Genomic DNA, 229,791 nt, shown 5'->3' on the forward strand with positions numbered 1-229,791 from the left:
GGCAGGTCGGCCAGCGCCTCGGGCGAGTACCAGGCGGCGTGCGGTGTGAGCAGCACCTGATCGAGGTCACGCAGCGGCGAGTCGGCGGCGAGCGGCTCTCCCGCGAACACGTCGAGGGCCGCGGCACCGATGTGTCCCGCCCGCAGCGAGGCGGCGAGCGCCTCCTCGTCGATGAGCGGACCGCGACAGGTGTTCACCACGACCGCTCCCGGCTTCATGGTCGCGAGGGCGGCTGCGTCGATCAGGTGCCGGGTGTCGTCGGTGAGCGGCACGTGCAGGGTCAGGATGTCGGCACGCGCGACGGCCTCCGCGATCTCCACGGGCTCGCAACCGGCTTCGCGCACGGCGTCGGCGGGGGCGAAGGGGTCGGCGACGAGGACGCGGAAGCCCAGCGCGCGACAACCGCGAGCGACCATCGAGCCGATGCGTCCGAAGCCGAGCACCGACACCGTGGTGGCTGAGGGGCGCACGGCGAGCGGTCGTGCGTCGACGGCCTTCCAGGTCCCGGCACGCACGGCGCGGTCGTAGGCGGACAGGCCTCGCGCCTGGGACATGATCATGGCGATGGTGTGCGCTGCCACCTCTTCGATGCAGTAGCTCGGGGTGTTCGCGACGGCGATGCCGCGAACGGTCGCAGCCTCGACATCGACCATGTCGTACCCGATGCCGACACGGCTGATGATGCGGAGGTTCGGCATCCGGTCCATCACATCACCCGTGATCTGCGCCCACTGCACGACCAGCCCTTCGGCGTCGGCACTGAGGGCGGCGATGTCGTCCGGGCTTCCGGATGCGGCGCGATCGGCGCGCAGTCCTGCCTGTCGGAGCGTGTCTTCGATGACGGTTCCCGGCAGGTCGCAGTCGCTGACGAGGATGAATGGCTCGGTCATGGATGCGATGCTATAGCATCTAGCAGACCTGCGCATCGCGATACCGATGTTCGGCCCTTTCGTTGTTCCGAAATCCTGGGCCGCCTGCGCGGGCGCCAGCGAGTTCACGCGTGAGGGGTGCCGAAACCCTCCGAATCTCCGTCTGAGCAGGGGGATCGCCCCCCGTGTTCGCCAGACTGGGGAGATCGAAGGGGAGTAGTTCCGGGCTCGCGAGAGCCTGAGGCCGCATCGACATACTGACGTTCACGATGATCGTCCGGTGCCCCTGTCTCCCGGATGAACGAGACCTTCGGCCCACGCGCGGCCGGAGTTCTGTCTTGTCCTCCCTCGGTCGCGCCCGACCGAAAGGACCGTTCCCCATGCCACGCGCATTGATCGGCCGTCTCGCCCTGTGCCTCCTGATCGCCGCCCTCGCCTTGGTGTTCCGCACACTGGGCTTCCACCCGAATCCCGTGCTCGACCTCGTCGTCTTCGGGGCGGCGGTCGTGGCGGCGAGCTTCGTGCTCGCCTGGGCCGCCGAGGCCGCGCAGAAGGACATCTCCGGCGCCCTCGCGATCGCCATCCTCGCCCTCATCGCCGTGCTGCCCGAGTACGCCGTCGACCTGTACTACGCGTTCCGCTCCGGCTCCGACCCCGAGTACGCGCAGTACGCCGCCGCGAACATGACGGGATCGAACCGACTGCTCCTGGGCTTCGGGTGGCCACTCGTCGTGATCGTCGCCCTCGTGATCGCGAACCGGGCACGACGCGGCGAAGCCCGGCGCCTCGCCCTCGAGCTCCCCGTCACCGCACGCCTGGACGTCGGCTTCCTCGCGGTGCTGGCGATCCTCGCGTTCGCCATCCCACTGCTCGGGAACATCCCGATCTGGTTCGGCCTGGTGCTCATCGGGGCATTCGTCACCTACCTGTGGCGGGCAGGCCGCGCGGAGAGCGAAAGCCACGACGAGTTCGTCGGCGCCGCCGCGCACATCGCGGGCATGCCGACCCGCGCCCGGCGGATCACCGTGATCTCGTTGTTCATCGTCTCGGCGGGCATCATCCTCGCGTGCGCCGAGCCTTTCGCGACCGGTCTCGTCGACTCGGGAACCGCGCTCGGGATCGACAGCTTCTTCCTCGTGCAGTGGCTCGCACCCCTCGCCTCCGAGGCGCCCGAGTTCATCATCGCGGTGCTCTTCGCCGTCCGGGGAATGGGGGCAGCCGCGATCGCCACCCTCATCGCGTCGAAGGTCAACCAGTGGAGCCTCCTGGTCGGCTCGCTCCCCCTCGCGCACTTCTTCGGTGGCGGAGGGTCCGATCTGCCGCTCGATGCCCGGCAGATCGAGGAGTTCGTGCTCACCGGCACCCAGACCGTGATGGGTGTCGCGATCCTCCTCGCCCTCCGATTCCACCTGGGATCGGCCATCGCCCTGGCGGCGATCTTCCTCGTGCAGTTCTTCGTGACCGACACCGGCGGCCGCTACGTGCTCTCCGCTCTGCAGCTGATCATCGCCGCCGGGTTTTTGATCGTCCACCGTCGGCACATCCTGCCCACCCTCGCCGCGCCGTTCCGTCGATCGCAGCCTTCGCCGGCGATGACCGCGGGCGGATCCGCTGACGGCGCCGGAGGTCGCGGATGACCGCCCTTTTGCTATAGCGTTTAGGGATGACTATGCGCCGCGTTCTGATCACGGGGGCGAGTTCCGGCATCGGGACCGCCGCCGCCCTCGAACTCGCCCGCGAGGGTGCTGCCCTCTGGATCACGTATGCCGGACGGGAGGCCGAAGCGCTGCGCATAGCGGAGGAGTGCCGGGCGGCAGGGTCACCCGAGGTTCACGTGTCGCGCCTCGACCTGCGGGATCGCGAGTCGATCGACGCGCTCGTCGGTGAGATCACGGACGCATGGGGATCGCTCCACGTGCTCGTCAACAACGGCGGAGTCTGTCCCTACACGCCTTACGAAGACATCGAGTTCGACGAGTGGGACATGGTGCTCGAGACCAACGCCCGCGGCACCTTCTTCCTGACCCGCGGCGCGCTCCCCCTGCTCCGGGCCGCGGAGGGGGATCGCTCGGTGATCAACATCGCTTCGATCGCCGGCCAGGTCGGCGCGCTGCAGACCGGCATCCACTACGCCGCGAGCAAGGGCGCGATCCTGGCCATCACGCGCAGTTTCGCCCGGCACCTCGCCTCGGAGGGCATCCGCGTCAACGCCGTGACCCCTGGCCCGGTCGCGAGCGCCATCACGGACCAGCTGCAGGGGGCGGGGCGCGAGAAGCTCGAGTCGGGCATCCCCCTCGGCGCGTTCGGGCAGCCGGAAGACGTGGCCTGGATCATCGCATCCCTCGCCTCAGAGCGAGCACGCTTCATCACCGGCGCCACCTACGACGTCAACGGAGGAGTTCGCATTGACTGACCGCACCCCCCTGGACCGCTCCGCCCTCGAAACCGTGCAGGCGCAGCTCGATGCGTTCAACGCACACGACCTCGACGCGTTCGTGGCCACCTACGCCGAGGACGCCGTCATCACCGGTGTCGCCGCCGAACCCGTGGTCGGTTCCGCCGCGATCCGTGCGTTCTACGAACCTCGACTGCAGAACCCCGAGCTGTCGTGCGTCATCGAGACCAGCGTGCTCTTCGGCACCCGGTGGGTTGTCGCACAGGAACAGGTGATCAACGCCGACGTCGCCACCGAGACCATCGCGACCTTCGATGTGGTGGACGGACTGATCGCCAGGGCGTCGATGCTCAAGGCCTAAGGAGGCGGAGGTCGTCGGGTCTCGAGGTGGGGTCGGCCTAGCCGGCGAGCTCGATCACATCCATTCCGAACAGGCTGGTCTTGGGAGATTCGATCGAAGCCATTCGTGGAACGGGCTTGAGTGGTCGGTGCTCGGGAGCGATCATCAGACGGAAGGGCCCTCTCGCGAGCCCCAGGGTCAGTTGCGTGTCGTACCAGCACAGCGCCTGCCTCGGAGAAGCCTTTTGAATCCAGGAGTGCAGGAAGAGCCAAGCGAGAGACGCGAACGGGATCAGGATCCAGAGCGCGAGGCCGCGCACCAACAACACGAGGAGCCATCCCGTTCTACTGAGTGCGTTCATCGACGGATTCCCCCTTCCTGGTCAGCTGTGCCGTATTGAACGTAGCGGACCACAGACGAGAGCGGCGCTATCTCCGATGCGCGGTTACGAGCAGTGTGACAATCAGTCCCAGTTCGGCGCGGGCGGTCGATACGCGTCACGGCGATGGCGGGCGCGAACCACGGCCAGCGTCTCCGGCGCTTCGAGGAAGAAGAGCACGCGGTAGTCGCCGCGACGGGCCGAGCGCAGCCCCTCGAACTCGTCTTGCAGCGGTTTGCTCATCCGCTCAGGGTTCTCGGGCAGCGTGTAGACGGCGAATTCCACGATCGCCTGAGCAATCTTCTGCGGCAGCCGATCCAGGTCCCGCCAGGCAGAGTCGGCGAACGAAGTGACCCTCGTCACGGGCGCCGAACCCCGTAGCGCGCGATCGTCTCATCGGCACTGCGCAGGTTTCCATCAGCAGCCTGCTGGCGGGCGCTTTCGACATCGTCGCGCGTTCCCGGCTCCGACAGCCAGAACAACGTCTCGTAAAGCGACTCCAACGCGTCCCTGCTGATCAGCACGGCAGCGCCGCGGCCATGGCGCGTGATCTCGATCGTCTCGTGCTCTCGCTCCACCTGATCAACGAGCCGGGACAACTGATCCTTTGCTTCACTTAAAGGCACCGTCTGCATGTCCTTCATACTAGCCCAAACTTTGGCCTTGGAATAGCCAGACCTCTGGCCATCGAGAGCGGATAGCTGTGACCACTGGCTGTCGGCCGGTCACTCGTGCTCGGGCAGGACCGGCGACGACCAACCCCGATCACGACCCAGCTGTGCCGCCCGCGACACGGAGTCCGCACCGAAGCGGCCGCGCAGGGTGTCGAGCACCGTGTCGAGGCGCGCTTCGTCGCCCCAGTCGATCGGCAGCTCGGGCGCCACGTTCCCTGCACGGTCGAGCTGCGACAGTGAGATGCCGATCAGGGTGATGCCGCCCGCAGAAATCTCGGGCTGCGCGGCGGCGAGCAGCGCGCGAGCGAGGGTGAGCAGCACGGCGGTGCGATCGGTCGGAGCCCGGAGCGAACGGGAGCGGGTGGCCTTCGTGAAGTCGCCGAAGCGCAGACGCAGCACGACCGTCCGGCACACGCGATCCCCGTCGCGGAGTCGCCTGCCGAGACGGTCGATGATCTGCGTGAGGATGAGGTCGAGTTCCTCGGCCGAGCGCGGACGAGTGCCCAACGCACGCTGCGAGCCGATCGATCCCCGACGCCGCGTGGTGTCGACCGGCCGCGGGTCGCGCAGCCGGGCCAACGCATGCACGTGCGCACCCGTCGCTTTGCCCAGCATCCTCTCGGCGGTCGCGGTCTCCAGCTCGGCGAGCTGTCCGACGGTGCGGATGCCGTACCGGTGCAGCTTCTCGGCCGTGACGGCGCCCACACCCCACAACCGCTCGACCGGGAGCGGAAGCAGGAACTCCTCTTCGCGGTCGGGCTCGACGACCAGCAGACCGTCGGGCTTGCTCACGGCACTCGCGACCTTGGCGAGGAACTTGGTGCGCGCGACGCCCACCGAGATGGCCAGCCCCGCCTCCGCCCGCACGCGCTCGCGCAGCCGCGTCGCGATCTGCTCGGGACTGCCCGCGAGGCGTCGCAAACCGCCGACCTCGAGGAACGCCTCGTCGATCGACAGCCCCTCGACGAGCGGGGTGGTGTCGCGGAAGATCGCGAACACGTCCTTGCTCGCGGCGGAGTACGCCTCCATGCGCGGAGGGACGACGACAGCATCGGGGCAGAGCTCGCGCGCCTGCCGGCCTCCCATCGCCGTGCGCACCCCGCGCGCCTTCGCCTCGTAGCTCGCCGCCAGCACGACCCCGCCGCCCACGATCACGGGTCGCCCGCGCAATTCCGGGGCGTCGCGCTGCTCGACCGACGCGTAGAACGCATCGAGGTCGGCGTGCAGCACGGTCGCTTCCCCACGCATCCTGCTCTCCTGTCGACGAGCGGATCGTCGCATGGACCGGGGACATCCGTGGACGTCGCGCCCGGCCCGCACCCGGTGTCGGTCCTCACAGGTAGGTTCGGCGCGTGCCGGAACCGGTGATGCAGTGGTGGGCGCGACGGCAGTTCTCCCGCGGTCGCGCGATTCCGTATGACGTGGGAACTTATCGCGCCGGGTGGGCCGCGTACCCGGAGCTGATCCGCCAGTACCACCCCGAGCTGAATCACGGCATCGCGCTGTCGCAGATCCCTCTCGCCGCCGACGTGCTCGTGTGTTGGGAGTGCCCGGTCGGCCATCGGTTCGCCGCCACACCGACCGAGCAGCGCGAACGTCCAGGACGCGTCCGGCGCCGCTCCGCGTGGTGTCCGGACTGCTCCGCGCTCGCCCGCCCGCAGCCGGTCGTGCTCGGGGAAGCTCGCGCCATCCCCCGTAAGCCCCGTCGCCCCGCGCCTGCACTCTGCACCAAGACGCCCGACCTGCCCTCGGGGACCGCGTTCGCAAGTGAGTGCGCGCCGAAGCCCGCCTCTGCCGCGGAGGGACGTCTGCGGGCGGGACTCGGGGTCGCGATCGAGTTCGACACCACCGTGAACGCCGTCAAGGTCTCGCGCCCGTTCTTCCGCCACACCGAGGTCTGGCCGGACATCGTGTTGCCGGAGCTGCGCATCGCGATCGAGTACGACACGGTCGGCCGACACGGCCTGGAGCATGTCGGCAAGCGGCAGGACGCGGATCTGCGCAAGGACCGCGCCCTGCGTGCTGTGGGGTGGGAGGTGATCCGCATCCGCACCGGGAAGCTCGAACCGCTCGGTCCGCACGACCTGGCGCTGCCCTCCGTCGGAGCGAAGAGCATCGCCCGGATCATCGACGAGCTGCGGGTGATTCGCGGGGCGCTGATGGTGGACGCGTATCTCCGGTAGGTGCCCCGTCAGCCCTCGAAACGCTCCCGCAGACCCGGGTCGAGGGCGATGTCGCCGAAGGATGCCGTCCACGCGCCGTCGACCGCGATGGACTGCCCCGACAGGTACGGCGCCTCGTCGGAGAGAAGGAACGCCGTGAGCGCGGCCACCTCTTCCGCCCGGGCGATCCGGCCCATGGGCGGCCCCTCGGCGAGGGCACGTTCCTCGGCGGCGGGATCGGCAGCCCGGGCGATCTGCGCCTCCAGATGCGGGGTGCGCACGCCACCGGGAGCGACCGTATTGGCTCGTATGCCCAGAGCGCCATACGACACGGCCACGCTGCGGGTGAGCGCGTCGATGCCGCCCTTGGTGAACTCATACGCGGCGTGGTCGGTGAAGCTGGAGCGTCCGTGGATCGAACCGATGTTGACGATGGCGCCCGCCACACCCTGGTCGACGAATGCGGAGACGGCCGTCGAACAGCCCCAGATGTAGCCGAAGCCGTTGATGTCGAGCACCTCGCGCACCACGGACTCGTCGAGCTCGTGCAGGGGCGTCCGTTTCGTGATGCCGGCGTTGTTGACCCAGCCGGCGAGTGGGGCTCTGGCGCGGGCAGCAGCAGCCGCGCGCTCGTGCGTCGAGCGATCCGACGCGTCACCGAGCACCACCTCGGCCACGATGCCGTCTTCGACCGTGCCCGAGCCGGCAGAGCGCTCGAGCCCGACCACGATCCATCCGTCAGCCGTGAGGCGCTCTGCGATGGCACGGCCGATGCCCTTGCCGCTGCCCGTCACGACGACGCTGCGTGCAGATTCCGTCATGTCAGTCCCTCTCGAATCGGAAGACGGCGGGATCGAGAGCGAAGCCGAGTCCCGTGGCATCCGTCGGGCGCACCAGACCCTCGAACGACGGACCACCGAGGATGAACGACGGAGCAGGGTCGTACGGGTTGATTCCTCGCGCGAACGTCTCCACGCCGATCCCGAGGTGCGCGGTGACCTCGGGATACACGTGCCCGGAGACCGGGACACCGCGCTCGGTCGCCCATGCGATCATCTCGCGGGCGGGCGTCACACCACCGATCGCCACGACGTCGAGGCGCAGCGCCTCGACACCACCGACCTCGACCAGCGCCTTCAGCACCGCGGGATCGGTGACCTCATCGCCGACGGCGACCGCCAGGCCCGATTCCCGGCGGATGCGCGCGACACCTGCTGCGTCTTCCGGCAGCAGCGGGTCTTCGAGCCACGCGAGCTGCGGGTCGCCCCACTGCGCGATCTCCGCGAGCGCGGTGTCAGCATCCGGCCAGCCGAAACCCACATCGACGACCAGCCCTGTGTCAGCGGGCAGCTCTGCGTTCAGAGTCGCCAGGAGTTCGTGCATGTATGCCGGATCCGGAATGCGCGAGATCTTCACGTTCGTCCATCCAGCAGCCTGCGCGAGAACCTCGTCGGCGACCTCCCGCGGAGCCCGGTCCGCAGACGGGTAAGCGGCGACCAGCATCGACTCCCGGGGAGCATCACCGGTGCCGAGCAGCTTCCACAGCGGCATGCCCGCGCGCCGGGCGGCGATGTCCCAGAGGGCGATGTCGACCAGCCCCATGGCGCGCCGCACCAAGCCCACCCGGCCGACGATGGCACTGCCGCGCAGCATCCGCTCCCACGCCGCCGCAGGGTCGTCGGCATCCGCACCCACCGCGTGCGGGGCGACGAGACGGCCGACGATCTCGGCCATCGGCGCCTCCCGCGAAAGGCAGTACGCCATCCCGGTCGTTCCGTCATCGGCTGTCACCTGCACGGCGGAGTACTCTCGCCGCACGACTGTCATCGCGCCGAGCTGCAGTGGCGCAGGGAGCGGCAGTACGGCGGTGGCCGTGTCGATGCGGGCGATCGTGGTCATTCGGGCTTCTTCGCCAGGGGCACGCCGTAGTCCACCATGAAGCCACCGTCGACATACAGCGTCTGCCCGTTCATGTAGCGCGACTGGTCGGAGACGAGGAAGCTGACCGCGGCCGCGATCTCACTTGCCTCCGCCAGGCGCTTCGCGGGGATACGCGACAGGATCGTGTCCAGGCTCAGCGTCCCCTGCTCGACGCCCTGCCGGAAGACGCCCGTGTCGACGTAACCGGGCGCGACAGCGTTGACCCGCACACCGCGCGACGCCCACTCCGCCCCCGCCGTGGAGGTGAGTCCGATGACGGCGGCCTTGGTCGTGGCGTAGGGTGCCCGCCCCGCGGAGCCGCGCGAGGAGATGGAGGAGATGTTGACGATGCGGCCCTCACCACGGTCGAGCATGCGCTTCCCTGCGGCCTGGAGCGCGGAGAACACCCCGTGCAGGTTCACGTCGACGACCGCGGACCACTCATCCCACGTGAGGTCTTCGATGCCACGGTGCCGCTGGATCCCGGCGTTGTTCACGAGCACCTCGATGGGCCCGAGCTCCGCCTCGATCTCACCGAAGACCCGGTCGACCCCGGCGTGGTCGGTGACATCGAGCTCCCGCCACAGGATCCCGGCGGGGTTCTCGCCCGCGGTCAGCCCGGGGACGCGGTCGGTCGCGACGACGAGGTAGCCGTCCGCGGAGAGTCGCTGGCCGATCTCCCAGCCGATGCCGGCGGATCCTCCGGTGACGATGGCGACGGGTGCCTGACTCATGCGTGCTTCTCCTCAGTCATACGTTTGCTATAGCAGTCTACGGCCGCTCTCGTCGCGATGTTCCAGCCGAAAGCCTCGAAGTAGGTGGAATATCGCGACCGGAGCTAGGCCAACAACCCGGCCACCACCGACACGGCGTGGGACTCCAAGAGCTCGAGGGCGCCGGGAGCCAAGGGCGTCTGCCAGGACTGATAGGCGCCGCGGTCGTACGCCTCGCGGGTCGGGAGGTACACGAACCCCGGGCCGTTCGTCAGGTTCATCACCACGATCGGCGTCTGGGGGAACCGCTCCCGCAGGGTCGTCTGCAGCCGCGAATAGGCCTCACCCGGATGCCCCACGATCACGGCGTCCCCGAGCCGCCAGGCCCACACCGGATGCGACACGGTCGGCCCCTCGATGTAACCGTCGCGGAGGTTCCGCGCTCGTCCGAGGCGCTCCTCCCGCGAGCGCGGGTCGATGTCCTTCCACTCCTCGGCGAGTTCGTCCAGGGTGGGCAGGTCGCGCAGCGGCAGCTCGACGGCCGAGACGACTCCCGCCGCCTCCTCGCCGCCGTCCGCCGGGGTCCCTGTCCAGATCGCGAGCGGAGCACCCGACTCCACGACACCGTCCAACGTCAGCTCCTCGCCGGGCACAGGCAAGCCGTCCAACGCCGAGAGCACCGCGTGCCCGAGCGCGCGTCCGTGCCGGTCGGCCACCGCCGCGTCGCCGGTGTACTGCTCCCGCGGGGCCAGCTCGCCCGACGCCCCCTGCACGAACAGGCACGGTGCACCGGTCGCGGCCTCCACGATCTCGCGCATCGCGCCGACGTAGTCCGGCGACACCTCGCGGTTCTGCCAGGCCAGGGTCGTCGGATGACAGGCGTAGTTCACCAGCGTCGCCCGCACCTCCCCGTCGATGCTGATCCGGCCGATGGTCACCGTGTCGTCGGCGGTGCCCTGGGGGTTGTAGCCGACGAGCGCGCGGCCTTCGAGGTCGAGCTCGCGCTCCGCCGCGAGGGTGCAGGTGCCCGTGGTCCACTCGATGAGCCCCGATCGCGCAGCCTCCAGCGCCTCCCGCCCGGCGGCGATTCCCGCGGCGGACAGCGCCTCCAGGTACCCCGGGATGAGCTCCCCGCCCGGCAGATGCGCGTCCGCGGCGCACAGCACGGCCCCGGCGTGGGTGTGCGAGAGCGAGAGCATGAGCTGATCGGGTTCGAAGCCCAGACCGTCGAGGATGGCGCCGCGCACGCCCTGCTCGTCGGCGACTCGGCGCCACCACGTGCCGTCGACGGCGAGGAGCACCCGGGGGCGTCCGTCCGCGGCCACCACCGCGAGCGCGGTCAGCTCGAACGGCCGGTGCGCCCCCTCGGAGCGCTCCCAGTCGGCCGGGCCCCAGTTCTTGGCGCGGATGCCGACGGGCGGCGTGATGTCGCGCCGGGCGACGCCGATGCCCGCCTGCGTGCGCGGGATGCGGATGCGGTCTCCGAGGTGCGTCGCAGCTGCCGTGTCGTTCACGCGTGGTCCTCCCTGATGTCCATGATGCCGTCCGTCACGCGCTCGTCAGCACGTCTGCGATGACGACGCGCGGTCCGGCCTCCGGTAGCGACGTCTCGACGCCGCGCTCGACGGTGTCGCTGTAGAGCAGCGTCGACGGCTCGGCGAATCCGTCCGCCAGCCGTAGTCGTCCGCCGACGAACTGGCTGCCGGTGACGCGGGCGTGGTTGACGCCGGTGCCGATGTCGAGGTGCGCCGCGCCCTTCGGCACCGTCGAGGTGACCCCGCTCACCCGCCAGGTGACGACGCCGGCACCGGCGGCCCTGCCCAGCAGAGCCCCGTCCGTGCGCTCCGTGGAGAGCTCGACCCCGTCCAGGGCGATGAGCTGGTCGCGCACGGCGGTCGCGCTCAGGCGCACGACGCGCACGGATCCGCCGCGGATGGTGACCTTGGCGGCGCCGAGCTCGAAGGGCGCACCCGGCGCCGGGCCGCTGAGGCGGCAGTCCACGAACTCGACCGGACCCGACCCGCGAGCCTTGACCCCGTCGATCCCGGTGATCGTGCAGTCCACGAAGCGGACGGGAGCCGTGACCGGGGTCTGCACGAGCACCTGGTCCTTCGGCAGCGCGAAGGTGGAGTCCGAGATCACGGTCGGTCGCGACGAGCGCTGCGACCGTTGTCCGATCGCCAGAAGTCCCGCAGTGCACCCTCGCACCTGGGCGCCGTCTGCGTTGATGGTCATGGACGCCTGCGGATCGAAGGTGGAGCGGCCGATCACGCGCACGTTCTCCAGCGTCAGATCGCTGATCTTGGTGCCGGCGACGAACCAGGAGCAGACGTGGTCGCGCACCGTGATGCGCTTGGCGGCGGTGCCCCACTGCGCGCCGGAGTTCGCGATGTCCATCAGACCCGAGTTGCCGATGAAGGTGAGGTCGTGCTCGTACTGCCCGTGCGTGGTGAACGGGTTGCCGCCCTGGTCGTCACCGTCGCCGTGGCAGTTCTCGACGATGCAGTAGGCGCTGGCGGTGAGGTCGTTCAGGTGCCGGGCGTTCGACGACGTGCAGTCGCTGACCCGTCCGTAGAGGCTGTAGATCTGCTGCGTGAGGTAGCCCGCGCCACCGTAGAACACGGTCGGCGGGTTCTCCACCGAGCAGCGTTCCGTGGTGAAGTGCGTGTTCCAGCGCCGCATGATCACGGGCCACCAGGTGCGGCTCGCGTGCACGTCGGCGACGTCGCAGTGGATCGCGTACTCGAAGGCGATCGGGTGGGAGCCGGTGAGCTCCCGAGAGTCGGGGAAGGAGCCGTCGGTGGGGCCGTCGAAGGGTCCGGCGCCGAGGAACCGCATGTTCGCGATGCGCACGCCAGCGACCGGTTCCATCTGCCGCCAGATGAGCTTCCGACCCTTGTCGAGCGGCCAGCCGTTGAGGTAGTCGATGCGGATATGGGTGCCGTCGATCTGCTGTGTCACCTGCACGAAGCGCTGGAGTTCGCGCTCGTCCGCCCCTCCGCCGGCGACGGGATCGCACTGCAGCGCCCACCAGGAGTCGACGGGGAACCGGGACGCATCGGGCACGGTGACCGCGTCGGTCAGCTCGGGCCAGGCGTCGGCCAGCGCATGCTCGACCACGACGTCCTTCGACACCCCGGTGAAGAACATCACAGCGCCGAACGGGTTGTCGTGACTGTTCGGCTCGATGCCGTCGGTCGTGATGACGTGTCCGCCGAAGTCGATCTCGAGGTACGACCGGCTGAACCGGTGCCGCCGCTGGAACAGCAGGTCGGTGCTCGCCTCGATCCGGCGGATGCGGGGATCGTTCACCATCGCCGCGAGCGCATCGTCGGCCGTGGTCTCCGGTCCCGCGATGCCGAAGACCCGGAAGTCGACGGTGCCGTCGTGCTGCAGCAGCCAGCGGCTTCCCCGCTTGCCGGCGATGACCGTACCGCCGTTCGCTTCGATCTTCGCGTTCTCGGCGCCGACGTAGACGAGCAGCCCGGCGTCGCCCGGCGTGCGGTACCCCGCGACGATCGCGACCTCACCGTCGCGAGCTCGGAGGCGGGACAGCTCGGCGACGGACTCCGCTCGTGTGAGATCTTTCGCACCTGCCACGACGGGAGCCGCCTGTGCGGGCGCCGTCACGGCGAGGGAGCCGGCCGCACCGAGTGCGACCGCACCGAGTCCTGCCATGAGGGCACGGCGACTCGAGGAGCGCACGGTCTCCTCCGGCACCAGGGGAGTCCGCGCGGTCATGAGAGCTTCTTCTCGGCCAGCAGCACCTCGGCGGGAACCGTGAAGTCCGCTCGCCGGCTCAGCACGAACGCGATGGTCGCCCCGAGCAACGTGAGTGCGGAGATCAGCAGCAGCCCCCAGATCGCGGATCCCGTGGTCTCACTGATCCACCCGATCGCATACGGCCCCGCGAAACCGGCGAGGTTGCCGACGGAGTTGATGAACGCGAGTCCGGCCGCGGCCGCCGTTCCCGTGAGCACCATGGGCGGCAGGCTCCAGAACAGCGGTGTCGTCGAGAACAGCGCCGACATGCCGACGCACAGGGCGGCGAGCGCGAGCACCGGTGTGCCCTGCGCCGCGACCGCGGCCATGAGCGAGAGAGCGGTGATCGACAGCGTGATGCCGATCTGCAGCGGGATGTTGCCCTGCTTCCTGGCGGCACGTTCCCACGGCAGCATGACCAGCGCCGCGCACAGGTTCGGCAGCGCGACGAGCCAGCCCGTCGTGGTGTTGGAGAAGTCGCCCATGCTCTTGACGATCGTCGGCAGCCACATGCCCAGCCCGTACGCACCGAACACGACACCGAAGAACAGCACGATCAGGGTCCACAGACGCCCGTTGCTGAACACCTCGCGCAGGCGCAGGCGCCCGTGCTTCTGCTCGGTCGCCGCGGTCTCGACAGCCAGGGTGTCGGTGATCCAGCGCTGCTCCGTCTTGTCGAGCCAGCGCGCGTCCTGCGGGCGATCGGGCAGCCAGAAGAAGACCACGAAGGCGAGGAGCACGGCGGGGATGCCCTGCAGCAGGAAGACCAGCTGCCAGCCGTCGAGCCCCCACATCCCGTGGAGTTCGAGCATCCAACCCGACAGCGGTGCGGCGACGGCGTTCGCGATCGGGTTCGACAGCACGAACACGACCAGCACCTGGGTGCGGTATTGCCGGGGGAACCAGAGCGTGAGGTAGAGGAGCACCCCGGGGAAGAACCCGGCCTCGGCGATGCCCAGGATGAACCGCGCGATCGCGAACTGCGTCGCATCCTGCACGAACGCGGTGAGGGCGGCGACGAGCCCCCAGGAGACCATGATGCGGGCGATCCACTTGCGGGCGCCGAACCGCTCGAGCAGGAGGTTGCTCGGCACCTCGAAGAGCAGATAGCCGATGAAGAAGATGCCGGCGGCGAACCCGAAGGCGGCCTCGGTGATCTGCAGCGCGGCCGTCATCTCGAGCTTGGCGAACCCCGCGTTGTTGCGGTCCATGTAGGCCACGAGGTACAGCAGCCCGAGGAACGGGCCGAGGCGCCAGATGGCCTTCTTCATGGCGGAGGCTCCGACCTCCGCGGGTGTGCGCGTATCGGGGGCGGTTCGGGTCCCGGACATGACAACTCCTTCGTCATCGGTGGATAGGCTTGCTATAGCATCTAGCAAATCCGGCGCCGTGTCCACCCATCGACGAAATGCCATAGCATCGATCGAACGATTGCGCGCCCGCTCGACCAGACGGCACCGTGCATCGAGAAGGGCAACCGAATGCGCAGCGTCTCGGATCAGAACATCGCCGAACAGGTGGCAGACGAACTGCGCACGGCCATCCATTCGGGAGAACTCGCCCCCGGCGAGCGGCTGGTCGAACGCAAGCTCGCCGATCGACTCGGTGTCAGCCACATCCCCGTGCGCGAGGCCCTGACCCGGCTGGCGGAAGAGCGCCTCATCACACGGGAACCCCGCCGCGGTGCACGCGTCGCTCAGCTCAGCGCACAGGACCTCGAGGAGATCTCCAGCCTGCGGATCGTGCTCGAGCAGTTCATGGCCATCCGCGTGCAGGAACGGTGGAACCAGGAATCCGCTGCGCGGCTCGGGGCCATCATCCAGTCCATGGCCGACGCCGCCCCTGGCGACATCGCCGAGGTGCTGCGCCAGGATCGCCTCTTTCACGAGACGCTCGCCGACCTCGCCGAGCACCGATTCCTCGACGAGGTGAGCGGCCAGCTGCGCGGTCGCATCACGGGCTTCATCCAGGCGGCCAACTCCGCGCTCGATCCCGCCGAGCAGGAGGAGCATGTGCGCAGCCACCAGCAGATCGTCGATGCGATCGCGAGCGGCGACCCCGAACGGGCACGCACCGTGATCGCCGAGCATGTCACCAGGGCCGTGCAGCGCATCACGCCGTCCGTCTCGGCCGAGTGAGCCGCACCATGACACCGAAGACCATCGTCCTCACCGGAGCCTCCGACGGCATCGGCGCCGCCGCCGCACGACAGCTCGCAGGACCTGCCCACCGCCTCATCCTGGTCGGCCGCTCCGCCGAGAAGACCCGTGCCGTCGCCGAGGAGACCGGAGCCGAGTGGTTCACCGCCGACTTCGCCCGGCTCGACGACGTGCGGGCGCTGGCCGGGAAGATCGCCGCCGCCGTGGGGGACACCGGCATCGACGTGCTGGCCAACAACGCGGGCGGCATCTTCGGCGATCGCACTCCGACCGTCGACGGCTTCGAGAAGACCATGCAGGTCAACCACCTGGCACCGTTCCTGCTCACGAACCTGCTGCTTCCGCGGCTGCTGCGGGCCGGAGGTGCGGTCATCAACACGTCGAGCATCGCCCATCGCCTGTTCGGGCACCTCGATGTCGACGACCTCGACAACACCCGCCGGTTCAGTCCGAACAAGGCTTACGGGGATGCGAAGCTCGCGAACGTGCTGTTCGCCAAGAGTCTGCACACGAAGTTCCACGCCGACGGACTGAGCGCCGTGGCGTTCCACCCCGGCACCGTGCAGACGAACTTCGCGGCGGACTCTTCGAGCGTGATGCGGCTGCTCTACCGCACGCCGCTCAGACATCTCGTGCTCATCGGCGCGGACAAGGGCGGCGCGACCCTGCGCTGGTTCATCGAGGGAACCCCCGATGAAACGTGGTTCTCCGGCGCCTACTACGACGAGCGTCAGCTGACCGCGAAGGTCAATCCGCAGGTGAACGACGCGGCTCTCGCCGAGGCGCTCTGGCAGCGCAGCGCCGAGCTCGTCGGCCTCCCCGCCGCTTAGGCCCGCCCCCTCGCCCCGCGGGCGGGAATCACCCTTCTCGCACCCTGGTCCACGGAATCGCCATATACTTGCCATGGAAAGTAAGCCAGTGGTCGTGGAAAGGATGCGCCGTGGACCTGCATCGACTCTTCGATGATGTGATCCGCTTCGAGATGGAGATCTGGGAGGCGGTCGACCGACGTCTCCGCGCCGAGCATTCCCTGCCGCTGAGCTGGTTCGAGCCCATGCGGGCCATCGACAGGATCGAGAACTGCCGGGCCTCCGACATCGCGACCGAGCTCTCGATCACCGAGGGCGGTACCAGCAAGCTGGTCGCTCGCATCGAAGCAGCGGGCTACTGCGAGCGCACACCGAACCCCGACGACCGACGGGCCTCGTTCATCACGCTCACGCCGGCGGGCAAGGACATGTTGACGATCGCGACCGAGACCTTCGGCAGAGAGCTGGAGCCGTGGTTCCAGAGCGTCTTCGCCGCCGACCTTGAGCACTTCGCCACCACGCTCGCCACCCTTCGGGTGCGCAAGCCCGTACCGACGACAGGAGTCACCCCATGACCGAGATGATGCGCGCGATCGTGCTCGACACACCGGGCCCCGCGGAGGCGCTCACGATCCGAGAGCTGCCGATTCCGACACCGAGCGAGGGCTGGGTGCTGATCCAGGTGAAGGCGTTCGGCCTGAACCGCTCCGAGCTGCACACCCGGCTCGGCCTCGCGGAGGGCGTCACCTTCCCCCGCGTGCTCGGCATCGAGGCAACGGGCGTCGTCATCGACGCACCCGGTGGCGAATTCACCCCCGGGCAACAGGTCGTGGCGGTGATGGGCGGGATGGGACGCACCTACGACGGCGGATACGCCGAGTACACCTGCGTCCCCGCGACCCAGGTCATCGCTTTCCAGAGCAACCTCGACTGGGGCACCCTCGGCGCCGTTCCGGAGATGCTGCAGACCTCCTATGGATCGCTCACCGTGGGGCTCGATGCCCAGCCCGGCCAGTCGATCCTGATCCGCGGCGGCACCTCGTCGATCGGGATGGCGACCGCGGTGCTCGCGAAGCAGCGCGGAATGACGGTCTTCTCGACCACACGCAACCCGAACAGGGCCGACGCCCTCACCCGCATCGGCGTCGACCATGTGCTGATCGACGACGGCGACGTGCAGGCGCAGGTCAGAGCGATCCTGCCCGACGGCGTCGATACGGCCCTCGAGCTCGTCGGAACACCCACCCTGCCGGACACGCTCCGCTCGACCCGCGTACACGGCGTCGTCTGCTTCACCGGGATGCTCTCGAACCAGTGGACCGTGAAGGACTTCTACCCGATCGAGTACATTCCCCGCGGCGTGCGCCTCAGCGCCTACGGCGGAGGCGCGGCCGACCTGCCGCCGACCGTGCTCCAGGGCTTCCTCGACGCGGTCGCGGCCGGCGAGGCCACCGTGCCGATCGACCGGGTCTACGCGTTCGACCAGATCGCCGAGGCGCACACCGCGATGGAACAGGGCACCGCCGTCGGCAAGCTCGTCGTACTCACCGGCCTCTGACCCGCTCCCCCGCGCCGCAGGCATCCGCGGCCCGCCGAGTGCACGGGTTCTCGCCGAGTGCACGGCTCCTTCACGTCGAGAAGCCGTGCACTCGGCAACATCCGGTGCGCTCAGCGCTGGGTCGCGGGGCAGGTCGCAGGGGGCAGGTCGCGGGTCCGGGTCAGACCACGAGGTTGGCCGTGTCCACCACGCGCGGGCCCTCCGTGGGGAAGGCAGTGCGAGTCACACCCGACTCGACGTTGCCGGTGTGAAGCAGCGTGGACGAGCCCCCGAACGCCGCGTCCGCCAACTCCAGTGCGCCGCCCTCGAAGCGGCTGCCGACTGCTCGGTAGTGGGTCGCGCCCTTCGTGACCGAGACGTGCGTCGCGGCCCCCTCCGCGCGGAAGGTGCTGTCGCTCAGCGTCAGGTGCAGCTCGCCGTCGCCGGTGCGTGCGACACCGATGCCGCCCTTGTTCGCGACCTCCGATCCCGCGATCTCGACCGCCTGACGCTCTGCCCTCGCTGCCGCGATACGCACGTTGCGGAGCGTCGCTCCCTCGAAGCGCAGGCGCTCCGACGACGACGCGATCGGCGCGGCATCGTCGGCCGCCGTGAGTGTCGAGCCGCGGAACGTGACCGCACCTGCACCCGCGATCTTCATGCCGCCGACCCGATCGAGCACGGTGTCGACGAACGTGACCGGCGTCTTCACCGTGGCGTTGGTGAGCTCGCCGGGGGCAACGAACGTGAAGTGCGAATCCGTGATGGTCGTCGGCCGTGCCGAGTTGTCCGAGGCCTGCGTGATGATGAGCGTGTCAGACGCGGTGCACCCCCGCAGCTGCGCGCCGTCGGCGTTGATCCACAGCATCCCGGAGCCCGCGAGCGACGGCTTTCCGATCACCTGGACGTCTTCCAGGGTGAGGTCGGTGATGCGCACGCGCGCCACGAACCACGAGCACACGTGCTTGCGCACGGTGATGCGCTTGGCCGCAGAACCCCAGGCTGCACCGGAGTTCGCGAAGGTCATGAGGCCCGAGTTGCCGGTGTAGGTGAGGTCGTGCTCGTACTGGCCGTGCGTGACGAACGGGCCCTGGTCATCACCGTCGCCGTGGCAGTTCTCGACCAGGCAGTAGGCGCTCGCGGTGAAGTCGTTCAGGTGCCGGGCGTTCGCGGTGTGGCAGTTGGCGACGTATCCGTAGAGGCAGTAGATCTGCTGCGTCAGGTAGCCCGCTCCGCCCCAGGTGACCGAGGTCGGGTTCTTCAGCGTGCAGCTCACGGTCGAGTAGTACGTGTTCCAGCGCCGCTGGATGAGCGGCCAGAACGTGCCCGTGCCGTCGATGTGGTCGACGTCGCAGCGCACCGCGTACTCGAACGCCAGCGGGTGCGAGCCGGTGTACTCGTCGGTGCCGGTGCCGAGGAACTTCAGGTTCGAAACCGTCACGTCCTGCACCGGCACGACCCGTCGCCAGGTCATCGTGCGATCCTTACCGAGCGGCCAGCCGTTCTTGTAGTTGATGCGGATGTGCGTGCCGTCGACGATCTGCGTCACCTGCACCATCCGCTGCAGCTCGCGCTCCCAGCGACCCGACAGCGCGTTCACCTCGGCGGCATACCAGTCCCCGACCGCGAAGAACGAGGAGTCGGCGACCGGGAAGATGTCACCGAGGTCGGGCACGACCTCGCCGAGCTTGGCCTCCTGCACGGCATCGGTCACCTCGCCGCGGAAGAACATGACCGCGGCGAACGGATCGTCCTTGCCGGCGTTCTCGATGCCGACGGTGGTCATGAGGTGTCCGCCGAAATCGAAGGCGATGTTCGATCGGGAGAACTTGTGGCGACGAACGAAGTTGAGGGGGCTGTGCCCCTCGACGCGATGGATGCTCGCGTCGTTCACCATGGCGTCGAGGGCGTCGTCGGCGTTGACGCTCGCATCCATGATCCCGAACATCCGGAAGTCGACGACCCCGCCGTGCACGAGCAGCCAGGCACCACCCTTGGGAGCGGCGAGAACGGTGCCGCCGTTCGCCGCCGGAGCGTCCTTCTTCACGAAGCGGTACAGCCCCGCACCGCCGTCGCCTGCCGTCGCGTATCCGGTCGTGCGGGCGAGGTCGCCGTCCTTGCCCTTGCGCTTCACAAGGTCGGTCGCCGTGCCCGCGTTGGCCACCGACGACGATCCCGAACTGCCCTGCGCCACGATGGGCCCGGCGGCCTGCGCGGGGGTCTGGGTGCTGACCGCGGCCACGCCGCCGATCGCCGCAGCACCGAACCCGGCGAGCAGCATGCGTCTGCTGCGCAGAGCAGCGGTCTCGTTCCTCTCCTGCGAGTCGATTTCCTGCGGGGCCTTGCTCAATTTCTGGGCCATGCTCATCCTCCTTGCGGCGTCATCACCGCGGTCAGGCGTCCGGCTGATTGCCGGGCCGCATCATCCGATCGATCCCCAGTCCCCCAGTGCCGTCTCCGAGCGGGTCGCTCAGAAGTAGTCGCCCGCCGTGAAGTGACGGATGCCGTCCAGCCGGGCCGTGCGTCGCAGCGGACGGATCATGCCGGTGCGGTCGTCCTGCCGCACGGCCTGCGGTGCGAAGGCGCGGAGCGCGGACTCCTCTTCGGGCAGCGCAGGGACGGCGAGGTCACACGACGACACCCCGGCGAGCGCCCAGTCCGCGGCAACAGCGGAGAGCAGGTCGCCGCGCACACGCTCGGAATCCGGAAGCACAGCACTCTCCAGCAGGACGCCGACGCCCCCTCGATGCTCGGCGATCACGTAGCCGAGCACGGTCGAACCCTCGACGCGGCGATACAGCGTCGCACCCCGCATCCGCACCTCCGCCATCGCCGCGTCGCGGTCGCTGCGCACCGGCGCGAGGACCACCCGCCCGGCACGCGAGCGCTCGTAGACGTCACGCAGCGAACGGAGGCTCCCGAGTCCGACCGTCTCGCGCTCGACGCGCCCCTCGACGCTTTCCTCGTGCTTGCGGGGCATGGGGGCACTCCAGGGACCGGTCAGGGTCCGTGCCATGGCGAACGTCTCGAAGCCGCTGGAGCGATACACCTCCGGGGTACCCGTGAAGAGCAGCGCCCACTCGGCATCGCCCGCGGTCTCCAGCGTCGCGGCCACGAGACGGCGCGCGAGCCCCTGCCCTCTGGCACGCCCGGCGACCGCGACACTGCCGATCGCGTGCACGTGCGCCACACCGCCGTCGTCCTCCCGCAGCCGCTTGGGCAGACCGTAGATGGATCCGCAGACCCCTCGATCGTCCTCGGCCACGAGGGTGTGCGCCAGCCGATCATCATCGATCAGCCACTGGTCGGGCGCCAGCGGCGGTGTGAACACGGTCGCCCACAGCGCCGTCAGGGCGGGCTGGTCCTCTGCGCAGGCGGCGCGGATCCTCTGGGCGCTCATGCCTGACCTCTCGCGATGTCGGCGGCGTGGATCGTGTTCGCCACGACCGCCCGCGCGCCGGTCCAGGGAGCGACTGTCGCACCGTGTGCGGCCGCGTCGAGCAGCGCCCGGATCAGGCCGTGGAACCCGAGCTCCGTGTTCGCGTCGTCGACGTCGAGCGCGAGCGCGCGGATCCCGTCGGCGGTCACGACCTCCAGCGTGTAGGCGTCCGGCCCGGGAGTCCCGGTGACGAGCACCTGCACCGGCACGTCACGCTGCGCACCGGGAACCCGCAGCAGGCCGTCGATGCCTGCCGCATCCTCCGACACCGTGCTCGATCCCCGCCGAACACGCGTCCACCCGGATCCCGACACCAGGGTCGCCCCCGGCAGCAGCACGTCGACCATCTCCCAGGCATGCACGCCGACCGTCACCGCGGTACCCCCACCCTGCTGCGGATCGTCCTGCCAGGAGCGGGCGGGCACCCGGAAGCCCGCGTTGTCGTGCTGGGCGTGCACACGGAGCGCGAGCACGTCGTCGAGCGTCTGCAGGAAGGGCGCGACCTCCGCGGCAAGGGCGGAGAGCGCGGGGGCGAAGCGCAGCACCGAGCTGGTGCCCACCGCGACGGACGATGCCGCGAGAGCACGGTCGACCTCGGCGAGCTGAGCCTCCGTCGCCGCGATCACCTTGTTCGCGAACACCGGAGCGACCCCGCCGCCGAGAGACTGCAGGAAAGGCGCGACCTCATGCGGGCGCGGCGTCGCGATGACGAGGTCCGGTCGCAGCACCGCCAGCTCCTCGAGCGAGACCACCACCACCCCACCGAACCGCGCCGCGAACTCTCCTGCGGCAGCGGTGTCCGCATCGTGCACGCCGACCACCTCGGCCCCGAGCGCTCGCACGTTGGCGGCGTCGGTGTACGGGTGCGAATGCGCGAGTCCGGCGAAGGCCACACGCAGCGGCGTGCCGCTCATGCCATCGAAGACAGCTGGTCGCGGGTGATGGTGTGCGCGAGGGGACGCCCCGCGGCGAAGGCCTCGACCTCGTCGACGACGATCCGTCCCTGACGCAGCCGCCCCTGGTGCGTGCCCGCCGCGCGATGCGGGGTGACCAGCACCCCGGGCAGCGTCCGGAACGGGCTGTCCGCGGCGAACGGCTCCTCGTCGAACACGTCGATCGCCGCGCTGAGCCGCCCGCGTCGGAGCTCGTCGAGCAGCGCGGTCTCGTCGACCAGCCAGGAGCGCGCGGTGTTGACCAGCCCCGCGCCGTCGCGCATCGACGCCAGCTCGCGGCGACCGATCATGTGGTGGGTCTCCGGCAGCGTCGGGGCGTGCACGGCGACGATCTGCGCGCGGCGCAGGGCATCGTCGAGCGGCACGAGCTCTGCGCCGAGAGCAGCAGCCTCCGAAGCGGCGAGCGTCGGGTCGACCAGCAGCGGTTCGGCCCCGAGCGCGCGGATGAGTTCGAGGTAGGCCCGCCCGGTACGCGAAGCCCCGATGACCGCGATGGGCGTGCCGAGGATCTCGCGCTGCACCCCGACCGCCGCCGCGTCGTACCAACCGTCGCCGGCGCGCAGGGCGTTGTGCATCTCGGGCACGCGGTGCAGCAGCGCGAGCGTGAAGGTGAGCGACACCTCGGCCACCGGTCGCGCCATCCCCGCGCCGGCCTGCGTCACCACGACACCGCGGTCGAACAGCTCATCGGTCGCGAAGGGCTTGATCGTGGCCCCCGTGTGCGCGATCAGTTCGAGCTTCGGCAGCGCCGAGAGCACTGCGGCGTCGAAGGGCCCGACACCCCAGCTCGTGATCACGATGCGTGCATCGTCGAGTTCGGCCTCGGCGAGACGATCGACGCGCACGAGAGAACCACCGAGACGAGCGGCGACCGCGCCCAGACGCTCGGCATCCGCCGACGAGAAGAACTCCGCGAAGAGTTCTTCCGAGACGACCGCGACCACGGCCGGTGCGCTCGCCGCGGCGTTCATCGCAGCCAGTCCTCGAGGTTCTCGGCGATGAAGGCGTCGTCGTTCAGGGCCGGGTATGCCCGACGCACGCGGGCGATCTCCTCGGCCTGCCCCGGCGAGAGCCCCTCGGCGGGGTCGAGGCACCAGATCCCCTCGAGCAGCCCCTGCTGACGCAGCATCTCGTGCACGCCCGCGATCACGCCGTGGAAGTCGTTGCCCGGATCGAACACCGCCTGATTCACGTCGACCATGTCGGAGGCGACGAGCCCGAGCTCGCGATAGGCCTCGGCGTCGCCGGCCATGGCCCGCTGCGCACGGTCGAGCAGCGCGACCGCCGCCCGCGTGCCGACCGCCCACTGGCCCAGAAGCCCGCCGACGAACCGCAGGGTGCGGGGTCCGTCGGGCGAGTCCACGTGGAACTCGGAGAGCAGATCCGCCACGATGGCGTCGTCGTTGCCGGTGTAGAGCGCGATCTCGTCGGCACGGCCGGAGGCAGCCACCCCGCGCACGAGCTCGAGCGTGCGGTAGCGATCGAACGGGGCGGCCTTGACCGCCACCACCGAGGGGATCGCGGCGAACTCGCACCAGAAGTCGCGGTCGAGCACCGGGCCGCCGATCGCGGTCTGCAGGTAGAAGCCGACCAGCGGCAGCACCTCGCCGACAGCGCGGGCGCGCTCGAGCAGTGCGCGCTCGTCGGCCCCGGCGACGCGCGGGCTCACCAGCACGGCGTCGTAGCCGAGCGATCGCGCCAGCTCCGCCTCGGCCACCGCCTGGGCGGTGTCGCCGGCCACCCCGGCGATGCGGACGAGGGTCGCATCGTCTCGGGCGTCCATCTCCTCCGCGGCCAGCTCGAGCACGGGCTCGAAGAGCGCGTGCTCCGGGTCGCGGATCTCGAACTGCGTCGTGTGCACGCCGACCGCGAGACCACCGGCTCCCGCATCGAGGTAGTAGCGCGAGAGCGCCCGCTGACGCTGCTCGTCGAGGGCGCGATCAGCCGTGAGCGCCAGCGGGTGCGCGGGGATCACCGCACCGCGGGCGAGGGTCGCCGCGGCCTCGGGGCGCAGCGACGGCACGGTCGCGGTGCGTTCGGCAGAACCGGCCATCAGAACTTCCCGTCCCGCACGGCCCACTTGGTCGGCTTGGCGATCATCGGCAGGCCCTTCTCGATCCAGTCGGCCTGCATCCCGATCAGCGTCTCGGCGGACACGGCCGGGTAGCCGAACAGGGCCATGCACCGGCGCGCGTCGCTGAGCAGCGCGGTCGACTGGGGGTCGTCCACGATCTCGACCTCGCGGTCGAACAGCGTGCCGAAACGGCGGGCGATCGACTCGACGCTCAGCAGCTCCGGGCCGGTGAGGTTGATCGTGAACGGCGCGGTCGACGCGTGCACGAGGCTGCGCAGCACGACCTCGTTCGCGTAGCCCTGCCAGATCACGTTGACGTTCGCGGTGGCCACCGAGACCGGCTGCCCGGCGTGCACGGCACTGCCGATGTCGGCGAGCACCCCGTAACGCAGGTCGACCGCGTAGTTCAGGCGGATGATCGCGACCTTGGTGCCGCGCTCCTGCGCTCCGAACTCGAACACGCGCTCACGGCCGAGGCACGACTGTGCGTACTCGCCGATCGGTGCGGGCTGCACCTCTTCGGATGCTCCGCCGGACGACGCCGGCAGGAACGGGTAGACGTTGCCGGTGGAGAGCACCGAGATCGCGCTGTCGCGATAGCGGCGGGCGACGCGGTCGGGCAGGGCGGCGTTGACCTCCCATGCCCAGGAGGCGTTGGTCGCTGCACCGAACTTCGCACCGACCATGAACACCACGTTGGGGGCGTCCGGCAGGGAGGAGAAGTCATCGTTCTCGATCAGGTCGAACGAGACGACCTTCACTCCCGCGGTCTCCAGGCGCTCGCGGATCGCGGCATCGCCGAAGCGGGAGACCGCGTAGACCGCGTCGCCCTTCCGTCCGGCGGCATCCATCCCGCGGCGAGCGAGCATGGCCAGAGTCGGGCCCATCTTGCCGCCCGCCCCCAGGATCACGAGGTCGCCCGCCCCGCGCGCGAGGTCGGCGATCAGGCCGGCACTCGGTGTCGCGAGCGCCTCCTCGAGCTCCGCCTCGGATGAGAAAGTGTGCTGAGTCATGTGGTGCTTTCCCTTCTTCTCAGCCCTTGATGCCCGTACCGGCCACGCCCTCCTGCACGTACCGCTGAGCGATGAGGTACGCGAGGAAGATGGGCAGCAGCGCCACGACCGAACCGGCGAGCATGGTGCTCAGCGGAACGTTCTGCTGCTGCAGCGACGAGATGCCGACGGTGAGTGTGAACATCGCGTTGGACTTCGCGATGATGAGCGGCCACAGGAAGTCGTTCCAGTGCCACAGGAAGACGAAGATGCCGAGCGTCGCGAGGATCGGCTTGCACAGCGGCAGCACGATCCGCAGGAAGATGCGGAACTCGCCGGCGCCGTCGATGCGGGCGGCCTCGAACAGCTCGTCCGGGAGCCCCGAGATGAACTGCCGCATCAGGAACACGGCCTGCGCGTTGGCGAGCGAGGGCAGGATGAGGCCCCAGTAGGTGTCGACACCGCCGAGGTTCGCCATCAGGATGAACGTCGGGATGAGGGTCACGTGGAACGGCACCATCACCATGGCGAGGAACGACCAGAACATCACCTCCTTGCCGCGGAACCGCTTCTTGGCGAAGGCGTAGCCGGCGAGCGCCGACAGGAACAGCACCGCGACGACCGAGACAAGGGAGTAGATGAGGGTGTTGCCGAGCCATCCGAGGATGTTCTGCCCCGCGAGCACCTGCTCGTAGGCGTCGAACGAGATGTCCTGGAAGGGCAGCAGCGAACCGGGGAGCTCGACCACCATGCCGGGCTTCAGGCTCAGCACGACCATGGCGTAGAACGGGAAGAAGCTGAGGATCCCCGCCAGGCTCAGCCAGATCCATCGTCCGACGATCCCCCACCCCGTCGGCTGGAGCGCACGATACGCCCGGCGCTGCTTCGACGACGTCTTGGCCGGCTTCGGGGTCGTGGACGTCTCGGTCGGCGTCGGCGGCTGCATCAGAGCGGTCATTTCTGCTTTCCGATCACCAGGCGCTGGATGAGCGCGACGACGAGGGTCATGATGAACAAGGCCACGCCGATCGCGGCCGCGTAGCCGTAGTCGAAGTAGCGGAAGCCCTGGTCGTAGAGCATGTAAACGAGCGAGTAGCTGGCGTTCGCCGGCCCGCCCTGAGTCATCACGTAGATGACGTCGAACACCTGGAAGGCGGCGGTCGTCTCGATCACCGCGAGGAAGAAGAAGGTCGGCCGCAGCACCGGAAGGATCACGTAGCGGAAGCGCTGCCAGGCGTTCGCGCCGTCCATCAGAGCGGCTTCCTCGAGCTCGCGCGGCACGTCCTGCAGCGCGGCGATGAGGATCATCATCCCGTAGCCGAACCGCGACCAGACGCCGACGACGACGATGGCGGGGATCACGAGCACGGTGCTGCCGAGCCAGGAGCCGCCGAGCCCCAGCGGAGTCATCAGCGCGGACCACGGCCCGTTGGCGGAGAAGATCCAGACGAAGATCGACCCGGCGAGCACGAGCGAGGTGATGACGGGGAGGAAGAAGATCGAGCGGAAGAAGCGCGCGCCCCGGAAGGCCCGACGCACGCCGAGGGCCATGACGGTCGAGAGCACGAGCGCGATCGGCACGGCGAACACCGTATAGATCAGTGTCGTACCCATGGCCCGCCAGAACAGCGGGTCGGCGATCATGCGCTGGAAGTGGTCGAGACCCCGCCAGGAGATCTCGCCGGTGATGTCGTAGTCGAAGAAGCTCAGTGCCACACCGGCGATGCTGGGGCCGAAGCGGAAGGCGATGAACAGGAGGAAGGCGGGGAGCACGAACAGGAACGCGATCCGCGCCTCGCGTCGTGCGATCAGCCTCGTCACCCGCCCTGCGGGCTTCTTCGCCGTGGTTGCCGTGGTCATCAGTGCTACCTCACGTGGGGAGAGGGACAGGGTGCGGGGGCATGCGGAGTTCGGGTTCCGCATGCCCCCGGTCGACTACTTTCTCGATCGACTACTTCTTGATCAGAGGAGCCGCAGCCGTCGCGGCATCCTTCAGTGCGTCCTCGGGAGACTTGTCGCCGAGGAGGGCGGCCTGGATCTCGGGGGCGAGCACACCCATCAGCGCGCGGGACGAGGCGTTGAGCTCACCCACGGTGGTGTCCGGGACATACTTCTCCACCTCGCCGAGCAGCGGGTCATCCGCGTACAGAGGCTCGGTGGTGCTGAGCGCCGAGAAGTAGCCGGCTGCCTTGAGGTAGGGCTCGACGACGTCCGCACCGGTGGCGTACTCGACGAACTTTGCCGCCGCGTCCTGCGCCTTGGAGCCCTTGAGCACCGAGAGCGAGCCGACTGTGCCGTAGGCCACGGACTCCTTCTCGGTCAGCGGCGCCAGCACCTTGACGTTCTCCTCGCCCCAGAACGGCACGACCTCGTTGACCGCGTTGTTCCAGGTGCAGGCGACCTTGCCCTGAGCGACCGCGGTCTGCTCCAGCGGCACGTTCGTGGTGAGCGCCTCGGGGTCGAGCGCACCAGCCTCTGCCAGGTCGGTGAGGAAGGTGAGCGCCTGCACGCCCTCCTTGCTGTCGAAGCCGACGTCGCCGTCCTTGGTGTAGACCTCGCCACCGGCCTGCCACAGCAGCGGGTAGTACGTGAGGTTCAGGGTGTTCTCGGCCGATGCCGGGTAGTTCAGGGCGTACATGCCCTTCTCCGTGAACTTCGGCGCCATCGCGGTGATGTCGTCCCAGGTCTCGGGGTACTCCGTGACACCGGCGGCCTCGAAGGCGGCGGTGTTGCAGATGAGGGGCTGGGCGCTGGTGAGGATGGGCGCGCCGAGGATGTCGCCGTCGAGCGTGACCGACTTCTTCACGTTCGGCAGCAGGTCGTCCTGTCGCTCCTGGCTCAGCAGATCGTTGAGCGGAGCGATCGACTTCTGGTACGCCGCGAGCTGGTCGGGGATCAGGTAGACGACGTCGGGCCCCTTGCCTGCGGCGATCGCCGTCTGCAGCGCCTCGTCGCGGTTGGCCCACGGGAAGATCTCGTACTTCACGTTGACGTTCTCGTTCTGCTTCTCGAAGTCGGCGATGGTCGAGTCCCAGAAGTCCTTGTGCACCGCCTCGTCGGCGATGACCGGGTAGAGCCAGACCGTGATGTCCTGCTCACCCTCTGCGGTGTTGCCTCCGCCGGCCGAACATCCGGCCAACAGGGTGGCGGCCGCGAATCCCGCGACGACGCCGGTGATCTTGCTGACGCGCATGGTGCTCCTTTGCTTATACCGTGCTGAGTACGGTTCATTATGACACTGCAATGGGATAATTCGTCAAGTACAAGTTCTCAGGCCCGTGTTTCAGCGGTGTTTCCGGTTCGAGAACAACAAAGCTTGATCTGAGAATTCGGTGTGCTAATTTGATCGCACCCGACGTTGATCGCAACGAAGCCGGAGAAGAGGGGGCAGCACATGGCCGTGACAGGTCCGCTTTCGATCGTTGCTCGATCCGCACTGCAGCTGCGTGATTCCGGCCCCGCCACCGTCAACGATCTGTCTCGTTCCCTCGAGATCTCGCGCACCTCCGTCGAGAATGCCGTGACTGCCCTGACCGACTCCGGTCTGATCGTCGACGCCCCCGCGCAGAACGCCGGCGGCGCGGGTCGGCCGGCCCGCCGCTACTCGTTCCACGCCGCCGCCGGAACCGTCGTCGGCGTCGACATCGGCGTCGCGAGCGTGCGGGTCGTGCTGGCCGACCTGGCCGGACACGTGATCGCGCAGCGCAGCTTCCCCGGCGTGGCCGAGCGGCCCGATGGCGCGTCCAAGCTGGCTGCCGTGATCGAGGACGTGCGGGGTACGCTCTCCGCGGTCTCGATCCCGGGATCGAAGGTCCGCGCGGTCGGCGTCTCGCTTCCCGGCATCGTCGACGACACGGGGCGCGTCACCACCTCGGTCGTCATCCCCGAGTGGTCGGGCATCGACATCGGCTCCCAGCTGCGCCAGGCGTTCGGCTGCCCCGTCGCGGTGGACAACGGCGTTCGTCTCGCGGCCGTCGCCGAGCATCACCTCGGCGTCGCGCAGCTCGTCGACGACGTCATCTACCTGTCGGTCGGCAATCGCATCGCGATGGGACTGATCCTCGGCGGACGCCCGCGCCGCGGAATCCACAACGCTGCGGGCGACATCGGCCGCCTCGCCTTCCGGGGACTGAACACCGAGACGGGCCAGATCACGTGGCGCACCGCCCCGACCGCTGCCGAGGTCTTCGCGAAGGCGCGCGGCGGTGACGCGGCCGCACAGCAGGAGCTCGACGGATTCATCGGCGAGCTCGCCCATGGCATCGCGACCCTGATCATGACGGTCGACCCGGCCATGATCGTGATCGGCGGTGGACTCTCGGCCGCCCATGAGCAGCTGCTCGACCCCCTGCGCGCGGCACTGCCCGGCCACCTCGGCCTGCCGTTCCAGGTGCCGATCGCGGAAGCGCGCCTGGGCGCCGAAGCCGCCGCCCACGGAGCGGTCGTGCACGCGTTCCAGCGGCTCGCCGCCGAGATCTACGGCATCGAGGACATGCCGGCTCCGCCGATCACCCCCCTGCGGGTCGCACCTTCGGTAGCCGCTGACCCGACCGACGAGACAACCGAGGAGAAGAAGTGAGCACGTTGAAGGTCGGACTCATCGGCGCGGGCGGGATCTCCCGCGTGCACGCCGACGCCTGGCGGGCGCTCGGGGTGGAAGGCTACGTCACCTCGCTCGTCGGAGCAGAGGAGATCGCCGCGGAGTACGGGTTCGAGCTCGTCGACGATGTCGACACCCTCATCGGCCTGGTCGACATCGTCGACATCGTGACCCCGAGCAGCACGCATGCCGACTTCGCTCTGCGCGCCATCGCCCGCGGGCTCGACGTGATCTGCGAGAAGCCGCTCGCGGAGACGGCTGAGATCGCAGCGACCGTCGCCCGCGCCGCCGAGGAAGCGGGCGTGCGCTTGTTCCCCGCCCATGTCGTTCGGTACATGGGCGAGTACGCCCAGATCAAGGCGGGCATCGACGCCGGTCGGATCGGCACGCTCGCCGTGCAGCGGTTCAGTCGGGCAGGCTCCGCCCCGCAGACCCCGTGGTTCTTCTCGGAGCGCGCGGGCGGCGGTGTCATCCGCGACCTGATGATCCACGACATCGACCAGGCGGTCTGGTTCGCCGGACCCGTCGAGTCGGTCTACGCGGTGCAGAACCCGCCGACCGTCGACGACCGCGTGCCCGCACCGGTCACTGCACACGTCGTGCTCACGCACCGCAGCGGCGTCATCAGTCACATCCACGGCAGCTGGGTCGCGCCGGGTATGCCGTTCCGCACGAGCGTCGAGGTCGCGGGGTCGGAGGGTCGCCTGCGCTACGACAGCGCCGAGGACAACGCGCTGCGCACCGACGCCGTGCTTCCCGAAGCCGACACCGACTACCTACCGCCGATGTCGCCGCAGGAGAGCCCGTACTTCGCCGAGATCGCCGACTTCGTGGCCGCCCTGCGCGAGGGGCGCGACGCCAGGGTCAGCCCGGCGGACGGAATCGAGGCCGTCGCCGTCGCCGAGGGCGCGTACGCCTCGATCGCCTCCGGCGCCCCGGTCGCTCTGACCGTCACCACTCTCACATCATCTGCACGCACGGCCGAGGAGGCCACTCGATGACCGCCACCACCCCGCTGCGGATCGCCGTCCTCTCGTTCGCGCACACGCACGCTCTGAGCTACGTCCACGCGCTCAACGCGATGCCCGGCGTCGAGCTGATCGCCGCCGACCCCGACGGTGCCACGGCACCCGACGACGCACCCCGAGGAGCGACACTGGCGGCGGAGCTCGGTGTCGCCTACGTCGAGACCTACGACGAGGCCTTCGCCTGGAAACCCGATGCGGTCGTGATCGCCGCGGAGAACTCCCGACACCGCGCCCTCGTCGAGCGCGCGGCCGCCGCCGGGGTGCACGTGCTGTGCGAGAAGCCCCTGGCCACGACGGTCGAGGATGCGATCGCGATGCGCGAGGCGTGCGAGCGTGCCGGCGTGATCCTGATGGTCGCCTATCCGGTGCGGTTCGCCCCGAGCGTGCGCGACGCGATCGCCGAGCTGCGCAGCGGACGCCTCGGCACGGTGCTGGGCGTCACCGGGATCAACAACGGCAAGCTGCCGCAGGACCGGGCCTGGTTCACGGATCCGGAGCTGGCGGGAGGCGGCGCACTCGTCGACCATGTCGTGCACTGCGCCGACCTGCTCGACGAGCTGCTCGGCGAGCGTGCCCAGTCCGTCCGCGCCGTGTCGAACGGGATCCTGCATGCGGAGCGCGACCTCGAGGTCGAGACCGGCGGCCTGGTGACGATCCAGTACCCGAGTGGGGTCATCGCCACGATCGACTGCTCCTGGAGCTGGCCGATGAGCTCGGCCACCTGGGGTGGACTCACCCTGCAGGTGATCGCCGAGCGCGGCACCGTGACCGTCAGTCCCTTCGCCAAGGGCGTCGCCGGGCACGATGCGCACGGCGAGACATGGAACCCTGTGGGCGCCGACCTCGACGCGCTCCTGCTCGACGAGTTCGTGCACGCCGTGCGCCAGGGACGCCAGCCGCAGCCCGACGCCGGCGTGGGCATCCGTACCGTCGAGATCGCCAAGGCCGCCCAGGCTTCGGCAGCTCGCGGCGGCGAGGTCGTCACGCTCGTCTGATCCACCGAAGCTCCGACCATCGTCCATCGACCCTGGACAAAGGTCGCTATACGGTGTTGACTGAACCGGGCCGCACGCCCGATCACCCGACTGCGGTCGGGGCGCCGCGAGTCGGCAGATCAGGATCCGCCTTCGACCCGAACGAAGGCGGATCCTGATAGCCGGCGGGTCGAGGCAGCCCCAGCGGGGCCGGCGCTCAGCATCGAGGAGTATGCTGACCCCTTGGGTCGTTCGGCCCGACGAGTCCCGAAAGGTGGTGATGGCGATGTCCGGTGATAGTTACGACGCCGCCTTCGCTGCGTCGAGACTCCCTGCGCTAGCGCGTTGACCCTCTGGTCCGCTTTCGCACGTCCTTCCCCGCAGCCGTCGGCGGCGTCATCCGCCCCCTGACGAACCGCGCCCGGAGCTCTCCGCTGCCGTGCGCCTGCGAGAACGGAGCCGATCATGGCCCTCATCGACAACGGCGTGTACGTCCACGGACGTCGCGTGGAGACCCCCAAGAACCTGGACGAGACCTACCGGATGCTGGACGCCGCCGGAGGCATCGCGTGGATCGGCCTGTACCGACCCAGCCCGGAGGAAGTGGCGTCCGTCGCTCGCGAGTTCGACCTGCATCCGCTGGCCGTCGAGGACGCCCTGTCCGGCCACCAGCGGTCGAAGGTGGAGCGCTACGGCGACACCCTGTTCGCCGTCCTCCGCCCCGCCCGGTACCGCGACAAGGAGGAGTCGATCGAGTTCGGCGAGCTGCACCTGTTCGTGGGCCCCGATTTCGTGGTGACGATCCGGCACGCCGAATCCCCGAACCTCGCCGCCGTGCGCGCCCGCATGGAGGCGAACCCCGAGCTGCTCGCGATGGGACCGGAGGCCGTGCTCTACGCGATCCTCGACGAGGTCGTCGACGGGTACGAGCCGATCGTGGCAGGGCTGCTGAACGACATCGACGAGATCGAGGACCAGCTCTTCGGCGACGGCGACGACGACAGCGCGCTCTCCCGCCGCATCTACGAGCTGTCCCGCGAGGTGATCAACTTCCAGCGGGCGGTGCATCCGCTGAACGGCATGCTGGAGTGGCTGCGTCGGGGCTCTGCGAAGTACCGCATCGACGAGGAGCTGCAGCGCTCCCTACGCGATGTGCTCGACCACACGATCCGTGTCAACGAGAAGATCGACTCGTTCCGGGCGATCCTGGAGAACGCGCTGACCGTGCACTCCGCACTGGTCGCCCGGCGTCAGACCGAGGCCGGGTTGGCGCAGAACGACGAGATCAAGAAGATCTCCTCCTGGGCGGCGATCATCTTCGCCCCGACGCTGGTCGGCACCGTGTACGGGATGAACTTCGACGTGATGCCCGAGCTGCACTGGGCCTTCGGCTACCCGATGGCCATCGGCGCGATGCTCGCCTTCGCGGTCGGCCTGTTCGGGGTGTTCAAGTACAAGAAGTGGCTCTGACACGGGCATCGCTCATCGTTGGCGGCGGGTGCGGGCGAGGTCCGACGACCGACCGTAAGAACTTCACCCGTTCGTCGTCTTGCTCGTGCCACGCTTGCTCGGCGCGTCGACAGGATGGGGATCCGTCACGCAGGCGGACGGTGAAGCCACCCGGCTCACCATCTGGTCCGCAATCAAGCACGCGGCTGCGGCGGGGATCTTCCCGGACCCGTCGCAGCCGCACTCTCCACGGGGAGGGGGCGAAGCCGATCGCACAGGGATATGCGGATAGCGGACTGGTCTTTCCCCGTGCACGCGCTACTTCACGACGATCACCGGGAACGACAGGTCACCGGCGCCGGCACTCACCGGGATCTGCAGCTGAACCTTCTGCGCCGAATCGAGCGTGAGCTTCCAACGCAGGCCCCTGTCGGTGCGCTCGACCTCGCCTGTCGGGGGCACCGGGACCTCGAAGCCGTCGTACTCGGCGAGGTCGATGTCCACCACGGCCTCCCCTCTCGACGCACCTGCGTTCGTGAGGTCCAGGAGGATCAGGCTGTCCTCAGCGCCCACCTGCGGGGCGATCTGCACCGAGTACGACATCGCCGACGCTGTATGGACGGAGAACTTCGTTGGGGCTGTCACGGCCGACATGTCCGATCCGACGAACGTGCGCGCGGTCAGCTCATAGTCCCCTTGCGGAAGTGATGCAGTGGTCGACCACCGACCGTCCATGCCTACCTGCACGAACCGGACGAACGGCGTGAGCTCGCCGACGAAGACGTGCACACGCACCAGAGAGCCGGGGACTCCCGTGCCCGTGATGTTCGTGCTCTTGGCGTAGACCGTCGATCCGGCGACGGGAGTGACCACAGTCGGAGCCGCTGGGGATTCGCGGATGATGACCGGGGCGGATGCGCTTCCGCCCGTGAGGGTGGCCTCCCCCAGGGGTGCGTCCGCGGGAACGTCGAAGACGGTGGCGAAGCGACCGGCACCGTCGGTACGCACCTGCTCGACAGCGTCGCCGATCTTCAGGTCGACGGTGATGTTCGCCGGGTATCCGCTGCCGTTGACGCGGAACGGCTGCCCGGTGAGGGCGACCTTCGAGTAGACGCCGACCGCCGGAATCGAGCTTGCTCCGGCGTCGACGAGTCCTGCCCCGACCCGGTCCGCGCTGAGCCCAGCGAGCGGATCCGCCGTGTCCGTGATGCGCTGGGTCAACTGGTCCGGCGTGAGACCTGGAGTCTCCGAGACGATGCGGGCGGCGACCCCGGCCACGTGCGGGGACGCCATCGAGGTCCCAGGAAACAGTGCGTAGACGGTGCCGTCCTCCTGGCGTGGCACAGCCGACCAGAGGACACCGGGCGCGGTCACCGTGACCTTGCCCGCACCGTAGTTCGAGAATCCCGCACGCACGATCGCGCCCGTCGCCTCGTCCTGATCCGCGGCAGCGACGGCGATGACACCCGGCAGCGCGCCAGGTGCCTGAAGACAGGAGGAGTTCACCGGCCGAGGCTCGAGCGTCCCGTCGTTCGGACTCATCTCATCCGTGCTCATGGTGGCGAGGTCCTGACCCTCATTACCGACCGCGGCGACGTTCAGCACGCCCTGGTCGTGGGAGTAGGCGTACGCGCGACGGAGCGCTTCGAGAGCCGCACCCTGTGAGTCGACATCAGCGCACCAGAGGTACCAGGGGTCGACGTAGTAGCTGTGGTTCACGATCGGGATGTCGTGGTCAGCAGCCCACATGGTCGCGCAGATGCTGGCCTCCGGGTAGATGTGGCCGTCGTCGTTGACGACCTTGATCGAGGCGACGCGCGCGTCAGGGGCGACGCCGACTATGCCGGTGCCGTTCGCCGCTCCCGCCACGCTGCCGGCCACGTGCGTGCCGTGCGCGCTCGCGCCGTCGGTTCCCGGCTGCCACGCCTCGGGTCTCGTGTCCGGTACGCCGTTGACGGTGCAGCCGACGGACAACGCCGGGTCGATCTGGCCGGCGAGGTCCGGATGTCCGGTATCGGTGCCGCTGTCGGCGATGCCTACCACCACTCCCTTCCCCGACGGTGACGTCGCCCCGATGGCGACGGTGTTCCACGCGGTGCCCTCGGCCGGCATCGTCGTCGGCTCCGTCGTGTCGCCGGCGATCGGTGGCCCGGGTGCGGTCGGCGTGTCCGGATCGGTCGATGTTCGGGTCGGGCCAACGGACTGGACCCAGGCGAGACTCTCGAGCTGAGTGGGGAAGTCGCCGTCGGGTGCGCGGGCGACCGTCACCCCGATCTCGGGATAGGTGATCAACAGCTCCCCGCCGGCTCCTTCGATGGCCGACCGCAGCACATCCGCGCTCGGCGCTTCTGGTCTCGTGTTCACCACCCAATTCAGTGCGGACTGCTCCGCTGCTGCGGCGACGGGCACGGTGGCCGTCAGCGGGACGCTCATCGCGAGCGCCGCGCCGACGGCGAGGACTGCACAGCTTCTGCGGACGATCATGCGGCTGGTCATTCAGGTCTGCCTTTCCGCAACGCTCGACGGAGCACCGCCGAGTCGAGGACTCTCCTGCGTACAGGAGTGAAAGGTCGAGGCACGATTACGCGATCCGGTGGCGATCGGCGCGTTCCACCTGCGGGCGGTGAGTCCTACTCCCGGCGGAACATCCCGATCAATGCGGGTAGAGCGACCATGCCCACCAGCCAGAACGCCGCACCCCAGATCACACCATCGGCGATGAACGGCAACCACTCGTAGTCGGTCGGGTAGGCGATGCCCGTTCGACCGGTCAGGCGCAGAACCACCTCTGCCGGATAGGAGGCGAAAGGGTTGGACGAATGGTCCTGCGAGACCCACGGAAGAGGGAAGCCGAAGGGGACGGATGTGAGGTCGGCGTCGGACCTCACGGGGATCCGCTGGACCGTGGTCACCCACCAGGCGACGGCGAACCCCGCAACGATCGCGCCCAGCACGGACAGCACCACGCGTGCTGCTCCCCCGACACGATACGGAGAAGACGCAGCAGAACGAGGATCCGCGGTCATCAGCAGGAGGTCGGCACTCAGCAGATCAGCTGTCGGAGCGGCTGATCTCGTCGAGCAGGTCGTCGAGGGTGTCGAAGTCGATCGTCTCCGAGCCGTCGAGGTCGCGCACCTCGACGCCGTCGACCTCGAAGTCCTCGTCGAGTTGCACGAGGATGCGCGACTCGGGGAACTGCTTCGGCGCGAGGAAGGCGAGAAGCACCGCGTCGGCGAACACGACGACCGAGGTGGCCTCGAGATCATCGCGCAGGTCGATCTGTTCCGCGACGGGCTCGTCGTCGACGGCATCCTCGATGTCGGCGACGATCTCGTCGATCACCGAGCGCCACCGAGACTCCCCGACCGAGAGGGTGCGGGCGACTGCCGCGACCAGCGCCTCATGATCCACGTCATCGCTCTGGACGTCCTCCAGCTCCGGATCGACGTTCACGTTGACGGTCGTACCGGCGGCGTCGATGATCGCGCGCCCGTACACCAGCCCGTTCTCGGCGATCGGATCCTCGAGCAGTCCGCTCTCGACGATGCGGGCCAGGAGGGTGTCGAGTGCAGGCGAAGTCATGCCTCCAGTCTTTCGCATCTCGCTCGTGCGGGGGCTGCGAGCCGTGAGTTCGCCGGAACGGGCGTCCCCCGCATCACACCTCGACGGCGACCGAGCCCCCGACGACGACGTGCGCTTCCGCATTACGTCGCGTCTTCGCCCAGCCGTTCTTCCGGCGCATGATGCGCAGGAAGGCCCGCGCGATGCAGATGTACATGTAATAGACGTAGAGCCAGACACCCAGCCCCCACATCAGGGCCGTGAACCAGCTGGCCTGCGGCTCGCAGCGCACCTTGTAGACGAAGCCCCAGACAGCAAAGGGGGCGATCGAGAACACCGAGAGAAGTCCGACGAGGCCCAGGACGCTGCCGAGCGCGAGCTGCACCTGAGCGGGATCCTGGATCAACAGCGACACCTGCGCACCCACCAGGATCGTGAACGACAGCGCGCCGAGCATCTGCAGGAACGGGAGGACGAGGTAGTAGCTGGTCTCGATCACACCCGCGCTGTCGACATGAGGAGACTTCACCACTTCGCCGATGTACTTCACGCACTGGATGTTGCCCTGCGCCCAGCGCGTGCGCTGTGTGAGGAGGCGGCGGATGGACGGGAGCGCCTCCTGGTTCACATGGGTGTCGTAGACGTGCTTGACCTGGAAACCGGCGAGCACGACGTGCACGCCCAACTCGTAATCCTCCAGGAGAGCTCCGTGCCATGGTTCGCCGAACTTCTCGCCGATCGCGTCGAGAACCGACAGCCGCGTGAACTGTCCGTTCCCACCGAGCCCCACGGTTCCCGTCTTCGCGCGCAGCGACTGCATCGCTGCGATGGTCGTGCGGAATTCGAGGTCCTGCATGCGCAGCAGGAAACGGGCGAAGGTGTTCGCGAACCGGCCCCTGTTCGGGTAGGGCTTCGTGTCGTCGCGGTTCTTCATCCACACCGCGATCTGCGCCGCACCGACCGCGGGATCGCCGAAGGTGTCCTCCGCCGAGCAGATCTCCAGGGCGTTGGGCTCCATCTCGCCGTCGGCATCGATCACGACGACGACGATCCGTTCATGGTCGGCGTCTTCGGGCAGCCAGCTCAGCAGCTGGTGGTAGGCCGCATTGAGGGCGTCGCCTTTGCCGGTGCGGGCTTGCGGACGGCGGCGCTGCACCAGGTGCACGTGCGAGTCCTCTGCGGCCCACCGCGAGACGATCGCCGAGGTGGCGTCTTCGCTGTCGTCGTCGATCACCCAGGTGTGCGCACCGGGGAAGTCCCGACGGGCGCGCGAGATGGTGGTGTCGATGACCGCCTCCTCGTCGCGGCACGGGATGAAGAAGTGCCATTCGAAGTCGGCGGGGTCCCCCGGGACCGCCTTCGGGTACCGGAGGTACGGAACGAGGATGAAGACGACGTAGGTGACGAAGGCGACGCCGAGAAGAATCGTGAAGGCGTTGAGTATGGAGAGCATGGAACGGCCTTTCAGGTTCGCGTCAGAGCGCGCCGTTTCGGTGGTAGCGAGGCCCCTCGGTCTCTTCCGGCACGACGCGGCGACGGCGACGCGGCCGCACGCCGACGATGAGCAACAGGGCGGCGAGCCCGAGCGCATAGCCGATGATGCCGACGACGGAACCGACGAAGACATGGCTGATCTCATAACCGGGGTCGAGACCCCAGGTCTGCGTCGACCATCCGATGATCACGAGCCGGAGGAGGTTGACGACGAAGATGATGGCCCACATCGCCAGGATCCCGAGCACACTGCGACTCCATGGCACTCGCGTGCTGGCGAGGATGACCGCGCCGACGACCGTCAGGGGAACGCCGATCAGCAGCGTGGTGCACTCGACGGTGACGCGAAGGGCGATGAGCTCATGCTCGGGCGTCCGCACGAAGTAGTGCTCGACGATGGGAAGACGCTGACCCTCGACGAAGGGGGAGAGAGCCCAGGTCGCAGCAGCGGCTTCGAAAGAGCGGAACGCCTCGTTGACCCAGACGAGGGCCAGCACCGCGAGGATCAACAGCAACGCCGCGAGGATTCGAGCGGCGCGGTCCCCCTTCGGCCCCCCGAGCGCGAACCGCACAGGAGGTCGGAGTTCTCTTCGCGGGTCTTCGACGATCGTGCTGCTGGCCATGACTACCTCTCACTGCGGGTGGTGCAAAACGGGGCGAGGAGAGGACCGCCCTGGAAGGACGGCCCTCTCCTGTTCGCCGGGGCGCGCCTTAGCGGGCGCTCCCGTAATAGGTGACACCGGGGAAGGCGACGCCGTCTCCGTTGCCGTTCCAGACACCGGTGAAGGTGATCACGACGGTCTGGCCGGACGCCAGCGGACCCTTCCAGTCGATGGTGTTGCCACTGACCACGACGGTGCCGCTGTTGGCCGTGACGCTGGACGGGTTCCAGGTGGAATCATCCAGCACGCCGGCGAGGGCGTACTCGATCTCCGCATTCGCCGAGTCGACGTTGCCGTTGTTGCCGAACTCCATCCGGTACGTGACCGCCTGACCCGGCTGCGGGTCGGTCGGGTTCGAGTTGAACGTGTACTGGAAGAACTCGCGCTTGACGGTGTCGGTGTCGGTTGCGCAGACGTTCGCTGCGTTCGACGCGACGGCGCACGCCTGGTTGGACAATGCACCCGGCGCTGCCGACTGGTTGACCTTGGCGTTCACCTTGAGCGTGACCGACTGCCCTGCGGCGAGGTCGCCGAGGTCGGCGGTCACGTTGCGCCCGGAAGCCGTGACCGTGATGCCGGCAGGACCGCTGCCCGACACGAAGTCGAGACCGGCCGGGAGCGGATCGCTGACCACGACGCTCTTGGCAGCACCGTCACCGGTGTTCCGCACCACGATGTCGTACGTCAGGTTCTGACCCAGCTTGACGTCACCCTGCTGGTCGTCCTTGGTGATCGTCAAGACGGGCTTGGTCTGCTTGTCGATGGTCGTGTCGTCCCAGTCGCACGCCTGGTTGGACGAGGTCGCGACGGCACAGGCGTTGTTGCGCAGGTTGCCGAGCGGAGTCGACGTCCCGACCGTCGCCTTCACCGTCAGAGTCGACGAGGCTCCGGGAGCGAGCGACGGGATCGTGCCGCGCACCTGCTGTCCGGAGACCGTGACCTGACCCGAGGTACCCGCCGTGTAGGACGCGGTGATACCGGTCAGACCGGCGGGCAGATCGTCGCTGATGGCGACGTTCGTCGCCGCCGCATCGCCGGAGTTCTTGACGACGATGTCGTAGGAGAGCTGGTCGCCGATGACAGCCGCGTCGCGGTGGTCGTTCTTGTCGACGGTCAGCACGGGCTTGGTGGGCTTGTCCACATCGATGTCGATGCTGTGCAGGTCGCTCGGCACCTTGGTCCACGTGGGGATCAGGCCGAGGAAGGCACCCTTCGACCGCATCGTGACCTGGAACACGACCCTGGAGACCGTGCCATTGACCCGCACGGTTCCGCTCTTCGACGCGAAGTTGGTGGACGTGATGGTGTTCGAGGTGACGTCGAGGTCTCCGGACGTCGAGCTCAGTGTCACGCCGGAGGTCGTCAGCGTGTACTTGGCGGAGCTGTTCACGACACCGCCGAGGGCGTAGACGTCGCCACCGAGCTTGTCGAGCTTGATCTTCGGGTTCGTCACCTGCTGACCGAAGTCGACCACGACGTTGCCGCGGACGCACTCGATGCCGTTCTTGCAGGGAAAGTCCTCGTGGAAACCGATCACGTTCAGCCCCAGCTCACCGCCGTCGCGGACGGTGGCGAGGTTGACGACATCACCGGAGCTCTTCACCTGGATCTTGTCGGTGGTGGTGATCTTGGCAGTGGCGCCGGCCGCGGATGCGGTGCGGGTGTCGCCCGAACCGGTCCAGCCGTTGACGTCTGCGGCCGTGGCAGCCGGGGCCGCCGCGAGGGCGCCCACCGCCAAAGCGGCGAGCAACCCCCCGGCCAGCGCACCCCGGAGGATGGATTTCTTTTTCACTGTGGTTTCTTCCTCTTGAGTGAGCCGAGCGCGGTCAGTCGGTGGCCGTGGAACGACGGCGCAGAGCGAGCGCGCCGAGCGCGCCGACCCCGATCACACCGGCGCTGGCGAGTCCGACACCGGCATCGATCACCGGCACCGGAGGGCGCTGCGCGAACTGGTGCGCATAGTTGTAGGTGAAACGGACGTCGTCCGTGAACACTCCGCCGGTGTAGACGACTTTGGCGCTGTTGGTGATCGTCGGCCCCCAGTAGTCGTCGGCCACCGTGAACGACGCCATCGGCTGCACGATCCGCGTGCCACCGTCATGCGCCACGTTGAAGGTCCACACGACGTTGGAACCGACCAGCGCACCGCCCTCGGTCGCCGAGGCGAACGTGGTGTTCGCCGGCACCGGAAGGATCACCTTGTAGACGCCGTCGATCTGCTCGTCGTTGACGAGCTGCACGACGGCACCTTCCTTGATCTCCGACCCGGGAGTCACCCCGGTGGCAGCCGTCTGTGTGGCACGACCGAGGTAGCCGCGGACCAGCTGGGGAGAGCTGACCCTTTCCGTTCCGCTGGTGCTGGTGGTCGTCGTCGACGAATCCGGCGTGACCGGCTGGTCGTCGGCCATGGCCACCTGCCCACCGAGCACTGTGCCTCCCACGATCAGCAGGCCGATGCCGGCGGTGCAGGCAGTCTTGAGGATGCTCTTCATCTCGAGCCCCTTCCTTCCATTTGAGTGACGCGCAGAGTGCATCGCCGCCGATAGGACCGCGGATCGAACGTTCGATTACGCCCGCACGGGAAACGCCTCAACGGCATGCCCGGCGTCGATCCCGCCCGACGGGGGCGGCCCTGCGCAGCACGCGCCGACGGATGGTGAGCAACGCTCCAGCTCCCATGGCTGCCGCACCCACGATGACCCAGGTGAGCACCGAATCCGGACCGGTCATCGCGAGGAGGCCGACGGCGGCGAGAGGCGTGGTGAGATCGCTGCTGTACATCAGGACTCCTCTGCGGCGAGGCGGACGACGGAATGGATGTGCGTGGCGATGCGTGCCGTGGCCTTGCCATCACCGAACGGCGACGGCAGGGCGCTCAGCTTCTCCAGGGTCCCCTCGACATCGGCGAGCACAGCCGCCGCCTCGCTCGCGAGCGTCTGAGGTCTGACGAGCTTCGTGAACGATCCCAGCGCCTCAGGGCGTTCCGTCGAATCGCGCACGACGAGCACCGGTCGCCCGAGCACCGTGGCCTCCTCCTGGATGCCGCCGGAGTCGGATACCAGCACTGCCGCGTGTGCGGCGAGGGCGAGGAAGCGCTCATAGCTGTACGGCTCCTCGGCGATCAGGGCGTCGAGGAGATGCTCCGCGTCCAGTGAGGTGAGCATCGCCCGCGTTCGAGGATGCACGGGGAAGACGACGGGCCACCCGGAAGCGGCGATCTCGTTGAACGCGTGCAGGGTCGAGATGAGGTTGGCCGGGGTGTCCACGTTCTCCTGACGATGCAGGGTCGCGAGCACGTAGCGGTCGGGGTGGACCCCGAGCCTGACGAGTTCGTCGACGTCCGCGGCGACGTCGGAACGCTGCATGCGAACCGCCTCGACCACGGGGTTGCCGGTGACGAGGATGCGCTCGTCCTCGATTCCCTCCTCGAGGAGATTGGCCCGGTTGGTCTCGGTCGCGGCGAAGAGGTCATCGGAGATGTGGTCGACCATCACCCTGTTGTGCTCCTCCGGCATGCGACGATCCCGCGCCCGGAGGCCGGCCTCCACGTGCCCCAGTCGCACTCCCGCCGCGTTCGCGGCGAGCGCGGCGGCGAAGGTCGCGTTCGTGTCGCCCTGGACGACGACGTATTTCGGGTCGAGCTGGGTGATCGCCTGTGCGATCTGCTCGGCTGCTCGGCCGATCTGCGCAGCGCGTGGGAGTCCGCCGACATGCAGCTGGAGATCGACGCGCTTGATACCGCACGCCTGCAGGAAGACACGGGACATGCCGGGGTCGTAGTGCTGGCCGGTGTGGACGATGTAGGCGGCGTCGCCGAGGCTTCGCACCAGAGGGGCGAGCTTCACGATCTCAGGACGGGTGCCGAACACGACCATCACCGAGGATTTCGGAAGCTCAGCGGACGAAAGGAAGGAAGAGGATGTCATTTCTGGGTACTCCGATCAGCCCCCGGGGATTTCCCGGGGACGACGTGTGTGAGGGGATCTAGCGGTTGGACCTGCGGCGCACACCGACGACGATGAGGAACGCCCCACCGGCGAGGAGGATGATCGCAGGGACGGCCAGCGCGAAGGTCGCACCGGTCTGGGCAAGAGCGGCCGGAGCCGGAGTGACCGTGGTGACGGCGCACGACCACGAGGGGTCATCCGCACACGCATGCACTGCGGTCAGCGGAGGCAGTGCCGGCAGCTCGGACAGGTCGGCATTCTCAGGAACAGGCATGCCCGCCTGCCTCGCCGCGCTGCGGAGGGATTCGTTCATGACCTCGTCGTAGGCGACCGTGGCGCGGTTGACGATCTTCCCGTTCTGGGTTGCCGGAACCTGAGCCCGGAGGCTCATCGTCGCCGACTGGCCAGGAAGGATCTCCTCCACCATCCACCCGACGCGGTCCTTGACGGCGACGCCGCCCGTCGAGGCGGAGATGAACCGCGTCCCCTCCGGGAGGTCGTCGACGACCGGGATCTGCGTCGCGGTGCCAGGACCGGTGTTCACGACCGTGATCGTGTAGTCGAGGATCGCGCCGGACTGCGCGGCGGCCTGCGCCACCGTCTTGCTGATCTCCAGAGAAGCGAGCGCGGGGACCGCCGTCACCGCACATGCCTGCGCGACGTCGTCGACGCAGGGCGTGAGGATCGTCGGATCGGGCGTGCCCGCCGGGACTCCCGCCGGGTTCTGCACCGTGGCCCTGTTCACCAGCTGCACCTCGTCGAGTCCGCCCGGGGTGGTCCCGACGACGTGCAGCTCGACCTGGCCTCCTGCCGGCACCTCGGCCACCGTCCAGCGGACGGTGTCGTCCTCGATCACACCGCCCTGGTCGGCGGAGACCTCTGTCAGCACGGCCGGAAGCTGATCGACCACCGGCACATCCTTGGCGGGGGCGACGCCCGAATTCGCGACCACGACCGTGTAGGTGAGGGCTTCACCGTGGCCGGCGACCTGCTTGTCGACGACTTTCGAGAGCGAGAGCGCCGGCAGCGCGGCCACGACGGTGGTGGCACATGCCGCGGATGGATCGTCGGTGCACGGGGTGGTGCTCGTCGGAGCCGGGGTGCCCGCAGGCGAGTCGACGGGGTTCTCCACCCCGGCGCGGTTCACGAGGGTGGCGCCCGCACTGGAGGGATCGACGGTTCCCGTGACATGCAGCCGGCTCTCGCCGCCCGCCGCGATCCTGTCGATCGTCCATGCGATCGTGGAGCCCTCGATCGTGCCGCCCTGGTCGGCCGACACGGTGGTGAGGCCACTCGGAAGCACGTCCGTGACGGGAACCTGGCGAGCCTCGGCATCACCGGTGTTCTTGACGGTCACGGTGTACTCGAGCTGCTCACCCGGCACCGCAGCACCCTTGTCCACGATCTTGGACACGGACAGCGCAGCGTACGTCGGCTCAGGGGTAGGAGTCGGGGTCGGCGTGGGAGTCGCGGTCGCGGTGACACCGAAGGCGTACCCGTCGGTGAATCCGGACTGAGTGCCACCGAGTGCGAAGCGCGCGACGTCGAACACGATCTCGGTGATCTGCTTTCCCGTCACCGTGAAGCTTCCGCACCCACCGGGCTTGCTCGCCGCAGTGCACTTGATCGCGGCGTCTCCCCGGTAGTAGCCGTCCCCTCCATCGGTGAATGTCGCTCCGCGAGAGACGGCGGCACTCGATGCGCCGCCGTCAGCGGAGGAGAAACGGATGCCATCGGCGGCCGCAAACCCGCCATCGAGTGGGTTCGCGGATGCAGTTCCGGCACCGAACTCGGCGATGTGGATGGCCGGGTCGTCGACCGGTCGGTCGAAGCGGACGGTGATCTGACCTTCCCCACACCGCTTCGACGAGCCGCAGTCGTTCTTCGAGTGGATACCGACGACAGGAAGATCCTTCGTCGACACTCCCTCGGCGTACATCGCATCGGTTCCGCTCCACGCGCTGAGGGACTTGCCGTCATCGGCGAACACACGATCACCCCCACCGGAGATCGTGGCAGTCGCCACGGTGCCATCGGCGAGGGTGAAGGTCGCGGTCTTGGCGTCTTTGACGCTGGCGGATCCTGCGGCTGCGGCGGGGAGTGCCGTCGTCGCGACGGCGCCCAGTGCGAGCAGGAGTCCGAGCATGAGCGTGCCCGATCTTTTCCACATGCGGTTTGGTTCCAATCTGATTCCCGGTCGTCCGATCGCGCACTCGTCAGAGTGCCGGACAGATACTGGACGGTTGTGAAACACATCCATTACGCGTGCGCACGAAATCAATCGAGGATGGTCACCTGGGCCGAGGCGCTCCCGGAAACCCCGGCGATGTTCGACTGCACGAAGTCGAACGTGATCACGGTTCCGGCCGCCACCGGATAGGAACCGACATCGACGCTCGCCTGCCAGGTGCCGCTACTCAAGCAGGTGCCGACCGCGGCCGTGACCCCGAAAGCCGAGACGGTGACATCGGCACCGGCCTCGCAGCGGATGCTCGCCGAGACCACCTGCGTCCGTGAGACCTGGGAGGGGATGGACAGGATCACCGGAGGGCCGGGCGTCTGCGCCACGGGTGGAGCGGGCGCAGCAGGAGGCGGTTGCGGTGCCTGGGCGGGAGTAGAGGTCTCCGGGACGGGGACGGGGACATCTTGCGGGGGCGGGGGCGGGCTCGCTTCACTGGGGATGGCAGTCGGCAGCAGCGTCGGCAGCCGGTCCGACTCCACCACATCGAGTCTTTCGGCGGCTGCACTCGTCTCGACCGTCTCGACGTCGCTCGTCACCGTCGAGGTGATTCCCGCGGACAGCGTCACGACCGCGACGGCCGCCGTCATGAGGATGCTCGTCTTGGTCGCCACGAGCCCGACAGCAGGCAGAGTGATCGTCGCCGGCATGGACGACGCGCTGGCCGATACCCCGGACGTCGTGAGCGTCTGCCACAGCTGAAGACCCGTGCCGACGCCGATGCCGGCGGGGAACAGCACAGTGAGGATCCGCGAACTCGCCCGACGCGCCTCCTCAGCTTTTGCGCTGCAGTCGGCGCACATCGCGAGATGTGCTCGCACCCGGCGATCATCACGCGTGGTGAGACGTCGACGGGCATGGGCGCCCAGCTTGCTGAGCGTCCACCGACACTCCTTGGAGGCCGGCGGTCTCGACGTCAGGTGAGCCGAGATCCAGGCCTGACGGAGCCCCTCTCTGGCACGGAACGCAAGCACTGCCGCCGCGCGTTCGCTGATCTCCAAGCGCCTGCCGATCTCGAGCATCGACAGGTCCTCGACCTCGGCGAGCCACAGCACGTCCTGCCAGCGCGTGGGCAGCGTGAGGATCGCCTTCGAGACGAGCGCGGCATCGAAATCGGAATCCGCCGCCTGGTCCGTCGAGGCCGGATCCTCGACGGCTTCGATGTACTCGATGGGCACCTCGCGTCGGGAACGTCCCCAGCTGATCGCGAGATTGCGCATCGTGGCGAAGAGGTAGGGCTTGAAGGCGGTGGTCGGCCCCTTCCCCGTCTGGATGGCCTGGTAGATCCGCGTGAACGACTCCGCCACGAGGTCGTCGGAGTCGGCCGACCACCAGTAGGTACGAGCGACCGCCCTGGCGACCTGTGAGTAGCGCGCCCAGAGCTCAGCGTAAGCGCGTTGGTCGCCGGTACGCACACGAGCCAGGAGATCGGAGTCTCGATCCCCTGGCTGGGTGATGTCTTCGTCTCTGTTCATGGATTCTCCCTTTCCCCCAAGGGATCTCAGGACGGGATGGAGACGCCGTCCTTCACGAGTCATGCCCGAGTGGGCCGGGTGCACCGGCCCACTCGGGCGATGGATTCAACGAGAACGGTTGAGTCGTCGTCGCATCACGAGACGCGTACCTCCGATCAGCAGCAGGCCCGCGAGCAGCAGAGTCGAGGTGGCGGCTTGCATGCCGGTGGCCGCCAGGGTCATCACCTCAGGAACGCCGGCCGTGGGCGTCGGCGGCGGCGTGACGGTCTTCGTCAGCGGGTTGGTGACCGAGACCGTGACCGTCTCACCCCCGACCGTGAAGTGTGCCGGCGAGATCACGGGCTTGCCCCACGTGATTCCCTCGATCGGCTTCGGAGCCCGCTCCCGCACGGTGACGTCGGCCCCGACCGGGAGCGCAGAGCTCGAGACAGGGGTTCCCACTTTGAGAGCGAGCTCCCCCGAGCCCGCTTCGAACCCCGGACCGGCCGGGTACGAGTACTCGAGCACGTACTCGGTGTCCGCCGGGACGAGCGAGGTGGCCGCGGCCGCACCGTCGAGCGACTTCACCGCCGAGAAGGGCAGGGTGCGCAACGTCGCCGTGTTCGTGAGTGCGACATCGATCGTCGCCTCGCCCTTGATCTGCAGCGTCTGCGGCGAGAACACCGGAGCCGCCCACTCCAGATTCCACGGAAGACCCTCGAGTGACTCCGTGAGTGCGATCGTGGTGCCTTCGGCGAACGACGGGCTCACCCACGGCGTGCCGGCCTGCACCGCGAACTCGCCCGACGTGACGACGCCCTGGGGGTCCGTGGCGATGTACCCGCCGCGATACGTCACGTCGCCGAGGTTCGCCGTGTCACCGAGCACCTTCTTGTCGATCGTGAAGGTTCCGACCCTGGTGCCGGTTCCCGTGCCCGACCCTCCGTGACGCGTGACCTCAGCGGTGGTCGTGCCCGTGCTCTCCGTGCCGATGCGGATCGTCGCGTCGTTCTTGTAGACGCCTGCCGCACCGCCGTCGGTCACCTTCGAGAGGTAGTGCACGTTGTAGAAGTAGCCTTCGCGTGCGGTGAACGTGACGGTGGTCCCGTCAGCGGAGACGGTGTAGTCCGTCGACGCCACTTCGGTGAACGGCCCGGGGACCACCAGTCCGCTCGGAAGCGTCTGCAGCTCATTGGCCGCCCACAGGCTGGGGTAGTGCTCGCCGGTGGCCGACTGGGCGATGAGCTCTTGGTTCGCGCCGATGACGTCGGTGACGACGACCTCCTGCCCACCGATCATCCCTTTCGCCCCGGCAGCGACCGCGACGTCCCAGAAGATGGTGTCGGTCCCGTTCTGGTACTCGCCGCTCTTGAAGTTCCAGCGACCGGTGAAGTCGCAGTCCTCCTTGCAGATGAACGGGTCAGGCCGCACGTCGACCGTTGCCTTCGCGTCGCCGAAGTCATAGGTCACGGTCTTCTGCTCGGTCACCTCCGTCGTGACCGTCACCCAGAAAGAGAAGCCGCCGGACAGACCCCGTGGATGCGTACTGAGGTAGGTGCTGTCGAAGTCGCACACCAACTGGGTGGCTGTGGTCACACAATTCCCCGCCGCGGTTCCATCGGCGTCGAGCAGGGGGAAGGCATCCGGCAACCCGCGCAGGTCGTCCGGGAGGTCGACCACGAAACCAGCGGGACTCACCGGGTTGTCCGGGAGAGACCATCGACCGGTCAACTCCGCCTTCGTCCCGCTCGTGACCGCGCTCTCCGTGAACGCCACCGAGTCGACCTTCGCCTCTGTCGCATAAGGAGGTGCGGCCGACGCGGCGACCGGAGCGGCGATCGCACCCGCCGCCGCGGCGACGAGTACCACGGCAGCGGCGCCGATTCGCATCATTCGGCGAGAACGGGACGGTGAATGCCCACGGGCGACTGGCTGATGGTTCACAGGGTTCCTCCGGTTGTCGAATGGCGAGCAGGTGCGCAGCACGCCATGCCGGATAAGACAGGGGATGCATGTTCCGATAACGGCCGTCCCGGCCATTTGGAGGTGACCGATAACGTCGTTGCACCTTTGCTCTAAACCGAGCCGGCTCTCGCCGTTCGCCGCCATGGATTCGAGGCTTGCGACCCAGAGCGCAGCACCGAGGATGACAGCAGTCACCGAGCGGACACGAAGCGACAAGCCGTGAACGTTCGTGACATATCGATGTGCTGGCATTCGTGCCGCCGCCCAGTCGTCCAATGAAGAATGCGCGGCGGGTCCGGGGAGAACCCGCCGCACGGAGGGCCGACCTCTGGGGAAGCATCGACGATTTTGGGGAACCGCCGTCGGGGCGGACGGAGTATTCCGTGAGAAGCGCCCCATCGAACCCTCGAAGCTACGACGGCACACCTGTCGATCCATTACGCGCGATGGCCGTCATTTCTCGTCGACGCGGTCCCGGGGGGTCAGGCCGATCACCCGCACCGCCCTGCCGATAGGCTCGGTGCCGTGCCGAACGTCGAGCCCTCCGCCCCCGCATCCGCCGCCTCCGATCTCCTCCGCATCGCCGCGGCGCTCGAGGGCCCACAGCCCCTGAACTGGGTGATCACCGGCGACTCGATCACGCACGGCCTGGTGCACACGCAGGGCGGCCGCAGCTATCCGGAGCACTTGCACGAGCTGATCCGTGGCGAGCTGGAGCGTGTGCGCGATGTGGTGATCAACACCGCGATCAGCGGCAATCGCATCGTCGACCTGCTCGATGACTGGGATCGTCGCATCGCGTCGTGGCGGCCCGATGTCGTCACCCTCATGATCGGCACGAACGACGCCTCCGACGGCGGGCCGCGCGAGGTCATCACGGCAGACGACTACGCGGCGTCCTTGCGCGACTTCGTCACCCGCGTGCGTGCTCTCGGCGCCGTTCCCGTCCTGCAGACACCGCCGGCGATCGACATCCGCAACGCTCCGGAACGGGCGCGCATCGGGGAATTCGCCGAAGCTGTACGCCAGGTCGCCGTTAGTGAGGACGTGATCCTCATCGACCAGTACGCCCGCTTCGCCGAGCTCGGCGCCGACTCCGTGCCCTGGGGGCTGATGAACGACCCGTTCCACCCGAACACGGAGGGTCACGCGGCTCTCGCCCTGGAACTCGCGCGCGGCCTCGGGATCCGCCCTGAAGGGCCGCGCGCACGCACCTTCGCACTCCTCGAGGGACTCGTCGCCACCGCTCGACTGAGCGGTTAGACCTCGCGGACGCCCTCACCCGCGGTGGACGAAAGACCTCTGGACGCGACGCTCGGCACCGCACTAGGTTGAGCGCATTCGCAGTCGGAGAGGTGGGGGCATGTCTCACGTGGTGGCAACAGGGGCCGGCAAGGCCATGATGGAGCGTCGGAACGACCCGACGCACGACTACATCCTCGGCCTCACCGGCAAGGAGAGACCGCGGGTCCTCTTCGTCGGCACGGCCACCGGCGACGACGCCGCCTACATCGTGAGCTTCTACTCCACGTATGACTCCGACAGGTGCGCGCCGCACCACCTCCCCCTGTTCCACCGTGCGGTCGACGACCTGGCCATTTTCGTGAAGGGCTTCGACGTGATCCACGTCGGCGGCGGCAACACCGCCAACATGCTCGACGTCTGGAAGCGCCAGGGCCTCGACGAGATCATGCGCGAGATGTGGGAGGACCCCGACTCGAACGTGGTGTTCACGGGCGGCAGTGCAGGAGGCATCTGCTGGTTCGAGGGCGGGACCACCGACAGCTACGGACCGACCCTGCAGGTGCTGCCGGAGGGACTCGGCTTCCTGCACGGCAGCTTCTGCCCGCACTACGATGCCGAGGACCAGCGGCGTCCCCTCTTCCACGCGTCCCTGCTCAGCGGAGAGCTCTCGACGGGGTACGCGGTCGGCAACCTGCAGTCGCTGCACTTCGAGAACTCCGAGTTCGTCACCGCGGTGAGCCCGGTCGACGATGCCCTCGCCCTTCGCGTGGAGGCCATAGGCGGGAAGATCGTCGAGACCGAGCTGCCCACCGAGGTGCTCAGAGGCGCTGCGCCCATCGTGAAGGGACCGTCGTCATGAACGACAACGTGTGGATCCTCGTCGCCGAACTCATCGTCGTCATCCTCGCGATCTTCATGGGGACCCGCACGAGCGGGATCGGTCTGGGCGTCTGGGGGCTCGTCGGCGTCGCCGTGCTCGTCTTCGTCTTCGGCGAAGCGCCGGGCAACGCCCCGGTCGACGCGGTCTTCATCGTCATCACGGTCATCACGGCGGCATCGACCATGCAGGCGGCCGGCGGCATCGACTGGATGGTGTCGGTCGCGGCGAAGGTGATCAGACGCCGACCCCGATCGGTGGTCTTCCTCGCCCCGGCGATGTCGTTCCTGTTCACCGTCGGCGCAGGAACGGGCAACATCTTCTACCCGCTGCTGCCCGTCATCTACGACGTCTCGTACCAGCAGAAGATCCGACCGGAGCGTGCGCTCTCGGTGTCGGCCGTGGCCTCGCAGGTCGGCATCCTGTGCTCTCCTGTGTCCGCCGCGACCGCCTCGATGGTGGTGCTGCTCGCCCCGCAGGGCGTCGACCTCGGCGGACTGCTGCTGATCATGTGGCCTGCCTCCATCGTCGGCCTCTTCGTGGCGGCACTCGTGATGATGCGCCATGGCAAAGATCTGGAAGACGACCCCGAGTTCCAGAAGCGCCTCGCCGATCACCAGATCAAGCCGCCGGAGACCGACGCGCACGAGAAGAAGCTGCCTCCCACCGCGGTGCTCTCGGCCTCGCTGTTCCTCGCCGGCGTCGCTGTGATCGTGCTCTTCGGCCTGTTCGAGAACCTGCGTCCGGTCATCGGGACCGATGACGCCGGCGACCCGGTGCGCCTCAGCGTCACGGTCATCATCGAGGTCGTGATGGGCATCATCGCCGCCCTGATCTTCGTCTTCTGCAAGGTCAAGGCCGCAGATGTGCCCAAGCAGCCGACGTTCCCCGCCGGTATCGTCGGAGCCATCGCCCTGTTCGGCATCGCCTGGCTGGCGAACACCTTCGTCGCCGCGAACCAGACCCTCATCGTCGACGGCCTCGGCTCCGTGGTCTCCGGCTCCTCGGCGTTCCTCGGCGCGTTGCTGTTCGCGCTGGCCCTCTTCGCGGTCGCCATGCTCACGACGAGCCAGTCGAGCGCGACGAACGCGATTGTGCCGATCGGCATCACGATCGGCCTCCCCGCCTCCCTCCTGGTGGGCCTGTGGCCGGCGGCGATGGGCATCTACACGCTGCCGGCCAACGGCAGCCAGGTGGCCACCGTCGCGTTCGACCAGACGGGCACGACCAAGATGGGCAAGTTCGTCTTCGACCACTCGTTCCAGCTGCCGAACCTCATCTACGTGGCTGTGGCGATCATCGTCGGCGTGCCGCTCTCGTTCCTGTTCACCTGAGCCGAGCGGCCGGCCACGACATGACCGACGGCCTCGACCGGGCGACGCTCCGGCAGTTCCTGCTGGGGCTGGCGCAGGGCATGAACGCCTCCGCCGAGTCGGTCGACCGCATCCGTGACGTCATCGCAGAGGTGGCGAGGGCCTATGGGGGCGACGACGCCGACTTCGTGGTGCTGCCGACGATCATCCTCATCGAGAGCGGCGAGTCCGATGAGTCCCGCGTCGCGATCCGCTCGGCGACGAACGCCTCGTTCCGTTTCGATCAGATCGCCGCCCTGTACGAGCTGATCGCCCAGGCGAAGACCGGCTCGGTCACCCCGCTCGACGGCATCAGACGCCTGAACGAGATCGGCGCGATGCGCCCGCGGCTCGGCTGGATCACCCGCACGTTCGGGCATGCGGTGCTGACGACAGGGCTCTCTCTCCTGCTCGCCCCCACGTGGCAGGGCGTGATCGTCGCGTTCGTGCTCGGAGCGCTGATCGGATTGCTGAAGCTGGTCCGCTCTCCGACGCTGCAGCTGATCATGCCGGTGGTCGCGGCGTTCGTGTGCGCCACCGCGGTCTTCCTCCTGGCCGAGGTGATCGAGATCGGCGATCCGATCCGCCTGCTCATCGCCCCGCTCGTCACCTTCCTGCCCGGCGGCGTGCTGACGAGCGCCACCGTGGAGCTCGCAGCAGGGCAGATGATCTCCGGCGCCTCCCGTCTGGTCTACGGCTTCGTGCAGCTGGCGCTGCTGGCGTTCGGCATCCTCGCCGCCGGCACCGTCGTGGGGGTCGACTCGTCCTCGTACGAAGCCCTCGACGGGGGCTCGCCGCTCCCGTGGTGGGTGGCGCTCATCGGGATCCTCGTGTTCGCGCTCGGGAACTATCTGCATTTCTCCGCGCCACCGTCGACCTTCGGGTGGGTGCTTCTCGCACTCGTCGTCGCCTACACGGGCCAATGGGCCGGCACCGAGTTCGTGGGCGCGACGGTCGGCGGGTTCGTCGGTGCCGTCGCGATGACCCCCGTCGTGCTGTGGATCGCGACCCTCCGCCACGGAGCACCGTCGCAGCTCACCTTCCTCCCGGCCTTCTGGCTGCTGGTCCCCGGGGCCGCCGGGCTCGTCGGGCTCACGGAGGCGGTCGCGACCGACGGCGGACTCTCCGACTTCACCACGGCGCTGGTCTCGGTCATGTCGATCGCGCTCGGCGTGCTCATCGGCACCGCGCTGTACCGCGTCGTGCACCACGGCGCCGAGGAGATCGTGCAGTTCGCCGTCGCCCTTCCCCCCGCCTCGGACGAGAGCGCCCCTGCTCCGAACCTGTGGTCGCGGATCACGGCGCCCTGGCGCCGGAACGGTCACCGCTGACGGTCACGGACACGCTCCGCTCGCCCGGCATCGCTCGTCTCTGCGTTCGTCGATGTCCCGGCGGGCGTCGCTTGTCCGTGCAGGATTTCGGCATATCGTAGAGGGAGGGGACCTGGGGAGGTACGGGGTGTCGGCATTTGTCGCGCAGGGGGACGGACATATACCGCGAGTATCGGCGCACGCCATCAGGCGTCCGCGACTGAGCGCCGAGTTCGAGACCGAGACGCCCCTCACACTCATCCGCTCGGCGTCCGGCTCCGGCAAGACCACGGCCCTGGTGGACTGGGCGGCCACCACATCCGCCCACGTCGTGTGGCTGACCGTGACGCCGGCGATCACGAGGAGTGAGGCACTCGCCGGAGCGCTGCTGCGCGTCCTGCCCGGAGCCGACCGGCGGGACGACGGCGACGAGGGCTGGGCCGCCGTGGCCGCGCGTCTGCACGAGGCGGAGGGCCACCTGGTCGTGGTGCTCGACGATGCTGCCGCCGTCGAGCGCGATGGCGCGTTCGCGCTGTGTCGCGCCGTCGGTGCCGCTGCCCGCACCCGTCTGATCGTCGCAACGAATCGCCCGAGCCCCTTCGACAGCGAGGGCCTCGACCTCTTGATCGACACGACGCTCGTCGCTCCCGAAGACCTCATGTTCGATGATGAGGAGATCCGTCGCGCGCTCGACGTCGACGAGGACACGGCGGCTGCGACACGAGAGGCGACAGGAGGATTCCCCGCGCTCATCCGCGCCCTGGCGCTGCGGGGGACCGGCATGGATGCCGCGTCCTTGCGAGCCGCCACCACGGTGATCGAGGACTACCTGCAGGACAGGCTCGCCGAGTGCGGCTTCGACCCGCAGGCGCTTCGAGGCATGCTCCGGATCAGCGTCACCGATTCCGTCGACGTTCCGCTCGCCACGGCGCTCACCGGCGATCCGGACATCGTGAGGGCGCTGGACCAGGCTGAGATGTTCGGTTTCGGCCGCTGGGCTGCCGACGGCCGCAGCTCGTTCGAGCTCACGCCCCTGACGCGCGGGATGCTGCGCCGCGAGCTCCGCGCAGCCCTCGCGGACGAGGTCCCCGGGCTGAGGCGCATCGCCGCAGAGGGTGCCGTGCGCCGTGACCTGCCCCTCGAAGGACTGCGGCTCGCCGTGGAGGGCGACGACCTGCGTCTGGCGACCCACGTCACGATGTCGGGGTGGAACCGACTGCTGCACCGAGATCGGAACGGTGTCGTCGAACTGCTCGGCGACGTACCGGTGGCACGGCTGAAGCAGGAGCCGCTGGTGGCCATGCTGCTCGGGATGTGCCTGAAGCCCAGCCGCCTGCGGCGCCAGCGCGGACTCCAGCTGCTGCGCATCGCGGTGGCGGCCGCGAACGCCCGCCGGACCACGCTCTCGGCCACGGAGCGGATCTTCATCTGGGCGGCCGAGAGTGCGTCGCTGCGCGCCATCGGACGACCGGAGCGCGCCGCACAGGTGGCAGCCCGATCTCTGACCCTGTTCAACGAGACCCCGGAATCGCAGTGGCAGCAGTACGCCCGCGACATGCCGCTGCTGTGCACGCACCTCGGCATCTCCCTCTACTACGGCGGGCAGCAGGAGGAGGCCATCCACCTCTGGGAGCAGGCCACCGCCCTCGCCGCCGCGCACGGGGGCAGCAACGCCTTCCACGGCATCTGCCTCCTCGCCGGCGTGCACGCCTTGAACGGAGACCTCCCCGAGGCCAGGCACTACGTCTCCCTGATCAGAGACGGCGGCTGGGACGCGGCGCTGCTCGACAGCTACCGCGGCACGTTCTACCGTGTGGCCGAGGCCATGCTGGCGGTGGAGGACGGCGATCTCGCTGCCGCGAAGCAGCACATCAGGTACTTCGAGCCGTACCGCGCGACCAGCGAGCACTGGACGACGATGGCCTCCGTCGAGGCATGGATCGCTCTGCACGAGGGCGACGCCGCCGCGGGATTGGAGCGCCTGGAGTCGTTCGCGCGTCTGCGGGGCAAGGAGGCCGGTGCACCGCACGTGCGCCAGGCACAGTCGCGCCCCCGGATCCTCCTCCATCTCGCCCTCGGCGACGTGAACGCGGCCAAGGCCGTGGTGCAGCGGGATGCGATCCCCGACCGCTTCGCGACCGTCCTGAAGCGGGCACGCCTGGCCCTCATCGACGGCAAGGCGGCCGACGTGGTCCGGCTTCTGGGACAGACCCGCCTGCGCCCCACGAACGCCAGGGAACGCGCAGAGGCCTCGGCGGTGCAGAGCGCCGCCCTGCACCGGGTGTCGCCGGCGGCCGCGCAACCGTCGAGCGAGGCGCTGAACGCCCAACTCGCCGATCGGGGCCTCACCACTCCCCTCGTGCTGCTGAGCGCGGAGGACTTCGGCACGGTGCGAGCCGACCTCGACCCGACCGGCCGTGGGACGTTCCCGCTGCGATCCGCGCTGCCGTCATTCGCGGCCCGACCCCGCCTGTCGTCACGCGAGCAGGTCGTGCTGCGCGCCCTCACCTCCGGCGCATCTCTTCCTGCGATCGCCCTGGAGCTGCGCGTCTCGCAGAACACCCTCAAGACACAGCTCCGCAGCATTTACCGCAAGCTCGGCGCGCACAACCGCACCGAAGCGGTGGAGCAGGCGGCGCGTCACGGTCTCCTGCCGGAGTAAGCGCAGACCCTTCCGGGGAAGACACGGAAGGCCCCGCCCGTCGAGTTCGACGGGCGGGGCCTTCTTTCATGACCGTCAGGCCTGGGAGCGGCGTCGACGCAGGATCAGCAGCACGGCACCGCCGAGCAGCAGAGCGATCGCAAGACCCAGCACCCAGGGCGCGAGGATTCCACCGGTGAGCGCGAGCGGCGTCAGCACCGGGTTCTCGGTCGTGCTGGGCGGCGGCGTGATCGTCCCACCGCCGGGAGGGGTGGCCGTGCCCACAGCCGCGTTGCGGAGAGTCGCACCCGCCGCGTTCGCATGCACGGTCACGGAGTAGGTGATCGTCACGCTCTCACCCTCGGCGAGGCTGCCCGTCCAGCGCAGCTGCGTACCGTCGACCACGGGTGCTGCCACCGTCCGCTCGCCGACGACCGCGGTCGCACCGGGCTTCAGATCGGCGTGCGACAGCACTCCGGAGAGGTCGTCTGTGATGACGACGTCGTCCAGCCCCGTCTCACCCGTGTTGGTGCCGACGAGCGTGTACATGACGGTGCTTCCCGTGGCGACCGCCGTGCCCGATCCCGGGTTCGCGGTCTTGAGGAACGCGAAGCCGGGGGTGCCGACAGGGTTCTCGGTCGTCACGGGCGGAGGCGTGAGCTCGCCGCCGCCAGGCGGGGTGGCGGTACCTGCGACCTTGTTCGCGATCGTCGCACCGCCCGCGTCGCCGTTCACGGTCACCGAGTAGGTGATCGTGACGCGCTGCCCGATGGCGAGGGCACCCGTCCAGGTGAGCTCGTCGCCGTTCACGACAGGAGCGGGTGCGGATCCGTCGACCACGGTCGCCGTCGCGTCGCCGTTGTAGGCGGCGTGGTCGAGCACGCCGGACAGGTCGTCGCTGATGCGCACGGGATCCAGCGCCGTCTCACCGGTGTTCACGCCGGTCACCGTGTAGGTGATGACGCTGCCGGGGTCGACCCTGGTGCCCGAGGCGGGATCGGCCGACTTGCGCAGCTCGAAGCCGGGCTCGTTGACCGGGTGCTCCGTCGTCGCCGGGGGCGTCTCGATCGGCGGCACGCCGCCCGGCGGGGTCGCCGAGCCTGATGCCGAGTTCTCGATGATGGTGCCGCCGGCGTCCGCCTTCACGGTCACCGTGTAGGTGAGCGTGACGGTCTCGCCGATCTGGAGCGCGCCCGTCCAGGACAGACGCTCACCGGTGACGGCGGGTGCCGTCGCCTCCGTGTTCCCGATCCTGGCCGTCGCATCGCCGTTGTAGTCGGCGTGCGCGAGCACACCGGAGAGGTCGTCCGTGATGGCGACGGGGTCGAGCACGGTCTCGCCGGTGTTCACGCCCGTCACGGTGTACGTGATGACGCTGCCGGGGTCGACCGCCGTGCCCGCTGCCGGGTCGGCGCTCTTCGACACCGAGAATCCGGGCACGTTCACGGCGTTCGTCGTGGTGCCGGGCGGCGGGGTGATCTCCTCGCCTCCCGGCGGGGTCGCCGTCGCCGTCGCACTGTTCTCGATCACGGAGCCGACGCCTTCGGCCTTCACTGTCACGGAATAGGTGACGGTGACGGTCTGACCGACCGCGAGGGCGCCCGACCAGCTGAGCTTCGCGGCGTCGAACGCCACTGCTCCTGCCGGTGCTCCGGCGACGACCGCGGCGGCATCCTCGTTGTAGGACGCGTAGGGCAGCACCTTGGACAGGTCGTCCGCGATCGCGACCGGGTCGAGCACCGTCTGACCGGTGTTCACGCCGGTCAGCGTGTAGGTGATCACGTCGCCGGGGTCCACTGCCGTTCCCGCGACGGGGTCGGCCGTCTTGGCGAACGTGAATCCGGGCTGGTTGACCGGGTGCTCGGTGGTCGCCGGCGGGGGCGTAATCGGCGTGCCAGGGGTGGTCGGGCTCTCCGGGTCGCTCGGATCCGTGGGGATCAGCGGTGTCGCCGTGCCGGTCACGGTGTTGGCGATCGTCTCGCCACCCGCATTCGCGTCGACAGTCACCGAGTAGGTGATGACCACGTTCTGTCCGGGGAGCAGCGTGCCGCTCCAGGACAGCGCCCCGTCGGCCACGCGGGCGTCGCCACGGCTGGCCGAGACGTCGTCGTTGTAGGCCGCGTGAGCCAGCGCGGGGCGCAGGTCATCGGCGATCGAGACGGGATCGAGGACGGTGTCGCCCGTGTTCGTGCCCGTGACGGTGTAGGTGATCACGCTGCCAGGGTCGACACGCGTGCCCGTCGCCGGGTCGGCCGACTTCGACACCGTGAAACCGGGGGTGGCGACCGGGTGCTCCGTGGTGGAGGGCGGGGGCGTCACCGGGGTGCCCGGCGTGGTCGGGCTCTCGGGGTCGGTCGGGTCGGTCGGGATGAGAGGGGTGCCCTCACCCGTGACGGTGTTGCGCAGCAGCACGCCGGTCGCATCGGCATCGACCGTCACCGTGTAGGTGATGTCGACGCGAGTGCCGGGTGCGAGCGCTCCGTTCCAGGTGAGCGTCGTGCCGACGACGGCGACCACGCCGGCGGAGGCCGTCACATCGCCGTTGTACTGTGCGTGCGCCAGGACGGCGGACAGGTCGTCGACGATCGTCGCGGGGTCGAGTGCGGTGTTGCCCGTGTTGACACCGGAGATCGTGTAGGTGATGGTGTCACCCGCGCGCACGGCGGTGCCGGAGGCGGGATCGGCGGACTTCGTCACCTCGAAGCCGGTGTCCACCACCGGGTGGTTCGTCTCCACGGCGGGAGGGACGATCGGCGTGCCAGGAGTCGTGGGACTGTCGGGGTCGCTCGGGTCGACCGGGATGCGCGGCGTGGCCGTGCCGGTGGCGGTGTTGTGAAGCAGCGCCTTCTGGACATCGGCGTCGACCGTGACGGTGTAGCGGATGACGACGGACTCGCCGCGCGGAACGGCGCCGGTCCAGGTGAGCGTGGTGCCGGACACGGCGACGGAACCGCGGTCGGCGGTGACGTCGTCGTTGTAGGCGGCGCTGTCGAGCACACCGGACAGGTCGTCGACGATCTTCGCCGGGTCGAGGTCGGTGTCACCCGTGTTGGTACCGGTGATGGTGTAGGTGATGGTGTCGCCCGCGGACACGGCCGTGCCCGACGCGGGGTCGGCGGACTTGCTGATCGTGAAGCCGGAGCCGACGACCGGGTGCTCGGTGGTCGTCGTCGGCGGGACGATCGGCTCTCCCGGCACCTGCGGGCCCTCGGGGTCACCGGGCTTCGGGGTGGTCGGCGTCGCCGTGCCGCTGACGGTGTTCTTCAGGATCTTGCCGGAGGTCTCCGGTCCGACGGTCACGGAGTACGTGATGGTCACGGCCTGTCCCGGCTGCAGCGCGCCGGTCCAGGAGAGGGCGTTCCCGTTGATCGTCGCCGCCCCAGAGGTCACGGGGGCACCGCCGACGGTGGTCGCGATGTCGGAGTTGTAGGCGGCGTGAGCCAGCACACCCGACAGGTCGTCGGCGATCGATGCCGGGTTCAGGACGGTGGCGCCGGTGTTGGTTCCGGTGACCGTGTAGGTGATGACCTGACCGGGCTCCACGACGGTGCCCGATGCCGGGTCGGCCGTCTTGACCACCGTGTACCCCGCCACGGGGTGCTCAGTCGTGACGGTCGGCGGAGTGGGCGGGGGAAGGGTGCCCGGCGGGGTGCCGGAGGCGGTGACGCTGTTGGCGATCCGCTCTCCCTCTGCGCCCTCGTCGACGATCACCGAATAGGTGATGGTGACCACCTGGCCGGGCTCGAGCACGCCGGTCCAGGCGAGGTCGTCGCCGGTGACGGTCGCGGCGCCGGAGGTGACGGTCGTTCCGTCGATCTTCGTGGCGATGTCGCCCTGGTAGGTCGCAGACGTGAACACACCGGAGAGGTCGTCGGCCACCTGCACGGGGTCGAGACGCGTGTTGCCGGTGTTCTCCGCCTCGACCGTGTAGGTGATGCGCTGGCCGGCGTGCACGGCCGCCCCCGGGGCGGGGTCGGAGGTCTTGCGCAGTGCCAGATCCGGAGCGAGGCGCACGTTGGTGAACGTGCACGTGACGTCGGTGCCGAGCGATCCGGCGGGCTGAGTCACCTGACCGTCGGCCGTCACGGCGACCGGCACCGTCGAACCGTCGGGATTGACCTGCACGCAGTCGAGGGATTCGGCGTATCTCGTGCGATCCGTCGTGCCGGATGCCGCCTCGCTCAGTCGGAACACGTCGCCCTGGTTGGTGAACACGGGGCCCGCGTAGTCGGGCTGCAGTCCGGTGCGCTCACCGCGCGTGACGGCGTCGGTCTGGGGGACCTGGTACCCGGCGGGCGACTGCACGCGCAGGGCGAACTGATCCGTGGCGAGGTGGCGCCCCTCCGGGAGGTCCTTCTTCAGCGTGAGCGTGTTCGGGAACGTGCAGCTCGCCATGTCGGTGGGCTGGAACGTTCCGAGCGACGTCGTGTTGACCGTCTCGCCACGGGGCAGGTCGACCTCGATGATGCGGTTTCCGCCGCCCGAGACCGAGACGAAGATGTGGCCGAGGTTTCCGAACGCGATGCCGTTGCCCTGGACGCCGGCGCCCATGTCATGCACCTGCTTGGCGTCGATCGTGGCGGTGCTCGGGGTGAGCGAGGTGGGCAGGTCGGAGGAGTAGATGAAGTTGTCTGCCACGAGCACGAGCTGACCCGAGGCGCTGAACGCCATGTCCCCGTTCGCGCCGAAGGCACTGCTGCCCGCGGTCGGGCGGAGCGTTCCGACCTGGACGAAGGTCTGCGGGGTGACGTTCTCTTCCCACGCGTAGAGGTTGATGGCGCCGTTCACCGTGCCGCTGGCGAAGTAGTAGACACCCGTGACCGGGTGGACGGCGCCGCGGAGCACGGACGAGTTCAGCGAGAACGTGGTGCGGGTCGTGGTGTCGGTCACGCGATCGTGCTTGGCGAGGGTCTTGGTGCCGGCGGCGTTGGTGACGGTGTACGCGTAGCGGCCGTTCGAGGAGATGCCGAGGGCGTTGTTGGAGTGGTCGACGCCGAGCGTGCTGGCACCGAGCGTTCCACCGTTGCCGGGCGTGCCCTGCTCGTTCACGACGAACTCGCGCACCTCGGTGGCGCTCTGCACGTACACCGCTCCCGGCGTGCAGAGGAACGGGTCGGCCGCGGCCGCGGGAGCGGCGGTCAGCGTTCCACCGATGAAGACCATCGACGAGGCGACGAGCGCCGTGCTGACGGCGCCCCCGATCAGTTTCTTCGCGCGGCCCCGCCAGCGGCTGAGCCGCTCAGACGGAAGGCCATCGGATGTGCGGTCCTTGCGGGCAACACGGAATCCCATGACTGTCTCCCCATTCATCGCTTCGCCGCTGCGCGTTCGCGCACGGAAGCCCCCGCCCCCTCAGGCGACCGCCGAGCACCATTCGGGCATGGTGGACTCGGTCCGGGCCACCGCCAGCCTGGCGTGGGCGCGAGGTCCGTTCCGGGCGGGCGCAGGTTTTTCACCCCGCCTTTTCACCCCTCCCTCCCGTGCCACCTCCCCGACGCGCGAGGGGGACCGCCGCGCGCGGGGGAGACGCCGAGCAGGCGCACCGTGGAGACCGGTGCGCCTGCTCGGGTGCGGGGCGCTACTGTCGCGACCCGATCTCGTCGATCGGAGGCGTGCGCATCGACGAGACGGTGCCGATCCACATCGCCACGAGCGCCAGCGCGCCCATGACACCGACGATCGCCAGCGAACCGAGCACCGGGAGGGCGGGTACCGGCTGGCCCGAGATCCCCATGCTCACCCCGATGAGCGGAGGGATCGCGACCACGACACCGAACACCATCGCGATCACCGCCACCAGCATCGCCTCGACGCGCATCATGGCGCGCACCTGCCTGCGGGACGCGCCGATCAGCTGCAGCAGAGCCAGTTCGCGCGAACGCTCCCCCGTCGCCATCACGAGCGTGTTCACCACCGCGATCGCGATGTAGCCGAGGATCACCAGCAGAGCAATGAGGTTCGTCCACCCCTGCTGGGCCTGCGCTCCCGCACCCGCAGCCCGCAGCCCCGATCCGTCGGTCACGGTCAGACCGCTCGCGCCCAACGCTGCACGGACCTCATCCGTTGCGCCCGCGTCGACCGCCACGAGCGCGAAGGCATCGAGACCTGCCGTGGTGTGGGCACTGACCGCATCGGCGGCCATGGTGAGGTCGCCGAAGCCGAGACCCCGCTCGTACACCGCGACGACCGCGGCCTCGAAGGGCGAGCCGTCGCCCAGGTACCCGACGACCGTTCCGCCGATGTTCAGCCCCAGCGCCTGCGCGGCGTCCGTGCTCACCGCGACCGTGGTGGTGCCGTCGAGCTGCGCGAGCGCCCCCTCCCGCACCCGCAGATCGAGGCTGTTCGCGATGTTCGTCGGATCGATGCCCTGCAGCACGTGCTCGTCTCGTTGGAGCTTGCCTTCGAAATCGAAGGAGTCCACCACCGCCGCGCTGAGGGCGACCCCCGAGACCTCGGCCACCCCTGGTGTCTCACGGATGGTGTCGATCATGTCGGGCGAGAGACCCGCCGGGGCCGTCACGCGCAGGTCGGCGATGACGCCGGCACTGGCCTGCGTCGCCGCCTCGGCCGCGATGATCGACGGCGCCCCGATCTGCACGAGTCCCAGACCGATGCCGAGGGCGATCGGCAGGATCGCGGAGGCGAGGCGCCTGCTGTTGGCCGCGGCGTTCGCCGAAGCGAGGAAGCCGGCGGATGAGAGCCGATGCAGCACCGCTCCGATCAGGCGGACGCTCAGCGAGACCAGCCACGGGCCGAGCACCGCCAACGCGATGATCAGCAGCATGGCTGCGCCGGCCGCCGCACCGGCCGCGATCTGCCCGCGCACCACCAGCGGCACGGTCGAGACCGAGATGCCCGCAGCGGCGAGCACGATGCCCGTGATGATGCGAGGCAGTCCGATGACGGGGGCACCCGTCGCCGACTCGCGCAGAGCCTCCACCGGATCGAGTTTCGCGACCCGAGCCGCCGCGATGCGCGCGGCACCCCAGGCGGAGGCGAGCACGAGCAGCACCGCTCCGACCGCGGGAAGCGGACTGAATGCCAGGGCGAAGTCGCCCGGGATCACACCCCCGGCGACGAAGGCCGACTGCAGCACGGTCGACAGCAGGTATCCCGGCACGATGGCGAGCAGAACGGCGACCGCCGACACCCACAGCACCTCACGGGCGACGAGCGCGTGCACCTGGGAAGGGCTCGCACCGACCGCGCGCAGCAGGGCATAGTCACGACGGCGCGACTGCACCGACAGCGACAGCGTGCCTGCCACGATGAACATCGCCACGAGGATGCAGGTGCCGACGAACGCGCTGCCGATGGCCACGAGCGTGGACCGCGCCGCACCCGAGTCGAGGAACTCCACGTCGCCGCGGGCGTCACCCGTGCGGGCGACCAGGCCGGGGTCGGCCTCGTGGATCGCGCTCGCCGTCTGCTCGGGATCCGCCCCGGAAACGAACACGCCGAGCGCCTGCGGGGCACCCCCGTGCGGGTCGAGCTGGTCGATGCGGCGCTCGCTCAGGAAGACATGTGCGCCGCGTTCGGGTGCGACCGGAGCGGCGACCTCGCCGACGACGCGGTACTCCGACGGCACGCCGCCGTGGGCAAGGACGACCGTGTCGCCCACGGCACGACCGCTGCCGACGGTGACGACGACCTCATCCGCCGCCGCGGGTTCCTGCCCCTCATGCAGCTCGAAGCCGGTCAGAGCGGTGGCGGGCCAGGGGTGCGCCTCGACCACGACGTCACCGGCCGCATCCGCTTCCTGCAGGACGAGAGGAACCGTGACGTCGGCGACGACGCGGTCGACTCCCGGAAGGGCGGCGATGTCGCGCACCGCGTCGACCGGCAGCGGCGCGCGCTCCCGGAGGGGAACCGGCAGGTCCTCCGGCACATCCACCTGCTGTGGCGCACCGACCACGATGTCGACCGCGGAGTAGCGCTCGGGCGCCAGCCCTCCGCGCATGCCGGATTCGACGAGCACGCCGAGGCCCGTCACCAGTGCGCTCGCGACGAACACCGCGACCGCCACGCCGACGAAGCTTCCGCGGTGATGGCGAAGGTCGGCTCCGACAAGTCGCCCCAGACCCAGCGACCCCGACATCACCACTCGCCCAATGCGCTCATGCGGGCGTTGATCTGCGCAGGGTCGGCACCGTCGAGGTATCCCGCGAAGGCTCCGTCGGCGAGGAAGATGGTGCGATCCGCGTGCGCGGCCACCACGGGGTCGTGGGTCACGACCACGACGGTCTGATTCAGCTCTCGTGCCGTGTGCGCGAGCAGATCGAGCACCTGCTTGCCCGAACGGGAGTCGAGGGCGCCGGTCGGCTCGTCGCCGAACACCACATGGGGCCGGGTGATGAGCGCGCGGGCGATCGCCACCCGCTGCTGCTGACCGCCGGAGAGCTCGGACGGGCGGCGACGGCGGAACTCGGTGAGCCCCACGGCGTGGAGCAGGAAGTCGAGCCACTGCGTTTCGAGACGACGGCCGCCGAGCCGCAGCGGCAGCGTGATGTTGTCCTCGACGTTCAGAGCCGGCAGCAGGTTGTACGCCTGGAAGACGAATCCCACGTGATCACGACGGAACGCCGTGAGCTGGCGCGCCTTCAGCCCCGAGATCTCGGTCCCGCCGAGGTGCACGGTGCCGCTGCTCGGCCGGTCGAGTCCCGCAGCGCTGTGCAGCAGGGTGCTCTTGCCCGAGCCGGACGGGCCCATGATCGCGGTGAACGTGCCCTTCGCGATGGCGAGATCCACGCCGCGCAGGGCGGTGACGCGGCTGGCGCCGGAACCGTAGGTCTTGACGACGGACTGCAACCGGAGAGCTTCGGAGGGCCGCGTGTTCACGGCCGAGGCGAGTGGTGTGGAGGTCATGATTCGACGCTAGGGACGGGCCGGGCGGCATCCCATCCCGCCCGCTGCCGCTTCGATGGTGGGGCTGGCTATACCGTGCCGTCGCGATCGCTCGGGCAGACTGTGAGAGTGAAGGACCGATGGATGCGCCGCTGGCTGCGAGCGTGGGGATACCTGGCCGTCGAGGCCGCGGTCTCGATCGCATCCGTGGTGTTCCTCTGCCTGGGCATCGTGCTGCTCCCCTTCATGATCCTCACGGGCGGCGTGCTGCTCATGCCCGAGACCGTGCAGAGCCTGCACCGCTGGACAGACCTGAACCGTCGACGTGTGGGCGCCTACCGGGGCGAGGAGCTGACGCCGATCGGCCACGTGCTCCCGCCGGGCTCAACGCGCGACGATCGTCTGCGCTCCGCGTTCTCGCGCGCCACCGGCCGAGACGTGCTGTGGCTGGCGGTGCAGGGGATTCCGGTGCTGTTCGTCTCTCTTCTGACAATCTCGCTCCCCGTCGCGGCGATCAACACCCTCGCCATCACCTACTACTGGCAGTTCGCCCCCGCCGACGACCCGGTCGGCTCGGTCTACCCCGTCACATCCTGGGAGCTCGCGGCCACGATGCCGCTGCTCGCGGTGGCGTATGCGCTCCTCGCGGTCTTCCTGATCCCGGCCGTCGCCCGTCTGGTGTCGTTCGTGTCGGCGAAGCTGCTCGCGACGCCGGAGAAGTCGCGCCTCGCGGCCCGTGTCGACGCCCTGACCCTCAGCCGTGCTGCCGCGCTCGACGCCCACGCGGCCGAGCTGCGCCGGATCGAACGCGATCTGCACGACGGTGCGCAGAACCGCCTGGTCAACGTGGTGATGATGCTCGGGATCGCCGAGCGCGCGCAGGAGATCGGCGGCGACGTGCTCGAGCCGCTGCGGCGAGCGCAGGATGCCGCAACCGAGGCGCTCGCAGGGCTCCGCCGCACGGTGCACGACATCTACCCGCCGATCCTCGACGAGCTGGGGCTGGAGGGTGCCCTGGCGTCGCTCGCCGGACGCAGCGTCGTCCCGTGCACGGTCGAGACGGACCAGATCGGACGTGTGCCGGCGGCGGTGGAGTCGGCCAGCTACTTCGTCGTGGCGGAGGCGCTCACGAACGTCAGCAAGTACAGCGAGGCGACCCGGGCCGCGGTGCGGGTCGAGCGCGACGGCGAGCTTCTGGTCATCACGGTCGAAGACGACGGCGTGGGCGGAGCGGTCGAACGGCCGGGTGGCGGTGTTGCCGGCATCCGGCGCCGCATCGAAGCCTTCGAGGGCGCTCTGGACCTGACGAGTCCGGCTGGAGGCCCCACCACCCTGAGAGCGGAGCTGCCATGCGGATCGTGATCGCCGAAGACGACACCCTGCTGCGCGAAGGGCTGGCTCTGCTGCTGCGCAGCGAGGGGTTCGATGTGGTCGCCGCCGTCGACAACGCCGACGATTTCCTCGACCGACTGGATGAGGCGGATGCCGCGGTGGTCGACGTGCGGATGCCGCCGACGTTCACCAGCGAGGGCTTGAAGGCCGCCGCCGAGGCCCGTGCCCGTCGCCCCGGCTTCCCCGTGCTGGTGCTCTCGGCGTACGTCGAGGATCGCTATGCCGGTGAGCTGCTGGCGGCAGGAGCCGACGGTCTCGGCTACCTGCTCAAGGAACGCGTCGGCAAGGTCGCGGCGTTCGTCGACGCCCTGCACCGCGTGGCCGCCGGGGGCACGGTGATGGATCCCGAGGTGATCTCGCAGTTGATGAGCCGTCGTCGCGCCGACGACCCGGTGCAGACGCTGACTCCGCGCGAGCGCGAGGTGCTCGGCCTTATGGCGGAAGGCCTCGACAACGGCACGATCGCCGACCGGCTCTTCGTGACCGAGACCGCGGTGAGCAAGCACATCGGCAACATCTTCGCCAAGCTCGGCCTCGCCTCGAGCGACAGCGGCCACCGCCGCGTGCTCGCCGTCCTGGCCTACCTCCGCTCCTAGCCCCCCCCACCTCCCTCTCCCTCTCCCCCCTCCTCCTCTCCCTCTCGGCGCTGAGACCCACTCTTGCCGCCGAGACCCACGGCTCTAGGCGCGTGCAGGCATGGGTCTCGGCGCAGGCGATGGGTCTCGGCGTCGAGCGCGGGGAGAAACTTGGTATTTAGTGTTGCTAAGTACCGGTACTCAGTGTTACTTTGTACCGGTACCCAGCAACACTGAGTACTGAACCGAGAAGGAGAGGAGGACCTGATGGGCAAGCAGATGACCGAGATGCTCAAGGGCACTCTGGAGGGCATCGTTCTGGCCCTCCTCGCCGAGCAGCCGGCATACGGGTACGAGATCACCACACGCATCCGCGACCACGGATTCACCGACATCGCCGAGGGCACGATCTACGCACTCCTCGTGCGCATCGAGCAGAAGAGCCTCGTCGACGTCGAGAAGGTCCCGAGCGAGAAGGGTCCGCCCCGCAAGGTGTACACCCTCAACGCGCAGGGCCGGCAGGAGCTCGAGGAGTTCTGGAAGACCTGGGATTTCCTCAAGACGCACATCGAACAGCTGAACAGCACGAACACCGACACCACGAACAAGGAGAACTGACATGGCCGCGAAGTGGATCGAAGCGATCACCGGATCGCTCGAAGAGAAGAAGCTGTACAAGCAGGCGCAAGCCCGCATCAACGCACTGCCCGAGCCGTACCGGGAGATGGCGAAGGCCCAGCAGCGCTACAACATGTATTACGGCGGCGTCACCGACGGCGACACCATCGTGAAGATGTTCCTCGACATCGCAGACATGTGGGAGCGCGCCGCACTCGACGGCACCCCGGTCAGCGCCATCGTCGGCGACGACCCGGTCGAGTTCGCCGAGAACTACGCCGCGGCGTACGGCGGACGCCAGTGGATCGACAAGGAGCGCGCACGCCTCATCAAGGCGTTCGACGACGCGAAGAAGAAGGAGGAATCATGACGAACCCCGCCATCTCGGTGCACGGCATCGAGAAGTCCTACAAAGATCTGCACGTGCTGCGCGGCGTCGACTTCGAGGTCGAGAAGGGCAGCATCTTCGCCCTCCTCGGCTCGAACGGCGCCGGTAAGACCACCATGGTGCGCATCCTCTCCACCCTGCTGAAGTCGGATGCCGGAACCGCGACGGTGCAGGGCGTGGATGTGGCCGCAGACCCGGTCGGAGTGCGCGAGCGCATCAGCCTCACCGGACAGTTCGCCGCGGTCGACGAGATCCTCACCGGACGCGAGAACCTCGTGCTCGTCGCGAAGCTGCGGCATCTGCCCGACGCCGGGAAGGTCGCCGACGACCTGCTCGCCACGTTCCGTCTGACGGATGCCGGCGGGCGCAAGGTCGGCACCTACTCGGGCGGCATGCGTCGCCGTCTCGACATCGCGATGAGTCTGGTCGGACACCCCGAGGTCATCTACCTCGACGAGCCGACCACCGGCCTTGACCCCGAAGCCCGCATCGAGGTGTGGGACGTGGTCAAGGAACTCGCGAACACCGGCACCACGGTGCTGCTCACCACGCAGTACCTCGACGAGGCCGAGCAGCTGGCCGACCGCATCGCGATCCTGCACGAGGGCCGCATCATCGCGAACGACACCCTCGCCGGACTCAAGCGCCTGCTTCCGGCCGCGAAGGTCGAGTACGTCGAGAAGCAGCCCACCCTCGAGGAGATCTTCCTCACCCTCATCGGCCCCTCATCCGGAAAGGAGAAGGCAGCATGACCACGCACTTCGCCGCCGACACGGCGACACTCACCGGCCGCTCCATGCGGCACATCTTCCGCAGCCCCGACACGATCATCACCACGGCAGTCACCCCGATCGCCCTGATGCTCCTGTTCGTGTACGTCTTCGGCGGCGCCCTCCAGCAGAGCACCGGCGTCGACAACTACGTGAACTACCTGCTCCCCGGCATCCTGCTCATCGCGATCGCGTCGGGCATCGCCTACACGGCGTTCCGGCTGTTCACCGACATGCAGAGCGGCATCTTCGAGCGGTTCCACTCCATGCCGATCGCCCGATCGAGCGTGTTGTGGGCCCATGTGCTCACGTCCCTCACGGCGAACGCCATCACCCTGGCGATCATCTTCGGCGTCGGATTCCTCATGGGCTTCCGCACCGGGGCGAGCTTCTGGGCCTGGCTCGGAGTCGTCGGCATCCTGATGCTGTTCACGCTGGCACTCACCTGGCTGGCGATCATCGCGGGCCTGAACGCCAAGACGGTCGACGGCGCGAGTGCCTTCTCGTACCCGCTGATCTTCCTGCCGTTCATCAGCTCGGCGTTCGTGCCCACCGACACCATGCCGGCACCGGTGCAGTGGTTCGCAGACAACCAGCCCGTCACCTCGATCGTCAACACCATCCAGGCGCTGTTCGCGCAGGAGCCGGTCGGGTCCGAGATCTGGGTCGCCCTCGCCTGGTGCGTCGGGATCCTCGTGGTCGCCTACGTGTTCGCGATCATCTCCTACCGGAAGAAGGTCAGCTGATCGACGCCAAGCGAGACGGGACGCTCCGACCGGGGAATTCTCCCCGGCCGGGGCGTTTCGCCGCGCTCGGCGGCACCTTCGGACCCAGGGCCTCAGACCGTGCGGAGTGCCGCCGTGGGCGACAGGCGCGCGGCGCTGATCGCGGGGTAGAGCCCGGCGATCACGCCGACCACCAGCGCCACGACCGGGCCACCGAACAGCACGACCGCAGGGATCGTCACCGCCTGCCCCTGGATCGAGGCGTAGACGACGACCCCGAGCGCGCCGACCGCGGCTCCGGCGAGACCCCCCAGCCCGCCGAGCACGATCGCCTCCGCCACGAACTGACCCGCGATCTGCCCCGAGCGCGCGCCGAGCGCACGTCGAAGACCGATCTCGCCGCGCCGCTCCAACACCGCCACCACCATGGTGTTCGCGATGCCGATCCCTCCGACCAGCAGAGCGATCGCCGCGAGTCCGACCGCGAGGCCGGACAGCGAGTCATCCGCGGTGTCCCGCGCACCGGCGAGGTCGCCGAGCCCGTTCACCTGCACATACGGGGACGAGGGGTTCGCTGCGCGGGCGATCGCATCGCGGACCTTCTCCCCCGTCGCACCGTCGGCCATGCGCACGTAGATCGCGGCGATCCTGCCGTCGCTCTTCTTCGCCACGTGCTCGGCCGCCCACCGGTCGCCGAGGAACGCACTCGCGTCGATGGATTCGGCGAGGCCCGCTGCGTCGAGGATCCCGATCACGGTGTACCACTGCTCGCCGATCCATACCCGCACGCCCGGCTCCGTGATGCCCATGCGCGCCGCAGCCGCCGCGCCCAGCACGGTCACCGGCAGCGAGCGATCCGTCTCGTCGAACCACGAACCCTTCGCCACGGATCCCTCCACCGACGACAGGAAGTCGGGACTCGCCGCATAGGCGGTCAGTCCGTTGCCCTGACTCTTCGGCATGAGGTCGTTGCGGTAAACACCCGTGTCGTCCGGCACCTTCTCGAGCACCCCGATCCGTTCGACCCCGTCCACCCGCTCGATCATCCCGGCGGCCGTCTCCGGCAGCTCGACCGGCTTGTTGTCGGGCCCGTAGCCCGGCTGCACGACGATCATGTTCGCGCCGAGGGAGTCGAGTTCGGCCAGCAGCTGGGCCTGGTTCGAGGCGGCGATGCCCGTGATCGCGGTGAGCGCCGCGATGCCCACCGCCACGCCGAGCGCTGACAGCGCCGTGCGCATCTTGCGACTGCGGGGACCGATGAGTGCCGTGCGGATGCTGTCAGCGACACTGAGTCGCGGCATCCGCTCCCCTCTGCGTCTCATGCGGCGACCTCTTCCTTCACGCGCGAGCCGGTGTCGCTCACGATCCGGCCATCGTGGATGCCGACCTGCCGCTGCGTGCGCTCGGCGATGTGCGGATCGTGCGTGATGATCACGACGGCCGTGCCGGAATCGGCGATCGAGGTGAGCAGTTCGAGAATGCGATCGCCCGTCGTCGAGTCGAGCGCACCTGTCGGCTCATCGGCGAACAGCACCGACGGAGCGCCGACGATCGCCCTGGCTATCGCCACGCGCTGCTGCTCACCGCCGGACAGCTGACCGGGTCTGTGCTTCATGCGCGCGCCGAGGCCCACCCGCTCCAGCGCTGCGGCCGCCCGGGTGGAACGCTCCGCCGACGGCACGCCGGAGTAGAGCAGACCGAGCGCGACGTTGTCGAGCGCGCTCAGTGCGGGCAGGAGGAAGAACTGCTGGAACACGAAGCCGATGCGGCGAGCGCGCAGCACGGCACGCTCGCGTTCGGGCAGAGCCGCGGCGTCGGTCCCATCGATCAGCACGGTGCCGCTCGTGGGGTCGTCGAGGGTGCCCATGATCGAGAGCATCGTGCTCTTGCCCGATCCCGAGGCTCCGACCACGGCCACCAGCTCACCGCTCTCGATCGCGAGGCTCATGCCATGCAGCACGCGCAGCGGCGGGTTGCCCGGGTACTCCTTGATCACGTCGACGAGCTCGACCACCGTGTCCGGGCTCATTGCGCCACCACCACGGCATCGCCGGCGGCGAGTTCTCCGCCCGTGACCTGCACCTTGGTGTCGGCGATCAGTCCGACCTCGACGGCGACGCGTTCGACCTTTCCGCCCTTGCGCAGCACGTCGACCGCGTAGCCGCCGTCGGTCGTCGCCACCAGGGCTGTGACCGGCACGACCAGAGCATCCTTCACCTCCGACGTCGCGAACACGACCTTGACCGCGCGCAGCCCGATGCCCTCGGCGACGGCCGGGTCGTCGAACTCGACGTCTGCGGTGGGCGGAGTGGTCTCGCCCTCCTTCTCGGTCGGCTGCCCGCCGGGGTCGACGGCGGTCACGGTCGCCGGCGCCTCCGTCCCATCGGGCAGGATCACGGTCACCTTCGTGGCAGGCAGGATCTCGCGCGCCTGTGCATCCGTCAGCTTGGCGACCACGCGCAGCGTCGTGCTCGTGTAACTGAGCGGACTCGACCCCGCCGGGTCTCCCAGCTTCGCCGTGACCGACTCCACCCGCACGGATGCGGCGCTGATCGCGACGATGTCACCCAGCTTCACGATGCCGTCCTGCGGCACCCCGAGCGACTTCTGCCAGGCCTTGACGTTGGTCTCGGTGACCGCGGTGAACTCGTCGTCGATCGTCATGTTCTTGCCGAATCCGAGATCGGCGAGAGCCTGTTCCAGTTGACGGACGTCCGGGCCCTTCTCGACGCCGACGCCGAGGTCGCGCCAGAACGGACGATCGCCGCGCATCGCGATCACCGGCTTCCCGTCCACTTCGTAGATCGCCTGCCCGACACCGATCTGCTCCCCCGCCGCCGGCAGGCGGGTGATCGTGCCGGCACGGCCCGGCAGGGCGACCGACGCCCCGTAGCTCAGGGTTCCGTTGAGGCGCAGATCGGAGGTGAGCGTGGTGAGCTCCGCCTCGACCGTCACCGGCGCCTTCTCCTCATCCGGTGACTCGGCCACCGAGCTCCAGGGCTGCAGCACGGCCACGGTCACGGCGGCCGCCACGAGCAGCACTCCGACCGGGACGAGCACCTTGGTCAGCCGGCGGCTCATTCGTCGTCCTTCGACGGAAGGACGGTGGCGGCGGAGACCATGCCCTCGAAGTACTCGCTCATCACCGCGAACCAGTCGAAGTCGACGGCTTCGATGCTCTCATGTGTGAACATCGGGGGCATGTCGCCCGTGGTGTCCGCGCAGGCTTCGAGAAGCGTGCGCGCCTCGTCTTCACTGATCCCCTTCGGCAGGGTGAGCATGCCGTCAGCATCGGGGTCGGCGAAGTCGGCGAAGCCGTTCTTTCTGGCGCAGGAGGCGAAGGCGAGACCGGACTCGATGATCTCCTCCGGCGAGATCATCTGCGTCTGCGCTCCGGAGTCCGAGATGTCGGGCTTCGGCTGCGTGAACTCGGGGACCTTCTCTTCACAGGTCTCCCACGCGGCGCGCTGCCCGCCCTCCTCCGGGTAGCCCGATGCCGCAGTCGATGCGAGCCACGTACCGTCGTCGTCCGAGAAGACCATCGTCATGGCGAGGTCCTCGTCGTCGCCCGAGCCCGCTTCGACCGACATCATGCCGCCCGTCGAGGTGCCGCTCGCGGGACCGTCGGGCATCAGCATCCCCACCTGTCCCCCCTCGACGATCTTCGCGGTCTGCCCCTCCTCGGTGAGGCAGGTCACGAACCGGGCGGCCGCCGCATCGTTGGCCCCGTCCTTCGCCTTGTCGTCTCCCGATGGTGCGCTGCACGCGGCGAGCGTGAAGAGTGCGAAGACAGCGGGGATCGCCGCCCACGATCGGACTGCTCTCGAATCGAACATGAGGTTCCCTTTCTCGCGGTCGCAGCTCATCCGCGACGTGCAGTCAGTTCTACGGAGGCGGTGGTTTGCTGTCGGTATGACGGCGCCTAACCGGAAACTAACCGCGGCACACGCACCCTCGGATGACGGAGGTGCCATGCGACTGCTGCTGGTGGAAGACGAGGCCGACCTGGCCGACACGCTCGCCGACGGCCTGCGCCGCGAGGGCTACCTGGTGGAGGTCGCCCGCGACGGAGCCGCAGCCCTGACCTCCGCGGCCTCGAACGACGTCGACGTGATCGTGCTCGACCGCGACCTGCCGGTGCTGAGCGGCGACGCGGTGTGCCGCACTCTGGTCGCGCAGGAGTATCCGGCACGCATCCTGATGCTCACGGCCGCAGGGACCCTGAACGACCGTGTCGAGGGCCTCGACCTCGGCGCCGACGACTACCTCGCCAAGCCGTTCGCGTACGTGGAGCTGCTGGCCCGCATCCGAGCGCTCGGCCGTCGTGGCGGATCTGCGCGGACGAGTGCCGTGCAGGAGTTCGCCGGAGTGCGCCTCGACAGCGCTCGACGCATCGTGGAGCGCGACGGCAGCCCGATCCGGCTGACGCTCAAGGAATTCGGGGTGCTCGAGACGCTTCTCGCCGCGGAGGGCGGCTACGTCAGCGCGGACGACCTCCTCGACGAGGTGTGGGACGAACCGCAGGAGCGCACACGCGGTGTGGTCAAGATCGTGGTGCACACGCTCCGACGCAAACTCGGCTCGCCCGAGGTGATCCACTCCGCGGCAGGACACGGCTATCGAGTGGGGACGACCGCATGAGACGTATGAGCTTTCGCACCCGACTGGTGATCATCATCACCGCGGTCTTCATCGCGGCCGGTGCCGCCCTGCTCACCGTGCAGTACCTCGTGGTGCAACAGCTGTTCTCCACGGCCATCACCACCACCGAGGCCAGTTGCCTCCCGATGGCGGCGGTCCTGCAGGTCGGCGAGGGGTCGAGCGCGACCGATGGATCCGACGTCAGCGAGGTGACTCCGCTCCCCGACGGCAGCAGCCTCCTCTGGGGCCAGGCCAGCACCGGCTGCGGGTACTACGCCGGATCCATCGACGCGCAGCTCGCGGTGCCGTCCCAGACCCTGACCTTCGACGCCGTGGAAGGCGCGGTGCTGCAGCAGTCGAGCTTCCTCGCCGACGAGGTGGGCAACGGGCTGCTGCTGTGGTCGGTGGTCGTGCTCGTGGCCTTCACCGGGGTGGCCGCCGCGATCGCGTTCTGGCTCGCGCGCCGCTCGCTGGACCGCATCGGAGAGGTCACGGCCGCCGCGCGCGACATCTCCGAACGCGACCTCGGCCGACGCCTCGCTCTGCCGGGGCCCGACGACGAGATCAAGGAGCTGGGCGACACGATCGACGGGATGCTCGACCGGCTGCAGTCGGCGTTCACCGCCCAGGACCGCTTCGTGGCGAACGCCTCGCACGAACTGCGCACCCCGCTGACGACGACGCGCACTGCGTTGGAGATCCCCCTCGAACAGGGAGCGGTGCCGGCGGACCTGCAGGCCAACATGCAGCGGGCACTGCGGGCGACCGAGCAGAGTGAGCGGCTCATCACGGCGCTGCTCGCCCTCGCGCGTGCCCGCACCGGCCTGGAAGAGGTCGAACCCGTCGAGCTGCGCACGCTCATCGAAGACCAGGTCGACGACCTCGACGCCCAGGAGATCGAGGTGCACACGAACCTGCGCGACCTCACGGTCGAGGGCGATGCGGTGCTGCTGGCCAGGGCCGTGCGCAACCTGCTCGAGAACGGCATCCGCCACAACGTGCCCGGCGGTGAGCTGTGGGTGCGCTCCCGACGGGAACGCGGACGAGCCGTCATCGAGATCGAGAACACCGGGGCGCAGATCACCCCTGCCACCGTGCAGCTGCTCACCGAGCCGTTCTACCGCGGCGATGCGAGTCGCACCTCGGCCGGCCCGGACGGCACCGGGCTGGGACTCGCGATCGTGCAGAGCATCGCCAAGACCCATGGCGGCGAGGTGCGCCTGCGCGCCCGTAAAGGCGGCGGCCTGATCGCCGCGATCGTCCTCCCGCTCTGACCCGGCCTACTTCCGGTCGCCCCGACCGACGACCTCCATGCGCTGCGTAAACGTCATCCGGTCCTGGACGACCCGCTCCGGGTCCCACCCCGGACCGGGCGTCGAGGCGATGAGGAGCTGCGAGTACGGGTGCTGCGGGTTCCGCAGCACGTGGCCGGTCTCCCCCTGTTCGACGACCGTGCCGCGGAACAGCACGAGCACACGGGAGCAGAGCTCGCGGATGACGGCGAGGTCGTGGCTGACGAACAGATAGCTCACCCCCGACTCCCGCTGGATCTCGGCGAGGAGCTCGAGCACCTGCGCCTGCACGGAGACATCGAGTGCGGACACCGCCTCGTCGAGCACGACGAGGCGCGGAGACACCGCCAGCGCGCGCGCGATCGCGACGCGCTGCCGCTGACCGCCCGACAGCTCGTGCGGCTTCGCGTCGGCGTGCCGCTCGGTGAGCCGCACGCGTTCCAGCAGCTCTCCGATCGTGCGGTCGATGTGCGCGCCCGCCCCCTGTTCCCGCAGACGCAGGGTGCGCCGCAACGCCTCGCGCACGGTCAGCCGGCGATCGAGAGAACCGTTCGGGTCCTGGAACACCATCTGCACCGCACGAGCCCTCGCAAGACGCTCGGCTCTGCCGCGCGGTCGACTGAGGCGGTCGATGCCGTCGATCACCGCGGACCCCGCGTCGGCGCGTTCCAGACCCACGAGGATCCGAGCGATCGTCGATTTGCCCGAGCCCGACTCACCGACGAGGCCGAGCGCCTCACCCGACTCGATGGCGAAGCTCACGTTGTTCACCGCGACGACGCGCTCGGATCCCGGACCCATCCGAAAGGCCCGATACAGCTCGGAGACCTCCACCAGACTCATGACGCCTCCTTCGTGTCGAGTACAGGGGCCGCGGCGATCAGCGCGAGCGTGTACGGATGGACGGCGTCCGCGAAGAGCCCCGGCGTCGTCAGCGTCTCGACGATCTCGCCCTGGCGCAGGACATGGATCCGATCGCAGATCGCGCCGGCCAGAGCCAGGTCGTGGGTGATGAAGAGCATGCCGAGACCACGTTCTCTGATCTGGCGTTGGAAGATGGCGATGATCTCGGCCTGCGTCGTCACGTCGAGCGCACTCGTCGCCTCATCGGCGAGAAGGAGGGCGGGATCCGTGCTCAGCGCGGAAGCGATGACCACGCGCTGGAGCATGCCGCCCGAGAGTTCATGCGGGTACTGTCGCATTCGCCGCTCCGGGTGGGTGAGTCCCACCGCGGCGAGGAGCTGGACGATATGCGCCTCGGCGCGGCCTCGTCGCCAGCCGTGCACGCGGACGAGTCGTTCGGCGAGTGAATCCCCGATGCGACGCACGGGGTTGAGCGCGGAACGCGGATCCTGCTGCACCAGCGAGACGGATTCGGAGCGCACGCGCCGCCGGGTCCTCTCATCGGCCGCCACCATCTGGGTCCCGTCGACGCGGATGCTCCCCGCGATCGTCGCCTCATCGCCGTAGAGGGCGAGGGCCGCGCGCGCCGTCGTCGACTTGCCCGAGCCCGACTCCCCGACGAGCCCGACGAGCTCGCCGCGGTCCACCACGAGGCTGACGCCGGTGAGGATCCGAACCGCGTCGTCGCCTTCGCCGAACGCCAGATCAAGGTCCTGTATGTCGAGGAGCATCATTCATCCCTTCGCAAGCAGTCGGTCGGCCACGCGCACCCCGGCGACGTTCACCGCGATGACGACGATGGCGATGGCGGCACCGGGGACGAGCGTGGGAAGGAACTCCCCCTGGATGATTCCGGGTTGCCCCTCCTGGACCATCAGGCCCCACTCCGAGCTCGGAGGCTGCGCCCCGAACCCGAGAAAGCTGAGCGTCGCGAGACTCATGAGGGCTTCGCCGAAGAGGACGACGAGATACCCGACGAGCGGAGGGAGCAGATTCGGGATGACTCCGCGCACGCAGATCGTCAGGCCGCCGAGCCCCTGAACCCGGTACGCGTCGATGTAGGGCCGCGTCATCTCGCTCAGAGCCAGGCTGCGCGTGTACTTCGCGATGACCGGCGCGTATGCGAGCGCGAGCGCCACGATCGCCGTGGCCGGTCCCTTGCCGAACACGGCGATGACGAGCACGACGAAGAGCAGTCCGGGGAACGCGAACATGACGTCGGTCACGCGGGCCAGGACCGTATCGATCCATCCGCCTCGCCACGCCGCCAGGACACCGATCGCCACCCCGAGCACGGTGGCGAGCGCGAGCAGCACGACCGGTCCGACGAGTGTCTCACCCGCTCCGATGAGAAGCCGGGAGAAGAGGTCGCGCCCGAGCTGGTCCGTGCCGAGCAGGTGCTGTGCGCTCGGCCCTTCCCAGATCGCTCCGAAGTCGACGCTGTCGGCCCCGTAGGGGGCGAGGAGCGGGGCGAAAGCTGCCGCGACCGCGATGAGCGCGAGGAGGCCGCAGGAGATCCAGAACCCGACGTCGGATCCGGAGCGCCGACGGCGGCGCACCCGTGGGAGGAGCACGGAGGTCATGCGGACACCGTCCTTCGTCGGATACGGGGGTCGAGCACGGGAAGGAGCAGATCGACGATCGTCGTGACGATCATGTAGGCGACGACCATGAACAGGAGCACCGCCTGCACCACCGGGAAGTCGTGCGTGTTGATCGCGTCGACGAGGAGCGAGCCGACGCCGGAGATCCCGAACACCGTCTCGACCGCGACCGTTCCGGCGATCATGCTCGCGATGACGAGCGCGACCATGGTGATGATGGGGCCCCAGGCCCCGCGCAGGACATGATCGCGCACGATGTACCGCTCGCGGAGACCCGAGGCGCGGGCGGCCTCGACGTGTTCCGAGGAGAACTGCTCGATCATGGACTGTCGTGTCACGCGGCTCACGATGGCGAGCGCGGTGATGGCGAGGGTGAGCGCCGGGAGCGTGAGCGCATACAGACGATCGAGTCCAGCGGAACCCGCACCTGCCACGGGGAACCATCGCAGTTCCACGGCAAAGAACGCGACGAAGGCGATTCCCAGCACGAAGGAGGGGATGCTCGCTGCGAGAGTCGTGAATCCGATGATGGCGGTATCGGCCGCCTTTCCTCGGCGCACGGCCGCGACGATGCCGAGGCCGATGCCGACGACCGTGAGCACGACGGCCGCGTAGGCGACGAGCGACAGGGTGATGGGAACCCTCGCCGCCAGGAGCGCGCTCACGGGCTGGTGGTACTGGAACGACTGTCCGAAGTCGCCGGTGAGGACTCCGGAGGCCCAGTGCCAGTACTGGACGAGCATCGGCTCGTCCAGGTGGTACTGGGCCCGGACGCTCGCGATCCGCTCCGGGGTCAGGTTCTCGGGGTTGCCGATGAGGAACGTGACCGGGTCACCCGGCGCTGCGTACATCGCAGCGAAGATGATGAAGGAGGCGATCACCAGCGTGAAGACCATGCCTGCGAGCTTGCGGAGCGCGAATGGCATCGTGACTACCCCTTCGCGCTGCCGAGATCGACGGCCCACGGGTAGTAGATGAACGCTGCAGAGGCGGGGACACCCGTGACCGCCTTCGACATGATGAGCGTCGACGGCGTCGCGACGACCGGGATCCACACCGCGTGCTCCACCCAGCGCTTCTGCAGCTCTGTCGTGATCTCGGCGCGCTCGACGTCATCCGTCGCGGCGTAGCCCTCGTCGACGAGCGCATCGTATTCCGGGTCGGAGAAGACGCCGAAGTTCACGCTCGCATCGGACGCGCCGTTCTTGTAGAAGCCGAGGGGGTCGTTCTTCGAGATGTAGTACTCGTCGGGCCACAGATCGGCCTGGCCTCGGAGGTCGGGGTCGGAGTAGAAGTCACCGTACTGCACCTGCGGGATCACGGTGATCTCCGCCTCGAGCCCGATCGATTGCGCCGCGGCGACCAGCGCATTCGCGATCACGTTGTGCGTCGACGAGCCGTTCGAGGCGACGACGATCGGGGCGGAAGGGGCGCCGGCCTCGGCGATCAGGTCCTTGGCCGCCGCGAGATCGGACTCGCTCGGCTTCGCGGGCGCGCCCTCGAGAACGTCGTAGGCCTGCTCGAAGGTGTCGGCCTCGTATCCCCAGGCTCCCGAACCGACGGGTGTCTTCCACGGCTGGGCGAGACCGCCGAAGGCAGCCGTGGCGACGCCGGTCCGGTCGAGGGCGAGCGAGAGGGCCTGCCGGATGCGCTCATCCGTCAGTGCGCCGCGATCGGTCGTCTCGAGCACCCATGCGTTCGTCGAGGGTCCTTGATACACGGACACATCGGCGCTCCCGATGAAACTCCGGGCGGCGCCGGCGTTCTCGAGGAACGACCCCTGGGCCTCGCCCGTCGTGACCGAGTTGGCTATCGCGGTCTCGTCGGCCCATCGGAAGACGACCTCGTCCGTGAGGGCATCGACGTCGGAGTTCCAGTACTCGGGGAACCTGGTGATGGTGAGCTGCGACCCCGCGTCCCACGACGTCACCTGGTACGGCCCGCTGCACGCGGAGGCGGAGCCGGGGCTGCCGAAGCCCTCCCCTTCGGCTTCGATGACGCGCGGGTTCCAGACGATACCGCCGTCGCCCGCCATCGCCTGGAGCAGAATCGCATCCGGCTGCGATGTCGTGACAGTGATCTGGTCGGTGCCGGTCTGCTCGATCGAGACCACGTTCCGGTACTCGTCGGATTCGGCGGCACCGTCCTCGGAGTGGCGCTGCATGCTCCACACGACGTCCGCCGTGCTCACGGGGCTGCCGTCGTGGAACAGCGCCCCCTGCCTGATGGTGAAGACGAGATGGGTGTCGTCGGTCCACTCGGCGTCCGATGCCAGCCCGGGACCGAGGGTCAGGTCGGGCTGCACCTGCATGAGCCGGTCGCAGACGTTCGCGAGAACCGTGTCATCGGCGGTGGTGGCATCGATGTCGGCATCGAGTGTCGTCGGCTCGCCGCCGAGCATCCACGTCACGCTCTCGAGCGGACCGGAGGCGGCGGGTGTCGTCGCACCGAAAGGCACGTCGAGGGCGGCGTCGCCGTCTTCGCCCTTCGACCCCGAACTGCAGCCGGCGAGCACGAATGCCGAGGCGGCGAGCACGCCGATCGTCACGGTGATGGGGTGATGCTGCTTCTTCATTGAACGCTATCTCCTCGGGTTCTCAATCTGTCGGTCAGGGGGAGGGGAGTTCGTCGTGCGGGCCGTCGTAGAGATTCCAGGGCAGCACCTCGTACTCGGTTTCGCAGGGGAATCCGTTCGCGACGCGGTATTCGCCGGTGGTGAGGTCGACACAGCTCGAGAGGAGCGTCGACCACTGCTTCACCGAGGGGGAGTCGGGATGCGGATGTGTGCAGACGCCCTCGGGGAAGCCGAGGTGATCCGACATCGCCTCACGCACGAGCGCGTAGCTGTGTTCGGGGTTCTCCGCACGAGCGACCGCCGCCAGCCCGGCCTGGACACGCGGCAGACGAAGCAGCGAATCCGCTGCCACCGGAAGGTAGGACCCGGCGAGCTGCGGCGGCACGGAAGCCTGGAAGTGGTTGGTGTGCGCGATCACGCCGCGTTCGGGATAGATCCAGTCCACGCCGCTCGGCGTGGTCTCGAGGTCGATGCCGAATCCGCTGCGGTCGGCGAGGAGCGCATTGCTCGCGATATGGGGACGGGTCTTGACCAGCATCCTGAGCGCGCTCGCGATATCGCCCTGATCGAGCACGAGCCGGCGGATCAGGGTCTGCGGCACGCCGACCGCCGCCCCGAAGCTCCCCCCGAGGCCGTTGGCGTTCAGCGAGATACCGGCGGAGTTGGCACCGTGGCGTCCCACCTGCCCGGCTTCCACCTGCATGATCACCGTGGGAAGCGGATCCTGCACGACGCGGACGATGAGGGTCGTTCCCGCGGTGCGCGTGCGCCAGTCCCAGTTCTGCCCGACGAGCGTGTGCCCGGTGCCGCTGCCCTCACCTGTCAGGAAGAACGACGTGCAGCCGTCGACGGCGTCGTCGCGCTCGTCGTCGGCGGCACGGGCCGCGGTCCTCGTGACTCGCGACGGTCCCTGGTGGTCGTAGACGAACTCACCGCGCACGTTCAGCGTGACGATCTCGGCGAAGGCGACACCCGCCCCCTCCGCGATCCCCCGCATCTCCTCGACGAGGTGCGGCGCGATCTGCTCGCTGATCGGAACCCATCGCGAGACGGAATCCGTGATCCCGGCCCAGCTCATGCCGGTCTGTTGGGTCAGCGCTTCCGTGTAGTACTCGATCGAGCCGGCGATGAGGTCGGCGGCGGCCTCGCCGTATCGGCGCCCGCGCTCGCGGGGCGCCCCACTGATCTCGATCGTGCGGATCGGTGTCATGACCGCCATTTGACCTCCCTGTCAGGTGCGCCTGTTGCGCAATGAGGTTGCACCCGGGATGATTGAATCATCCGTTACGGATGATGCGCCTCTCGAACAGAATGATACAGCAATGGAACCGTTTGTAACAAGCGATACAGAGAACCCTGCGCTCTCCGGCCTCCGCGCGCGCATCGCCAGGACGTGGAACGACCTCTCGAAATCCGAACGTGCCGTCTGTCGCGTGCTCTCATCGACGTCAACTGAGCACATCCTCTATGCGAGCGCCGCCGAACTGGGCACCCAGAGCGGCACCTCGAACGCCTCCGTCGTGCGCACCCTGCAGAAGCTTGGATACTCGGGGCTCTCACATCTGAAGCAGGAGGTGGCCGCTCCGTTCTCGAGCAGCGTCTCGCCCGAGGTGCGCCTCAGGACCCGCATCGAGCACATCGGCCAGGACCTCGCCCGCATCCAGCAGGAGACCTGGGATGAGGCGGCGTCGCTCATCGAACTCGCACGCAGCTCGAACGACGACGCTGCGTATTCCGCCGCCATCACGCTGCTCATGCGCGCCGAGAGCATCTACTGCTACGGCCTCGGCGCCTCCGGGATCGCCGCTGACAACCTCGCACTGCGCCTACGACGGACGGGACTCTCCACTCGGCGGCTCAGCACCGACGGATTCCGTCTCGCAGACGAGGTCCTGAACCTCGAGGCGAAGGACGTCCTCGTCATCTTCGCGCCTGGACGGGTCACCCGCGACATCGATGTACTCCTGGACCACGCACAGTTGATGGGCGCCGGCGTCATCCTCGTGACCGACGAGCTCCACGAGAGGCTCTCCTCCCGTGTCGACGCGATCCTGACCGCACCCCACACCCCCACAGGACTGACTTCCGAGAGCCTCTCGGCGATCCTCATCTCAGACGTACTGGTCCAGGGCATCTCCGCTGTCGCGCCCGATGCGGCATTGCGCTCTTCGCAGCTGCTCAACGACGTTCGGGCACGACTGGGTTACTGAGCCCCCGGCCGCTGCCCCCCTCTCACACGGCTCCGGTCATACGTCAGTTCTGCATGGAGATCTGCTGCCCTTCGACGAGCGGGTAGGCGACCAACTCGGAGCCATCGAGGTCCTCACGGTGCATGTCGACCCCGGTGATCTGGCTGTTCTCATAGGTCGTGTAGTAGTAGATCCCCTTGTCGGCGTTGCAGCATGACGAGTAGATGGTGATCTCGTACTTCTCCTCGTCGCCCACTTGCACGCATCCGCGCTGCTGGGCGACGGAGCCGAGGATCTGGAAGAACTGGCTGATCGACTCCGACTCGGAGCTCCCCGAAACGGAGTTCATCCGCGTGAACACCGCCTTCACGAATCGTGATGACGACGACAGGTCCCCGGGGAGACCCATCCCGCCCATCCCCCGGCTGTAGGTATCCAGAGGCACGTCAGGGGCGAACGTGTTCTGCGGCTGCCGGGTCGACAGATGCATGTAGTCGTTCAGCCGGAAGCTCTGGATGTCGAACGTGGGATTGTTGGTGAGAACGCCCCAGGGATTGTCGTACACCTTCAGGCCGTCATGGACGCTCTCCACCGTGATCGAGGCCGCACCGTCCGAGATGATCCAGTGCAGCGGCGACAGCGGGAACTGCGCGCTGAACGAGATGTCGGCGAGGTTCACGGTCTCCAGCGCTTCCTTCACCTGCGCCACGGAGTCGAACTGCCCCAAGACCCACGGGATGAACTCGAAGGGCGTGACGTTGGTCGCCTCGGAATCCTCCGCCGGGTAGTACGCGTTGTCGGGGAAGTTGAGCCCGGCCATACCGAGCCCCTTCTCATTGACCGCGTCGTAGTACAGCGGGTACCCGTCCGAGATCGTCGCGATGCCGATGATCGCGTGATGCGTAGGCATGGACGCGAGTCGGCGGAACGGGAACGAGAAGTTCCTCGGCGTGATGGTGACCGTCTCGTTGTACGAGAACTCGAGATCGAGATTTCTCCCGAAGTAGTGGTCGACGGTGGTGAAGCTCAGTCCTGTGCACATCGTTCCCTCTCCGTTCCGGGGCCCGGTCGGGTCCTCGAACGGCCATGGTCGCACTCGTGGTCGCCCAGCGTAAGGGGGGTGACGCAAGCGCGAAGGAGGGCCTCCCGGCGCGGGAGGCCCTCCTTCGTGAAGCGGGAGCGGTGTCAGCTGGTGACGGTCCAGTCGAACTGGTCGCCGTACTGCTTCAGCCACTCGTCGACCGCGTCGGCTTCCTTGCCCTCGCCGTACTCGTTGACCACGAGGTCTTCGAGCGCACCGTACTGCTCGTCGTCGAGCTTGATCTTCTCGATCAGCTCGGCGGCCTCGGGGAACTCCTCGGCGAAGCCATCGGTGCCCAGGAAGTGCAGGCCCTCGGCCTTGCCCATCGCACCCTTCGGGTCCTCGAGGTCCTTCACGGGGAAGGCGTCGTTGGCCCAGAACGGACGCCACAGCGTCACGACGATGTCCTCCTGCTTGTCGGTCGCGGTCTTCAGCTCGGTGAGCATCGCCGCGGTCGACGAGGTGACGAGCTCGTACTCGCCGTCGAGACCGTACTCGGGCATCATCTTCTGCGTCTGGGCGGTGAGGCCCGCGCCGGGCTCGATGCCGTAGATCTTGCCGTCGAACTCGCCGCCCTTGCCCACGAGGTCTTCGATCGAGTTCAGCTCGGAGTACTCCGGAACCGCGAGGGTGAGCTTGGCGTTCTCGTAGTACTTGCCGAGGTCTTCGATGTCGTCACCGTACTTCTCCATGTAGGAAGCGTGGGTGAGTTCCGGCCACGCCGAAGGATAGATGTCGACGTCGCCCTGGGCGAGCCCGGTGTAGAGCGGGCCTGCCTCGGTGAGCGTCTTCATCTCGACCGTGTAGCCGATCTTCTCGAGCTGGTCCTGCAGCAGGTAGGCGGTGCTCAGCCCATCGGTCCACGAGGGCAGGAAGCCCAGCGTGATGGTGCCCTTGTCGTCGCCGCTGCCGTCGCCGCCGCCCGTGCCACCGGCGCCGTCGCTGCTGCAGCCCGCGAGGGTGAGCGCCGCTGCGGCGCCGAGTGCGGTGATTGCGAGGATCTTCTTCTTCATGTGATTTCTCTCTCTTGCGTTCCGTATGGGTGTTGTTCCGTAGGGGTGGAGCTTTCAGCGCACTCCGCCGCCGACGGCGTTGCGTCGCGGCGCGACCTCGGCGCGTTCCGCCGCAGCTGCGGCGTCCTGCTGCTCCGAGACCTCAGGAGTAGGAGCGGATGCTGTTCCGCCACCGTTTCCGCGCGGGGTGCGACGCCGCGCGAGCATGCCGAGCAGCGACGAGCGGTTCTCGCCCGGAGCTCCCAGCGCCGCGGTGACCCGGTCGAGGAAGACCGCGATCAACACGACACCGAGGCCGGCCTCGACGCCCTTGGGGATGTTGATGGTCGAGATCGCCTCGACCACCATCTTCCCGAGGCCGTCAGCTCCCGCCATTCCGGCGATGACCGCCATCGACAGGGCGAGCATGATGACCTGGTTGACGCCGGCCATGATGGTCGGCATCGCGAGCGGGAGCTGGATGCCGCGGAGGATCTGGCCCGGCTTCGCGCCGAACGCCTGACCGGCCTCGACGGTCTCGGAGTCGACACCGCGGATGCCCAGCTCGGTCAGACGCACACCTGGGGGCAGGGCGAAGATCACGGTCGCCACGAGGCCGGGCACCACGCCGATGCCGAAGAACACGATCGCCGGGATCAGGTACACGAAGGCCGGCATGGTCTGCATGAAGTCGAGCACGGGCTTGAGCACGGCGCGGACGGTGGCGTTGCGCGCCGACCAGATGCCCAGCGGCACGGCGATCAGCACCGCGATGATGGCGGCGACGAGCACGAGCGCCAGGGTCTGCATCGCGGGAACCCACAGGTCCATCCCGACGATCAGTCCGAACGACACGACCGTGCCGATCGCGAGCTGCCACGAGCGCACGACCCAGGCGATGAGCGCGGCGATCACGATGATGACCACGAAGTTCGGGGCGAGCAGGATGCTCGTGAGGCCGTCGACGAGGAAGCTCATCACGAACGAGATCACGTCGAGCAGACCGTCGAGGTTGTCCTTGACCCAGTCGACGACGGACTCGATCCAGGTTCCCACGGGGATGCGGAAGCCATCCATCAGCGCACCTCCTCCGTCTCGACCTGGGCTCCTGAGCTTGTCGAGGGGCCCGGGTCGGCGGTCCACCCGTCATCGAGCACCGCATCGATCTCGGCCTGCGGCATCGGCATCAGCGGAAGCGTGATCTCCTCGGTCGCGCCGGGTCCGGGACCGAGGGCGGCGAGCAGCGTCACGCGCGGGATCACCCCGACCAGACGGCCTTCGGCATCCGTGACCGCGAGCGGCAGGGGAGACTCGACGGCCGGCACGAACAGGTTCATCAGCACGTCGTCCTCCCGCACGCTCTGCAGCACGGGCTTGATGATCGAGTCGAGCGTGGTCGCTCCGTTGCGCACGAGCTTCACCGCGTCACGGTCGGTGACGACACCGATGAGCTGCCGGTCCTTGCCGACCACGTACGTGGCCGACATGTAGGCGTCGCGCATCTGACGCAGGGCGGTGCGGGGTCCCGCGGTGTGCGGCACGACGGGGCGCGGGCGCTCCATCACGTTGGCCGCGGTGAGCACGCGGGCACGGTCGACGTCCTGCACGAACTGCTCGACGTAGTCGTTGGCCGGGTCCATCAGGATGTCTTCCGGTGTGCCGATCTGCACGATGCGGCCGTCGCGCATCACGGCGATGCGGTCACCGAGGAACATGGCCTCGTTCAGGTCGTGCGTGATGAACACGATGGTCTTCTGGAGCTTCTGCTGCAGTTCGAGCAGCTGTTCCTGCATCTCGCGCCGGATCAGGGGGTCGAGCGCGCTGAACGCCTCGTCCATCAGCAGGATGTCGCTGTCGGCGGCGAGCGCGCGGGCGATGCCGACGCGCTGCTGCATACCGCCGGAGAGCTCGGACGGGAGCTTCTCGCCCTGTCCCTCGAGTCCGACCAGCGAGAGGATCTCCTCCGCCTTCGCCAGGCGATCGGCCTTCGGGGTGCCCTTGAGCTCGAGCGGGTAGGCGACGTTCGCGGCGACCGTACGGTGCGGCAGCAGGGCGAAGTGCTGGAATACCATCGAGATGCGGTCGCGACGGATCTCACGGAGTCGCGACGACGGGATACCGGTGATGGGGTCGCCGTTCACGGTGACGGTGCCGTCGGTGACGTCATGCAGCCCGTTGAGCATGCGGATGATGGTGGACTTGCCGGATCCCGACAGGCCCATGATGACGAAGATCTCCCCGCGGTTCACGGAGAAGCTGGCGTCGATGACCGCGGCGGTGCCGGCATCCGCGACGGCGGTTCGGCTCTCACCGGCCTTCAGCCGACGGACGGCGGCGTTCGGATTCTTACCGAAAACCTTGTACAGATTGCGCGCTTCGAGAGCGATTTCGGACACGTTTCCCCTGCGGCTCGCCTTCGGGTGGCTGAGCCTGCTTCGGTTACGCCCGGGTGATCCCCTCAAGGCCGTTCGACATGTCTGCTGTGGCGGCACGGACGGCGGATTTCGGATCCACCGCGATAGAGCATCGACCGTACGTCCACGCCTCTTCGCAGCACAGCTCATCGAAAGAAGGACGTGGTCGCGGACTGGTCTTCGGGCCGTCAGGCCCACAGACCAACGTAACGAAATGGCCGATCAGGGGCAAATCCCGGTCGCGCGGGGTGGCCTCGTTTCGGTGGCTGACCGGGGGATTGCACGGGTATTCAACAATCCCTCCCACGGTGGTTCCGCGGTCAGGAATCCGAGGTCTGCGCGCTCCGGATGCTGCGTGTGACGGTGAATTTCGGGGTGCGTTCGACCTGCTCGGTCGACCCCACCAGCCGGGTGAGTTCAGGGCGATAGGCGAGGGAGGAGTTGTACACCGTGAAGAGTTCTCCGCCGGGCCGGAGCACACGCGCCGCGGCCTCGAACAGCCGCGTCGCCGCTCCCGTGTGCACGCTCGCGCCGAGGTGGAACGGCGGGTTCAGGAGCACCACGTCGAAGGAGGCATCGGGAAGCGCGGAGCCGGCGTCGTCGTGGGTGACCGTGACCCTGTCGGCGACTCCGTTCGCAGCCGCCGTCGCGCGGGCGGATGCCACTGCAGCGGCAGACCGGTCGGTGGCCGTCACCTGCGCTTCGGGGTGCGCGAGGGCATAGGACACGGCGAGCGCACCGGTGCCGCAGCCGAGGTCGAGCACACGTCGGGACGCAGTGTCGTGAACGACTCCGGAAGGACGTCCATCTTCCGGCCCGCTCCGGTGCGAATCGCGCCGATCCGGGGCATTCTTGCCGAGTTGCGCACCGGTCAGGCCGAGCACCTCCAGCAGCACTCGGGTTCCGATGTCGAGGCGCGGCCCCGCGAACGCGCCTCCGTGGGCGACCAGCGTCAGCCCCTCGTGCTGCGCCGCCACCGGGAACGGCCGGTCCGCGGCGGCGGGGCGCGGCTCCGCGGCCACGATCAGTCGCGACTTCCGCTCGGCGCGTTGGGCCTGCACGTGCGCGAAGCTCCGCCCCAGCACCTCGTTCTGGCCGAGGGACATGTGCTTCACGCGGCCTCCGGCGACGAGCACCACGTCGGGAGCAGCCCAGCGGGCCACGGCGTCGGCGATCTCCTCGAGTTCCGCGAGCGACTTCGGCAGCTGCAGCAGCACCAGTTTCGCGCCGGTGAGCAGGTCGGCATCGAGCTCGTGCGGGTGGAACAGTCGGCCGAAACCCAGACCATCCGTCTCACGCTCGGCGGGTTGCCCCGCGACGTGCCCTGCCCCATTGAGGTCGTCTCCGTTTCGGCCGGAAGCACCCGCAAGCCCGAGCTCTTCCGCATTGCGCTGCAGTGCCAGGCGACCGGTCGCGAGGTCCTGATGCACCCGGATGCCGTGGCGCCCTCCCGCGGCAAGAGCGAGCGTGATCGCGCCGTACTCGTCGCCGATGACGACCGTCTCGGAGCCGTCCACGTCGAGCGCGAGCGCCCGTTCCACGAGCAGCAGGTCGGTCGCGTCATATGCCTGCAGGTTGTCCGCCTCGACGTCGGGCCAGCGGCGCAGGCGACTGTAGGGGAACTCCGGCACCAGCCCACTGTACGCGGGCGTCGTAAGGATTTCGCATGTGTTGTTTTCGCCCGATTCACGACTTTGTGAATCGGGCGTACGCTCCCGCGCATGACCACCGTCATCGCCACCCGCAATCTCACGAAGCACTACGGCCACACGCACGCACTCGACGGCCTCGATCTCACCGTCGAGCAGGGCCAGGTGCACGGGTTCCTCGGCCCGAACGGCGCGGGCAAGTCGACCACCATCCGCATCCTCCTCGGCCTCGCGCGGCGCACCGGGGGTGAGGTCGAGGTCTTCGGCGAAGACCCCTGGGATCGCGCCGTCGACCTGCATCGACGCATCGCCTACGTGCCAGGAGACGTCAGCGTCTGGCCGAACCTGTCCGGGGGCGAGGCCGTCGACCTGCTCGCACGACTGCGCGGCGCCCGCGCGAAGGACGCCGCCTACCAGCACGAGAAGAAGCGCCTGATGGACGCGTTCCAGTTCGACCCGCGCAAGAAGGGCCGCGCCTACTCGAAGGGCAATCGGCAGAAGGTCGCTCTGATCGCGGCGTTCGCCGTGCCTGCCGACCTCTACATCCTCGATGAGCCGACCAGCGGACTCGATCCCCTGATGGCGGTCATCTTCCAGCGTGAAGTGGCCCGCGCCCACGCGAACGGCGCGACCGTGCTGCTGTCGAGCCACATCATGAGCGAGGTCGAGCAGCTGTGCGACCGGGTGTCGATCATCCGCGCGGGCCGCGTCGTGGAGGCGGGAACCCTGGCGGAGCTGCGTCACCTCACCCGCAGCGACGTGTCGTTCGCCTCCGCCGGCGCCACCCTCGAACAGGTCGGCCGCATCCCGGACGTGCACGACCCCGTGCAGCAGGGCGACCGCATCCGCCTCTCCGTCGACAGCGATCGCACGGCGACGGTTCTCCCCGCACTCGCCACCCTCGGCATCAGCGACCTCCGCGTCGCCCCGCCCTCGCTCGAGGAGCTGTTCCTGCGCCACTACGGCGATGACCTCGCCGGCCTCGAAGCGGCCGAAGACGGCGAGGCGGAGCACGAAGTGCCTTCCACCCGCCGCGCGCTGAAGGACCGTGCGTGATGACCACGTTCGGCGTGCTGCTGAGACAGCGACTGCGCCGCGATCGGCTGCAGCTCGCGCTGTGGATCGTCGGTACGGCCCTGATGGCCTTCGCCGGATACGCCGGTGTCAGCCAGTCGTACTCGACTCTTGCCGACCGGCAGAACATCCTCGCCGCCGCGCTCGCGAATCCGGTGATCCTGATGTTCCGCGGGCTGCCGTCCGGCACGTCCGAAGGGGCGTTCCTGGCTTTCGAGGTGCTGCCGTGGCTGGCGTTCCTCGCCGCCCTCATGAGCACATTCCTCGCCGTGCGGCACACCCGGGGCGACGAGGAGGCGGGACGGGCTGAGCTCGTCTGGGCCACCCCCGCCGGGCGCCGCCTTCCGACGGTCGCGACGATCGCGCACGGGGTCCTCGCGAACGTCGCCCTGGCCCTGCTCACGGTGCTCGCGCTGGTCGCCACCGGCCTTCCGCTCGCAGGATCGGTCCTGGCGGGGGCCGCAGCGGCGTCCTGCGGCATCGCGTTCCTCGGCGTCGGCCTCCTCGCGGCGCAGCTTCTGCGCACCTCTCGAGGCGCGAACTCCCTGACGGTCTGGGCGCTCGTGGCGATGTTCCTGATCCGCGGCATCGGCAACGCGGCGGGCACCCCGAGCGACGATCTCACCCGCATGACGAGCGCGTGGCCGGCGTGGCTGTCCCCCTTCGGGTGGGTGGAGCAGTCCCGCCCCTACGACTCCGACCTGGTCTGGCCGGTGCTGCTCGGCCTAGCCTTCGGACTCGTGCTCGCCGGCGCATCCGTCGCTCTGCAGTCGATGCGAGACTTCGATGCGAGTTTCGTCGCGGAGCGCCCCGGCAGGGTCTCGGCACGGCCCGCGCTCGCCTCGCCGCATGCCCTGGTGTGGCGGCTCACGTCCAGGGCGATCGTGGGGTGGGCGGTCGGCGGAGCGATCACCGGCATCCTCGCCACCACCCTGAGCGGACTGGTCGACCGGATCTCGGGCGAGAACCCGGCCGTGGCCGACATCCTGACCAAGATCGGCGGAGCGACAGGCGGGCTCGACGAGGTCGTGGTCACCGTGTTCTTCACCCTTCTCGGCATCCTCGCCGCGTGCTGCGCCGTGCAGATCGTGGTGCGCGCACGGCAGGAGGAGGCGCACGGCACAGCCGAGGCCGTGCTGGCGACCCCGGTCGGTCGTGTGCGCTGGCTCGCCGACTACGTGATCGTCGGCGTGGTCGCGGTGCTGATCGTGGTCGCCGCCGCGGTGCTCGCCGGGTGGGTCGGCATCCGGGTGAACGGCGGCGCTGAATCGCTGTACCGCATCGTGGCGGTGGCGGGGCTCGGCCAGGCGTTCGCCGCATCGGTCTTCGCCGTCCTCACCGCGCTCGTCTTCGTGCTGCTCCCCCGCGCGACGACGGCCGTATCGTGGAGCCTCGTCCTGCTGGCGACCCTGTTCGGGATGTTCGGTCCGTTGTTCGGACTGCCGGAATGGACGATGAACCTCTCGCCCTTCGGGGTGACCCCGGTGGTGGACGGCAGCGGCGTGGATGTGCGCGGCCTGTGGTGGCTCGTGCTCGCCCTGGTCGCGGGAGGCGCAGGAGCCCTGACCCTGATGCGACGCCGTGAGCTCGCCCCCGGAGCCTAGGAGGAGCACGATGCCTGACGACCGCGACGCACCCTCGCCCGACTCCCACCGCGGGACGGAACCCGCCGAGCAGGCCGCCGCCATGATGACCGCCGCCGGGATGCCGCGGATGCCTGCGCGCGTGATGATGGCGCTGATCGCCGCTCCCGGGGGCGGGTACACGGCCGCGCAGCTCGGCGAGCGTCTGGGCGTCTCGGCCGCTGCCGTCTCCGGCGCGGTGCGCTACCTGCAGCAGCTGCACTTCATCCAGCGTCGATCGCGCCCCGGCGACCGGCGCGACCGCTACGAGTTCGTGCACGATCCGTTCTACAGCTCGATCGTCGGGAACATGCCGGTGTACTCGCGCCTTTCCGAGTACATCGACGAGATCGCCGCGGAGCACGACGACGATCAGGGCGCCCACGACCGCGCGATCGAGCTCGCCGAGTTCTTCCGCTTCCTCTCCACCCGCATGCTGCAGATCGTCGAGGACTGGCGCGCCCTCCGCCGCGACTCCTGACCCTCGTCCCACTCCCCCACCCACACCCACACCCACACCCACACCCACACCCACACGCACACCCGCACCCGCGCCCGCGCACTCCTGCCAAAACGGAGACCATTCGTCCGCGCCCGGCGTGTCTCCCCGGAGGCGGATACCAACGCGCCGAGCGGGCACCGGATGGTCTGGGTTTTGGCACCAGCGACGAGCCCCTTGACACCCGCGTGAGTTATATGGTTACTTAGTCAAGTAACTAACCCACGAACCACGCGGAGGACTCGTGATCGAAGAAGGCAAGCCGCTCTTCCTCCAGATCGCCGAGCAGATCGAGGACTCGATCGTCGACGGCACACTCAGCGAGGAGGCGCAGGCTCCTTCCACCAACGAGCTCGCCGCGTTCTACCGGATCAATCCCGCCACCGCAGCGAAGGGAGTCGCCATGCTCACCGACAAGGGAGTGCTCTACAAGCGCCGAGGCATCGGCATGTTCGTCGCCGACGGTGCCAGGGAGCTGCTCCTCGGCGAGCGCCGCGCCGCGTTCGCCGATCGCTACATCGACCCGCTCCTCGCCGAAGCCCGCACGCTCGGGCTGGGCGCGGAAGATCTCGCGGCACTGCTCAGGCAGCGCGCCGCACTGACCATCGACGCAGAAGGGAAGACCCCCGCATGACCGCCGTCATCGAGGTGCAGAACCTCACCAAGCGCTACAAGGAGAAGCGAGCACTCGACAACGTGTCGCTCGCCATCGAGGGAGACGCGATCTACGGCCTCCTCGGCCGGAACGGTGCAGGCAAGACCACGCTCATGTCCATCCTCACCGCGCAGAACTTCGAATCATCCGGAACCATCAAGGTCTTCGGCGAGCACCCGTACGAGAACGCGCACGTGCTCAGTCGGATCTGCTTCGTCCGCGAGAGCCAGAAGTATCCGGACGACGCGTACCCCAAGCACGCTTTCAAGGCTGCGAGCCTGTTCTTCCCGAACTGGGACCAGGCGCTCGCCGACGAGCTCATCGCCGAGTTCCAGCTGCCGATGAAGCAGACGATCAAGAAGCTCTCGCGCGGCCAGCTGTCCGCGGTCGGGGTCATCATCGGTCTCGCCTCGCGCGCCGAGATCACCTTCTTCGACGAGCCGTATCTCGGTCTCGACGCGGTCGCCAGACAGATCTTCTACGACCGACTGGTGGAGGACTATGCGGAGCATCCGCGCACGATCATCCTGTCCTCGCACCTGATCGACGAGGTGTCGAACCTCATCGAGAAGGTCATCGTGATCGACGATGGGCGCATCCTGCTCAACGAAGACACGGATGCGGTCCGCGAACGCGCCGTGACCGTGGTGGGCGACGCCGCCAAGGTCGATGCCTGGGTGGGTGCGCGGGAAGTGCTGCACCGGGAGTCGCTCGGCCGGGTCGCGTCGGTCACCGTCCTCGGTGCCGTGTCGTCGGAGGATCGCGCCGAGATCACCGCGTCAGGACTCGACCTCGCACCCGTCTCGCTGCAGCAGCTGGTCGTGCGGCTCACGCAGAAGGTCGCGACCGATTCCACGAGAGAGAACGCAGCGAAAGAGGAGGTGCGCTGATGCGACGCACATTCAACGTCGTCCGCCTGCAGCTGATCAACAAGGGCACCTTCGTCTGGTACCCGCTGATCATCCTCGCGGCTGCCGTCGTGATCTCGATCATCATCTACGCGATGATCCCGGTCGACACCCCCAAGTACGGCGGCGGAGGCCAAGCGCCCCTCTGGTACTTCTTCGCGATCGGCATGTCGGCGATGACCCTGACCTTCCCGTTCTCGCAGGCCATGAGCATCACCCGCAGGGAGTTCTTCTTCGGCACGATGCTCACGGCAGTCCTCGGCAGCGCCCTCATGGGAATCCTGTTCCTGATCGGCGGCGGCATCGAGGTCGCCACGAACGGCTACGGCGTGAACGGCTACGTCTTCTACCTGCCGTGGCTGTGGGACGCCGGGCCCCTCGGCGCCTTCGTCGTCTACTTCACACTCGCCCTGTTCTTCTTCGTGCTCGGGTTCACGGGCGCGACGATCTACAAGAGCTGGGGGCAGCTGGTCCTGCTCATCGTGGGCATCGGGCTGGCGCTGGTGCTCATCGGCCTCGTCTTCCTGGCGACCCGGCTCGACCTGTGGAACCACGTCGGCGCCGCGATCATGGACCTCGGGGCGGTGGGACTGGCGCTGTGGGGTCTCGTGCTCACCGCGGTCTTCACGGGAGTGTCGTTCCTCGCGTTCCGCAGGACCATCCCCTGATCCTCCGCGAGAGAACACGAATGCCGCGACCGCACTCCCCGTGCGGTCGCGGCATCGTGGCTTTCGTCAGCGGATCCCCCTAGCCTCGGAGCACGGCGGAAGCAACCGGGTGCCGAAGAGCCGCGACGGTCACTACGCTCGGTGCGCGTGAAGATCCCTCCCCGTCTGCGGGCCCGCCGTTCGGGTGTCGCCCGCTCGCTGCATGAAGCAGTGCTCCCCGCGCGGCTCCTGCTCGTCGCGAAGACGATGCTCGCGGTCGGGCTGGCCTGGGCGATCGCACCGCACATGCCCGGTGTCACCGACGAGTACCCCTACTACGCTCCGCTCGGCGCGCTGGTGAGCATGTATCCGACCTTGATGGGCTCGGCGAGATCGAGTCTGCAGACCTTGCTCGGGCTGGCCACCGGAATCGGCCTGGCGACCCTCATCGTGATCACCGTGGGCCCGACGTGGTGGTCGATCCCTCTCGTCGTCGGGCTCGGCGTGCTCGTCTCGGGAACGGGATGGTTCGGCGTCGGTCGCGAGTACGTGCCGATGGCCGCCCTCTTCGTGCTGATCATCGGCGGGCAGAAAGCCGACGACTACTCGCTCGGGTATCTGACGCAGATGGCGGTCGGGGTGGTCGTCGGCCTGGTGGTGAACCTGGTCATCGCGCCGGCGCCGCTCACCTTGGCAGCGGCCGGACGGGTGGCCGACTTCCGCGAGCAGCTGGCCGCGCATCTGCACGACATCGGCTCGGCGGTCTCGGAGTCGTGGCCTCCCGAGCACGAGCAGTGGGCTGATGACGCGGCCTCGCTGGCCGATACCTCCTCGGAGTTGAGGGCGGCCCTGACCGAAGCGGAGGAGAGTCGCCGCGGCAATCCTCGCGCCAAGGGACACCGCTCATGGATCCAGCAGAGCCACGATGAGCTCGCCGCCCTCGATCGCATCGGCCACCTCATCCGCGACATCGCCGACGAGATCGCCGACACCATCTGGGAGCGGCCGGCAGGGCTCGCGCTCGACCCCGCCCTCCCGGGTCCGCTGTCGGCCGCGTGCCATGCGGTGGCCGAGGTGATCGCGCACGGCGATGCCTCCTCGAGCGAGGATCACCGCGTGCGCGCCGAGGCGGCGCGGGCGATCCGGCTGCTCCTCGAGACCGTCGACGACCGCACGGTCGACGTCCGACGATCGATGGGTCCGGGAGTGCTCACCGCGATGCACCTGCGACGCATCCTGATCCTGAGCGGTACAGGCTCCCCCTCCGAGAAGAGGGAAGAGGAGGTCGAGTAGCCGCGTCAGATGGTGTCGTCGGCGGCGATCACATCCACCTGCCAATAGCGGCCATCGGGGTCGGTGTCATCGTGCGCATCGTCGGCAGCGCTCATCACGTCGTTGATCTTCACCATCAGGTCGTCGAACTCGGCCTCGGTCAGCCGCATCGTGCGCTGGGTGAAGGCGGCGTGCACCTCTGCCGTGCGACCGGCGACGTATTCGGGAGTCCAGGCGGTCACGCGGCGCATCAGGTCGTGGTGATCCTCGACCAGCGCGGCGATCACGGCGCTGCCGAGCTCCTCGTCGGCGACCGGACTCTCCGGGCCGCCCACATTGAGGGGACCCTTGTGCCCCGTCCAGACGCGGTCGCGCCGATCGCGGGCCTTCTCCGGTGCCTCTTCGATCAGCCCGGCATCGGCGAGGGCGCGCAGGTGGAAGCTGGCACTGTTCGCCGGCACGCCCAGTTCCGCGGCGATGTCGGCTGCGCGGAGGAAGTCCCGCCGGGCGAAGAGGCGGATCATCCGGCGCCGAAGCGGGTGCGAGTAGGCCTTCAGCATGGCCGATGTCATCCAGGCGGGGTCATCGCGCGCGCTTTTCGTGCGATCCTCCGTCATCCCCCGATCCTACCCGCACTTCCAATTGCGCAATAAGCCTTGCGCAATACTTCTTGCGCATCTAATCTCGACGCATGACCACCCTCACCGAGCCTCATCGCCTGTGGCGGAACACGCGCTACCTCACCTGGTTGGTGAGCGATACGAGCAAGGGGCTCGCCGGCGCGCTCTTCGCCTTCGCGATCCCCCTGCTCGCTCTGATCGTGACGAACGACCCCGCTCAGGCGGGCATCATCGGCGGGGTCGGGATGGCGGCCCGACTCCTCACGACCCTTGCGGGCGGCGTGCTGGCCGACCGCCATCGCCGTATCGCGCTGATGCTCCTCGGCTCGCTCATCGGCATCGTGCTGGCTGGCGGCTTCACGCTTCTCGCCCTGGGGGACGCCCTGACCTTCGGGTCGTTGCTCGTGGTCGACGTGCTGCTCGCCGCACGCAGCGGACTCTTCGACGTTGCGGGCGAGAGCGCCATCAAGGAGATCGTTCCCGACGACGCGATGGGGCGCGCACAGGCCGCGAATCAGGGGCGCGATGCCGCTCTCCAACTGGCGGGTGGTCCGCTCGGTGGTCTGCTCCTCGGCGTCGGCGGCTGGCTCGTCGGCGTGGTCATGACCCTGTGCCACGTGATCGCGGCCCTGACCGCGTGGATGCTGGGGCGTCAGGCGCGTCGCGCCGGAGTGGTCGATGCGGGCGAAAACCCAGACCACCTGCGTGCTGCGCGGCGCGTCGAGCCCGAACACGCCGCGGACACGGCGGATGGTCTGGGTTTCGGCACCTCGACGACCCCGCCCGCGGCGAAGCCCGACGCGTGGAAGGAGCTCCGCGAGGGGTTCGGGTGGCTGCTCTCCCGTCCCGACCTCGGCGGGGTGCTGCTCATCACGACGGTCATCAACCTCGGCTTCAACGCCACGATCACCACCATCATCTACGCCCTCCAACAGGAAGGACATTCGGAGCTTCTCATCGGCGCCCTGAGCGCGTCGATCGGCGCCGTGATGCTCGCGGGAGCCGTGGTGGCCCCTCTGCTCATCCCGCGCATCAAGGCCGGAATCCTGGCGATCGCGGGGCTCTCCGTGATCTCGGCAGGTGCCATCGTGCTGTCGGTGGTCACCGACCCGCTGATCATCGCCGTGGTGCTCGGCGTCTCGGTACTGCTGGTCCCGGCGCTCAATGCCGGCATGATGGGCTACTTCATGGTCGCGACCCCGAGCCACCTGCTGGGGCGTGCCAACAGCGCTGCCGGTGTTCTCGGCATGGGCGCGATGCCGCTGGCACCACTCATCGCCGGCTTCGGCCTCGCCTGGATCGGCCGGGAGTGGACCATCCTGGTGTGCGCAGCGCTCTGCCTCGTCGCCGTGGCGATGGCCCTCGGCAACCGGGCGCTGCGCGCTCTGCCCGTCGAGTCCCGCTGGGCCGAGCACGCGAAGCAGTACGAGAGGGCCTGAGCTCCCGGGAGAAGGCGGTCGGCGCTAGAGCGCTCCGGTCAGCGCGGCGATCCCCGCCAACAGGGACACGAGAGCCAGCACGAGCGCGACCGCGATGAGGACGGCATGCACCTTGAGGAACGCCGTGGCCTTGCCGTTCTCGTCCCGCGCGCGGGGGTCTTTGGACACGCGCTTGTAGAACTGCGGCCAGACCAGAACGTTGAAGGCGGCGTTGAGGAACAGCACGATGGCGAGGGGGATCACCCCTCAACGGTATCGACTTCGTCTATGGGCCTCCCCGCACGATCATCCGCGCGGATTCTTGGATGCAGACATGTATCAGAAAGCCCTTGCCGCGCTCCTGGTAGGTGTGATCACAATGGGCTTCATGATCGACGGTGCACCCGGCACCGCTCACGATCCTGCCTCGGACGACGGGCGCGCACGCTGGGAGCGCGCCGCGGATCTGTTCGACGCATGGCGCGAGAGCGACAGCCGCGCGATGGACGAGCTCGTACGGCTGATGACGCCCGTGCTCTGGCACGTCGTGCGCGCCTATGGGCTGGAGCGCACGCTCGCCGAAGACGTCGTGCAGACCACCTGGCTGCGACTCGTCCGCGGCCACGACTCGATCAGCGACTCACGGGCCGTATCGGCCTGGCTCACGACCACCGCCCGCCGGGAGGCCTGGAAAGTCGCGAAAGCGCACGGCAAGGTCGACACGACCGAAGCGGATGACCTCGACACGCTGCTGCCCGAACAGGCGTCGGCCGAAGAGCACGCCACCCTCGGCGACGAGAACCGGCGACTGTGGGCGGCCGTGCGCCGTCTGAACGAGCGCTGCCAGAAGCTGCTGCGAGTGATCGCCTTCGAGGATCGTCCGGACTACGCCCGCATCGCCAGCGACCTCGCCATGCCCGTCGGCAGCATCGGCCCCACTCGGAACCGGTGCCTCGCCAAACTACGCGCCCTGCTGGACGCGCCACCGACAGCGCAGGCAGGGGGATTCGCATGACCGAGAACGAGGACGCCCAGATGTTCGCCCGGCTCCGCTCCCTGTGGAGCGAGGTCGATCCGATGCCCGCCGGCCTCATCGACCGCATGGTCGCCGCAGTCGCCGCCGACGGCCTGAACCGTGAATACGCGCTGCTCACGCTGGTCGAAGGACAGTTGGGCGCGGTGCGGGGCGAGGCCGACGCGCTCACCCTGCAGTTCAGCGACGGATCGACGAGCATCCTGCTGCACGTGACGACGACGGCTTCCGGACGCCGCCGCGTCGACGGCTGGGTCGACACCGCAGCCGCCGAGATCGTCCTGACCCAGGGCGAGAAGACCAGGTCGATCACGCCGGAGGAGACCGGACGCTTCGTGTTCGACGACGTCCCGCCCGGCCTCACGCGCGTTCAGCTGACCACCGTGATCGGGGACGAGACGCGCACACTGGCGACCCCGCAGTTCGAGCTGTGACCACGGGCGCCGCCCGTCGATGAAGACGCGGGTCCACCCGCAGGAAGAGGATGACGCATGGATCAGCCCAAGGGATGGACCTGGCAGGACCGCGCGGAGGGATCGATCCGACGGGGCACGGCGCTCGACCCGAGCACGGAGCCGGTGGACGGTATCCGTGCGTTTCCGACGGCGTACCTGCCTGAACGCCTGCTGATCACCCGCGCTCTCGGCGATGAGGAGGCCTACGACCGGGAGGTGCGCACGCTCCGCGACGCGGCGGACACGTTCGGCTGGCAGCTCGAGATCGAGGACGACACCCGCTCAGCGGTCGACGGCGAACTCGTGCCGGGAGTTCCCGGTTTCCTGCGCGCTCGGCTGCGCACGCCGGACGAGCCGGTGCGCGGTGAATCGCCCGTCGCACCGGATGCCTGGCGCGTGCTCCAGCGCGCACGCCGCATGTCCCGCTCGACGATGCCGCGCACGAGCCTCGACCACGTGCTCTCCATCGATCCGGTCGGGCTCAATCCGTTCACCAGGACGAACCCGTTCACCCGCACCAATCCGTTCACCCGCACCAACCCGGTGCGCGGTGCGGGTGGCGCCGGCGGCAGCGACGACTACCTCGAGCCCGGACGCGGAGCACGACAGCCGGTGACCTGGGTGGGGCCTGCGCCCGTGCGCGGTCCCAGCCCCAAGCGCGGACGACGACCCGTCGTCGCTGTACTCGACACCGGCTGCGGCGAGCACGCCTGGCTTCCCGCTGACATCGTCACCCGCACCGTCGACCTCGACGGCGTGCCGGTCGGGCTGACCGATGACGCCGATCCGGAGCGCTACCCCGACCTGTACGGGCAGCTCGACGGGGAGATCGACGCGGTCGCGGGACACGGCACCTTCATCGCGGGCATCGTCCGACAGGCGGCTCCGGACGCCGACGTCCTCTCGATCCGGGTCGCGGGGGCGCTCGGCGTCGTGGACGAGAGCACGCTCCTCGAGACGGTCGCCCAGGTCGTGACGCTGCTGGTGCGCCACCGCGAGAACCCGAAGACGGGCTTCCCGATCGATGTGCTGAACCTGTCGCTCAGCTACTACCACGAGACGCCGACCGACGGACTGTTCAGCCTCACGCTCTACCAGCTGCTCGCCAAGGCACGCGAACTCGGCTGCGTCGTGGTGTGCTCCGCGGGGAACGACGCGATCGATCGCCCCTCCTTCCCGGCATCCCTGTGGCCATGGCCGGGCGCGGACAACGGCATCCGCCGGGACAAGGACGCGCCGCTCGTCTCCGTCGGAGCGTTGAATCCTTCCGGCCAGTCGGTCGCCCTGTTCTCGAACATCGGTCCGTGGGTGCAGGCCTACGCACCCGGAGCGGCGGTGGTGAGCACCTCGCCCGCGTTCGTGGGAGGCGCCCAGGCGGCGACGAGGGCCGACGTCGAAGGTCTGCGCCGTGAGACGATCGACCCCGACGATTACCGCGGGGGCTTCGCGGTGTGGAGCGGTACGTCGTTCTCGGCACCGTATGTCGCGGCGCGGGTCGCCGCGCAGCTCGGTACGGTGCCGGTCGGCGGAGCGACCCCCAGCGCTGCGGCGAAGGCGGTCGCCGCCGTCCTGAAGTCGCTGCCGAGCCCGATCGATCCCGTCTGACGCACCCCGGGACGAGCCGTCCGTACCGATGCGGGCGGCTCGTCCTGGTGCCAGGCGGCTGCCCGGGGCGCCCGGCGGTGCACCTGCAGGACGAATGCACGAATGCCGGATCAGGACGCGGCGCGTCATCCGACGAATGAACTTTCTCCCGGCGAGTGTCGCGCTCGATCCGCGCTCTTCCCCGCAGCCCTGGAGCACGGCATCCTGGAGGGATGCCCCTGTCCGCGATCGAGCTGCACCGGCGCGGAGTCGAGGCGGCGAACGCCCGGCGGTTCGCGCAGGCGCGGCGCGCCCTCGGCGCGGCGTCCGTCCGCGCCGACGACCCCGATCTCCGCGCACGCATCGACGGCACGGTCGCCTACGTCCTCGCGCAGACGGGGGAGCCGGCAGCCGCCGAACAGCTGTGCCGCGAAGCGCTCGGCCGGCCCGGTCTGCGGAGCGAGACCATCGCGGTGCTCAGCGGACAGCTCGGCACACTGCTCATGCACGGTGGTCGGCTGGCCGAGGCGGAGATCGAACTCAGCCGTGCGATCGACACGATCAGCGCGATCGGAGACGAGACCACCGAGCTCGCCAACTGCCTGATGAACCGCTCGGTGGTGCGGATGCAGCAGCGCGAACTCGAGACCTGCATCGAGGATCTGCAGCGTGCGGTGGCCGTGTACGAGGCGAACGACGACGAGGAGCCACTCGCCGAGGCCAGGCACAACCTCGGGTACGCGGCCCTGCTCGGAGGAGACCTCGTCACCGCGCTCACGCTCATGACACGTTCCCGCCCGACGCTCGCCGCGATCAGCGATCTCGCTGCAGCCATCAGCGACCTCGATCGCGCGGAGGTGCTGCGCGACGCGGGACTCACGACCGAGGCCGAAGCACTCCTCGAGCAGGTCGCCGCCCAGTTCGGTACCCAACGGATGCGACAGGCCAGAGGCGAGTCGGAGTTTCATCTGGCTCGCTCTCTCCTGCGTCATGATTTTGCCGCAGCCGAACGCGCAGCACGCACCGCGGCGCGACGCTTCACCGCGCTCGCGAACGACGGGTGGGCGGCCCGGGCAGAGGCGGTGCGGCTGGAGGCGCAGCAGCGAGCGAAGCCGCATCTCCGCATCGACGACGCGGCGTTCGCGCGGACGGCGAAAGCCCTCGAACGGAGCGGCTTCCACACCGAGGCCACGGGGCTGCGGCTGAGTGCACGCCGTGATGGCTCCGGCCGCCTGCCGCGAATCGCCGACACCGCCCCGACACCGCTGCGCATCCGCGCCCAGGAGGTGCGTGCCGCGCGCGCCGCGGCTGCCGGCCGTGACCGCGACGCCCTGCGCGCCGCCGCCGACGGCCTCGAGCTGCTCACCGCCTGGCAGCAGGCGTTCGGCGCCCTCGACCTCCAGGCCTCCGTCGCGATGCACGGCAGCGATCTGATGTTCGCGGGGCTCTCCGCTGCGGCGCGATTGCGCGACCCCGCCACGCTGTTCGAGTGGTCCGAGCGTGCGCGCCACCTCAGCCAGCAGGTCGCCCCGGTGCGACCCCCACACGATGAGTCGCTCGCGGTGGACCTGGCCGAGCTGCGGATGCTGCGCGCCGAGCTGGCCGGGGGCGACTGGACGACGGATGCCAGAGTGCGGGAACTGCGCGACAGGGTACGCGAGCGGCAGTGGGCGGCGACGGGCTCCGGCGGCACCAGAGAGCGGCTCGGGCTCGCGGAGGCAACGGCGCTGCTCGCCCCCGACCTGGCGGTCCTGTCATACATCTTCACCGGATCCGACCTGCAGGCCGTGGTCGCGACATCGGCCGGCGCGACCATCGTCGACCTGTCGTGGCGGCGGGTGCAGACGGCGCTCGACGGCCTCCGCGCCGATCTCGATATGGCCGCGCTGACGCGCGGGGGACTGATGGGCGCGGTCACCGAGCGGGCGCTCACCTCACGGCTGGCGGTCCTCGACGCGGAGCTGCTCGACCCGGTGAGGTCCGCCGCGCCGTCCGCAGCGCGCTTCGCGATCACGGTGCCCGGTGTGCTCGGCGGCGTTCCCTGGGCGATGCTCCCCGGAATCTCCGGCGTCCCCTTCACCCTCGCGACGTCGGCCTCCCGCCTGCTGGGCGTCCCCTCTCGCACGACGACGGCACCGTCGATGATCGGCTTCGCCGCCGGGCCCCGGGTAGCGCGCGCCGCCGACGAGATCGAGCGCGCGGCGGCGACCTGGCGGGGAACCGGCCGCACTCCGCGAATCCTGGTGCCTTCGGACGCGACGGTCGCCGCCGTCACCGAGCTCGCAGCGGCCACCGACGTGCTCCACATCGCGGCTCACGGCAGGCACGCGGTGGACAACCCGCTGTTCTCCGGTTTCGAGCTCGCGGACGGCGTGCTGTTCGGCTACGACGTCGACCTGATCCCGAAGGTCCCGTCGACCGTGATCCTGTCGGCGTGCGAGCTCGGGCGCTCCTCGGTGCGGTGGGGCGAAGAGGCGTTGGGCATGACGCGGGTGTGGTTGCACGCGGGTGCCGACTGCGTGATCGCCGCCCCCGTCGCCGTTCCGGATGACGTCGCGGCCGAGCTCCTCAGCGCCGTGCACACCGGCCTGTCCGAAGGTGCCGCACCGGCCGTCGCGCTCGCGCGGGCATCGGCCGAGACCGGCCTGAGCGCCCCGTTCCAGTGCCACGGCAGCGGATTCTGAAACTTTTCCTCCATTCGATGTATCAGAAGGGAGGCCGCTCGCTCCTGTTCTTCGGAAGGTGCCATGCGAAGGGCCTCGAAGGGAGAGGCGCGAGGGAGGCGCAGTCGGATCTGGGGATCATGCGCACTGGGGAGCGCGAACACGACACGGACACCATCTGCTCGAGGATGATGCGGCAGGCCGCCGCGGCACCCTCAGAGGGCCTCGACGATCTGGGGACGTCGGGGCCCTTGGGGTGTGCCGGGGGAGCGACGCTCCTCAGAGCTCGAGGAAGTCGCCGAGCCAGACGCGTACCGAGGCCATGCATTCCTCCGTGACCTCACCTGCCGTCCCCGTGAGGCGGTCGCGGGAAAGCGTGCGAGGTTGCTCGGTCATGATCCACGACGGCCGGTCCAGTCCGCTCGGCCCGTCCACGACGACGTGATTCGGCCAGCCCCGGTCGGTCGTCGTGATCGGCAGCACGATGGCCAGCGTGGTCACGGCATCCAAGTATCCAGCCGAGGCCACGGCTTCTGCAGCATGCGATTGCTTGTCGGCCGCAGCCGTCCGTTCGATCGCATGCTTCAGCGACTGCAGTCTCCGACGGCGGTCCTCCGCGTCGGCAAGGTGAGCGAGATGCGCACCGAGAGTGAGACCGTCACGCGCGGCCTGCTCCTTCAGCCGGTCGCAGGTCGTCGCTCACCTTGATCGTCGTAGTCATACTTTGAGTATGACCGCGCTCCGTGCGGCGGCGTCAGGCGACCAGCACCGCGTATCCAGCCGCGCGGAGCGCTGCGAGCACCTCGGTGTCAGCCCCGGCGTCGGTGATCACGGTCGGGAAGAGCTCGACGCCGCCGACGGTCGAGAACGCCTCGACGCCGAGCTTGCTGCCGTCGGTCACCACGACCGCTCGGCGCGCGCGTTCGGCCATCATCCGGTTCACCGCGGCCTCGCGCTCGTCCTGTGTGGTCGCACCGGCGACGGCGTCCATCCCGTTCACACCGATGAAGGCGATGTCGAGCCGCACTCCGCGCAGCAGCTGCTCCACGAACGGACCGACCAGTTCGTAGCTGCGCGAGTGGATGACGCCACCGGTGACGACCACCTTGATGTCGGGGCGCGTGGCGAGCTGGGCAGCGATGTTCACGGCATTCGTCACCACGGTGATGCCACCGCTCCCCGCGAGGTCGTCCCGTGCGGCCAAGGCAGCGGCGATCGCGGTCGTGGTCGTGCCGCCGGAGAGCCCGACCACCATGCCGGGTGCGACCAGGCCGGCGGCGGTCTGCGCGATGCTGGCCTTCTCATGCGTGCGCAGGTGGCTCTTGTAGCGGATGGGCAGTTCATAGGCGACCGTCTGCGCTACCGCACCGCCATGCGTCCGGGTGAGCAGGCGCTGCTCGGCGAGCGTGTCGAGGTCGCGACGCGTGGTCGCCGACGAAGCCTCGAACTCCTCGACGAGCTCTTCGACCGTCACCTCGCCCTTCGCAGCCAGCAGGTCGAGGATCGCGTTCAGCCGGGCGGCCCGCTTCATCAGGCCACGGCTTCCGTCGTCTGCAACGCGAACAGCCGGAGCATGCGCGCGGCTTCGTCCGCGAGGGCATCGCGGGCCGGCGCGAGGTACTTGCGGGAGTCGACCAGGCGCTCGTCCGCGTCGAGCTTCTCGCGGACGGCGCGCGTGAAGTAGCCGTTCAGGTGCGTGGAGACGTTGATCTTGGTCATGCCGGCTCGCACGGCATCGGCGATCACGGCATCCGCGACACCGGACGATCCGTGCAGCACCAGCGGCACGGGGAGAGCCTCGTGAAGGCGCCCGATCAGGTCGAGGTCGAGAGAGGCGGTGCGGTCGGTCATCGCGTGCGAAGAGCCCACCGCGACCGCGAGAGCATCCACTCCCGTCGCTGCCACGAATGCCCGCGCCTCGTCGGGGTCGGTGCGCACACCGGGCGCATGGGCTCCGTCCTTGCCCCCAACCTCGCCGAGCTCACCCTCGACGTACACGCCGGCCTCGTGCGCACGCGCCGCGACCGCCGCCGTGAGCGCCACGTTGTCGTCGTAGGGCAGCGCCCCGCCGTCGAACATGACCGAGCCGAAGCCCAGCGCGATGGCCTCGTCGACGAGCTCCGGCCGCTCGGCGTGGTCGAGGTGCACAGCCACGGGGGTCTGCGCGCGCCGTGCCACCGCGAGAGTCGCCAGGGCGATGGGTTCGAGCCCACCGTGATAGTCGGCGCAGTTCTGGGAGATCTGCAGGATGACGGGGAGCTGTGCGAGCGCGGCTGCCCGAACCAAGCCCTCCGCCGTCTCGAGATGGATCACGTTGAAAGCGCCGATGCCCGTGCCGGCAGCAGATGCCGCGGAGACGAGGTCGCGAGCGGAGACGAGGGTCACGAGGGGTCCTTCCGGAAGGATTCAGGGTCGGGGCGCGAGATGCGCAAGTGCTGTTCGAGCTCGGTCCAGCGTGAGGAGATGTCGCCCGCGAGTGGCGTGAGCACCGCGGCGGCGGACCATGCCGTTGCACGGCGGAGGATCTGCTCGGGGTCGCGCACCCCGGCGGCGTACAACACGGCGCACGCTGCGACACCGGCATCGCCCGCACCCGTCGGGTTGCCGGAGAGCGGCTCGTCCAGGCGCGCGTGCACGAGCTCGGTCCCGGTCACGGCGAGCATGCCCTCGGCGCCGAGCGAGAGCAGCACGAGCTCCGCGCCCCTGGCGATGAGGGATCGGGCTCCGTCGACCGGGTCGGCGATGCCGGTGGCCTCGACCAGCTCGGCCGCATTCGGCTTGAGCACGCGTGCTCCGGCGTCGGCGGCGAGCAGCAGAGCAGGGCCGGAGGTATCGACGATCACCGGCACGCCGGCATCCCTTCCCACCGCGATGAGCATGGGGATCAACGACTCGGGCGGACCGGGCGGCAGACTGCCGGAAACGACGAGCACCCGGGTGCCCGCGAGCCGTTCGACCACCTCGGCAAGCAGTGCCGCCCACTCCACGTCGGTCGGATTCACGCCGCGTTCGTTGATGATCGTGGTGTCTCCGAGTGCCGCATCGACCACCGCGATGCTGCGACGGGTCTCGGCGGCGACCGGCACCAGGGCGTGCGGCACGCCGCTCGCCCGCAGCTCCTCCGCGAACTCCTCGCCGACCCGACCGCCCACGGTGGTGACCGCGAGCACCTCGGTCCCTTCGGCATGGGCCACGCGGGCGACGTTGAGCCCCTTGCCACCCGCGCGCGCCGCTCCGGGGTCCGCGCGGTGCGTTCCCCCTTCGACGAGTCGGTCGACGCGCCAGGTGAGATCGAGTGCGGGGTTGGGGGTGACGGTGAGGATCACGTGAGCTCCCGAGCTCGAAGCGCGGCACCCAGCAGACCCGCGTTGCCGGAGAGCTCGGCCGGGACCAGAGCGGGGATGCGGTGGAAGCTGAGCCGCGCGGCCAAGCGCGTGCGCAGCTCGTCGAAGAGCGCACCACCGGCACGCGACAGCCCGCCTCCGATCACCACGGCCTCCGGCGCCACGACGGCGGTGAGCTGAGCCAGCGACATCGTCAGAGCGTCGAGTGCCGAGTTCCAGATCTCCGCAGCGGTCTCATCGCCCGCCGCCGCGCGCGCGATCACGTCCTTCGCCCCCTCGGGGGAGATTCCCGTCGCCTCCTGATAGCGACGGGCGATGGCTCCGGCCGAGGCGACGGCTTCCAGGCAGCCGCGAGCGCCGCACGCGCAGATCGGCCCGTCCGCGATCGGGGAGTGCCCGATCTCGCCCGCATATCCTCCCGCGGTGTACGGGACACCCCCGACGAGCAGGGCGCCCGCGATCCCGGTTCCGATCACGAGCACCACCGCATCGGCGTAGTCACGCGCACCGCCGAGTCGTCGCTCCGCCCAGCTCGCCGCACGCACGTCGTGATCGAACGCCACGGGGAGCCCGAGACGCTCTGCGGCCAGATCGCGCAACGGAGAGTCGTGCCATCCGAGATTGCTCGCGAACACCCCCAGCCCGGCATCCGCGTCGACGATCCCCGGGACGACGAGCCCCACGGCCTGCGGCACGACGTCGGGGTGCGCGGCGCGGAGCTCTCCCGCCAGCACCTCGAGGCGGTCGAGGAGCACCTGCGTGCGATCGCCCTCGGCGATCGGCGTGGGCGTGCGGCGCAGCCCGAGAGCCGTGCCGTCGGCATCGAACAGGGCCGACTTGATGTCGGTGCCGCCCACGTCGAACGCCAGCACGGGCGCGCCGCCGCCGAGAGTCCGCACGGCGGCGAGCTTCTCCCCTGCGGCATCCCGCTCGACGTCGGGGACGTCGGTCGTCCCGTCAGCTCGGGTCATGGTCGGCTCCGGCGGCGGGTTGCGTCATGCATCCAGGATGACGGATCGCGTGAGGTTGCGGGGCTGATCGGGGTCGAGGCCTCGGGCGACGGCCCGGTCGAGTGCGGTGCGGTGCAGGCGCACGAGGTCGGCGAGCGGGTCGATCGCCCGCTGCTCGAACCGGGCACCGGTGGCCTCGACCTGCGCCGAGAGGCCGTCGGGCGCCTCGCCGAACTGCCAGGTGACGCGGCCCGGGGCCGCGATCGCGATCGGACCGTGGCGGTAGTCCATCGACGGGTACGCCTCCGTCCATGACTGCGACGACTCGCGCAGCTTCAGCGCGGCCTCGTGGGCGAGGCCGATGGTCCAGCCGCGACCGAGGAACGTGTACTGCTCCGCGTCGCGCAGCTCGTCGTCGCCGTCCTCGGCGAGCACGGCCTCGGCGTCGGCGATGGCGCCGGAGAGGTCCTCACCGAGCGAGGCGCGGAAGAGGGCGAGGGCCGTGGTGGCGAAACGGGTCTGCACCACCGACTTCTCGTCGGCGAACGGCAGCAGCACGGCGTCGTCGACCAGCGAGACCAGCGGCGAGTCCGGGTCTCCGATCACGCCGACCGTGGGGATGCGCCCCTTGATGCGCTCGACGAGCTCGAGCACCTCGCTGGTGGTCCCTGAGCGGGTCAGGGCGACGACGGCGTCATACCCGCGGTCGAGGAAGGCCTCGGATGCCGCGTACGCGTCGGTCTCGCCGTGGCCGGCGGACTCGCGCAGCGCCGCGTACGACTGCGCCATGAACCACGAGGTACCGCAGCCCACGACGGCGATCCGGGCACCGGAAGCGGGGAGCAGCGCCTGCTCGGCCTTCAGGTCTGCGGCCCGAGTCCACATCTCGGGCTGGGAGTTGAGCTCTTCGCGCATGTGTGCGCCGGGCAGCGATTCAGTCATCGAGGTGCCTTTCTGGCGATATGTTGCATACTTGTGATCGTTTCACGGTTGATTCGATCATAGTATGGCGTCGAATCGAGTCGTCAACAGCTTTACCTTGATTTGTTTGTTCTCCTGACAAATAATCGGACAAGTTCCACCCGAGCCCCGGCTTGAACGATCGCGGTTGCCTCCCGGCGAAGCGGTCACCCACGCACTGTCGCGTGATGTGCTTGCGACTGTGCACCATACCCCCCTCCCGACGCGGCCCCGCCGCCGAGGGTTCGGACATCACAGTGAGGAATGCAATACACATGAAGAAGTCACTGCGGTTCGGCGCCGCCGCCATTGCGGCCGTCGCCACGCTCTCGCTCGCTTCGTGCGGGTTCGGCGGTTCTTCCGGCGACAGCGGCGACGCGGAAGGATCCACCACGCTCGACCTCCTCGTCCCGAGCTACTCCGACGGCACCAAGGCCAACTGGGAGACCGTGATCGACGGGTTCGAGAAGGCCAACCCCGACATCAAGGTCAAGCTCGAGGTGCAGTCGTGGGACAACCTCGAGAAGGTCGTCTCCACCAAGATCCAGGCCGGCGAGGCACCGGACATCTACAACGGCGGGCCTTTCGCGGGTTTCGTCGGCGATGAGCTGCTCTACCCGACGAAGGACGTCGTCTCGGACGACACCTACTCGGACTTCCAGGAGTCGTTCCTCAAGAACGCCGAGGTCGACGGCACCGCGTACGCCCTGCCGCTGATCGCCTCGGCTCGCGCCCTGTTCGTCAACAACGCGCTCCTCTCCCAGGCCGGTGTCGAGGCGCCGACCGACTGGGACTCGCTGCTCGACGCCGCGACCAAGGTCTCCGCGCTCGGGGGCGGAGTCGCCGGATACGGCATGCCGCTCGGATCGGAAGAGGCTCAGGCCGAGGCCGCCGTGTGGCTGTGGGGCGGCGGCGGATCGTTCGGCGACGCGTCGGAGATCACGATCGACACCCCGGAGAACCTGGTCGGAGCCGAGCAGATCAAGAAGATGATCGACGCCGGCGCGACCCAGGCCGACCCCGGCTCCACCCAGCGCTCCCCGCTGATGGACATCTTCATCCAGGGCAAGATCGGCATGCAGGTCGGCCTCCCGCCGACGGTCGGCCAGATCGAGGAGAACAACCCCGACCTGGACTACTCCATCGTCCCGATCCCGACGAAGGACGGCTCGCCGTTCACGCTCGGCGTCATGGACCAGCTGATGGCGTTCCAGAACGACGACGACAAGAAGGAAGCGATCACCAAGTTCTTCGACTACTACTACTCGGCAGACGTGTACGTGCCGTGGGTGCAGGCCGAGGGCTTCCTCCCCGTCACCAAGTCCGGCGCCGAGCAGCTCTCCGGCGAGGAGGCCCTCAAGCCGTTCCTCGACGTGCTGCCCGACGCGCAGTTCTACCCGTCGACGAACCCGAAGTGGTCCGCCGCCGACGGTGCGTTCAAGTCGCTGTTCGGCCAGCTGCAGTCGAAGCCGGCGCAGGACGTGCTGACCGAGATCCAGGCACAGGTCGACGCGGGCTGAGCCCGCTGATCGGAGAGGTTCGGGTACCCGAATGAGCCAGAAGACAGAGTCCTCGAACCTCGCGGGGGCGGCGAGCAGCCGCCCCCGCACTCCGAAGACCCCGGATGCCACGCGCGGCCGGCCGGGCGGAAAGGACCTCCTCCAGGCGCTGCCCTGGATCGCACCGGCGCTGCTTCTCATCTTCGGCGTGGTGCTGTTCCCCGCCGGGGTGATGTTCTTCAACTCCACGCGCGACATCTCCCTGTCCGGCCTCGACAAGGGCTCGGTGGGCTTCGACAACTTCGTGACGGTCTTCACCTTCACCGAGTTCTGGCCGATCTTCTTCCGCACGATCGTGTGGGTGGTCGCGGTGGTGACCCTCACGGTGGTGATCTCGCTCGGTCTGGCGCAGATCCTGAACAAGGCCTTCCCCGGGCGTCAGCTCGTGCGCATGGCCGTGATCGTGCCGTGGGCCGCCTCCGTCGTGATGACGACCATGGTGTTCTACTACAGCCTCGAACCGTACTTCGGCATCTTCAACAAGTTCCTCTACGACATCGGGCTCTCCGACGACGCGGTGGGCTACGGCTGGACGAAGAACCCTGCGACGGCCTTCACCTGGTCGATCGTGATCGCGATCTTCGTGTCGCTTCCCTTCACCACGTACACGATCCTCGCCGGGCTCCAGTCGGTCCCGGCCGATGCGATCGAAGCCGCGAAGATGGACGGCGCCGGCCCCGCGCGCACCTACTGGTCGATCGTGCTGCCCCAACTGCGCAGCGCCCTGGCCGTGGCGATCCTCATCAACATCATCAACGTGTTCAACTCGCTGCCGATCCTGAAGGTGATGACCGGCTCGATCCCGGGTTACGGCGCCGACACGATCATGACCCTGATCTTCAAGTACATCGAGCTGCAGAAGAAGGTCGACGTCGCGAGCGCCCTCTCTGTGGTGGCGTTCCTCATCGTCATCGTGATCGTCGCGGCGTACGTGAAGATCGTCAAGCCCATGAAGGAGGTCTGATCATGACCGTGACCGAGACCGAGCTCGTGACCACCGCGGGAGGCCGCGGCCGCCGCACCACCCCTCCGACCCCCGGACGCAAGCGCCGCTACACCGAAGACCAGGTGACGCTGCCCCGCGTGATCCTGCGCACCGTCGCCGGGTTCCTGGTGCTCGCGATCTTCGTGCTGCCGTACCTGATCATGTTCTTCGGCTCGGTGAAGACCAAGGCGCAGATCCGGTCCGTCGATCCCACCTACCTCCCGACCGAGTGGCACTGGGAGAACTACATCTCGATGTGGTCCACCCCCGAGACGCCCCTGCCGTACAACCTGATCTCGACCATCGTCATCGCCGTGTTCGCGACGCTGCTCGTGCTGCTGGTGTCACTTCCGGCGGCGTACTACACGGCACGCTTCAAGTTCCCCGGCCGCATGGTGTTCCTGTTCCTCGTGATCGTCACACAGATGCTGCAGCCGGCCGTGCTGACCTCCGGCCTGTTCCGCCAGTTCACCGTTCTCGGACTCGGCGACACCTGGATGGCGATGATCTTCATCAACGCGGCGTTCAACCTGTCGTTCGCGGTGTGGATCATGCACTCCTTCTTCGCGGGCATCCCCAAGGAGGTCGACGAGGCCGCGCAGATCGACGGAGCCGGACGCTTCACCGTGCTGTTCAAGATCAACCTGCCGCTGGTGTGGCCGGGCATCGTCACCGCGATCGTCTTCACGTTCGTCGCGTGCTGGAACGAGTTCGCCGCCTCGCTGGTGATCCTGTCGACCGACAAGAACCAGCCGTTGTCGGTCGCCCTGACCAAGTTCGTCGGTCAGTACGAGACCAGCTGGCAGTACGTGTTCGGCGTCTCGATCGTCGCGATCCTGCCGGTGGTCATCCTGTTCATGCTCATCGAGAAGCGCCTCGTCGGCGGACTGACCGCCGGCAGCGTGAAGTAGAAAACTCTCCGAACTCCTGACATCCGCGCGAGAAGGCGCCGGATGTCAGGGGTTCGCGGGGGATGCGGCGCGCAGCTGCTCCGGGTTCCACCGCACACCCAAGGCCGAGGTCAGGGCGGCCTGCGCCGCCCCGGCCGCGAGCGACACGCGAGGATCGGCGTAGCGCACCGGCACCTGGGCGGTCCCGCGAGCGGGGTACTCGGTCTCTTCCCGCACCCTGTCGAGGAAGCGCGGTCCGAGCTCGGTCGCGGGTCCCCCGATGACCACCTCGATCGGATCGAGCAGAGCGCTGATGAGCTTGACAGCCCTGGCCAGTGCACGTGCGCCCTCGTCGAGCTGCTCTTCGTCGGCCTGCGCGGCGAGCGCGCGGATCTCGGACGCGTCCATGGCGTCGGAGAACTCCTCGCCCAGCATCGCACCCAGGGCGGCGGCCGACTCGAGGCATCCGCGCTGACCGCATCGGCACGCACGGGCCGCCTCGCCGAACACGACCTGCACGTGCCCGATCTCCCCCGCACGGTCGCGGGGCCCCGGTGCCAGCTCGCCGTCGAGGGTGACGGCCGCACCGACGCCGCCACCGAGGTGGATGAAGAGCCGGTAGCCGGACGGCGACTCCTCCATGCCGGCTTCGGCGATGGCCTCAGCGTCGACGTCGTTGATCAGCAGCACCGGCGCACCGAGCGCCCGCTCGAACCGCTCCGCGAGGGGCACGTTCTGCCACTTCAGCTGCACGCTCTCGAGCACCACACGTCCGTCGGTGGTGCCCGGCAGCTGCACACCGGCGGCGAGGAGTCGACCGCCGAACTCCGCTGCCACGGTGGCGACGGCATCGTCGAGGGTGCGGTCGCGGTTCTCCACGGAGTAGTTCACGCGTCGGCCGTCCACCTCGGTGCCGTCGAGCGCGACGAGGGCGATGTCGGCATGACGAGGCTGGATCACCAGCACCAGGATCACGTGGTGATCCGCGTCGACGCTCAGGGTGGTCGCCCGCTTGCCGCCGGTGCTCGCCGCCTGCTCCCCCTCCACGATCAGCCGGTTCTCGATGAGCTCGGCCACCAGTGAGGACGCGGTGGCGGCCGTCAGACCGGTCGAGCGCGCGATGCCCGCGCGCGTCTGCGTTCCCGGGTTCCGGAAGACCAGCTGCAGTGCCCGCCGCAGGTTCGCACGCCGAACGGACGCCTGGGTGTCGAGGCCGTCATCCGTGCTCAGCATGTGTTCCCGTTTCCGAGGCTCGCTCCTTGCGAGCTGTTGACAGATCGCCGCGCGATCCGTAGTCTCTCCCTAAGTTTATTCATTGAACTTAGTTGGTCAATGAACCTCAAGCTCCGGACGGGCGAGTGCTGCACACACCGTCGCCCGTCCGGCACCTCCTTCTCAGCGGCTCTCGGCCGCTTCGGTGTGGTGGCGGATGACCTCCGCGACAACGAAGTTGAACCACTTCTCCGCGAACTCCGGATCCAGGTGCGCCTCCTCGGCGAGGGCACGCAGTCGTGCGACCTGCTGCTCCTCCCGGTTCGGGTCCGACGCCGGCATCTCGTGCTCCGCTTTCAGATGCCCGACCTGCTGGGTGGCGCGGAAGCGCTCCGCCAGCATGAAGATGAGTGCGGCGTCGATGTTGTCGATGGTGGCACGCAGACGGAGCAGTTCGGCCTTCGGGTCTTCGGCGGCGGTCATGCCCCCTACTCTAGAGCCGCGTGACAACCTGGTTTCGATCCGGGCCACCGCTATCGTGAGCACATGAGCAACGAAGAGTCGCCGGAAACCGCGCCGCACGACGAGGACGCACCCGCCACCGCTCCCGCCGCACCGACCCCCGGGCGCCGTCGGCACTCCGCATCCGACCCCGCCACCGCGGTGATCGCGTCGGCGGCCGACTCGCCTCGTCCGGTCGTGATCGAGCCGACGACACCGAGCCGCTCCTTCTGGACGCGCATCGATCGTCCGTTCGTGTTCGGGTTCCTGGTGACTCTCGGCGGCCTGGGCGCGATCGTGATCGGTCTCGCGCTGTCGAACCTGTCCACGGTGCTGATCTACATCGCACTGGCGCTGTTCGGTGCGCTCGGACTCGACCCCGCCGTGCGTTTCCTGGAGCGCCGCGGTCTCTCCCGCGTGATCTCGGTCGTCATCACGATCCTCGCGCTCATCGTCGTGTTCGCCCTGGTGATCTGGATGATCGTCCCCGTGGTGATCGATCAGATCGTGAGCTTCGTGCAGTCCGTGCCCGGCATGATCAAGGACTTCACCCACAGCGACATCTACGCGACCCTGGAAGCGCAGTTCGGCGATCAGTTCCAGGACCTCGTCGCCCAGGTGCAGTCGTTCCTGACCGACTTCGGCAACCTGGCCACGATCGGCGGCGGCGCCCTCGCCGTCGGTGCCTCGATCGCCACCAGCATCTCCGGCGCCATCGTCGTGCTCGTCCTCACGCTGTACTTCCTCGCATCGCTCCCCACCATGAAGCAGGGGATGCTGCGTCTCGCCCCGGCCCGCGACCGGGCTCGCGCCGGAGACATCGCCGACCAGATCACCGACTCGGTGGGCGGTTATGTGATGGGGATGGTGATCCTGGCGTTCTGCAACGCGACGCTGGCCTTCCTCCTGTACCTGTTCCTCGGACTGCCGTTCCCGCCGCTGATGGCGGCGATCGCCTTCTGCATCACGCTGATCCCTCTGGTCGGCTCCGTGCTGTTCTGGATCCTCGGCACCTGCCTCGCGCTGTTCACCAACCCGATCGCCGCCCTGGTCTTCGCGGCGATCTACCTCGTCTACATGCAGATCGAGGCGTACGTGATCACCCCGCGCGTGATGAACAAGGCGGTGTCGGTCCCCGGTTCGCTGGTCGTGATCGGTGCCCTGGCCGGAGGCACCCTGCTCGGTCTGCTCGGTGCCCTGGTGGCGGTGCCGGTGACCGCGTCGATCCTCATCATCATCAAACAGGTCCTCGTGCCGAAACAGGACGCCCGGATCTGACCCAGCGCGAACGACGAAGCGCCCGGACCCTGTGCGGGTCCGGGCGCTTCTGTCTGTGCTACTCAGCTGAGGTCGTTGTCGGACAGCCACTTCTTGGCGATGTCCTCCGCCGACTTCTGGTCCACCGTGCTCTGCACGTTGAGGGCGACGAGCTCTTCTGCGGTGAGCTTCTTGCTGACCGCGTTGATCACGTCGGAGATCTCGTCGGCGACGTCGCTCGAGGCGATCGGCACGACGTTCGAGGCCAGGATGATGTTCTCCGGGTCTTCGAGCGCGACGATGTCCTCGGTCTGGAACGCCGGGTCGGCCGAGTAGATGTCCGCCACCTGGATCTCACCGGCGAGCAGGGACTCCAGCGTGGTCGGGCCGGTCGCGGAGAAGCCGAGGTCGACGCCGTACACCTCCTTGGCCTTCGCGGGGCCGTAGGGGCGCTGCTCGAACTCCGGTGCGGCGCCGATCGTGACCGGGGTGGTCACCTTGGAGAGGTCGCCGATCGTGGTGAGGCCGTTCTCCTCGGCGAAGCTCTTGAGCACCGTGTAGGTGTCCTGGTCGGAGGCTTCGGCGTAGTCGAGAGCGGTCAGGCCGTCGGGCAGCGCGTCCTTCAGGGCCGCGTACACGTCGTCCGGGCTCGTGGCGGTCGCGTCCTTGTCGAGGTACTCGAGCAGGTTGCCCGTGTACTCCGGGAACAGGTCGATCGCACCGGACTCGACGTCGGGCATGTAGGCGTCACGCTGGCCGATGTTGAACTGCTCGTCGACCTTAAAGCCCGCGGCCTGGAGAGCCTGGGAGTAGATCGTGGCGATGATCTCGTTCGAGTAGTAGGCCTGCGAGCCGATGACGATCGTGTCGTCGCCGGAGCTCGAGCCTTCGCTCGGAGCGTCGAGCGGATTGCTGTTCGCGCAGCCACCGAGGACGAGCACCGCGGCGAGCGCGGCACCACCGGCAAGGGCGAGTCGTGACTTACGTGCTGTGAACATGGGGACTTCCTCTTCTCTGGGACAACGGGGGTGAGGCTGTGGAACGTGTTTCGGCTGTGGTGTGTTTCAGGCGGTGGCCGGTGCCGGTGTGCCGGCGGCCGCGCGGGAGCGGCGCTTCGTGGTCGGCGCGCGCAAGCCCGCGGGAACGGCGGCGTGCTGGAGGAGGGCGAAGATCAGGTCGACGACCAGCGCGAGCACGGCCACGAGGATCGCGCCGCCGAGCACCTGGTCGAACTTGCGCAGGGGAATGCCTTGGATGATCGGCCAGCCGAGACCGCCGAGGTTCACGTACGCGGCGATGGTGACCGTGGCGATCACCTGCAGCAGGGCCGCGCGGATGCCACCGACCAGCAGCGGGAGCCCGAGGGGCACCTCGACCTTCCAGAACACCTGCCACTCGGTCATGCCCATCGAGCGCGCGGAGTCGAGCACGCGACGGTCGATGGCCTCGAGCCCGGTGTAGGCCCCGGCGAGGAGGGAGGGGATCGCGAGGAGCACGAACGTGATGATCGCGGCCTCGGGCACCCGCAGCACACCCAGGATCAGCACGAGCAGCACCATCAGGCCGAACGACGGGATGGCGCGCGCCGCACCCGACACGGCGACGGCGATCTCGCGGCCCTTGCCGGTGTGGCCGATGAGCCACCCGAGCGGTATCGCGATGACGCCGGCGATCAGCACCGAGATCAGCGTGTAGTACATGTGCTGGCCGAACAGGACCGGCAGCGAGTAGGTGCCCACCCACCGGTCGGGGGAGAAGAGCCAGGCGAAGGCTTCCGTGAAGACGTTCATGCGGCGGCCCCCAGTGCGGCGGTCTGCTTCGCCGCGGACGGCGTCTTGGCGGCGCGGGTCCAGGGCATGAGGGCGCGGCCCAGGAGCATGAGCAGCAGATCGATGAGGAGGGCGATCACGACGACGGCGATCACTCCGGCGAAGACCTCGGCGAGGATGCGTCGCTGCAGACCGTTGGTGAAGAGGTAGCCGAGGTTGGTCACTCCGACGAGGATGCCGACCGTGGCGAGGGAGATGGTGCTCACGGCTGCCACGCGGAGACCGGCGAGCACCACGGGACCGGCGAGGGGGAAGTCGACGGTCCAGAATCGGCGGAAGCCGCCGTATCCCATCGCGGTGGCCGACTGGCGGATGGCGGGGTCGACCGAGTCGAGGCCGTCGGACACGGCCCGCACCAGGATCGCGACCGCATAGATGGTGAGGCCGATGATGAGGTTGATCGGGCTGCGAGCGGGATACCCGGCGACGGACGGGAGGAGGATCAGCAGTGCGAGCGACGGGATCGTGTAGAGCAGCCCGGTGAGGACGATGACCGGTCCCTTCACCAGCTGGTAGCGCCAGGCGAGCCACCCGAGCGGCAGCGACAGCACGAAGCCGAGCACGATCGCGATCGCACTCTGCTGCAGGTGGATCGCGGTCAGCTCGAGGATGAGGCCGAGATTGTCGACGATCCAGTTCACGGAGCGCCCTTCGTCGCGCTCTCCTCGCTCAGGAGGGCGTCGGTCACAGCATCAGGCACATCGATGATCGACCCCTGCGTGCGGCCTTCGCCGTCGACCACCACGGTGCCGTGCGGCGTCTGCTTGAGATGCAGAGCACGGCGTCCGCGTTCGGCGCCGATGAACGCCGAGACGAAATCGTCTGCCGGGTTCTCGATGATCTCGCTCGGGCTGCCGACCTGCACGATGCGGGCGCCCTTGTCGAGGATGACGACCTGGTCGCCGAGCAGGAACGCCTCGTCGATGTCGTGCGTGACGAACACGACCGTCTTGTCGAGCTCTCGCTGCAGCCGCAGGGTCTCCTGCTGCAGGTCGGCTCGCACGATGGGGTCGACCGCGCCGAAGGGCTCGTCCATGAGCAGGATGTTCGGGTCGGCGGCGAGGCCGCGGGCCACGCCGACGCGCTGCTGCTGGCCGCCAGAGAGCTGGCTCGGGTAGCGGTCGGCGAGCGCCTGGTCGAGGCCGACCGTGTCGAGCAGTTCCCGTGCGCGCTTGTGCGCCGGGCCCTTCTTCACCCCGGTCAACCGCAGCACGGTGGCCACGTTGTCGATGACGGTGAAGTGCGGCATGAGCCCGGAGTTCTGCATCACGTAGCCGATGCGTCGGCGCAGGGCCACCGGGTCGCCCTGGAGCACGCTCTCGCCGTCGATCTCGACCTCGCCGGAAGTCGGCTCGACCATGCGGTTGATCATGCGGAGCAGAGTGGTCTTGCCACAGCCGGACGAGCCGACGAACACCGTGGTCTTGCGCGAGGGCAGCACGAGGCTGAAGTCGTCGACGGCGAGGGCGCCGCCGGGGAAGCGCTTGGTGACGTTGCGGAACTCGATCATGGGCTGGTCTCCAGTCGGTCGATCGATGTGCGAGCAGACGAGTCTGTGCTCTTCTGATACTTACGGGGCTCTTCAGATTCCTACGGGGCTCTTCAGATCTCTACGGGCCGACCTCGACGCGCGGATCGAAGGCCACGAACCCGGAGAAGTCCTTGCCCACCCGATCGAACGCCGAGGGGTAGGGGGTCGGATACGACCAGGCGTAGTCGGTGTGGAGCTCGCCGTCGGTCTGCACCGAGTAGTACTGAGCAGCCCCCTTCCAGGGACAGGTGTAGGGCGTGGGGCTCTCGACGAGCACGCCGGGCGTGATGGACGCCGGTGGGAAGTACCAGTTCCCCTCGATGCGGGCGAGATCGCTCTCGTCAGCTTCGGCGATGACGGTTCCTGCGAGTACAGCCTTCATGGTCCTGCCTCCTCGGATGTGGGTATGAGCGTATAAGACGGGTGCGACATCGTGGGTGAGGGTTGCGCCGCGCTCGTCAATATGAGAAACAATCCGGATCCTGTTCGACGCGATCACGCGAACGGATTGCCCCTGATCGCGAGATCAAGCCCTGACGTCCATCAGGCGGAGTCGCGACCGTACCCCTCCAGCAGTCGTAGCCAGATCTCGCTGATCGTGGGGTACGACGGCACCGCGTGCCAGAGGCGGGCGATCGGCACCTCGCCGACGATCGCCACGGTCGCCGCGTGCACCAGTTCCGCCACCTCGGGTCCGACGAACGTCGCACCGATCACGACGTCGCGGTCGGTGTCGACCACGAGTCGCGCCTGGCCTTCGAATCCGTCTTCGTAGAGGCTCGCGCCGGCGACCCAGCCCAGGTCGTAGTCGACGGCCTTCACCGCGATGCCGGCCTTCGTCGCCTGAGCCTCGGTGAGCCCCACCGATCCGACCTCGGGGATCGAGAACGTGACCTGCGGGACGGCGGCCTGGTCGGCGGTCGCGACGTGACGACCCCACGGGGCGTCGTCGACATCTTCGCCCTTGGCACGGGCGACGATCACATCGCCGGCAGCGCGCGCCTGGTACTTGCCCTGGTGGGTGAGCAGCACGCGGCCGTTGACGTCGCCGACCGCGTAGAGCCACTCGGATCCGGGGACGCGGAGCGTGTCGTCGACGTCGATCCAGCGACCGGGTTCCAGGCCCACGACGTCGAGGCCGATGTCACCGCTTCGGGGCGAGCGACCCGTCGCGGCCAGCACCTCGGTCGCGGTGATCTCCTCGCCGCCGTCGAGGGTGATGGTCACGCCGTCCGCGCCGCGGCGCACGGATGTGGTGCCCGTGCCGGTGCGCACGTCGACACCGAGCTCCTTGAGGCCCGCGGCGACACGTTCGCCCGCGAAGGGCTCCATCCCGCCGAGCAGACCGCTGCGGGCGATCACCGTGACCTTCGAGCCGAGTGCGGCATAGGCGGTCGCCATCTCGACGGCCACGACCCCTCCGCCGATCACCGCCAGGCTGTCGGGCAGCTCCTCGGCGCTGGTGGCCTCCCGGCTCGTCCACGGTGTGGCATCGCGGAGACCATCGATAGGCGGGATGACGGCATCCGATCCGGTGCTGATGGCGACAGCGTGCCGCGCCGTGAGCACGCGCTCCGCGCCATCGGCATCCGTCACCGTCACTTCGCGCTTACCCGTGATGCGGCCGTGGCCCCGAGCGAGGTCGATGCCGGCGGAGTCGAGCCACTTCACCTGGCCGTCGTCCGACCAGTTGCTGGTGAACGAGTCGCGGCGGTCGAACACGGCGCGCACGTCGAGCTTTCCGGTCACCGCCTGCGAAGACCCGCCCACGTGCTGCGCGGCCCGGAGCGCCTGCGCCGAACGCAACAATGCCTTCGACGGCATACACGCCCAGTAGGAGCATTCACCCCCGACGAGCTCGCTCTCCACGATGATCGCGGTGAGCCCGCCCTGCACGGCTCGGTCGGCGACGTTCTCGCCCACCGGACCACCGCCCAACACGATCAGGTCGTACTCGTCGGTCTTCTCCGCAGCGTTCATGCGTCGCACCTCTCCGTGAGCCGGTTACGTGGCCCAGTCTCGCTCATGAGCAACGCCGAGTCACGGGTGAGTTGTTCCCTTCGGCGTGGCGCGAGGAGGGGCTGCGGCAGGCCATAGAGTGTGGTTCGTCGTTTCGATCGGCGGCGGACGCCCCGCGCGCAGGTCCGCTTCGCGCGCTGTTAGCCGCACGATCTCCGAGGATGCCCGCCGATGAGCACTGCGATCACGCCCCCGCCGCCTGGTTGGTATCCGGCACCGGATGGCACCGAGGCCACATGGTGGTGGACTGGCGCCAGCTGGTTGCCACCATGGAGCGAACAGGCCGCTTTGCGGACGATCACCAAGCTCGCCACTGCGACCCAGGTCATGGTCATCGTCTGCGGTGTTCTGGCACTCGTGCTCGTTGGCGTCGAGGCCATGGGTATCACGGCGCTCACCAGCTACCTCGATGGGAACACCTCGGCCGTCGAGACTCTCCACCTGTATGACTGGACCTGGATTGTCGGTAACGCACTGGCGACCCTGTCCATGACCGCCGCCGCCGCACTGTGGGCTACCTGGCAGTACCGTGTCGCCGTTCAGGTCCGCGGGCTCACCCGTCGCGCCGCCGGCTGGCACGCCGGAAACTGGTTCCTCCCCATCCTCGCCCTCTGGCGCCCCTTCCAGGACATCTCTGACCTCTGGCGGGCGATCGGCCGCACGCCCCCGCGCTGGCTGATCGTGTGGTGGCTTCTCTGGATCGCCAGCTTCATCTCGTTCAAATGGTCGACCCAGATCGACTCGCGAACCGAAGCACTGGAGCAGATCCGCGCCACGATGTGGTCCAGCATCGTAGGCGAGGCGTTCCTCATCGCCGCCGCTTTCATGGCCTTCTTCATCGTCCGTGGAATCACACAAGGTGTCATCCAGCGCCCACAACAGCGGTAGCCCCGCGATGGTCGTCGCACCGGGAATCAAACACGTTACCGACGACTACAACAACCGGTCCGCCCACTCATAGCAGTCCGGTGTCGACGTCGCCACCTTGCCGCCCACACCGCCGTCACACCCATCCGATTTCCCGACATCCCCGCGGCGGCATTCACCCGACGAACCGCACAGAGGCGATAGCTCGTGTCCCGCAATCACCGCCAGCACAACTGTCCAGCCCGTCATATACCGCAGCCGACGAAAACGACGTCGACCCGATCTCCGACTGATTCATCGCCCTCTACTGAATCAGTCCGAAGGGGCGCTCGACCTCATATCGAGTTTTATCGACCTGTTCCGAATACGCTGGATCGCGCTTGCCGACCAGTCGAAGAATACGAGCGCTTCATTCATACTCAAATGTATCGTGACGTCGTCATCCACTACCCTGCGACTCGGTGTGGAATGAACTTCCAACGTCAATCACGAACGATCGAACGACCACCGGCCGATCTACACCAGGCTGAGCAAGCAGTAGTGTCACCTCACCCCAGACGCAAGCCCGACCTCATAGTGAAGTCGTTCAATTGCTCCGCTCTTCATTCCCAGGTCTCCAGGCATCCATTTGACTACACCCGGCCCGATTTTTTACAGCACCCGCTCAATTCCATGCCAGCCCGGCACCGATGACAATGACAAGGGCCGCGAGTCCGTAGGTGACGGCGAACTCGACGATCACCCGCCGACGCTCCACGGGCAAGTTCTGTGGACGTTTTGCAATGGAGGCCTCTGCGGGGGAGGAAGGCTGAGGACTGTTCTCATCTCCGTTGTCGACCGGTTCACCGGTCGCTCCCACGCGGACGCGGTTGTAGATCAGACGACCAATCGCGGTCAGAGCCGTAGCAAGACCGAGCCCGACGAAGAACACTCCCAGTCCTCTCCATCCATCAGGGGGAAGACAGGCGCTCGCCCACACCACCAGCCAATCCGTAATGACGAAAATTGCCAGAACGCCCGTAACCCCCGGCACCCAAAGCGGCATAGCGTTAGCAAAGCCACTCCGGAACCCACCACCCTCCCTATAGACAGCGCGCATGTAGAGTATTAGCCAAGAACTGAGCACAATTGCGGCCGCCCCCATCCCGAAACCCAAAAGGTACGAGAACCCGGCAGCAATACAACTCGACTTCACCTCAATCCCCCCAATAGTAGTTGAGCATCACGGAGCAACCCACACCGCCACCAATGATACCGCCAAACCCTGGAGAAAAGGCCGTATTTACTCCGCCAGGTCCGGTCCCATAGGCCGTACCTTCCATGTATCCTCCAACTCCGAATGCAGCGCTGCAACTGCCTGTTATTCCCGTGGTTCTGATTGTCGGGGCATTGAAGGCAACGCCGGCTGATCCCGACAGATCTACGGAGACTTTCGGGCCGAGACCGATACCTATATGATCATTTCCAATCTCAAGGCACCCCAAGGCGCAACCAGTAAATGCGAAACCCTTCGTCGAATTCTTTGAAATATTGCTAACGAGCGTGTCCCACTCGCGACCCTGCTGATTGTTCCAGAGCGCCTTCCGTGATCGTTCAGCACTTAGCTCGATTTTCTTAAAATAGCTCAGTTGGCGTTTGACGGTTGTCGGTGCCGACTTCTTTCCCCCGTCGACTCGTGGAGCGATGGACCACTTCTCTCCCGTCAGGTCGTGTCCGTTGATGGGGTCGGTAGGCCAGGAGTAGTCGTTCGCCCCACCACCTTCGATGGGATCGACTTGCAGGAACCGTCCGAGGGCGGGGACATACAACCGCACCCCCATCTCCACCACCAGAGCCGAACCCGCCGACTCCGCGGGCTTCAACGCCCCCTGATGCCAGAGGGTGTTCCCCGCGACCTGCCCGGTGTCATCCGACGCGACCGTCCCGATCGCGAACGTCACCGGGTCCACCGGCTGACCGAACGGATCCCACAACAACAACCCGCTTGTCGTCGTGCCGGTGCGGGTCACCAAGCCGTGCCCACCCAACCCGGGGAACGACCACGTCACCTCCCCCGCCTGGTTCGCCCACGACACGCCACCCGGCAGCCCGACGGTCCGCGTCAAACCTGCACCGGACCGCTGCCCCCACGCCGCATCACCACCCGCCGCATACAGGTAGCTCGTCGTGACCGCCGGCTCCGCACCCGCCGGATCGATCGTCCGCGATGCCATGCGCCCGGTCGCGTCCCGCACGATCCGCACCGTCGTCCCATCGTCATACGTCGTCCCGATGTGCCGGTTCGCCGCATCGTACGAGAACTGCATGTCACCGAGGCGAACCGTGTTCCCCCGCCCGTCGTACACGATCTCCGACGCCGACAGACCATCCGCGACAGTCGTCGCACCCGGGACCGCCCCCGTGACTGTCGAGGACAACAGCCTGTCCGCCCAGTCGAAACAGGACTTCGTCGTCGTGGTGACCGCCGCCTGACCTGGCGCCGTCCACACATCCGTCGAACCCGTCCGGTTGCCGGACATGCCCGCGGCCGCATTCGGACCGCACCCACCCGATGACCCGAACTCATAGGTGAGCTTGTGCCCGGGAATCGTCGCCGACACCAGCCGCCCCGCGGTGTCATACCCGTACGTCGACGAGTACGACGTCGATCCCGTCGACGACTGCTGCTTCACCACACGGCCCGACTGCGAACGCACGACAGCATCCGACACGACCTGACCGCCGACCAGCCACTCCTGGCCGATCACCCGCTCCGCCGCATCACGGCTCACGCTGTTCAACGCCGAACCATCCGGATACGCGATCTGCTTCAACCGCTGCAAAGCGTCGTACGTCACCGACGCGAGCTGTTGCCCATCGACCGTGACCGTCTTCACCTTGCCGTCGGCGTCATACGTGTACGCCGTCACCGACGCCGCACCACTGGCCGGAGTCGTCGATATCTTTGTCACACGCCCGGATGCGGGGTCGTATGTGGGCGTGGTCACCGTGCCCCATACATCCGTGTAACTCACGACCCGACCGAGCAGGTCGGAGACGGTCGTGATGGTCGAGCCGTTCGGCGACCCTGCGACCGCTACCCCGCTCGTGACGGTGGTGTATCCACCGTTCGTCACTCGTGTCGACTCCGTTGTCGTGCTCGAGATCGTCGCCACGCCCGAAGGACCGGCGACCGTCGTGGAGATCACCTTGCCTCGGCCGTCGTACCCGGTGCACGACCACGCTGTGTCGCCGCTGGTCTTCGTCCCCACCGTGCGACCCCACGCGTCATACGCGTACTCCGTGGTGATCGGCGTGCCCGTTGCCGGGGTCGGCCCTGTCGTGGACTTGAGGAGACCGAACTGTTTGGTCCCCGCCGGAAGGCCGCACACCGCCGGGGCGCTGTTGATATCGCCGTAGTAGGTGCTGGTGGTCTTGGCTGTCGCCGGTGCGCCTGCTGCCCCACCGGCGGGGAGCGTGCGGGTCAGACGCCTGAGCCACCCTGCCGCACCGGGCTGCTCGAATGTCGTCGACGTCGTCAGCGCGAGGCCGTCGGGGTCGACGGTTCCTGCCGTCGCCTGACCGAGCCACGGATGCTGATACGTCATCGCCGTGGTCGTGGATGGCGCCACGGCCCCCGAAGCCGTCGTCGAGTCGTCCGCGGTCGTGCGCGTGACGAGACCGTAGTCGGGGCGAAGCGCCGAGCCCGGCACGATGACCCCGGTGGACGGCGAGGAGGGCGTCTTCCACTTGAGCTGCAACGTCGCGGTCGAGAGGTCGTCGCGGTACTCCACCCGGATGCGACGCGACTCACCCGCAGCTACCGTGATCGGAGCGCCGAAACGCTCCGCGGGCCCGCCCTCCCACTTGTCGGACACCAATGTGTCGCCCACCCACACGCGGGCGCCGTCGTCGCTGAAGGTGCCGAACGTGTACTGGCCGGCCTGAGGGAATGTCACCAGACCCGTCAGACGCAACGACCAGTTGTCGACGCCGATCCCCGCGCCGGGCGACCCGGCTGCCCAGTCGCGATCGACCGCGCCGCCAGCACCACCGATCCCGAAGCCGATCAGCGCGGGCTTCCCCGCCAAGTGCGGATTGGGGTAGTACGTGGCCTGCAGCCCCTGCAGGCCACCGTCATATGTCGTCGACGAATGCGCCGGAAGGATGCCACATCCGCTCACCGCCGTCGGGTTCGACACCGGACGACCGTTGGTCTGGAAGCATGCCGCGGGAGCGGGGCCATACGTATCCGTCGACCGGTCTGTTGCGGGATCGTAGATGGTCGTGGACTTCTGTCCCAGCGAACTCGTCGCAGAGAGCACGAGGTCCTTTGTCGGATGCCATTCCTGCGTGGCGGTGACGCCCATCGGCGACGTCGCCGCCACCTGACGCCACGCCGCGTCGTACGTGACCGTGCTGGTCGACTGAGGGACACCGACGACCGCGACCGTGCTGCGCCGGTTGGCGAGGTCATACGAATACGACTTCGTCATTCGCGATGCGTCCGGCATCTCGGGTTCAGTCGCTGGCAGCTGCACGGATTCGACACGCCCACCCGCATAGGTGATCGTGGTGTCGGGAAAGTCCCCGGGTGGCGGGACCGGCTGCACCAGGAGATAGTCGCTGCCCGCGGAGTCGCGGATAGACGTCAGCACGTTGTTGCTGTCATATCCGAAGATCGTCCGTTCATAGCCGGGGTCTTCGATGATCCACAGCTGCCCGCCGGCGTAGTAGAGCCTCGTCTCCTCGACTTCGCCCGAGACGAGCTCGGGATAGATGATCTTGCACAGCGACCCGGCCCGAGCCGGATAGTAGTTGGGCGGGAGAGTGGGGCAGACGGTCTGCGCCGCATCCTGGTACACGAACGAGACCTTGCGGTGATAGGTCGTCCCCTCTCGTGAGAGAGGATCCACGATCTCTTTGACCGTGCCATCCGCGTTGTAGATCATGATCGGTGCCGCAGGTTTCTGCCCATCGGCCACCGAGGTCGCCGACTCGACGGTCCCGCTCGCCGTGAACTGATAGACGGTTCCGCCCTCGTCTGTGAAGACCACCCGGCCCGCGTTGTCGAGCGAGACGACGCCGTACTCTCCCGCAGGCGGCGTGTAGCCTCCGGACGATGTTCGCGTGTACGTGTGCGCGCCACCGGTGGCGTCGGTCAGGACGATGGCCTGGGGCTCGATCGATGCGCGCGCCCACGAGCTGGCTTCACCGGCGACCGGCGTCGACGCAGACCATCCTTCTCGCATCGGTGTCCGCTGCGTGGTGAACCACGACGCGGGCACGATCACCGGTCCTTCGTTGTCGGCGAGGTCATCAGCCCACAACTCGACGTAAGCACCGGCATGAGACTCGTAGTAGTCGAGTTGAATCGGTGTCTCCGCCGTGGCGAGGTTGAGATTCCCCGTCCATTCGACTCCGGTCGCTCCGTTGGTCCAACGGTCGAGCACCGTGGTGTTGTTGACGCGCAACCGCACGCCGTCATCGTGCCGCACACCGAAGCGCCACTGCGAGGAGGCATAGGGGACGCGGACGAATCCGGACCACTGCGCCATGAAGTAGTCGTTCGCCAATGCGGGCCCAGGGGAGCCCGTGGGCCAGTCGAAGGAGATCGCCGAGTCGGTTCGGACCATCAGAGGCGTCTTTCCCGTGAACGTGTAACCCGCGGGAGAGGTGGGAACGTTGCCGTTGGCGTCTCGCCCGTCGTAGTACGAACCCGTCAGTCCTCGGTTCGAGACGCCGGCCGAGAGCGAGTTGTAGCTGAAGGACATGCCGATCGGTCCGCCGAGCGTGTTCACGAGCGGCGAGGAGAACGACAGATTCGCGTTGCCGTTCGCGAGGTTCACCGACACCGGACCTGTCGTGTCGAACGGAGAAGGGCCCGAAGATCCGAGCCTCATATCGACTTTGATCCTCTTCACCCACGCGGGAGTCGTGTTCTTGCCGAGCCCGTCGGTCGGCTGCACGATCCAGGAGTAGATGTTGCCGTCGCGCAGGGTCCCCTCAGGCACAGTCCACCGCACCTTGCCGTCGGCACCGGCCGCGATGAGACCCGACGTGTACACGGCGCCGGACTTGGCGTCAGCTCCCGTGGCGATCTTGAACTCGTACTTGACCTGAGCCCCCGCCGGGTTGTTGTCGGGATCCGTCACGGCGTCGACCTGCAGCGTGGGAGTGAGTGTGACGATCGTCTGCGGCGCTCCCGTCGCGTTGCCCGGCGTCGCGGTCGCCTCCGGCGGCGTGGGGGGCACGAGCTGAGTCTTCAGAGTCCTCGCTCCGGTCCACCGCACCGTGGACTGCCCGGCCTGCCCGTCGTGGCCGTCCTTGATTCCCGTCCGCCAGTAGTAGGTGGTCCCCGGCTGCAGCTTGCCCTCGGGAACGGTGACCTGCTTGCTCAGCGTCCACCCGGAATCCCAGACCGGATTGCTCATATCGGCGTTCTGCGACACCTGGAAGGTGAACGCCGCATTCGAGTACGGCGAATACGTCTGTCCGCTCGCGACGAGGGTGGGGGTGAGAGACACACCCGTCGAACCGCTCGCCGGAGAAGACTGCGACACGGTCGGGTACGCCCAGTACTCCGTATAGATCGCCGTGTTGATGCGCTTGAACGTGTACGCCCCCGGCGTCTCGCCCATGCGGATCATGAACGCGACTCCGCGATCGCCTTGCGAGAAAGCCCATGCGAGTCGTTGCGCGATCGCCGTGTCCGTCATCCAGTACGTGTCATTGCTGATTCCGAACCACGCCAGCTCCGGACCGATGCACCCGTCCTGATACCCGATGCAGCTCGCGTGGCTGAGTAGCCCCCCGTGGTAGGTGGTGGCGCCTGTGCCGGCGTACGCCACGGCGATCCGGGCATCGTTGATGAAGTTCCCCGGAACGCTCCCGTAGTCGAAACTGGTGAACGCACGCCAATACATGTCGCGGTTGTTCTGTCGGTTGTTCCCGACGTACAGGTTTCCGTCTACCGTGCCGTCGGTCTTGATCGAGTAGCTGTAGTTCGGTCCGTAGTTGATAGTCGGATCGACGTACACCGGGTACTCGCGCGCGGCATCGACAAGCCATTTGCGGTCCACGCTGAGCGTGTAGTTCCACGTCTTGTCATCGATGGGCGTGAGCGTCATCGTCGGATTGATGGTTGCGCTCTCCGAGGCGCCCTCGACGCCGGACGAGTCCCACACGACCGGAGCGGGGATGTGCATCACCGCGAGGCCGTCAGCGTCGACGAACTCGACCGCTCCGCCGTCTCCGACGATCGGGGTCAGTCCTCCGGCATCCACCGACCATGACCACGACGAGCGCCCAGGGACACCACTCAGGACGAGGGTCTCCTTGACACCGTTGGCTTCGACTCGGTACTCGAGGTCCGTTCGCCAGTCCACGTCTTCGTAGACGAGCAGGTCGTCAGGGGTTGCCTCCGTCGACGACCTCACCTCCGCCGTGCCGACGTCTGCGCTCGTCAACGCGAAGTCGAGCTCATGCCCGTCCGCGGTGACCGTGACGGCGGCAGAGTCCGTCGCGTCTTCGGAGAACTCCGGGGCCAAAGGGTGCGCGACCGCCTCCCAGCCACCCTTGGTGGGGGTGAGCTCGGTGGAGATGGCTTCCCAACCCTCAGCGGTCTCCATGTTGAGGATCTCGGTGGACTGCTTGAGAATCCTCGACCCGTCCGCACGCTCGTAGGTCGTCGAGAACGCATCCTGGGCAACGATCGGGAGGTCTTTCGCCTCTTCCGCGAGCTTGTCGTCGTCTTTGCCTCCCAGAGTGAGTCCCGCGCGCCGAGACGGCTCGAGCGGCACGACGGAGGCGATGGGCTGCTCCTCCAGCGCCATGGAGAAGTCGCCTTCCGGCATCTCGGAGACCGGCTCCGGAGCCGCCTCCGGAGTGCCGCCGAGGCGCTCGATGTCCTCTTCGGCGAGTTCGCCGTTGTCAGGAATCTGTCGCGCGTCCATCGCGGCGGCACTGGTTGCGTTCGCCGTCGTGACGAGGACGTCACCGACGGCCATCGATTCGGGGGTGAGGATCGCCAGCACGCTGACGAGAAGGCAGGCAAGACCTGCAGCGGAGAGTCTGCGCAAGACCGCGGTTCCTTTCACGGAGTCGCGGCCTCAATGCCGCACAGATAACTCATAGCGGATGCTGAGGATCCACCGCGAGTCTTCCGACATCACGAGTATGTAACTTCGCGAGAAGAACGGTCCATACGGGCGGGAGGCGCTCCATCAATTCGGAGTCTCACCCCGCGAGCGGCCGGTACGCGGCGGTGACGCCTACGCCACCGCCCTCGCAGGCTCCCGCACCCGCACACCGTCGGCGAAGGCCCGCGGGTAGGCGCGCCGGAGCGCGACGACGACGAGCGTGGCCGCGGTCACCTTGATCAGATCGCCGGGCAGGAACGCGAGGCTCGACAGCGCCGTGGGTCCGAGGGGCACGCCGGTAACGAGAGCCTGCACGGGGATGCCGAACGCGTAGACGACGAACACACCGCCGACCAGTGCCGCGATCGCGGAGCGCCACCAGGTGAAGCGCCCCGTGCGCATGAGCAGGCCGATCACGACGACGCCGGCGATCCAACCGATGAGGTACCCGGCGCTCGGGCCGACGAACACTCCGAGTCCTCCACGACCGCCCGCCAACACGGGCAGCCCGACGGCGGCGAGCACGAGCACGAGGAGGATGGCGAGAGGCGCGAGGCGCGGACCCAGCACGAGCCCTGCGAGCATGACACCGAGGGTCTGCGCGGTGATGGGCACGCCGGCGGGCAGGGGCACGATCACCGCGCCGAGCACGATGATCAGGGCGGCGAACACCGCGATGCGTCCGAGCGATGCGCTGGCGTCTGTGGCGCGCGACGTTGTCATGAATCCTCCTGAACACCGTTCACTTGAACGGTGTTCATTAGAATAGGGACGCCATCCTCTCCACGCAAACCCGCCCCAGGAGCCATCACGTCCTTCTCCCCGATGCTGCGCCGTGTCGCCGTCGAAGACCCCGCTCGGCCGGCCATCGTCGACCACGACGCCGGCGTGACCTATGGCGAGCTCCACACCGAGTCGCGGCGGATTTCGGCGTCTCTCGAGCGCCTGCTCACAGCCCACTCGGCGCGGGCGGATTCACCCGGTCTTTCGACGCCGCCGCCCGTCGTCGCCATCTGTCTGAGCCGGGCTTTCGACACCGCACGCACCGTCGTCGGGATGGAGGCGGGGGATCGCATCCTCAGCGTCGTGGATGCGCACTGGCCGGTGTCGCTGCAGACGCAGCTGATCACATCCACCGGCGCGGTGGCGGTGATCACTGATGTCGCTGCGCTGCGAACCGCGCTGGATGCGAGCGGCTGGCCGGGCCTGATCCTCGGGCTCGCTGACCTCGAGAACCCGGGATCGTGCACCCTCGTCGACCCCGATGATCCTGCCGACGATGCCCCGTTCCTGCTGCTCACCTCATCCGGTACGACAGGACGACCGAAGCCCTTCCTCAAGACCCGCGCGCAGTACACCGCGAACATCGACGTCTCGCGCACATATCTGGGTGCGAGCAACCGCGTCGCGACCTTCGCACCGGGCCCGATGTCGTACAGCCTGACTCTCTACACACTGTTCGAGGTTCTCGGCTCCGGCGGCGAGCTGCACGTCGCCGACCGTCTCGACGACCTGTGGCTCACCCCCCGCGCGCGGGACGAACGCATCACGCGAGTGGTCACTGTTCCGGCTGCAGCTGCCGCCCTCGCCGACGCCGCGAGGCGCAACCCGGGAAGGTACGACGGCATCGAGCTGATCGTCACGGGAGGTGCCGCGCTCTCGGCGTCGGCTCGAGCCAGAGTGTCCGACGCGCTCCCCCGCACCCGGACGCTCAGTTACTTCGGCACCGGCGAACTCGGCTTCATCGGCGACGACCGCGCCGGCGACGGACGCATCCGGCTCTACCCGCAGGTGGAAGCCCGGGTGCGCGACGACGACGGCGATGATCTGGCACCCGGCGAGCTCGGCACGCTCTGGGTGCGCTCCCCCTCGTGCTCGACCGGCTACCTGCCGGGAACGACTTCCGCGTCGTTGACGGATGCCGACGGCTGGGCGAGCGTGCACGATCAGGGGCGGCTGCGTGGCCGGGACTTCTCGTTCGCCGGCAGAAGCGGAGATGTCGTCACCACCGGCGGGCACACCGTCGCCCTCGACGAAGTGGAACGTGCATTCGACGGGATGCCGGGCCTCGGCGACATCTGCGTGATCGCCGAGAGTGACGATCACCTCGGCACGCGGATCACCCTGGTCGTCGAAGGCGATGCGCCACCGGCAGCGACATTGCGCACGTGGGCGAGGGACCGACTCCCTCCGGCATCCGTGCCACGCCGCTGGCACCGCCTACCGGAGTTCCCACGAACCTCCGGCGGCAAGATTCGTCGCACCGCGGTCGCCGATCTCGTGGCGTTCGGGCGGAGGCCATCGTGAGCGTCGAGAGGTCTGTCGTCGTCACCGGGATCGGCGCCATCACCCCGAGTGGTCTCACCGCGCCGAGCATGTGGGCGTCAGTCCGCGCCGGACGAAGCGGCATCACGCGGCTTCCGCCTGAGCTCGAAGGTTCCGGGCCGGTGCAGGTCGGCGGAGTCGTCGGCGGGTTCACCGCCCCCGCCGACCTGCCGACACCACTCGTCCGCCACCTCACTCCGATGCAGCAGTGGGCGATCACCGCCGCTGATGAGGCGATGGATGATGCGGGCACAGGTGACCTGCCGTGGAACGCGGATGCCGCTCAGGTGATCATCGCCACGGGATCAGGGCCGGTGGACGCGGTGACGGAGGCAGCCGGCACGTTGCGAGAGGCCGGTCGGCGCCGGGTGCCGCCGAGCCTCGCCGTCTATGGAACCGCGGATGCCGTCGCCGGGATCCTCAGCCGTCGATACGGATTCCTCGGACAGACCCAGGCCATCACAGCGGCATGCGCGAGCGGCGCCATCGCGATCGGCGAAGGCCTGCGTCGCATCCGTCACGGATACGCCGATGCGGTGCTGGTCGTCGGGATGGACGACTGCCTCGGTCCGCTGCATCTCGCGGCGCATGCGAACCTGCGCTCGGTCGTCACCGGATTCGGCGATGACCCCTCATCGGCCTCCCGCCCCTTCGACCGTGCGCGGAGCGGTTTCGTCATGGCCCAGGGCGCCGCCGCGGTTCTGCTCGAGGCTGCCGACCTCGCCAGCGAACGCGGCGCACGCCCTCTCGCGACGGTCGCCGGGTTCGGTGCGACCAGCGACGCCCACCACGCCACGGCACCGGATCCGGCCGCCGCGGGAGCGACCAGGGCGATCAACGCCTGTCTCGCCGATGCCCGCGCGACCGCATCCGCAGTCGATCATGTCAACACCCACGGCACGGGCACGGTGCTCGGCGACGCGGCCGAGCTCATCGCACTCGAGCAGGCGCTGGGAGCGAGGGCACCGTCGGTTCCGCTCACGGCGACGAAATCCACCACCGGGCATCTGCTCGGCGCAGCCGGCGTCGTCGAGACAGTGGTCGCTGCGATGACCCTGCGCGACCAGGTGCTGCCTCCGACGATCAACCTGACCGACCCCGACGCGGAGGGCTGGGACTTCGTGCGCGACCAGGAGCGACGGCATCCGGTCCGCACAGTGCTGTCGACATCGTTCGGCTTCGGGGGTCACAACGCGGCGCTGCTGCTCAGGCTTCCGAGGTGAACTGCGCCCGTGCGGCTCCGTTCGCCTCTCCCCCGCGGCGAGGTCACCGCGGAGACGGCACCAGCACGACCTTCCCTCGCTGCCGGCGCTGTTCGATGGCTTCGTGGGCGGCGGCGGCATCCTCGAGGCGATACTCGTCCACAGGCGGAGCCGTGCGGCCTTCCGCCAGCGCGGCGAGCGCTCTGGACTCGAGAGCACGCAGGTCGGCGATGGACCGCCCGAGCGGGACGGCGACCGTGAGGGAGCGCTGCAGGATGTCGTCGGTGTCGAGCCGGAGCGCCTCTCCACTCGACCATCCGATGATCACGACGCGGGCACCGCTGGCGAGAGTCTCGAGTGCCGTCCGGCCCGTCGCACCTCCGACCCCATCGATCAGAACCGACGGCTGCGCGCCGTCGAGACGTTCGGCCATCTGCTCCGGCCACGTCTCGACCGTCACGTCGAGCGGCAGCAGCCGGCCGTCGGCGAACCTCTCACCGTGCGCGAGCCGCTCCACCACAGGGCGCTTCACCTCGCCGCCGTAGAGGGCGACGACAGTCGCCCCGACCGAAAGCGCCAGCTGGACGAGCTGACTTCCCAGGCCGCCCGATGCACCGGGGATGAGGACGACGTCGTCTGGGCGGATGTTCGCGGATTCCCAGACGAGCTGGGCCGTTCGACCGGTACCGATGGTCGCGACCGCTTGGGAGAAGGATGCTCCGGCGTCGACAGAGTGCAGAGACTGCGCGGACGCGAGCGCGAACTCGGCGTATCCGCCGCTGCGGAAGCCGAGGTGGGCGACCACGCGCGTTCCGAGGAGGGCCGCGTCGACACCGGACCCTACGGCGTCGACGAACCCGGCGACCTCGCGCCCCGGCGTCATCGGAAGTGTCGGCTTCGGCATCGACGCCGGTGCGGTGCCTCGACGGATGTCGGTGTCGACGGCATGCACACCCGCCGCGGCGACCCGGATCCGCACCTCGCCCTCGGCGGGAGTGGGCACGGCCACCTCCTCGGCTCTCAGCACCCCGGCCTCTCCGAAGTCGCGCTGCACGATCGCGAGCATGGTGCCCCGCTCCGTCGCCTCCGCGCTGCCCGCTTCCCCGCTCACGCTTCTCCCCCCGGCCGTGTCCCGCGCCGTTCAACGGCCGCGCTCACCCGTGGAGCGAGCACCGCCGCCGCGATCGCGATCACCGCAGCCAGGGCGAACACTCCCAGGAACGGGTCCGCGGTGGCCAACGCCGTGAACAGCGTCCCCGTGATGGCGAGCGCCATGGCACTGCCGAACGAATCGGCGACCGTCATCGCGCCGCTGTTGAAGCCTTGATTCTCCGGTGTCGACATCGCGAGCGTCAGCGCGCTGGTACGTGGGCTCATGAGCCCCATCCCCAGACCCGCCACGATCCAGGCGACGGCGAGCAGTGCGGCGTCCGCCCTGATGGCTGTGATCGCGACGGTCAGCACGATGCCGACGAAGACCAGGATCGTGCCGATGCGCACCGCCGTCACGCTCGAGAGGCGAACGCCCATCCGCCCCTGGACCGTCGCCGCGACCGACCACGAGAGCGCACCTCCGGTCAGGGCGAGCCCCGCGAGGGTCGGCGACAGGTCATAGCGATCGGTGAGCAGGTACGGCAGGTAGATCTGCGCGCCGAAGAACGCGGCAGCTGCGAGCCCGCGGACGAGGATGACCGAGGGCAGCCCCCGCTGCGCGCGGAAGGTTCCGCGGGGAACCAGCGGGCGAACCGCGATCAGGGCGACGATCACAGCGACGACCGCCAGCACCGGGCCGACACCGGGGATGTCGCCGACCAGGTTCAGCGTCAGCACCGCGGCCGCCGCCAGAATCGACCAACCGAGGCGGCCGTATGCCCACGGTGTCGTCGCATCGCCGTCGCTCGAGAGACCGCGAAGGGCTGGAATCACCATCAGCAGCGCCACGAGCACCAGGATCACCACACCGAGGAAGACCCAGTGCCAGCTCCAGAGCTCGGTCACGGCTCCCGCGACCGTTGGTCCGATCAGCGAGGGGATGACCCACGCAGCCGCGAATCCGGCGAAGATCGCGGGGTGCAGCTCCTGCGGGTAGACCCGGGCGACGACGACGTACAGTGCCACCATCAGGCCGCCGCTGCCGAGACCCTGCGCGAACCGGCCGGCGACGAGGACCTCCATGCTCGGGGCGAGACCGGCGATGAGCAGCCCCACGATGAACATCGCGACCGCGGTGTACAGCGGGGCGACCGGCCCCCGACGATCGGCCCAGTTTCCCGCGATCACCATGCCGATGACCCCGGTGGCGAGAGGACCGGCGAACGCCAGCGCGTATAGCCGTTCGCCGCCGAGGTCGGCACTCACGGTCGGCATCACCGTCGTGACCGCCAGGGACTCGAACGCCCCCAGGAACACGAGCGCGCACGCGCCGATCGTGATCCACACGTATTGGCTGCTCATGATGCGAGCTGCGGCCGCATCCGGCGTCGCCGCCTGCTCGGTCTCCGAAGTCATGATGACGACAGTAGAACCTCAAGTGAGGTTGAGGTCAAGAACGGATCTCGCGATGCCTCAGCGCACCGGAAGGAAGTGCGTCGGCGTCGGGACCTGCGCTTCGTGGCGGATACCGAGCGGCGCGCCCGTGCGCTCGTCGAGGTCGATCAGAGTGATGGTGTCGGAGCGCTGCCCCGCGACGAGCATCTTGCCCTCGTGGACGAGGTGGTGACGCGGCCAGTCGACGCCCGAATCGGCGAGTGCCACCGACTCCAAGGCCTCGCCTCCGCCGCGCACCCGCAACGCCGCGATCGTGTTGCTTCCACGCAGAGCCGTGTAGAGGAACTGCCCGTCGCGAGTGCGGGCGAGCTCGGCGGGGAAGTCTGTGCCCACTTCGGCGATCGGGCTCGTCAGCGTCACCGACACGACGCTCCAGGTGCCGTCGGCCGCGCGCGCGAGCGTGAACACCTCGCACGAGTACTCGGTGACCACGTGCAGGTGCCCGCTGGGGTGCAGCACCATGTGCCGCGGTCCGGTGCCGAGAGGCAGAACCACCTCGTGGTCGAGCACCAGCCCGCTGCCGCTCTGCCGCCAGAACCGCACGAGGTCGAACCCGAGGTCAGTGGTGGCGACGCGTCCGTCGGGGAGGAACACCGCGGCGTGCGCATGCGAGACACGGTCGCCGCCCATGCCGTACGGGTCCACCGCCGCGACGCCGTCTCCGGGAGGGGTGGGAGCGGGAGCATCGGGATCCGCGTCGTCCCCGAACAGGGCCGCGCGGAGTGCCGCCGCCGCATCCGCCTTCGCGGGGACGATGCGCCCTTCCGCGTCCAGCCCGACTCTCACGACACGACCGTCGCCGTAGCAGCTGGCGATCAGCGCCGAGCCGTTCGGGGCGACCGCCACATGACACACGTACTGGCCGACCGGCGCGGGCGCACCCAGCGGAGCCAGCACACCCTCACCCGCACGGACGAACGCCTGCACCGCGGAGTCACCCTCCAGTGCCGCGTAGACGATGTCGAGGGTCGGATGCTGCGCCAGCCAGGACGGCGAAGGAACCTCCACCGCAGTGCCACGGTAGGCGAGGGTGGATGCCTCGCGGCCCTCGTCCCCCGCGAGCAGGCCGATGCCCTCGGCCGAACCGTCCATCGCGGGGCCGTAGCCGCCGAGCCAGAAGCGCGTCATCGGGTGCGGATCAGTCGAGCAGGTCGTGACGGACGATGACCTGGTCGCGCTCCGGGCCGACACCGATCACCGAGATGCGCGTGTTGCTCATCTTCTCGAGCGCCAACACGTAGTCCTGCGCCGTCTGCGGCAGGTCCTCGAAGGTCCGAGCGACCGAGATGTCCTCACTCCAGCCGGGGAAGGACTCCAGGATCGGCTTCGCGTGGTGGAAGTCGGTCTGGTTGACCGGCACCTCGTCGAATCGCTCGCCATCGACGTCGTAGGCGACGCACACGGGGATCTGCTCCAGGCCCGTGAGGATGTCGAGCTTCGTGAGCACGAGGTCGGTGATGCCGTTGATGCGCGTGGCGTAGCGCGTGATGGGGGCGTCGTACCAGCCCACCCGGCGCGGGCGGCCGGTCGTGGTGCCGAACTCGAAGCCCTGCTTGCGCAGCCACTCGCCCTGCTCGTCGAACAGCTCGGTCGGGAACGGACCCGAGCCCACGCGGGTCGTGTAGGCCTTGACGATGCCGACGATGCGGTCGAGCGCACCGGGACCGACGCCGGAGCCCGTCGCCGCTCCTCCGGCTGTCGCCGAAGACGAGGTCACGAACGGGTAGGTGCCGTGGTCGATGTCGAGCATCGTGGCCTGACCACCCTCGAACACCACGACCTCATCGCGGTCGAGCGCCTCGGCGATCAGGTAGCCCGTGTCGGCGACCATCGGCCGCAGCCGCTCGGCGTAGGAGAGCAGGTCTTCCACGATCTCGTCGCAGGTGACAGCGCGGCGGTTGAAGACCTTCACCAGCAGGTGGTTCTTCTGGTCGAGAGCGCCCTCGACCTTCTGGCGCAGGATGTTCTCGTCGAACAGATCCTGCACCCGGATGCCGACACGGTTGATCTTGTCGGCGTACGCCGGGCCGATGCCGCGGCCGGTCGTGCCGATGTTGCGCTTGCCGAGGAACCGCTCCGTCACCTTGTCGAGCGTGCGGTGGTACTGCGTGATGATGTGCGCGTTGGCGCTGACCTTCAGCCGCGAGACGTCGATGCCGCGGGCGGCGAGCGCCTCCAGCTCGGAGAACAGCACCTCGAGGTCGATGACCACGCCGTTGCCGATCACCGGCGTGACGCCGGGAGACAGGATGCCGGAGGGCAGCAGGTGCAGCGCGTACTTCTCGTCGCCGACGACGACGGTGTGTCCGGCGTTGTTGCCGCCGTTGAACTTCACCACCCAGTCGGTGCGCTCACCGAGCAGATCGGTGGCCTTGCCCTTTCCTTCGTCGCCCCACTGCACGCCGACGATAACGATTCCTGGCATGGGTAACCCCCTGGCTTTCGCCGGGTTTGCACCGGCCGATGAGCTGGCCCTCTTCGGGCCGTCCCATCCTATCGAAGGGTTCCTCGACGACCCTCCGGTGGCTCGACCGCTCCGGTCGCGATATGACGGCCTCAGCGGCCGTTGAAGATGGAATATCGCGACCGGAGCGGTCGTCGTCCGAAATACGACGGGGGATGGCACTCGCGCGGCTCGCTCGATGTCGGACACCCCTGCCAGGATCGGAGGATGCCAGCAGCCGCATCCGGCGACCCCGAGATCACCTCCGACGGGATCCGTGCCGACGACGGAGCACCCGAGAAGCCCCGGATGCCCGCGAACCCCGGGACGCCGAAGAAGCAGGGTGCGCTCGTCCTCATCGCCGCACTGGTCACAGTGGTGCTGTGGGCGTCGGCGTTCATCGGCATCCGCGGAGCGGGTCCGCACTACGACCCGGGCGCTCTGGCGCTGCTCCGCATGGCCGTCGGCTCGGCCGTGCTGACGATCATCGCGCTACGGCACGGCATCCGCATCCCCGCGCGACGCCACTGGCTGCTCATCGCGGTGTGGGGAATCGGCTGGTTCTGCGTCTACAACCTCGCGCTCAACAGCGCGGAACTGACCCTCGATGCCGGCACCGCTGCGATGGTCGTGAACCTCGCACCCCTCATGGTCGTGGTGTTCAGCGGACTGTTCCTGCGTGAGGGATTCCCGAAGCCGCTCGTGATCGGCGCACCCATCGCCTTCCTCGGGGTCGTGCTCATCGGCATGAACTCCACCTCCGGCGCCGGCCCCGACATCACGGGACTCCTGCTCGCCCTCCTCGCCGCTGTCATGTACGCAGGCTGCACGCTCGTGCAGAAGCGTCTGCTCACCTCGGGTGTCGACGCCACCACCCTCACGTGGCTCGGCGCGGGGGTCGGCACCGTCGCACTGCTGCCCTGGATCGGCAACCTCATCGGCTCGCTCCAGACGGCACCGCTCGATGCGACGCTCTGGGTCGTCTACCTCGGCATCTTCCCCACGGCGATCGCTTTCACGACGTGGGCGTACGTTCTGCAGCGCAGCACTGCGGGGCAGACGTCGGCCACCACCTATGTGGTGCCGGCAATCGCGATCCTGATGTCGTGGGCGATCCTGGGTGAGGTGCCGACGCCGCTGATGTTCCTCGGCGGCGCGCTCTGTCTGCTGGGCGTGCTCATCACCCGACTGCGGTGGCGGCGACGGGCGTGATGCCGTTCACCGCCCGGTGATCACCCCTCGTGCGAACCCCAGCTCCGCGAGCCGGGCCGCGGCGAGCGTGCGCTTGAGTTCGAGCGACTCCCCGATCTCGGCGGCCAGGCGGGGTCGCGTGCGGATCAAGGCATCGATCGTGGCGAGCGGCAGCACCACCACCGTCAGGATCTCCCCGGCCACGGTCACCGCCTGCGTGCGCTCACGGGTGAGAGCGGTCTGTCCGATGAGGTCTCCTTTCTCGGCTGCGGCGAACTCAACACGGCCGCCTTCGACGTCGAGTGCGAGCACAGCCCTGCCCGAGAGCACCACGCGCACCTCGTCGGGGACGACTCCGCTGGGCAGCACGATCTCGCCGACGCCGTAGCGCTCCAGCCGGGCGTGGGTGAGCACTGCCTCGATGTCATCGTCGCGCAGGTGCAGGGTCGGCGCGATCTCGTGCATCGCCTCGACCAGACGCTGCGGCTCGGCGAGCGGGTCCGTGGAATCACCATCGAGAGCGAAGCCACGCCGCCGTGCCGCATACCAGAGCCAGGAGAGGTACATCGAGAGAGCCCGTGATGCGTCCGCCGGACCCGCCACCGGAATCGACACCGAATACGCGCCCGCCCCCGAATAGTCGACGGTCGCCCTCTCGCGCTGTAGTCGCATGGGAAGCGAATCGGCCACCTCGATGAGGAGGGCGATCACCTCGTGCGGTGGATCGTCGGTCGAGAACTTCACGCCCGTCTCTGCCGAGTAGGGCCCCTCGGGCTCGCTCAGGTTCGTGAACGAAGCCCCCGAGAGCGACGAGTTCGGCACGATCTGGATGCCGGAGCCGGTGTCGATGTGCACAGCCCTCCAGTTAACTTCGACGACACGCCCCTTCACGCCGGCGGCGTCGAGCCAGTCGCCGATCTTGAACGGCTGCTCGAACAGCAGCAGCAGACCAGAGATCACCCCACCCACCGCGTTCTGCAGAGCGAGGCCGATCACGATCGACCCGACACCGAGGGCAGTGAAGAGTCCGCCGACGTCGGCGTCCCACACCCAGGAGAACAGCAGAGCCAGGCCGACCCCCACCAGAACGAGCCGACCGATCTCGACGAAGATCGACGGGATCCGCTCTCGCCACGAGCCTGGCTTGGCGTTGGCGAACAGCGCCACGTTGAACGCCGACAGCACCAGCAAGATGACGAGGAACCCGAACACGGTCGCCACCACGCGCGTCCACACCTGATCGGCGGGCGACTGGATCGCGAACACCAACAGCGCGAACAGCGCGCCGACGGGGATGACCCAGTTGCGCAGCATGCGCAACGGCTTCGCCACCGGGCTATTGCGCCGAGTCAGCGCACCGATGAGCTCGGTGAGCACGACCAGGACGACGGGCACGCCCACCGCGAGGCCCACGATCCACCAGACCCAGCCGCCCGTGAACACGTCGCCCATGATCAGACCACCTTCCACACGGTCTCGGTCCTGCCCTGCGTCTCCACCGTTCCGGCTTCCACATAGGTGACGATCTCCTGCGTGCGATCGCGCACCGTCTGGCTCACGTAGATACCCGGCTCGCCCGTAACCGAGCGCACCCGGTAGGCGAGGCTGACCGCGTCGCCCCAGAGGTCGTAGGCGAGGCTCGTCCGCGCGACGAGGCCGCTCGTGACCGTGCCCGTGTCGACACCGGCTCGCAGCGAGATCTGTGTGCCGTTCTGCGCGTTGAACCGCTCCAGCACACCGAGCAGACTCCGGGCGAACTCGACCGTGCGCCGAATGTTGTCGACCCGCGGCACGATCAGTCCCGACGAGGCCAGGTAGCCGCCGCGCAGGGTGCGCACCTTCTCGACCCCCGCTTTCTCGGCGGCCTCATCGAATCCGCGCATGAGCGTGTTCAGGAGGCCGATCTCCTCTTCTGCAGTCATGTCGCGGGTGAGGTCGTCGAACCCGACCAGCTCGGCGAACACGACCGACACGTTCTCGTGCGCCTCCGTGATCGCCTCCTCGCCCTGTTTGTACTTCGTGGCGACGCTCTCGGGCATGAGAGTGTGCAGTAGCTTCTCGTTCTCCTTCTGCTGCTCTTCGATCAGATCCTGCTTGATCCGCAGGCTGGATGCCATGTCGTTGAAGGCGCTGCCGAGGTCACCGAACTCGTCGCGCGAGCCCTGCGGAACCTGCACGTCGAGGTCTCCCTCCGCGACGCGGTGCACGGCGCCGACGAGACGGTGGATCGGGCGGGTGAAGACCTGCGCGAGCAGAAGCGAGAGCAGAGAGACTCCGAGCAGGATGCCGAGCAGCGAGAGCAGCACGTTGCGGGTGAAGACGTTGACGGGCTCGAAAGCCTCCGCGGTGTCGATGCGCGCGATCACGACCCAGTCGAGACCCTCGATCTCGAGCGGGGCGTAGGCGGTGACGCTGTCACCGCCGATGAAGTCGCGCCCGACGGTCGTGCCGCTGCGCCCCGCCTGGGCATCCTCCACGGCCTTCGTGTCGACGGGCTGCAACAGCACCGTGCCCTTGATCTGCCCGATGCGATCGACGATGGTCGGGGCCATGCCGCCGTTGATGAGGCGCTTCACGTAGTCGGCCGGGTCCTCCACCAGACGACGTGCGGTGCTGCGCATGAGGTCGTCGCGGCCGACGAGATAGACCTCTCCAGTGTCACCGAGGCCCTGTTCCTTCCAGTTCTCCCCACCGGTCATCACATCGTTGATCGTGTCGATCGAGATCTGGAACGCCATCACACCGGTGATGCCACTGTCATTGCCCACGGGCGAGACCACCCACATGGCCGGGATGTTGAGCGAGGGGATCCAGCGGTCGAAGTCGGTGAGCACCACGGTGTTCACCGAGTTCGTCGCCACCGCCTCGGCGTATGCCTTGGCCAGCGCCGACTCGCGATACGGGCCGGTGGACAGGTTCGTGCCGATCTCGATTCCCTTGTATGCGGAGAACGTCACATCGCCGTCGAGGTTGAGCAGCAGCGCATCCTCGTAGCCTGCCTCCTTCACGAGGCGGGTGAAGTAGTCGCCGTAGCGCTCGGTCGCGATGGAGTAGCTCGTGCCGTCTCCACTGTCGTTCAGCTCCAGCTGCGCGTCGTAGTCGGCGTCGAAGTCTTGATTGCCGAGCGCGTACTCGCTCTGCACGTACTGGCCTGCGGGGGATGCGGGGATGAACGCGGTGTCGCCGTACTCCTCCCCCGAGCGGGATTCGAGCTCCGGGATGAACGTGGTCGTGTAGTACTGCTCGAGGGAGGACCGGCGAGCGTCATCGATCTCGACATCTGCGAGGTCGGCGAACCCGCCGTTGACCGCCGTCGACATGCTCTGCGCGCTGAGGTTGCGGGAGTTCAACGAGGCATCCCGCCGGACGCTCTCCATGAAGGTGGTGACCTCGGCTGCCCGCATCGAGCGGATCGTGATGAGCTGATCGACCGCGGAATCATGCAGCGACTGACGCCCGTTGACGAAACCGATGGCGCCGACGATCACCGAGGAGACCAGGCTCACCCCGAGCAACATGATGAGGAGTTTGGACTGGATGCTGAGACCGGCTCGCCGGAACCGCCTCTTCTTGGTTCCGCCCGCTTCGACCGTGCCTGTGCCGCTGTCGCTCATATGCCCCTCCGCCATGCGCGTGCGTTCCGGGTGCTGCTCACTGCGACCGACCCTAGCGATATACCGGTACTGCGGTCTACGGCGTGGCGCTACAGTGTGCGACGGAGGCGAAATGACGACCTGGTGGCCCTACGTACGACTGGCAGCATCGGTTCTGGCCGTGGCGGCGATCGTCGCCCAGCTGGTGCGCACTCTCGAGATCGCCCTCAGCTCGGAGACTGCGTGGGGCTCGCATCTGCCCACGGTCGTGGCGAACTTCTTCAGCTTCTTCACGATCCTCTCCAACGTGCTGGCGGCCGTGGTCCTCGCCATCGGCGGCATCTGGGCTCTCGCGAACCGGAAGACCACGTCGGCCGAACCGCGGTGGCTGGCGGTGCTCCTGGTGTGCGCCAGCACCTACATGATCGTCACCGGCGTCGTCTACAACACGCTGCTGCGCGGGATCGAGCTGCCGCAGGGCTCGACCGTCCTCTGGTCGAACGAGGTGCTGCACGTGGTAATCCCGCTCATCATGCTCGTCGACCTGCTCTTCGCGCCTCGCCGTCGGGCGCTCGGCTGGAGTGCGGTCGGGATCACTGCGATCTTCCCGATCGTGTGGGTCGCCTACACGCTGATCCGGGCGAACCTCGTGATCGCGCCCGCGACAGGCGAACCATGGTGGTATCCGTATCCGTTCCTGAATCCCCACCTCAACGGCGGCTACGGGGGCGTGGCGCTCTGGGTGCTGCTGATCGCGGCGATCATCATCGCCACCGCCGCCTTCGTGGTCTGGGTCGGCCGGTTTCGGGGCACCCGCGACACCGCGTGACGATGCCCCTCCCCTCCACAGGCGGAGGGAAGGGGCATCGGCCGAGAGGCTCAGACTGCGGCGAGCGCCTCGCGGTCATCATCACGCGGCTGACCCGCGATGATCCGTGTCGTCTCGGTGGCGTCCGGATCGACGTCGAGATAGCGCTCGAGCGAATCGTCGAGCTCTTCGAGCCACGGCGTATGGTGCACGACGGCGATCGTGCCCGTCATGACCGACTCGTAAGTGCGGTCGCGATAGCCCATGATGTCTTCCTTCTTGTCGTGCTTCCACGCGAGGAAGATCTCCACGACCCGGTCGATGTCGAACTCCGGGTAGTCGGTGAGCTGGAGGAGATCACGGATGTAGTCGGCCTGGAAGCGGATCTCCGCCGCGGCCGAGTCGATGCGGTCGAAACGGGCGCGCCACTCGGCGATGGAGGCCGCGCGCTCCTGCTCGTCGGGCAGTTCGAGACGGCCGAGGATGAGGTCGCGCACGTACCAGGCCTGCACGTCGAACATGTTGAACGTGAACCACTGGTCCTGCGCGCCCAGGTAGGTCAGGCGCGGATTGCCCTGCCACACGACGCCCCGGTACAGGCCTTCCGGGTAGACGTTGTTGGGCGACGACAGGGCCAGGTCATCGGGCAGGAACGGGTACTTGTGCAGATATCCGGTACACAGGATGACCGCGTCGACATGCTTCGAGGTCCCGTCGGCGAAGAATGCCGTGCTGCCCTCGAAGCGCTCGACGACCGGACGCTCCTCGATGCCTTCGGGCCAGTCGTATCCCATCGGTGCCGAACGGAAGCTCGTCGTGACCGAACGGGCACCCATCTTGAACGCCTGGCTGCCGATGTCCTCCGCCGAGTAGCTCGACCCGATCACGAGCACGTCGCGATCTGCGAAGGCCTCTGCGCCTCGGAAGTCGTGGGCATGGCTGATGTAGCCGGGGAAGGTCTCGATCCCGGGGAAGTCCGGCACATTCGGGAAGGAGAAGTGCCCGGTGGCCACGATGACGCGATCGAACTCCTCGACATGCGACCGGCCGCTCGGCAGATCCTCACTGGTGAGCGTGAAGACCGCGCGCTCCTCGTCGAACTCGATCCAGCGCACCACGGTCTGGAAGCGGATCAGCTCCCGCACATCGCTCTTCTCCAGGCGTCCGGCGATGTAGTCCCACAGCACGGGGCGCGGCGGGTACGAGGAGATGGGACGGCCGAAGTGCGCGTCGAAGCTGTAGTCGGCGAACTCCAGCGCCTCCTTCGGGCCGTTCGACCACAGGTTCCGGTACATGCTCGAATGCACGGGTTCCCCGAACTCATCGAGTCCTGTGCGCCAGGTGTAGTTCCACTGTCCGCCCCAGTCGGCCTGCTTCTCGAAGCAGACCAGCTCGGGGATCTCCGCCCCCGCGCGGGCTGCGGATTCGAAGGCCCGCAGCTGTGCCATGCCCGAGGGGCCGGCGCCGATGATCGCTACTCGTTCTCTGCTCGTCACGTATCGTCCTCACACTTGCGTCATATATCGATGAGCGGCCGCATCCGAGCGAGGAACAGGTCTGTCCCGGTGGGAGCGGAAAGCTCGACCGACCCGGAAAGCGGCTGCTCTTCGACGTTAGCAGGGCCGGTGATCGGCCCCGGAAGCGACTTCGATCACCGGTCCGACTAGTCCTCTCCCGTCGAGGCAAGAGGACCTCCTGTCGATCTGGACCATCTGGATCTCGCATATCGAACGCTTCAGATCGGCGGGTTGCTCCGTGTGGATGAAGTGCTAGATTCGGTCGCGTGAATCCGATTGAGGCGTCTTTATACACACGCGGCCCGCTACGCGCAGTGATCGACCTCAACGAAACATGCAATCTGAAGTGCGACTATTGCCACGTCAACGCGGGGTTCATTCCGAAAGACGGCGTCGGCCCGACGCTGCCTCAGGCGCACTTCCGCTCCATTCTTGATGAGCTCAGCGAGATGGGCACTTTCGAAGTCACGCTCACCGGCGGCGAAGTGACGACGATGAAGGATTTCCACGAATACCTCGACATCGTGGCCGATTATCCGCACCTGACGTTTCAGATCATCACCAACGGCACGCTCCTGATGCCGAAGATGTTGAACCACATCGTCGGCTCAGGGGTCAGGCGCATCTCGCTCTCCCTCGACGGCGCAGAGGCGGCGAACGACAAGCACCGGGGCCAAGGATCATGGACCCGCGCCGTCCGAGGAATGCGGGCGGCGATCGAGTCCGGCATCACGGTGAACATCATCTCCGTCCTGACGAAAGACAACTTCCGTGAGTGGCGGAGCTTCGTGACGGACATGAAAGCGCTCGGCGCGTCGTCGATCGATCTCAGCCCGATGTGCCAGCTGGGGAGAGCACAGTCGTTGGACAGTGCCGCCCTCGACCTTCAGGATCTGCAGTGGTTGGAATCGGGTTTCCGCGCCTATCAGGATGATCTCCCCGAGAAGTCGACCAGCGTCAGGCTCAACCTGGGTTCGACGCGAGTCGGGCAGTGGGACGGCGAGCCCGCCCCGATCCACATCGTCCAGGACATGTATCCCGGAACTCAGATCGTCTTCCGTCTGAGCGGTACGACGACGTCGAACCGCATCATCGGCAAGAGTCAGGTGCTCGGGAACCATTACACATCCTCGGTGCGCGAGATGTGGAGTTCCTCCCACTCGGACAGACTTGCCTCCTTCCTGAACGCTCAGCAGGACGCCTCGCAGAATCTCACCAGCTACTACGGCATCAGCGTGCTCGCCCCGGAACGCGTCATCGACGCCGAGCTGCAGGCACTCTCCACCCCCGCCGACGGCTCTGCCGAGATCAATTGGAATGCGGATGAGTACCTCATCAGCGCCGGTATCGAGAGGAATGTGAACAACCGATGATCGAAGACTCCCTTGCACAGGAAGCCGGCGTGCCGTGGGCCGCACCGAGGCTCCGGTTCGACGATGTCAAGGGAGACCTGCAGAGCGTGGTCGAGGGTGACCAGTGGACCAGGGGGATGTACACCCGCATCCTCGAAGACCGCCTAGGGGATGCCGTCGGGCGGTACTGCGTGCTGACCTCCTCCGGCACCTCTGCGCTGATGGCCAGCCTGTTCCACGCGGCCGATCGCGGAGCCAGGAGAGTGGCGGTGCCCGACTTCGGCTATCACGCTGCTGCGCGGGCGGCGGCCCTGTCCGGCTCGACGCTCCATCTTCTGGATTCCTCGGCCGATACGCCGACGATCGACGCCGCAGCCGCCCTGAGCCTGAACGCCCCCATCACCGTGGGCATGCACTACATGGACATCCTGTTCAGCTCGTCGCTCGGAGATCTGCGAACGAAGAAGCGTCTGCTGATCGAGGATTCGGCAGCAAGTCTGCTCGTCCAGGACCGCGATCGTCGTGCAGGGACTCTCGGAGACATGTCTGTCATCAGCCTGCACGCGAGCAAACCGATCGCGGCCGGCGAGGGCGGGGCGATCTTCGTCGACGACCGCCAGGAAGCGGATGCCCTACGGCGGATCGTGCAGAGAAACGGTCTCATCGAGTCCACCACGTACAAGGTGGGAAGCTCCCAGTCGCTCAACGCCAACATCAGCGAGCTCAACGCCGTTCTGGGTGCCGCTTCGCTCGCACGGGCGCAACGCCATCTTCCCGACTTGGTGTCCTTGCGAAAGGACTTCATCTCCGCACTCGGTGCGGTGCTCGACGAGTCGTTCCCTGCGACGACCGTCCTCCGGTCGACCGATGCCGACTTCGGTCCGGTGTCGCTTCTCATGGAGAACGAGAGCCAGCGGGATCACGTGCTGCGCACCCTGCGCTCTCGGGGCATCCAGGCACGCGCGATGTGGTTGTACGCGGCCCATGATGACCCCGCGATACGCGCTGCGGTCGAGGGACCGATCGCGACGTTCCCCCGGGCGGACGACTGGCGACGCCGCCTCCTCAACCTCCCCTTCCACTGGGGGTTCACCTCCCAGCACTCGCGAACGATTCTGGAGGCGTTCGAGAGCATGTCGACGGAGACCCCCTAGCCGCATGTTGCGGATGCATCTGCTCCGGCTCCTCTTCCGGAGCAGTCACGTTCGCTTCCGATCGCCTACGGGAACCGCCAGATTCGCACCATTGAAGGCGGCGCAGCTGCGCGAATCCGCCTACGTGATCGCGTTCACCGCCGACGGGTCGCATGTGCTGCTCGCACCACGAGACGACGGTGCAGGGCTGGAGATCCCCGGAGGCGGACGGGACGCAAGGGAGTCGATCCGGGATGCGGCCCTGCGTGAGACTTTCGAGGAAACGGGCGTCACGATCGCGGGCGAGCTGAGAAAGCTGCTCGTGCATCTCGATTGGTTCTTCGACGATTCCGATGGACGAATGTACGTCTCGAAGCAGCATTTCTTTATCGCATCGCTGCCGCCAAGAACACCTGTCAGCGACCAGTCCCTGCTCACCGAGACAAGCTCTGCCGGAGATCACCTGAATCCCAATGATGCAGACGTGATCGCGCTTGCATTTCAGAAGAGACTGTAATCGGGTGACCTTTCGCAAGAGCATCCTCTACTTTCGACCCCATTGCGATCGACATCCGCTGTGGTAGCGTCGCAGGCGTTGACCAGCTGTTGCTATAAGAGTTTGAAAGGTACGCATCATGAAGACGATCTCGAAAACCCTCGGAACCACCGCTGTCGCTGCCGGCGCGCTCGCACTCTCGGCTGTTCCGATCACGGTGCAGGCCGTGGTCAATTCCTCTGATGTCCCCAGCGCGGCCAACCGGGCAGGGCAGACGTCCGGCACGTCCTCCGTCGGTCCGACGGTGACGAACGGCCAGCACGTCACCACGCTCGCCGACCGGAAGATCATTCCGTAAGCAATCGTCAAGCTCGTCCCTCCGGTGTTAACCGCCCCCAGCTCCACGGCACTGACGCAGGCACTGTCGGCCGCGAACGAAGCCGTCACCGAGTACTCGATTCGCGAAGGTGTGAATCCTGCATTCGCGCTCCTCGTCGGCAGCGTCCCTACGGGTCTCGCCAACAGCAAGAGCGACATCGACGTCTTCCTCGTCACCCTCGACAACCCCGGCGGAGCCGCTGGGGGTGAATTGTATGCGAATCAATTCACCATCGGGGACAAGCGCGTCGATATCGAGACCTGGACGATCGGAGAGTTTGGCCGAACCGTTGCGCGTATTGTCGATGCTCTCCGCGTCGGGCAATCGCGAGTGCACGCGCTGGGGGAGATGAGATCACCCGATTTCGACTTCCTCAGTCGCGTGGTCTCCGCTGTCCCTGTGATCGGCGAAGGCTTCTACTCGTCGTGGGTGAGCGCGAACCTCCCCCGAGAGGGAGAGTACGAGCAGGTGCTGTCTGCACGATTCGCTCTCGAGGCCGCCGCAACGCTGGAGGATGCCGAAGGTTTCGCGGAGGCCGGGAACCGGGACGGTCTTGGATTCTCCGCCTCTCGGGCCACCAACTTCGCCGTGAAGTCGTGGGTGGCAGCGACCGGCGATGTGTACTTCGTCGACAAGTACGCCTTCACCCAGGCAGTTCGGCAGGGTATGCCCTCGGAGCAGTTGGCGCGCGCGCGAAGATTCGGTCAGTACGAGTGGATTCGTGAATCGGATCCGCGGTTCATGGAACTCCAGACGTTCCTGCAGGATTTCCTCATCGCCAGCCAGATCCTGTCCAACCGATTCCCGGTCGACCGATCGACCACGACTCCGAGCTTCCGCTCGAATCACATGCCGATTCAGATCGCGGACGGAGTTCTCCTGAATGAGGAGGGGAAGAACCATGTGCTGCTCTCCGTCGTCGCCGCGAAGGTCTGGCAGGCGCTGATCACCGGCGACGAAGCGTCCCTTCCTCCTGCGGACGTCGATCTCATCAGACCGCAGCTTGAGGCTGCCGGAGTGATCGAGCGCATCTAGACGGCGCTCGGGAAATCGTTCATCTGAACGCCGAACAACAAGAGGGATAAAAGCGTGAGCGGATACATCGTCGAACTCGAAGGCACGGACGGCACAGGGAAATCGACCGTCGCCGGCTCGCTGGCCTCGGAGCTCGGCGGGACGGTCTTCTCGCGCGTCACGGCAAACGCGGACACGTCGCTCGACCGCCTGACCCGAAGCGTCGGCACCTTCTTCGGTGAATCGCTGGACGATGTACCGGCGTTGGAGGTGCTCGCCCTTGCCGCCATCACTCAAGACGCGGCCATCCTCGAGAGTCAGGTCCTCCCCCACGTGCGCGCAGGTGGGGTCGCGGTTCTGGACTCGTGGTGGTTGAAGACGTCGTGCCGTTTCGTGATCGAAGCGGAGAATCTCGGCTATGAGCAGAGCCGCATCCACCGGATCGCCGGCTGGATCGACGATCTGGCCTACTGGCGCACGTGGCCGGATCTCACCGTCTACACCGCCGTCCTCGAACTCGACGACTCGACTGTGCGCGCACGTTACGAGCAACTCCCGGAGGAGCGGCGTGACATCGTCATCGGCAGGGACGGACGCAATTCCGTCGACCCCGATGAGTTCGTCGACTTCGTCTCACGCATACGACACCTCATCAGGAAGAAGTCGGAGGGGATCGATACATCGCGCACGTTCATGAACACCTCGGACGATCACGGTATCGCGTGCTCGAACGCGATCGCCGAGTGGATCCGCCTCGCGCAGAACGCAGACGGTTCCGGTGCGAGTGGTCATTGACTCCCGCAGCACCCTCGTCATCGATTTCGACGGGGTCATCGTCGATTCCGAGCCGATTCGGCGACGAGAGACGGAACGCTCGCATCGAGAGGGCGCGCCGAGGCAACAGACCTACGCACGCATCCAGGCCCTCATCATGCAGACGCCCCCGCGACCGGAAGCCCTCTCCTTGATCGCGCGTTTCCCCACGAAGGACATCGTGATCGCCACGAACAACCTCTCTGCCAACGTCCGCGAGTATCTGGATGCGTGGCTGCCCTCGCTCTCTGCCGCGTCCATCTTCAGTCGCCTCGACCTCGGCTTGGCCAAGGAGACCGAGGACTTCTGGCGACGGCTGGGAGCGATCCTGAATCGCCCCTCCGACACACTCCGCGTTTACGACGACAGCGCGGACGTCTGCGCGATCGCTGCCAAGGTCGGCATGCAGGTTCACCGCGTCGAGACCGGGGTGGCCGGATGAACGACGGCGCAGCTCCTCGCGTGCTCGTGGCCGGCGGGGCCGGTTTCCTCGGGAGCCATAGCGCGAAACGTCTGGGCCGAGATTTCCCCGAGTCCGTGATCACTGTGCTCGATCGCGAGGAAAGTCAGAACACCGACATCCGCGTCGACCTGACCGACGACCGAGCAACCATCGATGCCCTGAGAGACAGCGCGGACTACGACTGGGTGCTCAACTTCGCCGCTCTCTCTTTCGTTCCGTCGAGTTTCACCGAGCCTCGTCGGTACCTGACGAACAATGTCCTCGCCACCCAGAACCTCCTGGACGCTCTGAGCACGGGCGGATTCCGCGGGAAGCTCCTGCATTTCTCGTCGTGCGAGGTGTACGGAGACGCCACGAGACCATCGACGAAGGCACCGCTGGTGCCGAAGAGCCCCTACGCCGCGAGCAAGGCGGCTCAGGAGCTGGTGCTTCGTGCCCACCACATCGCCTCCGGGGGCGCCTACGCGGCGACCATCATGCGGCTCTACAACATCTATGGGCCGGGGCAACAGCACAATCGGCTGTTGCCGTCCGTCGTCCACGCGGCCGCGACCGGCGAGTCGCTCGCGCTGTCCGGGGACGGCGAGCAGACGAGAACGTTCCTGCATGTCGACGACCTCATGGATCTGCTCGTCTCCGTGGTCACGGCTGACGCGACGCGCACCGCTGAGGAGCTGCGGATCTACAACGTCGCTGGACCCGACGTGTTGAGCGTCAATGATGTCGTCACCCTCGCCCGGCGAGATGCCGCCATCCCCACCGTGACGGCGCCCAGCACTCCGGCAGCGTTGCGAGTGTCGGTGGGGGACCCGATGAACGTCATGGACGATTTCCGGTGGAGCCCGTCGAGGACGGTCGCGGATTTCATACGGAAGTCGATCTCAATTGTTGTCTAATCCGAAGAAGTGGGGATAGATCGTGCGTCTGGGAATCTATGGTCTCGGTCAGGTCGTGTTGGAGAGGCACCTCGATGAGCTACGCGCTATCCCGGAGATCTCCGTCACCCACATCGCGACGCGGGACAGCGCGCGCTTCTATCGTGCGATGGAGACCTACCGTGGAGACATGACCCGCGTGGGGTCCCTCTCCGCGCTCGCAGGCCACCCCGACATCGATGCCGTGCTGATCGCGACCCCCGCGTCGGATCTCCTGTCATCGGCGGAAGTGGCGCTCCGAGCCGGCAAGCTGGTCTACCTGGAGAAGCCTCTGGGCGCGTCCTACGCCGATGCCCTGCGCATCACCGCATTGGAGGGCGCCCGGGATCGAATGGTGGTCGGCGACAACTTCTATTTCCAGGAGAGGTTCGTCGCGGCCATCGGTCACACGCACGCCGCATGGCTCCCGGAAAGCACCTCGGCCGATATCGTCGATTATCTGAGAAGGGGAGATCGGGTCCGCTTCCGGTCCGACATGGATCTCTTCAAGGAGCATATCGTCCACCCCCTGGCGGCGCTGCACAGGCTGGGCCAGCCGGTGCTCGACGCACATGTGCGATCTGCCCGGGTCATTCGTGACATCGAGATCGGACAGATCGTCGACATGCACCTCGTGTCCGGCGAATGGAACGGCACGATTCGAAGTGTCATCACCGACGCCTGGTCGCGAGACAGATACGTCTTCCGCGGCGAACGCGGCGAGGTCGTCATCGAGCATGTCCATGACTTCGAAACGGCAGCTCAGCTGGGCAGGAGCGTCTACAACGACTTCCTCGATGTCGACGGCGACTCGGTGCCATTGCGCTCTCCCGCACCCAGTGGCATGTTCGAAGCCTGGAACGTGCTTCTCGGGCTCTCGGCCGGAGACCGCAAAGCCACCGCCGAGGCTCACCGCGTGCTCGAGGCGAGCCTCAACGCCGTTCGCATACGGGATGAGGCGCTTGCCCTGCTTCACGAAAGCAGCTGAGTTGCCTTCGGTCAGCATCCTCGGCTCGAGTGGAGCGGGTAAGTCGGTCATCCTCGATCGCTGCGCCGAGCTGGGCCCTCTCGCCTCCGGGCACGGCGAGTATTCGGTGGTCGGCATCGCGTGCCACGAGTGGGAAACCTGGGAGAGCTTCCTCACCGACCCCGGGCGTTACGCCTTCGCAAACCAAATGGAAGCACTGCGCAAGACCGTCGACACTCTCGTCTGCGTCGAACGACTCAGCGGCCCGTTCGATTACGTCGTGACCGATGCCTCGCCGATGCGCGTGAAGATGTACACGGAGATCATGTTCGACGTCGATCTTCTGTCACCGGAGGAGTTCGGCCGATGGCAGTCCGAATACCGTCACCAGCTCACGAGAATTCCTCGTTCCGCGGCGTTTCTGTATCTGGTTCTGGACACGGGAGAACGGGCCCTCCGAGATGGTGCGGGAGGACACGATGGACGCTGGTCCAACGGCGATCAGCTGAAGGCACTCCTCGACGCACGCTTCGACGATCTGCTCGCTGAGCGGCGAGCGACCGGCGAGCTCGGCGCCACGGTGGTCGCGTCGGCGACGCCGGCCGAGATGCTCGCGGACTTCCGGAAGCGACTTCTCGAGGATGCGCGGACCCGACACGATGGTCGAGCACGGGAGTAGACGAGATCATCCGCTGGATGTACGACGCCGGCACTCAGGGCCGATGCCCTGTGCTGCGGCCCCGTCCTAGCGTGGAAGACATGTCAACCACCGTCTCCCCTTCAGCCCTGTCCGCCCCTGCGACCTCGACCGCGAAAGGGACGGTCAGTCTCGTTCTCGGGATCTGCTCTCTCTTCGCCGGCTGGACCTTCTTCGCGCCGGTCATCGGACTCATCTTCGGCATCCTCTCGCTGCGTCACGAGCCGCAGGCACGCACCAGGGCCGGCTGGGGAGTCGCCCTCAACGCGATCGCCATGAGCCTCTGGGTCATCACGCTCGTCGTCGTCCTCGCATTCGGAGGGGTCGCGGCCGTCGCGACGATGTTCGGCCAGTGACGTCCGCCGCATGCATGATCCATCGACGGATGCAGGGGGTCTGCACGACGAAACCTCCTGCATCCGCGATCGGTTCATGCAGGTGAGCGGAGCGTGATCGTCAGACCGCGCACAGCCGGCCGCTCCGTCGTTGCGATTACGCTGGTCCGCGGGGGACAGCCGCGACGCGGGTCCCCGAACGAGGGAGCCTACCGATGACCGAGTCCTCCACGCCGGACCTGCGGACGATCTCCGCACCGCCGCCTCCGCCCGGCCCCGCGCAGACGCACCCGCCGACACCTCCCGCCGCACCCACCAACGCCGCGCCCACGGACGCCGAGATGTCCAGGGCCTCCGAGGTACTGCGAGTCATCTCCACCTCGTACTCCGCGAAGATGGTCGGCCAGGACCGTCTTCGCACCAGCCTGCTCGTCGCCCTCATCGCGGGCGGACACATCCTGCTCGAGAGCGTGCCGGGACTCGCCAAGACCACCGCGGCGAGCACCCTCGCCGACACCGTGAAGGCGCAGTTCAAGCGCATCCAGTGCACCCCCGACCTGCTGCCGAGCGACATCACGGGCAACCAGATCTACGATGCGGCGACCGGCTCGTTCCGCACGGTGCTCGGCCCCGTGCATGCGAACTTCGTGCTGCTCGACGAGATCAACCGCTCCAGCGCCAAGACGCAGAGCGCCATGCTCGAGGCGATGCAGGAGCATCAGACCACGATCGGCGGAGAGATCCACCACCTGCCCAAGCCGTTCCTGGTGATCGCGACGCAGAACCCGATCGAGCAGGAGGGCACGTATGAGCTGCCCGAGGCGCAGATGGACCGCTTCCTGCTCAAGGAGATCGTCGAGTACCCGAGCCCCACCGAGGAGCTCGAAGTGCTCAGCCGCATCGACTCCGGCGTGCTCGACCCCGACCGGCACGTGACCAGCGCCGTCAGCCTCGACGATGTGCACCTGCTGCAGGATGTCGCGAGCCGCATCTACGTCGACCCCGCGATCCGCAACTACATCGTGTCGATCGCCTACGTCACCCGCAATCCCGCGCCGTACATCGGCGAGGAGCGCGCCCGCTTCATCAAGTACGGCGCGAGTCCGCGCGCGAGCATCGCCTTCCTGCAGGCCTCGCGCGCGCTGGCGCTGCTCAAGGGACGCGCGCACGTGCTGCCCGAAGACATCCGCGAACTGCGGCACCTGATCCTCCGGCACCGCGTGCTGCTGACGTTCGAGGCCGACGCCGAGGGCATCCGCAGCGAGGAGATCATCGACCAGATCTTCGCCTCGGTCCCGACCCCCTGACCCGGCGCCTCGGGACTCATCGCCACATGCCCAGCCTGATCACGCAGGTGAAGAGCAAGCTCTTCATCCATTCGACGCGCAAGTCGCTGCACGCGCTCGACGGCGCCTACGCGTCGTTGCTGCGCGGACGGAGCCTCGACTTCGAAGACCTGCGCAAGTACGAGTACGGCGATCAGGTGCGCGACATCGACTGGCGTGCGACCGCCCGGCTGGGGACGCCCCTCGTGAAGCGCTCGCGCGCCACCCGCATGCACACCGTGCTGTTCGTGGTCGACACCGGGCGCTCGATGTCGGCCCTCGCGGCGGACGAGCAGTCGAAGAAGCAGCTCGCGATCCTCGCGACGGGTGTGCTCGGCGTGCTGACGCTGCGTCACGGCGACGACTTCACCACTGTCTACGGCGACTCCGCGAAGGTGCGCCGCCTCGCACCGGGACGCAGCGAGGGCGCTCTCGAACACGCGCTGCGCACGATCGACAGGGCTGTGGACGAGAGCAGCGCCCCGAGCGATCGCGATGCCCTGCTCTCCTTCGTCACACGCACGATCGCCCGCCGCATGATCGTGGTGGTGATCACCGACGAGGCTCCCCTCACGAGCGAGACCGAGCGGATGCTGCGCCGACTTCGAGTGCAGCACGACGTGCTGTGGCTCACGCTGCGCGATGCCGAGCCCGTGCTCGATCACGCCACGGGGCGCATCCGCAGGGACGTCGACAGCCGATGGCAGGTGCCGGGTTTCGTGCAGGGCGACCGCGAGATCGTGCAGGAGCTGACCGCCCAGCGCGAGGCCGAAGCCGCGCACCTCGACGATCTGCTCACCCGCATGGAGATCAGCCACTCCACGCTGGACGGGCAGGACCATGCCGTCGCCCAGCTGCTGACGTTGCTGAACCGGAGGTCGAATGCCCGGCTCTGACGACCTCTACCCGCCGGCCCAGTATGGCTGGGGGTGGCTCCTGCTCGCGATCGGCATCCTCGCGCTGCTGGTGCTCGGTGCGTGGCTGTTGATCGCGCTCACGCGACCCCGTCGCACCCTCGCCACCGCGGACCCGAATGCCGGGCAGGCTCCGCTCATCATCGACGTGCTGTCGCAGCTGCGCACCGAGTACCTGGCCCGAATCCAGCAGATCGAGACGGACTACCGGGAACGGCGCCTGTCGGCGCGGCAGGCGAACGCCGAGTTGAGCAGGGTCGTGCGCGCCTTCGTGAACGAGTACAGCGGTCTGGAGGCGCCGGTTCTCGCGCTCGACGACCTGGTGGCACGCGGCGTCCACCCGGCTCTCATCGATGCGCTGGGCAGGCACTACTATCCGAGCATCTTCCGACCCGGCCCGGTGATCGACCCCGTGGCCGGCGCCGAAGCGGCGAGGACGGTGGTGCGCACATGGCACTAGCGAACATCTGGATGCTGGTGGGCGCGGTCGCCGTCGTGCTGGTGGCGCTCGCGATCGGGCTCGTCCTCGGACTCCGACGGGAGGGGCGTGCCGGGGCCGGAGAGGCCGCCCGCGTCGCCCGCGCCGAACGCCTGCGCACACTGCCCTCGTTCCGCCGTGCCCTGACGCGAAGGGCACTCGCGTTGTCCGGCGTCCTCGCGCTCGGCGCGGCAGCCGCGATCGTGTCGGGGGTGGTTGCCGCGCGGCCGATGTCGGCGCAGACCGTGCAGCCCGTCAACACGAGCCGCGACATCATGCTGTGCCTCGACGTCTCCGGCTCCATGACCGAGGTCGACGTCGAGGTGCTGAACGTCTTCGACGAGCTGTTGGACAGCTTCGAGGGGGAGCGCATCGGCCTGACGATCTTCAACAGCTCGCCCGTGCAGATCTTCCCCCTCACCGACGACTACGACTTCGTCCGCGAGCACCTGGCCAGCATGACCGAGAGCTTCGACTTCGTCGACCAGGTTCCGGAGCACTGGATCGGCACGCTCAACGGCAACGGCGCCTCCCTGATCGGCGACGGCCTCGCGGCGTGCGCGATGGGCTTCGACCACCCGGACGATGAGCGTTCGCGCTCGGTGATCTTCGCCACCGACAACGAGGTCAACGGCGCCTCGATCGTGACGCTGGAGGAAGCCGCCGCCTACGCCGCCTCGAAGGACGTGCGCGTCTTCGCACTGAACCCCGTCCAGGGCAAGGACGCCGATGTGAGCGCCGAGCTCAGCGCGGCAGCAGAGGCGACGGGGGGCGCCGCATTCGGGCTGCGCGACACGACCACCGTCTCCGACATCGTGGACCAGGTGCAGGAGCAGGAGGCGACCGAGCTGCGCGGAGAGGCGCAGGTGGTCTGGACCGACACCCCGAACCTGTGGATCGTGGTGCTCTGCCTCAGCGTGCTCGGGTTCGTCGTGGTGCTGTGGAGGGTGCGACTGTGATCTTCCAACCCGTGCTCAACCCACTGCTGATCGCGCTGCTGTGCGCACCGGTCCTCGCCGTCGCCGTCTGGGTGCTTGTCCGTGCGCCGAAATCGGGCGGCGTGCCGATCGCGGACGGGCGCGCACTCGCCGGGCATCGTGCGCTGTGGGCCATGCGGCTGCTGCTGGTGCTCGCCTGCGTCGCGCTCCTGCTTCGTCCCGGCATTCCCGGCGGAGCCACGCAGACCCTCGCGACCGACACCGACATCGTGTTGGTGGTCGACACCACGGCGAGCATCGTGGCCGAGGACTGGGGCGACGGGGAACCGCGGCTCGACGGCATCCGCGAGGACGTGCGCGCGCTCGTGGAGGAGTACCCGGGGGCACGCTTCGCGCTCATCACCTCGGATGCCGCCGCCCAGCTGCGGGTTCCCCTGACCACGGACACCACCGCGCTCTTGGGTTCGCTGCAGGTGCTGCGCCCCGAGGTCACCAGCCAGTCACGCGGAAGCTCGATCGGCATCGCCGCTCCGCTGCTTTCCGAGACGCTCGCGTCGGCGGCCGAGTCGTCTCCCGACCGCTCGCGCATGGTGTTCTACTTCGGCGACGGAGAGCAGACGGTCGACACGCCGCCGGAGTCGTTCAGCGCAAGCGAGAAGTACACCGATTCGGGAGCCGTGTTCGGCTACGGCACAGCCGAGGGCGGGCCGATGCGCATCACCACGGGCGGCGTCTCGGATCAGGGAGGCGACTACATCCAGTACCAGGGCGCCGATGCGCTCTCGGTGATCGACGAGTCGACCCTCGAGACGATCGCCGACGACCTCGGTGTGGAGTACTCGCATCGGACGGCGGACACCGCGCCCGTGCTTCCCGCTGCCCCGTCCACCACCACCGACTACGCCGATTCGGGCGAGGTCGGCAACGTCATCGAGCTGTACTGGATCGCCGCGCTCGTCGCCCTGGCCATCCTGGGCGTGGAGCTCGGGCGGGCGACCCTGCTGATCGCGCGACTGCGGCATCTCCGTGCTCCTCGGTCCGACGCAGCAGCGCGATAGCGAGCAGCCCTTCCATCTGGAAGCTGACACTCAGCAACCTCCGGATATCGGATGCTATTGTTTTACACGTCGCGGACTATCTCGGACGCGACGGGGGTTCGCAGATGCGATCCGACCGCGGAGTCACATGAGCTTGGGGAAGCTCCCGCGGTCGTTTCACGCTGCGATGTCATGTCGACTCTCACGTCGGCATCAGATCACTGGGGAAGCAAAACATGGGGAACAAGCGTGTTCTGAAGCGCGCCCGAAAGACCGTCATCGCGACGGTCGTCGGAGCCTTGGTCGTCAGCGGGCTCGTGTCGTTCGGTGGTGGAGCCGCCGTGGCTGCCGACGCACCGCCGACGTTGCCACCGCTGCTGCAGCGTGATGACAACGTCGTCACGTCGGATCCGATTCCGACGGTGCAGATCGACAACGGGTACGTCTGGGCGCAGACGACCATCGGCTCGACCGTGTACGCCGTCGGCAAGTTCGACAACGCCCGCGAGCCGAAGGCGAAGCCCGGCACCGCGCTCACAGCACGGTCGAACGTGCTCGCGTACGACATCAACACCGGCGCGCTCCTTCCGTTCGCCCCCACGGTCAACGGGGTGATCAAGGCCGTCGCCGCCTCCCCCGACGGCAGCCGCATCTACATCGGCGGCTCGTTCAACAAGGTCAACGGCAAAGACCGGTGGAACATCGCAGCCATCGACGCGAAGACCGGCGAGCTCGTGCCCGGCTTCATCCCCTCCATCGGCGGATCAGGCGTCTACGCGCTGGCGACTTCGGGCACGAGCGTCTACGCCGGCGGTCTGTTCTCGCAGGCCAACGGCACCGCGCGGAAGAACCTCAGCGCGTTCAACACCGCCAACGGAGCACTCCTCCCCTGGGCACCTCAGACCGATCAGCAGGTCGACGCCCTCGTGATGGACCCGGCCGGGATCGACACGATCATCGGCGGACGCTTCTCGCAGATCAACGGCGACACGGGGCTGCGCGGCATCGGTGCCGTCGACAAGGTCACCGGCGCAGTCGACACCGCATGGGAGCTTCCCGACACGGTCAAGAACGGTGTGGGCACGGGCCCTTCCGCGGGAAAGTCCGGAATCTTCGGCCTCGCGACCGATGCCACCGGGGTCTACGGCACAGGCTGGGCGTACGCGAACGCCGATGTCGCCAACCTCGAAGGGACGTTCGCTGCTGAAGCCGGGACGGGCAAGGTCCGCTGGATCGCGGACTGCCTCGGTGACCACTACGGCGTCTACTCCACCGGCAAGGTCATCTACACCACCAGCCACACTCACGCCTGCAGCACCATGGGCCTGCACCCGGAGCAGTCGCCGCGCACACACCGCTACTCCGAGGCCTTCACCGCCGATGCGCGCGGGACGCTCGGCACTCAGCCGGCGACGCCCCAGTACAAGGACTGGGCCGGAACGCCCGCGCCCTCTCCCTACGTGTGGACGCCCGACTGGGCTGTCGGTACCACGACCGGACTCGGCCAGGCCGGGTTGTCGATCACCGGCACGGGCAACATGATCTCCATCGGCGGCGAGTTCCGCTCCGTCAACAACGGACAGTTCGAAGGGCTCGTCCGCTTCTCGACCACGCCTCCCGAGGGCCCGAAGGACGGACCCCGCCTCTCCGGCGAGAAGTGGGTGCCGACCGCGACTTCGCTCGTCCCCGGCCGCGTGAAGGTCACGATTCCCGCCAACTGGGACCGTGACGACCTCACGCTCACATACGAGCTGCGCCGCGCCGGCTCGACCACGCCGTTGTTCACCACGAAGATGGACTCCACCTGGTGGAACCTGCCAGCGGTGACCTTCGAAGACACGACAGCGCCGGCAGGTTCACAGCAGCAATACACGTTCACGGCCACGGACAGCAACGGCCACACGGTCGCGAGCAGGACGACGACTGCCACGGTGGCCGAGTCCACTCCGGCGTACTCCAACGCCGTGCTCGCTGACGGCCCCGAGTTGTACTACCCATTGGGAACCGTCGCACAGGATGTGGCGGGAACGAACAGTCCGATCCTCCGCTCAGGAGCAACTCCTCAGTCGTCAGGTGTGCCGAAGGGCGTAGCCGGTGCGACAGCTCTCGACGGCACAGTGACCGGGCGAGTCGACACGACCACGAAGGTCGCGGCGCCCTCGTCGTTCTCGGCCGAGCTGTGGTTCCAGACCTCGACGACCAGCGGCGGGTTGTTGTTCGACTTCCAGAGCTCGGCCACCGTGCTCTCGAAGAACTTCGACCGAACCGTCTACATGTCAGACGACGGGCGCCTGAACTTCGGGGTCTACAACGACGGCACGAAGGTTCTCACGACCGCGACGGCATACAACGACAACCGCTGGCATCATGTCGTCGCGTCGGTGAGCCCCGACGGAATGAAGCTCTTCATCGACGGGAAAGCTCGACGGACACCTCCCCGGAGTGACCAAGGCGCAGGACTACAACGGCTTCTGGAAGATCGGCAACGGCAACCTGACCGGCTGGGCGAACGCACCGAAGACGACTCCCCTCCTCGGCAACGTCGATGAGTTCGCGGTCTACCCGTATGGCCTGACCGCGGGACAGATCAAGACCCACTACAGCGTCGGAAACGGCTCCACAGCCCCCGTCGCCGCCTATACGGCAACGGCGACCGGGCTCGACGCGACCTTCGACGCGAGCTCCTCAGTACCCCCTGGCTCTACGACGATCGCGGAGTACCGATGGGACTTCGGTGACGGTTCGACCGCGGCCGGCAAGACTGCGGCGCACACTTATGCGGCGCCCGGAACCTTTGAGGTCAAGCTGACGGTCACCGACAGCCAGGGACTCGTGGGATCCATCAAGAAGCCGGTTCTCATCCAAGGAGCCAACGTGGCGCCCACCGCATCGTTCACACTCTCCGCGTCGGGGCTGACCATCACGGCCGACGCCTCGGCATCGTCCGACCCCGATGGCACGATCAGCAACTACAGCTGGAACTGGGGCGACGGCACGACCGGCGAAGGCGCGAAGGCGAACCACACCTACGCGACGGCAGGCACGCGCACCGTCACCCTCACCGTGACCGACGACCTGGGCGGCGTGACAACCACCACCAGGGAGGCCGTCGTGACGGCGCCTGCACCGCTCGCGAGCGATGAGTTCGAGCACCCTTCCACTCGCGGCTGGGGTAATGCCATCGTGGGCGGCGCCTGGAAGATCGCAGGTGGAACGACGACGACGACCACAGTCGCCGACGGTTTCGGGAAGCTGAATCTGGCCGCAGGCGACACCCGGCACGCGACGCTGAACACGCCGTCGATTCCGAGCCCGGCTCTGGAGACGACCTTCCGCCTCGACCAGGCTCCCGCCGCGGGTGGTGCCTACATCGGCGTCATCGCACGGGACTCGACCGCCGGGAAGTACCTCGTTCGCGCGTGGCTCCGCCCCGACGGAACGATCTGGCTCGTCGCGCACCGCGACGGCACCGTGCTCGCCACCCAGGCCGTGTCCGGGCTCGCCTTCGCGGCGAACACCTCGTACACGCTCAAGGTCACGGTGACGGGCACAGCACAGGCGTCGATCAAGGCGAAGATCTGGGCGACCGGAACGACAGAGCCGACCGACTGGCAGCTCAAGGCGACCGACAACACGCCTCTGCAGCCCGGGGGTGGGGTTGGCCTGAGCGGCAACCGCTCCGGTAGCTCGACTGCCGCGGCAATCGTGTCCTTCGATTCCTTCCGCGTCACCGCGGCCGAGTAGCGCTCGGGGACGGGCATCGTCCCTCCTCATGATTCAGCCGGCCTCGGCACCCGAGGTCGGCTGAATCGCATCCTGAGGATCCCCGGATAGGATGTTCAGCGCTTCGTCCTGCCGCTTCGGGGACCAGAATCCTCGCGCTGAGCAGTCGTCGATCGGTAAGGGGGTTGGGCGTGACAGATCCGTCGGCACCCTCGACGACCGAGGTCGGACCCTCGACCACCACCGCCCGGGCGGCCGACCGCGCCGCCGCCCTTCTCCGGTCCAACCGCCACCGTCGCCGCGTCCGCCGCTGGGTGGCGATCGGGACGATTCCGCTCACACTCGCCGCGCTTCTCTTCGTGGGCAAGCTGCTGAGCATGTACGCCTTCGCGCACCAGGCCATCACCGCCTACGTCGTCGACGACTTCGCCGGCGCTGAGGCCTCCGCGCGTGGACAGGACTTCCTCAACTGGTTCGAGCCGTACAAGGCGCCCTTCAACATCGGCACGGCACTCGGTGCGGCCGAGCAACTCCCCGAAGCCCGTGTCCAGCTCGAAGAGGCGCTCGACCTCGCGACCGGCCTCGAAGTGTGCGCGGTGCGGATCAACCTCGCGCTGATCATCGAACGCATGGGCGATGCGGCCCGTGCGGACGGCGACGGCACGGGCGCAGCGGCGCTCTACGGCGAGGCGCTCGGAATCACCGCCGACACCCCGGAGGAATGCCGCAGCGACGAGGCACAGCAGCAGTCCCCCGACCCGCAGCGCGACATGTCCGACTCCCTCGACGGCACGGCGGACCGGCTGAAGCAGAAGCAGCAGGAGGAGCAGCAGCCCCAACCGCAGCCACAGACCGGCGAGAAGGAGCAGCCCTCCGAGGACAAGCTGAAGGGCCTCCAGGACAAGCTCGAGCAGGGCACGCAGGAGCGTGACCAGCAGCAGGGCGACGACCCCGGTGGCTCGGGGACGGAGAAGCCGTGGTGAGCGACCACGAGAGGCAGCGCGCTCGCTACCTCTCGGGCACCGAGGGCGCTCCCCCCGTTCCTCCGCCCGGGGGGTATCGCGGGGCGCGTCGTGAGGCCTGGGGATCGACGCCCGCCCCGCCCGTGGCGGTTTCCATGCCTGCGGAGGAGCCGAAACAGCCCGCGAACGCCCTCGGCTGGATCGCCCTCACCGCATCCATCCTCTTCGCGCTCATCCTGCTCGGCACCTTCGTCGCCGGCGGCACCGACCTCCTCTACGGGGTCACGATGCTCGCACTGCAGCTCGTGGTCGCCGGCGTGATCATCGCGGCGCTTTTCTCCGTGCGCGGACGGAAGCTCGGGGCGATCGGCCTGGTCATCGCGATCCTGTTCAACGTCGCGACGGTCGGCGGCATGAGCGCACTGCAGACCTCGGCCTCGGGCAACTACGAGGGCACGAAGACGGCCGCCCAGAGGCACGCGGAAGCCTATCCCGGGATCAAGGGCACCGATCCGCAGAAGGCGTTGTCTCAGCAGTCGCTCGACGAGGTGCGTGCGCAGACCGAGACGCTGTTCGCCGACATCCGGGCGCGACTCACCGACGAGTTCGGCTTCACCTGGACGCAGGTGGGCGATGAAGACCTGCGCCCGGAGCGCAACGGCTACGGCGGGGAGTCGATGCTGGTCGAGTTCACCTCCGCCGCCTGGGCGACCAACGAGCCTGTCCAGGGCTACGACCGAAAGCGCGCCGTGATGGCCGTGATCAGTGAGGTGGTCGTCGACCACGGGCTGTGGGACCTGTACTCGTTCAATGATCCCGCGGTGTCGGGCATCGACCCCGCGATGATCGCGAAGCTGTACGGCAGCGACGACCCGCGCACGCAGACCACGTGGGAGTACTACACCGAGAACTTCCCCGACCCTCTCCGCTTCTACGCCACGATCAATGACCTCTCGAACGATTCGGACGGCGGCTTCCGCACGGCACGGGAGGCGCAGAACGCGCGCACCGGCGAGCCGCTGGAAGGGCTCCAGCTGACGGCGATCGCGAGCGGGGTGCTCAGCGAGGCGGATCGTGCCGAGTTCCAGGAGAAGCTGAAGGACTACCCCGGCTTCGAGTGAAGCGCTCGACGGCCGTTCAGGAGCCGAGGGTCAAGAGCATCCGCGCCACCACGTACCTGGCGTGGCCGCGGGACGTGCGCGGGTCATACCCGAGCGCATCGACGAGCACGCTCAGGCGTTCCTGCACGCTGGAGTGGTGCCGCCCGAGCCGCGCGGCTGCGGCGCGCACGCTCCGTTCCTCGCTGACGGCGTCGAGAAGCTCCCGACTGCGCTCATCGAGTGCCGCGAGTGCCGCCGCATCAGGGTGGAGGGGCCCCCGCCCCGCAGCCTCGGCGACGAGCAGCAGACCACCGAGGTCGGCGGCATCGACCACCGGCTCCTCCGGGCTGGTCAGTCGCACGGCCACGAGCGCCGACGCCCACGACGCGGGAAGACCCTCCGCCGGGCCGACGATGCCGAGCCCCAACCGCAGGTCGACACGGTGCGGCCAGGCATCGACGGGCTGCATCTCGGCGTCGAGGATCGTCGCTCGCGTCAGGCCGTGCCGGGTGGCGACGACAGCCGAGGGATGCACCGGCAGCGGAGCGGGGTCGGGAGGAGAGGCGACGAGCCGCAGGGAGTCCGCAGCGATGCGGAGTCGAGGCAGTGCCGCTGCCCTCTCCTCCGCACCGGCATAGGAGCTGATGGCGAGTTCGACCGCGCTCTCGGGGCCGACCGATCGGCGCGCCCTGATGATCCCGAGGGCAAGACTGAGCCGTTCCAGGATCATCGCGTCGTTCGTGTGCGCATCGCCTTCGCGCTCGATCCAGGCGACCGCATCCGGTCCGCTCTCCCGTACCGGCCAGGAGTGAGACGGCTCGACGGGATCGATGCGCACCCCGTCGGCCCGCACACGCATGATCTGTCTGCCGTCACGCTGTCCGACGGTCGCGCCGCTCAGCACCGCCGCACCTCGCAGCATGCTCTCGACACCCACGGAGCGGGCGACCAGGGCGTCGAAGTAGGTGACGACCTTGAGCGTCTCGCTCGCATCCGGGTCGAGGGCGGTGAGACGCCCCAGCAGATCTTGCATGTCGGGCTCCATCGCACGGGGATTCCACCCTATGGGGTGGGAGTTCCCTCTTCCGGTCGACGCGGGCTCAGGAGAGCAGCCGGTTCACCCAGTCGTCGCGGGCGGCGAGCATGGCCTGCGCGACTGCCGTGTGCGGAGCGAACATGTCGAAGCCGTGGAACCCCCCTGCCCAGACGTGCAGTTCCGCCTGCACCCCGGCCTCCCAGAGCTTCGTGGCGTAGGCGACGTCCTCATCGCGGAACACCTCCGCGCTGCCGCAGTCGATGAAGGCGGGCGGCAACCCGCTCAGGTCGGTCGCGCGCGCCGGGGCGGCGTACACGGAGACGTCGTCCGTCCCGACGCGGTCGCCCAGGAGCGCGGTCCACCCCGTCACGTTCGAGCCGCGGTCCCAGACGCCGATCCCGTCGATCTGGTGCGTCGACACGGACTCGTCTCGGTCGTCGAGCATCGGGTAGATGAGCAGCTGGCCGATCAGTTCGGGGCCCTTCCGATCGCGGGCGAGAAGGGCGGTGCCCGCGGCCAGCCCACCCCCGGCACTGCCTCCGCCGATCAACAGCCGGGAGAGGTCGATGCCGAGCTCCTCGGCGTGCTCCGCGGTCCACAGCAGGCCCGCGTAGCAGTCCTCCACCGGGTACGGATCCGGGAACTCGGGGGCGAGCCGATACTCGACGGTGACGATCACGCCGTTGAAGCGCTCCGCCCAGTCGAGGAAGCCGGCCACGCCGAGCCAGCGGTTGCCGATGATCATGCCGCCGCCGTGCGTGTGGAAGAATCCGGGGCCGGTGCCGGTCCTGCCCTCCTTCTCGATCACGGAGACGACGATCTCGTCGCCACCATGACCCGCGATCGAGACGTCCCGTCGGGTGAAGCCGCGGTCGGCGAGCACCGCGAAGATCTCGTCCTCCCCGCTCACCGGCGACTGGCGCAGCAGCGGGATCATCTCTGCCGTCAGGGTCGGCGGCAGCTGGTCGGCGACGAGGGCGAGAGCGGCCTCGAGCTCCGGGTCGAACGGCGGTCGCGCCAGGGTGGTGTCGGTCATCAGAACTCCTTTGTCCTCGGCCGCCATCGCAGCGGCTTCCCGCCAGCCTCGTGCACACCGCACCCGAGGGTAACCCGCCAGCCGAGGCCGATCCTGCGCCGTGCGTCCGCCGAGTGGCGGGTTCTCCTGCGCCGAGGGTGAGGACTCCCTTGAAGGGCATCGACGCCCTGGCTAGCCTGGCGCCACAGGGAAGGAGTGCACGCATGATTCGAGTACTCGACGAACAGCAGGCCTATGAGCTGCTGACCACGACCACGATCGGGAGGATCGGCTTCGTCCACGAGGAGCGGGTGCAGATCTATCCGGTGAACTTCGCGCTGTCAGGGCGCGATCTGGTGCTGCGCACATCGCCCGAGGGCGTCCTCGCCGATCTCACGCGAGAAGCCGCCACGCCGGCCGCGTTCGAGGTGGACTACCACGACCCGCTCGGCAGCACGGCATGGAGCGTGCTGGTGCACGGCACGCTGTCTCGGGTGGCGGACGACGACGTCGCCGGCGTCGCCGCGCGCGTCAATCCGTGGGCGGGAGAGGATCGCGATCTTCCCCTCGCCCTCCAGATCGAGAGCATCGCCGGACGCAGCGTGCGCCGCGAATCCACGCGGGGGAAGATCTGAGCCGACCGCTGTGACGTCCTCCTGCTGAACGCGTGATCAGGAAGCGAGCGCCAGCCCCGCGGCGAGCGCGAAGCCCAGCACGGTCGCGAGTCCCGTGGATTCCTTGGCCTTGGACTGCGCCTCGGGGACCATCGAGTCGACCAGCATCACCAGCAGCGCCCCGGCTGCGAAACCGCTCGCCGCCGAGCGGAAGTCGTCGCCCGTGATGCTCGCGAGGCCGAACCCCGCGACGGTCGCGAGCGCGCAGACCACGGCCACGCCCGCCCACAGCAGCAGCACCCGCGACTTCGCCATGCCGCCTTCGAGCAGGTCGGCAGCCGAGCCGATCGACTCCGGCAGGTTCGAGACCAGGATGGCGACCACGAGCGCGATGCTGACCGGCTCACCGGATGCGAGTCCGATGCCGAGCACGAGCTGCTCCGGGATGCCGTCGAGCAGGGCGCCCACCGCGAGCTGTCCTCCGCCGGCCTGCTCCTTGGTCTTCGCCGCTCGGGCATCGAGGATGCGGTCGGCGATGTAGTAGCTGATCGCTCCCGCCGCGACACCCACCACGAGGGGGATGGGACCGGCGAGGTCGAGCCCTTCCTCCCACAGCTCGAAGGCGATCGATGCCATGAGAGCGCCGGCGCCGAAGCCCAACACGATGCCGAGCCACTTCGGCGGCCACGTACGCAGCAGTGCGAGCACTGCACCGACGAACAGCGGTGCTGCTGCCACCGCGCCCCACAGGATTGCTGCGCCCATGTCCGACCTCCGTGCGCCTACTCTCCCACTTCATCGCGCCTCCGCCGGCCCAGCCTCGGCGAAAACGGAGACGTGTCGCGCGTACCGCGGCGAGCCGCACCATGACACACCGTGTCGCGGGCGATGCTCCTCCGTTTTCGCATGGCGCGCGCACCGCCGATGCATAGGATGACGGGAACGGGAGCGAGGCGGAGATGCACGACAGACCGACCGAGGTGCTGCGCGTTCCGGCGTTCGCCCTCTTCTGGTCGTCGTCGACTCTCGGCGCGTTCACCGGCTCCGTGACCGCCGTCTCCTTCCAGGTCCTGATCGTCACGACACTGGGGGCCTCTGCGTTCGAGATCGGTCTGCTCAACGCCGCGAACGTCGTGCCGTACCTGCTGTTCGGGCTCATCGTCGGCGCCCTGATGGACCGCTGGCGGCGCAAGCCCGCCATGGTCATCGCGAGCATCGGCCGCGCGCTCACGCTGGGTCTCGTGCCGGTGCTGTGGTTCACGGGGACTCTGTCCGTGTGGTCGTTCGGCGCCCTGCTCCTGCTCTACGGCGCGCTCACGCTCATCGCCGATTCCGCTGCGCAGCCGATGCTGCCCCGCCTCGTCGGCCGCGATCAGCTGTTGGCGGCGAACGCGAGACTCGGTCAAGCAGGCACCGTCGCCCAGACGACGGGGCAGGCCTTCGGCGGCGCACTCGTCGGCTGGCTGGGGGCACCGTTCGCCATCCTGATCGATGCCGTCGCGTACGTCGTCAACGCCGTTCTCCTGAGCCGCATCCGTGTCGAGGAGGTGAAAGCGTCACGCCGCACCGACGGCCGGCACCTAGGGCACGACATCATGGAAGGCCTGCGCTGGACCTACTCCCACCGAACGCTTGCGCCCATGGCCGTGTCGGTGAACGTCTGGTTCCTGGGCAACAGCATCGCGCTGACGGCATTCGCGCCGTACGCGCTGCGAGAGCTCGGCGTCGGCGCACTGCTGTTCGGCGTCGTGCTCGCGATGGGTGGGCTCGGCGGCCTGATCGGGGCACTCCTCGCCCCCACGGCGGGTCGCCGGTTCGGAGTCGGCGGCGCGGTCCTCGCGGGGCGCCTGCTCTCGGCACTCGCGTGGACGACGGTTCTCGTCATCCCGCACGCCGAGAACACGACGCTCCTCGTCGTCGCCATCCCCCTGGGCGTGGGGCAATTCCTGTTCGGCCTCGGGATGGGGGTGGAGGATCCGAACGAGATGGGATACCGCCAGGCGGTCGCCCCCGACCAGATGCAGGGACGGCTGAACGCATCGATTCGCACCGTGAACCGCGTCACCTTCCTCGTCGGGGCCCTGATCGCCGGCGGTCTGGCGACGGCGTACGGCTATCGCGTGACGATCGCGGTCAGCGTGGTCGTCTTCCTCGTGGCGGCGATGATCGTCCTGTTCTCGCCGCTGCGCACCGCACGCCACGAGGATTCCGCTCAGTCGGGGTAGCTTCGTCGCAGCTCACCGGGCCGTGCCCGGCGAAAACGGAGACGTGTCCGGCGTGCCTCGGCGTGCCTCACCACGACACACCGTGCCGCAGCCGGTGCTCCTCCGTTTTCGCCGGAGGCCACACCAGACGAAGCCAGACCAAACGAGACCAGACGAGCCAGCTGAGGCGAGACGGGGCGACACGCCGCCGCGGATAGACTGGGAGCCATGTCCAAGGTCCTCCAGTCACTGCCCGTCGGCGAGCGCGTCGGCATCGCCTTCTCCGGAGGACTCGACACCTCCGTCGCCGTCGCGTGGATGCGCGAGAAGGGTGCCGTCCCCTTCACGTACACCGGCGACCTCGGTCAGTACGACGAAGACGACATCGCATCGATCCCCGGCCGCGCTCTCGAGTACGGCGCCGAGGCGTCGCGCCTGATCGACTGCAAGACCGCCCTGGTCGAAGAGGGCTTCGTCGCCCTCTCCTGCGGCGCGTTCCACATCCGCTCCGGCGGAAAGACATACTTCAACACGACGCCCCTCGGCCGCGCCGTCACCGGCACGATGCTGGTGCGCGCCATGAAGGAGGACGGCGTCGACATCTGGGGCGACGGGTCCACCTACAAGGGCAACGACATCGAGCGGTTCTACCGCTACGGCCTGCTCGCCAACCCGCGCCTGCGCATCTACAAGCCGTGGCTCGACGCCGACTTCGTCACCGAGCTCGGCGGCCGCAAGGAGATGAGCGACTGGCTCGTCGCCCGCGACTTCCCGTACCGCGACTCCGCCGAGAAGGCATACTCGACCGACGCGAACATCTGGGGCGCGACGCACGAGGCGAAGACGCTCGAGCACCTCGATGTCTCGCTCGAGACCGTCGACCCGATCATGGGCGCGAAGTTCTGGGACCCCTCGGTCGCGATCGAGACCGAAGACGTCACCGTCACGTTCGAGGCGGGACGCCCGGTCGCGATCAACGGCGTGGAATACTCCGACCCGGTCGCCCTGGTCATGGAGGCGAACACGATCGGCGGACGCCACGGCCTCGGCATGAGCGACCAGATCGAGAACCGCATCATCGAGGCGAAGTCGCGCGGCATCTACGAGGCACCCGCCATGTCGCTGCTGTTCATCGCCTACGAGCGCCTGGTCAACGGCATCCTCAACGAAGACACCCTCGCCACCTACCACGAGCAGGGTCGACGCCTCGGTCGCCTCATGTACGAGGGACGCTGGCTCGAGCCGCAGTCGCTCATGCTGCGCGAGTCGATCCAGCGCTGGGTCGGCCTCACCATCTCCGGAACCGTCACGATCCGCCTGCGCCGCGGCGACGACTGGACCATCCTCGACACCGTCTCCCCGAACCTCTCGTATGGCCCCGAGAAGCTGTCGATGGAGCGTGTCGGCGATGCCGCCTTCGGGCCGGTCGACCGCATCGGCCAGCTGACCATGCGCAACCTCGACATCGCCGACTCGCGTGCACGCCTCGAGCAGTACGCGGGACTCGGCCTCGTCGGAGGTGCGACCGGCGAACTGGTCGGCCGCGTGACCGCCGGGGAGTCCAGCGAGATCACCGAGTCCGTCCAGGGCTCGATCTCCGAAGCCGACGAGACGTTGGCCGACGCCGTCGACTCGGCCTCCGAGGGCGCAGCCTTCGACTCCGGCACCGACTGACACGACGACGGATCCACCGATGCGCCGGCGCCCTCGGGGTGCCGGCGCATCGTGCTTTCAGAGGTGCGGCTCGGGATCAGCGCGCTCGCGCCGCGGTGCGGTCGACGACACCCGGCAGCACATCGTCGAAGAGGATCACCAGGGCCGCCCGGGTCTGCACGGCATCACGACGGACGATCGCCTCGCGGATCTCGCGCGTGGACCTCTCGTTCGCCGCCCAGTCGAACGACCCCGCAGAGCGCTGCGTGAAGCGCCGGATCTGCGGCCCGAGCAGTTCGATCACGGACTCGCGCAGGGCATTCCCCTCGAGACGGGCGAAGCCGATGGCGATGGCGCGCAGCGCGACTCCGTAGGCCAGGACATCGCGCGCTCGTCCCGCGGCGGACATATCGTCGGTCAGCTCCACGAGATAGGCGACGTCATCCTCCTGGACGTGCGGCATCGCATGGCGCACCGAGCCGATCCAGCTGTCGCCGAAGAGGGCGATGGCATCGCGGATGTGGTCGAGATCGAGCGGCGCCACGCGGGTGGCGCCGTTGCGGTGCATCTCGACGAGCCCTTGTTCCGCCAGGCGCGCCAGGGCATGTCTGACGGGCGTGGCGGAGGCCCCCAGGCTCTCCGCCAGCTCCGCGTCGCGAAGGCGCTGCCCCGGCCGCAGCTCACCGTCGACGATCGCATCCCGCAACCGGCGATAGACATCATCGCTCTTCGTTCGGCGTTCCCGCACGACATCGATGCCTGCCAAAGCACACTCCCCCTCGACCACAGCGGTCCCCCACCACTTGAAAACGGTCGACACTCGCGTACCGGACGCTCACGCGTCCGAGACCGGCGCCATCCCCCGTGCGCGCCCACGCGCAACGCGTAACATAACACGCTCGGCTCCGTGACGGCTGCGCGGAAGCGGCGCCTGAGGACGCTCTCCGAATGTGAAGAATAATCTTGCACAGCTATGTGCATGATCCGTAGCATGAGGTCATGACCACTCGTGCACCTCGTCGCGACGCCGTCGAGAACCGCGCCGGCATCCTCTCCGCCGCGCGCTCGACCCTGGCCGTCCATCCGCACGCCTCCATCGACGTCATCGCTCGTCGTGCCGGGCTCTCGCGTCGCACCCTCTACGGACACTTCGAGGACCGTGACGCCCTCATCCGGGAGCTCATCTCCAGCGGCACTCAGCGATTCAACGCCATCGCCACCTCGATCGACGACATCGACGCCCGTCTCGCCCTCGCCCGCCTCGCCGCTCTGCTCTGGCACGAGGCCGCGCACGTGCAGGTGGCCGCGGCTCTCGCTCTCGATGAAGTGCACGTCGAGCACACGGCGGCCGCGCTGGCCCCGTTGCGCCGCACGGTGTCGGCACTCGTGCGACGCGGTCAGGACGACGGCAGCTTCCGCACGGACCTCGCCGCCCCCACCCTCGCGCGCCTCATCGAGGAGATGGCCCGCACCGTGATCTCGCGCACGGACGCGACCAGCACGGGTGCGGCTGACGTCGCCGTGCGGACCGTGTTGAGCATCGCCGGCCTCTCCTGGCGCGAAGCTGACGAGCTGCTCGCCTCGCACCCCGACATCGCCGCGGCCGCCGCTCCCACAGACTCCCCCATCGATCCGGAGGACCGTGCATGAAGATCTCGCTGCGCGATGTGAGCAAGGGCCGCAACGGCCAGGCGCTGCCCCCCATGTCGCTCGAGTTCCACACCGGAGCAGTGCGTTTCGCGATCGCCGAGACCGAACAGCGACCGACCGTGCTCGGCTTGATCGCGAGCGGCCGCATGCGTCCGGAATCCGGGCGCGTGAGCATCGACGACGCGGTCGACGCGAAGTCCCTGCGTCGACGCGTGGCCCTGGTCGACGCTCCGGATGTCAGCGACCCTCATCCCGACGTCGCCCTGGTCGGCGTCGTCGAGGAGGAGCTCATGTTCGCGGGCCTCGGCGCCACCCCGCTCCACGCCCGGCGCTGGCTCGCTCGTCTGGGGTACAGCGAGCTCGCCGCCGCCCCCATCGGCACCGTCGATCCGGCGGCACGCGTGCGCATCCTGTGCGAGCTGGCCGTGCTCCGCTCCGGCGTCGAGGGCATCGTGCTCGTGTCGCCCGACCGTCACGGCGGCAGCCCCGATGGATGGTGGCGCATCGCCACGGAGTTCGCCGACCGCGGTTACGCGATGCTCGTGATCGTCGGCGGATCCGCTGCCGTGGCCCTGGAGCGGATGCACGAGTTCGACGCGATCAATGCCTCCGGACCGGTCGAGCCGCTCGTGTGGGACGAACCGGCGGACGATGCCGTCCCCGACATCGCGGACACCCCCGCAGACGAGAACGGAGGCACGCGATGAAGGTTCCCGCCATGATCGCCGCCGAGCTCCGACGACTGACAGCGAGCAGGATGGGCATCATCGCCCTGGTCGCGCTGATCTGCGTGCCGATCCTCTACGGCGGTCTGTACCTCTGGGCGAACCAGGACCCGTACGCCAAGTTCCCCGAGGTTCCCGTCGCCCTCGTGGTGGACGACGAGGGCGCGCCCGCACCCACGACCGGCACGGAACCCGCGACGGGCGAGACCGTCAACTACGGCGAAGACGTGGCGGAGAACCTGATCAAGGGCAACGCGTTCGACTGGCAGCTGATGTCGGCGGACGAAGCCTCGGAAGCACTGCGCCACGGCACGGTCGACTTCACGGTGACGATTCCCAGCGACTTCTCCTCGGCCCTCACCTCGGCGGCGGGAACCGACCCGCACCAGGCGCGCATCGATCTCGAGACCAATGACGCGAACAACTACCTCGCATCGTCGATGGGCACGCAGGCGGTCGAGAAGATCCGCAGCTCGGTCGCCGAGATGGTGGGCAGCCAGGCCGCAGAGCGCCTGCTCACGGGCCTGAGCGACGTGCGCGACAAGCTCATCACGGCGACGGACGGCGCCACCAGGCTCGCCGACGGCGCCGGCACGGCGGCGACCGGGAGCATAACTCTGGCGGAGGGCACCGCGCAGCTGGCCGACGGCACGGCGCAACTCGCGACCGGGGCGCAGAGCCTCGCGAGCGGAGCCCAGCAGGTGAGCGCGGGCAACCGACAGCTCGCCGACGTCGCCGACCGCGCGGGGTCAGCGGTGCAACAGGCCGCGAACGCCTTGCCGCAGGTGCGCTCCGACATCGCGAACGCGCTGGCGCAGCAGGGCCTCACCCCCGAAGAGATCGACCAGGTGCTCGCCAGGCTCGATCCGCTGGGCGCGCGTCTGCAGGAGGGGAACACGCAGGTGCAGGCCGCGGTCGGCAAGGTCGATCAGCTCGCTGCCGGCGCCGCATCCCTCGCCGCGGGTGCGAACGAGCTCGCCTCCGGCGCCGGCACGGTCGCCACCGGCGCCTCCGCGGCGAACGACGGCGCGACGCAGCTGCGCGACGGACTGGCCGCGCTCGCCTCCGGTACGGCCGAACTGCGCGACGGGCTCGCCCAGGGGGTGGACGCGATCCCCGCCTCGACACCCGACCTGCGCTCCCGCCAGGCCGACACGATCGCCGATCCCGTGAAGGTGTCGAGCGACAAGGTCGCCTCCGCGGAGGACTACGGCGCCGGGCTCGCCCCGTTCTTCGCCGCACTGTCGGCGTGGATCGGCATCTACGCGCTCTTCCTGATCGTCAAGCCGATCTCACGGCGGGCCATCACGGCCCTCCATTCCCCCGTCCGCATCACGCTCGCCGGCTGGCTCACCCCTGCGATGCTCGGCGCGGTGCAGATGCTCGGGCTCATGGGAATCCTCGCCGTCACGCTCGGCTTCACGTTCGACCACCCGCTCGGAACCCTCGGTGTGATGATCTTCGCGTCGGCCACCTTCGCGGCGATCATCCTCGCGTTGAACGTGTGGCTCGGCTCGGTCGGACAGTTCCTCGGGCTGGTGCTCATGGTGCTGCAGCTCGTCACGGCCGGTGGGACCTTCCCCTGGCAGACGCTGCCGGCACCACTCGCCGCCCTTCATCATGTGCTGCCGCTGGGATACGTGGTCGATGCGATGCGCCAGCTGATGTACGGCGGCGACTACGCGCGGGCCGGGTGGGATCTGGCAGTGCTCGGAGTCTGGCTCGTCGGTGCGCTGCTGCTCGCGATGATCGGGGTGACCCGGATGACGCACCGCCGCACGCTGCGGGATCTGCAGCCGAGCCTGATCGGGTGATCGGTCGGGCGCTCGCGGCGGAACACCTCGCGGCGAGCGCGGAGGTGGATATGATGCGAAGGCGCGACCCTGACACGCGCACCGGAGCTCGGTGGGACTGAGTTCCACCTGTCTACCCGAAAGAGTTCTCGACGATGATGACCGATTCGCAGGAGTCCGCCGCACCCTCACGCCCCTCGTTGGGTGTCCGCATCGGACGCGTCGCGTTCCTCGTTGTGGCCGCGATCGTCGTGGTGGCCGTGGCTGCGGCGTTCTTCGTGACCTGGACGATCCAGCGCTCCTTCCCGCAGACCGACGGATCCATCGAGCTCGACGGCCTCCAGGCCGAGGTCACCGTGCAGCGCGACGACCGCGGCATCCCGACGATCACCGCCGACTCCACGGACGATCTGTTCTACGCCCAGGGCTTCGTGCACGCGCAGGACCGCTTCTTCGAGATGGACTTCCGCCGCCACGTGACGTCCGGACGGGTCGCCGAGATGTTCGGGGAGTCGCAGGCCGGAACCGACGCCTTCCTCCGCACCCTCGGCTGGCGCAAGGTCGCCGAGGCCGAGGTCGAGGCCATGGACGACACCACCCGCGGCTACTACGAGGCGTATGCGGATGGGGTGAATGCCTACCTGGCCTCGCGTTCGGGTGCCGAGCTCTCGCTCGAGTACGCTGTGATCGGACTGCAGAACCCCGACTACGCCCCAGAGCCCTGGGAACCTGCCGATTCCGTGGCCTGGCTCAAGGCCATGGCCTGGGATCTCCGCGGCAACATCGAGGACGAGACCGAGCGATCGCTCCTCGCCGCCGAGCTGAGCACCGCTACCGACGGCAATGCCCCGGATGCCGCGACCACCGCGGACATGCTGGCGAAGCTCTACCCCGAGTACCCGTTCGCTGAGAACCCCGTGATCGTCCCGAAGATCTCGACCGTTCCGGCGCTCGGCACGGGAGCGGAACCCGCAGCCTTCACCCCCGGCGAGACCGAGGGTGAGGCGCAGCAGGCGTCGACCACCATCGACTGGGAGGAGACCTCGAACGTCATCGAGGCCGCCAGCGTGCTGGTCGGCGACGTGGGCGAGGGCATCGGCTCGAACTCGTGGGTCGTCTCCGGAGACCTCACCGAGACGGGGATGCCGCTGCTCGCGAACGACCCGCACCTCGGAGCCTCCCTCCCCTCGGTCTGGTACCAGGTGCAATTGAAGTGCTCGACCGTGGACGAGGAGTGCCCGTTCGATGTGGGCGGCTTCTCGTTCTCCGGGCTGCCCGGCATCGTGATCGGCCACAACCAGAAGGTCGCGTGGGGGTTCACGAACCTCACCACCGACGTCACCGACCTCTACGTCGAGCGGGTCGAGGGCGACCAGTACTGGCGCGACGGAGCCCTGGTGCCGCTGGAGGAGAGCACGGAGACGATCAAGGTCGCCGGCGGCGATGACATCGATCTGACCATCCGCTCCACCATGCACGGCCCGATCATCTCCGGACTCACGGACGACTTCACGGAGATCGCCGATGACCCAGAGCCCGCGCTGGGCGTCGAGGCCTCCGCACCGACCACTCCCGTCCCCGGGTCGGAGGACGCCGAGTACGCCGTGAGCCTGCGGTGGACGGCGCTCGATCCCGGGACGGCCGCGACGGCGATCTTCGCCCTCTCCACCGCGCAGGATTTCGATGACTTCCGCTACGCCGCGTCGCTCTTCGACGTGCCGGCGCAGAACCTCATCTACGCCGACACCGAGGGCAACATCGGATACCAGGCCCCCGGCCGCCTCCCCATCCGCGGTGCTGGCGACGGATGGATGCCCCAGCCCGGATGGGACAGCAGCTACGACTGGACGGGCTTCATCCCGTTCGAGGAGCTGCCGGTGTCGTACAACCCGAACTCGGGGTACATCGTCACCGCGAACAACGCGATCGTGACGGACGACTACGCCTACTTCCTCTCCCGCGACTGGGACTACGGCTACCGGGCGGCGCGGATCGCCCACCTCATCGAACGGCGGGCGGCGGTCGCCCCACTGACCGCCGACGACATGCGCGACATCCAGATGGACAACGAGATGTGGATCGGAACGCAGCTGGCGACCGCCATGGCCGAGGTCGACGTCTCCGGGGCAGGCGCGTCCGATGCCGTCGACCTCTTGGAGGCCTGGGACGGTCAGAACAGCGCATCGTCGGCGGCCGCCGCCTATGCGAACGTGCTGTGGTCGAACCTGGTGCAGAACATCTTCACCGAGCGCGAGCAGCCCCTCCCGATCGATGGTCAGGGGCGCCTGTTCACGGTCGTCTCCGCCATGCTGACCGATCCGTCCGACCCGCTCTGGACCAACGAGCAGCTCGACGTCGACGGGATGGAGCAGATGCTCGCGCTGTCGGCGGAGGAGGCCTACGACGAGCTCGCAGCCCTGCAGGGGACCACGATCTCGCGATGGAACTGGGGTGACCTGCACGCGATCACCCTCACCAGCGACACGCTCGGCTCGTCGGGGATCGCCCCGATCGAAGCACTGTTCAACCGCGGGCCGTTCCCCGTGAGCGGAGGAGCGTCCGTCGTGAACGCGACCGGATGGGAGCTCGGCGTCTCGTATGCGACGACGACGGTGCCGTCGATGCGGATGGTGGTCGATCTCTCCGACTTCGACGCCTCGACCTGGAACCACCTGACCGGTGCCTCCGGACACGCGTTCCACGAGCACTACACCGATCAGACCGCCGACTGGGCGGCAGGCGCCCAGAAGCCGTGGGCGTACTCGACGAAGGCGGTGAAGTCCGCAGCCGTCGACACGCTGGTGCTCAGCCCGGCCGACTGAACCCGAGGGTCGGAGTATCCGAGCACTGCCCCAGGATGCTCGGCTAGCGTGGATGGGTGCCAACCAGCTACCTCGCCCCCAAGGGCACCCCCGTCACGCTCCTGGAGTTCGAGCACGGAGGTGCGACCCTCATCGCCGAGACGTTCGGAGAAGGACCGCACACCTACCTGCTCCTGCACGGTATCGGCATGGGGCGCAGCGTCTACCTCGACGTCGTGCAGCGGCTCGATGGACGAGTCATCGCGGTCGATCTGCCGGGCCTCGGGGAGGCGCCAGAGCCCACGCGCACCCTCACGATGGAGCGGCACGCCGACCTGGTCGCGGCCTACCTCCAGCACGTGGACTCCGGCCCCGTTCTCGTGATCGGCCACTCCATGGGGAGCCAGATCGCTGCCGAGCTCGCCGCACGCCATCCGTCCCTCGTCGAAGGAGTGGTGCTCGCCGGTCCCACCGTGAACAAGGCGGCACGCAACATCGGAGCGCAGGCCCGCTACCTGCTGACCGACCTCATCGGCGAGCGGCCGCTGGTCATCTGGCGGGGAGCCCGCGAGTACCTCCGCGGCGGACCACACCTCTTCCGCAAGATGCGCGCAACGATCGTGCACGAGCCGGAAGACGCCTTCGCGCGCATCGAGTGCCCGGTGCTGGTGCTGCGCGGAGAGAGCGACCCGCTGGCACCGATGAGCTGGTGCCGCGAGATCATCGACGCGATCCCCGGAGCCGACCTCGAGGTGATCCCCGACCATGGTCACGGCACCCTGATCAGCGACTCCGAGCCCGCGGCACGCCTGATCCACGAGTTCGCCGCCCGCATCTGACGCCCGCGGGCTCTCCGTCGAGCGGCTCCCGGGATCAGACCTCGAGGTCAGCCGGCGGCGGGCGGGGTCTGCTTCGACTCGGCGAGTTCGTCGACCACGAGACCGCGCTGCTCGATGGTGCCGTTGCGATACGCCTGCCGTCCGACCATGTGCGCCGAGAGCGGAGCGGTCGCGAACTGCATGAGCACCACCGGGGCGACCAGCACGAACCCGAGCAGGATGCCGCCGATCGAGCGCTGCGACAGCGCGATGGCGATGCAGATGAGGAGCAGACCGAGAACCTGCGGCTTGGTCGCCGCGTGCAGTCGCGAAGGCACATCGCGGAAGTGCAGCAGCCCGACCGCAGCCGACAGGCACAGCACGGCGCCGAGCAGGATGAGCACGAGCACCGCCACGTCGATGACGGCGTCGGGGATCATGAGACCGAACACGTTCATGGTGTCGTGTTGTCCCTTCTCGCGACGAAGCGGGCGACGGCGATCGAGCCGAACACCCCGATGGCCGCGATGATCAGGAGCACCGGGATGTTGCGGGTGTGACCGTTGATGGCCATCTCCGCACCGATCACGCACATCACCTCGGTGAGGAGCACGTCGGAGGCCACGGCCCTGTCGAGGATCGACGGCCCGCGCACGACCCGGATCAGGGCGAGCACGGCGGCAATGCCGAACACCACCATGATCAGCAGCAGGAGGATGTTCATCGGGCACCGCCCTTCGTCAGTCCGAGGCCCGCACGCTCGTCGGCCTTGAGGGCACGATACTGAGCGGGGTCTCCGAGCGCACGCACGACCCGCTGCTCCCAGCGCAGCACGCCCGCACGCTGCTTCTCCACGTCGTCGAGGTTCCTGACGCCGATCACGTGCAGGTACAGGATCCGGCGGTCGCGGTCGGTCTCCACGACCAGCGACCCGGGGATCAGCGACGACACGACAGCGACGTGCGTCATGACGAGGTCGTCCGCGTAGCGCAGCGGCACCGCGATGATGGCCGTCCCCGGCTGTCGGCGGAAGTCGAAGACCTGCACGGTGACCGAGAGGGCGCCGCTCAGCACGGCGAACAGGAACTGCACCACGAAGAGTGCCGCGTACCAGAGGTTGATCCGGCCGGAGAGCGCGACGGTCGGCAGGCGGAACACGCGGGTGACGAAGATCGCGACGACGAGTCCCGTGAGGAACGACAGCACCGTGAACTGCGCCCACAACAGCATCCAGAGCACGACGAGCCACGCGAGGAACGGCAGCTGCACGCGGATGTCGCGCCACAGGTGACGCCGGGTGTCACGCGCCATCAGCCCACCTCGTCTTCCAGTTGCACGAGGCTCACGGGCTGCAGCAGTCCGGCGCCGATGCGGTCGCAGAGGGCGTACAGGGGACCGGCGAACACGGTCAGAGCGAGGGTCACAGCGACCATGCCTCCGGTCGCGAGGGTCATGATCTTCGGGATGCGGCGACGCTCCTGCTGCTCGTCGGCGGCGGGGGCGTTACCCAGGTAGGAGATGCGGCCCTCGGTCTCGGTGGAGTCCTCCTCCTCGCGCCAGAAGGCGAGGTTCCAGGCGCGCATCAGCGCGTACAGCGTCAGCAGCGAGGTGATGATACCGCCGAAGATCAGCACGATCATGATCGGAGTCCCGACGGAGGCCGCAGCTTCGAACAGCGCGAACTTGCCGATGAACCCCGAGAAGGGTGGCAGGCCGCCGAGGTTGATCGCGGGAACGAAGTACAGCACCGCGATGACCGGGGCGACCTTCAGCAGCCCCTTGACCCGCAGGATCGACGTGCTTCCCGCTCGGCGTTCCACGAGCCCGACGGCGAGGAACAGCGTCGTCTGCACGACGATGTGGTGAACGATGTAGTACACCGTCGCGCCGATAGCGGCGGGCGTCGCTATCGCGAGCCCGAAGATCATGTAGCCCACGTGGCTGACCAGCGTGAACGACAGGATTCGTTTGAGCTCTGCCTGCGCCACGGCGCCGAGCACTCCGACGATCATGGTCGCGAGCGCGATGATCAGCAGCAGGGTGTCGATGCTGTTCGAGGCGAAGAGCTGCGTCTCGGTGCGGATCAGCGCATACACGCCGACCTTCGTCAGCAAGCCGGCGAACACGGCGGTGACCGGGGCCGGAGCGGTCGGGTACGAGTCGGGCAACCAGAACGACACCGGGAAGATGGCAGCCTTGATGCCGAAGGCCACCACGAGCATCAGGTGCAGCACCAGCTGCGTCTCCTGGGGGAGCTCCGACATCCGCTCGGCGATCTGGGCCATGTTGACCGTGCCGAGCGCGCCGTAGATCATGGCGATCGAGGCGAGGAACAGGATCGACGAGACCAGCGAGACGACGATGTAGACCGCGCCGGTGCGGATACGGGACTCGGTGCTGCCCAGCGTGATCAGCACGTAGGAGGCGACGAGCAGGATCTCGAATCCGACGTACAGGTTGAACAGGTCCCCGGCGATGAAGGCGTTGAAGATACCGGCCGCGAGGATCAGGTACGACGGGTTGAAGATGGAGATCGGCGTCTCGTCGGTGCCGTCCGCCGCACCTTGGCCGATGGAGAAGAGCAGCACCGCGAGCAGCACGATGCTGGAGATCAGCACCAGGAGCGCGGCGAGCCGGTCGACATAGAGCACGATGCCGAACGGAACGGGCCATCCGCCGACCGACACCGCGAGCGGAGCACCCGAATCGACGACGACCAGGAGCACGGCGGCGATGATCGAGACGGCGGCGAGGGTGGCGACGGTGACGACGACCTGGAGGCGCGCGTTCCGGCCGAAAACGAGAGTGACGGCGGCACCGAGCAGTGGCAGTGCGACGAGGAGGGGGACGAGGGCGGTCATGGCCTGCCCTCCTCGTTCTCGTCGTGGTCATCGGGTTCGTCGGGGCGCGGTTCTCGACCCTCGTCCGCAGCAGAGGGTTCGCTCCCCCAACCGGTCGGAGCGTCATACGGCGCATCGTCGTGGATGGAGGGGTGGTCCCGCATGTGCAGCACCGTGATCGGCGCGGTCTGCACGCCGACGAAGTCCGTGGTCGCCTCGTCGTCGTCCGTCTCGGATTCGTCGTCCATGAGGTCTTCGTCGGCATCGGTGCGCTCGCGAAGGGCGATGTCTGCCTCGTCGTCCTCGACCGTGTCGGCCTGTCCGAGCTGCCAGGAGCGATAGATCAGTGCGAGGAGGAAGGCCGAGACCGCGAACGTGATCACGATGGCCGTGAGGGTGAGCGCCTGCGGGAGGGGGTCGCTCATCTCACCCTCGGTACCGAAGAACGGGGCGTTGCCCGGCACGCCCATCACGATCAGCAGCAGCAGATTGGTGGCGTTGCCGAGCAGCAGGAAGCCGATCAGCACGCGGGTCAGGCTGCGCTCCAGCATCGCGTAGACACCGCATGCGAAGAGGATGGCCATGATGACGATCAGGGTGAGGGAGACATCCATCAGCTGCTCCTCCCGCCCCGCGAGAGGAATCCTTCAGGACCGGGCGTGGTGCGCAGGGCGGCCTGACGGTCGACCTCGGCCCCGAGGCTGCGGAGCACGTCGAGCACGAGTCCGATCACGACGAGATAGACGCCCACATCGAAGATGGTCGACGTGACGAACTCCATGTGTCCGATGAGCGGGATCTCCCACTCCCAGAACGTGCTGGTCAAGGGGGCGAGGCCGAAGAACAGGGGCACCACGGCCGTGCCGACGGCCAGGATGAGGCCGGTGCCGAGGAGGCGTCCCGCGTCCGTCGGGGCCGCGGCTCCCAGCTCCCAGCGACCGCCGGCGATGTAGCGCATCACCAGCGCCATACCCGCGACGAGACCGCCGGCGAACCCGCCACCCGGCAGGTTGTGCCCGGAGAACAGCAGGAAGATCGACACCACGATGATCGTGTGGAACAGAATGCGGACGATCACCTCGAGCAGGATCGACCTGTTCTCGGGCTTCATCTTCTGGCCGCCGACGAGCCATGCCCGCGGGCTGCTCTCGTTCTCGGACGTCTGGAAGCGGATGCCCTCGGTCGTCTCGACGAGGGGGCGGCTGCGCGCGGCCTTGCGCGTGGCTCGCGGCAGGTTCTTGGTGGCGGCCAGCAGATCGGCGCGGTGCGTGACGAATACGAGGGAGGCGACGCCCGTCGCGGCGAGCACGAGCACCGAGAGCTCGCCCATGGTGTCCCAGCCACGCAGGTCGACGAGCGCCACGTTGACGACGTTCTTGCCGTGGCCGATCTCGTACGCGAGCTTCGGGAACGCCTCCGAGATCGGGTCGGCGACGCGGGACTGGGTGGCGACGACGGCCACGAAGGCCATCGTGACGCCCACGCCGATGGCCAGCAGGGCGCGGGGGATGCGCCCGACCGAGGCGTTGTGCTCGCCCATGCGCGCGGGAAGACGACGCAGCACGAGGGCGAAGGTGACCATCGTGACCGTCTCGACCAGGATCTGCGTGAGCGCGAGGTCGGGGGCGCCGCTCGTCGCGAAGAGCACGACCATTCCGAGTCCAGTGACCGAGACCAGCACCACGCCGGTGTAGCGCTTGCGCGCACGGACCGCGAAGATGCCGGCGATCGCCATGATCGGCGCGACGGCGATCTGCGCCGGGGTGTGCCAGAGGGACAGGTTGTACCGATCGATGTCGCTCGCGATCAGCGCCGTGACCTCGGCGGCGACGAACACCACGAAGATGGTGCCGACGTACACGGGCAGCGAGCCGCGCTGCGTGAGCGTCGTGCTGAGCACCGAGAGACGGTCGACGCCGCGCATGACGAAGTAGTACACGTCGGCCGCGGTGAAGCGCAGGATGCGAGCCTTGCGGTCCCAGGCGGTCCTGCGGGTGAGCAGGAACAGCCCGATGCCGAGCAGGATCGACAGGATCGAGATGCCCAGCGCCGGTTCGAAGCCGTGCCAGAGCGCCAAGTGGCCAGGGCCCTCGACGGCTTCCCCGGAGTGATCGAGGCCGGGGGTCGCCGTGAGGGCGTATCCCTGCAGAGCGGTGTCCAGGGCGGGAGCGCCGATGCCGGTGGCGAGGGTGACCCCCGCGAGGATGATCGGCGCGGACAGGAAGCCCACCGGCGGATCGGGCCATGCGGTGTCGGGAAGCTGCTGGCCCTGGTCGTCGCGCTTCTTCCAGAACGCACCCCAGAGGAAGCGCACGCCATATGCCGCAGTCAGCATGGAACCGAGGACGATCCCGATCAGCGCGACGAGACCCCAGGCGGAGCCGCCCTGCGCGTCGTCGAGGAGCGCGGTGAGCGTCGATTCCTTGGCGACGAAGCCGATGGTCGGGGCGATACCCGCCATGGAGGCGACGGAGATGAATGCCGCTGTGGCCATGACGGGCGCCTGCCGACCGACACCGGAGAGCTCGTTGATGTCACGGGTCGACAGTTGGCGGTCGATCACACCGACTATGAGGAACAGCGCCGACTTGAACAGCGCGTGGCCGATGACCAGGGCGAGACCGGCGAGGGCGGTCGCCTGCGTGCCGTAGCCGACGACGATCGCGAAGAAGCCGAGCTGGCTCACGGTGCCGAAGGCGAGGATGCGCTTGAGGTCGGTCTCCCGAAGCGCCTGGATTCCGCCGAGCAGCATCGTGACGATGCCGAGCGTGATGACGATCGGTCGCCATGTCGTGCTGAACGCGAAGATCGGGGCGAAGCGGGCGATCAGGTAGATGCCGGCTTTCACCATCGCGGCCGCATGCAGGTAGGCGCTGACCGGGGTGGGTGCCGCCATGGCACCCGGAAGCCAGAAGTGGAAGGGGAACAGCGCCGATTTGCTGATGGCCCCGATCAGGAGCATCACGATCGCGGCGTCGATGAGCGGCCCACTGGGCGCGAGCTCGAGGATCTCGCGGATGCTCGAGGTGCCCGTGTCGACGACGAGCAGCACGACGCCGACGAACATCACGAGACCGCCGAGCGTGGTCACGAGTAGCGCCTGCAGTGCGGCACGACGGCTGGCAGCGCGCCGACGGTAATGGCCGATGAGGAGGTAGGAGAGGATGCTCGTGACTTCCCAGAACATGACGAGCATCACGAGGTCGTCGGTGAGCACGAGCCCGTACATCGCCCCGGCGAAGCCGAGCAGGACACCGGCGAACTGGCCGACCCCCGCGGAGTCCTCGTAGAAGTACCAGCGGCAGTAGAGAAGCACGAGCGCGCCGACGCCGGTGACGATCAGCGTGAGCACCCAGCCGAGCACGTCCATGTTCATGGAGAGGTTGAGTCCCAGCTGCGGGATCCACTCGACCGATTCGAACGGGACGGGGCCGTCGAGCACCCGCGGCGTCATGACGAGCGCGTGCACGAAGGCGGCTGCCGGAACGAGGGCGGCGATGGCGAAGGCCTGAGCTCCGAGCCAGCGCACCAGAACGGGCATCAGCAGCGACCCGAGGAGGAACACAGCGAGGAGCATCAGCATATACGCGGCTCCCTCAGGGCTCGTCGGCCATTTCGGCACAGGCGGGCGGGTGTCAGACCAGTTTACCGGCGCGAGAGGTTCCTGCGGTCCACAGTTGCACGATCGTGCGAGAGTTGGCCCATGCGGCGGGTCTGGGTGCGAGAGCTCGCGGGCTGGTCGGGAGCACTGGCCGTGGCGGTCATCACCGTCGCTCAGGTGGCTTCATCCGCCCGCGCTGAGCTGCTGTTCCGAGACGGAGATTCCCTGGTCGTGGGCATGTTCGCTCGGTCGCTGCTCTCCGGCGCACCCCTCGACTGGGCGATGTCGAGCGTACTGTTCCTGCCCGAGTCCGCGGTGTTCTCCGGGCTGGACGCCGCGCTCGGGCTCGATGTGAACGGATTGCTCACGGTGAATGCCGTGGTCAACATGCTGGCCCTCTACGGTGCACTCCGCGTCGCCGTAGGGCGTCGGCGGGACAGGACAGCCCCCGTCGCATGGGCGCTGCTCGGGATGGGCACCTTCGCGATCCTCGCCATGACCGATCTCTCGGGGTCCCGAGACGCCCTGGAGCTGGCCTCGCTGCTGCTGACGACCACGTACTACGCCGCCACCGTGGTCGCCGTCGTCCTCTGTGTGGGACTGGTCCGTCGTGTGCTCGACCGAAGCGCAGGAGGTATCGGCGCACTGATCGCGCTCGGGGCGATCGCCGCCGTGTCGACGCTCTCGAATCCCCTCTTCGCCGCCTGGGCCACGGTTCCGCTCTCGCTGCTGCTCCTCGTGATGCTCCTTCGCCCGCCACGACGAACACGCACCGCAACGATCCTCGTCGTGCTGGTCATCGGCACCGCGCTGGGCTTCCTCGGACGCATTCCGCTTCGGGCATGGATCGCCAACACCGGTGCCGGCTACATCCAGCCCGAACTCTGGACGGAATCCGCGGGCTACTACGGGGGCCTTCTCCTCGACCGCCTTGCGACGCCCGCAGGGATCTTCGGAGTCGTGGTCGTGGTGGCTCTGGTCGGCTGGGCGATCGCGAACACGGCACGCGTCGGAGACACCGGCTCCCGTTTCGTCGCCACGGTCGCGTGGGCCATGCCCGCTCTCGTCCTGGTCGGGGCGATCGCCCTCGGGACCCACGCCGCCCGTTACCTGCAGCCGCTCGCGTTCGGACCCGTGCTCGTGATCGTGGCCGCTCCCCATATCCCGCGGATGCCCGCCCGGGCACCCCATGCCCTCACGGCCACCGCGGCCGTGCTCCTGCTCGTGGGCGGGGCGCTGAGTGTGCCTCGGCTCGTCGCGGCGAGCACGACGCCCGACCCCGATCTCACCTGCGTGACCGACTGGGTCGATGCCTCGGGCCGCATCGGCGGCGGACAGTTCTGGACCGTGCGGCTGCCGAAGCTGCATGTCGCCGATCCCCGCCACCTCGTGCAGGTCGATCACGAGCTCAACGCGTACGCATGGTTGGTGAACCGCGAGGACTTCGACGTCGACGGAGTCTCGTTCCTCGTCGAGGACTCCCAGACCGTCGCGTGGCAGCTCTCCACACCGGCGATACCCGACGATGTCGTCGAGTGCGGGCGATATCGCATCCTCGACTTCGGCGAACGCGTTCTGCCGCTCGGCTCACAGCACAGCTGAGCACTCGGCGAGGACACCGCTAGCGCGGGACGGGGCCCGTCGTGGTGCCGGCTCGGAACACGCAGGTGAGGTGCTGCGTGATCCCGGGTTCGCCACGCAGCATGCGGGCGATCTGCTCCCCGGCAGCGCGCCCCTTCTCGACCGCGGGCTGCACGCTGGTCGTGAGCGTGAGATCGCCGAGCCCGTCGACCTCGATGCCGTCGAAGCCCGCGACGGAGAGATCTTCGGGCACGCGGAGACCCAGCTCCTCGGCTGCGCGGATGACGCCGACCGCAAGCAGATCGCTCTGCGCGAGCACGGCCGTCGGTCGAGTGGCCGGGTCGGTCAGGAGCATGCGGCCGACCAGCACGCCCTCATCGATGAAGCTGCCGGACGCCGAGATCGCCGGCGCGTCCGGGAAGACCTGGCGCATCCCCTCGAGACGGTGCACTGAGACGTCGACGGTCGCTTTCTCGACCCGTTCGGGCGTCACCAGCGCGCGCTCGCGCTCGCTGTCGAGCGAGAGGGTGACCAGCGCCACGTCGCGGTGCCCGAGGTCGTAGACGTGCTGGGCGACGTCAGCGGAGGCTGCGACGTTGTCGAGGGTGATGCGCGGGATGCCCTCTCCGGCGTCGCCTTCGATGACGACCACGGGCAGTCCGCGGCCGAGGACCACTTCGAGCGAGGCCTTCGTGCGCCCGGAACAGCCGATGAGCACGAAGGCGTCGACGGGGGCGTTGGTGATGGCTGCACCCTCCTCCCCCGGCTCGTCGCGCATGAGGAGGATGCCGGCGCTCAGGTCGGCGAGCCCGTCGGTGAGGCCGTCCATCATGGCGGTCGTCACGGGATCGAGGAATGCTGCACGCAGATGCCCTTCGAGCACCACGGCGACGATGCCACTGCGTCCACGTCGCAGCGAGGCCGCACGAGGGTCCGGCCCCGCATAGCCGAGATCGGCTGCGGCGGCGAGGACGCGCTCCCTCGTGGCGGCGGCCACGTTCGCCTTGCCGCTGAAGACGACGGATGCGGTGGAGGTCGCCACGCCCGCCTCACGTGCGACGTCGGCGATCGTGGGCCGACGCGGCGTCTCCTGGCTGCTCATACTTCGAGGATAGCTCCCCGCGCTTCCCTACGGTCGAATCGATTCGATAGGCTGTCCGGCATGGAAACAGCCCTCTCTCGTTCGCAGTTCGTGCGCTGGCGCGCGGCGATCTTCGCCATCTTCCTCGCCAGCGGCCTCTCGATCGCGACCTGGGCGTCGCGCGTGCCCGGGATCAAGGAGGCGCTGGGACTCGACAACGCGCAGGTCGGTCTGATCCTGCTCGGCATGGGCATCTCGTCCATCCTCGGCATCTCGACAGGCCCCGCGGTGATGGCACGTCTGGGCGCCCGGCGCGGGATGCTCCTCACGATGCTGACGTTCGCGCTCGGCATCGTGCTGGTCGGCCTGGGCGCGAACGTGTTCGGTTCCGTCCCCGTCGTCATCGTGGGCATGGTGCTGTTCGGCTTCGGCAACGGGTCGGTCGACGTGATGATGAACGTCGAGGCGACCGCGATCGAACAGCAGATGGGCAAGACGATCCTGCCGGTCTTCCATGCCTTCTTCAGCTTCGGCACCGTCATCGGTGCGGGGATCGGCGCTCTCGCCGCGCAGCTCGCCGTCGACGTCGCGACCCACGCCGCGATCATGGGCGGGCTGATCGCCGTGATCGCGATCGTCTGCTTCTTCCAGGTCCCGGTGCGCGAGGCCGCCCTCGATCCCGCGGCGCATGAGAAGCCGGCCTTCCGCGTCCGCATGCACACGGCGCTCGAAGCGTGGCGCGAGCCCCGCACCTACCTCATCGGTGTGGTCATGCTCGGCATGTCTTTCGCCGAGGGCGGGGCCAACGACTGGATCGCCCTGGGCACCGAACAGGGTCACGGCTTCGCCGAGGGCACCGGAGCCGTATCCCTGGCCGTGTTCTCGGTCGGCATGACCGTCGTGCGCCTGTTCGGCGGTCCCCTCGTGGATCGCTTCGGCCGCGTCCTGGTCCTGCGCATCCTCGCAGCGACCGCAGCGTCGGGCATCCTGCTGTTCATCCTCGCCCCCACCTTCCCGCTCGTGCTGGTCGGAGCCGCGCTGTGGGGAATCGGCGCATCGCTCGGCTTCCCGCTGGGCATGTCGGCGGCGGCAGACGACCCCGCCAAGGCCGCGGCCAGGGTGAGCGCGGCCGCCACGATCGGCTACATCGCCTTCCTCGGCGGCCCGCCGGTGCTCGGAATCATCAGCGAGCACATCGGTCTGCTCAACACGCTGTTCATCCTGGTCGCGCTGGTCGTGATGTCCGGGCTGTTCTCGGGTGCTGCGCGTCCGCTCCGCGACGACGAGAAGAGCTCGGTCGCGACGGTCGCACAGGGCTGAGCGTCAGTCGTCGCGGCCGCGTACGAGTGCGGCCGCATGCGACCGACTGCGTGCGCCGAGCTTGGTGAGCACGTTGGAGACATGCGTCTTCACCGTGGGGACCGAGATGCGCAGCCGGGCGGCGAGCTGGGCGTTCGACCACCCCTGCAGGATCCCGTCGAGCACGTCCTGCTCCCTGGCCGTCAGCTCGACCATCCCCTCGCGGCGCCTGACCGGTGCCGGCACGGCGGCGCTCTCGGCGACGGCGGCGAGCGCTCGGCGCGTCACCCGCGGATCGAGCGCGCCTTCGCCCGCCGCGATCGCCCGCACGGCCCCGCCGAGCGTGGGAGCGTCCACCGTCTTGAGGAGGAAGCCGACGGCGCCTGCGCGGATCGCCCCGAACACCAGGTCATCCTCGTCGAAGCTCGTGAGGACCAGCACGTCGCTCAAGTGGCGCTCGACGATCTCCGCCGTCGCCGATATCCCGTCGCGTCCCGGCATCCGCAGATCCATCAGGACCACGTCGGGACGCAGCGCCGCGGCGTTGCGGACGGCGACATCGCCGTCCGCCGCTTCCCCGACCACCGTGATCCCCTGCGCCTCGAGCATGATGCGCAGCCCCGCCCTGATCGCGCCGTGGTCGTCCGCCAGCAGCACCGTCGGCTCGCTCATGCCGCTGCCTCCGTCGGGATGCGACCTTCCACCGACCATCCGCCGGCGACCGGCCCGGCAATGAAGGCGCCCCCCAGCGCGGCGACCCGTTCCCTGAGCATCTGCAACCCCCAGCCCCCATCCGCGGACGTGGACGCCCCGCTCGGCGAGCCACCCCTCGAACGCACCTCGACCCGCACCTCGGGTCCGCTCCTGCGGATGATGACGTCGACCTCGGCGCCGCTGGCGTGACGGATGCAGTTGTTCAGTGCCTCCCGCACGATGCGGATGACGGCCTGCTCGAGCGCGGAACCGACATCACCCACGTGATCGGCGACGAGTCGCACCGTGAGTCCCGCGCGTTCCGCCTCCTGCACGATCCCCTCGAGGTCCCCCCACCGCGGCGACGACGCGGGACTACCCTCACCGCGACGGAGCACGGAGATCATCGATCGCAGCGCCGCATGGGCATCGAGACCTGCATCACGCACGGCCTGCAGCGCTTCGCGGTCCCGCGGATGATCGGGCGGGGTCGACAGGGCGGCCTCCGCGCGGATCGCCATCGCCATCACATGGCCGGCCACCACGTCGTGCAGCTCGCGCGCCATGGTCTCGCGCTCCCGTTGCACCGCCTCCACTCGGTCGCGCTCGGCGACGGCTGCGGCATGCTCCGCCCGCTGACGGTGCAGCTCCGCGAGCTCGTGCGCTTGGGATACCGCCACGGCCCACCAGTAGTCGGTGCCGAAGATCGCTCCGAACTGCACTCCGATGAGGAACGCGACCGGGAACGACACATCGGTGAGCAGCCAGGCGCAGAGGAAGAGGACGACCGTCGCCGCCCCCAGCAGCGCCAGCAGCATCCTTCGCCCGCGGGAATCCGCCAGGAAAGCGGCCGTCCACAGGACGTCCAGGAGCACCACGAGGGTCCCGAGGCCCCCCACGGTGAGCAGGTCAGCGACGAACAGCAGGGAGACGAGCACGAGCACGGTCACCGGCAGGCGCCGCTTGAAGAGGGCGATCGCACAGGCGGGAAGGGCGAGCACCAGCGCCCACCATGGGGACAGGGGCTCCTGCAGGAGCGAGAACGGCCCCCAGATACCCCGGAATCCGAAGGCCGCCATCACCACGGCGAAGATCGCCATGCCCAGCGGGTCCGCCCACCAACGGTGCCGGCGGTACCAGGCGCCGAATCCGCCTTCGACCTGCTCGTGCATGCCCTCATGCAACCACGACGGCCGCCGCCGCGCATCCGACGAAGGGATGAGTGGCTCTGCGGAGACGATACTTTCGCCCGATCCGGGATCCGTGGGGCGTCCGTGAACGTGGAGGCATGGAACTCTTCGGCGGACTGCCGCTCCCCCTGTCGCTCGCGCTCCTGGCGCTGATCGACGGGCTGAGCGTCGGCACACTCCTCATCCCGGTCTTCCTGCTGCTGCACCCGGGGCGGGTGCGCGCCGGGCGGATCCTGCTGTATCTGGGAACCATCGCCGCGTTCTATCTGGTCGTCGGCCTCCTGTTCCTGTGGGGCCTGGTGAACCTCGTCGACGTCGCGTCCGACTTCCTCGCGTCGCCCGCGGGACTGATCGTCCGGCTCGTCGTCGGAGCAGCGCTCCTCATCACGGCATTCGCGATGCCGACCGGCGGCAAGAACAAGAAGAACGCACCGGCGCCCGCACCGCAGACAGCATCCGCGCCTCCGGTGCCGCTTCGGGGAGGGACACCGGGCGCGCAGGATGCGAACGGCTCCCGCCTGGCTCCCCCGGATGCCGCGTCCGCGATCGCGACCGATCCTGCTCCTCGTCCCGGACGCATCACGCGGTGGCGGGAGCGGCTCCTCGACCCGCGCACCCGCGGCACCGCAGTGATGGCCGTCGCCATCGCCGCAGGGCTCGTCGAGATCGCCACCATGCTGCCGTACATCGTGGCGATGACCATGCTCGCGGATGCCGGCATCGACACGCCGCTGCGTGTGCTCTCGCTCGCGGGATACTGTGCGCTGATGATCCTGCCCGCGGTCGTGCTGCTCGTGCTGCGGATGGTGGCCGCTCCACTCGTGCAACGGCCGCTCGAACGCTTCGCCGCCTGGATGGAGCGCACCGGGGCGGAGAACACCGCCTGGATCATCGGCATCATCGGGTTCCTCATCGCCCGTTCTGCCGCCACCGAACTCGGCCTCTTCGAGGCGATCGGTTCGTTCCTCGACCGGTGACCGGCACACCCTCCGGGTGCGACCGCGCAGCGCTCCCGACGAAGTAGGCTCGACGGGTGCGTCTCGTCATCGCCCGCTGCTCGGTCGACTACACCGGTCGGCTCAATGCCCATCTTCCGCTCGCCACGCGTCTGCTCGTGCACAAGGGCGACGGGAGTCTGCTCGTGCACTCCGACGGCGGCAGCTACAAGCCGCTGAACTGGATGAGTCCCCCGTGTTCTCTCTCGAACGAGACTCCGGGTGAGGAAGAGGCGAGCGCCGGCGTCGTCGAGGTCTGGCGGGTGACCCACAAGAAGACCGGTGACGCGTTGCGCGTGCAGATCTACGAGATCATCCATGACACCTCGCACGAGTTGGGCATCGATCCCGGACTGCAGAAGGACGGCGTCGAGGCAGACCTTCAGCGACTTCTCGCGGAGCAGGTCGAGCGCATCTCCGAGGGTGCGACGCTCGTGCGCCGCGAGTACCCGACGGCGATCGGGCCGGTCGACCTGCTGGTGCGCGATGCCGACGGCGCGGCGATCGCCGTCGAGATCAAGCGCCGCGGCGACATCGACGGCGTGGAGCAGCTGACCCGCTACCTCGAGCTGCTCGGCCGCGATCCACATCTCTCCCCCGTCCAGGGTGTCTTCGCCGCCCAGGAGATCAAGCCGCAGGCGCGTGTACTCGCCGAGGATCGGGGCATCCGCTGTCTGGTGCTCGACTACGACGACATGAAGGGAATCGAGTCGGGCATCCCCCGCCTGTTCTGAGCAGACGGTCTCAACGGACGGGGATGAGCCGCGGCGTCGGCCCCTCCAGACGCGCGATCGCGATCTTCACCTCGAAGATCTCCTGCTCGACTCGATCGAATCGCGCATCCACGCGGTCGAATCGCGATTCGAGACTCGCGAACCGTGCGCTGAACTTCGCATCCTGCGCATCGAGCTTCGCGTCCTGCGCGTCCTGCTTCGCGTCCTGCGCGTCGAACTTCGCGTCCTGCGCCGCGAAACGCGCATCGAGCTTCGCGTCCTGCGCATCGAACCGTGCGTCGAGCCGTGCGTCCTGCGCCGCGAAACGCGCGTCGAGCCGGGCGTCCTGCGCCGCGAAACGCGCATCCATCCGGTTGATCGTCCAGCCGAATCCGCCGATGATCGCCACCAGCAGCGTCGCGGCCGTGGCCAACATCGTGATGATCTCCACCGACACGTACATACCCCCATTCTGACTCGCACATCCGCCGTTGTCACGACCTTATATGGGGACATAGAGTGCTCACATGAGACGTGGATAAGCCCTGTTCGTGCACACCTGTGCAGGAAAGGCGACCGTCCTCTTCCGGGCCATAGGGTGGAGGGGTGCCTCACTCCCCTTACTCCTGCGTGCTGTGGGACGTCGACGGCACCATCGTCGACGCGTCCGTCGGCATCCTTCGCCGGCTCGACATCGCGCTCACGCACTTCGGCCACCCCGCGCCCACGCGCGAGCAGCTGGTGCACTGGATCGGTCCGCCCATGTTCCAGTCCTTCCAGGACCAGGCGGGAATGACCCCGGAGCAGTCCGCCGAGGCCGTGGCCTTCTACCGCACGCTCGGGAAGGCCGACGGCTACACGACCGATGTCGCGACCTATCCGGGCGTCGTCGAGCTCATCAACGAGCTGCACGCCGCCGGGGTGCCGCAGGCGACCGCCAGCTCGAAGCCCGAGAACCAGGTCGATGCCCTCGTCGATCACTTCGGCCTGCGCCCCGCGTTCCTGACCACAGTCGGCGCGACCCCCGACGAGTCGACTCTCGCCTCGAAGACCGACATCGTCGCCGAGGCGCTTCGTCGGCTGCGCGCGCTCGGCGCCGACACGTCACGACCGGTTCTGGTCGGTGACCGCCATCACGACGTGGAAGGCGGGAACGCCAACGACGTCCCCGTCATCTTCGTCGAGTGGGGCTTCAGCGACAGGCACGAAGGCGATGACGCCGCGTTCCGAGCGGCCTCGGTCGCAGAATTGCGCGCGCTGCTGCTGAGCTGACCCCGCCTCCTCCCGCTGACGGGTATCAGCCGAAGCGGCGCTGAGAACCTCAGAAAGCACAGAACTCCCCGCCGGATGACGCATCGGGGACGCTATCCGGTGGGGAGTTCTGTGTCGCGCCCGTCTCAGACGGGGCGGATGTTCTCTGCCTGCAGGCCCTTCGGACCCTGCGCCACATCGAACTCGACTCGCTGGTTCTCTTCGAGAGACCGGTAGCCGGATGACTGGATGGCGGAGTAGTGCGCGAAGACGTCAGCGCCTCCGTCGTCGGGGGAGATGAAGCCGAAGCCCTTCTCCGAGTTGAACCACTTGACCGTGCCCTGGGTGCTCATGTACTGCCTGTTCTGCTGATGAAGAAGCCGACGCAGGGATGCCCCGACATCGCTAACGCTAGTGGAGGAGGCCCCGAGCGGAATAGCCGCTGCAAGAAGGTAATCCAAATGTTGCACGAGCGGCATCCGCCCGTCATGCGTCGCTTCGCGACCCGCACGGCGCCTGAGGCGCCCCGAAAATGGTGTGGCCCTCACCGCGGGGGGAGCGATGAGGGCCGAAGACGACCGGAGGGTGCGTCAGGAACAGCTTAGCTCCTTTTCGACGCCCTTGTCCCCCTTTTGGGGGACAAATCTGAACTTCGGTGCGAGACTGGACGATAGCGGCCCCCTCGAGTAGCCCATTGGGGACTGAACTACTCGAGAGGGCCCAATCGCATGCACGGATCGTCTGCCCCTGGGGAGGGCCGCCGTCTCCTGGGGAGAGACGGAGACGATCAATCCCCGTGTGCATGCACCTTCACCATAGGGGAGGATGCACGATGTCGCCACGGACTCTCGTCCGCGCGATATCGGAGAAGGTCGGGGTACTGATCCCGCAGGGATCGCAGGTTTCGGGCGGAGACGGGACGCACAGCACGGAGGCACCTCCGTCGTCCTCTCTCCCCCGGATCCGCGGGCTCCGTCACTCGCGAGTAGCCTGATGCGGTGACTCTGCTCAACAAGGACATGACGCTGTGCATCTCGCTCTCCGCACGGCCCAGCAACAACGGCACGCGCTTCCACAACCACCTCTATGAGGCGCTCGGGCTCAACTGGATCTACAAGGCGTTCGCCCCCACCGATCTCGGCCAGGCCATCGCGGGCGTCCGCGGGCTCGGGATCCGCGGCTGCGCCGTCTCGATGCCCTACAAGGAAGACGTCATCGCCCTGGTCGACCGGATGGATCCCTCGGCGAGCGCGATCGACTCGGTCAACACCATCGTCAACGACGACGGTGTGCTCACCGCCCACAACACCGACTACTCCGCGATCGCGCAGCTCATCGAACGCGAGCACCTGGATCCTGCGAGCTCGGTGCTGCTGCGTGGGTCGGGCGGCATGGCCAAGGCGACCGCGGCAGCATTCCGGGACGCCGGCCTCTCACGCGTGACCATCGTCGCCAGGAACGAGGAGAGCGGACGTGCGCTGGCGGACCTGTACGGATTCGACTGGTCGGCGGAGGTCGGCGATGCCACGGCCGACGTGTTGGTCAACGTGACCCCGATCGGCATGGCCGGGGGCGCGGAGGAGCACGCGCTCGCGTTCCCCGAGGAGACGATCGCACGCGCGTCCGTGGTCTTCGACGTGGTCGCGCTTCCCGCCGAGACTCCGCTGATCGCCGCGGCTCGCACAGCGGGGAAGACCCTGATCACAGGAGCAGAGGTCGCGACACTGCAGGCATTGGAGCAGTTCGTGCTCTACACCGGCATCCGACCGTCCGCCGAGCAGGTGCGCGATGCCGAGGAGTTCATGCGCGCAGGGAACGCCTGACGGCGAAGAGGGGAGTGGTGCGTCGATGAAGACGATCGGTGTCCTGGGCGGCATGAGCTGGGAGTCGTCACTGGAGTGGTACCGGCTGGCGAACGAACGGGTGCGCGCGCAGCGCGGTGGCCACCACTCCGCTCGCATCCTGTTGGACTCGCTCGACTTCGCGGAGATCGAGGCGATGCAGGCGCGTGGCGACTGGGACGCCGCGGGTGATCTGCTGGCGTCGCGCGCCGCGGCGCTGGAGGGTGCCGGTGCAGAGCTTCTCGTGCTCGCCACCAACACGATGCACCTGATCGCCGACCGCATCGGAGCGGCAGTCGGGATCCCGTTCCTGCACATCGCCGATCCCGCAGGTGAGGCGATCACGGCCGCAGGTCTGCAGACCGTCGGGCTTCTGGGCACGGCGTTCACGATGGAGCAGCCGTTCTACGCGGAACGGCTCGCGCGGCACGGGGTCCGCACACTCGTCCCCGGCGCCGACGATCGCGCGCTTGTGCACGCCGTCATCTACGACGAGCTCGTGCACGGTGTCATCCGCGACGAGTCCCGTCGACGTTACACGGAGGTGATCGAGCGCCTGGTGGGCGACGGCGCAGAGGGGATCGTCCTCGGCTGCACCGAGATAGAGCTGCTCATCTCCTCCGACGATGCACCGGTGCCCGTGTTCCCGACGACGGCGCTGCATGTGGATGCCGCGGTCGCCCTCGCTCTCGGCGGAGACACCGCGGCCGATCGAGCGGACTCAGTCGGTTTGCCCCTCCGCGAGGTATGACAGGCGGTGGAGCGTCTCGGCATTGCGCCAGCGCAGGATCGGGGCGGTCAGGAACCGCGGGATCAGCGCCGCGGGCCCTGCGACGGGCTCCTCGTCGATGCGCACCTGACAACCGGAGGGGGTCGTGCGTGCTCGCAGCGTGACCGTCGCCTCGCCCATCGGCCAGCCGCGCGCCCTGAGCACGACCCGCCGCGGCGGATCCCACTCGCGCACCTCGGTCGTGTCGTCGAGCAGCACGGGCCAGACCCCTACGGAGTGATGCAACTGCGCCGCCACCGCCGGCCAGGTCTCGTCGACGTCTCTCATGCGGGAAGCTCCGACCACCCATGCGGGGTAGAGCCAGCCGTTCGCGAGCACGCGGAACACGTCATCCGTCGTGCACGCCAGGTCACGGGTGTTCGTCGCCATGTCTCCTCCTTGCAGCGCCGTCCATTTGCAGCACCGTCTGTTTGCAGCGCCGTCTGCTCCTGCGGAGTCATCCTGCGCGGCATCCAGGCGCCAAGGGGACCCGCTTGACATCGCGGATCCGACGGAGATAGCACACTCCGATCCGGAGCGCTCCCCCCTGGAGGGATCAGGCGGCGCCTGGCACCGTCGGAGCATGTTGCAAAGACTGAGCTCACGCGTGGTGCAGGCCGTCACCGCGGTCGTCCACGACGATTCGCCCTCGCTCCTCACCCGGGGCTACGACTTCGGCGCACGCATCTGGCGGCGTGCGGAGCCCGGTGCACGGTCCGCTCCGATGCGACTGCTCGGAGACGACGCGGTGTTCGTGCGGGGAGTCGAGGGCATCGACCTGTTCTATGACGAGTCGCGCATCGCCCGCCACGGCGCCATGCCGAAAATCGTCCAGGAGACGCTGTTCGGACACGGGTCCGTGCACAGCCTGGACGGGTCGGCGCACCGACACCGCAAAGCGACGTTCGTGGAGGTGGCCTATGAGGATGCGCAGGTCGCGCGCCTGACTCCCTGGCTGGAGCGCGAGTGGAGAGTGGAGGAGGACGCCTGGCTCGATGGGGGAACCCGCAGTGCGTACGACGCGGCGGTCGGCGCCTTCGGCCGCGCGATCATGGGCTGGGCCGGGCTGCCGGGTACACCGGCAGCGAAGACCCGATGGGCGGCTCGGCTGGCGCAGATCGTCGACGACTTCGGTGTTCCCTACTCACCCGAGTACGTGGCCGCCTTCGTGAACAGGATGTGGTCCGATCGGCATGCGGAGCGACTCATCGATGCCGTCCGATCTGGCTCACTGCACGCCGAAGAAGGCACAGCCCTGGCCGAGTGGGCCGACCACCGCGATCAGGACGGCTCGTTGCTCCCTGCCCGCCTCGCCGGCATCGAACTGCAGAACAGCATCCGCCCGATGATCGCCGCGGCGCGTTTCGTGGCCTTCGCGGTCAAGGAACTGCACGACAGGCCCGAATGGCGCGAGCGGATCGCCGCCGAGACCGTCGAACGGAATGCGCTGGTGAGCGGGCCTCTGGCCGTGATGTTCGCGCAGGAGGTGCGGCGCACCGCTCTGTTCGTGCCCATGCTGCCCGGGCGCGCGATCGTCGACATCGAGATCGGCGACGTGCGGGTGCCGGCAGGCGGGCGCGTGGTGCTCGACATCCTCGGCACCGACACCGACGAGCAATCGTGGGCCCACCCGCATCGATTCGCACCCGAGCGGTTCACCGACGTCGAAAATCACGAGTCGATCCGCACCTTCATCCCGCAGGGCGGTGCCGACGTCGCCACCGGGCACCGCTGCCCCGGCGAGAAGCTCGTGATCGCCGGCCTCTCTGCGGCGATCGCCGTGCTGAGTGATCCGCGTCTCGACATCCTCGACACCGGACTCGAGGTGAACCGGCGACGACTGCCGACCAGACCCGCATCGGGCGGAGCGGTGCGCAAGAGCGGATCGACCCGCGGCTGTCCGTTCCACTGAGACGCGCGTCCGCACGTCAAGAGGCAGCTGTCAACCCGGTGGCCGGTCGCCCTGGGAGCGACGAGCGTGGCGCGGACGACGAAGACCAAGGATCGGAGGACATCATGAAGGCATTGACCTGGCAGGGCAAGCGCACGGTGACGGTGGAGGAGGTTCCCGATCCGGTCATCCAGCAGCCGGAGGATGCGATCATCCGGGTCACGTCCTCGGCGATCTGCGGTTCCGACCTGCATCTGTACGAGCTGCTGGGCCCGTTCCTCGATCGCGGCGACATCCTGGGCCACGAGCCGATGGGAGTCGTCGTCGAGGTGGGTGCGGACGTGAAGACGCTCGCCGTGGGAGACCGTGTCGTCATCCCGTTCAACATCGCGTGCGGAGAATGCTACCTGTGTCGACGCGGCTTCCAGTCGCAGTGCGAGACCACCCAGGTGCGCGAGTACGGCAGCGGAGCCGCCCTCTTCGGGTACACGAAGCTGTACGGGCAGGTCCCCGGCGGACAGGCGGAGTATCTGCGGGTGCCCCTCGCCGACTACAACCACATCCCCATCGCGAGCGACCTGCCCGATGAGCGGTATCTGTTCCTCAGCGACATCCTTCCCACGGCGTGGCAGGGAGTGGAGTATGCACAGGTGCCGGACGACGGAACCCTCGTGGTGATGGGGCTCGGTCCGGTCGGACAGTTCGTCTCCCGCATCGGACGGCACCGGGGGCACCGGGTGCTCGCGGTCGATCCGGTGCCGGAGCGTCGCGCCATGGCGGAACGCCACGGCATCGAGACGTTCGACCTCACCGACACGATCGTGGATGAGCTGCGGGACCTGACCGACGGGCGCGGCGCCGATTCGGTGGTGGATGCCGTCGGGCTCGAGGCTCACGGCAACGCGGGCGTCGAGTTCGTGCAGAAGGCGGTGGGCGTACTCCCGGATCCGGCGGCACGACAGCTGCTCGACAAGGCGGGTGTCGATCGTCTGGCCGCCGTCTACGCCTCCATCGACACCGTTCGCCGCGGAGGGACCGTATCGCTGAGCGGGGTGTACGCGGGCGACGCCGACATCATGCCGATGAAGACGCTGTTCGACAAGCAGATCACCCTGCGCATGGGGCAGTGCAACGTGAAGAACTGGGTGGATGAGCTGGTGCCCCTGGTCGAGGACATCGCCGACCCGCTCGGTGTGATGGACCTCACCACGCACAGTGCGCCCCTCGACGACGCGCCTGAGCTGTACCGCACCTTCCAGAAGAAGGAAGACGGCTGCATCAAGGTGGTGCTGCGCCCGTCGACGGTGTGACGCGAGCCTGACAGCCGCGATTGACAGACGCGGCTGTCAATCGTGGGACGGAGACCTCAGGCCCGGCGGCTGGGGTCTCCGTCTTCGCGATTCCCCTCGTCGACATCGGGTCGACGGGTGCCGATACCCGGGTCGTCGTTGTGTGTCGACTCGTCAGGCACCGTCGAGCGGGATCCGGGTTCGACCCCGACCACCGACGCGGCACCGGAGTCGGCACCCGCTCCTCCGGCCGGTACGTCACCCGGGTCCGCTGGCCGGTCGCCCCCGCGCTCGGCGAGGTGCTGGGCGATCCGGGATTCGGCGTCGCCCTCGACCGGCGAGGTCGCCGCCTCCGGACGCGTTCCCTCGCTCCCGCTCATTCGGTGCCGTCCCTGAGGTCGGTGGGAGCGTCACCGCTGTGGCCCGCGCCCTCGTCTTCCGGAGTGAGGTCACCCTGGCCCTCTTCGCCCAGCTCCGCCTCGATCGGGTCTTCGCCCTGCGTCTCCGGCTGCTCGCCTTCGGTGGGATACACGTCGGGATTCGACATCCTGCACTCCTCTCGTCGGGAGGACCAGGGTGGAACGGAATCCGCGGGTCCGCAGGACCGTTGACACCCGGACGACGGGCGACTAATCCCGAACACGGAAAACGTGAGCAACCTTGGTTGACAGCGCGGGGATGAGCAACGTAGGTTGACAGCATGGAATCCCTCGAGGTCGCACAGATCGCTGCAGACACCACCGATCCCCGAGCAGGGCTGCGCGCGGTCGCATCTCTGCGCCGACTCGCGGATGCGCTCGAACTGCGGCAAGTCGAAGCCGCGCTGCGGTCCGGCATGAGCTGGCAGTCCATCGCCGACGCCCTGGGAGTGACCCGCCAGGCCGTGCACAAGAAGCACTCGAAGCGGATCGATCCGTCCATCGACATTCCGCGGAGGGGATGATGAGCCGATTGGTGCAGGCTGCTGGCACGATGCACACCTTGTCGCTGGCCGCCATGGAAGAGGCCTCGCGTTTCGGGGTGCGTGATACCGACATCGATCATCTTCTGCTCGCTCTGACGATCGACCCCGACACCGGGGGTCAGATCCTGCGCGGAATGGGTGCCGGGCTCGACACGGCCCGCGCGGCCGTCGCGGCTCAGCACGCCGCTCAGCTCGAATCCGTGGGCGTCGCGACAGGTGTGGAGGAGCCCGGCCGCATCGTCTTCCACGAGACTTCGGGGTACGAGTGGACGGACCGGGCGCTCGCGGTGTGGACCGCGGCGTCGAGTGGCGGCCGCCGCGGCGACTCCGCGGCGGTGCTGCGCGCGCTCGTGGATGAGCCGAGCGGTCTCGTCGAAGAGATCCTGCGACGACTCGATGTCGACCCGGACACGCTGAGATCGCGCCTCGACGACACGCGTGTCTTCGATCCCGCGCGAACAGACCGGATCGACGACAACAGCTTCTCGGCTAGCCGTTCGATCTTCGTCCCCGCCCCCATCGATGACGTGTGGGAGTTGCTGTCGTCGGCCTCCCGCATTCCCGAGTGGGATCACGGGGTGGGCGAGGTGGGCTCAGCGATCGCACCCACCGGCCCTTGGGAGGCACGGACGATCACCGTCCGCAACGGCAAGAACGTGTCCGTCAAAGACACCTACGTACGTCAGCGGATCTTCCTGGACCGGTTCGAGGACCGCGCATTCGTAACCTGGCGCTTCACCTATCCGGACGCGAGTGTCGACACGTCACGGGTGCTCGCATTCGCGCTCGAACATGCCGCTGGGGGAATACAGATCCAGGTGACGCTCACGTGGGAGGTCAGGGGACCCCGACGAGGAATTCTGCACAGCATCCGACGTCGCGTGCTCCGCCCCGTCCGGCGGCCGGTCGCGCACGTCCTCACCTACTTCCAGCTCACCCAGACCGAGAGCGGCATCACGCGCGTGTTCCGCTGAAACCCCGGGTGGGCGCATCGCGCAGAACTCGCCGATGCGCCCACCGGGTCGAGTCCACTCAGCCCTTCGCACCCTTGCGGGGCTTGATGAACTCGGCCGGCGCGTTCTTCTCGCGCTTCGCGGCTCGCTTCTCCTTGAGTGTGAGCTGCGGTGCCTTCTTGGTCTTTCCGGACATGGTGTCTCGCTTCCCCTTCAGTGGCTGGCGTAACCTCCGACCATAGTGAGAACCCGGAGGAAGTCAAATTTCCTTTTGACCGGGAAATTTTTGATAGACTGAACGCCTGAGAACAACCACGGAGGACGACCTCCGACTGTGGGACTCGACGGGGACGACCCCACCTCGAAGGAGTCCGGCGATGTCACGCACGGAACTGAAGACGTTGATCGGCCCGACGGATATCGTCCGCGTCGTCCTGGGATGGGGAGCCTTCGCCGCCCTCCTTCTCCTCCACCCGGTACTGGAGCCTCCCGTGCCCACCCCGGTGCTCGTCATCGCGCTCGCGGTCATCATCGCGGTGATCCTCGTCTGCGCGTTCGGCGTCGTGAAGCAGGCGGAAGCCCTCGCGCATCGCCTCGGAGACCCTTACGGCTCGCTGGTCCTCACGCTCTCGATCGTCATGATCGAGGTGATCCTGATCTCGGCCGTCATGCTCGGACCAGGCGAGCACGCGACCATCGCCCGCGACTCGGTCATGGCCGTCGCCATGATCATCCTCAACCTCGTGATCGGGCTCGCCCTCCTCGTCGGCGGACTCCGCCACCGCGGCATGGCCCACAACCGCACCGGCACCTCCGCGTACCTGTCCATGCTGGTCGTGCTCGTCGCGCTCGCCTTCGGCCTCCCCGCTCTGATCGGCACGGACGGGTCCTACACGGTGGCGCAGGAGATCCCGATCATCGTGCTCACCCTCGCGCTCTACGCGTTCTTCCTCTATCGGCAGATGGGCGCGCAGGCAGGCGATTTCACCGAAGTCGACCCGCGCCTGCTGCAGAACCCGCAACGCCAGGAGAACACGGAGGGGAACAGCGGGATCCGTGAGGTTCTCGCCGAGCATCGCACGGAGGTCCTCGTGCGGCTCGCCCTGCTGGTGGTCACCGTCATCCCGATCGTGCTCCTGTCGCATGACATGGCGGCACTGCTCGACGACGGGCTGGGCCGCCTCGGCGCTCCGGTCGCCCTCGCCGGCGTGCTCATCGCGGGCATCGTGTTCCTTCCCGAGTCGATCACCGCGGTCCGCGCCGCTCTGGGCGGAGAAGCTCAGCGCGTCAACAACCTCTGCCACGGTGCGCTCGTCTCGACGGTCGGACTCACGATCCCCGCCGTGCTGATCATCGGCATGTTCACCGGCCAGACGGTCGTGCTCGCGGAGTCTCCGGCGAACCTCTTGATGCTCGGCGTCACACTGCTGCTGTCGGTGACGACCTTCGCCGCGAAGCGCGTGACGGCGATGCACGGCGCCGCACACCTGGTGACCTTCGGGGTCTACCTCGTGGTCCTCTTCCGCTGACCTCCGAAGCGGAGTGCCCCGGAGTCACGTTCCGGGAGCCGCGCCGTCCAGGCGCAGAGGGGTCAGCGGCGCGGCACTGCAGACGGCGACGCGCCCTGGCCCCGGCTCGCACAACGGCTCGTTGAGATACTCGAACTCACCGTGTGTGACGGTACGCACGCAAGTACCGCACACTCCGACACGGCATTCGCTCGGCCAGTCGAGACCCGCACTCTCGGCGGCGTTCAACAGGCTTCCCGCCGCGGGCTCCCACACGAAGGAGCCCGCAGCCGAATCGACGCGCAACGGGACGTCGGCGCGAGGCACGCGCGGCGGCCCCCACTCCGAACTCGCCGGAGAGGAGAAGAGGTCGACGTGGACACGCTCGGGAGCGAACCCCGACTGCACGAGCAGGGCGCGCATGGCGGCAGCGAAAGTCGGCGGACCGCATACCGAGGCATCCGCTTGCTCGAGATCCAGGTCGGCCACGATGGACGCCAGGGCCGTGGCATCGATCAGCCCCTCGATGGCCGTGAAACCCTCGCAGCTCTCCGGCGCCGGCGTGTCGGTGACATGGAGCTGTGCCGTAGCGTCCGTGAGCTCGGCGACCGCCCTGCATGCCTCCGCCCACAACGGCAGGGACGTCGAACTACGCGCGCTGTGCACGACTCGTATTCGTCCTGCTCCGCGTCGCGCGACGCGCGAGCGCAGCAGAGCCACGCTGGGAGTGATACCGATTCCTCCGCTGATCAGCAGGAGATCTCTCGATGCATCGTCGCCCCCGACGCCGTGGGGCCCCGAGACGAGTATCGTCTCGCCGACCTCACGGACATCGTGCAGCATCGTCGAAACGCGCCCGTCCCGCTTCACGCTGATGCGGAACCGCCCCGGTGCGGTTCCTGAGATCGTGTACGACCGCCAGTTGGGAGTCGGAGCGTCCGGAAGGTGCACCCGCACGTGGGTTCCCGGAGGAGCGGTCGTGAGCAGGTCGAGGGGGTCCGAAAGCCAGAGGCTGACGACGTCGTCGGACTCGTGCTCTCTGGCCAGCACCCGGGCAGCGCGCGGCCACCCGGGCTTGCCCTCCAGACGTGCGACGGCCCCGGGCTCCTCGCGGACCGCGTCACCCACACGCACGGTGCCTCCGCCGATGACCCGCGCGTAGACGCCGCAGAATGCGTAGCCGTAGCGGCTGGCCAGCAGCGCGGGCACATTGAGGTCGGACACCCCTTCGACCGGGCGGATGGTGGTGGCGCGACAGCGGTCGGTCGGCTGGAACACCTCGAGCTCGGCCTCCCCGACGCGGATGCGCGCTCCCACGAGCTCGAACTCCTCGAACGGGGCCAGCCCGGTGAGGTAGAGGTTGGCCCGGAAGCGGCGACGATCGACGGGAACACCGGTCTCCCTCTCCAGCTCCTCGAGGGTCGCGAGGTTGATGATCGACAGATGCGCGTCCTCCCAATCCCAGAGTCCATCGGAGGCGGCCTCGACCAGGCGGGGCTCGCCATGATCCGCTCCGAGGGTTCGACGCAGGAGGTCGTCGATGGCGGCCGAATCGAACGCCTCGACCTCGCCGGCGAGCGACGACCCTCGCTTTCCTCGCGCCATACCCTCCGCTGTCTCGACGACCAGGGCGGGGGAGTCGGAGCCGTCCTCGACGAGGCCGAGTGAGATGCGGGCGAGGTGCTCGTGGCGGGCGAGGTGGAAGAAGTGCTCGCGAGAGAGCCATCCCGTGGAGCTCGGAGTCGAGTCGCGGCGGGCTATCGCGAATGCCCGGTCCCCGCGCAGACCACGACCGGGATCGAGACGAACGGGGTCGCGTGCCGGCACGCCGGAGAGTCCCTTCACCGGATAGCGCACGATGCTGTCGATGGAACCTCGGCTCCTGGTCATGAACGTCCCTTTCCCCTGCTCTGACGATCGATCATCATCATCGGCTCTCGGATCGTCCCCACCCCTCGGTATTCCGGCATTGGATCTCGCGGTCGTCTCCGCTCGCGAGTGCACGGATCCGTGCCGACGTCTTCCGGCCGTGATATTTTTGGCATAGGCCAAAAATATCATCACGCCGGAATCGGCACAGGAGGGAGCACTATGTCCACGAAGATCGCCATCAACGGCTTCGGTCGCATCGGACGGAACTACTTTCGAGCCCTGCTCGCGAAGCGATCGGATCTCGAGGTGGTCGCCGTCAACGACCTCACCGACACGCGCACGCTCGCGCACCTGCTCAAGTACGACGCGGCGAACGGCACCCTGGCCGGACCCGTGCAGCATGATGAGGCGCACCTCTTCGTCAACGGACAGGCGATCCGCGTGTTCTCGGAGCGCGATCCGCTCCGCCTGCCCTGGGCCGAGCTCGGTGTCGACATCGTGATCGAGTCCACCGGGCTCTTCACGAAAGCGGAACTCGCCGCGAAGCACGTGGCGGCAGGAGCCCGGAAGGTGATCATCTCGGCCCCGGCCAACGGTGACGACGGAACCTTCGTCCTGGGCGTGAACGAACACACCTACGATCCCGAACGGCACCACATCATCTCGAACGCCTCCTGCACGACGAACTGCCTCGCCCCTGTGGCCAAGGTGTTCCACGAAGCGTTCGGGATCGAGGCCGGACTGATGACGACCGTGCACGCGTACACCGCCGACCAGAACCTTCAGGACGGCCCGCACTCCGACCTGCGGCGCGCGCGCGCAGCCGGTGTCAACATCGTGCCGACCAGCACAGGGGCGGCCAAGGCGATCGGCCGTGTCATCCCCGAGTTGGAGGGCAAGCTCGACGGCTTCGCGCTGCGGGTGCCGGTGCTCACGGGATCCATCACCGACCTCACGGTCACCGCCTCGCGGCCCGTGACTGTGGATGAGGTGAAGGCCGCGTACCGCGCCGCCGCCGAAGGCCCGCTCAAAGGGATCCTCCGTTACACCGAGGAGGAGATCGTCTCCGCCGACATCGTCGCCGACCCGCACTCGTCGATCCTCGACGCCGGACTCATCCGGGTCATCGGCGATCAGGTGAAGGTCTCGGCCTGGTACGACAACGAGTGGGGGTACTCGAACCGCCTGGCAGACCTCACCGAGTATGTCGCCGAGCGGCTGCCGGCACGCGAGGAGGACGCGCGTGCCTGAGTCGACCGTCGACACGGCGGCGTTCACCCTCGACGTGTCGGAATGGGTGAACAGCGCTCCGGTCAGCCCGGAATCGCTCCACGGACGGGTGGTGGTGGTCGAGGCCTTCCAGATGCTGTGTCCCGGATGCGTGAGCCACGGACTTCCCCTCGCTCAGCGCCTCCACGGCATGTTCGACCGCAGCGAGCTCGTGGTCCTGGGGCTTCACACCGTGTTCGAGCATCACGAGGTCATGGGAAGGGAGGCGCTCGAGGTGTTCCTGTCGGAGTACCGTATCGAGTTCCCCGTGGCGATCGACCGCCCGATCGACGGTCAGGCCATCCCCGCCACCATGCAGCACTACGGCCTCAGAGGAACGCCGTCGATGATGATCGTCGACAGGGAGGGGCGCGTGCGGCAGATCGCGTTCGGCGCCGTGGACGAGCTGGCGCTCGGGACGTATCTGGGGCGACTCCTCGCCGAGCAGACTCCATACTCCGCCCCGTCGATCTCCGGCGGGGCGGAGCGGACCGGGGAGTCCTGCGACGTCGACGGTTCGTGCACCTGACGCCCAGGGCTAGCTCACGGCACCTCGCCGACGACGGATCAGGACCGCTCCCGCGAGGAGCAGCAGCACCCCGATACCGGCCAGCAGCGACGCGGAGGCTCCGTCCACCCCTGTCGTCGGGAGCCCGCCGCCACCGTCCGGTAGCGGGCCGGGGGGCACGACCGGTTCGGGGGGCAGGATCGGGTACACATTGGTGATGGACGCCGTCTGGGTCGTCGGCGGCTCTGCGTCCGCCACCGAGGGTGTCGTGATCGTCACGGTCTGACCGTCTCCGAGTCGGGACTGCTCGCCGTGGGCTCCGACGTCTCCGACCTCCGAGACCACACAGGTCGAGCCCAGTGGCAGAGCGTCGAGCCGCCCCTTCAGCTGGCTCTGCTCCGAGACGGTGATGATCCCGCCGGCGGGGAGCGCCAAGGGAACTCCCGCGACCGAGCATTCGAGTCGGAAGTCGAAGGTGGTGGGCGCCCGCCCTGTGTCGCCGACCACGACCTTCTGCACCGCGAGATCGCCGTCCTGCAGCAGGACCCCGGCCTGCACAGGGGCCACCGAGTACTCCCGGCCCCCGGCGTCGGTCCCCACGGCGCCCATCTGGTTCCATGCGATGCCGCCCGCGTCGGGGACGGCGATCGGGGCGAGGTCGGGGTAGGTGGTGGACTCGGGCACGTTCTGCGTCTCGTAGTGCAAAGACAGCACGTCGCCGGGGCCGAACGAACCGGTGGCGGTACCCGTGAAGTCGATCATGACGCGGATGCCGGTGACGTCCTCCCACGCTCCGCCGTAGGAGTCGGCCGGAGTCCAGGTTGCCGTGGTGTCGCAGAGCAGGTCGTCGAACCACGCAGAGGTGGGTCCGGTGCCCACACACGGGGAAGCGGAGGTGGTGACGTCGAGAGTGAACACCGCACCGCTGGGCAGCACGTTCGCGGTGAGCGAGTCGGGCAGGAGCACCGGCGCGTAGGTGCTGTTGCGCGCCGTGCCGGTCGCGAGCAGACGATCACCGATCCTCGGCAGGGGATCCACGATCGACACGGTCGGGAACCCGACGGTGCCCCCGTTCACGACGGACAGCCGCCAGTCGTCGGTCGCACCCACGGCCGTGTACGCGGCGCAGGGGGTGCGCGTGTACCCATCGGGGTCGAGCGGGCAGGCAGCGTCCGGATTGTTCAGGTTGACCTGCCCATCGACCAGATCGCCGTCGATCTCACCCTTGACGTACTTGTATGCGGCGAGCGCGCCACCGGGCGATGGCTGCACGTAGTTCGTCGTCCCGCACTGGTCGGCGGCGAGATCCGGAACCGTGCCCTCGCCGTTGCCGGAGGCATTGGTGCAGGAGTCGAGGTCCTCAGCGGTGGTGACGACGAAGCTGTTGGTCGTGAACTGATCGAGAGCGAGCCCCGGAGCCAGCACCAGGTTCACCGTGATCGTGAAGACCTCGCCGGGAGACATGCGGTCACCGCCCTCGGGCCAGGTGAACGTCACGTTCTTGCCCGTGTCGTCGATCAGAGCCGACACGTCGGTGGAGAGCGTTCCTCCCGCAGAGGTCTGATAGGTGGGCGGTGAGAAGTCCCAGTCGAGGTACTCCGGCAGCTGATCGGTGAGCTGGTCGATCGTGACGAAGCCCGTTCCCGTGTTGGTGAACTGCAGCGTCCAGGGCAGGCTCGCGCCGATGGACACCACATGACTCGTTCCCGGCTGCGACTTCACGACGTCGAGCTGGTGGGTCCCCGGGTCGATGGCGAGCTCGGCGTCGCCTTGGTCTTCTGCCGCAGGGTAGAGGCCGTCGAGTCTCGCGCTCTCCGCGGTCGCCGCGTTCGGGACGGTGGCGGGCAGCACCAGGGGCGAACCGTCTCGCTGCGTGGTGAGCACCACGACGTCGAAGGAGAGCTGAGCAGTCCAGTCGTCCGGTGGCGCGTTGCGGGAGAACACGTCGCCCGCGGCGTTGCGGAACACAGCCCTCACCCCGACCACCGTCGCCGGATCGATTCCGGCGGGGAAAGCGGCCGTCGCAGCGAAGACTCCCTCCGCCCAGGTCGTCCCGACGAGGACGTCGATGCGCACCTGATCGGCGCCGGCGGGGAGGACCACGCTCAGTGCCGGATCGGGGGCGAGGCGCACGGTGTTCCAGAAGTCGGCGTCCGCATCGGTGATCGTGACCTGCTGCGTGGCGGCCGTCGAGACGCCGTCCGTCGCATCGAGCGTCACGGTGACCGGGTTCGCCAACTCGGTCTCGAGGATCGCGTCCGGGGTGATGGTCTTCGCGAGAGTCACATCGAGGAGCGCACCGATCAACTCGACCGTGTCCCTGGCCGTGTCGTTGGGCCTGGACGCAGAGCCGGACGGGGTGAGCACCGGATCATAGGACTGGGCGATCACGTCATTGGCGACAGCGCCCGGCTCCACGAGCTGGCCGGCATCCGAGCGCTCGTACTGTCGCACGCGCGTCTCGATCTGCACCTCGAGAGCCTCTCCGGCACGGATGCTTCCACCGTCGGTCTCGGGGTGGATGCCGTGGAAGACGACACTGACACCGACCACGGTCGCGAGGTCGGCTTCGGCGAGCGCTGACGCTGCCGTGACGGACATCGTGCGCGTGCTCAGGGTGCCGTCGGCGCGATCCCACAGCGTGACGGTGGAGGTCGCCGGGTCGACCTGATCGGCAGGGTAGCTGAACGCGAGCGACAGCACGTCGAGCCGTTCGTAGGGGTTCGTCCCCGCGTCGTAGTCGGCCCCGTCGAAGGGGTCATCCGCCCAGGCATCGGCTGCGCTCACACACTGGTCCGCCGCTCCGGGCGTGCACGGGATCGGATCGGTCACGCGCACGTACGATGCGCGGGCTGTGCTGTCGTTCCTGGCGGCGATGTCGAACATCACGGTCGGATAGTTCGCGGGGTCCACATCAGCCGACTCCGGGATCGTCACGGTCGCCGGCGTGACGGTCTTGTCGACGGACACGAGCGGCGGCTGATCGATCAGCGTGATGTTGTCGCGCTCCGTGTCGCTGCCGTTCCCTGCCGCCGAGGTCCAATCCCCGCGCAGCGTGTTCCACACGACTCCGGGGTCGGCGTCGTTGAAGGTCTGGTCGGCGCTCACCCAGCGGTCGGCGGTGGCACTGTCGTCACGAACGACGTTGCGCAGCTCCCACGTGAGGAATGTCGGTCGGTACTGTCCGACGGCGGAGGTGGCGAGCCCGGAGCCGGGTTCCGGCCTGGTCGGGTCGGAGCTGGCGGTGCGGGCGGCGTCATCCGGACGGTAGACGAGCCGCACACCGGTGGTTCCGGCGGTCTGCTCCGGGGTGAGGGTGTAGCCGATGAACCCGTCCGCTCCCATCCACGAACCGCCGGGCGCAGAGATGGGTGTCCACGCGCCGTCGACGAACAGCCAGACCTCGGTGATGTCGTCCCAGGCCAGCAGCGGATCGTCGGCGAGGGTGACGGGGTCGATGCTCAGCAGATCGAACGCCTGGAAGACAGTCGTCGCCGCGCCGGCGGGATCGGTGTCCAGGGCGGTCGCGGGATCCGTCAGGTTGAGGACGTCGATCCCCGGGGTCCCCGTCCGCCACTCGTTGCGGGTGGACACGATGGCGCCGGACTGCGCATCGACGAAGTCGACGTCGGTGGTCTTGTCTCCGGTCTCGACCCAGCGCTTCTCGGCGTCGACTCCCGCGCCCTCGCCGGTCGCCGGCGTCTGGACGCCGATCGTGTCCTGATCGGTGACCACGGCGCTGTCGATGCCGTCGGGGAGGCCGTCGACATCGCCGTGGCTCTGCGCCGTGGCCTCGTTCTCGTACACGGTGGGTCGCTGCGCCGACTGCTCGTCTTCGGGATCGTCACGCGGGTCGGTGGGGCCCGATCCGTCGCGCAGGTCCGTCCGCGCCTCGAAGACGAGGTTCGGCTCGACGCTGAAGCCCTGGGCGAAGCCGTCCGGATTGTCGAACGTGAAGCGGACGCCGGTGACGTCTGCGGGCGTGTCCGGAGGTGTGAGGGCGGCTGCGAACTCCGCGCGGCTCATCTGGAATGTCTGCGCCGTCGCTCCGGTGCTCACCGTGGCGAGCGTGACCCAAGTGCCGTCCGGGCGCTGGTACTCGGCGGTCGCCGTGGTGTTCGGCGGCACCTGTGTCGGGGCGATGCCCACGAGGTCGAACGCGTTCCAGAAGTCGTCGACCTGGTCTTCACGCCAGGTGTCTTCGACGACGATCTGCGTCGGATCGACCTGCGCCACACCTGTCGCCGTCGTGGCGGTCAGACTTGCGACGACGCTGTTCCCCGGCTCGACCGCACCCCTCGGGCTGATCCGCTTGTCGAGCGCGACATCGATCTGCGGGAAGTAGACCGCGATGTCGGCGGAGGCGGAGTCATCTGCCGTTCCCACGTCGTTCGTAGCCGTGACGTCGATCGTGTTCGTGCGCTGATGGGTCGGCGCCTCGGTACTCACCAACGAGAGGGAAGGGTCGATCGCGACGTCGATCGTGGCGGCCGCGTTCGCGGGGATCTCCCCCGTGAACTCGATGACGAACCCGGTGACGGTCCCCGACGGCGGAGCCGGAGACGCGGAGTCGGCGAACGGCACAGGCGCCTGGGCGACTCCGTCGATGTACCAGGTGATGGTTCCCGCTGTCGCTCCCGCGGGATAGTCGATGCCGGACGGGAATCCGCCGAACACCATGTCCGCGTCGAAGAAGCCCAGATCCGAGATGGTGAGGCTGTCCACGGGACCGTTCGAGGTGTTGGTCGCCGTGAGCTCGGCGGTCGCCTCGCCCCCTGCCGCGAGCTCGGCGGGGGTGATCGTCTTGCCCGCGAGCACCCCGATCGTCAGCGGTCCGATCTCGTAGGGCGCGGTGGCGTCGTCGCTCGCCGTCGCTCCGCCCGGGGCGTTGACGGTCGAGGTGATGCTGTTGGTGACGGAGTCGCCGGTCGCGAGCGTGCTGCCGTCGTTGCGATCCGTGGCGCGTTGACCGACGGAGAACGCCGTGGACGCGGTCGCATCGGAGCCGATCGTGCCGCCCGAGTACGTCAGCCGGATGCCCCCGACGTCTGCCGGGTCGACACCGGTGGGAAGAGCCGGGGTGGCCCCTGGCGTGCCCGCCTGCCAGCTCCATGTGCCGGATCCCTCGTCGTAGACATAGGCGTCGACCTGCACGGCTGTCGCTGCCGGAGGCAGGGTCGTCGCCCCGAATCCCTGGAAGTCGACGACGCGGAACGGGTTGTCGGACGCCAGCGTCGTCGCGCCGTCGGCTGCCGTCGTCGGCTCCTGGATGACGAGCGTCTCCGCGCCGATGTTCGACTGGTTCTGCGCGCCGAGCGTGATCTCCGACGTCTCGCCCGGATCGAATTGCTGGGACGCGGGCGTCCAGCTCTTGCTCGCCTCGACCCCGATGACGGTGTCGACCGTGACGACCGCATCCGCGGAGTCCGTGATCGTCGCCGGCAGGTCGCCTGGACCGTTGTCCCAGTCGGCCGATGCCGTGTTCGTGACGGTGTCGCCGTTGTGCTGCCAGTCCGCGGGCAGATCGAGGGGTGCCCGGAGCACCACGCTGAGTTTGAGGGTCCCGCCCGCTTCCAGCCCGATGCCGCCATCGACCGGCTGCTGGAAGACCACGCGGACGGTGCAGTCGTCGCTGACCTCGACGGGGACGCCGTTCTCCTCGACGCACCCCGTGGTGGTCGCGGTGAGCGGCAGGTCAGACGGCGTATAGGAGGATCCGACGAACTGGAACCCCGCGAACTCCTCCGGGAGCGTGTCGGTGAGCACGACGTTGAGACAGTCGACGTCGTCGCAGACCAGGTCGACCGTGTAGGTGAACTCATCTCCAGGGCCGAGGGTGTCCTGCGTATCCAGCCCGTCGACGCGCTTGTCGATGCGGAGCGAGGACTCGGCCGCCTGGGCTGCGAGGGGAACGACGAGGCCCGCGCCGACCAGGGCGAAGACCGCGACGAGGGAGAGGAGGAATTTCCGCAGTCGACCCTCAATGGGCTGTGACGTCGTCGACATGGTGCTCGTTTCGTGGGGAAGCCACAAGGGCAACGAAGGAGTGCAGGCCGCCGACAGGTCGATGGATCAGTGATGAGGCCGGGTCGGAGACCACGTGTTCATGTTCTGGCGAGTATAGGAGCGCGAGTCCGCGTCGTTCTAGGGGGATTCTTCAGGTCCTCACCCTGCCGGGGTGAGGACCTGAGGCCACGGAAGCCAATAGTTGCCGCACGCAACTGAGCTGTTACCATTGAGACATGGCTGTCCACGACGAGCTCGATGACATCCGTGACGCGCTGGTCCGAGTGGTCGCGGAGTGGACGCAGAGCGAACTGCAGGTGCGGATCGCCGAGAGCGTCGACGACTCCCTCGACGCTCTCGAGGTGCGGGCCCTGTATCTGGTCGGCATGAGCGGAGGCTCCCTCGGATTCGGCCGCCTGGCCGATCGGGCGGCACTGTCACGTCCCACCACCTCGAAGCTGGTCTCGCGCATGTCGGCTCGAGGATTCTTCGACCGGATCCGATCAGGACGCACGGTCGATGTACGGCTGACGGATGCCGGCCAGGTGGCGTATGCGCGCCTCGTCGACGCCGGGCAGCAGATGGTCGGCGGAGCTCTCGCAGGGTGGTCCGTGCAGGAGATCACCCAGTTCCAGGCTCACCTCAGCCGATTCGTCGCCGCCCTCCCCGGGGCGACGCTCGCGACCACATCCCGGTCGTCCGATCTCGTCCCATCACCCCTGGAGGAAAAATGACCCGCACGTATGTCATCACCGGCGCCGCATCCGGTATGGGCGCCGCCACCGCCGAGTTGCTGCGCACGCAGGGACACTCCGTCATCGGCGTCGATCTGGCCGGAGTGGAGGTCACGGGCGACCTGTCGACGCCCGCAGGCCGCCTCGCCGCCGCGGACGCGGTGATCGCGGCTGCCGACGGAGGCATCGACGCGGTCATCGCATGCGCCGGGATTTCGGCGCCCATCGCCAAGACCATGGCCATCAACTACTTCGGCGTGACCGAGTTCCTGACTGCCCTGCTGCCGAGCCTGAGCCTGGCGGACCAGCCTCGTGCCGCGGTGGTCTCCTCGATGGCCTCGTTGCAGCCCGTCTCGGCTGATCTCGTCGATGCAGCACTGAGCGGCGACGAGAACCGCGCGCTCGAGATCGGGGACCAGCTCGCCGCCACGGCGGAGGGCGGGTTCCTGAACTACTCCTCGAGCAAGCGCGCACTGTCGCGGTGGGTCCGCCGCGCGTCCGTCTCGGAGGAATGGGCGGGCGCCGGCATCCCCCTGAACGCCGTCGCACCGGGAACCGTCATCACGGCGATGACCGCCGGATTGCTCGCGAGCCCTGAGGGACTGGCGCAGGTCGACGCCGCCGTGCCGATGCCGCTGAACTACCACCAGCCCGCATCCTCGATCGCCGAGCTGCTCGTGTGGCTGACGAGCCCGGCCAACACCCACATGGCGGGCCAGACCATCTACTGCGACGGCGGCGCCGATGCCGTGCTGCGCGGCGACGACATCTGGTCCTGGAACGACGCACCGCGCGACTGATCCCTGCCAGACGAGAAGGCCCGATCCGGTTCACGGATCGGGCCTTCTCGTCGTATCCATCACGCGGCGTCCCCCGCGGTTATTTTGAATGACTAAAAATAACGTGATATTGTCGGAGGGAACCGGACGGCCAGATCGTCTTTCCCTTCATCGACATCCGACAGCTCTTCGGGAAGGCACCTGGCCGCAGGACGAGCATGCCGTCCATCGGGGGCGCATCGCCCCAGGGTGGCTTCGGCGCGCCCGCGCACAGGACCGAGCGCGCCCGCATCCGACGGCGCCCGGCGAGACGAGAGGAAGCACTGATGAAGGAGACCCGAGACCGCTGGAAGCCGAACCCGGTGTTCAGTTCGATGCCGCATTCGATGGGCCGAGGCTCCCGCGAAGACATCGTCTGGGAGGCTCTCGACCGGGTCAACGGCAAGCCCGCCCCCACGATGGGAACGATGCAGGCCGCGATGGGGAACGAGGCCCAGATCCACATCGTCCATGACACGATCCGCGCCTATCTCGACGCGCACGGTCTCGACGACACCAGCGAGTTCGGTGTCCGCGCCGGAGACGTCGCATGAGGGGGAGGGCTGGCAAGGCCGACCTGACGATGCGCATCCGCCCGACCGAGCTGTGCCGCACTCCACCCGAAACACTGAGCGGGGACCAGTTCATCGCCCGACTCGGGTCCGTCGGTCTCGGCAGCACGTCCTATGTGGTCGGACGTCGCGACCCGCACGCCCCGGATTGGATCGTGCTCGACTACGCCACCGGAGCACACGAAAGGGTGTGGAGACACACGGGCGGCGATGCGGCAGGCGTGCTCACCTACGTACTGGTCGACGACGACTCCTCGAAGGGGTACGTCTCGGCTGCCTGACGATCGCTGCGTGACGATCACCGCCTGACGGGTCAACCGCCGAACACGACCACCGCTCCGGGCCGAGCACGCGCGGCCCGGAGCGCCACGGCGGCCAGGGCTCCGGTGGCGAGGATGCGCGTCAAGATCAGCACGTTGGAGACCGTGATCATAGCGTTCTGGTCGGATACGCCGCCCGACATGACGGCGAACTCCATCAGCGAGCCCAGCACCACCGCGGCGAGCGCGATCGCCGGGATGAGCCTCCAGGGTGTCACCAGCGTGCTGCGCAGGACTCCGGCGACGATCGTCCCCGACAGCGCCAGTTCCACGAGGGCGTTCACGTAGATCGGCACGGCGGAGCTGAAGTCGAACGATGCCGTCAGCAACAGCGGACCGATGGGCAGCCAGCCCGCGAGAAGAAAGAGGGAGACGACCGCACCCCTCGGCAACCGCGGGGTGTCGTCACGGCGCGCAGCTCCGATCCCGGCGGCGACGAGCGCGAGGCTGAAGGCGAGGGTGGCCGCTGTCGACATCCCGACGAGAGCCTCGACATCGAGGGACCCGGGAAGACTGCGGAAAGCTGCCAGCAGAGCTGAGACGACGAACAGCCCGCCGGATGTCAGCCACCAGGGCGACCACCGCGATGACACGCCCTCGACCGTCACCCCCGAGGTCTCAGATCCACTCATCGCTCACCACTTCATCGTCGGGGACAGGTCCTGCACCCACCCTGTCAGATGCCGCGGGGAACCCACGAGTCGAGCGATCGGCCCAACCGCGTGGCAACCTGGATGAGGCACCGTCCGACCCCGAGCCGAGAGCGTCACGACCTTCGATGGATATCCGCATCACGCATGTCGACCCGCAGAACACCGCGCTGCTGAACCAGTGGAACGGCATCCTCAGCGGCGGATACGCGGCCGGACGCCGGAAGGTGTGGTCTCGCAGCGATGAGGCGACGCGTCGGCAGTTCCAGAACCCGCATCCGACCCGCAGGTCAGTGCTGTTGCTCGCGGAGATCGGCGGAGTGCCGGTGGGTGCCGCAGAGGCCCACGTGCACCCCGGAGATCCGGCCGACGTCGAGATCGCCGTTCTCGATCGCTTCCGTCGCCGCGGGATCGCCCGCGCCCTGCTCCGCGCTGTCCGCGACGCAGTGCGCGGCACCGCCACACTCGTGCGCACCGAGACGTACTCCGAAGCGGGGGTCTCGTTCGCGCAGTCGGAGGGGCTGCGGGTCGGTATACGCGAGAGCCGGCAGGTGGTCGACCTGCCCCTGCCGGCGGGAACGCTCGAAAGCCTGCCCGCTGCGCACCCGGACATCGAGGTCGTCTCGTGGGTCGGCGCGTGTCCGGACGCGCTGCTCGCCGACTGGGCGCGGCTTCGCACGCACATGTCGGACGACGTGCCGATGGGCGACCTCACCCGAACTGCAGCAGCTGCCGACGTCGCAGCGGTTCGCCGGAACGAGCAGCGCATGTCGGAGCAGGGCTATGCGCTCGTGCGGAGCGTCGCACGAATCGAGGGGAACGCCGTCGGCTACACGGAGATCCTGCTGTCCCGGCCCGACCCGACGATCGTGCTGCAGGACGACACCTTCGTCGAGGAGCGGGTGCGAGGTCGCGGCATCGGCCGGGCCCTGAAGGTCGCCAATCTGCGACTGCTCATGACCCTCCCGGAGAGCTCGGCGTCACGATTCCTGCAGACCTACACGGCGCCGACGAATGCGCCGATGCTCGCCCTCAACCGATCGGTCGGCTTCACCGAGGTCGACGTCCTCACGGTTCTCGAAGGTCCGCTGGGCTGACGACTCGCTCCCGCATGCCGGGTCGATTCTCCGCGTGGTTCCGGTGCCCTCGGTCAGGCGACGGTGTCGGCCTCGGCCTCGGCATCGGCATCGGCATCGGCATCGGCATCGGTGTCGTCGGGGAGGGACCCCATGCTCGTGGAGGACGTCGTAGAGGGGGCGAGTGAAGCGCAGGCCGCGAGTTCGAGCGCCGAGGTGCTGAGTCCGACGGCGGCGAGCGCGAGAGCGAAGCGAGGACTGGGGGTGCGTGAGGTCACGGGATGCCTTCCCTGAGGACGGGAACTTCCATCGTCGCGCCGACGACGGCGTACGGCATCCGCCGAGGGTAGGGACGATGTCGTCCTGCAGACGGATGTTTCACGACCCACCCCTCGGAACCACCTCGGACCCCCGCCCGGATAAGGGCAGGGGTCCGAGCGCTACGCAACCTACCGGCGCACCAGTTCCGCGCTCACCGGCTTCGGGATGAACATCGAGAACACCAGCGCGCCGACGAGGATGACGGCCCCGGTGATCAGCGCCGCGACATACCCGCCCGCCGGCACCTCGCTCGAGGCGAAGGAGGTCTGCGCCGCATAGATGACGACGAAGCTCAGCCCGGCGCCGAGATTGATGGCGCCGGTGTTCAGGCCGGGGAGTGAACCGGGGCGATCCTTCGGCGAGAGCACGACACCCAGACCGTTGAGCATGATGTTGCCGATTCCCGCGTAGGTGATCCCGACCGCGATCGAGAGGAGGAGCAGCACGAATCGCGATGAGGTCTCCACGTTGGCGACCATGAGTCCGAGCACGAGCACGGTTCCGCCCAGCCCGATGCGCAGCATCGTGCGGTATCCGACCGTGGCTGCGAGCCGACCGCTGAGCGGACCCATGAGGAGCCCGGCGAGGGCGTAGGGCATCAGGATCCACAGCGACACCTCCTCCGCACTCATCGAGAGGTTCATCGCGGTGTCCTGCGCGAGTGCGGGGACCACGCCGTTCATGATCGCGAAGATCCCCGACAGGGTCAGGAGCGAGGTCGCGCTCAGTGCCCAGGTAGCCCTCTGCTTCAGCTGGGGGATCGACACGAGCGGATCCGCGATCCGTCCCTCGAGCTTCCAGAAGGCGGCGAAGGATGCAACCGCGACGATGCCGAGGACGACGACGAGCAGCAGGTCCGCGCCGGCGAGCTTGCCGAGCTCGTTGAGCGCGACGAGCATCGATCCCACCGAGACGACGAGCAGCAGCGACCCCCACCAGTCCATGCGGGGACGGTCATCGGCCATGGTCTCCGGAGCGAGCAGGCGCACGGTCAGGGCGGCGACGATCGCCACACCCGCCATGGTCCAGAAGATCGACGCGAAGCCGTGGTTCGTCGCCAGATATCCGCCGAGCAGAGCGTCACCTCCGGCGATCCCTCCGTTGACGGCGGTGACGACACCGAGGAGGGTGCCGTACGCCTTCGGATCCTTCACCGCGGCTCGCAGCATGATCAGGCAGAGCGGAACGACCGGTCCCGACACGCCCTGGATCAGCCGGCCGACGAACAGCATCGGGACGTTCGTGGCCAGCGCCGCCACGACGCAGCCCACGGCCATCACCACGAGCATGCCGACGAGAACCCGTCGACGTCCGATCAGATCACCCAGGCGGGGGAGGAACAGGGTGAACAGCGCGGCAGCTGTGAAGAACACCGTCTGGGTCGCGGCGATCTCGGTGGAGGTGGCGTCGAGTTCGCGCTCCATCGTCACCAGCGCGGGGCTCAGCATGCTGGCGTTGAGCTGGAACGCGAGGCAGGCGGCGAGGAGGGCGATCATCAGCGCCACCACGTTCGTCCGGGTGCGAACAGCTTCTGTGTGGTTGGTCATTGCTCACTTCTTCGTGTCTGGTGGGGGGGCTTGTCGGTGGTTGATCAGGGGCTGATCGCGTGCGTAATCCTTTACGCACGCCATATCTTTGACTGATGGTGTCGACGGCGGCACCGATGGGGGGTCGGGTCGTGGTGAAGAAGGCGTCGGTCACGCTGCACGAGGTGGCGGCAGCCGCCGGGGTGTCCATCGCGACCGTCTCGCGGGCCCTCAACGGGAAGGACCGCGTCTCCGGCCGCACCGCCGAGCACGTGGCCGAGGTCGCCGAGCGTCTCGGCTATCGCGTCAATCTCATCGGTCGCGGACTGCGGGCGGGCAGCGGTGCCACGATCGGCGTCGTGGTCCCGGTGATCAGCAACCCTTTCTACGGCGAGCTCATCCACCGCCTCGAAGACCATCTGCAGCGCCGCGGCTTCGATCTCGTCATCGCCGACTCGCACGGCGAGGTCGACCGCGAACGCGAACGTCTCCGCATGCTGGTCGAACGTCGCGTCGAGGGGATCTTCGTCGTGCCGTCCGATGCCGAGCTCTCGTACGACGCCGTCGCGGACACCGCCCGCAGAGTGCCGCTGGTGCAGCTCGACCGCCGCGTGATCGACCTGTCCGCCGACTTCGTTGGAGTGGACAATGACGCCGGCATCGATCTCGCCGTCGACCACGTCACCTCCCGCGGAGCGCGTCGGGTCGTGCTCGTCTCGGGCAACGACGTCACCTCGGTGGGCCGTGAGCGACGGGCCGCGTTCGAGGCCACGGTCCGCACCCGGTCGCTGTCCCGCGAGGACAACATCTTCGGCGAGTACCTGCTCGCCTTCGGAGAGCGGGCCGCGGAAGAGCTGCTCGCCCGCGGGCCTCTTCCCGACGCGATCATCGCCGGAGACGACCTCGTCGCGGCCGGCGCCATCGCGGCGTTGAAGCGCGCGGGCAGGAGCGTTCCCTCCGATGTGCAGGTGACGGGCTTCGACGGGACGATGCTCGCCGACGTCTGCGAACCGCGGCTGACGACCGTCGTGCAGCCGTTCGACGGGCTCGCCCAGGAGGCGACCGAGGCCCTGGTGCGACGGATGGAAGACCCCGAGGCCCCGTACGTGCTCCGTCGCCTCGCGCCGAGTCTGCGCGTGGCCGAGTCGACGACGCCCGCCGCTACGCACTGAACCTCATGCCAGCGCGCCGACGGCGTCGGTGACCAGGTTCCAGAACTTCGGCACGTCGAGGGTGATCGCGACGTCGGTGTTCGGCTCCTTGCCGAGCATGTCGTGGAGATCGACGCAGGTCGCACCGGCTGTGAACTCGCCCGTGGTCTCGATGTCCACATGGCAGCGCTGCACGGAGGCGACGGCGCGGTCGATCGCGATGGCCACGGTGATGGGGTCGTGCAGAGGGCCCTCGGGCATGCCCTCCGCCTTCTCGTAGGTGCTGCAGAAGAACCGGAGCAGCTCGACCCCGAAGGCTGCGGTGTCGTTGCCCACCGCCCCGATGCGCTGGATGACCTCTTCGGTGATGAGGGCCTGGTGGGAGATGTTGAGCCCGACCATCGTCAGCGGCAGTCCGGAGGCGAACACGACGGCTGCGGCTTCGGGGTCGGCCCAGGCATTGAACTCCGGGTACGCGCCCACGTTGCCGCGCCCGGTCGAGCCGCCCATCCAGATGATCTCCTTGATCTGCGACGTGACCTCGGGGCGCTGCTGCAGCAGGAGCGCGATGTTCGTCAGCGGACCGGTCGGGATCAGCGTGATCGGCTCCGACGAAGCGGCGAGCGTGTCGGCGAGGAAGTCGACGGCGTGGCGGGGGTCGAGCGGCACCGTGGGTTCGGGGAGCACCGGACCGCCCAGCGCGTTCTCGCCGTGGATCCACGCCCCGGGGGTCAGTTCACGCGTGAGGGGCTTGTCGGCACCGGCGGCGACCGGCACGTCCGTGACCCCGGCGACCGTGAGGGCGATCCGCGCGTTGCGGGTCGTGTGCTCGAGGTAGCCGTTGCCGCCGACGGTCGTCACACCGCGCAGGTCGATGGCGTCGTTTCCGGCCGCGAGCCAGATCGCGAAGACGTCGTCGTGGCCCGGATCGCAGTCGAGAAGGACGGGAGTGGTCATGGTGCTCCTTTGCAGATGTTCGTGCGTAAACGTTTACACTTTCTTGCAGGAACGTCAAGTCGGGTGCACCGTCGTCGTTGCCTACCCCATCCCACGATCCGAAAGCCGCCGCCATGACCACCCCTGTCTCTCCCTCACTCGTCGTCGTCGGCAGCGCGAACGTCGACGTCACCGCGTTCGTCGATCGCCTCCCCACCGCAGGTGAGACCGTCGCCGGCGGAAGGCTGTCCCGAGACCTGGGAGGGAAGGGCGCGAATCAGGCCGTCGCCGCCGCCAAGCTCGGCGGGAGAGTCCGCATGATCGGCGCCGTCGGGGATGACGCCGACGGGGCCTGGACCCGAGACGAGATGGATCGGGCCGGGGTGGACACCACCGACCTCCGCACCGTCGATGCCCCGACCGGAACGGCACTGATCGTCGTGGATTCCGACGCCGAGAACCAGATCGCGGTGTGCCCGGGAGCGAATGATCGGGTGAGTCTCGACGGCGTGACCTTCCGAGAGGAGGAGGCGGTGCTCATGCAACTGGAGATCGCGCTCAGCATCGTCGAAGAGGTCGCTGCGAGGGCGCCCGGCTTCATCGCCGTCAACGCCGCTCCCGCCCAGCCGCTACCCGAAGCGCTGCTGAGTCGCGTCGATCTGTTCATCGTGAACGAGACCGAGCGCGAGCTCATGCCCGAGCTCGCTGAGGCCGAACTCGTCGCGGTCACCTACGGCGCGGCCGGCGCCGCCCTGTATCGCCGTGGCGAGGAGATCACCCGGGCCGACGGCATCCCCGCCGAGGCCGTGAACACGGTCGGCGCGGGCGATGCGTTCTGCGCGGCACTCGTGCTCGCGCTGCGCACAGGGCACGCACCCGCCGACGCTCTCGAAGCCGCGTGCGCCGTGGGGTCTGCGGCCGTGTCGCACCTCTCGTCGCAGCCGCCGTTCGAGCACCTGAGTCGGTACCTGCCGGTGCGGTGACGGGAGGCTCCGGATCACGAATCGGGCTGTCGTACTCCTCAATGAAACGAAGCTGACCCGGGAGAGGAGGTCCCGTCGTGGAGCCGGAAAGAAGAAGGCCCGGCTTCCTCGAAAGGAACCGGGCCATCTTGAACTGTGCGCGAGGGGGGACTTGAACTGATCTCGACCCCCTCGCGCCGCGAATCTCGGTATGACGTTCTGCCGCATAAAGTCAACGATCTACAGCACGTGAACTGTGGATAACTCCACCGAGCTACCCCGAGCTACAGGTTGCTTAGCACTTTCGCTAGCACTTTTTCGGGCGCACGCCGAGCTGCGCGGGCCCGGGAACTCGCGATGCTCAGCTACGCGCTTCAGAGAACACCGCATGTAGCTGTTCGAGGGTCGGTGACCCGGCAAGCCCGTTCGGTGTCCGGAAGACGCGGCAGGCGAGTCCGACGGGCGCGCTTGGTTCGGCGAACGGGTCGATGCCGTCGATGAGGATCGTCGGGGAACCGTGAAACCCGAGACGAACTGCTTCCTCCGTGGTCCCGACTCGTTGACGGATGATGCTTGCATCGGTGCGCCCGTGGAGTGCTTCGGCGATCCTGTGGTCGAGTACCTCCCAGTTCGGGCAGCCGTCGAAGTATTGCAGTGTGATCTCCATGATGGTCCTCTCAGTTCTCGGCGCTGCGGAGCATCAGGAGCGCTCCGGCGATCGCGGCGATGACGATGACGATGTCGGCGACGTTCCCGATGAACCAGTTGCCGTAGGCGAGGAAGTCCACGACGTGCCCCTGCGCGAATCCTGGTTGGCGGAAAAGCCGGTCGCCGGCGTGCGAGGCTGCGGCCCCGCCGAGCGCACCGATCACGATCGCCCATCCGGGGCGTCGGACTCGGAAGGCGAACACGATCGCGGTGACCGTGGCCGCGACGGCGATGAGAGCGAACACCCAGGTGGAGCCCTCGCCGAAGGAGAATGCCGCGCCGGGGTTGTAGGCGAGTTGCAGGCCGAGCAGGTCGCCGATCAGCGGGATGCGCTCGTGCTCCGACAGAGTGGCCTCGGCCCATGCCTTCGTCCCCTGATCGATGAAGACGACGACCACGGCGATCAGGAGTGCCCAGGCAGTGAGCCGCCAGCGCCCCCTCTGCGGCCGCTGTTCCGATGCCGACTCAACGTCTGCGTTCGTGTCCGGAGTCATGCGAGGACCTCGAAGAGACGGACGATGACGCCGGACTCGATCAGGATGAACAGGCCCAGGCCGATGAACACGACCGGGACGAGCCAGTGCTCGACGCGCTCGAGCGTCTCGGTGACCGCCTTGTGCGTGCCGATCAGGCGTCCGGCGGCACACCAGACGGCGACGAGGATCAGGAACACGACGATCATGATCACGACGTCGCCGGGAGTGCTGGTGCGGAAGATCGGCGTGTAGAGGGAGATGTTGTCCGCCCCGTTGGCGATCGTGATCCCCGCGACGCCCCACAGGCCTACTGCGCTGATCTTGACGTCGTCGTCATCATCGTCGCCGTTGCGGCGCAGGCCGCGCACTAGGGTCCAGATGCCGATGCCGAGCGGGATGAGACCGAGGAAGCCCACCCATTCGTCCGGGACGATCGTGAGACCGAGCGCGGCGATCACGCTGATCACGACGAGGGTGATGAACCCGAGATACTGGCCAGCAATGATCTGCCACGGCCGTGGCTTCCCCCGGCTGGAGGCAAGGAACAGCACCGTGAGCACGACGATGTCGTCGATGTTGGTCGCAGCGAACAGGCCGATCGCTGAGCCGATGGTCGCGAGCATCAGCTCGCCAACCGTGGTGTGCGGGTGCGTGCGGCGCGCAGGCCGTTGAGGATCACGATGACCTCCGCGACCTCGTGGACCAGGACGACAGCCGCAAGTCCCAGCACACCGAACAGCGCCAGCGGGAGCAGTGCGGTGATGATCAGCAGCGACAGGATGATGTTCTGGTTGATGATCCGCCGGCCCCGCCGGGCGTGGTCGAACGCCCGCGGGATGAGACGCAGGTCATGGCCGGTGAAGGCCACGTCCGCGGACTCGATCGCTGCATCGGAGCCGGTCGCCCCCATCGCGATGCCGATGTCCGCGGACGCCAGGGCCGGGGCGTCGTTGATGCCGTCGCCGATCATCGCGACCGATCCCGCCTTCGACAACTCGCCGATCGCGGCCGCCTTGTCCTCGGGACGCAGCTCCGCGCGCACGTCACCGATCCCCGCCTGCGCAGCCAGCGCACGAGCAGTGCGGGCGTTGTCCCCGGTGAGCATCGTCACGCCGATACCCTGATCCGCGAGCGTGCGGACGACTTCGGGGACTTCGGGGCGCAGCTCGTCGCGGACACCGATCGCGGCGACCGCCACTCCACCGCGGTGGACGATCACGACGGTCATGCCCTGTTCCTCAAGAAGCGCGACCCGGTCGCCGAGCTCGCCGGCGTCGAGCCAGCGGGGGCTGCCGACGGTGATCGTCACGCCGTCGACGGTGCCTTCGATGCCGTGTCCGGCCTGCTCGGTCACGTCCGCGGCCGCGGGAACGCCCGGGGCGGCGGCGGTGATCGCGGAGGCGAGGGGGTGCGTGCTGTGCTGCTCCAGCGCCGCCGCCCAGGCCAGTGCCTGCGTCTCGGTCACGCCGTCCGCGGTGAGGACGGCGGTGACCGTCGGCTCGTTGCGGGTCAGGGTGCCGGTCTTGTCGACCGCGACGTGCCGGACCGTTCCGAAGCGCTCGAACACCGCGCCGGATTTGATGATCACGCCGAACTTGCTCGCCGCGCCGATCGCGGCCACGACCGTCAGCGGCACCGAGATCGCCAGCGCGCACGGAGAGGCGGCGACCAGCACCACGAGCGCGCGGGTGATCCATACCTCCGGGTCGCCCAGCAGCGACCCGATGATCGCGACGAGGGCGGCGAGGATCAGCACACCCGGGACCAGCGGCCGCGCGATCCGGTCGGCGAGACGCGCCCGCTCGCCCTTCTCGGTCTGCGCCTGCTCCACCAGCTCGACGATCGTGGTGAGCGAGTTGTCGGTGCCCGCCGCGGTCGTCTCGACCTCCAGCGCGCCGGCGCTGTTGATCGCGCCGGCCGACACCGCAGCGCCGGGCTCGACCTCAACCGGGATCGACTCTCCGGTGATCGCCGAGGTGTCCAGGCTGGAACGCCCCGCACGGACAATCCCGTCGGTCGCGATCCGCTCACCCGGACGGACCACCATGACCTGGCCGACCGTCAGCTCTTTCGCCTGAACCTGCACGGACACCCCGTCGCGCAGCACTGTCGCCGTCTCCGGCACGAGCTTCAGCAGCGCCCGCAGTCCGCCACGGGCGCGGTCCATCGCCTTGTCCTCGAGGGCCTCTGCGATTGAGTACAGGAACGCCAGCGCCGCGGCCTCTTCGACGTAGCCGAGGATGACCGCGCCGATCGCGCTGATCGTCATCAGCAGCCCGATGCCGAGTTTGCCCTTGAACAGCTTGCGAATCGCGCCGGGCGTGAACGTCGACGCGCCCAGCAACAGGCCGGCCCAGAACAGCACGAGCGCCGGGATCTCGAGAACGGACCACTCGAAGACCAGACCTGTCAGGAACGCAACACCGGAGAAGACCGGCACCATGATCCCGCGGTCCCGCCACCAGGGCCGCTCCACCTCTTCGGGCTCATCCGCCGCAACGGCAGGCTCGTGCTCGCAGCCACACGCCGCACTCACGCGTCCGCCCCTGTACCGCAGCAGCCCGGCACCGTGCACGACGAGTCCACGCACGGCGCATGCTCATCGACAGCCAGCGTCACATCCACCAGCGCGACGAGTGCCGCGGCAAGGTGCGGATCCGCGATCGCATACCGCGTCTGTCGCCCCTCAGGCTCCGCGACCACGATCCCGCAGTCACGCAGGCACGTAAGATGGTTGGACACGTTCGAGCGCGTCAACTCCAGTTCGCGGGAGAGCACACCCGGATAACTCGGGGCGTCGAGCAGAGTCATTAGAATCTTGGAGCGCGTCGGATCTGCCATGGCCCGGCCGAGCCGGTTCATGACGTCGAGGCGTGAAGCAATAGTCAGCATGCACTGAACTATACAGTAAACGCTGACATACTGACAATTCGCCGATTCGAGCAGCGGCGCGCGGATTGCCGCTTGCATCGGTCCAGTAACTGGTCGTGGCCAGCACCGCGCAGCTCCGTTGGCGGCTCGATGTGGGTGTGTCGCCCGGTGTTTAGCTGATGCCGGAGTAGGCGTGCAGGCCTTTGAAGAAGAGGTTGACGATCGCGAAGGTGAACAGCACCGCGGCGAACTCGATCAGCGACAGCCCGGCGGACTTCGTGCGGCGCCAACCGAAGCCCCAGTAGCGTCCCCACGGCTCGTTCGCCCAGATCACCCCGGCGATAAGGGTGAACGTACAGAAGATGAATCCGAGTATCGCGAAGCGGTAGGCGAGGGTCTCCAGTGCCTCGGAGTTCGGGAGTATGCGGAGGCGGCCGCGGCCTAGACCGGCGGGACCCGCGCCCCGCGCCTGTTGTCGTTCCCGCCGTGCCCGCAGTGCGAGATCAACGGCTACCCCTCACTTTCCGCGATCGCCGCGTCGAGCGTGAAGGTGCTTTCCGCGCCGACCCGCACCTGATCCACAGGCCGGATTGCCGCACCACATCGAGCATCATGCCGCGATCCCCGGAACCAATGCCCCTTCCGCCAGCTCCGTGCTCACGCGGTGCGCACGCAGGAGCACTGGGATGCCGCGAGGGTGCCTTCGGCGGCTTCGGTCTCCTCACGGAGCGCCGGGTCGCCCGTCGCCGTTTCTGCGTCAGTGCCGGCGACGATGGCCTTCGTTCCCTTCTCGCGGGGCCAGAGCATCTGCGCCGCGATGGCGCCGGTGATGGCGAGAGCCGCAAGGATCGACCATGCGAGAGTGAATCCGGACGCTGTGCCGACCCATCCGGCAATCGGGTAGGTTACGAGCCAAGCCAGGTGGGACAGTGAGAACTGTGCTGCGAAGGCTGCAGGGAGTTCGAGCTTGGGAGCCGAGCCGCGAATCACCCGTCCGGTGGGCGTGACGATCAAGGCCATGCCGCCTCCGATGGCGACCCAGATGGGTGCCGTGATCGTCCAGGAGATCGCCTGGGCGGCGGTCATCGCTACGGCAGCCAACACGCCGGCAAGCAGCACGACGGCACCGGTCATCATGACGACCCGCTCGGCGATCCGATCGAGCACGCGTGGCAGGAACAGCGCGACCAGCAGTGTGCCGCCGCCGGAGGCTGCGAGCATCCAGGCGACGTCGGCCTGCGTGCCGCCGAGCTGATCTCGAACGTAGTTGACCGTGTTGACGACGACGATCGATCCGGCTGCGGCGACCACCAGATTCAGGGCCATGACGCCGCGCAGGCGCGGAGTGGAGAAGAAGACCTTCATGCCCGAGGTGACGCGGTTCCAGGCGCCCGCCTGCCCACTCGGGGCAGCGTTAGGGATGCGAGTGGAGAGCACCAGGATGGCGGAGAGCACGAAGCCCACCGAGGTGCCCACGAATAGCCAGTTGAACGTCATGAACGTCAGGGCCACCGCAGCCAGAACCGGGCTGAGCAGGCTCTCCATCGTGTATGCCACCTGCGACGCGGACAGCGCCCGGGTGTAGTCGGACTCCTCGGGCACGATATCGGGGATGACTGCCTGGAATGTCGGCGTGAATGCCGCGGAGGCTGCTTGCAAGACACCGATGAGGACGTAGATCTGCCAGATCTCCGTGACGAACGGCAACGCGAGCACCACCATCGCGCGCACCACATCGAGCAGGGTCAGGAACATCCGTCTCGGGAGGCGGTCGGCATAGGCCGCCGCCAGCGGAGCGATCAGGACGTACATGACCATCTTGATCGTCAGCGCCGTCGCGAGCACCGCCCCCGCGCTCGCGCCGGCGAGTTCGTAGGACAGCAGGCCGAGAGCGACGGTCGCCAACCCGGTACCGAACAATGCGATGATCTGCGCGCTGAACAGATGCCGGAAGTCGCGGATCGCAAACAAACGCATCGGGTCCTCCTGACGGTCTCAACCACTTCTGCACCTCCAACCATATACCCCCCCTGGGGTATTCCACTCGGGTTGAGTCTGGTAGCCCAGCCACCCGTCCAGTACCCCGCGGGTCCAGCAGCCTCGGTCGCTCCCGACCGCTCCGGCGCAGACTCGATCCACACGGAGCCCGTAAACTGGGGTGCGTGGCATCAGTGGCAGCAGCGCGCGGCAGGAAGGGCCTCCGGGGCTTCTTCCAGTGCGTGGTGCTCGGAGGTCTGCTGGTAGCGACCATCATCTTCGGACTGCTAGCGATGCACACGCTGAACCTGCACGGAACCCCTGCCGCCCACGCGCCGGCCGTCGTATCGGCTTCTGTCGTCGATGCAGGCGCAGCCCATCACGGCGCGGTCGGTGATCACGAGCCCAATGGTGCGCTCGGCGATCCCGGTGCCTCATGCGCGGACTGCGGTGCTGGCGATCATCTCGGTATGGCGATGGCATGCGTGCTTGCGCTGCTGCTGGTCCTCCTGGTCCTGCTGCCGCCGCGGCTCCTTCCGGGGTGGATGCGTACCGTGCCCCGACCGTTGCTCGTGTGGCGCGGCATCGACAGGCAGGTGAGCAGGGCGCCGTTGTTACACGTTCTCTGTATCAGTCGCACGTGATCGAGAGATGAACCGGCGCACACCAGAGCTACCGGTTCACTCACTCACTCACTAACGCGGCGACCCTTGCGGGCGCCGCGTCACCGAAGCGACTGTAGATACTGGAGAACACTCATGAAGTTTCGTACTGCGGCGACCGCAGCACTCGCCCTCTCCGCTGCCCTCACGTTGGCTGGATGCTCGACTGGAAGCGGGGAAGACTCGATGCCGGGCATGGATCACGGCTCGTCCGAACAGGCGGCGGACGTCAACGATGCGGACGTGATGTTCGCCTCGATGATGATCGTCCACCACGAGCAGGCCATCGAGATGAGCGACATCGTCCTCGCCAAGGACGGCGTCTACCCCGAGGTGGTCGAACTGGCCGAGGCGATCAAAGCCGCCCAGGGTCCCGAGATCGAACAGCTCCAGGGCTGGCTGAACGCCTGGGGCGTGAACCCCGAAGAGCACCAGACGGACGGGATGGATCACGGAGACGGCATGATGACCGAGGATGATCTCGCCGCCCTCGAATCAGCTGAGGGTACCGAGGCGTCGAAGCTGTTCCTGGAGCAGATGATCGGCCATCACGAGGGAGCGGTCGAGATGGCCCAGACGCAAGTCGACGACGGCAGCAACCCTGACGCCGTCGAGCTCGCGCAGACGATCATCGACGCCCAGACCACCGAGATCCAGCAGATGCAAGACCTCCTCGCCACCCTCTGATCGACCGGTCATCCCGGTTGGCGCCGGGGCGACAGCCCCGGCGCCAACCCCCATCACTCTTCGAAGGATCACGCCATGTCTCACCTCACCACTCCGCGACGACGGAAGCTGATTGTCGCCGCGACCGTCATGCTCGTCTCCGGTCTCGTTCTCACCGCATGCTCCACGACGACGTCTTCACCCGAATCTGATTCGCCCTCGGCGGGCACTCAATCAGTCGACAACGACTTCCTGGCGGCACACGACCTGGACGGCCTCGATGCCGCGCAGGTCATCGAACGGCTCGACACGATGCCCGTCGCTGACCGCCCCGCCGATCTGATCGCGTCCGTGCAGCCGGATGCACTCGTCCTCACCGATGACCAAGAACGCGAAACACAGCTGCCGATGCCCGATGACGAGGTATACATCTCGATCGCCCCCTACCGAGATCAAACCCACGACTGCTACTTCCACAGCCTGACCACCTGCCTCGGTGAGCTCGCCAATGCTGAGGTTCAGGTCACGCTCACCGGCGATGACGGTGAAGTGCTCGTCGACGAGGTGCGGCAGACCTACGACAATGGCTTCATCGGCATCTGGGTACCCCGCGGCACAACGGCGACCCTCACCGTGGAATACGACGGCCAGGCGGGAACGGCAGACATCTCCACGATGAACAGTGACGACCCGACCTGCATCACCACCCTGCAACTGACCTAACCCTCCGACACCACGACTCCGAACACCCGGTTTCCTTCTGAATGAACCCCTGGTTTCATTCTGAATGTTCCTTCTGAATGAACGTATGCTACCATGGTAGATACACTAGTTTCTATAGTAGAAACATCAGGTGGTGAGCTTCATGCATGGCGGCGTGATCTTGTTCCGGGGCACCGGAGCCGACGCGATGCGCTATGTCGAGGCCGACCGCAGCCGCGCCGATGACTACTACCTCAGCGACGGAGCAGGCATCGCGTACGCCGTGCTCGACGCGAGCGGAACGGCGGTGAAGGTTCGGCCGCTGTCGAACGAGGAGTACGCCGGGTGGGTGGACTGGATCCACCCGGATACGGGTGAGCGGATGGGCACACCACGTCTCGCCGGGCAGGATCGCTTGGGGTCGCCCAGATTCGCGGAGATGACGATCAATGGCCCGAAATCACTGTCGATCG

206 protein-coding genes and 1 pseudogene (2 of these 207 running past the window's edge) are annotated in these 229,791 nt (G+C 68.1%); 100 read left to right on the plus strand and 107 right to left on the minus strand.

The genetic code is table 11. The annotated features are described in order from the left end of the window. A protein-coding gene (locus tag MOX01_RS00285; protein ID WP_141368030.1) for a C-terminal binding protein crosses the window boundary here: on the minus strand, positions 1-890 show its 5' portion. The gene continues 85 nt to the left of window position 1, outside the view; the window shows 890 of its 975 coding nt (coding positions 1-890); its start codon is at positions 888-890; its stop codon lies off the left edge, out of view. 359 nt (positions 891-1,249) lie between these two features. On the opposite strand from MOX01_RS00285, the gene MOX01_RS00290 reads away from it, so the two are divergent. From MOX01_RS00290 to MOX01_RS00300, 3 genes are read left to right on the plus strand one after another with little or no spacing between them, the layout of a single operon-like run. Beyond that, positions 1,250-2,506, plus strand: coding sequence for a calcium:cation antiporter family protein (locus MOX01_RS00290; protein ID WP_141368031.1), 1,257 nt, complete (start codon positions 1,250-1,252; stop codon positions 2,504-2,506). Positions 2,507-2,532: 26 nt separating this feature from the next. After that, the gene (locus tag MOX01_RS00295) at positions 2,533-3,282 is read left to right on the plus strand and encodes an SDR family NAD(P)-dependent oxidoreductase (protein WP_141368032.1); all 750 of its coding nucleotides are present in this window, start codon (positions 2,533-2,535) and stop codon (positions 3,280-3,282) included. Beyond that, positions 3,275-3,625 (plus strand): nuclear transport factor 2 family protein, encoded by a 351-nt coding sequence (locus MOX01_RS00300; RefSeq protein WP_141368033.1) that lies wholly within the window; start codon positions 3,275-3,277, stop codon positions 3,623-3,625. Before MOX01_RS00295 ends, MOX01_RS00300 begins: the two co-directional genes overlap by 8 nt. 37 nt (positions 3,626-3,662) lie before the next feature. Here MOX01_RS00300 and MOX01_RS00305 read toward each other — a convergent pair whose 3' ends face one another. From MOX01_RS00305 to dinB, 4 genes are all read right to left on the minus strand, one after another. After that, positions 3,663-3,965 (minus strand): hypothetical protein, encoded by a 303-nt coding sequence (locus MOX01_RS00305; RefSeq protein WP_061017407.1) that lies wholly within the window; start codon positions 3,963-3,965, stop codon positions 3,663-3,665. Positions 3,966-4,067: 102 nt separating this feature from the next. Continuing rightward, positions 4,068-4,346, minus strand: a complete 279-nt coding sequence (locus MOX01_RS00310; RefSeq protein ID WP_141368034.1) for a type II toxin-antitoxin system RelE family toxin — start codon at positions 4,344-4,346, stop codon at positions 4,068-4,070. Continuing rightward, the gene (locus tag MOX01_RS00315; RefSeq protein ID WP_061017402.1) at positions 4,343-4,618 is read right to left on the minus strand and encodes a type II toxin-antitoxin system Phd/YefM family antitoxin; all 276 of its coding nucleotides are present in this window, start codon (positions 4,616-4,618) and stop codon (positions 4,343-4,345) included. Before MOX01_RS00315 ends, MOX01_RS00310 begins: the two co-directional genes overlap by 4 nt. A gap of 90 nt (positions 4,619-4,708) precedes the next feature. Continuing rightward, positions 4,709-5,905, minus strand: coding sequence for a DNA polymerase IV (gene dinB, locus MOX01_RS00320; RefSeq protein ID WP_061017400.1), 1,197 nt, complete (start codon positions 5,903-5,905; stop codon positions 4,709-4,711). 104 nt (positions 5,906-6,009) lie between these two features. Here dinB and MOX01_RS00325 point away from each other — a divergent pair, with 104 nt between their 5' ends. Continuing rightward, on the plus strand, positions 6,010-6,840 hold the full coding sequence (locus tag MOX01_RS00325) for a zinc-ribbon domain-containing protein (protein ID WP_082682540.1): 831 nt from the start codon (positions 6,010-6,012) through the stop codon (positions 6,838-6,840). 8 nt (positions 6,841-6,848) lie between these two features. On the opposite strand, the gene MOX01_RS00330 is transcribed toward MOX01_RS00325, so the two are convergent. From MOX01_RS00330 to MOX01_RS00355, 6 genes are all read right to left on the minus strand, one after another. Then, the gene (locus tag MOX01_RS00330) at positions 6,849-7,640 is read right to left on the minus strand and encodes an SDR family NAD(P)-dependent oxidoreductase (RefSeq protein ID WP_058631067.1); all 792 of its coding nucleotides are present in this window, start codon (positions 7,638-7,640) and stop codon (positions 6,849-6,851) included. 1 nt (position 7,641) lies between these two features. Further along, positions 7,642-8,718, minus strand: a complete 1,077-nt coding sequence (locus MOX01_RS00335) for a mandelate racemase/muconate lactonizing enzyme family protein (protein WP_141368035.1) — start codon at positions 8,716-8,718, stop codon at positions 7,642-7,644. Beyond that, positions 8,715-9,473, minus strand: coding sequence for an SDR family NAD(P)-dependent oxidoreductase (locus tag MOX01_RS00340; RefSeq protein WP_058631069.1), 759 nt, complete (start codon positions 9,471-9,473; stop codon positions 8,715-8,717). Before MOX01_RS00340 ends, MOX01_RS00335 begins: the two co-directional genes overlap by 4 nt. 104 nt (positions 9,474-9,577) lie before the next feature. Further along, the gene (locus tag MOX01_RS00345) at positions 9,578-10,966 is read right to left on the minus strand and encodes a hypothetical protein (protein WP_141368036.1); all 1,389 of its coding nucleotides are present in this window, start codon (positions 10,964-10,966) and stop codon (positions 9,578-9,580) included. A gap of 34 nt (positions 10,967-11,000) precedes the next feature. Continuing rightward, positions 11,001-13,193: a peptidase C14 gene (locus MOX01_RS00350; protein ID WP_230977755.1), complete on the minus strand. Its 2,193-nt coding sequence runs from the start codon at positions 13,191-13,193 to the stop codon at positions 11,001-11,003. Continuing rightward, entirely contained in the window at positions 13,190-14,545 is a 1,356-nt protein-coding gene (locus tag MOX01_RS00355; protein ID WP_141368037.1) for an MFS transporter, read from the minus strand. Before MOX01_RS00355 ends, MOX01_RS00350 begins: the two co-directional genes overlap by 4 nt. A 150-nt stretch (positions 14,546-14,695) precedes the next feature. Here MOX01_RS00355 and MOX01_RS00360 point away from each other — a divergent pair, with 150 nt between their 5' ends. The 4 genes from MOX01_RS00360 (at position 14,696) to MOX01_RS00375 (ending at position 17,740) form a co-directional block, all read left to right on the plus strand. Continuing rightward, positions 14,696-15,352 (plus strand): GntR family transcriptional regulator, encoded by a 657-nt coding sequence (locus MOX01_RS00360; protein ID WP_046748137.1) that lies wholly within the window; start codon positions 14,696-14,698, stop codon positions 15,350-15,352. 8 nt (positions 15,353-15,360) lie between these two features. Continuing rightward, the gene (locus tag MOX01_RS00365) at positions 15,361-16,203 is read left to right on the plus strand and encodes an SDR family NAD(P)-dependent oxidoreductase (protein WP_061016070.1); all 843 of its coding nucleotides are present in this window, start codon (positions 15,361-15,363) and stop codon (positions 16,201-16,203) included. A 110-nt stretch (positions 16,204-16,313) separates the two neighbouring features. After that, the gene (locus tag MOX01_RS00370; RefSeq protein ID WP_197429177.1) at positions 16,314-16,757 is read left to right on the plus strand and encodes a MarR family winged helix-turn-helix transcriptional regulator; all 444 of its coding nucleotides are present in this window, start codon (positions 16,314-16,316) and stop codon (positions 16,755-16,757) included. Continuing rightward, positions 16,754-17,740 carry a zinc-binding alcohol dehydrogenase family protein gene (locus tag MOX01_RS00375; RefSeq protein WP_174799740.1) on the plus strand — a complete coding sequence of 329 codons (987 nt, stop codon included), beginning with the start codon at positions 16,754-16,756 and terminating at the stop codon, positions 17,738-17,740. Before MOX01_RS00370 ends, MOX01_RS00375 begins: the two co-directional genes overlap by 4 nt. A gap of 160 nt (positions 17,741-17,900) precedes the next feature. On the opposite strand, the gene MOX01_RS00380 is transcribed toward MOX01_RS00375, so the two are convergent. The 9 genes from MOX01_RS00380 to MOX01_RS00420 form a co-directional block, all read right to left on the minus strand. Continuing rightward, entirely contained in the window at positions 17,901-20,081 is a 2,181-nt protein-coding gene (locus tag MOX01_RS00380; protein WP_141368038.1) for a peptidase C14, read from the minus strand. A gap of 108 nt (positions 20,082-20,189) precedes the next feature. After that, positions 20,190-21,119, minus strand: coding sequence for a GNAT family N-acetyltransferase (locus tag MOX01_RS00385; RefSeq protein ID WP_141368039.1), 930 nt, complete (start codon positions 21,117-21,119; stop codon positions 20,190-20,192). Continuing rightward, the gene (locus MOX01_RS00390; RefSeq protein ID WP_141368040.1) at positions 21,116-22,072 is read right to left on the minus strand and encodes a Gfo/Idh/MocA family oxidoreductase; all 957 of its coding nucleotides are present in this window, start codon (positions 22,070-22,072) and stop codon (positions 21,116-21,118) included. Before MOX01_RS00390 ends, MOX01_RS00385 begins: the two co-directional genes overlap by 4 nt. After that, a complete protein-coding gene (locus MOX01_RS00395) occupies positions 22,069-23,082 on the minus strand; it encodes a hydroxyacid dehydrogenase (protein ID WP_141368041.1) in 1,014 nt (337 codons plus the stop codon). Before MOX01_RS00395 ends, MOX01_RS00390 begins: the two co-directional genes overlap by 4 nt. Then, complete coding sequence (locus tag MOX01_RS00400) at positions 23,079-24,164, minus strand: dihydrodipicolinate synthase family protein (RefSeq protein ID WP_046748132.1); 1,086 nt, start codon at positions 24,162-24,164, stop codon at positions 23,079-23,081. Before MOX01_RS00400 ends, MOX01_RS00395 begins: the two co-directional genes overlap by 4 nt. Then, on the minus strand, positions 24,164-25,198 hold the full coding sequence (locus MOX01_RS00405) for an NAD-dependent epimerase/dehydratase family protein (protein WP_127011534.1): 1,035 nt from the start codon (positions 25,196-25,198) through the stop codon (positions 24,164-24,166). Before MOX01_RS00405 ends, MOX01_RS00400 begins: the two co-directional genes overlap by 1 nt. A gap of 19 nt (positions 25,199-25,217) precedes the next feature. Next, a complete protein-coding gene (locus MOX01_RS00410; RefSeq protein WP_058631077.1) occupies positions 25,218-26,135 on the minus strand; it encodes a carbohydrate ABC transporter permease in 918 nt (305 codons plus the stop codon). Further along, on the minus strand, positions 26,132-27,037 hold the full coding sequence (locus MOX01_RS00415; protein ID WP_046748129.1) for a carbohydrate ABC transporter permease: 906 nt from the start codon (positions 27,035-27,037) through the stop codon (positions 26,132-26,134). The genes MOX01_RS00410 and MOX01_RS00415 overlap by 4 nt, the downstream gene beginning before the upstream one ends. Before the next feature lie 91 nt (positions 27,038-27,128). After that, positions 27,129-28,370 carry an ABC transporter substrate-binding protein gene (locus tag MOX01_RS00420; RefSeq protein WP_113680801.1) on the minus strand — a complete coding sequence of 414 codons (1,242 nt, stop codon included), beginning with the start codon at positions 28,368-28,370 and terminating at the stop codon, positions 27,129-27,131. Between the two features lie 201 nt (positions 28,371-28,571). On the opposite strand from MOX01_RS00420, the gene MOX01_RS00425 reads away from it, so the two are divergent. The 4 genes from MOX01_RS00425 to MOX01_RS00440 all read left to right on the plus strand — a co-directional run bounded on the left by MOX01_RS00425 (position 28,572) and on the right by MOX01_RS00440 (position 33,249). After that, the gene (locus tag MOX01_RS00425) at positions 28,572-29,756 is read left to right on the plus strand and encodes an ROK family transcriptional regulator (protein ID WP_141368042.1); all 1,185 of its coding nucleotides are present in this window, start codon (positions 28,572-28,574) and stop codon (positions 29,754-29,756) included. Beyond that, positions 29,753-30,778, plus strand: a complete 1,026-nt coding sequence (locus MOX01_RS00430; protein WP_141368043.1) for a Gfo/Idh/MocA family protein — start codon at positions 29,753-29,755, stop codon at positions 30,776-30,778. The genes MOX01_RS00425 and MOX01_RS00430 overlap by 4 nt, the downstream gene beginning before the upstream one ends. Next, entirely contained in the window at positions 30,775-31,800 is a 1,026-nt protein-coding gene (locus MOX01_RS00435) for a Gfo/Idh/MocA family protein (protein WP_141368044.1), read from the plus strand. The genes MOX01_RS00430 and MOX01_RS00435 overlap by 4 nt, the downstream gene beginning before the upstream one ends. A gap of 444 nt (positions 31,801-32,244) precedes the next feature. Then, the gene (locus tag MOX01_RS00440; protein WP_045263009.1) at positions 32,245-33,249 is read left to right on the plus strand and encodes a magnesium and cobalt transport protein CorA; all 1,005 of its coding nucleotides are present in this window, start codon (positions 32,245-32,247) and stop codon (positions 33,247-33,249) included. A gap of 297 nt (positions 33,250-33,546) precedes the next feature. Here the strand turns inward: MOX01_RS00440 and MOX01_RS00445 are convergent, their stop codons facing one another. From MOX01_RS00445 to MOX01_RS00500, 12 genes are all read right to left on the minus strand, one after another. Further along, positions 33,547-35,724, minus strand: a complete 2,178-nt coding sequence (locus MOX01_RS00445; protein ID WP_141368045.1) for a S8 family peptidase — start codon at positions 35,722-35,724, stop codon at positions 33,547-33,549. A gap of 134 nt (positions 35,725-35,858) precedes the next feature. Then, positions 35,859-36,194, minus strand: coding sequence for a hypothetical protein (locus tag MOX01_RS00450; protein WP_141368046.1), 336 nt, complete (start codon positions 36,192-36,194; stop codon positions 35,859-35,861). Between the two features lie 85 nt (positions 36,195-36,279). Next, on the minus strand, positions 36,280-36,810 hold the full coding sequence (locus tag MOX01_RS00455) for a hypothetical protein (protein WP_061016051.1): 531 nt from the start codon (positions 36,808-36,810) through the stop codon (positions 36,280-36,282). A gap of 73 nt (positions 36,811-36,883) precedes the next feature. Then, positions 36,884-38,242: an XrtP-associated glycosyltransferase gene (locus MOX01_RS00460; RefSeq protein WP_141368047.1), complete on the minus strand. Its 1,359-nt coding sequence runs from the start codon at positions 38,240-38,242 to the stop codon at positions 36,884-36,886. Between the two features lie 22 nt (positions 38,243-38,264). Further along, a complete protein-coding gene (locus tag MOX01_RS00465; RefSeq protein WP_141368048.1) occupies positions 38,265-38,906 on the minus strand; it encodes an exosortase/archaeosortase family protein in 642 nt (213 codons plus the stop codon). 88 nt (positions 38,907-38,994) lie between these two features. Further along, positions 38,995-40,737, minus strand: coding sequence for a DUF7927 domain-containing protein (locus tag MOX01_RS00470; protein WP_141368049.1), 1,743 nt, complete (start codon positions 40,735-40,737; stop codon positions 38,995-38,997). A 34-nt stretch (positions 40,738-40,771) separates the two neighbouring features. Beyond that, on the minus strand, positions 40,772-41,437 hold the full coding sequence (locus MOX01_RS00475) for a hypothetical protein (RefSeq protein WP_061016043.1): 666 nt from the start codon (positions 41,435-41,437) through the stop codon (positions 40,772-40,774). A gap of 97 nt (positions 41,438-41,534) precedes the next feature. Further along, positions 41,535-41,726, minus strand: coding sequence for an LPXTG cell wall anchor domain-containing protein (locus MOX01_RS00480; RefSeq protein ID WP_141368050.1), 192 nt, complete (start codon positions 41,724-41,726; stop codon positions 41,535-41,537). Next, positions 41,726-42,871, minus strand: a complete 1,146-nt coding sequence (wecB, locus tag MOX01_RS00485) for a non-hydrolyzing UDP-N-acetylglucosamine 2-epimerase (RefSeq protein WP_141368051.1) — start codon at positions 42,869-42,871, stop codon at positions 41,726-41,728. The genes MOX01_RS00480 and wecB overlap by 1 nt, the downstream gene beginning before the upstream one ends. A 58-nt stretch (positions 42,872-42,929) precedes the next feature. Continuing rightward, positions 42,930-45,062 carry a DUF11 domain-containing protein gene (locus MOX01_RS00490; RefSeq protein WP_170224053.1) on the minus strand — a complete coding sequence of 711 codons (2,133 nt, stop codon included), beginning with the start codon at positions 45,060-45,062 and terminating at the stop codon, positions 42,930-42,932. Positions 45,063-45,169: 107 nt separating this feature from the next. After that, a complete protein-coding gene (locus MOX01_RS00495) occupies positions 45,170-46,606 on the minus strand; it encodes an RNA polymerase sigma factor (RefSeq protein WP_170224062.1) in 1,437 nt (478 codons plus the stop codon). Positions 46,607-46,711: 105 nt separating this feature from the next. Continuing rightward, on the minus strand, positions 46,712-48,478 hold the full coding sequence (locus tag MOX01_RS00500) for a DUF5979 domain-containing protein (RefSeq protein WP_170224064.1): 1,767 nt from the start codon (positions 48,476-48,478) through the stop codon (positions 46,712-46,714). A 597-nt stretch (positions 48,479-49,075) separates the two neighbouring features. On the opposite strand from MOX01_RS00500, the gene MOX01_RS00505 reads away from it, so the two are divergent. The 5 genes from MOX01_RS00505 (at position 49,076) to MOX01_RS00525 (ending at position 55,996) form a co-directional block, all read left to right on the plus strand. Continuing rightward, on the plus strand, positions 49,076-49,813 hold the full coding sequence (locus MOX01_RS00505; protein WP_141368055.1) for an SGNH/GDSL hydrolase family protein: 738 nt from the start codon (positions 49,076-49,078) through the stop codon (positions 49,811-49,813). 100 nt (positions 49,814-49,913) lie between these two features. Further along, positions 49,914-50,654 (plus strand): Type 1 glutamine amidotransferase-like domain-containing protein, encoded by a 741-nt coding sequence (locus MOX01_RS00510; RefSeq protein ID WP_141368056.1) that lies wholly within the window; start codon positions 49,914-49,916, stop codon positions 50,652-50,654. Then, positions 50,651-52,006, plus strand: coding sequence for an anaerobic C4-dicarboxylate transporter family protein (locus tag MOX01_RS00515; protein ID WP_058633065.1), 1,356 nt, complete (start codon positions 50,651-50,653; stop codon positions 52,004-52,006). Before MOX01_RS00510 ends, MOX01_RS00515 begins: the two co-directional genes overlap by 4 nt. Positions 52,007-52,026: 20 nt before the next feature. Further along, positions 52,027-53,355, plus strand: coding sequence for a threonine/serine exporter family protein (locus MOX01_RS00520; RefSeq protein ID WP_113680067.1), 1,329 nt, complete (start codon positions 52,027-52,029; stop codon positions 53,353-53,355). 127 nt (positions 53,356-53,482) lie between these two features. After that, positions 53,483-55,996, plus strand: a complete 2,514-nt coding sequence (locus MOX01_RS00525) for a LuxR C-terminal-related transcriptional regulator (protein WP_230977756.1) — start codon at positions 53,483-53,485, stop codon at positions 55,994-55,996. 75 nt (positions 55,997-56,071) lie between these two features. Here MOX01_RS00525 and MOX01_RS00530 read toward each other — a convergent pair whose 3' ends face one another. The 3 genes from MOX01_RS00530 to MOX01_RS00540 all read right to left on the minus strand — a co-directional run bounded on the left by MOX01_RS00530 (position 56,072) and on the right by MOX01_RS00540 (position 64,840). Next, positions 56,072-61,267, minus strand: a complete 5,196-nt coding sequence (locus MOX01_RS00530; RefSeq protein WP_141368058.1) for an isopeptide-forming domain-containing fimbrial protein — start codon at positions 61,265-61,267, stop codon at positions 56,072-56,074. 286 nt (positions 61,268-61,553) lie between these two features. After that, positions 61,554-64,073: an ABC transporter permease gene (locus MOX01_RS00535; protein ID WP_141368059.1), complete on the minus strand. Its 2,520-nt coding sequence runs from the start codon at positions 64,071-64,073 to the stop codon at positions 61,554-61,556. Further along, entirely contained in the window at positions 64,073-64,840 is a 768-nt protein-coding gene (locus MOX01_RS00540; RefSeq protein ID WP_058632917.1) for an ABC transporter ATP-binding protein, read from the minus strand. The genes MOX01_RS00535 and MOX01_RS00540 overlap by 1 nt, the downstream gene beginning before the upstream one ends. A gap of 108 nt (positions 64,841-64,948) precedes the next feature. On the opposite strand from MOX01_RS00540, the gene MOX01_RS00545 reads away from it, so the two are divergent. From MOX01_RS00545 to MOX01_RS00570, 6 genes are all read left to right on the plus strand, one after another. After that, positions 64,949-66,181, plus strand: a complete 1,233-nt coding sequence (locus MOX01_RS00545; protein ID WP_230977757.1) for a sensor histidine kinase — start codon at positions 64,949-64,951, stop codon at positions 66,179-66,181. Then, entirely contained in the window at positions 66,169-66,807 is a 639-nt protein-coding gene (locus tag MOX01_RS00550) for a response regulator (RefSeq protein ID WP_113680813.1), read from the plus strand. Before MOX01_RS00545 ends, MOX01_RS00550 begins: the two co-directional genes overlap by 13 nt. Before the next feature lie 246 nt (positions 66,808-67,053). After that, the gene (locus MOX01_RS00555; protein WP_046748117.1) at positions 67,054-67,404 is read left to right on the plus strand and encodes a PadR family transcriptional regulator; all 351 of its coding nucleotides are present in this window, start codon (positions 67,054-67,056) and stop codon (positions 67,402-67,404) included. 1 nt (position 67,405) lies between these two features. Further along, positions 67,406-67,774, plus strand: coding sequence for a DUF1048 domain-containing protein (locus MOX01_RS00560; protein WP_061017439.1), 369 nt, complete (start codon positions 67,406-67,408; stop codon positions 67,772-67,774). Further along, complete coding sequence (locus tag MOX01_RS00565; RefSeq protein ID WP_061017442.1) at positions 67,771-68,544, plus strand: ABC transporter ATP-binding protein; 774 nt, start codon at positions 67,771-67,773, stop codon at positions 68,542-68,544. The genes MOX01_RS00560 and MOX01_RS00565 overlap by 4 nt, the downstream gene beginning before the upstream one ends. Continuing rightward, on the plus strand, positions 68,541-69,308 hold the full coding sequence (locus MOX01_RS00570) for an ABC transporter permease (protein ID WP_046748114.1): 768 nt from the start codon (positions 68,541-68,543) through the stop codon (positions 69,306-69,308). Before MOX01_RS00565 ends, MOX01_RS00570 begins: the two co-directional genes overlap by 4 nt. Positions 69,309-69,400: 92 nt before the next feature. On the opposite strand, the gene MOX01_RS00575 is transcribed toward MOX01_RS00570, so the two are convergent. The 4 genes from MOX01_RS00575 to MOX01_RS00590 are packed head-to-tail and all read right to left on the minus strand — an operon-like array spanning position 69,401 to position 73,123. After that, positions 69,401-70,609: an ABC transporter permease gene (locus MOX01_RS00575; protein WP_082682522.1), complete on the minus strand. Its 1,209-nt coding sequence runs from the start codon at positions 70,607-70,609 to the stop codon at positions 69,401-69,403. After that, entirely contained in the window at positions 70,606-71,316 is a 711-nt protein-coding gene (locus MOX01_RS00580) for an ABC transporter ATP-binding protein (protein ID WP_061017445.1), read from the minus strand. Before MOX01_RS00580 ends, MOX01_RS00575 begins: the two co-directional genes overlap by 4 nt. Then, positions 71,313-72,368 carry a peptidoglycan-binding protein gene (locus tag MOX01_RS00585; protein WP_141368060.1) on the minus strand — a complete coding sequence of 352 codons (1,056 nt, stop codon included), beginning with the start codon at positions 72,366-72,368 and terminating at the stop codon, positions 71,313-71,315. The genes MOX01_RS00580 and MOX01_RS00585 overlap by 4 nt, the downstream gene beginning before the upstream one ends. Beyond that, positions 72,365-73,123, minus strand: coding sequence for a hypothetical protein (locus MOX01_RS00590; RefSeq protein WP_141368061.1), 759 nt, complete (start codon positions 73,121-73,123; stop codon positions 72,365-72,367). The genes MOX01_RS00585 and MOX01_RS00590 overlap by 4 nt, the downstream gene beginning before the upstream one ends. 136 nt (positions 73,124-73,259) lie before the next feature. Here MOX01_RS00590 and MOX01_RS00595 point away from each other — a divergent pair, with 136 nt between their 5' ends. Together MOX01_RS00595 and MOX01_RS00600 are read left to right on the plus strand one after the other, a co-directional pair. Then, positions 73,260-73,928 carry a response regulator transcription factor gene (locus MOX01_RS00595; protein WP_113680817.1) on the plus strand — a complete coding sequence of 223 codons (669 nt, stop codon included), beginning with the start codon at positions 73,260-73,262 and terminating at the stop codon, positions 73,926-73,928. 5 nt (positions 73,929-73,933) lie between these two features. Then, positions 73,934-75,202, plus strand: a complete 1,269-nt coding sequence (locus tag MOX01_RS00600; protein WP_170224066.1) for a sensor histidine kinase — start codon at positions 73,934-73,936, stop codon at positions 75,200-75,202. A 6-nt stretch (positions 75,203-75,208) separates the two neighbouring features. Here MOX01_RS00600 and MOX01_RS00605 read toward each other — a convergent pair whose 3' ends face one another. The 6 genes from MOX01_RS00605 to MOX01_RS00630 are packed head-to-tail and all read right to left on the minus strand — an operon-like array spanning position 75,209 to position 81,521. Continuing rightward, positions 75,209-76,063, minus strand: a complete 855-nt coding sequence (locus MOX01_RS00605; protein ID WP_058630825.1) for an ABC transporter ATP-binding protein — start codon at positions 76,061-76,063, stop codon at positions 75,209-75,211. Beyond that, a complete protein-coding gene (locus MOX01_RS00610; RefSeq protein WP_218028584.1) occupies positions 76,060-76,857 on the minus strand; it encodes an ABC transporter ATP-binding protein in 798 nt (265 codons plus the stop codon). The genes MOX01_RS00605 and MOX01_RS00610 overlap by 4 nt, the downstream gene beginning before the upstream one ends. Next, complete coding sequence (locus MOX01_RS00615) at positions 76,858-77,706, minus strand: ABC transporter permease (RefSeq protein ID WP_141368063.1); 849 nt, start codon at positions 77,704-77,706, stop codon at positions 76,858-76,860. It abuts the gene before it with no gap. Beyond that, positions 77,703-78,653: an ABC transporter permease gene (locus MOX01_RS00620; protein ID WP_029258835.1), complete on the minus strand. Its 951-nt coding sequence runs from the start codon at positions 78,651-78,653 to the stop codon at positions 77,703-77,705. The genes MOX01_RS00615 and MOX01_RS00620 overlap by 4 nt, the downstream gene beginning before the upstream one ends. Positions 78,654-78,658: 5 nt before the next feature. Beyond that, positions 78,659-80,302 carry an ABC transporter substrate-binding protein gene (locus MOX01_RS00625; protein ID WP_058630829.1) on the minus strand — a complete coding sequence of 548 codons (1,644 nt, stop codon included), beginning with the start codon at positions 80,300-80,302 and terminating at the stop codon, positions 78,659-78,661. A 34-nt stretch (positions 80,303-80,336) separates the two neighbouring features. Continuing rightward, on the minus strand, positions 80,337-81,521 hold the full coding sequence (locus tag MOX01_RS00630; RefSeq protein ID WP_058630830.1) for a C45 family autoproteolytic acyltransferase/hydrolase: 1,185 nt from the start codon (positions 81,519-81,521) through the stop codon (positions 80,337-80,339). 103 nt (positions 81,522-81,624) lie between these two features. On the opposite strand from MOX01_RS00630, the gene MOX01_RS00635 reads away from it, so the two are divergent. Next, complete coding sequence (locus tag MOX01_RS00635) at positions 81,625-82,512, plus strand: MurR/RpiR family transcriptional regulator (protein ID WP_082738530.1); 888 nt, start codon at positions 81,625-81,627, stop codon at positions 82,510-82,512. A 43-nt stretch (positions 82,513-82,555) separates the two neighbouring features. Here the strand turns inward: MOX01_RS00635 and bsh are convergent, their stop codons facing one another. The 5 genes from bsh to MOX01_RS00660 all read right to left on the minus strand — a co-directional run bounded on the left by bsh (position 82,556) and on the right by MOX01_RS00660 (position 88,609). After that, positions 82,556-83,533, minus strand: a complete 978-nt coding sequence (bsh, locus tag MOX01_RS00640) for a choloylglycine hydrolase (RefSeq protein ID WP_141368065.1) — start codon at positions 83,531-83,533, stop codon at positions 82,556-82,558. Positions 83,534-83,676: 143 nt separating this feature from the next. Beyond that, entirely contained in the window at positions 83,677-84,585 is a 909-nt protein-coding gene (locus MOX01_RS00645) for a glycine betaine ABC transporter substrate-binding protein (protein ID WP_046748102.1), read from the minus strand. Between the two features lie 54 nt (positions 84,586-84,639). Beyond that, positions 84,640-85,641, minus strand: coding sequence for an ABC transporter permease (locus MOX01_RS00650; protein WP_058630834.1), 1,002 nt, complete (start codon positions 85,639-85,641; stop codon positions 84,640-84,642). Continuing rightward, positions 85,641-86,960 (minus strand): quaternary amine ABC transporter ATP-binding protein, encoded by a 1,320-nt coding sequence (locus MOX01_RS00655; RefSeq protein ID WP_061015287.1) that lies wholly within the window; start codon positions 86,958-86,960, stop codon positions 85,641-85,643. Before MOX01_RS00655 ends, MOX01_RS00650 begins: the two co-directional genes overlap by 1 nt. Before the next feature lie 338 nt (positions 86,961-87,298). After that, a complete protein-coding gene (locus MOX01_RS00660; protein WP_141368066.1) occupies positions 87,299-88,609 on the minus strand; it encodes a class I SAM-dependent methyltransferase in 1,311 nt (436 codons plus the stop codon). A 90-nt stretch (positions 88,610-88,699) separates the two neighbouring features. On the opposite strand from MOX01_RS00660, the gene MOX01_RS00665 reads away from it, so the two are divergent. The 7 genes from MOX01_RS00665 to MOX01_RS00695 all read left to right on the plus strand — a co-directional run bounded on the left by MOX01_RS00665 (position 88,700) and on the right by MOX01_RS00695 (position 95,325). Then, on the plus strand, positions 88,700-89,683 hold the full coding sequence (locus MOX01_RS00665) for an ABC transporter ATP-binding protein (protein ID WP_141368067.1): 984 nt from the start codon (positions 88,700-88,702) through the stop codon (positions 89,681-89,683). Further along, a complete protein-coding gene (locus tag MOX01_RS00670; RefSeq protein WP_141368068.1) occupies positions 89,683-91,305 on the plus strand; it encodes an ABC transporter permease in 1,623 nt (540 codons plus the stop codon). Before MOX01_RS00665 ends, MOX01_RS00670 begins: the two co-directional genes overlap by 1 nt. 10 nt (positions 91,306-91,315) lie before the next feature. After that, a complete protein-coding gene (locus tag MOX01_RS00675) occupies positions 91,316-91,804 on the plus strand; it encodes a GbsR/MarR family transcriptional regulator (protein ID WP_141368069.1) in 489 nt (162 codons plus the stop codon). Positions 91,805-92,066: 262 nt separating this feature from the next. Further along, entirely contained in the window at positions 92,067-92,456 is a 390-nt protein-coding gene (locus tag MOX01_RS00680) for a GntR family transcriptional regulator (RefSeq protein WP_046748097.1), read from the plus strand. Beyond that, positions 92,453-93,367, plus strand: a complete 915-nt coding sequence (locus MOX01_RS00685) for an ABC transporter ATP-binding protein (RefSeq protein WP_061015282.1) — start codon at positions 92,453-92,455, stop codon at positions 93,365-93,367. Before MOX01_RS00680 ends, MOX01_RS00685 begins: the two co-directional genes overlap by 4 nt. Further along, complete coding sequence (locus tag MOX01_RS00690; RefSeq protein ID WP_061015281.1) at positions 93,367-94,053, plus strand: hypothetical protein; 687 nt, start codon at positions 93,367-93,369, stop codon at positions 94,051-94,053. Before MOX01_RS00685 ends, MOX01_RS00690 begins: the two co-directional genes overlap by 1 nt. A 147-nt stretch (positions 94,054-94,200) precedes the next feature. Further along, positions 94,201-95,325, plus strand: coding sequence for an FUSC family protein (locus tag MOX01_RS00695; protein ID WP_061015289.1), 1,125 nt, complete (start codon positions 94,201-94,203; stop codon positions 95,323-95,325). A 5-nt stretch (positions 95,326-95,330) separates the two neighbouring features. Here MOX01_RS00695 and MOX01_RS00700 read toward each other — a convergent pair whose 3' ends face one another. After that, entirely contained in the window at positions 95,331-95,921 is a 591-nt protein-coding gene (locus tag MOX01_RS00700) for a winged helix-turn-helix domain-containing protein (RefSeq protein ID WP_046748094.1), read from the minus strand. A gap of 74 nt (positions 95,922-95,995) precedes the next feature. Here MOX01_RS00700 and MOX01_RS00705 point away from each other — a divergent pair, with 74 nt between their 5' ends. Beyond that, positions 95,996-97,363 carry an MFS transporter gene (locus MOX01_RS00705; RefSeq protein ID WP_141368070.1) on the plus strand — a complete coding sequence of 456 codons (1,368 nt, stop codon included), beginning with the start codon at positions 95,996-95,998 and terminating at the stop codon, positions 97,361-97,363. A 24-nt stretch (positions 97,364-97,387) separates the two neighbouring features. Here the strand turns inward: MOX01_RS00705 and MOX01_RS00710 are convergent, their stop codons facing one another. After that, positions 97,388-97,606, minus strand: a complete 219-nt coding sequence (locus tag MOX01_RS00710) for an SCO4848 family membrane protein (protein ID WP_113681125.1) — start codon at positions 97,604-97,606, stop codon at positions 97,388-97,390. A gap of 70 nt (positions 97,607-97,676) precedes the next feature. Here MOX01_RS00710 and MOX01_RS00715 point away from each other — a divergent pair, with 70 nt between their 5' ends. The 4 genes from MOX01_RS00715 to MOX01_RS00730 all read left to right on the plus strand — a co-directional run bounded on the left by MOX01_RS00715 (position 97,677) and on the right by MOX01_RS00730 (position 103,098). Further along, a complete protein-coding gene (locus MOX01_RS00715) occupies positions 97,677-98,357 on the plus strand; it encodes an RNA polymerase sigma factor (RefSeq protein ID WP_227751229.1) in 681 nt (226 codons plus the stop codon). After that, positions 98,354-98,809 (plus strand): hypothetical protein, encoded by a 456-nt coding sequence (locus MOX01_RS00720; protein WP_061016638.1) that lies wholly within the window; start codon positions 98,354-98,356, stop codon positions 98,807-98,809. The genes MOX01_RS00715 and MOX01_RS00720 overlap by 4 nt, the downstream gene beginning before the upstream one ends. 57 nt (positions 98,810-98,866) lie before the next feature. Then, complete coding sequence (locus MOX01_RS00725; RefSeq protein ID WP_141368071.1) at positions 98,867-100,435, plus strand: S8 family peptidase; 1,569 nt, start codon at positions 98,867-98,869, stop codon at positions 100,433-100,435. A gap of 212 nt (positions 100,436-100,647) precedes the next feature. Further along, positions 100,648-103,098, plus strand: a complete 2,451-nt coding sequence (locus tag MOX01_RS00730) for a CHAT domain-containing protein (RefSeq protein ID WP_141368072.1) — start codon at positions 100,648-100,650, stop codon at positions 103,096-103,098. Positions 103,099-103,356: 258 nt separating this feature from the next. On the opposite strand, the gene MOX01_RS00735 is transcribed toward MOX01_RS00730, so the two are convergent. The 6 genes from MOX01_RS00735 to MOX01_RS00760 all read right to left on the minus strand — a co-directional run bounded on the left by MOX01_RS00735 (position 103,357) and on the right by MOX01_RS00760 (position 108,313). After that, positions 103,357-103,605 (minus strand): type II toxin-antitoxin system PemK/MazF family toxin, encoded by a 249-nt coding sequence (locus MOX01_RS00735; RefSeq protein WP_218028585.1) that lies wholly within the window; start codon positions 103,603-103,605, stop codon positions 103,357-103,359. A 226-nt stretch (positions 103,606-103,831) separates the two neighbouring features. Further along, a complete protein-coding gene (locus MOX01_RS00740) occupies positions 103,832-104,608 on the minus strand; it encodes a DeoR/GlpR family DNA-binding transcription regulator (protein ID WP_058630848.1) in 777 nt (258 codons plus the stop codon). After that, a complete protein-coding gene (locus MOX01_RS00745; RefSeq protein WP_113681734.1) occupies positions 104,608-105,462 on the minus strand; it encodes a class II fructose-bisphosphate aldolase in 855 nt (284 codons plus the stop codon). Before MOX01_RS00745 ends, MOX01_RS00740 begins: the two co-directional genes overlap by 1 nt. Continuing rightward, on the minus strand, positions 105,459-106,403 hold the full coding sequence (locus MOX01_RS00750; RefSeq protein WP_141368074.1) for a 1-phosphofructokinase family hexose kinase: 945 nt from the start codon (positions 106,401-106,403) through the stop codon (positions 105,459-105,461). Before MOX01_RS00750 ends, MOX01_RS00745 begins: the two co-directional genes overlap by 4 nt. After that, positions 106,400-107,392 carry an ROK family protein gene (locus tag MOX01_RS00755; RefSeq protein ID WP_197429162.1) on the minus strand — a complete coding sequence of 331 codons (993 nt, stop codon included), beginning with the start codon at positions 107,390-107,392 and terminating at the stop codon, positions 106,400-106,402. Before MOX01_RS00755 ends, MOX01_RS00750 begins: the two co-directional genes overlap by 4 nt. Positions 107,393-107,416: 24 nt before the next feature. Further along, positions 107,417-108,313, minus strand: coding sequence for an SIS domain-containing protein (locus tag MOX01_RS00760; RefSeq protein WP_141368075.1), 897 nt, complete (start codon positions 108,311-108,313; stop codon positions 107,417-107,419). 293 nt (positions 108,314-108,606) lie between these two features. Here MOX01_RS00760 and MOX01_RS00765 point away from each other — a divergent pair, with 293 nt between their 5' ends. Genes MOX01_RS00765 through MOX01_RS00775 form a run of 3 tightly spaced genes read left to right on the plus strand, consistent with a single transcriptional unit; the run spans position 108,607 to position 111,786 of the window. Beyond that, positions 108,607-109,851, plus strand: coding sequence for an extracellular solute-binding protein (locus tag MOX01_RS00765; RefSeq protein WP_061015807.1), 1,245 nt, complete (start codon positions 108,607-108,609; stop codon positions 109,849-109,851). Between the two features lie 31 nt (positions 109,852-109,882). Next, complete coding sequence (locus tag MOX01_RS00770) at positions 109,883-110,854, plus strand: carbohydrate ABC transporter permease (RefSeq protein WP_046748081.1); 972 nt, start codon at positions 109,883-109,885, stop codon at positions 110,852-110,854. A 2-nt stretch (positions 110,855-110,856) separates the two neighbouring features. Continuing rightward, positions 110,857-111,786 (plus strand): carbohydrate ABC transporter permease, encoded by a 930-nt coding sequence (locus MOX01_RS00775; RefSeq protein ID WP_171011063.1) that lies wholly within the window; start codon positions 110,857-110,859, stop codon positions 111,784-111,786. Between the two features lie 45 nt (positions 111,787-111,831). Here MOX01_RS00775 and MOX01_RS00780 read toward each other — a convergent pair whose 3' ends face one another. Both MOX01_RS00780 and MOX01_RS00785 read right to left on the minus strand, forming a co-directional pair. Next, complete coding sequence (locus MOX01_RS00780) at positions 111,832-112,998, minus strand: ROK family protein (protein ID WP_141368076.1); 1,167 nt, start codon at positions 112,996-112,998, stop codon at positions 111,832-111,834. Positions 112,999-113,160: 162 nt separating this feature from the next. After that, entirely contained in the window at positions 113,161-113,460 is a 300-nt protein-coding gene (locus MOX01_RS00785; RefSeq protein ID WP_021200128.1) for a chorismate mutase, read from the minus strand. Between the two features lie 63 nt (positions 113,461-113,523). On the opposite strand from MOX01_RS00785, the gene MOX01_RS00790 reads away from it, so the two are divergent. Continuing rightward, on the plus strand, positions 113,524-114,756 hold the full coding sequence (locus tag MOX01_RS00790) for an AI-2E family transporter (protein WP_141368077.1): 1,233 nt from the start codon (positions 113,524-113,526) through the stop codon (positions 114,754-114,756). A gap of 62 nt (positions 114,757-114,818) precedes the next feature. Here the strand turns inward: MOX01_RS00790 and MOX01_RS00795 are convergent, their stop codons facing one another. From MOX01_RS00795 to MOX01_RS00820, 6 genes are all read right to left on the minus strand, one after another. Beyond that, entirely contained in the window at positions 114,819-115,733 is a 915-nt protein-coding gene (locus MOX01_RS00795) for an ABC transporter substrate-binding protein (protein WP_141368078.1), read from the minus strand. 66 nt (positions 115,734-115,799) lie between these two features. Next, complete coding sequence (locus tag MOX01_RS00800; protein ID WP_141368079.1) at positions 115,800-116,525, minus strand: ABC transporter permease; 726 nt, start codon at positions 116,523-116,525, stop codon at positions 115,800-115,802. Beyond that, the gene (locus MOX01_RS00805) at positions 116,522-117,205 is read right to left on the minus strand and encodes an ABC transporter permease (RefSeq protein WP_061015815.1); all 684 of its coding nucleotides are present in this window, start codon (positions 117,203-117,205) and stop codon (positions 116,522-116,524) included. The genes MOX01_RS00800 and MOX01_RS00805 overlap by 4 nt, the downstream gene beginning before the upstream one ends. Then, positions 117,202-118,074 carry an ABC transporter ATP-binding protein gene (locus MOX01_RS00810; RefSeq protein WP_141368080.1) on the minus strand — a complete coding sequence of 291 codons (873 nt, stop codon included), beginning with the start codon at positions 118,072-118,074 and terminating at the stop codon, positions 117,202-117,204. The genes MOX01_RS00805 and MOX01_RS00810 overlap by 4 nt, the downstream gene beginning before the upstream one ends. A gap of 100 nt (positions 118,075-118,174) precedes the next feature. Further along, positions 118,175-118,477, minus strand: coding sequence for a DUF427 domain-containing protein (locus tag MOX01_RS00815; RefSeq protein WP_046748074.1), 303 nt, complete (start codon positions 118,475-118,477; stop codon positions 118,175-118,177). A 161-nt stretch (positions 118,478-118,638) separates the two neighbouring features. Then, complete coding sequence (locus MOX01_RS00820) at positions 118,639-120,075, minus strand: dihydrolipoyl dehydrogenase family protein (protein WP_141368081.1); 1,437 nt, start codon at positions 120,073-120,075, stop codon at positions 118,639-118,641. A gap of 210 nt (positions 120,076-120,285) precedes the next feature. Between MOX01_RS00820 and MOX01_RS00825 the strand changes: the two genes are divergently transcribed. Continuing rightward, the gene (locus MOX01_RS00825) at positions 120,286-121,002 is read left to right on the plus strand and encodes a DUF4328 domain-containing protein (protein WP_141368082.1); all 717 of its coding nucleotides are present in this window, start codon (positions 120,286-120,288) and stop codon (positions 121,000-121,002) included. Positions 121,003-121,645: 643 nt separating this feature from the next. Here the strand turns inward: MOX01_RS00825 and MOX01_RS00830 are convergent. From MOX01_RS00830 to MOX01_RS00840, 3 genes are all read right to left on the minus strand, one after another. Continuing rightward, a complete protein-coding gene (locus MOX01_RS00830) occupies positions 121,646-122,026 on the minus strand; it encodes a hypothetical protein (RefSeq protein WP_141368083.1) in 381 nt (126 codons plus the stop codon). A 151-nt stretch (positions 122,027-122,177) separates the two neighbouring features. After that, positions 122,178-129,041 (minus strand): PA14 domain-containing protein, encoded by a 6,864-nt coding sequence (locus MOX01_RS00835; RefSeq protein ID WP_141368084.1) that lies wholly within the window; start codon positions 129,039-129,041, stop codon positions 122,178-122,180. 192 nt (positions 129,042-129,233) lie between these two features. Further along, on the minus strand, positions 129,234-129,824 hold the full coding sequence (locus MOX01_RS00840) for a biotin transporter BioY (protein ID WP_058630866.1): 591 nt from the start codon (positions 129,822-129,824) through the stop codon (positions 129,234-129,236). 102 nt (positions 129,825-129,926) lie between these two features. Here MOX01_RS00840 and MOX01_RS00845 point away from each other — a divergent pair, with 102 nt between their 5' ends. Continuing rightward, on the plus strand, positions 129,927-131,408 hold the full coding sequence (locus MOX01_RS00845; protein WP_141368085.1) for a class I adenylate-forming enzyme family protein: 1,482 nt from the start codon (positions 129,927-129,929) through the stop codon (positions 131,406-131,408). After that, positions 131,405-132,649: a beta-ketoacyl-[acyl-carrier-protein] synthase family protein gene (locus MOX01_RS00850; protein ID WP_141368086.1), complete on the plus strand. Its 1,245-nt coding sequence runs from the start codon at positions 131,405-131,407 to the stop codon at positions 132,647-132,649. The genes MOX01_RS00845 and MOX01_RS00850 overlap by 4 nt, the downstream gene beginning before the upstream one ends. Before the next feature lie 43 nt (positions 132,650-132,692). Here the strand turns inward: MOX01_RS00850 and MOX01_RS00855 are convergent, their stop codons facing one another. The 4 genes from MOX01_RS00855 to MOX01_RS00870 are packed head-to-tail and all read right to left on the minus strand — an operon-like array spanning position 132,693 to position 137,600. Continuing rightward, positions 132,693-133,739, minus strand: a complete 1,047-nt coding sequence (locus MOX01_RS00855; protein ID WP_211368683.1) for an alcohol dehydrogenase catalytic domain-containing protein — start codon at positions 133,737-133,739, stop codon at positions 132,693-132,695. Next, a complete protein-coding gene (locus tag MOX01_RS00860; protein ID WP_371861824.1) occupies positions 133,736-135,136 on the minus strand; it encodes an MFS transporter in 1,401 nt (466 codons plus the stop codon). Before MOX01_RS00860 ends, MOX01_RS00855 begins: the two co-directional genes overlap by 4 nt. 57 nt (positions 135,137-135,193) lie before the next feature. After that, complete coding sequence (locus MOX01_RS00865; protein WP_141368087.1) at positions 135,194-136,303, minus strand: lactonase family protein; 1,110 nt, start codon at positions 136,301-136,303, stop codon at positions 135,194-135,196. 10 nt (positions 136,304-136,313) lie between these two features. Then, positions 136,314-137,600 carry an adenylosuccinate synthase gene (locus MOX01_RS00870; protein WP_141368088.1) on the minus strand — a complete coding sequence of 429 codons (1,287 nt, stop codon included), beginning with the start codon at positions 137,598-137,600 and terminating at the stop codon, positions 136,314-136,316. Between the two features lie 246 nt (positions 137,601-137,846). Here MOX01_RS00870 and MOX01_RS00875 point away from each other — a divergent pair, with 246 nt between their 5' ends. Beyond that, complete coding sequence (locus MOX01_RS00875) at positions 137,847-138,830, plus strand: DMT family transporter (protein WP_230977758.1); 984 nt, start codon at positions 137,847-137,849, stop codon at positions 138,828-138,830. A 6-nt stretch (positions 138,831-138,836) separates the two neighbouring features. On the opposite strand, the gene MOX01_RS00880 is transcribed toward MOX01_RS00875, so the two are convergent. Together MOX01_RS00880 and MOX01_RS00885 are read right to left on the minus strand one after the other, a co-directional pair. After that, a complete protein-coding gene (locus MOX01_RS00880; RefSeq protein ID WP_141368089.1) occupies positions 138,837-140,261 on the minus strand; it encodes a mechanosensitive ion channel domain-containing protein in 1,425 nt (474 codons plus the stop codon). A gap of 2 nt (positions 140,262-140,263) precedes the next feature. After that, entirely contained in the window at positions 140,264-142,423 is a 2,160-nt protein-coding gene (locus tag MOX01_RS00885; protein ID WP_061016241.1) for an adenylate/guanylate cyclase domain-containing protein, read from the minus strand. A gap of 112 nt (positions 142,424-142,535) precedes the next feature. On the opposite strand from MOX01_RS00885, the gene MOX01_RS00890 reads away from it, so the two are divergent. Further along, the gene (locus MOX01_RS00890) at positions 142,536-143,231 is read left to right on the plus strand and encodes a Pr6Pr family membrane protein (protein WP_141368090.1); all 696 of its coding nucleotides are present in this window, start codon (positions 142,536-142,538) and stop codon (positions 143,229-143,231) included. 50 nt (positions 143,232-143,281) lie between these two features. On the opposite strand, the gene MOX01_RS00895 is transcribed toward MOX01_RS00890, so the two are convergent. Next, entirely contained in the window at positions 143,282-144,706 is a 1,425-nt protein-coding gene (locus tag MOX01_RS00895) for a trimethylamine monooxygenase (RefSeq protein ID WP_269140000.1), read from the minus strand. 335 nt (positions 144,707-145,041) lie between these two features. On the opposite strand from MOX01_RS00895, the gene MOX01_RS00900 reads away from it, so the two are divergent. From MOX01_RS00900 to MOX01_RS00990, 20 genes are all read left to right on the plus strand, one after another. Then, positions 145,042-146,100, plus strand: coding sequence for a radical SAM protein (locus tag MOX01_RS00900; RefSeq protein WP_061016245.1), 1,059 nt, complete (start codon positions 145,042-145,044; stop codon positions 146,098-146,100). Further along, positions 146,097-147,233, plus strand: a complete 1,137-nt coding sequence (locus tag MOX01_RS00905) for a DegT/DnrJ/EryC1/StrS family aminotransferase (RefSeq protein ID WP_141368091.1) — start codon at positions 146,097-146,099, stop codon at positions 147,231-147,233. Before MOX01_RS00900 ends, MOX01_RS00905 begins: the two co-directional genes overlap by 4 nt. A 91-nt stretch (positions 147,234-147,324) precedes the next feature. Further along, complete coding sequence (locus MOX01_RS00910) at positions 147,325-147,729, plus strand: NUDIX hydrolase (RefSeq protein ID WP_170224068.1); 405 nt, start codon at positions 147,325-147,327, stop codon at positions 147,727-147,729. A 118-nt stretch (positions 147,730-147,847) separates the two neighbouring features. Next, positions 147,848-148,066 (plus strand): hypothetical protein, encoded by a 219-nt coding sequence (locus MOX01_RS00915; protein ID WP_058630877.1) that lies wholly within the window; start codon positions 147,848-147,850, stop codon positions 148,064-148,066. 24 nt (positions 148,067-148,090) lie between these two features. Continuing rightward, entirely contained in the window at positions 148,091-149,122 is a 1,032-nt protein-coding gene (locus tag MOX01_RS00920) for a nucleotidyltransferase domain-containing protein (RefSeq protein WP_141368093.1), read from the plus strand. A gap of 54 nt (positions 149,123-149,176) precedes the next feature. Then, the gene (locus MOX01_RS00925) at positions 149,177-149,896 is read left to right on the plus strand and encodes a hypothetical protein (RefSeq protein WP_058630879.1); all 720 of its coding nucleotides are present in this window, start codon (positions 149,177-149,179) and stop codon (positions 149,894-149,896) included. Continuing rightward, positions 149,880-150,356, plus strand: a complete 477-nt coding sequence (locus MOX01_RS00930) for a hypothetical protein (RefSeq protein WP_058630880.1) — start codon at positions 149,880-149,882, stop codon at positions 150,354-150,356. The genes MOX01_RS00925 and MOX01_RS00930 overlap by 17 nt, the downstream gene beginning before the upstream one ends. Further along, positions 150,353-151,273: an NAD-dependent epimerase/dehydratase family protein gene (locus tag MOX01_RS00935; protein WP_141368094.1), complete on the plus strand. Its 921-nt coding sequence runs from the start codon at positions 150,353-150,355 to the stop codon at positions 151,271-151,273. The genes MOX01_RS00930 and MOX01_RS00935 overlap by 4 nt, the downstream gene beginning before the upstream one ends. A gap of 22 nt (positions 151,274-151,295) precedes the next feature. Beyond that, a complete protein-coding gene (locus tag MOX01_RS00940; RefSeq protein WP_058630882.1) occupies positions 151,296-152,279 on the plus strand; it encodes a Gfo/Idh/MocA family protein in 984 nt (327 codons plus the stop codon). Between the two features lies 1 nt (position 152,280). Further along, positions 152,281-152,937, plus strand: coding sequence for a nucleoside/nucleotide kinase family protein (locus MOX01_RS00945; RefSeq protein ID WP_061018800.1), 657 nt, complete (start codon positions 152,281-152,283; stop codon positions 152,935-152,937). 80 nt (positions 152,938-153,017) lie between these two features. Further along, a complete protein-coding gene (locus tag MOX01_RS00950) occupies positions 153,018-153,311 on the plus strand; it encodes a hypothetical protein (RefSeq protein WP_046748057.1) in 294 nt (97 codons plus the stop codon). Between the two features lie 194 nt (positions 153,312-153,505). Then, the gene (locus MOX01_RS00955; RefSeq protein ID WP_371861825.1) at positions 153,506-154,597 is read left to right on the plus strand and encodes an AAA family ATPase; all 1,092 of its coding nucleotides are present in this window, start codon (positions 153,506-153,508) and stop codon (positions 154,595-154,597) included. A gap of 26 nt (positions 154,598-154,623) precedes the next feature. Continuing rightward, positions 154,624-155,511 (plus strand): DUF58 domain-containing protein, encoded by an 888-nt coding sequence (locus tag MOX01_RS00960; RefSeq protein WP_058630885.1) that lies wholly within the window; start codon positions 154,624-154,626, stop codon positions 155,509-155,511. After that, on the plus strand, positions 155,498-155,989 hold the full coding sequence (locus MOX01_RS00965; RefSeq protein ID WP_141368095.1) for a hypothetical protein: 492 nt from the start codon (positions 155,498-155,500) through the stop codon (positions 155,987-155,989). Before MOX01_RS00960 ends, MOX01_RS00965 begins: the two co-directional genes overlap by 14 nt. Then, entirely contained in the window at positions 155,980-156,966 is a 987-nt protein-coding gene (locus tag MOX01_RS00970) for a VWA domain-containing protein (protein ID WP_230977760.1), read from the plus strand. Before MOX01_RS00965 ends, MOX01_RS00970 begins: the two co-directional genes overlap by 10 nt. Further along, positions 156,963-158,003 carry a VWA domain-containing protein gene (locus MOX01_RS00975; RefSeq protein WP_141368096.1) on the plus strand — a complete coding sequence of 347 codons (1,041 nt, stop codon included), beginning with the start codon at positions 156,963-156,965 and terminating at the stop codon, positions 158,001-158,003. Before MOX01_RS00970 ends, MOX01_RS00975 begins: the two co-directional genes overlap by 4 nt. A 215-nt stretch (positions 158,004-158,218) precedes the next feature. Then, positions 158,219-160,531 (plus strand): LamG-like jellyroll fold domain-containing protein, encoded by a 2,313-nt coding sequence (locus tag MOX01_RS00980; protein ID WP_230977761.1) that lies wholly within the window; start codon positions 158,219-158,221, stop codon positions 160,529-160,531. Next, positions 160,425-161,726, plus strand: coding sequence for a PKD domain-containing protein (locus tag MOX01_RS19345; protein ID WP_230977762.1), 1,302 nt, complete (start codon positions 160,425-160,427; stop codon positions 161,724-161,726). Before MOX01_RS00980 ends, MOX01_RS19345 begins: the two co-directional genes overlap by 107 nt. A 170-nt stretch (positions 161,727-161,896) precedes the next feature. Continuing rightward, positions 161,897-162,688 (plus strand): hypothetical protein, encoded by a 792-nt coding sequence (locus tag MOX01_RS00985; RefSeq protein WP_141368097.1) that lies wholly within the window; start codon positions 161,897-161,899, stop codon positions 162,686-162,688. Positions 162,689-162,822: 134 nt separating this feature from the next. Next, the gene (locus MOX01_RS00990; protein ID WP_230977763.1) at positions 162,823-163,788 is read left to right on the plus strand and encodes a hypothetical protein; all 966 of its coding nucleotides are present in this window, start codon (positions 162,823-162,825) and stop codon (positions 163,786-163,788) included. A gap of 16 nt (positions 163,789-163,804) precedes the next feature. On the opposite strand, the gene MOX01_RS00995 is transcribed toward MOX01_RS00990, so the two are convergent. After that, on the minus strand, positions 163,805-164,800 hold the full coding sequence (locus tag MOX01_RS00995) for a hypothetical protein (RefSeq protein ID WP_227751223.1): 996 nt from the start codon (positions 164,798-164,800) through the stop codon (positions 163,805-163,807). Positions 164,801-164,867: 67 nt separating this feature from the next. Next, a complete protein-coding gene (locus tag MOX01_RS01000; protein ID WP_046748190.1) occupies positions 164,868-165,839 on the minus strand; it encodes an alpha/beta hydrolase in 972 nt (323 codons plus the stop codon). 203 nt (positions 165,840-166,042) lie between these two features. On the opposite strand from MOX01_RS01000, the gene MOX01_RS01005 reads away from it, so the two are divergent. Then, a complete protein-coding gene (locus MOX01_RS01005) occupies positions 166,043-166,453 on the plus strand; it encodes a pyridoxamine 5'-phosphate oxidase family protein (protein ID WP_046748050.1) in 411 nt (136 codons plus the stop codon). Positions 166,454-166,489: 36 nt separating this feature from the next. On the opposite strand, the gene MOX01_RS01010 is transcribed toward MOX01_RS01005, so the two are convergent. After that, a complete protein-coding gene (locus MOX01_RS01010) occupies positions 166,490-167,197 on the minus strand; it encodes a ZIP family metal transporter (RefSeq protein WP_046748049.1) in 708 nt (235 codons plus the stop codon). A 194-nt stretch (positions 167,198-167,391) separates the two neighbouring features. Between MOX01_RS01010 and MOX01_RS01015 the strand changes: the two genes are divergently transcribed. Together MOX01_RS01015 and argG are read left to right on the plus strand one after the other, a co-directional pair. Next, positions 167,392-168,657: an MFS transporter gene (locus MOX01_RS01015; protein WP_141368099.1), complete on the plus strand. Its 1,266-nt coding sequence runs from the start codon at positions 167,392-167,394 to the stop codon at positions 168,655-168,657. Positions 168,658-168,864: 207 nt separating this feature from the next. Continuing rightward, positions 168,865-170,310, plus strand: coding sequence for an argininosuccinate synthase (gene argG, locus MOX01_RS01020; protein ID WP_061017336.1), 1,446 nt, complete (start codon positions 168,865-168,867; stop codon positions 170,308-170,310). Between the two features lie 76 nt (positions 170,311-170,386). Here the strand turns inward: argG and MOX01_RS01025 are convergent, their stop codons facing one another. Next, entirely contained in the window at positions 170,387-171,055 is a 669-nt protein-coding gene (locus tag MOX01_RS01025) for a GntR family transcriptional regulator (protein WP_141368100.1), read from the minus strand. Positions 171,056-171,288: 233 nt separating this feature from the next. Between MOX01_RS01025 and MOX01_RS01030 the strand changes: the two genes are divergently transcribed. The 5 genes from MOX01_RS01030 (at position 171,289) to MOX01_RS01050 (ending at position 178,097) form a co-directional block, all read left to right on the plus strand. Further along, complete coding sequence (locus MOX01_RS01030) at positions 171,289-171,939, plus strand: TetR/AcrR family transcriptional regulator (protein WP_141368101.1); 651 nt, start codon at positions 171,289-171,291, stop codon at positions 171,937-171,939. After that, positions 171,936-172,646, plus strand: a complete 711-nt coding sequence (locus MOX01_RS01035) for a hypothetical protein (protein WP_046748043.1) — start codon at positions 171,936-171,938, stop codon at positions 172,644-172,646. Before MOX01_RS01030 ends, MOX01_RS01035 begins: the two co-directional genes overlap by 4 nt. Further along, positions 172,643-174,478, plus strand: coding sequence for a YhgE/Pip domain-containing protein (locus MOX01_RS01040; protein ID WP_141368102.1), 1,836 nt, complete (start codon positions 172,643-172,645; stop codon positions 174,476-174,478). Before MOX01_RS01035 ends, MOX01_RS01040 begins: the two co-directional genes overlap by 4 nt. 137 nt (positions 174,479-174,615) lie before the next feature. Beyond that, on the plus strand, positions 174,616-177,279 hold the full coding sequence (locus MOX01_RS01045; protein WP_141368778.1) for a penicillin acylase family protein: 2,664 nt from the start codon (positions 174,616-174,618) through the stop codon (positions 177,277-177,279). A 56-nt stretch (positions 177,280-177,335) separates the two neighbouring features. Beyond that, entirely contained in the window at positions 177,336-178,097 is a 762-nt protein-coding gene (locus MOX01_RS01050) for an alpha/beta fold hydrolase (RefSeq protein WP_141368103.1), read from the plus strand. Positions 178,098-178,144: 47 nt separating this feature from the next. On the opposite strand, the gene mnhG is transcribed toward MOX01_RS01050, so the two are convergent. From mnhG to MOX01_RS01080, 6 genes are read right to left on the minus strand one after another with little or no spacing between them, the layout of a single operon-like run. Further along, positions 178,145-178,534: a monovalent cation/H(+) antiporter subunit G gene (mnhG, locus tag MOX01_RS01055; protein WP_046748040.1), complete on the minus strand. Its 390-nt coding sequence runs from the start codon at positions 178,532-178,534 to the stop codon at positions 178,145-178,147. Then, positions 178,531-178,800 carry an MrpF/PhaF family protein gene (locus MOX01_RS01060; RefSeq protein ID WP_058630898.1) on the minus strand — a complete coding sequence of 90 codons (270 nt, stop codon included), beginning with the start codon at positions 178,798-178,800 and terminating at the stop codon, positions 178,531-178,533. Before MOX01_RS01060 ends, mnhG begins: the two co-directional genes overlap by 4 nt. After that, positions 178,797-179,387 carry a Na+/H+ antiporter subunit E gene (locus tag MOX01_RS01065; protein WP_058630899.1) on the minus strand — a complete coding sequence of 197 codons (591 nt, stop codon included), beginning with the start codon at positions 179,385-179,387 and terminating at the stop codon, positions 178,797-178,799. The genes MOX01_RS01060 and MOX01_RS01065 overlap by 4 nt, the downstream gene beginning before the upstream one ends. Next, a complete protein-coding gene (locus MOX01_RS01070; protein ID WP_045262651.1) occupies positions 179,387-180,937 on the minus strand; it encodes a Na+/H+ antiporter subunit D in 1,551 nt (516 codons plus the stop codon). The genes MOX01_RS01065 and MOX01_RS01070 overlap by 1 nt, the downstream gene beginning before the upstream one ends. Continuing rightward, a complete protein-coding gene (locus MOX01_RS01075) occupies positions 180,934-181,530 on the minus strand; it encodes a Na(+)/H(+) antiporter subunit C (protein WP_046748038.1) in 597 nt (198 codons plus the stop codon). Before MOX01_RS01075 ends, MOX01_RS01070 begins: the two co-directional genes overlap by 4 nt. Continuing rightward, positions 181,530-184,499, minus strand: a complete 2,970-nt coding sequence (locus tag MOX01_RS01080; RefSeq protein ID WP_058630901.1) for a Na+/H+ antiporter subunit A — start codon at positions 184,497-184,499, stop codon at positions 181,530-181,532. The genes MOX01_RS01075 and MOX01_RS01080 overlap by 1 nt, the downstream gene beginning before the upstream one ends. A 120-nt stretch (positions 184,500-184,619) precedes the next feature. Here MOX01_RS01080 and MOX01_RS01085 point away from each other — a divergent pair, with 120 nt between their 5' ends. After that, a complete protein-coding gene (locus tag MOX01_RS01085; protein WP_141368104.1) occupies positions 184,620-186,119 on the plus strand; it encodes a hypothetical protein in 1,500 nt (499 codons plus the stop codon). Between the two features lie 19 nt (positions 186,120-186,138). On the opposite strand, the gene MOX01_RS01090 is transcribed toward MOX01_RS01085, so the two are convergent. Then, the gene (locus MOX01_RS01090) at positions 186,139-187,200 is read right to left on the minus strand and encodes a LacI family DNA-binding transcriptional regulator (RefSeq protein WP_058630903.1); all 1,062 of its coding nucleotides are present in this window, start codon (positions 187,198-187,200) and stop codon (positions 186,139-186,141) included. A gap of 60 nt (positions 187,201-187,260) precedes the next feature. On the opposite strand from MOX01_RS01090, the gene MOX01_RS01095 reads away from it, so the two are divergent. Further along, positions 187,261-188,499: an MFS transporter gene (locus tag MOX01_RS01095; protein WP_046748034.1), complete on the plus strand. Its 1,239-nt coding sequence runs from the start codon at positions 187,261-187,263 to the stop codon at positions 188,497-188,499. Between the two features lie 3 nt (positions 188,500-188,502). Here MOX01_RS01095 and MOX01_RS01100 read toward each other — a convergent pair whose 3' ends face one another. Together MOX01_RS01100 and MOX01_RS01105 are read right to left on the minus strand one after the other, a co-directional pair. Next, complete coding sequence (locus MOX01_RS01100) at positions 188,503-189,150, minus strand: response regulator transcription factor (protein WP_058630904.1); 648 nt, start codon at positions 189,148-189,150, stop codon at positions 188,503-188,505. Continuing rightward, positions 189,147-190,343: a sensor histidine kinase gene (locus MOX01_RS01105; RefSeq protein WP_141368105.1), complete on the minus strand. Its 1,197-nt coding sequence runs from the start codon at positions 190,341-190,343 to the stop codon at positions 189,147-189,149. The genes MOX01_RS01100 and MOX01_RS01105 overlap by 4 nt, the downstream gene beginning before the upstream one ends. 116 nt (positions 190,344-190,459) lie before the next feature. On the opposite strand from MOX01_RS01105, the gene MOX01_RS01110 reads away from it, so the two are divergent. Together MOX01_RS01110 and nucS are read left to right on the plus strand one after the other, a co-directional pair. Continuing rightward, positions 190,460-191,338, plus strand: coding sequence for a GAP family protein (locus MOX01_RS01110; RefSeq protein ID WP_141368106.1), 879 nt, complete (start codon positions 190,460-190,462; stop codon positions 191,336-191,338). Between the two features lie 56 nt (positions 191,339-191,394). Then, entirely contained in the window at positions 191,395-192,090 is a 696-nt protein-coding gene (gene nucS, locus MOX01_RS01115; RefSeq protein ID WP_045262658.1) for an endonuclease NucS, read from the plus strand. Between the two features lie 10 nt (positions 192,091-192,100). On the opposite strand, the gene MOX01_RS01120 is transcribed toward nucS, so the two are convergent. Next, on the minus strand, positions 192,101-192,532 hold the full coding sequence (locus tag MOX01_RS01120; protein WP_058630907.1) for a hypothetical protein: 432 nt from the start codon (positions 192,530-192,532) through the stop codon (positions 192,101-192,103). Between the two features lie 143 nt (positions 192,533-192,675). On the opposite strand from MOX01_RS01120, the gene MOX01_RS01125 reads away from it, so the two are divergent. Next, the gene (locus MOX01_RS01125; protein ID WP_058630908.1) at positions 192,676-193,341 is read left to right on the plus strand and encodes an HAD hydrolase-like protein; all 666 of its coding nucleotides are present in this window, start codon (positions 192,676-192,678) and stop codon (positions 193,339-193,341) included. Positions 193,342-193,466: 125 nt separating this feature from the next. Here the strand turns inward: MOX01_RS01125 and MOX01_RS01130 are convergent, their stop codons facing one another. Beyond that, on the minus strand, positions 193,467-193,673 hold the full coding sequence (locus MOX01_RS01130; RefSeq protein WP_017203899.1) for a cold-shock protein: 207 nt from the start codon (positions 193,671-193,673) through the stop codon (positions 193,467-193,469). A gap of 645 nt (positions 193,674-194,318) precedes the next feature. Here MOX01_RS01130 and MOX01_RS01135 point away from each other — a divergent pair. Continuing rightward, the gene (locus MOX01_RS01135) at positions 194,319-195,143 is read left to right on the plus strand and encodes a shikimate 5-dehydrogenase (protein WP_269140001.1); all 825 of its coding nucleotides are present in this window, start codon (positions 194,319-194,321) and stop codon (positions 195,141-195,143) included. A 25-nt stretch (positions 195,144-195,168) separates the two neighbouring features. Beyond that, a complete protein-coding gene (locus MOX01_RS01140) occupies positions 195,169-195,912 on the plus strand; it encodes an aspartate/glutamate racemase family protein (protein WP_141368107.1) in 744 nt (247 codons plus the stop codon). Here the strand turns inward: MOX01_RS01140 and MOX01_RS01145 are convergent. Then, positions 195,883-196,320, minus strand: coding sequence for an SRPBCC family protein (locus tag MOX01_RS01145; protein ID WP_061016319.1), 438 nt, complete (start codon positions 196,318-196,320; stop codon positions 195,883-195,885). The two genes, MOX01_RS01140 and MOX01_RS01145, sit on opposite strands and share 30 nt — an antisense overlap. A 193-nt stretch (positions 196,321-196,513) precedes the next feature. On the opposite strand from MOX01_RS01145, the gene MOX01_RS01150 reads away from it, so the two are divergent. Then, positions 196,514-197,842 (plus strand): cytochrome P450, encoded by a 1,329-nt coding sequence (locus MOX01_RS01150; protein WP_061016317.1) that lies wholly within the window; start codon positions 196,514-196,516, stop codon positions 197,840-197,842. 104 nt (positions 197,843-197,946) lie between these two features. Beyond that, positions 197,947-199,131, plus strand: coding sequence for a zinc-dependent alcohol dehydrogenase (locus MOX01_RS01155; protein ID WP_058630980.1), 1,185 nt, complete (start codon positions 197,947-197,949; stop codon positions 199,129-199,131). A gap of 56 nt (positions 199,132-199,187) precedes the next feature. Here the strand turns inward: MOX01_RS01155 and MOX01_RS01160 are convergent, their stop codons facing one another. Both MOX01_RS01160 and MOX01_RS19030 read right to left on the minus strand, forming a co-directional pair. After that, a complete protein-coding gene (locus tag MOX01_RS01160; RefSeq protein ID WP_141368108.1) occupies positions 199,188-199,490 on the minus strand; it encodes a hypothetical protein in 303 nt (100 codons plus the stop codon). Further along, positions 199,487-199,657, minus strand: coding sequence for a hypothetical protein (locus MOX01_RS19030; RefSeq protein ID WP_156172634.1), 171 nt, complete (start codon positions 199,655-199,657; stop codon positions 199,487-199,489). The genes MOX01_RS01160 and MOX01_RS19030 overlap by 4 nt, the downstream gene beginning before the upstream one ends. A gap of 153 nt (positions 199,658-199,810) precedes the next feature. Here MOX01_RS19030 and MOX01_RS01165 point away from each other — a divergent pair, with 153 nt between their 5' ends. From MOX01_RS01165 to MOX01_RS01175, 3 genes are all read left to right on the plus strand, one after another. Further along, positions 199,811-200,053, plus strand: a complete 243-nt coding sequence (locus tag MOX01_RS01165; RefSeq protein WP_141368109.1) for a hypothetical protein — start codon at positions 199,811-199,813, stop codon at positions 200,051-200,053. 29 nt (positions 200,054-200,082) lie between these two features. Further along, positions 200,083-201,048, plus strand: a complete 966-nt coding sequence (locus MOX01_RS01170; protein ID WP_170224070.1) for an SRPBCC family protein — start codon at positions 200,083-200,085, stop codon at positions 201,046-201,048. Between the two features lie 356 nt (positions 201,049-201,404). Next, positions 201,405-202,556: a calcium:cation antiporter gene (locus MOX01_RS01175; protein ID WP_141368111.1), complete on the plus strand. Its 1,152-nt coding sequence runs from the start codon at positions 201,405-201,407 to the stop codon at positions 202,554-202,556. Between the two features lie 24 nt (positions 202,557-202,580). On the opposite strand, the gene MOX01_RS01180 is transcribed toward MOX01_RS01175, so the two are convergent. Beyond that, positions 202,581-204,425 carry an MOSC domain-containing protein gene (locus tag MOX01_RS01180; RefSeq protein ID WP_170224072.1) on the minus strand — a complete coding sequence of 615 codons (1,845 nt, stop codon included), beginning with the start codon at positions 204,423-204,425 and terminating at the stop codon, positions 202,581-202,583. Positions 204,426-204,626: 201 nt separating this feature from the next. Here MOX01_RS01180 and gap point away from each other — a divergent pair, with 201 nt between their 5' ends. Both gap and MOX01_RS01190 read left to right on the plus strand, forming a co-directional pair. Further along, positions 204,627-205,658, plus strand: a complete 1,032-nt coding sequence (gene gap / locus MOX01_RS01185; protein WP_141368113.1) for a type I glyceraldehyde-3-phosphate dehydrogenase — start codon at positions 204,627-204,629, stop codon at positions 205,656-205,658. Continuing rightward, positions 205,651-206,205 (plus strand): peroxiredoxin family protein, encoded by a 555-nt coding sequence (locus tag MOX01_RS01190; RefSeq protein ID WP_141368114.1) that lies wholly within the window; start codon positions 205,651-205,653, stop codon positions 206,203-206,205. Before gap ends, MOX01_RS01190 begins: the two co-directional genes overlap by 8 nt. Positions 206,206-206,214: 9 nt before the next feature. Here the strand turns inward: MOX01_RS01190 and MOX01_RS01195 are convergent, their stop codons facing one another. After that, positions 206,215-212,190 (minus strand): LPXTG cell wall anchor domain-containing protein, encoded by a 5,976-nt coding sequence (locus tag MOX01_RS01195; protein ID WP_141368115.1) that lies wholly within the window; start codon positions 212,188-212,190, stop codon positions 206,215-206,217. Between the two features lie 236 nt (positions 212,191-212,426). Between MOX01_RS01195 and MOX01_RS01200 the strand changes: the two genes are divergently transcribed. From MOX01_RS01200 to MOX01_RS01215, 4 genes are all read left to right on the plus strand, one after another. After that, entirely contained in the window at positions 212,427-212,924 is a 498-nt protein-coding gene (locus MOX01_RS01200) for a MarR family winged helix-turn-helix transcriptional regulator (protein WP_058630918.1), read from the plus strand. Next, complete coding sequence (locus MOX01_RS01205) at positions 212,921-213,724, plus strand: SDR family oxidoreductase (RefSeq protein ID WP_141368116.1); 804 nt, start codon at positions 212,921-212,923, stop codon at positions 213,722-213,724. The genes MOX01_RS01200 and MOX01_RS01205 overlap by 4 nt, the downstream gene beginning before the upstream one ends. Positions 213,725-214,029: 305 nt before the next feature. Further along, positions 214,030-214,296 (plus strand): hypothetical protein, encoded by a 267-nt coding sequence (locus tag MOX01_RS01210; protein WP_141368117.1) that lies wholly within the window; start codon positions 214,030-214,032, stop codon positions 214,294-214,296. Beyond that, on the plus strand, positions 214,293-214,595 hold the full coding sequence (locus MOX01_RS01215; protein WP_141368118.1) for a hypothetical protein: 303 nt from the start codon (positions 214,293-214,295) through the stop codon (positions 214,593-214,595). Before MOX01_RS01210 ends, MOX01_RS01215 begins: the two co-directional genes overlap by 4 nt. A 32-nt stretch (positions 214,596-214,627) precedes the next feature. On the opposite strand, the gene MOX01_RS01220 is transcribed toward MOX01_RS01215, so the two are convergent. Beyond that, positions 214,628-215,266 carry a hypothetical protein gene (locus MOX01_RS01220; RefSeq protein WP_141368119.1) on the minus strand — a complete coding sequence of 213 codons (639 nt, stop codon included), beginning with the start codon at positions 215,264-215,266 and terminating at the stop codon, positions 214,628-214,630. 146 nt (positions 215,267-215,412) lie between these two features. Here MOX01_RS01220 and MOX01_RS01225 point away from each other — a divergent pair, with 146 nt between their 5' ends. Beyond that, the gene (locus MOX01_RS01225) at positions 215,413-216,381 is read left to right on the plus strand and encodes a GNAT family N-acetyltransferase (protein ID WP_141368120.1); all 969 of its coding nucleotides are present in this window, start codon (positions 215,413-215,415) and stop codon (positions 216,379-216,381) included. A gap of 53 nt (positions 216,382-216,434) precedes the next feature. On the opposite strand, the gene MOX01_RS01230 is transcribed toward MOX01_RS01225, so the two are convergent. Together MOX01_RS01230 and uriT are read right to left on the minus strand one after the other, a co-directional pair. Next, positions 216,435-216,638: a hypothetical protein gene (locus MOX01_RS01230; protein WP_141368121.1), complete on the minus strand. Its 204-nt coding sequence runs from the start codon at positions 216,636-216,638 to the stop codon at positions 216,435-216,437. Between the two features lie 171 nt (positions 216,639-216,809). Continuing rightward, positions 216,810-218,228: a uridine transporter UriT gene (gene uriT, locus MOX01_RS01235; protein WP_141368122.1), complete on the minus strand. Its 1,419-nt coding sequence runs from the start codon at positions 218,226-218,228 to the stop codon at positions 216,810-216,812. Positions 218,229-218,323: 95 nt separating this feature from the next. Here uriT and MOX01_RS01240 point away from each other — a divergent pair, with 95 nt between their 5' ends. Then, complete coding sequence (locus tag MOX01_RS01240) at positions 218,324-219,379, plus strand: LacI family DNA-binding transcriptional regulator (RefSeq protein ID WP_141368123.1); 1,056 nt, start codon at positions 218,324-218,326, stop codon at positions 219,377-219,379. A gap of 3 nt (positions 219,380-219,382) precedes the next feature. Here MOX01_RS01240 and MOX01_RS01245 read toward each other — a convergent pair whose 3' ends face one another. Continuing rightward, positions 219,383-220,315, minus strand: a complete 933-nt coding sequence (locus MOX01_RS01245; protein ID WP_141368124.1) for a nucleoside hydrolase — start codon at positions 220,313-220,315, stop codon at positions 219,383-219,385. A 113-nt stretch (positions 220,316-220,428) separates the two neighbouring features. Between MOX01_RS01245 and MOX01_RS01250 the strand changes: the two genes are divergently transcribed. Then, positions 220,429-221,277 (plus strand): ribokinase, encoded by an 849-nt coding sequence (locus MOX01_RS01250; RefSeq protein WP_141368125.1) that lies wholly within the window; start codon positions 220,429-220,431, stop codon positions 221,275-221,277. A 340-nt stretch (positions 221,278-221,617) separates the two neighbouring features. Here the strand turns inward: MOX01_RS01250 and MOX01_RS01255 are convergent, their stop codons facing one another. The 7 genes and pseudogenes from MOX01_RS01255 to MOX01_RS01285 all read right to left on the minus strand — a co-directional run bounded on the left by MOX01_RS01255 (position 221,618) and on the right by MOX01_RS01285 (position 227,288). Next, positions 221,618-221,923: an alkylmercury lyase gene (locus MOX01_RS01255; RefSeq protein WP_046748005.1), complete on the minus strand. Its 306-nt coding sequence runs from the start codon at positions 221,921-221,923 to the stop codon at positions 221,618-221,620. 10 nt (positions 221,924-221,933) lie between these two features. Beyond that, positions 221,934-222,458 (minus strand): signal peptidase II, encoded by a 525-nt coding sequence (locus MOX01_RS01260; RefSeq protein WP_046748004.1) that lies wholly within the window; start codon positions 222,456-222,458, stop codon positions 221,934-221,936. Continuing rightward, positions 222,455-223,063: a cadmium resistance transporter gene (locus tag MOX01_RS01265; protein WP_141368126.1), complete on the minus strand. Its 609-nt coding sequence runs from the start codon at positions 223,061-223,063 to the stop codon at positions 222,455-222,457. The genes MOX01_RS01260 and MOX01_RS01265 overlap by 4 nt, the downstream gene beginning before the upstream one ends. Next, on the minus strand, positions 223,063-224,976 hold the full coding sequence (locus MOX01_RS01270) for a heavy metal translocating P-type ATPase (protein ID WP_141368127.1): 1,914 nt from the start codon (positions 224,974-224,976) through the stop codon (positions 223,063-223,065). The genes MOX01_RS01265 and MOX01_RS01270 overlap by 1 nt, the downstream gene beginning before the upstream one ends. Continuing rightward, positions 224,973-225,332, minus strand: coding sequence for a Cd(II)/Pb(II)-sensing metalloregulatory transcriptional regulator CmtR (gene cmtR / locus MOX01_RS01275; protein WP_046748181.1), 360 nt, complete (start codon positions 225,330-225,332; stop codon positions 224,973-224,975). Before cmtR ends, MOX01_RS01270 begins: the two co-directional genes overlap by 4 nt. A 151-nt stretch (positions 225,333-225,483) precedes the next feature. Then, positions 225,484-225,828, minus strand: a pseudogene (ccsA, locus tag MOX01_RS01280) (cytochrome c biogenesis protein CcsA); the annotation flags it as partial. 140 nt (positions 225,829-225,968) lie between these two features. Continuing rightward, complete coding sequence (locus MOX01_RS01285; protein ID WP_046748002.1) at positions 225,969-227,288, minus strand: MFS transporter; 1,320 nt, start codon at positions 227,286-227,288, stop codon at positions 225,969-225,971. A gap of 185 nt (positions 227,289-227,473) precedes the next feature. Here MOX01_RS01285 and MOX01_RS01290 point away from each other — a divergent pair, with 185 nt between their 5' ends. The 4 genes from MOX01_RS01290 to mobF form a co-directional block, all read left to right on the plus strand. Then, a complete protein-coding gene (locus MOX01_RS01290; RefSeq protein ID WP_230977764.1) occupies positions 227,474-227,932 on the plus strand; it encodes a DUF6153 family protein in 459 nt (152 codons plus the stop codon). Positions 227,933-228,046: 114 nt separating this feature from the next. Beyond that, positions 228,047-228,637, plus strand: coding sequence for a DUF305 domain-containing protein (locus MOX01_RS01295; protein ID WP_046748000.1), 591 nt, complete (start codon positions 228,047-228,049; stop codon positions 228,635-228,637). A gap of 75 nt (positions 228,638-228,712) precedes the next feature. Beyond that, positions 228,713-229,339, plus strand: a complete 627-nt coding sequence (locus MOX01_RS01300) for a CueP family metal-binding protein (RefSeq protein WP_046747999.1) — start codon at positions 228,713-228,715, stop codon at positions 229,337-229,339. A 130-nt stretch (positions 229,340-229,469) separates the two neighbouring features. After that, a protein-coding gene (gene mobF / locus MOX01_RS01305) for a MobF family relaxase (protein ID WP_230979362.1) crosses the window boundary here: on the plus strand, positions 229,470-229,791 show its beginning. It continues 1,274 nt past the right edge of the window; 322 of the gene's 1,596 nt are visible here — the first part of the coding sequence; the start codon lies at positions 229,470-229,472; its stop codon lies beyond the right edge, outside the window.

The sequence above is a fragment of the Microbacterium oxydans genome, assembly GCF_006540085.1.
Classification (GTDB): domain Bacteria; phylum Actinomycetota; class Actinomycetes; order Actinomycetales; family Microbacteriaceae; genus Microbacterium; species Microbacterium oxydans.

What these genes read in the sequence shown, in the direction of transcription:
- MOX01_RS00290 (WP_141368031.1), top strand. Translation starts at nt 1,250, where the DNA reads ATGCCACGCGCATTGATCGGCCGTCTCGCCCTGTGCCTCCTGATCGCC.
- MOX01_RS00295 (WP_141368032.1), top strand. Translation starts at nt 2,533, where the DNA reads ATGACTATGCGCCGCGTTCTGATCACGGGGGCGAGTTCCGGCATCGGG.
- MOX01_RS00305 (WP_061017407.1), bottom strand. Translation starts at nt 3,965, where the DNA reads ATGAACGCACTCAGTAGAACGGGATGGCTCCTCGTGTTGTTGGTGCGC.
- MOX01_RS00315 (WP_061017402.1), bottom strand. Translation starts at nt 4,618, where the DNA reads ATGCAGACGGTGCCTTTAAGTGAAGCAAAGGATCAGTTGTCCCGGCTC.
- dinB (WP_061017400.1), bottom strand. Translation starts at nt 5,905, where the DNA reads ATGCGTGGGGAAGCGACCGTGCTGCACGCCGACCTCGATGCGTTCTAC.
- MOX01_RS00330 (WP_058631067.1), bottom strand. Translation starts at nt 7,640, where the DNA reads ATGACGGAATCTGCACGCAGCGTCGTCGTGACGGGCAGCGGCAAGGGC.
- MOX01_RS00335 (WP_141368035.1), bottom strand. Translation starts at nt 8,718, where the DNA reads ATGACCACGATCGCCCGCATCGACACGGCCACCGCCGTACTGCCGCTC.
- MOX01_RS00340 (WP_058631069.1), bottom strand. Translation starts at nt 9,473, where the DNA reads ATGAGTCAGGCACCCGTCGCCATCGTCACCGGAGGATCCGCCGGCATC.
- MOX01_RS00350 (WP_230977755.1), bottom strand. Translation starts at nt 13,193, where the DNA reads ATGACCGCGCGGACTCCCCTGGTGCCGGAGGAGACCGTGCGCTCCTCG.
- MOX01_RS00355 (WP_141368037.1), bottom strand. Translation starts at nt 14,545, where the DNA reads ATGTCCGGGACCCGAACCGCCCCCGATACGCGCACACCCGCGGAGGTC.
- MOX01_RS00360 (WP_046748137.1), top strand. Translation starts at nt 14,696, where the DNA reads ATGCGCAGCGTCTCGGATCAGAACATCGCCGAACAGGTGGCAGACGAA.
- MOX01_RS00365 (WP_061016070.1), top strand. Translation starts at nt 15,361, where the DNA reads ATGACACCGAAGACCATCGTCCTCACCGGAGCCTCCGACGGCATCGGC.
- MOX01_RS00375 (WP_174799740.1), top strand. Translation starts at nt 16,754, where the DNA reads ATGACCGAGATGATGCGCGCGATCGTGCTCGACACACCGGGCCCCGCG.
- MOX01_RS00380 (WP_141368038.1), bottom strand. Translation starts at nt 20,081, where the DNA reads ATGGCCCAGAAATTGAGCAAGGCCCCGCAGGAAATCGACTCGCAGGAG.
- MOX01_RS00385 (WP_141368039.1), bottom strand. Translation starts at nt 21,119, where the DNA reads ATGAGCGCCCAGAGGATCCGCGCCGCCTGCGCAGAGGACCAGCCCGCC.
- MOX01_RS00390 (WP_141368040.1), bottom strand. Translation starts at nt 22,072, where the DNA reads ATGAGCGGCACGCCGCTGCGTGTGGCCTTCGCCGGACTCGCGCATTCG.
- MOX01_RS00395 (WP_141368041.1), bottom strand. Translation starts at nt 23,082, where the DNA reads ATGAACGCCGCGGCGAGCGCACCGGCCGTGGTCGCGGTCGTCTCGGAA.
- MOX01_RS00400 (WP_046748132.1), bottom strand. Translation starts at nt 24,164, where the DNA reads ATGGCCGGTTCTGCCGAACGCACCGCGACCGTGCCGTCGCTGCGCCCC.
- MOX01_RS00405 (WP_127011534.1), bottom strand. Translation starts at nt 25,198, where the DNA reads ATGACTCAGCACACTTTCTCATCCGAGGCGGAGCTCGAGGAGGCGCTC.
- MOX01_RS00410 (WP_058631077.1), bottom strand. Translation starts at nt 26,135, where the DNA reads ATGACCGCTCTGATGCAGCCGCCGACGCCGACCGAGACGTCCACGACC.
- MOX01_RS00415 (WP_046748129.1), bottom strand. Translation starts at nt 27,037, where the DNA reads ATGACCACGGCAACCACGGCGAAGAAGCCCGCAGGGCGGGTGACGAGG.
- MOX01_RS00420 (WP_113680801.1), bottom strand. Translation starts at nt 28,370, where the DNA reads ATGCGCGTCAGCAAGATCACCGGCGTCGTCGCGGGATTCGCGGCCGCC.
- MOX01_RS00425 (WP_141368042.1), top strand. Translation starts at nt 28,572, where the DNA reads ATGGCCGTGACAGGTCCGCTTTCGATCGTTGCTCGATCCGCACTGCAG.
- MOX01_RS00435 (WP_141368044.1), top strand. Translation starts at nt 30,775, where the DNA reads ATGACCGCCACCACCCCGCTGCGGATCGCCGTCCTCTCGTTCGCGCAC.
- MOX01_RS00440 (WP_045263009.1), top strand. Translation starts at nt 32,245, where the DNA reads ATGGCCCTCATCGACAACGGCGTGTACGTCCACGGACGTCGCGTGGAG.
- MOX01_RS00445 (WP_141368045.1), bottom strand. Translation starts at nt 35,724, where the DNA reads ATGACCAGCCGCATGATCGTCCGCAGAAGCTGTGCAGTCCTCGCCGTC.
- MOX01_RS00455 (WP_061016051.1), bottom strand. Translation starts at nt 36,810, where the DNA reads ATGACTTCGCCTGCACTCGACACCCTCCTGGCCCGCATCGTCGAGAGC.
- MOX01_RS00460 (WP_141368047.1), bottom strand. Translation starts at nt 38,242, where the DNA reads ATGCTCTCCATACTCAACGCCTTCACGATTCTTCTCGGCGTCGCCTTC.
- MOX01_RS00465 (WP_141368048.1), bottom strand. Translation starts at nt 38,906, where the DNA reads ATGGCCAGCAGCACGATCGTCGAAGACCCGCGAAGAGAACTCCGACCT.
- MOX01_RS00475 (WP_061016043.1), bottom strand. Translation starts at nt 41,437, where the DNA reads ATGAAGAGCATCCTCAAGACTGCCTGCACCGCCGGCATCGGCCTGCTG.
- MOX01_RS00480 (WP_141368050.1), bottom strand. Translation starts at nt 41,726, where the DNA reads ATGTACAGCAGCGATCTCACCACGCCTCTCGCCGCCGTCGGCCTCCTC.
- wecB (WP_141368051.1), bottom strand. Translation starts at nt 42,871, where the DNA reads ATGACATCCTCTTCCTTCCTTTCGTCCGCTGAGCTTCCGAAATCCTCG.
- MOX01_RS00490 (WP_170224053.1), bottom strand. Translation starts at nt 45,062, where the DNA reads ATGTGGAAAAGATCGGGCACGCTCATGCTCGGACTCCTGCTCGCACTG.
- MOX01_RS00495 (WP_170224062.1), bottom strand. Translation starts at nt 46,606, where the DNA reads ATGAACAGAGACGAAGACATCACCCAGCCAGGGGATCGAGACTCCGAT.
- MOX01_RS00500 (WP_170224064.1), bottom strand. Translation starts at nt 48,478, where the DNA reads ATGATGCGAATCGGCGCCGCTGCCGTGGTACTCGTCGCCGCGGCGGCG.
- MOX01_RS00510 (WP_141368056.1), top strand. Translation starts at nt 49,914, where the DNA reads ATGTCTCACGTGGTGGCAACAGGGGCCGGCAAGGCCATGATGGAGCGT.
- MOX01_RS00515 (WP_058633065.1), top strand. Translation starts at nt 50,651, where the DNA reads ATGAACGACAACGTGTGGATCCTCGTCGCCGAACTCATCGTCGTCATC.
- MOX01_RS00520 (WP_113680067.1), top strand. Translation starts at nt 52,027, where the DNA reads ATGACCGACGGCCTCGACCGGGCGACGCTCCGGCAGTTCCTGCTGGGG.
- MOX01_RS00530 (WP_141368058.1), bottom strand. Translation starts at nt 61,267, where the DNA reads ATGGGATTCCGTGTTGCCCGCAAGGACCGCACATCCGATGGCCTTCCG.
- MOX01_RS00535 (WP_141368059.1), bottom strand. Translation starts at nt 64,073, where the DNA reads ATGTCGGGGTCGCTGGGTCTGGGGCGACTTGTCGGAGCCGACCTTCGC.
- MOX01_RS00540 (WP_058632917.1), bottom strand. Translation starts at nt 64,840, where the DNA reads ATGACCTCCACACCACTCGCCTCGGCCGTGAACACGCGGCCCTCCGAA.
- MOX01_RS00550 (WP_113680813.1), top strand. Translation starts at nt 66,169, where the DNA reads ATGCGGATCGTGATCGCCGAAGACGACACCCTGCTGCGCGAAGGGCTG.
- MOX01_RS00555 (WP_046748117.1), top strand. Translation starts at nt 67,054, where the DNA reads ATGGGCAAGCAGATGACCGAGATGCTCAAGGGCACTCTGGAGGGCATC.
- MOX01_RS00560 (WP_061017439.1), top strand. Translation starts at nt 67,406, where the DNA reads ATGGCCGCGAAGTGGATCGAAGCGATCACCGGATCGCTCGAAGAGAAG.
- MOX01_RS00565 (WP_061017442.1), top strand. Translation starts at nt 67,771, where the DNA reads ATGACGAACCCCGCCATCTCGGTGCACGGCATCGAGAAGTCCTACAAA.
- MOX01_RS00570 (WP_046748114.1), top strand. Translation starts at nt 68,541, where the DNA reads ATGACCACGCACTTCGCCGCCGACACGGCGACACTCACCGGCCGCTCC.
- MOX01_RS00575 (WP_082682522.1), bottom strand. Translation starts at nt 70,609, where the DNA reads ATGAGACGCAGAGGGGAGCGGATGCCGCGACTCAGTGTCGCTGACAGC.
- MOX01_RS00580 (WP_061017445.1), bottom strand. Translation starts at nt 71,316, where the DNA reads ATGAGCCCGGACACGGTGGTCGAGCTCGTCGACGTGATCAAGGAGTAC.
- MOX01_RS00585 (WP_141368060.1), bottom strand. Translation starts at nt 72,368, where the DNA reads ATGAGCCGCCGGCTGACCAAGGTGCTCGTCCCGGTCGGAGTGCTGCTC.
- MOX01_RS00590 (WP_141368061.1), bottom strand. Translation starts at nt 73,123, where the DNA reads ATGTTCGATTCGAGAGCAGTCCGATCGTGGGCGGCGATCCCCGCTGTC.
- MOX01_RS00595 (WP_113680817.1), top strand. Translation starts at nt 73,260, where the DNA reads ATGCGACTGCTGCTGGTGGAAGACGAGGCCGACCTGGCCGACACGCTC.
- MOX01_RS00600 (WP_170224066.1), top strand. Translation starts at nt 73,934, where the DNA reads ATGAGCTTTCGCACCCGACTGGTGATCATCATCACCGCGGTCTTCATC.
- MOX01_RS00605 (WP_058630825.1), bottom strand. Translation starts at nt 76,063, where the DNA reads ATGAGTCTGGTGGAGGTCTCCGAGCTGTATCGGGCCTTTCGGATGGGT.
- MOX01_RS00610 (WP_218028584.1), bottom strand. Translation starts at nt 76,857, where the DNA reads ATGATGCTCCTCGACATACAGGACCTTGATCTGGCGTTCGGCGAAGGC.
- MOX01_RS00615 (WP_141368063.1), bottom strand. Translation starts at nt 77,706, where the DNA reads ATGACCTCCGTGCTCCTCCCACGGGTGCGCCGCCGTCGGCGCTCCGGA.
- MOX01_RS00620 (WP_029258835.1), bottom strand. Translation starts at nt 78,653, where the DNA reads ATGCCATTCGCGCTCCGCAAGCTCGCAGGCATGGTCTTCACGCTGGTG.
- MOX01_RS00625 (WP_058630829.1), bottom strand. Translation starts at nt 80,302, where the DNA reads ATGAAGAAGCAGCATCACCCCATCACCGTGACGATCGGCGTGCTCGCC.
- MOX01_RS00630 (WP_058630830.1), bottom strand. Translation starts at nt 81,521, where the DNA reads ATGGCGGTCATGACACCGATCCGCACGATCGAGATCAGTGGGGCGCCC.
- MOX01_RS00635 (WP_082738530.1), top strand. Translation starts at nt 81,625, where the DNA reads ATGGAACCGTTTGTAACAAGCGATACAGAGAACCCTGCGCTCTCCGGC.
- bsh (WP_141368065.1), bottom strand. Translation starts at nt 83,533, where the DNA reads ATGTGCACAGGACTGAGCTTCACCACCGTCGACCACTACTTCGGGAGA.
- MOX01_RS00645 (WP_046748102.1), bottom strand. Translation starts at nt 84,585, where the DNA reads ATGAAGAAGAAGATCCTCGCAATCACCGCACTCGGCGCCGCAGCGGCG.
- MOX01_RS00650 (WP_058630834.1), bottom strand. Translation starts at nt 85,641, where the DNA reads ATGGATGGCTTCCGCATCCCCGTGGGAACCTGGATCGAGTCCGTCGTC.
- MOX01_RS00665 (WP_141368067.1), top strand. Translation starts at nt 88,700, where the DNA reads ATGACCACCGTCATCGCCACCCGCAATCTCACGAAGCACTACGGCCAC.
- MOX01_RS00670 (WP_141368068.1), top strand. Translation starts at nt 89,683, where the DNA reads ATGACCACGTTCGGCGTGCTGCTGAGACAGCGACTGCGCCGCGATCGG.
- MOX01_RS00675 (WP_141368069.1), top strand. Translation starts at nt 91,316, where the DNA reads ATGCCTGACGACCGCGACGCACCCTCGCCCGACTCCCACCGCGGGACG.
- MOX01_RS00685 (WP_061015282.1), top strand. Translation starts at nt 92,453, where the DNA reads ATGACCGCCGTCATCGAGGTGCAGAACCTCACCAAGCGCTACAAGGAG.
- MOX01_RS00690 (WP_061015281.1), top strand. Translation starts at nt 93,367, where the DNA reads ATGCGACGCACATTCAACGTCGTCCGCCTGCAGCTGATCAACAAGGGC.
- MOX01_RS00700 (WP_046748094.1), bottom strand. Translation starts at nt 95,921, where the DNA reads ATGACGGAGGATCGCACGAAAAGCGCGCGCGATGACCCCGCCTGGATG.
- MOX01_RS00705 (WP_141368070.1), top strand. Translation starts at nt 95,996, where the DNA reads ATGACCACCCTCACCGAGCCTCATCGCCTGTGGCGGAACACGCGCTAC.
- MOX01_RS00715 (WP_227751229.1), top strand. Translation starts at nt 97,677, where the DNA reads ATGTATCAGAAAGCCCTTGCCGCGCTCCTGGTAGGTGTGATCACAATG.
- MOX01_RS00720 (WP_061016638.1), top strand. Translation starts at nt 98,354, where the DNA reads ATGACCGAGAACGAGGACGCCCAGATGTTCGCCCGGCTCCGCTCCCTG.
- MOX01_RS00725 (WP_141368071.1), top strand. Translation starts at nt 98,867, where the DNA reads ATGGATCAGCCCAAGGGATGGACCTGGCAGGACCGCGCGGAGGGATCG.
- MOX01_RS00730 (WP_141368072.1), top strand. Translation starts at nt 100,648, where the DNA reads ATGCCCCTGTCCGCGATCGAGCTGCACCGGCGCGGAGTCGAGGCGGCG.
- MOX01_RS00740 (WP_058630848.1), bottom strand. Translation starts at nt 104,608, where the DNA reads ATGAAGCGGGCCGCCCGGCTGAACGCGATCCTCGACCTGCTGGCTGCG.
- MOX01_RS00755 (WP_197429162.1), bottom strand. Translation starts at nt 107,392, where the DNA reads ATGACCCGAGCTGACGGGACGACCGACGTCCCCGACGTCGAGCGGGAT.
- MOX01_RS00760 (WP_141368075.1), bottom strand. Translation starts at nt 108,313, where the DNA reads ATGACTGAATCGCTGCCCGGCGCACACATGCGCGAAGAGCTCAACTCC.
- MOX01_RS00765 (WP_061015807.1), top strand. Translation starts at nt 108,607, where the DNA reads ATGAAGAAGTCACTGCGGTTCGGCGCCGCCGCCATTGCGGCCGTCGCC.
- MOX01_RS00770 (WP_046748081.1), top strand. Translation starts at nt 109,883, where the DNA reads ATGAGCCAGAAGACAGAGTCCTCGAACCTCGCGGGGGCGGCGAGCAGC.
- MOX01_RS00775 (WP_171011063.1), top strand. Translation starts at nt 110,857, where the DNA reads ATGACCGTGACCGAGACCGAGCTCGTGACCACCGCGGGAGGCCGCGGC.
- MOX01_RS00780 (WP_141368076.1), bottom strand. Translation starts at nt 112,998, where the DNA reads ATGCTGAGCACGGATGACGGCCTCGACACCCAGGCGTCCGTTCGGCGT.
- MOX01_RS00785 (WP_021200128.1), bottom strand. Translation starts at nt 113,460, where the DNA reads ATGACCGCCGCCGAAGACCCGAAGGCCGAACTGCTCCGTCTGCGTGCC.
- MOX01_RS00790 (WP_141368077.1), top strand. Translation starts at nt 113,524, where the DNA reads ATGAGCAACGAAGAGTCGCCGGAAACCGCGCCGCACGACGAGGACGCA.
- MOX01_RS00795 (WP_141368078.1), bottom strand. Translation starts at nt 115,733, where the DNA reads ATGTTCACAGCACGTAAGTCACGACTCGCCCTTGCCGGTGGTGCCGCG.
- MOX01_RS00800 (WP_141368079.1), bottom strand. Translation starts at nt 116,525, where the DNA reads ATGAACGTCTTCACGGAAGCCTTCGCCTGGCTCTTCTCCCCCGACCGG.
- MOX01_RS00810 (WP_141368080.1), bottom strand. Translation starts at nt 118,074, where the DNA reads ATGATCGAGTTCCGCAACGTCACCAAGCGCTTCCCCGGCGGCGCCCTC.
- MOX01_RS00815 (WP_046748074.1), bottom strand. Translation starts at nt 118,477, where the DNA reads ATGAAGGCTGTACTCGCAGGAACCGTCATCGCCGAAGCTGACGAGAGC.
- MOX01_RS00820 (WP_141368081.1), bottom strand. Translation starts at nt 120,075, where the DNA reads ATGAACGCTGCGGAGAAGACCGACGAGTACGACCTGATCGTGTTGGGC.
- MOX01_RS00825 (WP_141368082.1), top strand. Translation starts at nt 120,286, where the DNA reads ATGAGCACTGCGATCACGCCCCCGCCGCCTGGTTGGTATCCGGCACCG.
- MOX01_RS00830 (WP_141368083.1), bottom strand. Translation starts at nt 122,026, where the DNA reads ATGCCGCTTTGGGTGCCGGGGGTTACGGGCGTTCTGGCAATTTTCGTC.
- MOX01_RS00840 (WP_058630866.1), bottom strand. Translation starts at nt 129,824, where the DNA reads ATGACAACGTCGCGCGCCACAGACGCCAGCGCATCGCTCGGACGCATC.
- MOX01_RS00845 (WP_141368085.1), top strand. Translation starts at nt 129,927, where the DNA reads ATGCTGCGCCGTGTCGCCGTCGAAGACCCCGCTCGGCCGGCCATCGTC.
- MOX01_RS00860 (WP_371861824.1), bottom strand. Translation starts at nt 135,136, where the DNA reads ATGACTTCGGAGACCGAGCAGGCGGCGACGCCGGATGCGGCCGCAGCT.
- MOX01_RS00865 (WP_141368087.1), bottom strand. Translation starts at nt 136,303, where the DNA reads ATGACGCGCTTCTGGCTCGGCGGCTACGGCCCCGCGATGGACGGTTCG.
- MOX01_RS00870 (WP_141368088.1), bottom strand. Translation starts at nt 137,600, where the DNA reads ATGCCAGGAATCGTTATCGTCGGCGTGCAGTGGGGCGACGAAGGAAAG.
- MOX01_RS00875 (WP_230977758.1), top strand. Translation starts at nt 137,847, where the DNA reads ATGCCAGCAGCCGCATCCGGCGACCCCGAGATCACCTCCGACGGGATC.
- MOX01_RS00880 (WP_141368089.1), bottom strand. Translation starts at nt 140,261, where the DNA reads ATGGGCGACGTGTTCACGGGCGGCTGGGTCTGGTGGATCGTGGGCCTC.
- MOX01_RS00885 (WP_061016241.1), bottom strand. Translation starts at nt 142,423, where the DNA reads ATGAGCGACAGCGGCACAGGCACGGTCGAAGCGGGCGGAACCAAGAAG.
- MOX01_RS00890 (WP_141368090.1), top strand. Translation starts at nt 142,536, where the DNA reads ATGACGACCTGGTGGCCCTACGTACGACTGGCAGCATCGGTTCTGGCC.
- MOX01_RS00905 (WP_141368091.1), top strand. Translation starts at nt 146,097, where the DNA reads ATGATCGAAGACTCCCTTGCACAGGAAGCCGGCGTGCCGTGGGCCGCA.
- MOX01_RS00915 (WP_058630877.1), top strand. Translation starts at nt 147,848, where the DNA reads ATGAAGACGATCTCGAAAACCCTCGGAACCACCGCTGTCGCTGCCGGC.
- MOX01_RS00935 (WP_141368094.1), top strand. Translation starts at nt 150,353, where the DNA reads ATGAACGACGGCGCAGCTCCTCGCGTGCTCGTGGCCGGCGGGGCCGGT.
- MOX01_RS00950 (WP_046748057.1), top strand. Translation starts at nt 153,018, where the DNA reads ATGTCAACCACCGTCTCCCCTTCAGCCCTGTCCGCCCCTGCGACCTCG.
- MOX01_RS00955 (WP_371861825.1), top strand. Translation starts at nt 153,506, where the DNA reads ATGACCGAGTCCTCCACGCCGGACCTGCGGACGATCTCCGCACCGCCG.
- MOX01_RS00960 (WP_058630885.1), top strand. Translation starts at nt 154,624, where the DNA reads ATGCCCAGCCTGATCACGCAGGTGAAGAGCAAGCTCTTCATCCATTCG.
- MOX01_RS00965 (WP_141368095.1), top strand. Translation starts at nt 155,498, where the DNA reads ATGCCCGGCTCTGACGACCTCTACCCGCCGGCCCAGTATGGCTGGGGG.
- MOX01_RS00970 (WP_230977760.1), top strand. Translation starts at nt 155,980, where the DNA reads ATGGCACTAGCGAACATCTGGATGCTGGTGGGCGCGGTCGCCGTCGTG.
- MOX01_RS00980 (WP_230977761.1), top strand. Translation starts at nt 158,219, where the DNA reads ATGGGGAACAAGCGTGTTCTGAAGCGCGCCCGAAAGACCGTCATCGCG.
- MOX01_RS00990 (WP_230977763.1), top strand. Translation starts at nt 162,823, where the DNA reads ATGCCTGCGGAGGAGCCGAAACAGCCCGCGAACGCCCTCGGCTGGATC.
- MOX01_RS00995 (WP_227751223.1), bottom strand. Translation starts at nt 164,800, where the DNA reads ATGCAAGATCTGCTGGGGCGTCTCACCGCCCTCGACCCGGATGCGAGC.
- MOX01_RS01000 (WP_046748190.1), bottom strand. Translation starts at nt 165,839, where the DNA reads ATGACCGACACCACCCTGGCGCGACCGCCGTTCGACCCGGAGCTCGAG.
- MOX01_RS01005 (WP_046748050.1), top strand. Translation starts at nt 166,043, where the DNA reads ATGATTCGAGTACTCGACGAACAGCAGGCCTATGAGCTGCTGACCACG.
- MOX01_RS01010 (WP_046748049.1), bottom strand. Translation starts at nt 167,197, where the DNA reads ATGGGCGCAGCAATCCTGTGGGGCGCGGTGGCAGCAGCACCGCTGTTC.
- MOX01_RS01015 (WP_141368099.1), top strand. Translation starts at nt 167,392, where the DNA reads ATGCACGACAGACCGACCGAGGTGCTGCGCGTTCCGGCGTTCGCCCTC.
- argG (WP_061017336.1), top strand. Translation starts at nt 168,865, where the DNA reads ATGTCCAAGGTCCTCCAGTCACTGCCCGTCGGCGAGCGCGTCGGCATC.
- MOX01_RS01030 (WP_141368101.1), top strand. Translation starts at nt 171,289, where the DNA reads ATGACCACTCGTGCACCTCGTCGCGACGCCGTCGAGAACCGCGCCGGC.
- MOX01_RS01035 (WP_046748043.1), top strand. Translation starts at nt 171,936, where the DNA reads ATGAAGATCTCGCTGCGCGATGTGAGCAAGGGCCGCAACGGCCAGGCG.
- MOX01_RS01040 (WP_141368102.1), top strand. Translation starts at nt 172,643, where the DNA reads ATGAAGGTTCCCGCCATGATCGCCGCCGAGCTCCGACGACTGACAGCG.
- MOX01_RS01045 (WP_141368778.1), top strand. Translation starts at nt 174,616, where the DNA reads ATGACCGATTCGCAGGAGTCCGCCGCACCCTCACGCCCCTCGTTGGGT.
- mnhG (WP_046748040.1), bottom strand. Translation starts at nt 178,534, where the DNA reads ATGAACGTGTTCGGTCTCATGATCCCCGACGCCGTCATCGACGTGGCG.
- MOX01_RS01060 (WP_058630898.1), bottom strand. Translation starts at nt 178,800, where the DNA reads ATGAACATCCTCCTGCTGCTGATCATGGTGGTGTTCGGCATTGCCGCC.
- MOX01_RS01065 (WP_058630899.1), bottom strand. Translation starts at nt 179,387, where the DNA reads ATGGCGCGTGACACCCGGCGTCACCTGTGGCGCGACATCCGCGTGCAG.
- MOX01_RS01070 (WP_045262651.1), bottom strand. Translation starts at nt 180,937, where the DNA reads ATGACCGCCCTCGTCCCCCTCCTCGTCGCACTGCCACTGCTCGGTGCC.
- MOX01_RS01075 (WP_046748038.1), bottom strand. Translation starts at nt 181,530, where the DNA reads ATGGATGTCTCCCTCACCCTGATCGTCATCATGGCCATCCTCTTCGCA.
- MOX01_RS01080 (WP_058630901.1), bottom strand. Translation starts at nt 184,499, where the DNA reads ATGCTGATGCTCCTCGCTGTGTTCCTCCTCGGGTCGCTGCTGATGCCC.
- MOX01_RS01085 (WP_141368104.1), top strand. Translation starts at nt 184,620, where the DNA reads ATGCGGCGGGTCTGGGTGCGAGAGCTCGCGGGCTGGTCGGGAGCACTG.
- MOX01_RS01090 (WP_058630903.1), bottom strand. Translation starts at nt 187,200, where the DNA reads ATGAGCAGCCAGGAGACGCCGCGTCGGCCCACGATCGCCGACGTCGCA.
- MOX01_RS01095 (WP_046748034.1), top strand. Translation starts at nt 187,261, where the DNA reads ATGGAAACAGCCCTCTCTCGTTCGCAGTTCGTGCGCTGGCGCGCGGCG.
- MOX01_RS01100 (WP_058630904.1), bottom strand. Translation starts at nt 189,150, where the DNA reads ATGAGCGAGCCGACGGTGCTGCTGGCGGACGACCACGGCGCGATCAGG.
- MOX01_RS01105 (WP_141368105.1), bottom strand. Translation starts at nt 190,343, where the DNA reads ATGCACGAGCAGGTCGAAGGCGGATTCGGCGCCTGGTACCGCCGGCAC.
- MOX01_RS01110 (WP_141368106.1), top strand. Translation starts at nt 190,460, where the DNA reads ATGGAACTCTTCGGCGGACTGCCGCTCCCCCTGTCGCTCGCGCTCCTG.
- MOX01_RS01120 (WP_058630907.1), bottom strand. Translation starts at nt 192,532, where the DNA reads ATGTACGTGTCGGTGGAGATCATCACGATGTTGGCCACGGCCGCGACG.
- MOX01_RS01130 (WP_017203899.1), bottom strand. Translation starts at nt 193,673, where the DNA reads ATGAGCACCCAGGGCACGGTCAAGTGGTTCAACTCGGAGAAGGGCTTC.
- MOX01_RS01140 (WP_141368107.1), top strand. Translation starts at nt 195,169, where the DNA reads ATGAAGACGATCGGTGTCCTGGGCGGCATGAGCTGGGAGTCGTCACTG.
- MOX01_RS01145 (WP_061016319.1), bottom strand. Translation starts at nt 196,320, where the DNA reads ATGGCGACGAACACCCGTGACCTGGCGTGCACGACGGATGACGTGTTC.
- MOX01_RS01150 (WP_061016317.1), top strand. Translation starts at nt 196,514, where the DNA reads ATGTTGCAAAGACTGAGCTCACGCGTGGTGCAGGCCGTCACCGCGGTC.
- MOX01_RS01155 (WP_058630980.1), top strand. Translation starts at nt 197,947, where the DNA reads ATGAAGGCATTGACCTGGCAGGGCAAGCGCACGGTGACGGTGGAGGAG.
- MOX01_RS01160 (WP_141368108.1), bottom strand. Translation starts at nt 199,490, where the DNA reads ATGAGCGGGAGCGAGGGAACGCGTCCGGAGGCGGCGACCTCGCCGGTC.
- MOX01_RS19030 (WP_156172634.1), bottom strand. Translation starts at nt 199,657, where the DNA reads ATGTCGAATCCCGACGTGTATCCCACCGAAGGCGAGCAGCCGGAGACG.
- MOX01_RS01165 (WP_141368109.1), top strand. Translation starts at nt 199,811, where the DNA reads ATGGAATCCCTCGAGGTCGCACAGATCGCTGCAGACACCACCGATCCC.
- MOX01_RS01170 (WP_170224070.1), top strand. Translation starts at nt 200,083, where the DNA reads ATGCACACCTTGTCGCTGGCCGCCATGGAAGAGGCCTCGCGTTTCGGG.
- MOX01_RS01175 (WP_141368111.1), top strand. Translation starts at nt 201,405, where the DNA reads ATGTCACGCACGGAACTGAAGACGTTGATCGGCCCGACGGATATCGTC.
- MOX01_RS01180 (WP_170224072.1), bottom strand. Translation starts at nt 204,425, where the DNA reads ATGACCAGGAGCCGAGGTTCCATCGACAGCATCGTGCGCTATCCGGTG.
- gap (WP_141368113.1), top strand. Translation starts at nt 204,627, where the DNA reads ATGTCCACGAAGATCGCCATCAACGGCTTCGGTCGCATCGGACGGAAC.
- MOX01_RS01195 (WP_141368115.1), bottom strand. Translation starts at nt 212,190, where the DNA reads ATGTCGACGACGTCACAGCCCATTGAGGGTCGACTGCGGAAATTCCTC.
- MOX01_RS01200 (WP_058630918.1), top strand. Translation starts at nt 212,427, where the DNA reads ATGGCTGTCCACGACGAGCTCGATGACATCCGTGACGCGCTGGTCCGA.
- MOX01_RS01205 (WP_141368116.1), top strand. Translation starts at nt 212,921, where the DNA reads ATGACCCGCACGTATGTCATCACCGGCGCCGCATCCGGTATGGGCGCC.
- MOX01_RS01210 (WP_141368117.1), top strand. Translation starts at nt 214,030, where the DNA reads ATGAAGGAGACCCGAGACCGCTGGAAGCCGAACCCGGTGTTCAGTTCG.
- MOX01_RS01215 (WP_141368118.1), top strand. Translation starts at nt 214,293, where the DNA reads ATGAGGGGGAGGGCTGGCAAGGCCGACCTGACGATGCGCATCCGCCCG.
- MOX01_RS01220 (WP_141368119.1), bottom strand. Translation starts at nt 215,266, where the DNA reads ATGAGTGGATCTGAGACCTCGGGGGTGACGGTCGAGGGCGTGTCATCG.
- MOX01_RS01225 (WP_141368120.1), top strand. Translation starts at nt 215,413, where the DNA reads ATGGATATCCGCATCACGCATGTCGACCCGCAGAACACCGCGCTGCTG.
- uriT (WP_141368122.1), bottom strand. Translation starts at nt 218,228, where the DNA reads ATGACCAACCACACAGAAGCTGTTCGCACCCGGACGAACGTGGTGGCG.
- MOX01_RS01240 (WP_141368123.1), top strand. Translation starts at nt 218,324, where the DNA reads ATGGTGTCGACGGCGGCACCGATGGGGGGTCGGGTCGTGGTGAAGAAG.
- MOX01_RS01245 (WP_141368124.1), bottom strand. Translation starts at nt 220,315, where the DNA reads ATGACCACTCCCGTCCTTCTCGACTGCGATCCGGGCCACGACGACGTC.
- MOX01_RS01250 (WP_141368125.1), top strand. Translation starts at nt 220,429, where the DNA reads ATGACCACCCCTGTCTCTCCCTCACTCGTCGTCGTCGGCAGCGCGAAC.
- MOX01_RS01255 (WP_046748005.1), bottom strand. Translation starts at nt 221,923, where the DNA reads ATGGAGATCACACTGCAATACTTCGACGGCTGCCCGAACTGGGAGGTA.
- MOX01_RS01260 (WP_046748004.1), bottom strand. Translation starts at nt 222,458, where the DNA reads ATGACTCCGGACACGAACGCAGACGTTGAGTCGGCATCGGAACAGCGG.
- MOX01_RS01265 (WP_141368126.1), bottom strand. Translation starts at nt 223,063, where the DNA reads ATGCTCGCGACCATCGGCTCAGCGATCGGCCTGTTCGCTGCGACCAAC.
- cmtR (WP_046748181.1), bottom strand. Translation starts at nt 225,332, where the DNA reads ATGCTGACTATTGCTTCACGCCTCGACGTCATGAACCGGCTCGGCCGG.
- MOX01_RS01285 (WP_046748002.1), bottom strand. Translation starts at nt 227,288, where the DNA reads ATGCGTTTGTTTGCGATCCGCGACTTCCGGCATCTGTTCAGCGCGCAG.
- MOX01_RS01295 (WP_046748000.1), top strand. Translation starts at nt 228,047, where the DNA reads ATGAAGTTTCGTACTGCGGCGACCGCAGCACTCGCCCTCTCCGCTGCC.
- MOX01_RS01300 (WP_046747999.1), top strand. Translation starts at nt 228,713, where the DNA reads ATGTCTCACCTCACCACTCCGCGACGACGGAAGCTGATTGTCGCCGCG.